The organism is Vibrio gallicus (assembly GCF_024346875.1).
GTDB classification, from domain to species: Bacteria; Pseudomonadota; Gammaproteobacteria; order Enterobacterales; family Vibrionaceae; genus Vibrio; species Vibrio gallicus.
The window spans coordinates 576,716-807,401 of sequence record NZ_AP024871.1 but is presented as its reverse complement, the minus strand read 5'-3'; the positions used below and the strand labels follow the sequence as shown (position 1 = coordinate 807,401).

Here is a 230,686-nt window from a genome sequence, read left to right as displayed (position 1 = left end):
AAGAAGGACGCTTACTTCCATCAGGGCGATACCCATCTGGTAAGCAATACGTACATTTAAAATTACATACATCGGTCACCGATAAGCGCAGATAATAAAATCTTCGCTGGTAACCATCTTCGAATTGTTGCGTCACAAAACACCTTTCCAAATATCGGGAGGCTACTTCATTTCTAAAGCAACCCGGTGGCACATGCCACGGCTCAATACGCGTATTTCACATTGGTAGTGATACTTAGCCTAATGAACTCGGAGTTCGACACTTATAAAACATTTATAAGTAGAGTCAATTATACAGTAAGTTAACTGCTTTGGTGTGAATTTTCTTTGCGGTGTATCGAGTTTATTTAGATTGAGTACTGCAAAAAACTTGGCGCTATCACAATATTACAGTAGGGTTTACCGTAACTCAGACACAACCTATTCAGATCTATGGATATCTATAAGAATAATAAAGTCGTTGCTGTTGGTGGTGGTCACGGGCTAGGTCGTATACTAGCCGCCCTGCGCGATTTCAAAGAAAATGCTACCGGTATTGTAACTACCACTGACAATGGTGGCTCAACTGGACGCATTCGATTTTGCCAAGGAGGCATAGCCTGGGGCGACACCAGAAACTGCCTTAACCAGTTGATAACCGAGCCGACTATCAGCTCAATGTTATTTGAATATCGCTTTCGAGGCGCTGGTGAGCTTGATGGTCACAACCTTGGTAACCTCATCCTTGCGGCGGTAGATAACCTTTCAATTCGCCCTCTTGAAGCCATTAATCTGGTGCGTGAATTTCTACGAATTAAGACCAAGATACTGCCAATGTCTGAGCACCCTTCTGATCTGCGCGCTCTTTCTACTGGTGGGAAATGGGTTAAGGGTGAAACCAGTGTGGATGAGATGGAAGATGAATTACTAAGGCTTGATCTCGACCCAGAAGTTCCCGCTATTAATGAGGCCATCACTGCGTTAAAAGAGGCAGATGCAATTATTCTCGGTCCTGGGAGCTTCTTAACCAGTATTATGCCGCCGCTACTACTGCCAGAACTTGGTAAGGCAATCAAATCCAACACCAAAGCCAAGGTCATTTTCATTGAAAACCTCAGCCCAGAATTTGGACCTGCGGGACGTATGGGGATTGAGCAAAAGTTAGACTGGATTACCCGCGCCTGCCAAAATCGACGCCCTGACGTTATTCTCGGCAACCAGCCAAATCCTGAATTGAGCGAACAATGGAATACCGTTACTCGTGATCTTGCTTCTTATACGCGCGGCTGGCGACATGATCGCGACAAACTTCGAGATGCAATCCTAGAACAACTACAATAATTTTCTAATTTCCAATTCAGTTTTTGATATTAAATCAATCAGTTGCGGCACTCTTTGTTGCAACTCTTGATATCGATTTTGTTTAAAGAGTCCATCTATCTGGGTAGCAAACTCACTTAACTGCATCGCGCCAAAACTTGAGGCACTGCCTTTTATAGCGTGGCAAATTCGTGCAATTTCATCTATATCAGCATTAATGGCCTGCGTTCTATATTCTTGTAATTCTTGTGAAAAAATCGTCAATAGCGTTGGGAACATCTCCACGCCAACTTGTGCTTTTACTGCATCTAACTGGTGATGGTCTAGCTCATTATCAACCATGGCCTTTCTCCCAACGCTCAATTTTACGATAGATTGTAGAGGCACTGACATCCAATTGATTGGCAGCAGCTGGAATTGAACCATTACATAACTGAATCGCCCTCTCAATCACATGTTTTTCTATCTGAGCAAGGGGAATAATCGTGGCTGGTTGTTCATCCACTAAAGGCTCAATAAACTGTGCCACATTCACTGCCGAATAATCATTAATATCGAGACTATCTAGAGGCGAAGGTAGCATATCAAGCTCAACTTGTTCTCCCTGATTCAACACCACAATATTACGAATGACATTCTGCAATTGGCGCACATTTCCAGGCCAAGGATAAGCTAAAAACCGCTTTAACACGTCCGCAGAGAAGCGATTAAAATCTTTCGATTCTTCAACAGACATAAAACCAAGCAAAGAATGGGCAATTTCAACAATATCATCACCCCGCTCTCGTAGCGGTGGAAGTTGCAGTGGAATAACGTATAAACGGTAATAGAGATCTTCTCTGAATCGACCTTTGCAAACCTCTTGCCAAGGGTCTTTATTGGTGGCGCATACAAACCGAACATCAACACGACTTAACGTAGATGACCCCACCTTTTGAAAGGTACCGGTTTGAATAAAGCGCAACAACTTGGTTTGTAGATCCAACTCCATTTCACATAGCTCATCAAGAAACAAGGTGCCGCCATTGGCAAGCTCGGCCGCTCCCTTGCGGTCTGTCGATGCACCGGTAAACGCCCCTTTAACATGCCCAAACAATTCACTTTCAATCAAATCTTTAGGAATTGCCGCACAGTTCAAGGCAATAAAGGGCTGATCAACTCGATTACTCACCGAGTGAATAGCCTCAGCGCATACCTCCTTACCAGTGCCACTCTCTCCGGTAATAAAGATGCTAGCCCGACTATTTGCCGCTGAATCTATGGTGCGATATACCTTTTGCATGCTGGCACTTGAGCCAATAAAGCCTTGATAAGTATTGGTTTCCTTTATCAATAACGGCTTATTATTTTGAGCCTGATGCAAAACCTTTGATATGGTCACTCGCAAACGATTCGCATCGCATGGCTTGAGAAGAAAGTCCTGTGCCCCCTGCCTCATCGCCTCCACAGCAACATCAATGGAGCCATGAGCGGTCATAAATACTACCGGTATCTTAGGCGCAAACTCTCTGACCTGTTTCAGAACATCCATACCTGTCATATCAGGCAGTTTTAAGTCCAACAGAATCAAGGTTGGGATGTTAGCCTGAATACTGGTAATCGCTTGTTGCCCACTAGAAACCAACTCAATATCAATATCTAACGAAGCCAAATAGCCCTGATACAAGGTAGCTACTGATAGAGTATCTTCCACCATGAGTAGACGTTTTCTTGGAGCATTAATATTGGGCATTGGTTCCTATGCTTAACTGTTAGTAATGAATTGTTTACGGTACTCTTCAATCTGATCGCGCTTGGCGGCGGCCTGCTCAAATTCTAGATTCTGCGCATGCTGATACATCTCATTTTCTAATTCTAGTATCTGTTTTTCGATCTCTTGCGGAGTTAGTGCTTTATATTGTGGCGCATCATCCGCCACTTTTGACAATGGTACAGCTGAAGACTTGCGTTTCGATGCCTGACTTGTCGCAGAGCCGAGCTCCATAATGTCTTTCACATTACGCTTCAATGCTTGCGGTACAATACCGTTTTGTTGGTTGTGTGCCTGCTGCTTTTCACGACGTCTTTCGGTTTCATCCATCGCTCGCTTCATTGAATTAGTGATTCGATCTGCATATAAAATAGCCTTACCTTTGAGGTTACGTGCTGCGCGCCCTATGGTTTGAATCAGGGAGCGTTCTGAACGTAAAAAGCCTTCTTTATCGGCATCTAAGATGGCCACCAAAGAGACCTCTGGCATATCTAGACCTTCTCGAAGTAAGTTAATGCCCACTAACACATCAAACTCACCCAAGCGTAAATCACGGATAATCTCAACTCGTTCCACCGTATCAATATCAGAGTGCAGATAGCGCACCTTCACATCATGCTCGGCAAGATATTCAGTCAAGTCTTCCGCCATACGCTTAGTCAGCGTGGTCACTAGCACTCGCTCTTCATTTTGGCTACGAATACGGATCTCAGATAGCAGGTCATCCACTTGAGTTGCAACAGGTCGAACTTCGAGTTCAGGATCAAGTAAGCCGGTAGGACGCACCACTTGATCAGCGACATCATCCCCTGACATTTCTGTTTCGTAATTACCCGGGGTTGCTGAAACGAAGATAGTTTGCGGGGCAAGCGCCTCAAACTCTTCGAATTTCAAAGGACGGTTGTCCAATGCTGAAGGCAGTCGAAATCCAAACTCCACCAGCGTCTCTTTACGAGAGCGGTCTCCCTTATACATGGCTCCGATTTGCGGAACCGTAACATGGGACTCATCGATGATCAGCAAACCATCATTCGGCAGGTAATCAAATAGTGTCGGTGGCGGCTCCCCTTCACTGCGCCCGCTTAAATGCCGTGAATAGTTCTCGATACCAGAACAGAATCCGAGTTCATTCATCATCTCAAGATCGAACTGGGTGCGCTGACTGATACGTTGCTCTTCCAACAATTTATTATTCTGCAGAAGGTATTCTTTTCGCTCAACCAATTCACTTTTAATTGTTTCAATGGCATCTAAAATCTTTTCTCTGGGTGTTACATAGTGCGTCTTGGGATAAATAGTAAAGCGCGGCAGATCTCGCTGCACAATCGCCCCGGTTAAAGGGTCAAACAAGCTGATACGTTCAATCTCATCATCAAACATCTCAATACGTACAGCATCTTGTTCGGATTCAGCAGGAAATACGTCTATCACCTCACCTCGTACTCGAAATTGTCCTCGTTCGAAGGCAACATCATTTCGCGAATATTGAAGCTCAGCCAGGCGTTGAATTACATCCCGCTGGTTCATGAAATCACCACGCGTAACATGCAGCATCATCTTCAAATAGGATTGAGGGTCCCCTAAACCATAAATTGCAGACACCGAAGCCACAATAATGGCATCCTTGCGTTCAAGTAGCGCCTTGGTCGCCGATAGGCGCATCTGCTCAATGTGTGCGTTTACCGATGAGTCCTTCTCAATGAAGGTATCGGTAGTAGGCACATACGCCTCAGGTTGATAATAATCATAATAAGAGACAAAGTATTCGACTGCGTTATTGGGGAAAAAGGCTTTCATTTCTCCGTACAATTGCGCCGCCAGCGTCTTGTTTGGGGCAAGCAATATCGCTGGACGCTGCGAGGTGGCAATAACATTTGCCAACGTAAACGTCTTACCAGAACCCGTAACTCCAAGCAGTGTCTGATGAGCAAGCCCAGAATCTAACCCATCTAGCAATTTAGTAATCGCTGTAGGCTGATCTCCCGCAGGCTGATAATCCGAAACCAACTCATATAATTTTGTGTTTTTTTCTTCGCTCACAGTTACTTACCCAGTTTAATGCTCTTAATTAATGTCGCTATATCAATTTTATCACGATAAATACTAGCGCTCGATTTTAACATTTGGTATATTTCTCGACCCTGCCGAAGAACCATTGATATTTTCGCAACAATTATACTCACAGCTTTTCCCCAAAAAAACCGATATATAACAGAATTGCAACTTAATTGTTAATTTTGACGGCTTTTTAATAGAGTCAAATGAAGTAATAGTATCTAGTGATAACATCATTATAAACAAGATGTTAAATGATATATAACCTTCGGTTGTTGTTAAAGTAAATTTACTGAACCAATTCTTTCCCAAAACAATCAACACACTTATCCACAAATTCAGTGGATAACTTTCGCGATCCCTTGTCCAGACTGGGATGAGAAATGTCTTTAGAAAAAACTCATTTTTTTTAAGTTTATTCTGTTGACAGAAAATCATCAGATCAGTATTATTCGTCCCGCTTTCGAGCAATTCCCCCTTAGTTCAGTTGGTAGAACGGCGGACTGTTAATCCGTATGTCGCAAGTTCAAGTCTTGCAGGGGGAGCCAAATTCAAAAAAAAACCGCACTTAGAAGTGCGGTTTTTTTTTGGTTCGAAAATAGGAGAGTGGTGTACACCATCGATACGCCCCACTCCCGTCCTCCCCGCGCAGGCGGGGATCTGTAGACACTCGATATCCAATCAAAGTGTACGACTTCAATTAAACCCGAGCGCCCAAAGATGCCGGCCTAAAACACCACCGGCATGACGACGTGGAGAGTGTACACCCTCACTCCCGTCTTCCCCGCGCAGGCGGGGATCTGTAGACACTCAATACCCAACCAAAGTGTACGACCTCAATTAAACCCGAGTACCCAAAGATGCCGGCCTAAAACACCACCGGCATGACGACGTAGTGAATGGTGAATGGAAAGTGAAGAGTGGTGTACATCATCGATACACCGACACACCGATGCGCCCTCACTCCGTCCTCCCCGTGCAGGCGGGGATCTGTAGACACTCAATACCCAACCAAAGTGTACGACCTCAATTAAACCCGAGTACCCAAAGATGCCGGCTTAAAACACCACCGGCATGACGGTGTGGAGAGTGTACGCCCTCACTCCCGTCCTCCTCGCGCAGGCGGGGATCTGTAGACACTCGATACCCAACCACAGTGTATGACTTCAATTAAACCCGAGTACCCAAAGATGCCGGCTTAAAACACCACCGGCATGACGACGTAGTGAATGGTGAATGGAAAGTGAAGAGTGAAGAGTGAAGAATGTAGATTAGTGTGCGCCATCGATACATCGACTCACCGCTACACCGATACGCTCTTCCCCATTACTCCGCATATTCCGGATAATCGATATAACCCACTTCAACCCCACCAAATAGTGAACTAGCGTCAAGCTCGGCTAACGGTAGTTTAAATTCCAAACGCTTGACGAGATCAGGGTTAGATACAAAAGGTCGGCCAAATGCAACGATATCAGCAAGGCCTTGGCTCAAGATTTCATCGGCGCGTTCTATGGTGTAGCGACCCGCAACGATAATCGTATTGCTAAATAGTTCACGCAGCTGGCGTCGGAACTCAAGTGGAATTGTAGGGGCATCATCCCAATCCGCTTCAGATAGGTGAATATACGCCACATTTCTAGCTTGCAGTTCACGTGCGCTTTCAAGGATAGTTGGCACAATATCAGGGCAGTCCATATCTTTAAAGGTGATAAATGGTGCCAAACGTACACCTACTCGCTCAGGACCAATCTCTTTACTTACCGCATCCACAACTTCTAGCAAGAAGCGAATTCTATTTTCACGACTGCCACCGTAGCTATCTGTACGATGATTAGAATTAGTACGTAAAAACTGATCAATCAGATAGCCATTGCCACCGTGAATTTCTATACCGTCAAATCCTGCTGCAACGGCTTTTTTTGCCGCTTGGGCAAAGTCATTGATTACGCGCTGAATATCATCTTCATTCATTTCACGCGGTTTAACGCAGTCAATCATATTGCCTACACCGCTATCGTCAACGATCCAAACCTTAGTATCAACCGGAGCCAACGCTGACGGCCCCATAGGCAGTTCACCATTTTGAAAGCTTGGGTGAGAAACTCGCCCAACATGCCACAACTGGCAAAAGATAGCTGAACCTTGCGCCTTGACTGCACTCGTTACCTTTTTCCACCCTTCAATCTGGGCGTCTGTATACACGCCTGGGGTAAAGGAGTAACCCTGAGAATCATCTGAGATCTGAGTGGCTTCGGTAATGATAAGACCTGCGGTTGCACGTTGTTTATAGTAGGTCGCCATCATGTCATTGGGAATGTTACCCGGCTGTGTTGTACGAGCGCGAGTCATCGGCGCCATAGCAACGCGATTTTGTAAAGCCAACTGTTTGATGCTGGTTTTTTCAAATAATTTGTTCATACCGCTTTCCTCAATGTGAGTGATTTATACTCGATATCGCCTTAGCGTCTACAAATCGAATATTCAATTCACCCATTATATGTAACATTCTTTATTTAATAATTAGGGCATAATTGAATTAACTATTTAGCTGAATCAAACAATCAACGGTGCATATACTCCACCCCTTAGACTTAAGCGGCAGTTATTCGAGCTTCTTTTCCCTCGTTCTGGGCGTACTGGCGCAAATTATCTGTAATCTTGCCAGTCATAAGACCTAGCTTTTTAAAAACTGATTTTTCTGTAATCCATCGAACTCCTAAAAGTTATCCCGATTTCTACGCTTTAGTAAGGAGAAGATGCATATAAACGACTATATTTTCTACAATTGTTATAAATCCCTATGGATGTTGTGTTGTTTAAATCACAACAAAACAGGATAATGTGCAGCTTGATCCGGGTGAGTAAGAAAAGGTATGTCAGAATATTTGCTGTTGTTGGTCGGTACCGTATTGGTTAACAACTTTGTACTAGTTAAATTTTTAGGCTTATGTCCATTTATGGGAGTTTCCAAGAAAGTGGAAACTGCTATTGGCATGAGCTTAGCCACCACTTTCGTACTTACCCTTGCCTCGGTATGTGCCTATCTCGTTGAAACCTACATCCTGCAGCCTTTAGGTATCGCTTACCTAAGAACCATGAGCTTCATACTGGTTATTGCAGTTGTGGTGCAATTCACGGAAATGGTTGTACATAAAACCAGCCCAACGCTGTACCGCCTACTTGGTATTTTTATCCCATTGATCACCACCAACTGCGCTGTGCTAGGGGTCGCGTTACTCAACGTAAATGAAAATCACAGCTTTATTGAATCCATTATTTATGGGTTTGGGGCCGCGGTAGGTTTCTCTTTAGTGCTGATTTTATTTGCCTCAATGCGTGAACGCATTGCAGCGGCCGATGTACCTATGCCGTTTAAAGGGGCTTCAATCGCAATGATCACCGCAGGTTTAATGGCACTCGCATTCATGGGCTTTACGGGGTTGGTTAAAATCTAATGGACACTATTTTTATTGCCATTGCCGCACTTGGTGTATTAGCTGCTTTATTCGGTGGATTACTGGGCTTTGCCTCAATTCGTTTTAAAGTGGGCGCCGACCCGATAGTAGACCAAATCGACGCTATCTTGCCCCAGACCCAATGCGGTCAATGTGGTCATCCTGGCTGTCGACCTTATGCCGAAGCGATTGCAAACGGTGATGCTATCAATAAGTGCCCTCCTGGTGGCCAAGCAACCATAGTAAAACTTGCTGATCTTATGGGGGTTGATGTACCTGATTCAGGTGATGGACCTCAAGACAACATTAAAAAAGTCGCTTTTATTCATGAAGATATGTGTATTGGTTGTACCAAATGCATCCAGGCATGTCCTGTAGATGCGATTGTTGGCGGCACCAAAGCTATCCACACAGTCATCAAAGATCAGTGTACAGGGTGTGACCTTTGCGTTTCACCTTGCCCTACTGACTGTATAGAAATGATACCGGTTGCTATAACCACCAATACCTGGAAATGGCAACTCGATTCGATTCCTGTGGTAAACCTTGATACCACTCAAAGCAATAACGGAAACTCATAGCGAACATGCTGTCATTAATCGAAAAAATTCGCACCGGTCACCTATGGGATTTTCCCGGGGGCATTCATCCACCGGAAAACAAGGCCCAATCCTTAACCAATAAGATTGGTCGCTCTAGTATTGCCGATGAGATCGTTATTCCGATAAAGCAGCATATTGGTAAAGAAGGAAATCTTACCGTCGCTGTTGGGGATAAGGTTCTGAAAGGTCAAGCCCTGACTCAGTATCAATCGAGCTTAAGCTTGCCTGTGCATGCGTCTACATCTGGACAAATCACCGCCATTGAGCCGCGCAGCAGTTGCCATCCTTCCGCCTTGCCAGAAATGGCGATTGTTATCAAGCCTGATATGAAAGATGAATGGGTTGAGCATTGCGGAGTCGAAGACTTTACATCTCTTATGCCAGAACAGTTGACCGATATCATCCGCCAAGCCGGTATATCAGGCATGGGCGGAGCAGGTTTCCCAACTGCGCGTAAACTGCAATCTGGATTTGGGCGTACCGAGATACTGATCATTAACGCCGCTGAATGTGAACCTTATATCACCGCCGATGACAGCTTGATGCGTGAATACGCTAAAGAAGTTATCCAAGGCATTGAAATATTAAAGCATATTCTCAAACCAAAGCTATGCGTTGTCGGAATCGAAGACAACAAGCCGCAAGCTATTGAAGCGCTTAACCAAGCTGCACAATTAAACGATATTGTGATTCGAGTCATCCCGACCAAATACCCATCGGGCGGTGAAAAGCAGCTGATCAAGGTTTTGACCGATAAAGAAGTACCAAATCAGGGCATACCCGCAGATATTGGTATGATGGTACAAAACGTAGGGACTGCGTTTGCAGTTAAACGCGCTATTGTTGATGGCGAACCTATGATTGAACGGGTGGTAACCGTCACAGGGAAAAGCGTTAAATCATCACAAAACCTATGGGTGCCTATAGGCACACCGGTAAGCCATCTATTAAAACAGTCTGATTTTTCAACACCAAAGAACCATTCGGTTATTCTTGGCGGTCCAATGATGGGCTTTACTCTGCCGCATACAGAGATCCCCATCACTAAAACCACAAACTGCGTACTCGCGCCAACCAAGCAAGAGTTGCTGTTTGACCAACATGAGATGGCTTGTATTCGTTGTGGACAGTGTGCTGAAGTCTGCCCCGCCTCTTTATTGCCACAACAAATGTTATGGTATTCCAAAGATAAAGACCTAGATAAGTGCGATGAATACAAGGTTAAAGACTGCATTGAATGTGGCGCTTGTGCTTATGTTTGTCCAAGTAGCATTCCACTGGTGCAGTATTTCCGCCAATCAAAATCAGAAATCCGAATCCGTACAGCTGAAGAGGACGCTTCTGAAAGGTCTAAAGTGCGCTTTGAACAGCGTAAAGCTCGTCTTGAACGCGATAAAAGTGAACGTGACGCGAAATACAAAGCAGCAGCAGATAAGCGTCGCAAAGAGATGCAAGAGTCTGGTGGTGATGATGCAATTGCCGCCGCTATTGCACGCGTAAAAGAAAAGCAAACGGACACCGGTCCAAAACCGGCTGTTGCCGCCGCAATTGCTCGCGCCAAGGCAAAACAAGCAGCAGCCTCTGCCGGTAATGAACCAGACAACAGCGAAATGCGTAAACTGCGCGAACAACGCAAGCAAGAAGCAAGAGCAAAACGCGAACAAGGCTCAGCTGAGACCAAACAAGATGCCGTTGCTGCGGCAGTTGCGCGTGCTAAAGCTAAAAAAGAACAGCAAAATCAAACGCCTGATCCTAAACAAGACGCTGTAGCTGCAGCAGTCGCGCGTGCTAAAGCGCGTAAGGCAGCAACCAAAGACAATCAAGCACCATCACAGCAACAGACTGAGTCAACAGAGCCTAGCAATAAAAGCTCTGCGGTCGCTGCGGCAGTCGCCCGTGCTAAAGCTCGTAAAGCGGCTCTCGAAAAACAGCAGCAACACGATTTAGAATCCACAGATACAGATCCTAAACACACAGCGGTTGCTATCGCAGTCGAGCGCGCCAAAGCGCGTAAAGCGGCTCAACAACAGCAACCAGCAGCGGATACAGCGCCAGCTGATAGCGATCCGAAGAAGGCAGCAGTCACAGCTGCAATCGCACGCGCCAAAGCGCGTAAGGCAGCTCAACAGCAGCCACCAGCACCGGATACAACACCAGCTGATAGTGATACCGATTCCGATCCTAAACAAGCCGCTGTCGCGGCAGCGGTTGCACGTGCTAAAGCTCGTAAAGCGGCGCTTAAAAAGCAGCAACAGCAAGATTTAGAATCTACCGATACTGACTCTAAACAAAGTGCGGTTGCAGTTGCAGTTGCTCGCGCCAAGGAGAAAAAGGCAGCTCAGAAAACATCACAAAGTGACTCAACTGATACTGACCCGAAAAAGGCAGCGGTAGCCGCCGCAGTAGCGCGCGCCAAAGCACGTAAAGCGGCGCAACAAGCAAAAGAACAAGACTCTAAGGAGAACAACTAGTGGCCTTTTTTATCGCCAGTTCACCACACACCCAAAAAAGGCGTTCACTGCCTAACCTAATGCTATGGGTGGCACTATGTGCGTTACCCGGCCTTGCAACGCAAACCTATTTCTTTGGCTTTGGCACCCTGATTCAGGTTGTATTTGCCATTCTGGTCGCGTGGACGTTTGAGTCGCTAATTATGGTATTGCGAAAGCGCCCTCCTATGATGGCGTTACGTGATAACAGTGCCCTACTGACCGCAATCCTATTGGCGCTTGCCATTCCACCATTATCACCATGGTGGATTTTGGTTATTGGTTTATTCTTTGCAATTGTCATTGCCAAACATTTATACGGTGGCATTGGGCAAAACCTATTCAACCCTGCAATGGTTGGCTATGTGGTACTGCTTATCTCCTTCCCAGTACAGATGACCAGTTGGATCACGCCCAATGAGATTTCACCTATTGCAGTTAGCGCTCCTGATGCGCTATCTCTCATATTTAGTGGTTTTAATATCGACGGCCTATCGTTGCAACAGATCCGCACTGGTGTCGACGGCATTACGATGGCAACTCCATTAGACACGGTAAAAATTGGCTTAAGCCAAGGCATGACTCTGTCTGAGATAACCCAAAGTTCAATCTTCTCTGGGTTAGCAGGTCTAGGCTGGGAATGGGTGAACGTTATGTTCCTTGCCGGTGGTTTAGTTATGCTAAAGCTGCGTCTTATTCAATGGTATATCCCAGTTGGCGTACTAGGGGGCGTATTAGTAACAAGCACCCTACTTAACTTGATAATTCCCGGTGCTGTAGCTTCACCTTTATTCCATATTTTGTCAGGCGCGACCATGTTTGGCGCTTTCTTCATCGCAACTGATCCGGTATCGGCAGCGACAACCGTCAAGGGACGCATTATTTTTGGTTCGTTGATTGGAGTGTTAATCGTTCTGATTCGAACTTGGGGCGGGTTTCCCGATGGCGTTGCCTTCGCTGTAATTATATCGAATATGTGCGTGCCGCTTATCGACTACTACACTCAACCTCGAACCTATGGACACAAATAAATGTTAAGAACAATCAGAAAAAATGGACTGGTTTTAGCCTTATTTGCTGTAATTTCCACAGGTATCGTTGCGGTAACTAACCTATTAACTAAAGATACTATTCAGCAGCAAAGAACCGCTCAACTGCAAGGGCTACTTAATCAAGTAGTTCCTAATCAACTGCACGACAATGAGCTTTACTCTAATTGTGTTGCACTTTCCGGGGACGAGGTTGGATCAAAAGAGCCACTACCTATGTATATTGCGACCCAGGCCAATAAACCGGTGGCGGTTGCACTAGAGGCAATAGCACCGGATGGTTATAACGGTTCAATAAAACTGCTTATTGGTGTCGATCTTTACGGTAACGTGCTTGGAGTTCGAGTTTTAGAGCAAAATGAAACCCCCGGCCTAGGTGACAAAATTGACTTGCGTGTCTCGGATTGGATTTTATCTTTTACAAATAAAGTTATCACCCAAGACAATCACGACCTGTGGCATGTGCGTAAAGATGGTGGTCAATTTGACCAATTTACTGGCGCTACAATTACCCCTAGAGCAGTAGTAAAAGCGGTATATAATGCTGGCCTTTACTTCAAGAAAAACCAACAAACCATACTCAACAACTCACCACAATGTGAGGTGCAATAATGTCGGATACCACAACCGAACTTACCCCATCGAAAGAGGCGCTAAAAGCAGAGCACAAAACACTGCTTAAAAACGGACTATGGAGCAATAACCCAGGCTTAGTACAGCTTTTAGGTTTGTGTCCATTGCTGGCCGTTTCCGCTACAGTGACTAACGCAATGGGCTTAGGTATTGCAACGATGACAGTATTGGTCATCACCAATGTCATTATTTCTTTGTTGCGTAACCATGTGCCACAAGAGATCAGATTACCTATCTTTGTCATGATAATTGCCGCGACCGTGACTTGCGTACAACTGGTTATGAATGCTTACGCTTACGGCCTGTATTTATCCCTTGGTATCTTCATTCCGTTAATCGTAACCAACTGCGTGATTATTGGTCGCGCTGAGGCTTACGCATCTAGAAACACCCCACTTTTAGCCGCCGCAGATGGCTTTTGGATGGGCTTAGGCATGACTGCTACTTTGGTTGTACTGGGTGCAATTCGTGAAATCTTAGGCAATGGCACTCTGTTTGATGGTGCTGACCTATTGCTTGGCAGTTGGGCTTCGGTGCTAAGAATTGAGCTGTTTCACGTTGATAGCAATTTCTTATTGGCAATGTTACCGCCTGGCGCCTTTATCGGTGTAGGCTTCTTGATTGCAGCTAAAAACTGGCTTGACCATCATCAAGCACAAAAAGCACCCAAGCCAGAAAAGCAAAAAATAGAACGGGTACGTGTTACCAATAGCTAAGGTCATCAGACGCCAATAACTAATGAATAAAGATAAAAGAAAGATAATTTTAGAACGCCTTCGGGAAAATAACCCGAATCCACAAACTGAGTTAAATTGGAGCTCACCTTTTGAGCTGCTAATTGCAGTTTTACTGTCAGCACAAGCCACAGATGTAAGTGTAAACAAGGCAACTGATAAGTTATATCCAGTAGCCAATACACCCCAAGGGCTACTTGATCTTGGGATAGATGGGTTAAAGAGTTATATCAAAACCATCGGCCTTTTTAACTCTAAAGCTGAAAACACCATTAAAACCTGCCGCATTTTATTAGAGCAACATGGCGGAGAGGTTCCTGAGAGTCGTGAAGCACTGGAAGCCCTACCTGGCGTTGGCAGAAAAACGGCTAATGTGGTACTTAACACTGCATTTGGCTGGCCTACTATCGCAGTAGATACCCACATCTACCGCGTTTCTAATCGCACCAAATTTGCGATGGGAAAAACCGTTGATGACGTTGAGCAAAAGCTATTAAAGGTTGTTCCTAAAGAGTTCAAACTGGACGTGCATCACTGGCTGATCTTACACGGTCGCTATACCTGCATTGCGCGTAAACCAAGATGCGGCAGCTGCATCATTGAAGATTTATGTGAATTCTCTGACAAAGTAGACCTGTAGCAATAACCCTATCTCATAATCGACAAAAAGGTTCTGAATCTATCAGAACCTTTTTCGATTTTATTGGCTAGTCGCGCTTATTAATGGATACTTAACAAGCGACCTCGCTCAATATCTTGCTCAATAACTTCAGGTGATAATACTCCATGACCCTCATGGCCGTGGCTATGCCCGTGATCGTGCCCGTGATGGTCAGAATGGTCAAAGCTTACTTCTCTTGCCTGTGCCAATTTATCTAGATCTAAGTAAGTAGCAGTTAGATCAGAACAAAAATCTTCAGTCCACATTAGACGCGATTGTTCGTCACCCATAATGCTTTCAGCCTTCTGACCTAGTTTATCCATATAGAACATCCCCAGCTCTTCACCCGTCACATCCGCATGGCTAATGAGGTTAGTGAATGCCGGCTCTTGATTTTCATCAGTTAGGTAACCGTTTTTATAACATACGGTTAAACCAATAATGTCGTTGCCAAGTTGCTCTAGTGCTGGGCTGTAATGGTTGTGACTGTGATTGTGCTCATCCGCAACTGCTAATGTTGGAACAGACAATGTACACGCAATAAGTAGGGGCTTGATAAAGTTCTTCATAGGTTTAACCTTACATTTATACAGGTTGACCCTTGAACCTAATGCTCAAGTAGTCATCAAATAGCAAATGAATGAAGCTCCTTCCTCACTCTGATGCCGACTATTTTATGCATCAGTTTACCTAATATAAACAACCTAAAATAGGGTTATTATATTAATAATATTTATGAGTTATGCGTGTCCTATACTCAAACCCCAATACAAAAAGCCAGTAGCATGACTCTACTGGCTTTAAATTACTTACTACAAAGGCTTAATTTACGGTTATCTTTGGCGGTGCAACGGTATACTGCATCGGATGCTCTTGCCACTCCCCCTTAGCTTCTAACGCCTGAGCTAGTGCTTGCGCATCTTTACACACGTTTACGGGTTTACTGTCCGCCCAGTACGCCGGACCGGATGTGTATCCACACATTACTGAGAAATGGTTCGCACCATTCTTAGTGGTGTATTCGGTTTGAATTAACCCACCTTGGCCATGTGTCACCTTTAGCGAACCTTCATCCGCAACGTGCACATCATCATTAGGGTTTGGTTTTACGTATGTAGAATATGTACCGCCATCTGACATGTACTGATTGTCATACATGGTATAGCCTTCTTTTTCTGAAGGTAGCGTCAACTCATAGTTTGGGTCGATTGGCGCTAAGCGCTCCATATTATCTGTAGCACCAGGGTGGTAGTCGTGTGCATTGGACATACCATTGGCGAAAACAGAACCAGAAACAAGAGTTAGGATAGCTGCTGAGATAAGTGATTTTTTCATGCTGTACTCCAAAAATGAGCAAATAGTTCAATTGATGAAAAGTGCTTTTAAAACATATTAGTAAAGCTACTTTTATTTCAGTTAGAGGACATGAATGCACATGTCCTCTTATAGAATGTCCTATTCTTTATCGGTTCCTGAGCCCTCTCCTGGCTGCGTTGGGCGAGTCACTGATTTACGCTCTAGGCCGTGGTGTTCACGAACTCTATCTACGTACTCTTGCTTGCTATTCATGCCTTCTTTCATTGAAGCTGGTACCGCTTCTGTTGGCATTACAATGTCTTTATCTACAGGCCATTCGGTCATAAGTTCAGGCATATAACCTTCTGGGTAGTACAGTTTTGGGTCTATCTCTAAATCACGGATCTCTTGTTCTTGAATGTCTTCACGACGATTCTTAGGCAATGGAATTCTAAATTCTTGACCATCAGCCATATCGAACTGTGGCGCTCTTGCGTTAGGGAAATCAGGTAAGATACCTTCACGAACCCAAGCATTATCTTTGGTCATATTCACCACGATGCCATCTGGCGCACCAAAGTGATATGGCCCCTTCCAGTGATGGCGAACCTCTGCAACTGTTTCTTCGTTTAGGTACGGGTCAAATGTCATATGCGTAGTCATGAACAAGCGAGGTTGTACCTCATTTGCAACGTAACCGGCTGCATAAGCAGGAGTATGGTGCGTATCAACGGTATAACGAGCTAAGAACGGCGGTACCCCCTGAATGATTGACGATACACCAAAGATTTCGGTTTGCAGTTCAGTGATAAACAAATCAGCACCTTTTGCATACTTAAGGTCTAGTTCTGTTGGACGACCGTCACCTGTCCAAACAAATGATAGGACGCGTCCATCATCTTGGGTCCAGTTCAGGCGATAACCAGATGCACCATCTTTAGCATGACTACGACGCCAGTGGATAACTTCAACATTATCTTGGTCATAAATAACCCCACCATCATCTCGGAAATCAAACTCATGTACTACGATGTCGTTGCCAGCTGGGAAAACATCAAACGCATCAGTGTGCCAGTTAAGCATTTGCTGCATGCCTTCCACCATGTGGCGAGTACCGTATTCCGGTGTTGCACCACTTGGGCCATAGATGTTTAACGGTTTTTCCCAACGACCGTTCCAGCCACCAAATTGATAGAGGTAAGGCAGTGAGCCATAGTGATCAACGTGCAAGTGAGTAATAAAGATATGGTCCAGTTCATTTAGCGCAACACCTGCAGCTACATAGTTAGCAATAGAGGCCTCACCCAAATCGAATACAAAATTGGAACCATTGCCCAATTCAACGTAAATGGAGGTATTAGCCTGTCCTGGGCGAATCATTGGTGATGTACCCATAAAGGTTACGCGCATCTCATCAGGTTGAACCTCTTCAGTGCGAGGAAACCAGTTTGCACCAGAGACCATATGGTCTCCATACGGCGCAATACCTTCAAACATCAAGCCTTCTTTCCAGCCGGTGTTTGTTTTTTGACGGTAGTCACCGGTGTTAACACCGCCCATTAATACGGATAACACCTCTTCTTCAGACGAGTACAACTTGCCTTTTGGCTGAGACTCCAAATATTCATCTAACGTCTCACCTTCGTGGTATTCAAAGGTTTGAACATTTTCTAGTTTCGATTGAGTTTGCTTAGTGTTGTATTCCATCATTGGGTCTGCAGCAAACGCCGTTGTTGCAACAATCATAGCTGTGGAGATTACTGATAATTTTGCGAAAGTTCTCATCATTTCACCTATCGGTTTGAGTATTTAGTAAATGAATGAAGTTCCTTCCTCACTCCGATGCAAAGAAGTTTATTCACAAACCGAATTTGTATATATAGAGCAAACTATAGGGAATACATTAATCAAATTAATGTATATAAGAGGGAGATGGCAAACATTACCAGCGCACATATCAGAAATAAAAATGTCTCATTTCTCAACCTTTAGTTTCTCTCATATAGTCTCCTCACTAAGGAAATGTTTGAACGGACTCTTCATTCATTTTGAGAAAACTTATGAAAAAACTAATTATCGCTACAGCTATCGTTTCAGCTTCATTAACCGCTAATGCCTTTGCTGAAGGTGGAAATAAAGAAGCTATAGTATCTGGCGTATCTAATACAATAATCGCTCTCAACGCTGAAAATGAGAATGTGGCTAATTGGTTCAAAGCCGATGTCACGGGTGATAATGAAGCAAAATATGAAGCATCACAGGCTATCGTTGAAGACTTCAAGAACGGTGAGTTTACAGAGCAACAAATAGAAGCAATGAAATCTTACAGCCCAGCCTCTGGTGACGGAGAAAGCTTCGCCTCATATGTTGCACAAGGCGCAGTTCTGGGAATGACTGATGAAGAGTACGCACAAGCACAACAAAACAACCCTGAATTAGCCAATATGTCTAAAGAAGAAGCGGCAAATGCAGCCTATGCTAAAGTCGCTGAAAACAACCCAAACGAAGTTACCAAGCCAGAGAACATTCGAGGCGCACTAGCAAGAGCTGAAGAAATTATCGGCAAGAGTGTCGGTGAACGAGTTCAGGAACGTTCAACGGAACGAAGCTATGACCGTCGAGAACAAGCCTCGGATTCTCTAGCAAATGCATTAGAGCAGCAAGCTATAGGGGAAGAATATCAAGATCGCGTTGATGGTGTTATGGCAGGTTCACATGCGGTTGCCAATGCTCGACCAATGTTAAGCCAAGAAGGCGATACTGCTGTAGGCGTGGGTGTCGGCTATGCTGGCGACACCGGCGCAGTCGCAATTGGCGTAGGTCATTCTTTCAATGAAGATTGGTCTGCATCGGCAACGGTAAACGCAACTACAGGGGACTATGCTGAAGTCTCAGCCGGTGGTGGTGTTCAATATGTATTCTAAAGCCTAGCGAGTGCTATAACTTTGTAAGGCCGTTCTATTATCTGAGTGTTTTTAACACTCAGATTTTTACCATTAGAGCATAAATCAAACTCATTAACCCCCTAGCTAAAATACAAAGGTGGTCATATGCTGCGCATATTAAAATCGATGGGTCAAAGAGGACACAAACTGACGTTTATCAGAACCATTTTGTCCATATTCGGCTTGCAGGGCCCATGAACGATTGAAATTATAGCTTGCGCCTATTAATCCCATCCACTTATCGAGGTTTTCTTGTTCTATCTTATAGTTGATATGATGACCATCCAAACCTTCATAATGTTCGCCATGAATTGTTAAGGTGCTATCGAGATAGCTAACGCCAACATACACGTCAACACTACTTGTACCTTTAAGTGGGATCTGTTTCCCGATGCGTGGCGTTACATTAATAACGAGCTCTTCTGCTCTGGCATTTTTCATGTCAACATAACTGACTGACACAGGTATCGCCAGAAAGTAATCTTTCCAACCTGCCGCAAATGTTGCACCTATGGTGTAGTTCCATCCATCCAAATCGACATCTACTGCTGCATCCCATCCATTGTGACCACTCCACGAATCACAAAAATCAGGCTTTGGTCCCGGTTTTGTACATATTTTACTCCCTGTGATGGCATCACCAATACCATTTGCCACAGAGCCATCTGATGCAAACTCAACGTGAGCCATACCATTAACCTTACCTACAGACGCAAATACGTTCATAAAAGGAAAAACCCAAGCATCGAGCTTCAATTGGGGAGATCTACTATGCGAGTAGTTGTTATCAAAGGTCATGAACTCTATCGGCCGAGTATTTCCACCATTAAAGCCAGCTTCCAGCCCTGTAATGGACATATCTTGTTTAGTTTCTGCATAGAGAAGGCTAACACCAAACGGTAAAGGAAGACTGAAGCCTTGATCAACCACATCCTGTGCAAAAAATGGTAATGGCCTATCCCATCTTGGATTTGACTCATCACCACTTGATACATGGTTGGTAAATTTTGCATTACCTAATCCAGTTTCAGTCAACTCGTCATTAACAGAAACCGACATCATGCGAGCACTACCAACCGCTGAGGCGTTGGACTCAAACACAAGGTAGGTTGGGAGCTCACTATCCTCGAGATAATAGACCTTCTCTTTCTCGATACCGCTGGTACTTAAGTTCCAGTCAGTTCCCCAAGACGGTTCATTGAAACCTTTACTAAACTTTTCAAGGTCTTCAGGGGTATCAATAATTGAAATCATTTTATAGCTACTAAGGCCAAGCCCAGCACCAACATCGTAGCGATGCAGGTTAATATAGGTTGTAGAGTCGTCAATATTGCTATAGACAGCGCCAATACCTGTGCCTCCTCCAACCAATGGCACTTTTACATTAGACATTACACCACTGGCATACCCGTCAGCCTCTTCGATTTGAGTATAAATCTCTGGGTAAACCTCTGCTAACTCTTCTATCAACTGATCCGTTTCGTCATCTATTGATTGACGGATCTCTTCTCTCTCTTCATATGGAATAGAAGAGCTACAAGCGGTCATAGATAAAACAATGCAACTGGTAAAAAGAAAGGGGTTACGCATAGTGTCACAAGCCAATTGGTTATAAGGTGCGTGAATATTATCACTGCAAAAAACCGCAACCCATCACCCCCAGCTATACCATTCATCACTTTTATTTAATTATCAAATGAGATGCCTGCCAAAACAGTACATGCGTATTAAAGCTTAGAAGTTTTGGTAAACGCATTCATATTTTCAATCACTTAACCATCTTATACAGGTTTCTAACTAAGTGGATATTTGAACGGGTTCTGCATCTATTATGAAAATTATAGCCAAGCTAATTGTTGCAACAGCTATCGCTTCTGCTAATTATCAAGACCTGTATTTGACCTTCTTTGGTGTGCAATCTGTAATGTATTCTATGAAAAGGTGTATGATTGAAAACACGCTAAGTTGAGGATTAACATGTTTCGATATATTCAACGCCGTAGAATTAAGAAGGTCATTAAGGTGCTGTCACCCATATTAGTCAAAGGTTATGGCAGACGAGATTACTTCACTATCGGGCAAATACAGGCAAATACACAACAGCTATCTAAACGTCAGCAGCAGATCTCACTGGCACTGTTTGCTGACCCTCAACAGCTAGATTTGGAAAATACCCCTTCTCTTGCTCAAATACGCGGCGATATATCCTACGATTTCTTTTTGGCCAATGAGTATAATGCGCGTGACGTTCTTAATTTATTAGGCAAAGGAAAGTGGAAAGGTGGTCGCATGGATGATGATATGTCACACCGAATGGGAATGAATAGCCGCTATTAATAGTGGTGATTGGGTAAAGCCTTCATTAACGTTACTTACCTAATACCCACCACATTAACCAACAAAGAGTTGAATTTGCTAACTCTGTTCGTGTTTTCCCTTCATAATGCAATATAAGTGCACTCAACAGACTATCTGAGTGTCATAAAATAGGACGACCAAACAATGAACTATATGAGCTTGCATTTAGATGCCACAGCCCAATCAATCGTAGGTGATTTACTCGATGGATTGGAATGTGATAATGGTTGGTTCAAAATGATTACCCGATATGCTGCGCAAATTGATTCTAAACTGAAACAAAGTGGTTATGTAGGTACAGTGACATGGTTTAGTGAAGCGGACTTCATTGAGCATGAAATTGAGTACCTATGAGACCGGATTTTTTATTACAATCTAAATGCCTAAATCCTGTTGTTTAGGCCATTTTTAGCGATCATCAAGCCAATTTAAGCAATATTTTTACACTAAGGAAATCACATGTCTCAAGGCCGCGTTTTACACACCATGATCCGTGTTGGGGATCTGGACAAGTCTATCGAATTCTATACCAAGGTTATGGGGATGGAACTGCTTCGTAAGCACGACAACGAAGCCTACAAATATACGCTAGCGTTTGTTGGATTCGGCGATGAATCTCATGGTGCCGTTATCGAACTTACCTACAACTGGGGCACGACTGAGTATGATCTTGGCAGTGGCTATGGCCATGTCGCTATCGGGTACGATGATATCTACGCAACCTGCGATGCTATCAAAGCCGCAGGGGGGAATGTGACTCGTGAACCAGGACCAGTACAAGGTGGTAGTACCCACATCGCCTTTGTTAAAGACCCTGATGGCTATAAGATAGAGCTAATCCAACGCGCCGATGCGACCGCTGGGCTACAAGGTTAGTCAAAACTAGCTATATAAAAACAAGGTCACATGCCAGCATGTGACCTTTCTTTTGTTTCACTGTTTAGAAATACACTTAAATCTGCAATAATGCCCGCCCTAACTTCGCCAATAATTGTGTTATGACTGTAGAAAATGAAGCTTTGACGCTAAAAGATCGCTTTAGAGGATATTTCCCTGTAGTTATCGATGTTGAAACCGCTGGGTTCAATGCCTCAACCGATGCGTTGCTTGAGATTTGCGCCATAACTCTGGCTATGGATGAAAATGGTGATCTTCATCCTGCCACGACTTTGCATTTCCATGTAGAGCCTTTCGAAGGCGCCAATCTAGAAAAAGAAGCCCTAGACTTCTTAGGTATGCGTGACCCTTTTAGCCCGTTGCGTGGTGCAATTCCTGAATCTGAAGCGTTAAAAGAAATCTATAAAGTTGTGCGCAAAGAACAAAAAAATGCGGGATGTAATCGAGCGATTATCGTGGCTCACAACGCGGCATTTGACCATGGCTTTGTATCTAAGGCTAATGAACGTTGTAAATTAAAGCGCGTGCCATTTCATCCCTTCGCAACCTTTGATACCGCAACCCTAAGTGGGCTTGCTTTTGGCCAAACTGTTTTGGCTAAAGCCTGCAAAACAGCGGGTATTGAGTTTGATAATAAAGAGGCTCATTCAGCACTCTACGATACTCAAAAAACCACAGAACTGTTCTGTACGATAGTCAACAAATGGAAAGCACTAGGTGGCTGGCCATTAATAGACTCAAACCAAGAATAAACCACATCTGCTAGAGAAAATTTTATGAACCCCGTAGTTATATCCGTATGCATCATGCTGATACTGGCCTTGATGCGTGTCAACGTAGTGGTCGCCCTAACCTTCAGTGCCATTATTGGTGGCCTTACATCTGGTATGAGCGTAAGCGACACTGTTGCCGCCTTTGAAGGTGGTTTGGGTGGCGGAGCTACAATTGCCCTTAGCTACGCTATGCTAGGTACCTTTGCTGTCGCAATCTCTAAATCAGGAATAACCGATTTACTAGCACAAACCGTCATTAAACGTATTAATGGGCGCAACAATGACAGTGCTGCAACTGGGCTTAAATACCTAGTATTAGTTGCACTAGTATTGATTACTATGTCTTCACAAAACGTGATTCCGGTGCATATTGCGTTTATCCCAATTCTAATTCCGCCTTTGCTAGTAGTATTTTCTAAGCTCAAGCTCGACCGTAGAATGATTGCTTGTGTACTCACCTTTGGCCTAGTAACGCCGTATATGGTTTTACCAATTGGGTTTGGTGGGATTTTCCTAAATAATATCTTGCTAAAAAATCTAACCGACAACGGTTTACAAAATATCTCAGCTGCTGATGTGCCAGTGGCAATGCTATTACCCGCTACCGGTATGCTATGTGGTCTATTAACGGCTATTTTCATCAGCTATCGTAAGCCACGCGAGTATAAGCTAACGGATATGAGCCCGATTAGTTCAGACGCTACTCCGGTCAATAAGAAAAACATTCTTATTGCCGTATTAGGCATTTTAGCTGCACTTTCTGTTCAGTTGTATACAGGTTCCATGATCATTGGTGCTCTCGATGGTTTTATGGTGTTTACCTTCGGTGGGGTTATAGCCTGGAAAGAGACCCATGATGTGTTTACTCAGGGTGTACACATGATGGCAATGATTGGCTTTATTATGATTGCAGCGGCCGGTTTTGCCGCGGTAATGAAAGCAAGTGGTGGCGTTGAAAGCTTAGTTGAAGCACTGTCTACTTCAATTGGCGACAACAAAGCCTTAGCGGCATTACTCATGCTCATTGTTGGGTTACTTGTCACCATGGGTATTGGCTCGTCTTTCTCTACAATCCCTATCATTGCAACCATCTATGTGCCTCTCGCGCTCGCTTTCGGGTTTTCACCAATGGCCACTATCGCCTTAGTTGGAACAGCGGCGGCGCTTGGTGACGCGGGGTCTCCGGCTTCAGATTCAACCTTAGGCCCAACATCTGGCTTGAATGCCGACGGTCAACATGAACATATCTGGCAAACCGTCGTTCCAACCTTTATCCATTATAATATTCCCTTAATTATATTCGGTTGGATTGCAGCTATGGTGCTGTAAAGCATTGATAAACAACATCTTAAATATGTATTTTGAACAAAAAAAAGGCTTCCTTATGGAAGCCTTTTTCGTATCTAATAACAGCGATTACTCGCTAGCAGCATCACGTTCAGCGGCTTGCTTAACAAGAGGTTGTAGCTCACCTTTTTGAAACATTTCTAGAATAATGTCACACCCGCCAACTAGCTCACCTTCAACCCAAAGTTGTGGGAAGGTAGGCCATTGAGCGTAAGCAGGAAGCTCAGCACGAATGTCTGGGTTTTGCAGAATATCAACATAAGCAAACTTTTCGCCACATGCCATCAATGCTTGAGACGCTTGAGAAGAGAAACCACAACTTGGTAGTTTAGGTGAACCTTTCATATATAAAAGAATAGAATTTTGTTCAATCTGCTGTTTGATTTTATCTAGGGTTTCCATAGCGATCCTCTGATCCTGTACGACTGTTAGTGGTATTCTACCGAACTAGGTAAGAATAAAAACCATATTATATCTGTGGTTATTGTTGCACAAATGAACAATAACTCATTCATTTCCGCACACTTCGTTACCAATTATTATAAATTTGTTGCCCACACTTTTATTAGTTATAAAAGTTGATAGAATGCAGACGAAATCAAAAAAATATTGTTATGTATATTCGTGATTACTACTCACTGGCACAGTAAGATGCCAAATAACAATACATATTAATTGGAAGCTCAGGGCGCTATCGCCCTAAACTAACGGAGAACCGATAAAATGGCATTTGAACTACCCGCTCTTCCTTTCGCAAAAGATGCACTAGAACCACATATCTCTGCTGAAACTCTAGATTTTCACCACGGCAAACACCACAACACTTACGTGGTTAAGCTAAATGGCCTGATCCCAGGTACTGAGTTTGAAGGCAAAACCCTTGAAGAGATCGTAAAAACTTCTTCAGGTGGCGTATTTAACAACGCAGCACAAATCTGGAACCACACTTTCTACTGGAACTGTCTAGCACCAAACGCTGGCGGTGAACCAACTGGTGCAGTTGCGCAAGCTATTACAGCTGCATTTGGCTCTTTCGAAGAGTTCAAAGCGAAATTTACTGATTCAGCTATCAACAACTTCGGTTCATCTTGGACTTGGCTTGTTAAAAAAGCAGACGGTTCATTGGATATCGTAAACACTTCAAATGCAGCAACGCCGCTAACTGAAGAAGGTGTAACGCCACTACTAACCGTTGACCTGTGGGAACATGCGTACTACATCGATTACCGTAACGTTCGTCCAGAGTACATGAATGGCTTCTGGGCTCTAGTTAACTGGGACTTTGTTGCACAAAACCTAGCTAAATAGCCTATTGAGTTACTGAATAAAGCCGCTTGATGCGGCTTTTTTTACATCCAAATTTCAGGCTAATAATGTACGCGCTCTCAAATATTTGTGACCCACAACCAAATTAATATAATTGCCTTTCACAAACGCCACCTGTTCACTTTTTATTCACTATATTCATTTATATAACAATTATTAATTATGGTTTAGGTTCAGGAATAAAAGATGGTTATTAATGGGTCAGTCATCCTTATCACGTCTGCAGGTACTATCCTTGGCAGAAATCTCACGCAATATTTTGCAAGCTTAGGTGCAAAAATTGTCGTAACAGATTGTGATAAACAACAATTACAACAAACATATGCTGAATGCCTTGAAGCTGGACGTGACGTCTATCCATATTTTATTAAAGACTACTCCCAGCACTCTGTTGACCAGCTTTTTAACTTCATTGAAACCCAGTTTGAGCAAAGCATCGATATACTAATAAACAATTGGTTAAATCGCCCTTTACCTACCTTAACCAGTTCAGCATCTGGAGAGGAATTCGGTTCTCAGTTTTCTCATCTTGCCCAATCGATGTATAGCTTTGGTCACTCCTGCGCTAACCAAATGTGTAAGCACCATAAGCACGGGGTTATCGTCAACCTACTTACCAACGAGTGTCTGGACAAAATATTAGGCACAGAAAGCGCCAGCTCTATGGTCGACGGGATGACCAAAAGCTGGGCAAAAGAGTTACAACCATTTGATATCCGAGTTGGTGGTATTCTGCCAACAATTCATCATGATGCACACGATGACTATCTCAGCAACTTTGCAAAACTCAGTGACGAACTGGTTCGAAATGCCGAATATATTATAGAAAATGACTCTTTCCACGGCAGGGTTATGTCTTGTTAACTACTACTCTCTATGCTTAATACGAATAAAAAAATCCCAGCTCAAGGCTGGGATTTTTGATTCTAATAATAGGGCGCATCACCCTATTAAGTCACATCAGCTAAATTAAGCGTCTGCTTTATCTTTCTTTGCTTTAGCAGGTGCTGCTTTTACAACTTGGTCTGCTTTCTTCTTGATTACAGTGGTACCTTCAAAGGTTTCACCTTCAACATATGGCTTGCCATAGTAAGAATCAACAAGAACTTCTTTAAGCTCAGAGATTAGAGGGTAACGAGGGTTTGCACCAGTACATTGGTCATCAAACGCTTCTACAGATAGCTCGTCTAGCTTAGCTAGGAAGTCAGATTCAGCAACACCCGCAGCTTGGATAGATGTTGGGATATCTAGCTCTACTTTAAGCTCTTCAAGCCATGTTAGTAGACGCTCAATCTTCTGAGCAGTACGGTCACCAGCTTGGCTTAGGCCTAGGTGGTCAGCAACCTCAGCGTAACGACGACGTGCTTGTGGACGGTCGTATTGAGAGAATGCAGTCTGCTTAGTTGGGTTGTCGTTTGCGTTGTAACGAACCACGTTAGAGATCATCAATGCGTTAGCAAGACCGTGTGGTAAGTGGAACTCAGCACCGATTTTGTGAGCGATTGAGTGACAAACACCTAAGAAAGACTGTGCAAATGCGATACCAGCGATGGTTGCAGCATTGTGTACTTTCTCACGAGCGATTGGGTCAGCAGAACCATTTTTATAGCTTGATGGTAGGTATTCTTTAAGCATCTTAAGTGCTTGAAGAGCTTGACCATCAGAGTATTCGTTAGCCAGAACAGATACGTAAGCTTCTAGTGCGTGAGTTACTGCGTCATAACCACCAAATGCGGTTAGAGACTTAGGCATGTTCATTACTAGGTTCGCATCTACGATAGCCATGTTAGGCGTTAATTCGTAGTCAGCTAGAGGGTATTTAGCACCAGTTTCGTCGTCTGTAACAACAGCGAATGGAGTAACCTCTGAACCTGTACCTGAAGTTGTAGTGATACATACAAGCTCAGCTTTTTGACCCATTTTAGGGAACTTGTAGATACGTTTACGGATATCCATAAAGCGCATTGCAAGTTCTTCAAAGTGAGTTTCTGGGTGCTCGTACATTACCCACATGATTTTCGCAGCATCCATTGGCGAGCCGCCACCTAGCGCTAGGATAACGTCAGGCTGGAAGCTTTGCATCGCTTCAGCACCTTTCTTAACTACAGATAGCGTTGGATCTGCTTCTACGTCGAAGAATACTTGAACTTCAATGCCTTGAGCTTTAAGAAGTTGAACTACTTCATCAGCATAACCGTTGTTGAATAGGAAACGGTCAGTTACTAGGAATGCGCGTTTCTTACCTTCAAGATCACCAAGAGCGATTGGAAGGCTACCACGACGGAAGTAGATAGACTTAGGTAGTTTGTGCCACAACATATTTTCAGCTCGCTTCGCTACAGTTTTCTTGTTGATAAGGTGCTTAGGACCTACGTTCTCAGAGATAGAGTTACCACCCCAAGAACCACAACCTAGAGTTAGAGAAGGTGCAACGTTGAAGTTGTAAAGGTCACCGATACCACCGTGAGTAGTTGGGATGTTTACAAGAATACGTGCTGTTTTCAGCTTGTCACCGAAGTAACGGATACGATCAGCGTTTACGTCTTGGTCTGTGTATAGGCCAGAAGTGTGGCCGATACCACCGATTTCAACCATAGTTACCGCTTGAGCAACTGCATCTTCGAAGTTGTCAGCGCGGAATAGACCTAGAGTTGGAGACAATTTCTCGTGAGCGAATTCGTCATCGTAAGAAACCTTACCAAGACCTTCACCAACAAGAACTTTAGTATCAGCAGGAACTTTAATGCCCGCCATGTCTGCGATTTTAGCCGCTGGTTGACCAACGATTTTTGCGTTTAGCGCGCCGTCGATTAGAAGTACTTTACGTACTTTTTCTGCTTCTGTTTTAGACAGAACATATGCTTTATGAGAAGCAAAACGCTCTTTAACTTCGTCATATACTTCATCAACTACGATAGCTGCTTGCTCAGAAGCACATACAACACCGTTATCGAATGTTTTAGACATTAGGATAGAAGCTACTGCACGTTTGATATCAGCAGTTTCATCGATAACAACTGGAACGTTACCTGCACCAACACCGATAGCTGGTTTACCTGAAGAGTATGCTGCTTTAACCATGCCTGGACCACCAGTTGCAAGGATAAGTGCGATACCTTCATGCTTCATTAGACCATTTGATAGCTCAACAGATGGTTGGTCAATCCAACCAATGATGTCTTTCGGTGCGCCCGCTGCTACTGCTGCATCTAGAACAAGTTTAGCTGCGTCGTTAGTAGAGTTTTTAGCACGTGGGTGTGGTGAGAAGATGATACCGTTACGAGTTTTAAGCGAGATTAATGACTTAAAGATCGCAGTAGATGTTGGGTTAGTCGTTGGAACGATACCACAGATAATACCTACAGGTTCTGCGATAGTCATAGTACCTAGGCTGTCGTCTTCATCAAGAATGCCACAGGTTTTTTCGTCTTTATATTTGTTGTAGATGAATTCAGAAGCGAAGTGGTTTTTGATTACCTTGTCTTCCACAATACCCATGCCAGATTCTTCTACTGCTTGTTGAGCTAGAGGAATACGAGCTTGGTTAGCTGCTAGAGAAGCAGCACGGAAGATTGCATCTACTTTTTCTTGTGAAAACGTAGAGAATTCAGCTTGAGCTGCTTTAACGCGAGCTACGAGAGCATCCAGTTCAGCCATATTTGTTACAGGCATAATTAACTCCTAGAGATTTAAAATTAAAAACTTTTTAGTAAGTTCTCACCAGTCAGCAATAGGACTTAGTAAATAGCTTTCACTGACGAGTATATTATTTCGATCCGCGAATAAAATTGACGAAGATCACTTTCCTACTAACAAATACCCCTAAATAGTTATTAGTAGATGTAATTTAAAATAGCATCTTGTATGACAATAATACTTATAATCAGGGCATTGTTGCTTTGCTTGCTGAATAATATGCCACAGTGGATATTATTCGAATCTTGCATAAATGACGCTCTAAAGCATATTTAAGGCATTGATTATAACCATCAATTAACATAAATCAAACACATACCGAAACCTTACCCCCTTTTGTTCACATTAATAAAAATATGTTAATTCCCGTTATGAGTAATTATCTACAATACATTTAGCGATCCACTGGTTCATATTTCACATTAGTTTTGCTAATGAATAACGCATAGCAGACTTAAATATTTTCATTGGTGTCATTTGGCCTACTCCATTAAAGTAGGCGGCAATTCAACTCCTCTAACTAATTAACCCGAGGCCCACTCATGTTTGGCGTAGACTTCACTGTTTACCTGCAATTTTTTGTAGGTCTTTTCGCTATCGTGAACCCGGTAGGAATCATGCCGGTTTTTGTTTCACTTACCAGTCACCTATCACCGGAAGAACGTATAAAGACAGCATCAACGGCAAACATCGCGGTTGCAGTAATCTTGATCACTTCTCTATTTGCGGGACAGCTGCTGCTAGATATGTTTAGTATCTCGTTAGATTCGTTTCGAATTGCGGGCGGATTGCTGCTTATGACCATTGCTTTCTCGATGATGAACGGTCAACTGGGTGAGCAAAAGCAAAACAAACAAGAAAAAGCCGAGAGCGTTAGTAAAGAGCAAGTAGGAGTAGTACCTTTAGCCATGCCTCTAATGGCTGGCCCTGGTGCGATAAGCTCAACGATTGTATTTGGCTCTAATCACTCTGGAGCCGTGGATTACTTGGCTATCACCATTACCGTATTGATATTTTCATTTTGTTGTTGGGCGTTGTTTCGCTCTGCCCCTTTAATCGTCAGAGTATTAGGCCAAACAGGCATCAACGTTGTTACTCGTATTATGGGGTTAGTATTGGGTGCACTTGGCATTGAGTTTATCGCCGGTGGTATTGGCGCCCTATTCCCCGGTTTGCTTATTGTGCACTAGTGCAATTGGATACATCGACAACGGTCAGCCTTAGTGCTGGCCGTTTTTGTTTCTAATAAACCGTACTCAACAAACAACCTCAACATGCAACTAGTGCTATCCTTTTGATATAAAAGATTTTGTTATATAGATAAACTATGGCTCATCCTGAAAATACATTCCGACATAAGCTGTATGTCATTATATTCCGAACCGATACGCCAGCGGGCCGGATATTTGACATAACACTCATTATTACCATCCTTGCTTCTTTAATGGTGCTGATACTCGGTTCAATGGTCGGCTTTGCTGATACCTATAGGTTCGAGCTGGGTATGCTTGAGCTGACATTTACCGTTATCTTCACTATTGAGTATCTCCTTAGGCTGTACTGCTCTCCGAAACCGTGGGCTTATGCCAAGAGCTTTTATGGCGTAGTCGACCTCATTGCTATACTTCCTTTCTATTTAGCCTTGATTATTGCTGATGCGCATTTCTTAGGTGTGGTGAGATTATTGCGGGTGATGCGCATTTTCCGCATCCTTAAGTTAGTTAAGTTTATTCAAGACTCAAACGTGATACTTCGCTCACTACTTAACTCACGGCGAAAGGTTTTTATATTTTTCAGTATGGTGGCAATACTAGTTACCATCTTTGGCAGCCTTCTTTATGTAATAGAGGGACCAGAGCACGGATTTACTAGCATCCCCACCAGCATATATTGGGCTATTGTGACCATTACCACCGTTGGCTATGGCGATATATCTCCCGCCACTCCACTAGGTAGAGCTATCGCCTCTTTAACTATGTTATTGGGTTACTCCATTCTCGCGGTGCCCACCGGGATCATTACCGCAGAGATGAATCAAGAACTGAAAGTACAGAAACGAGAATATAAAGAGCACCGCTCACTAGTGATGTGCCCCAATTGCATGAAGAATGATCACGAACCAGATGCCTTTCACTGCAAGCACTGTGGTAGTGAACTGCCAAGCCATGCGGAGCGAGTAGTAAAAGTAACTAACGAATCTGATTACAGCTGACCTCAGATTTAAGATATAAAAAAAGCGCCGTTAGGCGCTTTTTTTGTTTATTTAAAGCTTACTTCTGCTCAAGGATAATACGCAGAGTGCGACGCAATGGCTCCGCAGCGCCCCATAGCAATTGATCGCCTACGGTAAAGGCATTTAGGAAATCGTTACCCATCGACATCTTACGCAGACGGCCAACTGGTACAGACATGGTGCCAGTTACTTTAGCCGGAGTCAGCTCTTGCGCTGTGATATCTCGGTCATTTGGTACAACTTTAACCCAGTCGTTGTGCGTACCAATAATTTCTTCAATTTCATCCATAGGGACATCTTGTTTAAGCTTGATAGTGAGTGCCTGTGCATGACAACGCATCGCGCCGATTCTAACGCAAGTACCATCAATCGGGATCGGATTACCATCAGAGCCTAGAATCTTGTTCGCTTCTGAACCCGCTTTCCACTCCTCTTTGCTCTGGCCGTTATCACGTTTAACATCAATCCAAGGGATAAGAGAGCCCGCTAAAGGCGCGCCAAACTGGTCAGTAGGAAAGCCTTCACTGCGAATAGCGGCAGCGACTTTTTTATCAATATCCAAAATAGAAGAAGCAGGATCAGCTAAATCTGAGGCAACTGAGCTGTGCACCGCGCCCATCTGCACGATAAGCTCACGCATATTCTTAGCTCCCGCTCCAGATGCCGCTTGATAGGTCATTGCGCTCATCCACTCAACCATACCTTTCTCATAAAGGCCGCCTAATGCCATCAACATCAAACTCACGGTACAGTTTCCGCCAACAAAGGTGGTTGTTCCAGAATGAATGCCTTGTTGGATCTGAGCAAGGTTGACCGGGTCTAAGGTGATAATGGCGTCTTTATCCATACGCAGTGTGGACGCGGCATCAATCCAATAGCCCTTCCACCCAGCTTGTCTAAGCTTTGGATATACGCGCTCGGTATAACCGCCACCTTGACAGGTGATGATGGCATCAAGCTGCTTTAGACTTTCAATATCAAACGCATCTTGCAATAAGCCTGCATCCTTGCCCATAAACACAGGGGCCGGGATACCAATTTGTGAGGTGCTATAAAACACCGGCTCAATTACATCAAAATCACGCTCTTCAACCATACGTTGCATGAGCACAGAGCCCACCATTCCACGCCAGCCAACTAAACCTACTCGCATTCTCATTTACTCCGTGTATTTGCTCGCGAATACAAAAGGCAACCACCTACCGTATCTGCATATAAACCTTGATATACCATATTTAAAAAATGTGTCGTAAATGACAAGCAATTTCATACTTTTTGCATAAAAAAAGCACAGCTTCAATTGCTGCGCTTAATAATTCACTCAGTTATGCCACCATTTAACCTTTACGAGTTAACTGATCTCGCAAGTTCGGAGGCGTACCCTTAATAGTGAGGGTGTCTGTTTCTGGATCATAAAAAACTCGCTCGCCCATTAACAATGAGTCAAAGCTAATATTTAAACCGCCACCCGCGCCAACAAATTTAGTTAGCTTGCGCACGGTAGCGCGATCACCTGGGAAGCTCTCTTCCAGCTCATAGCCTTGCTCACCAGTAAACTCAACAAAGCTTGTGCCTTCATGGCTTTTAGGCAACTCCGCAGACAACTCGGCTACTTCAACCTCATCACCGCTTTTGATCTGCTCGTTGCAGTATTCCGCAACTTGCTTGCGATACGAGTCTGCTTCGTCTTTTTCAAACTTAGCATCCGATACGAAGTCTTCGACCGCTTGCATCAATACAAGGTTCTGCTGTTTGGTATCTAGGCCGGTTTCAGCCTGTAGAAAATCTAAGAAAAAGTCAGCAACTTTACGCCCTACACGCCCTTTTACATAAGTCAGGTAACGATTTGAGTCTTTATCTGTTTGATAAGTCGATAAGTCGATTCTAGCGGCGATATCCATCTTACCGATATCTAGATAATCAGTAGCACTAATATCTAGCCCTTCTGTTACCTTCAGACTTTGGTTCGATGGCAGCAATCCTACAAACAGATACTCAGTTGCCAGTGATTGATAATGAGCGAGGATCAGAAAACCCTCCTCGGCAAATGAATACTTGGCAATCTCTGATACAAGACGCTTGGCACTATTTTGTGAGAAAGTGTAAAAATCGAGCTGTTGAGACAATATAGCATCAAGCCAGGATTGAACCTCACTCGCTTCACCAAATGAACCAAAGCCTTTGCCAGCCTTAGCATTGAATACACGATGTAGTTCAGCGACTAAACTTTCTGTGGATGCATCATTCTCAAGAGCACTGTCTCTAAAGTTTACCGACAGTTGTTGCTCTGAATCTTTAACTAATTGATGTAAAATGACATTGGATAATTGTAAACTCATGGGAGATTTCTATCTCTTGTGCTTTCAGTTATAAACAAGAGTAGGGTATCATATGCCGAAGACACTATCATTAGCAGAGTAATTATGCCTATTACATCTAAATACAGCGATCAAAAAATTGAAACCATGTTGGCCGAGATCGCAGCAGTACTAGAAAAACACGAATCTACGCCTGAACTGAGTTTGATGCTAGTAGGGAATATTGCAACCAACATACTTAATCAAAATGTTGCTAAAGGCCAAAGACAAGCCATCGCAAAAACCTTTGCTGACGCGCTAGCCGCATCAGTTGAAGACTAAGTTAAATCACAAGAATCGATATTCATGGTAAATAGCGGTAATTCATACGCAGAGCGCGTTTCTAGATTAGTGAGTTGGGGACACTGGTTCAGTTTCTTCAACGTCATTGTTGCCATGCTAATTGGCACGCGCTACATAGCGGAATCTCCTTGGCCAGATACTATCTTGGGTCAATCCTATCTGTTCGCCTCTTGGGTGGGACACTTTGGATTTCTGATCTTTGCCCTTTATGTATTACTGATATTTCCGCTGACCTTTTTGCTACCCAACTATAAGCTATTTCGCATAGTTGGCGTATTGGCATCGACCGCAGGTTTGACTGTATTACTTCTTGATACTCAAGCCTATGAAGAACTTAATTTGCACCTAAACCCAATTGTTTGGGAGCTGCTATTAAGCGACGATAAAAGCGCTATCAATGCCAAATGGCAATACCTATTTGTTCTTGTTCCTATTATATTTATCGCTGAACTGGCGTTATCTGAGTGGGTATGGCGTAAGCAACGTAAGCTGTCACACAAACGCGTCGGTCGTCCGATCGCCGGTGTATTCTTCGTTGCCTTTATCTTTAGTCACCTAGTTTATATCTGGGCGGATGCCACCTTTTATAACCCGATAACCAGTCAAAGAGCGAACTTTCCACTCTCCTATCCTATGACGGCTAAATCTTTCCTAGAAAGACAAGGTTGGTTAGACAGAGACGAGTACCAACAACGAATTGAAAAAGGTGAAGCCAATACTGAGCGCCTTACCTACCCACTCGAAACGTTACAGGTAAACAAAAAGAAAAGTCACGACTACAACCTACTCATAATCATGGTAGATAACCTTCGTGCCGACACGGTTACAGCTGAAACCATGCCGCATCTATATGATTTTGCCGATCGCAACCAAAACTTCACCCACCACTTTAGTTCTGGTAACGACAACATGGGTGCATTTGGTCTGTTTTATGGTATTCCTGCAACCTATATGGCGAACATGCGTTACCACCAAACTGCCCCACTCTTTATGGAGCAGCTTGAATACCGTAACTATAATCTTGGCTTCTTTAGTGGTAATAACTTCGATTCTTCAGTCTACCAAGATGTGGTTCTTGAACCATTTAAGAGCTCGATCATCGAATCAAATAATGACAGCGACGCGAGTGCTATCTCCAACTGGAGCAACTGGATAGAAACGGGACAAAAAACCTGGTTTAGCATCCTACAACTTGACCAAATGCGTCATTTTGAAGACCACGTATCCGAATCTGCCACCGAAAATGCCAGTGCCCGACTACGCACCGCCTACAACCAAAGCGCAACTGATGTCGATAACTCTATTGCCAGCGTGCTTAAAACACTGCAACAGAGTGGGCAGCTTGAGAACACAGTAGTAGTAATAACCTCTGATCATGGCTGGGAGTTCAATGAAACTCACACCAACAGCTGGGGTTCAAATACCAACTACAGCCACTATCAACTGCAAGTTCCAATGATAGTGCACTGGCCAGAAATGCCGGCACATACGTGGAGTCATGTAACCAGTCACTTTGACCTTTCAGTAACCCTAATGCAAAACCTGCTAGGCGTTACCTCCAACCCTGCTGACTTTAGTAGTGGTCAAAGCCTGTTTAACAATCAGCATCGTCGCTGGACTATGGCTGGGGATGCACGAGAGTTTGCATTAATCTCAAACCAAACCACCACCATAATCGACAAGTACGGCAACTATAAGGTATACGACAAAAACTACCGTCGTGACCGTGACGCCAAGCCAAAGCTATCAGTAATCATGCAAGGTCTCTCTGAAACCAAGCGTTTTTACCACAACCACTAACAGCGAACGGACAAGGGTTACAACCTCAAGCCTTATCAGTTCAGCCATTTAATAAAGGAGCCTAAGGCTCCTTTATTGTTTTTCACATAAAAATTGCCTTTTTTGGCGAGAAAATAATCACTTGAACTTTTAGGGTCTTTACAAGGTTATATCAAGATTATATTATTCATCCCGCAACGGAGAGATGGCTGAGTGGTCGAAAGCACCGGTCTTGAAAACCGGCAACCGTTAATAGCGGTTCTAGGGTTCAAATCCCTATCTCTCCGCCACATTAAATGAGATAAGCCACTGTTTTCAGTGGCTTTTTTCATATCTAAAGCAGGCTAAGTCACCAAAATGGATTGACTTAGACAATGTATCTTTTAAAACACCCCTCTGGCACTTACTACATCCGCATCTGCTTACCGAAGTCTCTACGTGATTTTGGATTCCCTTTTGACGTTAAATCTTCACTGCTTACCAAAGATCGTTCAATAGCAATTGAACGCAACTGCCTGCTGACCTTAAAACTGCGTCAATTCCTGCAATCCCTTACTACCGAGACCTCTCTTGACGTGTTTAAAGACGCCGTTCTCACTATCATTGACGAATGTCGCTTACATTGGGGTGAAAGCGATAGCAAAGAATCAACATCGGACAAAACCAATAAACCAAAACAAAAGCACTATACGCTGCTGTCTCAAGGCTTAACGCAATTCATTGCCTCAAAGCAAGGTGAATGCATCCGAGCTCTTACTGTTAAACAGTTGGAACAACGAATTTCACATTTCATTGCTTTTCATTCCGACACTCCCATTGCGAAAATTAATAGCTCTGATGGGATGCGCTATAGAGATCAATTGCTGAAAGAAGGGCGTAGCACTAAAACTAACAAAGAGTACCTGTCTGCTGTCAGCCAATTTTTCAATTGGTGTGCGCTTATGAAGCTCACGACTTCAAACCCTTTTCAATTGATTAAAATGCCACAGGTTATTGCTCCTGCTCCCTCAGAGCAGCGTATGCGGTGGCCTATTGAGAGTATAGAGAAATTGTTGCACAGCGAGGCTTATAGTAAGAAGGGGGAAGAGTTTCACTGGATCACTCAGTTGCTACTGCATACTGGAATGAGACCCAGTGAGGTGTGCCAGCTTCGAGTCGTCGATATCAATCTCAAAACATCCGTTATCAAGGTGACAAACCAGGGTGAAAAGCAATTTGTTAAGAACTCAAGCAGTCTACGCAGTGTGCCTATTCACTCTTACTTGGTGAGTTCAGGTTTCCTAGACTATGTTCTAAAGCGAGCGAAACAAGGCTATGTCCAACTCTTTAGCTTCATACCCAATAGTGCCAGTGTGGAGTGGTCTAAACGTTATTGTAAGCAACTGAGCTGCGTGCAATCTACGCTTGGCATGAAACCGAGACAACGCCCTACAGCGTATAGTTTTAGACATACTTTTATTGATGAGCTGAAGCAAAGAGGTCATGGTGAGCAGTACATTGCTGAAATAGTGGGTCATACTTCCAGTAGTGTCACCTTTAATCGCTATGGGAAGCGATACAACCTCGATGCTCTAGCTAAGGTGATAGAGACAATTAATTATGGCTGATGCCACTTAACGCTCCATATCGCGCTCTTTTGAGCGCTTATTTGGGGTAGGTAGTGTTTTAGAAAGTAAGTCATCTTTAAGCGATTCAATCTGTTTACGCAGAGGGATCGGCATAATGGAGCTGATGCTTTCAACGACTTTATCCATAAAGTTTCTCTCAGCGTATCTATCGCCCTTTTCTCGAGCAACCGTAACAAAGAATATGTTTTTCACGACTTGCGTAATAACACCGATAATACGCTCGTTAAGCTCAGCTAATTGGTCTGAGAGTGTTGCATTTAACTGTTTGAGCTCTTGGTTATTTTGTTTGAGCAAAACCTGCTCATGCTGAGCGGTGGTCATGGACGCAATAACAGCATCATGCTTAGCTTGTTCAGCTGCAACAGTATGAGCAAGATATGCAGCCTGTGTTTCCAATTGACGAACCATTTCCCTTTTCTTTTTGATGGTTCGGTTATGGTAATTGTTTTTTCTTTGTGCCTTAGGCAGCTTTGCTTGCGAGTCCATTTCTTTGCGACGTTCAGAGCGTTTTTCTGATTCGGTACTGAACGTAGCATCAATGCCCTTTGGATGTAAAAGGTGTTTATTGACGTGCTCATAAAGCATGAGTTGGAAATACTCACCGTATATTTGAGCGTGCTTTCTATTGAGCTTTTGACCACTCTCTAGAGGAAGTGCATCACTTGGATTTTTGGTTTTTATGTACTCATTGATCTTTTGCATTTGGATTTTGTGGAGATTGAATTCTCCTGTTTTAGAGTTCTGTCCATCCATAAAATAATGGATGTGCGCCCCTGTATTTTCGTGAGCCAAACGCTCGTCATCGTGACCAACAATGGCTTTGATTTTAAAATCTGGAAAATGCTCTGATAAGAATTTGTGTATGTAAACGATATAGTTATCCAAAGAAACCTTATCGGTTCCTACCTCCCATTGATGTGGGATTTTAAGGAGTCCTTCTTGTACCCAAATGTTATTTTCAGGCTGTTGGTTTGCGAGTTTCTGATGCGTGGAAGCAAACCCTCGTAATAATGTAATACGTTGTTTCTTACGTGGCATATCCAGTTTTTCAGCTAGATAAATGTACTCATGGAGACTTGTCTTAGTAGGCGCATTATCCAGAACTCGTTGAAAAACTTCAGCAGCTTCGTGATGACCTTGTGCACTAAGCGTCTTCACCGCGCGCTTTATCTTAGATTTATAACTTACACGCTCTTTTTGGATTTTCGTTTTGTTCTTCAACCTCGGTAAAGGGGCAATGGCTTCCAACAACTGTTCCTTGGCCAATTCACTCATGCTGTCTAACGGCTCAATTCGACCGTTAATACAGACTCGATTGAAGTGACTGAGTTCATTATCCCACTCCAATTTTTTAGTCGACTCTTTCACTATTCTCAATGAATGGCACAGTGATTTTACGCACTTGCTTCTATCTACCGATGTGGACTTGTAGTTAAAACGTCGATGAAACAACCTCACATTTTTCATAGTGTGTGCCCCTCATCAAAACGTACGAGCCGAAAGTCAAAAGAACCTTCTCTTGCCCGCAGTTCATGTTGCATCTTTTTCGCAGAAAAAGTGCAATGTGAACGCAGCGGGTTGCCATGGTGTTGTAACGAAGCCTCTCCATCACACACACTATGTTTGGGAGAGTGCGAGCGGACACTCACTTCGCTTATCACGATCTGCTTGTTCTTCTCTTTGCTAAACGAAATGACATTATCGCTACGCTCAGATTTAGGTTGCTCCATAGCTTGTTGCATATGCTGAGAAAACTGAGCGCCGTGATCTTGTGCATCAGGTTTGATCCATCGGGCATAGTGGCGATCTACCATCTCGGTATTGCGATGTCCTAAGCAATTCGCTATCCACTGTTTGTTGATACCCGCTGTAAGTGCTTGGCTTGCAAACGTATGTCTTGCTTGATTCGGACCTCTGTGCGCAATCCCAAGGGCTTTTATAAATGGATTATAAAAAGACTTTTGATACTGCTTACTGTGCAGAAATGGCTCTCGCTTTTTGCTATTGATAAACACATATCGGTGGTGATATCTCTTTTGAACTTTTATATCTTCCTGAGTTACTTCAAGTAGACGAGTTTCAAGTGATCCCGTAATACGATATTGTTTTTTCAATAATGTCAGAGCGGGTTCTGTTAGTTCAATGGTTCGTACTGACCCTGGTGTTTTGGGTATCTTTAATTCTTTCTCGACGTTAGCAAATAAGACTTTCATAACCCCTTTTTCTAAATCGATGCTCTCCCACGTTAATGCAAGTAGCTCACTGATCCTGAGTCCTGTGTGCGTACCCAACAGCAACAGGTGCTTCCCTGATGGACACGAACAACTGGATTGATTCATCAATCGGATTTCGTTCAAAGTAAACGGGGTGGGCTCTTCTGCTGTTGTTTTAAGGTTACTAAAACTTGCCATAGGACTGCGGTCAATCACGCCATCTTTCTCGGCTGCATTAAACACCGCTCTTAAGATGGTGAAAAACTCATTAATGGTCTTGTTACGGTAGACGTTGTGAAGCTCAATAATGAGCTTTTGTACGCCCGAATGATTGATCGTTCGTATTTTCTTCCGCCCAAAATACCGAACTAAGTAGTTTGTTTTGGATTGATACGAAGTGAATGTCGACTTTTGAAATTCGTGCTTTTTCTGTTCTAGAAGTAGGTTTGCGTAATATTTAAATGTAGTAGTCAATTTCCCTCAATAGCAGATTTTCCTGCGTTCTTTGAGAGTAAGGTACTTGAAGGGCATGCGGAGTGCTAGGGCGAAAATTGTTGACTAACATACTGTTTTGCATATAAAAACAGTAACCATCTTATGCATTACAGATAGTTAGAGATCTAATTACCTACATCGTTTAGGAAGAATTAAAATGAAAAATGTGACTATACCCCATTTTGCTTATATTAACGGCAGGGGGTCACGGACACATATCGAGGTAGGAACTATTGTTTGAGAACAATCCAAAACTGTGGTCGATTTCAGTTGACCACTACAGCAACTGGTATTTAAAAACTTAACCCGCATGAAATACTCTGGTGATGGGGCGGCAATCGTTGCCCTGAAAATTTCGTCATCAACGCTGGCACATAATAGTTATTTTCAATCTGGTTCCTAAGTTTATTCATTCTTTGCAGATCTCTCGGAGTCACAACTCCATAACTCCATAATAATCACAGGGCAAGAGCATGAGTGCTCACTAAACAATCTAAGAGGTTTAAATTTAACCTGTTTTTTAGTGTCGTTTGTCCTTAGCTTAATTAGCAATCAATGAGAGTTCGATATTCAAACAACACTTGCACGATAAATACTCGCGAGCTCACCCTAACAATAATTAAGCTTGGTTGAGAGTGCACTTCTATTTTTATGACGTTTGTAACCCAGAGTATTCCTGATTGTATACTTCTTATCTAAATCTAAATCTAAATATTTTCGCAATTGATTCATATATTACAGTAAGTGAACTAACACCTAAGGAGCAGCTGATTTTGGGAGGAAATAAACGAGATGCAAGTCAACAAATAGTTATTTGTCCCGCCTAAGTGATTATTTAGCAACAAGTTTACCATTAATAAATGATAACTAATATGTTTCAGAGTGTAAGAATTATCGAGCCAATGTAAGCTATTGGTTCAGTGAATGGACGGGCGATGTTATATTTTTTGAGCGGATAGGTAATACAAACTAAATGGATATAAAATGAATAATAAAAACGTTATAGCACTGGCAATTGCAGGTACAGTGCTCGTCGGTTGTAATAGCGACTCCGACTCCAACTCCAACTCTACCTCTAACCCAGGTGATAATCCCGAAAATTCTACATTTACCGTTATTGATGGCTATATTAATAATGCGTTCATTTGTGCTCGTGAAACCGTAGAAGAAGCTTGTGCATATACAACAACCACTGATGTCAAAGGTCAATTTAGTCTACCTCCAGAGTACGCTGATATGTTGATTACAGCTGACATTGTAGGTGGACTATCCTCAGATTCTGATACATTAGGGGTGAGTGCACACAGTTATACAATGATAGCAGTAAATACAGAACAACTAATAACTCCTTTTACTTCGATCGCAAAAATGAGTGATTTAAGCGTAGAAGATATTGCATCTGAAATTGGAGTTACAGTAGAAGAATTAACCTCAGACTATGTTGCTTCAGATGATACTAAAGTGCACTTATACGCTCGTACATTAGCATCTCAACTAAATTATAAATCTGTTGAGGATGCAAGCAAAACGTTAATGTCGGTGGTGAAAGAAACAAAGTCGTTAATTGAGCAATTAGAGCAAGATCATGGAAGTGATTTTGATTTCTCTACCATAACTGTAGATATTGAAATTGATTATAACGGCAACGTAAATGCAAGTAGCTTACCTAGAGTTTCTAATTTATCGGACTTTTTAGAAATATCTAAAGACAGCCAATCTCTTCCTATTTATTCAGCTAGTTTAAACCCATCTTACTTCGATCAAGAGGGTATATTTCTAGCTACGTTTAAAGATGGCGCTACTACCTCTGGCAATGAGACTTGGAAATATGAGATTGATGGGCTTCAACTTATATTTGAAGATGGTGAAGTAGATGAATTTATCTATGTTTCAAACCATCTCGCACTAGGTGTAGTGACGGGAGATAAAGACTTAAATATATATGCGCAACAAGATTTAATTACGAACGGGAAATTTACAGAGAACGAGTTGGTAGGTAAAACACTGTACTTTGTTGCTGATGATTCAACTGGTGTAAACCCAGATCCAATGTTCGCAGAGCTTAAGTTCGAGGAAACCAGTGTAACAATAACAGAAGGCGTAGAATCGTTCTCTGTAGGCTATGAAATCAGCAGTGATACTGGTGCTCTTCATATTCGACTGTCTGAAGAAAGTGTTGGAGATAATGATATGGTAATGTATAGATCTTTATCTAACCAACATATGTTGATAGGTTTTGATCAGAGCACACAAACATTCGTACTTAACTTCTACGATAAAGCCTTTGCAGAAAAGATCTATCAAGACTGGTCGAACTTAGCCTCATCAGATAACAACTAGGGCGAGTTGAGCTGTGTTGTTTATTTATAACTCAGCACAGAATTGATAGTTAAATCATGAAAAATGCCAGCATTACGATACTGGCATTTTTCTTTTCATATAATCTGTATCTACTTGTGACCATATTTGGCAAAAAATAAGATATTACATTATTCATTCCCACGGCACGCTTAACTTATAATGTAAAGCATTGTTGACTAAATCAGGTAAAATGTTAAGCAACCCTATCCAACTTAACTACTCTCAAAAAATAGTCTCTTGTCGAACGCAATAGCTATTAATTTTCAGAAGAAAGACGTATAAACCTTTTCCTAATTTGTAGTTAGCTTAACTTATGAATAATTGCATTTTCTTAAAAATTAGGTCATAGTCAATTTTCAACTAAATTGACTAGTTTGCTTGAGTGGAATTGAAAGTTAAGTTATTTTAAAACAGTAGGTTAACCTCATTGTGCTGGATAGGTTCTAGGGTTCAAATCCCTATCTCTCCGCCACATTTAAAGCCCTGATTTATCAGGGCTTTTTGCATTTCTGAATACCTAGATTGGCCCTGGTGAGTCAATCAGGTGAGTCAATGTATCTATTTAAAAACCGCTTTAGCGTGTACTTCGTGCGAGTCTGCACACCCAAAGCCCTTGTTCAGCAAGGCTTCCCGTTTGATTTCAAATTCAGTCTAAAAACCAAGTCTCGTTCTGTGGCGATCAGACGTAGCCAGCCCCTCATCATGCAAATCCTAAAATCCCTAGATAATGTGGATATATCTAGGGATTGTGTGAGGGAAACTAAAGCTGAAATTGCTCATGCGATTGGGGTGCTTAGAAACGCGTTCAATGATTCTGGAATTGATATCAATTCTGTACTTTTGACCACGCGTTCGGAGCCCTCTTCAGCCACTAAACTAAGACAGGACTATGCCCAAGGTTTTCAATGGCAAAAACAATTCATTGAAACAAAGCGCGAGTCTAAGATCACTCACCTCACGGTCCACCAGTTAGACACGAGAACCACGCGTTTCCTCAACTATCTAAAAAACAAAAAAACGCCCATAGGTAAACTAAGTGCTTCGGTATTGCTCGATTATGGTAACTACCTTCAAAGTTGGGATAAAAGCGCAAAGACTAAGAAGGATTTCTGGTCATCTGCCAAACAGTTCGTTAAATGGCTAACCCAGAAAGAGCTTATACCTCGCAATCCCTTTGATGGTCTAACCATGGCATTTCGCTCTGAAAAATTCGCTTCAGAGCAGCGTGAGAAATGGTCCAAAAAGCAGATACACAATTTACTTTCTAGTCATGAATTTAGAAAAGCGACTCCCTCACTTAGATGGTCTACCTTACTGCTGATTTATATGGGCTTGAGGCCGTCAGAAGCATGCCAACTCATGGTCACAGACATTAAGTCCGATTCAGGTTTATTCACGCTCGCTATCACCGACAGAGGCACTTCGCAGAAACTGAAAAACCAACACTCGTTGAGAACCCTCCCCATTCATAGAATGATCTGCACCAGATAGACTGGACACTTTGTTAAGCGACATATTGTTTTTCAAAGGAATCATTATCCCCGAATTCAACTCTGAACTGCGGCACTCGTTAACTTCAAGCTGCCATAAACGTTCGCTTTATCACCTTAGTGAAACAAACCCTCATTTTGAAACATAGAACAATTGTTTTGAGTCAAACAAGCACGATCACAACACCCATCCAACTCAAATATCACCCATTCATTAATTCTAACTATAGTTTTTTATTCAATAGCTTAGGAATACTTAGGCAAGCAACAAAAGTGACATGCAACCGAAATGTAACCTTCATTACTTTGACACCTTACGCCAACCAAATTGCAATAAAACTCGCTCAAGATAGCAGCCAACGAAATAAACGAAACCTCATTAGAAACCTCTCACTGAGAGTTATAAAAGGAAAGGAACATGAACAAGCTAATGCTAGCAGGAATGCTATCCGCGACTATGTCGAGTACCGCAATGGCAGCGACAGAGATTACGTTTTGGCACGCTATGAGCGGTCAGCTAGGTGATACCGTCAACCAGATCGCCACTGATTTCAATGCCTCTCAAGGTGACTACAAAATCACCCCTATCTACAAAGGCAGCTACACAGAGACACTAACTTCTGGTGTTGCCGCCTTCCGTGCCGGTGAAGCACCAAACATTCTTCAGGTATTTGATGCAGGTGCAGCGACTATCATGAATGCGCCGGGCGTTGCTAAGCCAGTTCAAGACATCTTGGTTGATTCAGGCTATTCGTTTAACTCTGACAACTACCTAACTGGCGTACGTAACTTCTACGCTGACAACACAGGCAAGATGATCGGCATGCCGTTCAACAGCTCTACGCCTGTCCTTTACTACAACCAAGACATCCTTAAAAAGGTTGGTGCTAAACCGCCAAAGACGTACGAAGAGCTTGAGATTGTTGCTGCTAAGCTAAAAGAAGCGGGCTACGCGACATTTTCTCAATCACTAACGCCTTGGATCATGTTTGAAAACTTTAAGTCACGTCATAACCTACCTCTTGCTGATAAACAGAACGGCTACGATGGCCTACCAAGCAAGATCATGTTTAATACGGAAGACATGCAAATGCACGTCTCTAAGCTTAAAGATTGGTCAGATAAAGGTTACTACAAGTATTACGGCAGCGACTGGGATGCAAACCAAACCCCATTTGAGCGCCAGGACGTAGCCATGTGGATGGGTTCATCAGGCTCATTTGGCGGTCTTCGTAACCGTGTAGAGTTTGACCTAGGCACCACTTACCTACCTTACTGGGAATCAGTAGCAGAGCAAGGTAGCCACACCTTTATCGGTGGCGCTGCGCTGTTTGCTATGAATGGCCATGATAAGAAGCAAGATGACGCCGTTGCGGCCTTCTTCTCTTACCTAACACAGCCTGAAACCCAGATGTACTGGCACAAAACAACTGGCTATGTACCAGTGACCAACGCAGCCTACGACATGACCAAGGAGTCTGGCTACTACAACGAAGTACCTGATGCAGAAGTTGGCGTTCTCCAGCTTAGCCTACCTGATGGCGAATGGACCAAGGGTTACCGCCTAGGTTTCTACCCTCAAATTCGTGAGGTGATGCACCGTGAATTTGACAACATCTTCGCTGGACGCTCAACGGTTGAACAAAGCCTAGAGAAGGTTGATGTAGAGAGCTCTCGCCTGCTTAACCGTTTCGCTCGCACCGTTAAGTAACCAGCTCTATACCGACACCCCCACTTTTTGTGGGGGTGATTTTATCTCTGCTCTTCATGTTTGGAAATATTCGTGACCCGTCGACAACAATTTAGCCACAGCCCGCTAGCCTATCTGCTTTTAGCGCCTCAAATTGCCATCATCGCAGTCTTTTTTGTCTACCCTGCCGCTCAAGCGGTATATCTGTCCTTTATGCTTGAAGACCCATGGGGTATGTCTTCGACCTTTGTCGGGCTTGAAAACTACCAGATCCTTTGGGAATCGAGCGACTACCGTGATTCGGTCATATTCACTGTGATCTTCGCTTTTGTAGTCTCTATTTTATCTCTTAGCATCGCTCTACTATTAGCAGTAAAGGCCGACAGCGTACTGCACGGTCAGGGGCCTTATAAGATCACCCTCACTTGGGTTTACGCTGTTGCACCAGCTGTTGCCGGTATTATGGGGGCCTTCTTATTTAACCCACACTTTGGCACCCTCACCGAGCTATTCGCTAAGATTGGTTGGAAGTTTAGCCTGCAGACCGACCCGTTTGATGCAACCTTTGCCTTGATATTGGTCTCTGTCTGGAAGCAGGTTTCGGTCAATTTTATCTACTTCCTCGCTGGGTTGCAGTCTATCTCGTACGCTGTGCGAGAGGCCGCGATGCTCGATTGTGTCTCTGACCGTAAGCGCTTTTGGACCATCACCTTTCCACTGCTTGCCCCAACCGGATTCTTTTTGCTGGTCATCAACCTGACCTATGCCTTCTTCGATACCTTTGGCGTCATCGACACCATGACCGCTGGTGGCCCAGGCGGCAATACCACCTCACTGGTCTACAAGGTATATCGCGATGGTTTTGTGGGTGCCGACCTTGGTGGCAGCTCAGCGCAGTCTGTTGTTTTACTGCTGCTGGTATTGACGCTGACCTATCTTCAGTTCCGCTTTATTGAAAAGCGCGTCCACTACTAATTCTGGTTATCTCAATGAAAACGAACAAAATTACTGATCACATCATCCTCATCTTGGGTGCGTTATTCATGCTTGCGCCAATCTGGCTGATCTTTGCAAGCTCGACCCATCATCCTAATACTATTATGGCGGAAGGCCTGCAGCTTACACTGGGTGACAATCTCGTCGGTATCTATCAAGAAGCATGGAACACCAGCCTTGGGTTTTCAGATGCGGCTACGGCGCAGCGCATGGTCACCAACTCACTCATCATGGGGCTTGGGTTCGCGATTGGTAAAATCTTGATCGCCATAGTGGCAGCGTATGCCTTGGTCTACTTTCGCCTTCCATATGCGACGGCGTGGTTTTGGCTCATCTTCGTCACTTTGTTGCTTCCCCTTGAGGTTCGGATCATCCCTTCCTACGAGATCGTAGCAAAAATGGGCATGCTCAACAGCTATTCGGGACTCGTCTTCCCTTTGATAGCGTCCGCCACTGCGACCTTTTTCTTCCGCCAGTTCTTTAAGACCATCCCAGATGAACTGATGGAAGCGGCACAACTTGATAACGCAGGACCCATTCGTTTCTTGGTGGATATCGTCCTGCCTCTATCAAAAACCATGATGGCTGCGATCTTTATCATCATGTTTGTCGATGGTTGGAACCAGTATCTATGGCCAATCATGATGACCACAGATGAGAGCTACAACACCATAGTGATGGGCATCAAGCAGATCCTTAACAACATCAGCGAGGCGAGCCTGCCACGCTACGACTACGCCTTTGCCATGGTAATTCTAGCTATGCTGCCACCTATCTTGGTGGTGATCATCTTCCAACGTTGGTTTGTGAAAGGACTGGTAGAAAGTGAAAAATAAACAATCTAAAAATCAATCATCAAACGTAATGAATCTACATAATCAAGCCATGGAGCCAAACATGCTGACACTAAACAAACTTGTCAAAACCTATGAAAATGGCCACCAAGCAGTCAAAGGGGTCGACCTCAATATCCATAAAGGTGAGTTTTTGGTATTGGTTGGGCCATCAGGATGTGGGAAATCGTCCATCCTCCGCTCTATCGCTGGGTTAGAAAGCATCAACAGTGGCGAGATCCACCTAGGCGGCCGCCGCGTAGATACCGAAAAGCCAGCGCTACGTGATATCGCTATGGTCTTTCAAAATTACGCCCTCTACCCTCATATGACGGTATACGATAACCTTGCCTATGGCCTAAAAAACCGTGGCGTAGATAAAGAGACCATCAAGAGTAAGATTGAAGAGGTTTCTAAGACGTTGAAGATTGATGAATATCTTGAACGTAAGCCAGCCAAGCTCTCTGGTGGTCAGCGCCAACGTGTGGCGATGGGCCGCGCTATTGTTCGCTCTCCTCAGTTGTTCCTATTCGATGAGCCTCTATCAAACCTTGATGCAGCGCTACGCGCCCATATGCGCCTTGAGATCAAAAAGCTTCAGCGCGAGCTTGGTGTAACCAGTGTGTACGTCACTCACGATCAGGTTGAAGCCATGACCTTGGCTGACCGAATCGTCGTACTCAATGGTGGTAAAATTGAACAAATCGGCACTCCGTCTGAGGTCTACCACCAGCCAGAAAGTCGATTTGTGGCCAGCTTTATCGGCAGCCCGGCGATGAACTTCATCCCGGCGACCCTAGATCGCGGCACTCTAACCCTTGGAGGGTTGTCGGTGTATCTTAGCGACTATGCGCATATCTGCGCTCAAAACATCACCGTAGGTATCCGCCCCGAGAATGCCCAACTAGAGCAAGAATCAGAGGCGCAACTTATACTAAACATGGATATCGGTGTGATAGAACCACTAGGGCCTAACCAGTTGGTACATGGTCACGTTTTTGGCGAGCAGTTTATTGCTGTAACCCCAGAGCTTGAGATAAATACCTCTCGAACCACACCGTTTTACGTCAACGCCGATCAGCTTCATCTATTTGATGCGCAAGGTAAACGTATCAATGCCCAGCAAGGGGCCACGCAAGTTCTTGACCAAGCTATCGCATCATAAGGAATTGTTGTGCCCTTATCCGCTAGCCAGAAAACGATCTTGTCTTTTTTAGGTGAAACCCATGGGGTGCTATCTAGCACCCTACTCTCTGAGCGTTTTGATGTTTCGGTACAAACCATTCACTAGGATATGAACTACCTGAGTGACAAACGACTTGTTCACCAAGTACATGGTGGTGTGCGTCTGCCCACTGAGAACAACCACATTTCGGCATGTACGTTTTTGTGCGACATAAATTTCGTCGTCGCCGAAATGCAGGCCGACTTAAAATCTTCTCGCCACATAAATGTGACTCAATGAAGAAGTATTGGACACCCATAACTTTGTTAGTACGTTTTTTACTACTGTTTTTAGCCATATCAATAGAAACCAAAGGATAATATTAAGGTCAGGTATTGAATTGTGCACAGTTAATGGGAGCAAAATACAAGACCCTATTTGTGTTACTTAAGATATGGGTGTCCAGTATTTCAGTATTTCATTAAATTCAGTCTAAAAACAAAGTCGCAAAATAGTGAGCGTGTTACACGCCGTCTCCAATATGACAAAAGCCTCACTAGGAGGCTTTAGAGTTCAAACTTAAGACAGTAACGGGATGGTTAGATATTCGGCTCAAATGCCATATGATGGAAACTAAACGCATACATATCAGCATACAAATCCAGCACCTTACTCATAGGCATGCCAGCACCATGACCTGCATTGGTATCCACTCGAATTAGCACAGGGGTCTCGCCGTCATGCTTTGCTTGAAGCTCGGCAATAAACTTAAAGGAGTGTGCTGGTACAACACGGTCATCATGGTCTGCGGTAGTCACTAGTGTTGCTGGGTAGTGTGTCCCTTCAGTTACATTGTGAACAGGAGAGTATTGTTTTAAGTAGCTGAACATTTCTTCATTTTGTTCAGATGTGCCGTAATCGTATGCCCAACCTTCACCAGAGGTAAAAGTGTGGTAACGCAACATATCCAATACGCCAACCGCAGGGATCGCCACTTTAAACAGCTCTGGGCGTTGTGTCATGCACGCGCCAACCAACAATCCACCGTTTGAGCCACCATGAATCGCAAGCTTTTCTGGTGACGTGTACCCTTCATCAATCAGAAACTCTGCCGCTGAAATAAAGTCATCGAACACATTTTGCTTTTGCAGTTTGGTTCCGGCAATGTGCCACGTTTTACCGTATTCACCACCACCACGTAGGTTCGCAACAGCATAAACACCCCCCATTTCAATCCACGTAGCAACAAGTGGGCTGAATCTTGGTTCTAGGCTAACGTTAAAACCACCGTAGCCATACAGCATAGTTGGGTTATTTCCATTCAGCTCCAAGCCCTTACGGTAGCAGATCGTTACAGGAACGCGCGTGCCATCTTTAGAAGTATAAAAGACCTGCTTAGATTCCAATAGATCGCTGTTGATCTGACATTGAGATTGGTGATGCAATTCAGTTACACCCGTCTCTGGGTCGAAACGATACCCTGAAGACGCCACAATACGGTTTGTGAAGCTGTAATAAAGTTCTTTTGAACCGAAACGCCCGCCAAAACCAGATACACAACCTAACCCCGGAAGCTCGATATCACGCACTTTTTCACCGTTATAGCGGTACTGAACCACTTTGGTGTTCACATCCACTAGGTAAGAGGCAAACAAATAGCCTGCGCCTGTTTCAATGTTTAACTGCTGTTCCTGCTCTGAAATCAGATCGACCCAATTATCATCCGACGGCTGCTGTGCATTCACTTTTACTACACGACCTAATGGCGCATCTAAGTTGGTGTAAATCAGCAAATCACCGTCGCTATGCTCAACAACGTAGCTGTCGGCTTGGCTTTTATCCGTCACAAGCGTTAACGGCGCGTCTTGTTGGCGTAAATCACGCACATAAAGAGCGTTACCCGATGTAGACTGAGCACCAGATACGACAAGGAAAGCATTATCTTCCGTTGTATAACCCGATACATATCGGTATTTTTCTGAATCTGAACCACCAAACACCAACACATCTTCGCTTTGCGGTGTGTTCAATCGGTGGAAGTACAACTTGTGTTGTTCGGTACGAGCCGATAGCTCGCTGCCTTCAGGCTTGTCGTAACTGGCATAATAGAAGCCTTCGTCGCCAAACCATGAAATCCCGGTAAATTTGGCGTTTTGAATTGGGGATTCAAGCTCTTCACCGGTTTCAGCATCAATCACATAGATGGTGCGCCAGTCGCTGCCTCCTTCCGATACAGAATAAGCAATAACCGTATCTGATTTAGAGAAAGACACACTGTCTAGCGAGGTCGTGCCTTCTTCGCTGAACGTATTCGGGTCAAGGAAAATTTGCGCTTCGCCTAGTTCTTTTTGGTCGTTTTCTTTCTGACGATAAAGAACCGCTTGGTTCTGAATACCATCATTTTTGTAGAAATACGTGTAATCGCCATGCTTAAAAGGCAGGGAGACTTTTTCGAAATTATTGGCGGTTTCGAGTTTCTTTCGAATAGCATCACGAAAAGCTATTTGATTGAGATGTGCAAAGGTTACGTCGTTCTGGCGAGTTACCCAGTCCGCGGTTTCTTCGCTGCGATCGTCTTCCAACCAGCGATACGGATCGGACACTTTCGTTGAAAAGTAGGTATCTACAACATCCGATTGTTTTGTTTCTGGGTATTTATGCACTTTCTACTCCTTGCTTAAATTTTGCATCTGCTCACAATTGGCTTCGGCTTGAAGCCAATTGTGAGCAGGTATCATCGCACAAATTGATTGTGTCGCAAAATTATGATGAATTACAAGTGCACTGGTTTTCAGATACAATTAGGCTGCTAGTGCATAAAATTGCTTCCAAGAAGATAAGCCTTCAGAATTATCGAGCTGTCCATTTTCCCTTTCACCCTAAGGTGGCTTTGTTCGACGATATTATTCAAATACTTGGTTGAAAGGATTTCAATTAGATTCAGCATGCGCAAATACAGGACACCCATAGATTAGTTAACACGCTTTTGGACAAAAGTGTGTCACCGACTTTTGTAAATTAGAGCAACAAGGATTAGTTTTTGTACGGATAACACTTCCTCAAGAGACCCCCTTACTTACATGCTCAACCTTTCTGCTTCAACTCGAGACAGTACATTAACCACCTCAGCTTGGTATTGTTCAATTGTGTGTTCAAAATAAAAAAAACCATCGTAGCACCTATTAAATGCTCGTTCTTTAAAGTTTTTGTACCAACTGATGGTGTCCAGTCCATACTTATCAATTGGCGGCTGCACTACGTTTATACAGTTTTGTTGTAGAAGCATTAATGAAAGTTTTTCCAGCATCATTGAACCAAAGAAGTTTTCAGATAAGTAGCCTTTAAGCTCTGTTTCACTCATCCGATTAACATCAACTATATGTTCCTCTACAACCCGATCATAAATTTCCATATACTTTAATTCTGAGTAACACTGAAGTAGAGCCGTAACCTCAGCAATTTGCTCTCTCGTTAAACTTGAAAGTAACTTTTCTCTTAACTCACTTTTCTTTAATAACTCCTGCGTCATTTTATCAAAATCGGGATTATATATTCGGATTTTAGTCTCCGTGCGTTCGTACACTGACCGATACTCTTCCACTGACTTATAATCAAAATACACATCGAATATTGTTCCGATAGCTTCTAAATTGAGGTGCTTTGGTTTGTTAATAATTTTCAGGCTGTGGTTCAAATAATGATTACGTTCGATTGCAGAAATTGTTCTGCTATATAGACCACTAGATAATTTAAATTCATTTCTGACAAGTTGTTTGGCTTGCTTCGCTATGGGTTCTCCCTCTTTAGTTTCATATTTAGCCAGGTTCAAAGAAATTGACTGTAGGTCATAAAATGAAAGTTGATTTGGTGTGGTAACCCAACTGTATTCATATTTCATCTCATTAGTAATAACATCTTGAAAATCAAACATCTTGAATAACATTGTAAACCTGAGTTCAAGTATTCCGATGTTTATAAGTGGTGTTTCAGATAAGTGAACCTGACTATCGTTGCTGGCAGGATATCTAAATGTCTGGCCTGTAGGGTCGATATCTGCAATATCTTTAATGTAAGGGTCAAGAAGGGGGACAAGCTTGTTGAAGCGTGAATCGATTATAGGAGCATATTCACTAATCAGACTCCATAATTTAGATAGGTTATGAGTGGAGGCTTCATCTATTGTAGGAAAGGGCATAAGTGTCCCCTTTAAAGAGCGATCTTTTGCTACTTTTGCATCCCTATACTGCTTAAGTTTTACGTCCCTTTGGGTCGCTAAAATACTTAAATCTTTCCACCACTTTTTTAGCCTTAGTTCAACGGCATGCCTCATGTTGAAACAAATAGGATATACCAAATAATCAAGGTGAGTTCTTAACTCAGAGGATTCTTTCGCGGATCTAATTAGTTCCAGTGCGGCACTTGAAAACCCAAGTGCGTAATCAGTATTTGATCGGGCTTCTCCTTCAGGGGCGAAGCTACCATTGTGACCGACTGTGGCATTTAGGTGAATCGTTTCACCTCCAGAAAAAGTATCGTTCTCTATTCTTTGATTCACTTTAACACCCTGCTATATAAACAAAACTCTGAATACATACTGTCTTTTTAGACGTCTGATTTATAATAGGTTTATTAGGTAAATTAAGTCAAAGACTAGGCTAATAATTGTTAAACATGCCCGTTCGGCAAACTTTGGGGCAAGTCTTCTCAGCCAAGAGCAAACTGGCACATTGATGGACAGATATTATTTAGACACATAGCTCTATTCCGTTTCTGTCAGATTAGAAAAAGTCTGTTGAAACGTAAGCGCGCAATTAAGCAGTAAGGCCTTATTCAGCCTCATCGATTTCCAGCGCCCACGGCATAAGATCGGTCAGATCATCTTGTGGCGATCGCATCGGCAGCACTTTGAATAAGTGCACGAAGTAGTAATATGGATTGATGTTATTTGCACGACAAGTCATCACCAAGCTATACAAGTTAGCGCTCGCAGTCGCACCTTCAACTGATGTTGAGAACATCCAATTTTTTCGACCCGTTGTAAACGGACGGATATCTCGCTCTGTCACATTGTTATCAATGCTTATGTCACCATCTTCTAGATAAGTGAGCAACTTCGGCCATTGGTTAATCGTATAATTTATGGCGAGGCCGATTTGACTTTTCGGCAGTACTTTTCCTTGGCTTTCCAGCAACCACTTATGGAACGTGCCTAAGATGGGTTTCGATTTTCGTTGTCGTAGATGTTGCCGCTCGACAGTGCTCAAGCCTTTAGCTTCCTGTTCAATACCATAAAGCTTTGCGATAAAGCTGATGGCTTTCTCTATACGGCCCGATTTCTTCTTCGGTTGCGCTTTTTGTGCATCGGTAAATTTGCGTCTTACGTGTGCTAAGCACCCCGCTTGGCTAACATTATCGAGGCCGTTATAAGCTTGATAACCATCGGTGAGTAGGTAACCCGAGTAGCCACCAAGGAAGTCTTTAACACATTGCCCTGCACGACTTGGTTGATAGTCGTAAATGACCACAGGTTGTTTGGCGAACTCACCGCTACGATAAACCCACATATAAGATTTGCTTTGTGCTGAGCGCTCTTGCTCTCGCAACACTTGAACGGTCGTTTCATCCGCGCAGATGAGTTTTTCATTCAGTAAATGAGCTTTCATTGCTTCAACGATAACGGTCACTTTACTGCCCAGTTGAACACACCAGTTTGCAAGCGTGCCTCGGCTTAACTCGATATCTGAGCGCTTTAAGATTTCAACCTGGCGATAAAGCGGCAAGGCGTCAACATATTTGGCCGTAACTACCGCAGCGAATGCTTCAGGGCTGCCGATGCTTTTCGGGATCATGTTGGCAGGTCGAGGGGCGGTGACGATTTTGCTGCTGGTTTGTGTCTTTTCACACTGACGGCAGGCGTATTTCGTGCGCTCATGCCGCACGACGCTGACCTTCTGAGGGATGATTTTTAGCTCTTCCGAGACTTCAGTACCGCATGGATGTAGCGGTTCATTGCAGCATTCACAGTAAGGGGCATTGAGTGTGTGCTGATGAACTTCACGATCAAGCTCTACTGGTAATGGTTTTCGGCCTTTCTTGTGATGCTTTGGACTGGCTTTAGGTAAGGCATTTTGCTGCTCAGCTTCGTTAAACGTCCCTTTCGGGGCTTTTTCACTTTTAGCGGAGAAGCGCTTGGACTTACTTAAGTTAAGTTCCTCAAGAAGCAGCCGCATTTTATTCTCTAACTCAACCACTTCTTCTGATTGGGTATCAACTGTTTTTTTCAGTTCATAGTTCTCTTCCTGAAGCTTGAGTAGCATCGCTTTGAGTTGTTCTACATCATCAGGAAGTTCGGTCATTTTTTGGGGCTCGTCATCTGTCATTTCCCCTTAGTTTGACAGTGAAAAAGGATCGCTCAAGTCCAATGAGGTGATCAGTATCATCGCTCACACTTCTCGGCCATAAAGGGGCTGATGAGCCTTTGGGTTTTCAAGATTCAACCCAGATAATAGCCAGTTAAGCTGTTGAGTAGATATGTGGATATGGCCCGCGGCTGTAGGCTTTGGCCACTTAAAGCGGCCTTTTTCGAGTCGGCGATAGTAGAGCCAAAAGCCGTTAGTGTCCCAAAAGAGAATTTTGATTTTATCTCGGCCACGATTACAAAAGATGAACCACGCACTGCTCAATGGATCCATTTCTAGCACATCAGCGACAATGAGAGAGAGGCCGTCAATCGACTTTCTCATATCGGTAACCCCCGAGACGAGATAAACCGCGCCACTTGGGATCATTGCAGCGCCTTCAGCCAAGTTTGAATTTGAGAAAATGAAAGTGATGTCGGCAGCTCGGCGCGCACGCCATTAGGCAAATGTACAACGACCATTTCGCCACAAAAAGACGGTTGGCTATTAATGACCATTTGGTGCGCAACCTGTTCATTGTCAGTGTTCTTGAGCTTTTTTAGCCAATAGTGAAAAGTGGCGTAATTAATATCGTGCTTTTTACAAAAGTCTGGAATAGAAAGTCCACCTTCTTGCTGCTTGGAGATGATGGCCGTCCAATGTTGGTGCTTTTCTGATTGAGTCATAGTTCCTCCATTTGTTTGGGAAACTATGACAAAGGCTTGCTGATATTAGAATGTGGGGTTAATTGCGCGCTTACGTTGAAACACTAAGCATTTGTTATACGGCACAGTAACCTTGGCTACAGTCTTCTGGTGAACTTAGTTTAGTCCACCAGAATTCATACCTCGGCTACAATGGTTATTAGCTAGGCTATGTCCTCTCTAAGGAGGTAACCTGTAATGGAGTATTGCTCGACTAGGAAATCCAACACAACCAATACCTGTACCTTTAACTTAGGTGTTTGTCTCACTCTATCATGATTTTTGAATAGATATCTTCTCATATATCTTTCCAAGTAAAATAGTGTATTTCCTGATTTGTCTTGCGACAAGTCGATGTCAAAGGTTTTTATTGCATTACAGATCCAGTAAATACCATCATCTATAAATTCACTTCCAATGCTACAAAGTAGCTTGCTGATACTATAGATGAAAGAAGGTTCTCCACCTATTTTACCGCTCAGGTCATAAAAAAATACTTTATTCTCAGCCGAAAAGGTATGCCAAGCCAGTGCATCGTCCTTCCAAGGGGTTCTTGCAAATAGAAAGGATTCGATTGTGCGCTCTTTATCATGCCGCCAACCTTGACTACTAAGTGAATCAACGATGTAGCTTTTAAATCGGTTCCATACATACCAAAATGAGTCTGGCATATTCAGCGAGTCTTCAGCGCTAACAAATTCATTTAATAAATCTGCCGTACCTTCGCTCAAGGTGAAATTATCCGTAAAATATTTCAGGTATCTATCTTTTTTGTCATTATCTAGATGAAGGACAAAACGAGCATAGTGTTTCAAAAACTCATGTCTAAATGCATAATCAAGACGGTCTTCTCTATCACGTGAGAGTAATTGTTGTGAAATTACCCTAATAATTTCCTCGACAAAGGGCAAAGGTTCTTTAAGTACATTACCTAATGGCAAAAGCTGAAAAGCAGTTATCAATATGTCGCTATCTACGCTTTCAATATTGTCGATTGCGGATTCCTTGATGGTTTCATCTTCGATACTCTTTATTACACTCTCTAGTTCTTTAAACAACTCCTGTTCAAAGTCATTTTTATCAATATCATATTTTTTCTGTTCATACGCCTCTTGCCTTAAACGATCCTGAACAACTCTATATTTTTGAGCAACTACCAAATACCCAATGTACAAAGACTTCATGAACTCAGGGTCGTCGTTCCATAAGTGCTGCACAGCTTGAATAGCTACTGAATTTATCCTATCCATTCCCATCATCGATATCGAGTCATGTCTCATTAAAGCTCTAATTAAGATAAGCTTGATAGTAAATCTTTCATCTGGAAAATCTTTTATTAACCTTGGAAGAACAAATAAAGCAGGAACAAGGCCGTCACCAATCTGATGTATGTAATCATCATTGTTAACGATGTTTGCATATTCAAATATGACTTCCTTGCAAAATTCTAGCTCGGTTTTTCCTAATTTTTCTTTGAAGTCCCTCAACAACACAGTGCATACATACGATGGTGTGGCTCGATCGAACAGCAATCCCTCCGTCATACAGCCCTCAGAAAGCTTATTCCATATTTCTTTTGCCTCACCCAAAGCAGTCAATGGCTCATTTTCATAAGACTCATACTTATTGTAACTATCTCTATCGTAGAGCCTGCTATCGGCCCAAGTATTTAAAGCTAAATGTGCAAAAGGCTTATTTGCTTCTCGCTGAGACGTTTCACTATATTCTTTGAGATCTGGAGCAATTTCAGGATTGAGTTCTATTGCTATACCGTTTTCTACTTTTTTCGCTTCAGGAGCCATTTTCCTTTTGTCCATGCGAGCCAAAAATAAACGCCATGTTTTATGTTGATGATTTTCGTGTTCCTTAGCTGGTAAATTCTTGTAGTGATAGTCCAGAATTTCCCAAATTTCCTGAAGTCGTTTTTCTGATTCCTTTTCACTTACGTCCTCAGTTCTAAAAAATTGATATTGGAGTGCTATGTCTTCTAGTGAATGTTGCCTATGTTTTTTGTCACAGGCACTTATCCTTTCATTCTCATGAAGCTCATTCATTCGATTGATACTAAAGTTTTTCAGCGAGGTAAGTTGAGTCTTATGTGTTTGATCCAGAATCATTCGAGAAGAGTCATAAAAGAAAAATTCTCTCGTTCTAAATAGAGTTTTGGCAACATTAAATGTTTTCTCATGAAACGCACATACTATGCTTGCAACAACAGCCACAAGCGCAGAAGATTCAGCTCTTTCTAGGATATAATTTAGATAATATTCAAGTACTTCAGATTTAGTACTTTTTCCTCTCTCAAGAAAGAAACGTTCGAGCGACATTAGTATTGATTCAAGTAGATTAGGGGTTACCTGTGTTCCTCGGTACATGCACCAAAGACGAGTTGAAATAGGTAAATTGACATTTTTACCATTATCTAGATACAGTGTTGCAGTCTCTACTTGACCTTTATCAAGGCTAGATACAGCATATGTTTTTGATGAATAATTTATTAGGTCGGTAATGAAATTTAGTGCTAGTTTTAAATCTGCCTTTAATAAGGCATATATAGGTGTTTGATAAGCACTAGCAGGATAATAGTCTTGGTGACTAGACTCAACACCAAATTCATGTTCTATCTCTAGTCTTGAACCATAAAAACAATCATTCTTTTGTGGTTCATATATCCAAAAACATTTGGCTAGAGCTATTACTTTTTCTGGGATTTCAGTAGCAACATTAAAACATTCCATTCTTGTTAAAATGAATTCACTCATTAAGTGATATGGATTATTATGTCGCTTCCAGTTGTTTAAAGTTACTTCATCAATAATCTCTTTAAGCTCGCTTTTTATTTCACTGACTCCATAAAGAATAGTTAGAATCAAATTTTTGGAAAAACTGTCATCTCCAATATAAACTCTATCTTCGATTGCCGACTTGTAAAACGCTAGAGCAATTAGGCTAGCACATTTTGTTGCATCACCAGAGTTATTGTGACTATTCCAGTCATGGAGAACGGGTAATACAAAATTAAGATTATCAATACCTATATTTTCTATATTATTATGGATGAACTTGATAAGCGAATACCACCCGTTTCCCTTCGGCTTAGTAATTACATACTCCATTGATAAAATATCTGGCGCCCTGACACCAAACTTGTCAAAAAGGCTATTATCTACCTCCTTACATCCTATTCTTATCAGCAAGGATAACCGCTTGAGAAGTTGGAAATCGTCTTCCAATAGTGAATCTTTATTCACTTTAAAAAAGTAATCGGAATAATCGGACAGAAGCATAGAGACTAAAACTTCATCTTTCCACAAATTAGATATTTTGCAAGATGACAAGGTTTCCATAATAAGGTGGCTAACATCTTCATTGGACGCGCTAAGTTTCTCTGATAACCACCGCCTGAAAACTCTTCTTATGGCCAAAGACTCTTGTATTTTTTCAAAAAATATTTCTGAATTTACTGAAGTTAAAAAATTGCTCTCTACGAATTTATCAAGCGCCCATTCTTTGTATATGTCATGAGTAATAAAATACCCACGAGTAGGCTCATAGCTGATTATTCCATCGGAAACTAATGCTTTTTCTACCGCTTCATTTGAGTAGCTAAAGTCTGGAATGACGAAAAATCTTCCTGAATTAGCTCTTTCTTCGGCAAGATGTATAAAAAATTGCTCTCGTTGTGGGGATCGTTTCGCAATGACTCTTGGCCATAAAGACTCTTTGAATTCAAAGTAGCTTGCACCTTTGTTCTCCTGATAATGCCTCAAATATTCTCTGAGATAAAATGGTGTTAATATGAGCACTTTGAACTTTTTATCATCAGGGATGACAAAATCATGTTTTTTGGCAAGTTCGAATAATGTATCTTCGTTCAGATTCTCTAAATGTATCGGCTTAAAACTAATTTTGTACATTTCATATAATTGAAAAACCAAGTCATCTAGGTAGGCATTTCTCGTAGTGAACCACACCCTCCATTTAGCTTTGATTAAGCTAGAAAGGTACTCTTTAATAGGAGCCGTATTTTCTAAAGCAATTAAGTGTTCCGCAGAATCAATAACAACTGTTTTATTGTCAGCCCCTTCATGTGCTTCAATAAAGTCCTTTAAAAAAACACCTGATAGAAATTCATTTAAGTTGCTAACGGAAAACTCTGTCGCTTTATGTACATAAAAGGCATCATTCGCCCCCTTATTACCATAAAGTTCTTTTATGAGAGATGTTTTCCCTGTGCCGCCTTCACCACTTATAATTGACGCGTTAGTGTCTGACTTTTCAATTTCAGATATAATACTAGAGCGATCGATTGAAACATCTTGGTCGCCAAAGGCTATAGAAGTTTCAATATCATCCAAAATTGTACCTGTATGAGACTCAAATGACTCCAAAAGCCCAAACAAATTGTCAGATTGAGTGAAAAAGTACGAAATGAACCGACTACAATCATCGACAACAAACGGCGATTCGAAAAAACTACAGCATCGCCACTCAATTTCTAAGTTATTTTCCTTTGCCTTTGTTTCTGCTTCTATCTTTCCTTGTGGTTCTTTTCCTTTGTTTTGACCCCATTCTGAGTTTGTGTAAAAAATTATTTTATTTAAATCAGGGTAATCACGTTTTGCTTTTGTAATTGTTTCTAGTATATCATTTTTGTGACTAGATAATGCAGTTGCATAAAATTTAGCTTGCCAGCCAATATTGACTCCATTTGATGAAATTGGATTGGTTTCTATTGCCGACTGGTTTTTATATCGAAAAATACCAGTTTTCACTCGGAATTCATTGCAAAAAAGGAGATAACACATCCATTCAAAAGCGTCTTGTGGATTTGTTGAAAATTTTGCTTTAAATATTTCCCAATCTGTCTTAATCAATTTTACTTCAACCCTTTTTAAGTACTAACTGATATTGAACGATATCATTTTCAATGACTATTGAAGGCTTTGGTAAAACAGTAAAGCCTCACTTTGGTTCAAAATCAGACCTTATCTGCCCAACGCACCATAGTAAACTGAGTACATATTTAATCATTAGCAAAAGTAGGTCAACTAATGTCGTAAGAAGTAAGTCAAGATTGCTGAGCTACGCAACTTTGGGGCAAAGGCGAGTTACAACACTCGCTAAAACGTCTCTGGACAATTCCGAGTTACGTTTTTTCTAATTTAGTAAAGCATGAATAAACTGAGGTATGGCAACATTCGTTTAGTAGAGTGTCCATAAACACTGTAGCAGAACACTCTCAAGCCACCTTTATTGTTAAGCTAATTGTCGCCTAATAACATAGAGAAAATTTTGATTAGAGTAGGCCTCGAACTTTATATGCCAAATTTCTTTAGCTCTAATCAGTGGTGTAAAAATATGTAAATTGAGTTTTCAATATATCCCTCATTGATACTCTATTCCTTGTCTTCACTTTACCTATCCCATTTTTCAACACACTCTATAAGAAGGAAGTTATGAGAAAACACATACTCGGGTTTATTGTTTTGGTGACATTGATAACGAACTCAGTTCATGCGGAAGATCAACTTACAGCTACTATCATTGGATCAGGTTCGCCTATTTATAATGAAAATCGCGCGAGCGCTAGCACCTTAATCTCTGCTGGTAACACCCATATACTGGTTGATATGGGTAATGGCACTCAAGCAAACTTATCTAAAATTGGTTTTGATGTTCGTGACTTATCGAGCCTATTTATCACTCATCACCATCTAGATCATAATGAAGAGTTTGTTCCCGTATTAATTCGCCTATTATTAGGCAGAGATGATTTCACCATTATTGGCCCCCCCAATACAAAAAAAATGACGGAAACAAACGTGGATTTGTATGAATCTGATATTGAATATCGACTCGGGAAAACTCAAAGAAACTTGGATGATCGAATCAAAGCTTTGGATGTGACCGATATAGAAGGTGGGGAATCATTTTCTGTTGGTGATATACAAGTCACGACACTTCAAGTTCCACATACAATCCATACTATCGCCTATCGCTTTGACTACAATAGCCAATCGATCGTTATTACTGGGGATCTAACTTATTCAGAAGCTCTGCCTACTCTCGCCAAAAATGCGGATTATATGATCATAGATTCTGGCGGAATGGTAATGATTGGCGGGCGTCAAAAAAATAAAAGGTCTAAAAAAGATAAGGAAAATGGTTCAAATAAGAAAGCTCACGCTCATCTTAATTTGAATGACTCAAGTACACTTGCTCAAAAAGCGAAAGTGAAAAATCTTGTCTACACACATTTTAATACTGGAGAAATTGACACTGAAGCGAGTTTGAAAATGATCCGTAAAAACTTCAGTGGTCATGTTATTTTCGGTGAAGACCTTATGGTCGTAAACAATGCGGCCCAACCCGAATTATTCCAAACATCACAAACCGCTAACTACGCAATTGTCGATACCGGACAAAAAAAATCGTACAACAATAATGAAGTGATACCATTTCCAGTCAGTGGGGATGATTTTTATGGTCAGGATTCCAACTACAACTCGAACCAAGCGTCATACACAGACAATAATGATGGCACTATCACCGATAATATTACCGGCTTAATCTGGCAAAAGCAGATGGGGGAAAAACTTAGCTACGATGAAGCATTGCTCAAAATGAACAGTTTGAATTTAGCAGGTCATGATGACTGGCGCATTCCTACCATTAAAGAGCTCTATTCACTCATTCAGTTCTCAGGTCAGGTTAAAGGACAAAAAGCGGTCACACCTTTTATCGACACTAGTTTCTTTAACCAACCTCTCGGTAATACACAGATTGGAGAGCGAGAAATTGATGCACAAACTTGGTCCAGTACTGAGTATGTTGACAAAACCATGAAAAATGATGATACGGTTTTTGGGGTTAATTTTGTTGATGGTCGTATCAAAGGTTACCCAAAGTTTAACCCTCGCACTAAAGAACCGAATAAAATGTACTTTAGGTTTGTTAGAGGCAATGAAACCTACGGTAAAAACAACTTCATTAACAATAATGATGGCACCGTCACCGATTTAGCGACAGGTTTAACTTGGCAACAAGAGGACAGCAAAGCAGGTTTGAATTGGCAAGAAGCACTAGAGTATTCAGAAAACCTAACATTAGCAGACCAGAGTGATTGGCGTTTACCAAATGCAAAAGAGCTACAAAGCATTGTGGATTATACACGCTCACCTGAAACCTCTAACTCAGCAGCCATCGACCCTATTTTCTACACATCTTCAATAACAAATGAAGCTGGTGAAAAAGACTACCCTTATTATTGGAGTTCAACCACTCACCTTGATGGCCCTACTCCAGAGTCTGGCGCAGTTTATGTGTCTTTTGGTAAAGCTTTAGGTCAAATGCATGAGAACATAATGGATGTACATGGTGCGGGTTCACAGCGTAGCGACCCTAAAGCGGGGCAACCGATGTCACGTGGTCCACAAGGCGATTATATTCGGGTTGATAATTATGTACGCAGCGTAAGAGGCGGTTATGACGACTTTCCGGCTCAAGCAAACACACCTCCTCAGGCTGAAAAAGTCAACGAATATACGACGACGGGTGCAAATGTAAGCAGCCAAGTTCGCTCAGGAAATCAAACTCAGAACCTCAATAAAAATCAAAACCAGAGTAATAAGTTTATCAATCGATTGGATAAAAATGGTGATGGAAAAGTATCAGCTTCTGAATTTAAGGCAGGCACCAAACGCTTTAATCATTTGGATAAAAACAAAGATGGTTACATCACAGCAAATGAAGCACCAACAGGTCCCCCGACACACCGCCAATAACAGGCGAAACTGCCTCCCTATAAGGTGCGTTGATGATTAATTAGCTGGTCGCTTGAATTGCTGGCTTTTTTCATTCTTAACGTAAGGCTTCCCTACTACCATAACGAACTATGAATTTAATTACTCAGACTTAAATGTATAGTGAACTATCAAATTGGCAATGCATTTTAAGACCTAGGTATGGAAAGTAAGTTAATTTTGGGGAGCGAGAAATCAGGTTTAATTCTGTACAGGCATGATGTATGGGATCCACTCCTTGGTAAGGCTCATTTTGTTAGACACTAGGTTGATTAGATTTGGTAGGGAAAACGGAGATCCCTAAATTTTGTAGAGTATTTAATCTAACGAGTTTTGGGGCAGATCTGAGCTAGCTGGCACTTTTTGAGAAAAGTGCCACAAGTAAAACTTCAAGTCTATGAAGCCTCTGGAGAATTCCGTGTCAGTGGCCTTTCTAAATGAGCAATTCATGGATAACAAAAGATGAAATGGAAAGTCGTTAACTTAGTGTTCAACATTATTGGTGCAGTTCAGTTGGCTTCATGCCCTATTGTCAAACATGTCAGCGAGTGACCGTTAAAGATGTCATCTCATCACATAAATCGAGCAGATGCTTGGTGGCCTGCATATAGGCGGGGTAATCACAAAACAGCGTTCTTTGCTCTTCAGTCATACTCTGCAGTTCACGTTTGAGTTTCCATTGCAGCTGAGTAGTGTGCAACATGGCTTTCAATGGCTTATAGACACTCATCTCATAGACTGAGTTCAGGCTCTCAATGGTAGAGGCTTGCAACTGCTGAGTCGCTCCTGAGCACTTCATTTCTCGGATCGACTCAAGACATTGACGGTACAGCTCTGTTTCGGTGATATCTTGCAGAGGCGTTTTATTATCTACCGCCAGCAGCGCTAGTCGTTCACGAATCAAATCGACCCAGTATTGCTTAGTGACAATACGTTCTAAGTCAGCAATATCAGCATCTAGAATCTTGTTTTCAACATCGATTTGTGATGCTTTGACCACCGTTCTCACCTTAGGAAAAGGGAGTTGATATTCTCGACAAAGATCCACAATCAGGGTGTGAAAACCTCCATGAGGAAGGTGTATATTGCTTTTAAAATTTGCAAGCGATTGAACTTGCTCATCATTTAGATGGCTCATAAGGACTACGTTCTCTAATTACCGAAAAAATTGTACGCTGACAATCATAAACTAAATCGTTTAATAGTGCGTTAGGGAAGTCTGGGAGTTATATCGGCGGTGCTACAAAAGATTAGTGATGATTGCAGCTGTATATAAATTGGTAAGAATTACTAACGTTTTGGATTTATCACTCTAAGGTGCTTTTAGGCGCAATAGCTTCCTAACTTAATGGCAAGCATACCTATGAGCTAGCCCCTCCACTAAAGACAAAAATTTTGTACATCCGAAAACACAAAAAGAGCCGCGATTGCGGCTCTTTTGTTATGGTTTTTTATTCAATTAGGCAAACAGGAATGTATACAAGTAACCTGCCCCAACTGCCATGCTTAGGATGACGAACAGGAATGCTGCAATCATTTGGTTTTTGAAGATTGATTTCAACAAGATAACTTCGGTTAGACTTGCACCTGCGCTACCTATGATCAATGCCATTACCGAACCAAGCGCCATGCCTTTTTGAACTAGAGCAGCACTGAGTGGGATAACTGCCTCAGCTCGAATGTATAGCGGTATACCGATAACGGCCGCTACAGGGATTGCATACCAGTTGCCAGCACCTGCGTACTCAGCAATCAAATCTGTTGGGATGAAGCCGTAGATTAATGAACCAAGCGCAATCCCCATTAGCAAGTATGGTAGAACCTGTTTGAAGTCTTTCCATGTATTTCCCCAAATACGAACCCAACGGTTTGGCTCTGCGGTTGGAACAATTGTAGCCGTTGCTTCACCTGTTGCTGAGCAGCAAGAAACTTGTACTTCTGGCAAAGCATCACCACAAGAGGTTCCACAGCCAGACTCTTTTTTAGGTGCTGGTGTAGAATCGCCACAAGAAGTACCGCAGCTTGAGCCAGAATCTATTGATTCATACGCTTCTGGACGTACATATTTCTCAAAACCTAACTTCTCTAGGATAAAGCCAGCTGAAACGGCAACAACCATAGCTACTGCAAAATAGAACACTGCTACTTTCAAGCCGAATGTTGCAATGAACAGACCAATGATGATTGGATTAAGTAGCGGTGATGCAAACAAGAACACCATCATTGGACCAAAACCTGCTCTAGCTCTCAATAGGCCTTTCAAAAAAGGAATCGTTGAGCAAGAGCAAAATGGTGTGATTGCACCGAGAAATGCAGCCACGATGTAACCTTTGCCCTTTCTTGAACTCAGGATTGATTGGATTTTCTCTGGGGTTAAAAACTCTTGGAGCATACCGACCAAATAGCTTACAGCTAGGAATAGTATGACTAGTTCTGTAGCCAAGAATAGGAACATATGTCCTGCTTCTTTTGCCATTGCGATAATTTCTGGACTCATGTGGCTTACCTCTCATTTCGATATTTTTCGAATTATAATCAGTAAATTCTGGTCGTCAACATTTATTTCGAAAAACCTCGAAATATATTTTTCCTTCGCTATAATAGTTCCATTAAATTCGAAACGAGAGAGCCAACATGATTAAACATTCATTCGCCTTAGTACAGATATTGGCGGTTGCTTTTGTTCTAACTGCTTTTGTTCTAACTAAAGTGACCCAGAACGCGTCCTTTGCCCAAAGCCATCAGATTGCTGTTACGATTTCAATTGCGCTAATTAGTGTTGCTTGAGCTGCGTTGAGTAGCATGATTTGGAATATGCTTAACGCGAAAATACCCTATCTAGCGAGGATATATCGCAAACTCTGAGAAAGAGAAGATCACTCGCGCTCAGTTTGCTATCAATAGCTAAGTTGAGAAATGCTAATTGCATCAAATTTTTTTAATTTCTAATCTGGTTCTGACCCGACAGATTTCTTCAAGCCGAAAAGGCTTTTTACCGCCACTGCTTTTGTTGTGTTAAAAACCCCCTTGATAACCTCCTTTTTGATTGGCCATCGCGGTTGTAGTTAGAAGGGACTGGGCAAGAATTTGCTCGTTAAATTATGGGTGTCCAGCATTTCCTCATCAACGAATATAACGATCTTTATAGATTAATATAACAACCGTTATAAATTAAAGTGCACGAATAATGTTGCACCTGAAACAAAACGATGTATACTCACGTCAAATATTGTTGCAGGTGAAACATAATGATGAACAAAGCATATCAATGGGTACTCTATTTTATTCTTGGTCTAAGTGCGCTATTTGCGGCATTTTTAGTGATGAGTGATAACTTAGCGCCCTTTACCACACAAGCTCAACTACATATCCCAACAAGCCGAATTGCAGCCGAAGTATCAGCACCAGTTGTAAAATTAGTCGTTAAAAATGGTCAATCGGTTAAAAAAGGTGACTTACTCGTTCGCTTAGATGCAACGCGCTACCAATTGGCACTCGCGCAAGCAAAAGCCGCATTAGTTATTGCAGAGCAGCATTATCAAGCAAATAAACAGCATCTCAATGGCGCAACAGCAACACTGCGTCAACGCATCCAAGAAACGGCTAATGAGCAACATAAGGTAAAACGTAATGAGCAGTTAATGCGTCGTAAACTCATTAGCCAAGAGATGTTAGAAGATAGCCGTACCAGTTTAGCAGTTCACCAGCAAGCCGTTACATCGGCAAGAGCATCGGTTGCACAAATTAAAGCTGAACTAATCCAAAGTAGTGAAAATGGCGCACTTGCTACAGCTCATGCTAATGTTGAATTAGCGCAACTTAATTTGAAAAAAACAACAATTGTAGCACCTGTAGATGGCGTAATTAGTAACCTTAGCCTGACTCCGGGAACTTATGTAAATGCAGGTAATCCAGTCCTATTTTTAGTCGACCGCAATCACGCTTGGATAAATGCAGACTTCAATGAAAAAGGCATCACGAAACTTGCTAAAGATACTAAAGTTCGTGTGATTTTTGATGCACTTCCTGGTGAAATTTATCAAGGTAAAATTCAAGGTAAAGAACTAGCAATTTTTGATGCTAGTAGTGATAACAATGGCTTAGCTCGCGTCGTTAATGATGATCGTTGGATTCGTGATCAGCAAAAAGTTCGTACACAAGTTACCTTACCAACATTAAATGATTCGTTATTTTCTGGCTCAAAAGTAAGTGTCATGGTTATCTCTGATTCTTCTGTTTGGGATACCCTTAGTAATGTATGGATGCACCTATTAGCTAACTTACGTTATTTAGTTTAGTCATTGTATTTATTATTAATTTGGTGGCATTGTTATGAATAATTCAACCCGTGGTGATATCAACTGGCATGAAGTAACATGGATGGTGTTAATTGTCTCTTTAGGGATGTTAGCGCAACTATGGTTACAGCTCGACATTGCCGCTTATTTAGCTTTATATCCAGTAATGGCAGCAACCAAACTAAATAACTATTCAATGATAGGAATGTTAAAGGCATTCTTACCTGTTTTAGGCGTTGCTTGTGCCGCACTACTGGTACAACAATTATTTGCATCTCATCCAGCAGTTATTTGGTGTATTAGTTTATGGGTGTTTGATTGGGCAAGACGTTGGGCTGATACACCAGCCAAGCTTGGTCAAATCTACATCCCATTGCTGAACTGGTTTTTAGTCATTATATTTGCGCAACATATTCCAATGCCGATGACAATTTGGATCCGAGATATCGCAGCAAGCATGATAGTCACCTTAATTATGGTTCGGTTTGTCATGTTATTTATGTCTCCACCCAAAAAGCCTACGCCACCGATGATGCCGGCAAAAAAGGTAACCTACCAACAACGCATTATCTATATTGCAATGTTAGGCATTGGTCTTGGTTTTTTAATGATGGTCGATCTAATTGCAGCAGCATTTTGTATGATGCCTGTGATTATTGCAGCAGCGCAAAGTGAACGCGCCATCTACCAAATGATGGTTAAAACCTGTTTTTACGCCCATGTGGGTGGTTGTGCCATTGCCTTAGTTTTTGTGGCACTATTAGCCGGTCAACATGCTCATAACTTGATCTATATCGTGGCTTTAACACTGTTAGTTTTGATGATAGCAGTCTGGATCAGCGCCAGTCGAGGTGGTGTTAGAGCGCTACACACTGAAGCAATGCTTGGAACCATGTTGCCTTTACAACTTTATGTATCCGCAACCGATCTCGGCTTGCAAGATACCTATTTTCGAGGTGAGATGATGCTGATCGTATTAGCATTATTAGTCGCCTGCCAAGGAATTATTTATGGAAAATCGCACAGCCTTATCAATCACGGGGATTGATAAATTAGACTCAAACCCGATGTTTTTAATGGGATTTACTTATAAACAGTTTCGTGCCAAAGTCTCTCATGAGCTTTCAGAAGCATCAGGCATATCACTGGAAATGTTTGGCGCGATTAAGGTCTTAAATACCCACGGGCAAATGACGCAACAAGAGCTATCTGATCTATTATTGCGCAACCGCTCGGTCACAAAAAGGCTGGTCGATAACGCCATAAAGCTAAACTTGATTGCTGCAAGTAAGAGTGAAACGAATAAAAAAGTGAAATTGTTAGCCCTAACCGATGAGGGGCAAGCGGTTATGCTCAAGTGCTCCCCGATTGTTAATGATATTTCTCAACAATTTCAAAGTTCATTAACCAAAGATGAGTCACAGCAACTAACTCAACTGCTAGCCAAACTAATCAACATGGATGAATTTGTTGATTAAACCAAGCATACAGAAATAAACCATATAGCAGTAAACCATTAGAATAGACGCAAAATACAGACGCAAAATACTGGACACCCATCACTTCAGCGCAGGCATTCTCGCCTCCGACTCTAAAGATATAGTAAACCGAGCTACTTAGGTTAGGATTTCGTGACCTAGCAAAATTATGGGTGTCCAATATTTTTATTTTGGACGCAATAGCTTCCTAACTTAATGGCAAGCATATCTATGAACGACAAAATTTTTGTACATCCGCAAATACACAAAGAGCCGCGATTGCGGCTCATTTGTTATGGTTATTCATGAAATTAAGCAAACAGGAATGTATACAAGTAACCTGCCCCAACTGCCATGCTTAGGATGACGAACAGGAATGCTACAATCATTTGATTTTTGAAGATAGATTTCAATAAGATAACTTCGGTTAGACTTGCACCTGCGCTACCTATGATCAATGCCATTACCGAACCAAGCGCCATGCCTTTTTGAACTAGAGCAGCACTTAGTGGGATAACTGCCTCAGCTCGAATGTATAGCGGTATACCGATAACGGCCGCTACAGGGATTGCATACCAGTTGCCAGCACCGGCGTACTCAGCAATCAAATCTGTTGGGATGAAGCCGTAGATTAATGAACCAAGCGCAATACCCATTAGCAAGTATGGTAGAACCTGTTTGAAGTCTTTCCATGTATTTTCCCAAATACGAACCCAACGGTTTGGCTCTGCGGTTGGAACAATTGTAGCCGTTGCTTCACCTGTTGCTAAGCAGCAAGAAACTTGTACTTCTGGCAAAGCATCACCACAAGAGGTTCCACAGCCAGACTCTTTTTTAGGTGCTGGTGTAGAATCGCCACAAGAAGTACCGCAGCTTGAGCCAGAATCTATTGATTCATACGCTTCTGGACGTACATATTTCTCAAAACCTAACTTCTCTAGGATAAAGCCAGCTGAAACGGCAACAACCATAGCTACTGCAAAATAGAACACTGCTACTTTCAAGCCGAATGTTGCAATGAACAGACCAATGATGATTGGATTAAGTAGCGGTGATGCAAACAAGAACACCATCATTGGACCAAAACCTGCTCTAGCTCTCAATAGGCCTTTCAAAAAAGGAATCGTTGAGCAAGAGCAAAATGGTGTGATTGCACCGAGAAATGCAGCCACGATGTAACCTTTGCCCTTTCTTGAACTCAGGATTGATTGGATTTTCTCTGGGGTTAAAAACTCTTGGAGAATACCTACTAAGTAGCTTACAGCTAGGAATAGTATGACTAGTTCTGTAGCCAAGAATAGGAACATATGTCCTGCTTCTTTTGCCATTGCGATAATTTCTGGACTCATGTGGCTTACCTCTCATTTCGATATTCTTCGAATTATAATCGGTAGATTTTCGCCGTCAATGTATATTTCGAAAAAAAACGAAATATACATTTTCTCGCTATGATATTCCCATGAAAACCGAAACGAGAGAGCTAACATGATTAAACATTCATTCGCCTTAGTACAGATATTGGCGGTTGCTTTTATTCTAACTGCTTTTGTTCTAACTAAAGCGACCCAGAACGCGTCCTTTGCCCAAAGCCATCAGATTGCTGTTACGATTTCAATTGCGCTAATTAGTGTTGCTTGAGCTGCGTTGAGTAGCATGATTTGGAATATGCTTAACGCGAAAATACCCTATCTAGCGAGGATATATCGCAAACTCTGAGAAAGAGAAGATCACTCGCGCTCAGTTTGCTATCAATAGTTAAGTTGAGAAATGCTAATTGCATCAAATTTTTTTAATTTCTAATCTGGTTCTGACCCGACAGATTTCTTCAAGCCGAAAAGGCTTTTTACCGCCACTGCTTTCGTTGTGTTAAAAACCCCCTTGATAACCTCCTTTTTGATTGGCCATCGCGGTTGTAGTTAGAAGGGACTGGGCAAGAATTTACTCGTTAAATTATGGGTGTCCAGCATTTCTGTTTGTTAAAAGTGACTTTGTTTCTCCTGAAATTAATGGCCTATAAATAAATAGATTAATACTGTTTACAGTTACTCATACTCCTTACCCCACTCTACGACCAATGTCTAACTGCTTGAGACTGTTTGTTTTTTTACGTTTGGTATAAGGTACTAACTTCTGAATTGTAATGATTTTTTAAATTATAGGTTGTTTTGTTATTTGTATTTGATGGTGAGTTAATTTCACTTATTAATAATAAATTTTCTCATAAATAAAATAGAGTCATCGAGTTCTTTGTGGCAGAAAATATATAGCTAGTCCGCTAAAAATTCATGCCGTGAGTCAATAACGTTTGTTGGAATAACACACCTTAGAGTGTGAACGAAAGGAATCAAAATGAGCACTACTTTAGAGTCCGCACATATACGAACAGATAAGCCTCAAGCCAATGAGGATGAACTCACTTATGAACAACAACATAAACCAAGATCGGAATTTGATTCCCGCGAACAGTATTTAGAGCATGAGTTACAAATCATGGCGCCTAAACGCTGGCGTCCCAACTTGCCGTTTAAAGATTATAGATTCGAAATAGAAGATACCATCCCAGCGATGGCGGCAACCATTGGTAAAGTTGTGATGGTGGGCGCCATTGCAGCCACCTTTGCCGGGGCGCTAGGGTTAAATGAAGGCTTTATCTTAGAAAATGTTCGTTATGAACTACTTATCGCCTCTGTTTTCATTATTCTCTTCTCTGGTTTTTTATTACCTACAGCTAACCTCGCCGGTACACACGGCCCACTCATCCCCTTAATTCCTATTGTCGTTGCTGCAGGCGGACACCCAATGGCGTTTGGGTTGCTAATCGGCGCTTTTGGCTTACTCTTGGCTATCAGTAAAGGAGGCAGCATGTTGGCAAACCTCACCAGTAAAGGTGTGTGTGGCGGTTTACTGCTCTATCTCGGCTTTGTTGGAACCGCTTCTCAAGTCAAAAAGCTGTTCACTTGGGCTGAGGGAATTGGCATGAGCCATATCGCTTTTGTCGTGATCTTTTGCACCATTATACTGTATGCCTTGTTGGAACATTTCCGTAAACGTTGGCTAGCCGTACCTCTTAGCTGCTTGCTAGGTGGAACTTTAGCATTTGCGATGGGTGCCCCGTTTTCTTTTCAAACCGAGCCAGGTTTCCCCAACATGAACCCTATGTATTGGTGGGGGGAAGATACAGGCTGGATGCTAGGTCTTCCCACAATTGAACATTTTATGGTGGTATTGCCGTTTGCTATTCTTGCCGTGGCGATGTGGTCGCCAGATTTTCTAGGGCATCAAGTTTTTCAAAAAATTAGCTATCCAGAACGTACTGAAAAAGTACATATGAACATTGATGACACCATGACCACCGCTTCAATTCGCCAAACGTTCGGTTCTCTGCTCGGTGGTACTAATTTTACGTCTTCATGGGGTACTTATATCGTACCAGCGGCGATTGCTAAACGCCCTATTCCTGCCGGCGCTTTACTGACCGCTCTGTTCTGTATCATCGCCGCAGTTTGGGGTTATCCGATGGATTTAGCTATCTGGCAACCTGTACTTTGTGTTGCGCTCATTGTTGGAGTATTTGTTCCATTGCTAGAAGCTGGAATGGAAATGACGCGTGAAGGAAAAACCACCCAGTCGGCAGCGATTGTTGTATTTTCTTCAGCGCTCGTTAACCCAGCATTTGGTTGGGCTCTCACCATGCTGTTAGATAACTTGGGCTTAGTCGGATGTAAAGAACGTAGCAGTGAACTGAGTAAAATGAACCGTTGGGTGTTGCCTGGAACTATGTTCATTCTACTAAGTGGTGTAATGGCGTTGGTTGGTCTTCTACCGGGAATACCAGCGATTATCCCAAGCTTTCGTTAACCTCTAGCGCGTAAATACTGGACACCCATATCTTTAACGCAGGTATTATCACCATTACCTCCGACTAAAAACATAGTGAAACTAGCCACTTAGGTCAGGGTTACCTGACACTTTAGACGCTCTGGTAAATGCTAATTTGGGAATATCACTGGCACGCTATTGCCCTAAAACTTCTGTGGGGGAAATAGCTAGCAAGGACTTGCTTCTAAATGAGTGGTGCCGATTGCAAAGTCCGGCTTTGGAATACTCGATTAATGTCATCGGTAAGGTCTACCACAAGCAAATCAGTATCGTCGGACATATCATTTGGAATGTGCTTAACGGGAGTAATCCCCCCTTTTAATAAGTAGGTAAACCAGCTGTATTGCTTCACTTGAAAACCTTTTAGCTGAACAATATTGCAGCTAGGCTTACCACGATTAAAAAAATCAAAGGCGAAAAAAAACCAATAAGAAAGTTTCGTGTTTGAGACCAAAGCAACAGTAGTATTACGATAATCAGTGGGCTCATTGGAGCTCTTTCCTAAGTGATGAGTGACAGCCTAGGATGCCGCGCGATGCATATTAAGACCAATGACTTATACTGACATCTGATATGCGTCAGTGTAATAAGTTCGGCAACAAACAATGTTGAAGTAATAGCAAGCCTCCCCCACTTTTTTCACACGGATTCCATGGCTATAATTTGCATGAAAGGTGCAGCGGTAGAGTATTATAACACCTTGCAAATCATGCCAAATTCCCTTTAAATACATGCCCTAACAAGCTTTTCTCAAGGATTCATAGTGTATCTAGTACTGTATTGCCACAACATTGGTATGACGGATTTTTCGTTTTTTGAAACTGAAGATTTTGACAAGGATGATGGCTATATCGTTCGTGGTAAGTGGCCTAACGCTCAGGCTTTTAGAGACTATTTAAATAAAGAGTTCTCTAACCTGGCAGATTATCAGGTACTTGATTTGATTGCTGAAGGGAACGCCGCGCAAGACTATACACAAAACGAATTAATTGAGCGCGCTAGCAGCATAAACTAACAGCCTTATCAATCACAGGGATTGATAAACTCGACTCAAACCCAATGTTTTTGATGGGATTTGCCTATAAACAGTTTCGAGCTAAAGTATCACATGAACTCTTCGAAGCATTGGGAATTTCCCTTGAGATGTTTGGCGCGCTCAAGGTACTAAATGCACACGGAAAGATGACTCAGCAACAACTATCGGACCTGTTATTGCGGAATCGTTCTGTAACCAAACGGCTGGTAGATAACGCCATTAAGCTGAATCTAATCGAACCGAGTAAAAGTGAAACCAACAAAAAGATCAAGCTACTGGCGCTTACTATTGAGGGTCAAAAAGCAGTCGCAGAGTGTAGTCCTATCGTTGATAAAATTTCTCATCAACTTCAGGATTCATTGAGCAAGGGAGAGTCGCTACAACTCACCCAATTATTAGCCAAGTTAGTCAAAAAAGAGCAGTTTGTTGATTAAAACGCAGCAACCCTTCCCCTTGCAATACCGGTTTATTTATTCAGTTAAGGCGGAAATATCACAACAAATCAAACACTTAATCAACCAAACAGGTTGTATTGAAGTTCAAACTCAGATTACTGAAAGCTGAGCTCAAAGCTGGTTAAGCAATAGCGCCACGCTTGTATTTTACTGCCACGCTGGATAACAAACTCGATACTGTTGTCAGTCCAATTTACAGATTTCAATGCCACATTTTGCGGTTTGGACAAGTCATGAACAATAGCGACTTTAAGCTCAAGCTGACGTGAACGTATCAGCGTATAAGCAAGATCAGATGTTGCTGGATTATCGGGAGCATACCCAGTCAACACATCCACCTGACTATCAACAGCGACATGTTGATGATAATCCGATTGTCCCTCAATCGTATAGCCTTGACTAAAGCACTGCTGCCCCTGAACCAAATATGTCTCTGTCATTCGCGCTAACGCTCCTTGGAGTGGGTTAGCTATCGCAGCTGACTGTGGGTTCTGTTTGTGCTTGCCACGGACATGATAAGTAAGGTCCAGCTGCTGTTGGTAGGGATTGCCAATTACATTTAGCTCTACTGCGCAATCACCTAGCCACAACATAATGCGGCGAAAAGAAACGTCTCTATATGCTGCTAAATCCCACTGCACAATGGTATGGCTGTCTACTGTGGCTTGTGGTTGTGACCAATCGGCTAGTGTGTCTACCAATGTAAAGCCTTCACTTTGTTGATAACTCAACAAACGTGGGTCTATTGGCGATTGATTACATTGATTAACCACCAGCGTATTGTGGGTCGCGGTGTTTTTATAGTAACCATAGTGAAGTTCGGCGCCATAACCTGTGGTGCCCAAATCAGGTAAAATCTCTTTGCCGTCACGCGTTAGAATAAGCCCTAAACGGTCATAGTGATCATGCTCACCACCGTAAGGGGTATGCTTAAGTAGCATTGCATTATTACGTGTCTCATCAAGGGCAATTGTGATACCTACTTTCGCGCAGTGGGTGGGCTTGCAATCTAGCGGTCTTACCGATGGCAGTTCATCGACACCGTAGAGCAGCGCGTCAATATTATCGCGGCTGATATTGCGATAAATGCTACCTAACGCTCTAGCAAACTCGGCACAGGGATACTGCTTATAAGCAAATTCAAATAGATGAGCGTGGGTTAGTTTTTCCTGCCCTGTAATACAGTCATTTAAACGCGGGAACTCTCCCGTGTTCATCACTAGCCGTAGCGGGTATTTCATCATTTTTAGGTAATTAGGGTTTACGCTCACAGAATATGGGGTATTACGAGCCAGCTTTTCAAAGTTTTGTAGCGCTTGCAAAGCATAATAGTGATAGTGAATTGAGCCCTCATACCACATGCCATCGCCCACAGAGCCATGATTCAATTGATAATGAATACCGTAATCGGTGTTCAAGGCAAAATCGAGATAGCTCGGCTCATCTAAAATTAAGCCAATCACGCCTATAGTCGCATTGATTTTCATCTCATGGTTATGGACCTGATTGGTGCGTTGCTCAATCAAAAACTCAGCCCCCTCACGTAGCAAGCGCCCTTCGATTTTTTGCTGCTGCTCAGAGCTCAGAGCTTGTTTTATGAAACCATAGCCACGTGCTAGGTCCATATGACAATTTGCCTCACACAGGGTTTGCGCGTTCGCTTTACCAGGCCCGTTATATGGCACACCACCATGCACCTCATAATCGGGATAATAAGTGGCGTATGCCAGCAAAATCTCACGCACTTTGTCAAGGTAGATAGGGTCATCGGTTAGATGCCATAACAAGCCAAGATCGTAACAAGCCTTGGCGTTAAGACCATTCAACCAACGCCACCAAGCACCATCATATGGCTCACCGGTAAACTCTTTTCCATCTACTGGGCAGCAGTGAGATTTCGGTTTGTGTCTATTCCATGTTAAGCGCACACCGTGCTCAGGACAAAAATAATAAAGGTTCCACGTTGCGCGCCCATCGACAGGCACCAGTACATCATTATTGAGTACCACTTCATTATTTCGTTTTAGGGCTGCAATGGTAGAAGTCGTTGCCTTGCGCTTAATAGATGCCATCTCGTGAATTGAAAATTGTAGCATGTCCAATAATTCTCCTAGCTAGGCTGTATGATTAAAGTTGAAATAGCGCTGTGCATTTTTGTAGCAGATGTTCTCAATGGTTTGCTTGAGTAGCGACGCATCATTTGGGATTTGCTCCTCCTCTACCCACCTAGCAAGTAAGTTGCAAAGTACCCTGCGAAAGTATTCATGACGACTAAATGAAAATGTATTGCGAGAATCAGTAAGCATTCCGATAAAGCGCCCTAACGATCCTAAATTCTTTAAGGTCGTCAATTGAGCTTCCATACCCTCTTTATGGTCGTTAAACCACCAGGCGGCACCAAACTGAATTTTCCCAGCCGAGCTATCACTGTCTTGAAATGCCCCAGCCATACAACTTAATACGGCATTGTGGTTAGGATTGAGGTTGTATAACACCGTATTGGGCAATGTTTGCTTCTCATCTAATGCACTAAGCAACTGCGCTAAATTTTGGGCAATCAAACGGTCATTCATCACACTAAAACCCGTGCCACCGCCTAGCGCTGTTTTACGACGCTGATTAACATTGGCAAGCACACCGATATGGAGCTGCATACTCCAACCGTACTTGTAATAGCGTTGGCCGAGATCAATAAACAATCGGGTGTTCAATTGAATAGTTTCATATTCAGTTAACGATTCATTTTGCCGCGCTTTCAAAAACAAGGCTTCCGCTTGCTGACTATTACATGGTGCGAAATCAACCGTAGTTAACCCTAAATCAGAGAGGCGACACCCTAAGTGATGAAAACTTGCAATGCGAGCCTCAATGGCCGCAATAAAATCTGAATAGGTATTTGATGACAACGCAGTTGACGTCTGTAGACACTCAATCAACTCATTTAGGGCATGCGAATTATTAAACACAAACAACTCATCAGCTCTGAATGTGGGTAGTACTTGAACGTCAAAGTCCGATTTAGCAAGAAGGGAATGATATTGTAGATCGCTCAGTGGAGAGTCTGTTGTGCACAACGCTTTGACTTTCAATTGCTTTAGGATTTGACGTGGTGTGTTGTGCCCTTTGCCAAGCCTTTCATTGCAGTGATGCCAGATGGTTTGGCAATTTTGGGGATTGAGCAATAGGTCGCAATCAAAAAAACGCTTTAACTCTAAATGAGACCATTGATATAGCGGATTACCTAGTAAATAAGGCATAGCTTCACACCACTGCGCAAATTTTTCACTGTCAGGTGCCCCACCAGTGATGAAATACTCATGGATGCCATTGCTACGCATAGCCCGCCACACGTAGTGATCACTATGCAGCCAAGCTTGTGCAAGATTGTCATATTGAGTGTCTTGCCAGATATCTTTAGCATCGAGATGATTGTGGTAATCGATGATCGGCAGATCCTTAGCACAATAGTGATAAAGCTGCTCTGCCAACGAAGATGTCAGCAAGAAGTTATCGTGAATATGACTTTTTTGTTCCATCGTTCTATTCTCAAAAATACTTAAGCAGAAAGGCATTCTGTCTGGTTAAATACTCTTCATTCGGTAAAATATTCAGCCGCATTCAATACACTTAAACGCGTTAAAACAGCCAATAACTCAACCAAATAACGAAATTTAGGCCCAAAAAAAGCACCTACCACGCGATAGGTGCCAACCAACAAAAATTGGTAAGTAGGCGATAATTTCCCAGCACTGACAGATTGTCAGAGCCGAGAAACAAACAGCGAAGGTTAGTCGATTAGCGACTTAACGTATTCAGCAATTTCCGGTACTTGGCAGTTAGCAAACAAGCATTCTTGGAATTGAGAGCTGCCCACAGCTTGCTTAACTAGTTCTTGATCAATTGCGCGCAGTGATTCAACAACGTCTTTGCATACAGCTGCTTTAACATCACTAAGGATTGCCGCATTGGTTTGTTGCGGAGCTGCACGCTCAATTGGGTAGCCTTCACCGCGGTTGCCAGTGAATGCTTTTTCAAAGATGTAACGTACGTTGAGCTCACCAGCCCAGCCAAAGCCTTTAGCGAAAGCCAAAGAGATCGCGTTACCATTGTTGATTTGATTGAAAAGAAACGCATCCGATGGCTCTAGGCAGTAACCACAAACAACACCAGGATGTAGGTTGCTTGCCATCATTGCACCTTGGCCAGTACCGCAACCCGTTACAATGAAATCTACCGCTTTTGAGTTCAGTAGAATGCTCGCTTGAATACCAAGGTGGATATAAGTTAGGTGATGATCATTTTCATCTGTCATACCTACGTTAAACACTTGGTGGCCAAGACCACCAGCAATATTGTTTAATTCAGTAGCTACCATAGCGTTCTTAGGTGCTTGGCTGTTTTCCATAGTTAGTGCGATTTTCATTTGTTACTCCTGCAGTAACCTGCAAATAATTAGTTCTTTAAATAGTCTCTTTACGTATTTGGCGTCGAGCTGTCGATTAGCGTGACAACCAACCGCCATCAACCGCGACTGTATAGCCATTGATATAATCTGATGCCGCTGAAGCTAGGAAAACACAAGGACCTGCTAGATCTTCCGGGGTGCCCCAACGCGCCGCGGGAATACGATCAACAATTTCTTTATTACGTTTTTCATCAGCGCGTAATGCCGCGGTATTATTTGTCGCCATGTAACCTGGTGCAATCGCGTTCACGTTGATACCGTGGCTTGCCCATTCGTTCGCCATTAGACGAGTAACCCCCATCACACCACTCTTAGAAGCAGTATAAGAAGGCACGCGGATACCGCCTTGGAAAGAAAGCATTGACGCGATATTGATGATTTTACCGCCTTCACCTTGCGCAATCATCTGCTTAGCCACAGCTTGAGACATAAAGAACACAGACTTAACGTTGATATTCATAACGTCATCCCAGTCTTGCTCAGAAAAGTCGATTGCATCGTTGCGACGAATAATACCAGCATTGTTTACTAGAATATCGATTCGTCCAAACTCGGTCACGGCACGATCAACAATTGAAGGAATGTCATCAAGATTCATCAGGTTTGCTCGAATATCCACAAACTTGCGCCCTGTTGCAGCCATCTTTTCAATAGTTTCTGTTGGCTCAACAATATTGACACCGACAATGTCACAACCTGCGTTTGCAAGACCTAGTGCCATACCTTGACCAAGACCTGTATCACAACCTGTAACGATAGCGACTTTACCTTCGATATTAAATGAATCAAGTATCATGTTCGTTCCTAAAAAATGCTGGTATGTAGTAAATGTTGTTAGATGATTAATCATCCTGTGGACTCAATATATCAATTTTTGAAACGTCATTTCAATTATTTTTTGCATTCTTTTCAAAAAAATATTCACAGCCTTTCATTTTTGCATTAGAAACGCCTTTCTATTCCACTATTTTTAAAATGGCTTTTCATAAATAGTGGAATCAGAATAGCTGATGGGTATAATGCCCAGATAGCGAACAGTATAAATGGTATAAACAGTGGAAAAATCAACGCAGCCCGAAGCCGTATCATCAGTCCTTAAAGTATTCAATATTCTCCAAGCTCTTGGTAAACAAAAGGAAATTGGAGTATCTGAACTTTCTCAAAGCCTTATGATGTCTAAGGCTACAACCTATCGTTTTCTTCAAACAATGAAGATGCTGGGCTACGTTGCGCAAGAAGGTGAAGCGGATAAATACTCATTAACGCTCAAACTTTTTGAGCTAGGTGCTAAATCTCTAGAATATGTCGACCTGATAGAACTAGCCGATAAAGAGATGAAAGAAATTTCAGAACAAACCGATGAGGCTTTACACTTGGGTGCCCTAGATGATGATGCGATTATCTACATCCACAAAATCGACTCAAACTACAACTTACGTATGCAGTCCCGTGTTGGTCGACGCAACCCTCTTTATACAACGGCGATTGGTAAGGTCTTATTGGCTGAGCGTGATGAAGAATTTGTGCGTGAGACACTATCTCGAATTGATTTCGTAAAGAGCACTGAACGAACCCATGAAAATGCACAGCAGCTTATAGATGAGCTGAAAGTGGTAAAAGAGCAGCATTATGGTGAAGATAACGAAGAACAAGAACCGGGTCTTCGCTGCTTTGCCGCGCCAATTTACGATCGCTTTGGAACTGTCATCGCTGGTGTCTCTATCTCGTTTCCAACCATTCGTTTTGATGAGAAACGCATGTCTTACTACATTGGATTACTTCACAAAGCTGGACGCAATATATCAGAGCAGCTTGGTTACAAAAACTACCCAGCCTAGCGATCTAGTATTTTGTTAACAAACGGCTTTAATGCTGTTTGTTAACTTTTTTTGTATCTAATAACATTATGTTCAAAGAAAGAACATCAATACTGAAGCAGCCTAGGCTCTATCTAGATGTGTAGCTATTCATATTATTTCCATTCATATGAATACATAATGTAAATACATTAACACCCATCAACAATGCAAATGATAACTATATTCATTGCACTAACCATTACAATTTATTATATACACATTTAGAAACATATTTATATAATAAATATTTACCTCTGCGACCCCAATCAAAAATACCACATACAAAACAAAATAAACGGCCACCATGGTGATAGGGTTCAATTCTCCCTAAATACAAAAAAAAGAAACGCTATGGAATTAAAAAATAGTAAAAATAACTTTGGTGTGATTAGTAGAGTAATACATGCCAGCTATGGCATTTTATTTACTGCAATTATTATTATTGCCCTATATGAACAAAATAAACCTGAAGGTAGTTTTGAATTAATAAATCTACACAGTGCTTTAGGTATCATTACTTTAGCTATGCTCGCAGTCCGTCTAGTATGGACATACAAGGTAGGAAAACCAGACGCTCTAGGCACCCCAATACAAAAATTTAGCGCTAATTTTTCTTATGTCTTGTTAATTTTCACAATGATAACACTCCCAATATCAGGCCTTCTGTTAGTGATGGCAAAAGCGAAAGAATTAAGTGTTTTTGGCTTATTTGTCATTGAAGGATTTACGACTCGAAACCCCGAGCTAATTAATATAATGAGCTTTATCCATGAATATTTATCCTATTTTACTTATGCTTTATTAGCTGGGCACATTATCGCGACTTTAGCGCATCATTTTTTAATTAAAGATTCGACCATTACTCGTATGTTTGGTAAGGAGTCATAATCATGAAAAAAACACTCATTACTATTTCGTTATTTATTTCTGCTCACGCTTTTTCTGAAAACATTAATTTAACCTATGACAAGCTTGAGGCTGATGACATTAAATGGGCGTCTATACCCGTAAATAAAGTATCTCTCTTTTTCCCCGGCCAAGTGACATACTCTTGGCTCAACTCAGAAGAACACAAAGGAACAGCACACAAGAATTACGCTACACGTTCATGCATGTCATGCCATCAAGGTGAAGAACGTGGTTTAGGTGATATGTTAGTTAGTCGCGATGTTGAACAAATTAACAGTGATAGCTATACAAAGAATGGCTCTGTTGTAGCCGATATGCAATTTGTTCACGATGATGAATACCTCTACATACGTACATCTTGGTATACACAAGCTGAAAAGGCGGGCCGTATGCACAACATGTACCAGTGGGATGGCGAACAATGGAACTCTTACGGATATGACCGTGTACGAGATGCCAACAACCCTCTCTATGAGGACCGCCTTTCGTTTATGATTGACGATGGCACCGTAGATCAGTTCGCACAACAGGGTTGCTTTATGTCCTGCCACCAAGGAGAACGAGATCTAGAACCTGCAACTCGAGAACAAACTCAAGCACTCCCCGTAATAGGCAAAGGGGGATTAAATAAGAATGATGTTCGAAAATATCTTCCAAAATCTCGTACTGATGGACATTCTTGGGACAAACCAATATCTCAACAAGAAGTAGATCAACTTAAATTACTTGGTGAATTTGTCGATTTGATGCAATGGCGCTCAACTCGTTCGGCCGGCACAGCTAGCGCTGATGATGGTAATGTTTTTGAGTATAGAAATACTGACTCAGGACAAAACATTTTTACTTGGAACATGGATAGAAAAGCAGGTAAGCCAAAGTATATGTATGACGTAGACATCATGGGGTTTTATGCGCTTGATCGTGATGATAACGAAGATATGACCAAGGATATCGCATTAATTGAAGGCGTTAATACAATGCCTTATGACGAGTCAAAAATTAAACCCGGCCAATTTATTCAAGGCCGCCTGCTAAGAGCTGCTCCAGAGGGGTCGGCTGCAGATAATGCGGGAAATGTGGTCTCTTTCTTCAATACTGAAAGCAAGCGCTATACCGTCATATTTAAGCGAAAGTTGGACACTGGAGATGTCACTCAAGACAAACTGATGAAAGAAGGTGGTACATATAATTTCAATGTTGCTATACACGACGACTCAACAACAACCCGCTTCCACTTTGTCAGTTTCCCATTTAATCTTGGGATCGGTACAGAGGCGCAAGGAGATATTCAGAGTATTCGTATCTCCCGATAATATCTTGTAGATATTCTTGAGCTCAAACAGGGGAGGCATTGTAGCCTCCCCCTTCGACCCTGTTCTAATTTAGAAAGCCCTGCCTAACCTTTCCACAACTCTTACCATTGGCCCCCCGTTATAACGCCTTTCAAAGAGTCACCTAAAAACAACGATGTTGAACAAATCAAGAAGTTTGTCGGTCGAATAATGGGCAGTTCATCGCTAATTGCCAGCTTCACTAACGTTAAGAGTTTAGCCCGTTTGTGAATAGCGAAGGGTATGCAGTGAACACGACATCGAGATCTCTTTTGACTACTTAACTCAATTAGAAACCGCAATTTTGGAGCTAAAGAAAAGACGAAATCTACACCAAGTTGATAGATAAAGTAGGTTTATTGACAATTGAAACCAATGACTTAACTTTACCTTGGCATAGATAAGTTAAGGATTTCCTTGAGTTTTATATTACACTAGTAGCTTATCGTTACGTTGTATTTATCACCGCATTCATTACCAAGGAACAGGTTAATCTATGTCAGAAGTATTAGTACCACCACTGGTTTCATTCACCATCGCTATTGCGCTGCTTTTTGTTGGCAAAGCCATTATTGAGCGTTCTGAACTCTTAAAAAAATACTCTTTACCTGAGCCTGTGATTGGCGGGTTTGTGTGTGCGGCAACCGTCGCGGTTCTCTATTATGTTTTTGAAACCCAGATAACGTTTAGTTTAGAGGTTCGAGATTTTTTACTGCTGTACTTCTTTGCTGGGATAGGTCTACAAGCGGATCTTAAGACCTTGATCAAAGGCGGGCGCCCTCTCTTCATTTTACTGGTATTAGCCGGTGCCTTTATCGTGCTACAGAATGTGGTTGGCATGTCAGTTGCTACTGCGTTTGGCTTAGACCCTAAGGCCGGTTTGCTATCAGGCTCGGTCAGTTTGATTGGGGGTGTTGGCACCACCTTAGCTTGGGCGCCAACATTTGCCCAAGAGTATGGCATTAGCAATGCGATGGAATTGGGGGTAGCTTCAAATACGGTGGGCTTAATCGCTGCCTGTGTAATCGGTGGCCCAATAGCAAACTACCTATTAAACAAGCACAAGGTTAGTCCCTCTAATCAAGAAGACGTTGCTGTCGGTGTGTTTCAAGACAAAGATACAACCGTAGAGCTCAGCCACTATGGCGTGCTGTGGGCGTGGCTATTTCTAAATGTCACCTTAATGCTCGGTTACACTATCGGGGAGTCTATTGAAGCGGCTGGCTTCAAATTACCTTTATTTGTGAGCTGTCTAATTGCTGGTATCTTGATTGGTAATATTGGGAGAGCACTGTTCCAGAGACGTCGCACCGAGCAGAAAATTGAGCAAGGTCGTAAGGGCTTGGCGATGATCTCGGATATCTGCCTAGGCATGTTCTTAACCATGGCTTTGATGGGGCTTCACATCTGGGATCTCGACGGAATGTTTGGCTATATATCGGTCATCATGTCTGCACAAATCCTACTATCTTTGATGTTCACCATCTTAGTGGTCTACTACTTGATGGGCAGAAACTACGACTCTGTCGTTATCTGCTCAGGCTTTGGCGGGATAACCCTTGGCTCAACCGCAACCGCGATTGTGAACATGACTGCTGTGACCAGTCGCTACGGCGCCAGTCCACAAGCCTTCATTGTGGTGCCACTGGTGTGTGGCTTCTTTATCGATATAGTGAATGCGTTAGTCATAAGCTTTTTTGTCGGTTTATAGGCGTAAAAAAAGCAGAGCTGAAACCCCAGTTCTGCTTTATTATTTCTTGATTTAGGCTTGGGCCTTTAAGCTATATTCCACTACCCATCAATCAATACCAAAGAATCTAATATCCCCTGCCCGCTATGAATCCCGCCTTCGTTTTCACTCGCAGGCTTACTGCGGATAAGATAGCCAGCATAGCCGTTGTTGTCGGTCACGGGTTGGCCTTGATAATGAGCGGTAAATAACCCAATCTCGCTGACAAGGTCTTTCACTAGCGTTTGCTTGCCATCGCGAACGGCGATAGTTGGTACATCTCTTTCATGAGGATATAAGCGCTGCATCAGTGCCCAAGCGTCGTACTCTTCTGGTTTTAATTGTGCCAACACCTGACTGATTTGCTCGCCAAATACGCAGTGACCGCCACCTTCACCTTGATTTTTAAGTACCCAACGGCTCTTGTTAGCCGTGCTATTGAACCACTCAATCGTCTGGGCTGATATTGGCTTCATATCGGCAAGTACGCTCTTAACTAATTGCGCCTCTTCCATACTCAGCCCCCAGCGTGCATAGTCTTTAGAAGACATAGTGGTAAGTAGCATCTGCATTGATTTACTGGTGGCAAGCTGTTGGCTAATGGTGGCATTCATTGCGACATAATGCTTTTCAATAAACAAACGGGTCTGGCTAAGGGTTTGACAGCAGATATCTTGGTCAAGCTGCGGTGCAAAATAGTCGGAGTATTGATAGCCCGCACGCAGGTAGACGGTATCAATTGCGCCCACTCCTTCCAACATCAAGCGTTGATGCTTACCGCTAGAAAGTTGAGAGTTCAATTGCTCAAATGTGCGCCTTACCGTGCGTACGCCCCGCGCTTGCAACGCGACCTCTAAGAGATGCTGGTCGTACACGTTATCTTCGTCTTTTTGCACAATCATTAAAAAGGTCGGTTGATGCTCATTTGACGCGCTATCAAGCGTAGCAAAGTGCTCCCTCACTTGCTTGGTCGCAGTCGCAATGCCAAGGGCCAACTGCTCCATTCCTCTGTTTTCAGCAGGCCGCGCCGCGCTATCTTCTAGCCATTGGGTATATTCTTGGTTCCATTGCTCTCGCATAAAGCGGTGTAACTCAGTGGCGCGCTGGCCAAACGGGCCCATACCCGCAGCAATACCATTAAATTCAATCACTTTGGCGCCGTGTTCACGGTCATCCATAAAGTCTGTACGCATCAGCAGTAGCGGCTGCCTGGCCGGTTGTTTACGCTTAGTGCTGTCGCCGTGCGCTTGTTGATGCAGCTCCATTAAGCGACCAAAGAATGGGTCTGCCTTAGACATGTCGCGCAGTGATTGCTGCAAGAAATCATGGTCTTCAGACACATTACTTATCAGCTTCGCAATAAGCGGCGTCACCGATTGTAAGTGCTGGTATACCGAACCAATCAATGACATAGGTGCCACGCTAAATGGTACATGCCTAGCGGTATTGTCCCCTTGACGAAAAGCGACCCCATGCATAATTTCCCACTCGATAATATCGTTAATGGTGTGCGGGGACAGATATTGGTTATGTTGGTTTTTCATAATGTTTACTTCTTACCTTTGTATCGTCTATACAGCACTTGGCGCAGCAAGGCCGAGGGTACTGTTTTGATGTTCGGTTTGTTCTTGCTCTTTTTGTGCAAGGTACAGGTCTCGATAATCACCATCTTGTTGAATAAGCGTTTGATGAGTTCCAGTTTGAACCACGGACCCCTTATTCATCACCAAGATCTGGTCGGCATTTTTTATGGAGGATAAACGGTGCGCAATCGTAATCACCGTTCTGCCATCTTGAATGTTTTCAAGCGCCTGTTTGACCGTCTCTTCAGACTCGCTATCTATGTTTGCGGTGGCTTCATCGAGCAAAAATATCTGCGGGTCGTGCGCCAGTGCGCGGGCTAATGCCAATAGCTGCCTCTCACCTACCGATAGCGATGCACCGCCATTACTTGCATGGTGCTCAAAGCCATCGGGTAAACGCTGTATAAAGCGATCTGCTTTGACCATTTCAGCGGCACGCATTGCTTTATCACGGCGATCGACATGTTGCTCACCTTGCAGATCGATGTTGTCGATGATTGAACCACTAAATATCGTTGGGTCTTGGGATACCAAGCCAAAGGTTCTACGCAGTTGCGATTCGGGCAAGTGGCTCAATGGTTGACCACCAATCAAGATATCGCCACTCTGCTGAGCATAAAAGCGCATCAACAGGTTAATCACTGAGCTTTTACCACTGCCAGTGTGGCCAACAATAGCGGTGAATTGACCACTTTTAGCCACAAAGCTGACATTGTTTAATACCGGTTTATCTGGTTCGTAGCCCATGGTGACATTACGAAACTCAATATCATGCTGATGACCAATAACCACTGGCGCGAGTGAATGGTTATGGGTTTCAGACTCATCATCGAGTAGCTCAAAAACCCGCTTCGATGATACCGTCGCAACCTGCAACTTATGTAGCTCCATCGACAGTTGTCTGAAGGGGTCAAAGAAGCGTTCAATATAGTTTAAAAAGGCGTATAAGGTCCCAACCTCAACAACCGTAGACAGAGACGCATTCGCGAACCACGCCACAATCCCTGCCGCCGTCAAGGTGCCAATCAAGCGCGTGAGTGGCAATAACATCAGGCTATCAATTGCGATAGATTTACGTCTAAAGGCAAACCATTTATCGTTTTCTTTTTCAAACTTCGCTTGAAATGCCTTCTGTTTACGAAACGCTTGGATCAGATCCATGCCTTGTAGTGATTCATTGATTTGCCCATTGATATTGCTAACCTGAATCCGAATTCCATCAAATACCGACATCGAGATTTTTCGATAGATATGCATGGTCACTAACAGCAAGGGGATCAAAATCAAGCTGATCAGCATTAAATGCCAATCAAGTAGCGCTATGGCAATGAAGATGGCAATTATTCGCAGCCCACCTTGCATCACAGTTGGTATGGTCGAGACATACATATTACGCAAAGACTCTGTGTCGTTGGTAATGTATGACACTAATTTACCAACCGGCAATTTATCGAATGTCGCTATCGGGAAGTTCAAAACATGCCTAAATAGCTTGTTTCGAATATCCTTTACCACCAGCAGTGCACTGTGCTTAAAAGCCAGCGCTTGCAGATACCCAAACCCAGCGGCCAGTACATAAAGCAGTAGTATAATCCCGGTCAGGGCAAACAGTTGCTGCCAATGAAATTGTTGCGGCACTATGACCTCATCCAACACCTTCTTTGCCATCCACGGAATAGCTATCTCCGCGCTTATCGCCAGTGTCAGCATAATAAATGCAAAGCAAAAGCGTGCCTTATGGGGCCAAGAAAAACTTAGTAAACGGCGATACAGGGGCATGCCTTTCATTGATGATGCGCTGTGACTTTGTGAAAAACCTTTGGCTGTCGATTGAGGCTTACTCATGGCGGTCTCCTCCCTGTTCATTGCTACCTAGGGTAGGTTTCCCCAACTGACTTTGGCGTTGATAAACCTGTGCATACCAGCCTTGGTTTTTCAGCAGTTGATGATGTGAGCCGCTCTCTTCAACTGCGCCGTCATTTAGCACCAATATGTGGTCGGCTTCGATAAGGTTAGTTAGGCGCTGGGTGACCAGTAACACCGTTTTATGGGCGTAATGCTGCTTAAGGTTGCGGCGCACCTCGACTTCAGTTTTCATATCTAGGGCACTAAAAGGATCATCAAGCAATAACACCTGGGCATCAGACAATAGTGCTCGGGCAAGGGTTAAACGCTGCTTTTGACCGCCTGAGAGGTTATTACCGCCCTCTCTCAACTCGGTATCAAAGCCGTGCTCCATTGCCAATATTTCATCCCTAATGCCGGCCATTGTGGCAACATGCTCAATATCTGCTTGGGTCGCAGTAGGATTAGCCAGTGCGATATTTTCAGCAATAGATCCTGAAAATAGATGCGGCTTTTGCGGTACCCACGCCAGATGTTGACGTAAACAGTCAAAGGTCAACTCATCGGTTGCCACACCAGAGAGATAAATCCTAGATGGCTGCTGGAGCTGAAATTGCCTCAAGGCTAGGCGTAACAAGGTACTCTTTCCACTACCAGTTGGCCCAGTAATACCCACCAATCCGCCACTAGGTAACTCAAAGCTGATGTTGTCTAATGCTCTGCGATTGGCATCTTGATAGGTAAACGAATCAATATTAAAGGTCATATTACAAGGCGTATGCTTGGGTAAGGTTTTATCACCTTCCACTACCTCAGTATTCTCAGCAAAGAGCTTTTCTAATCGACGCCATGACGAGCTACCACGTTGGAATACATTAAACTGCCAACCAAACTGCAAGAAAGGCCCTAGTAGTTGACCAAGGTACAAGGTAAAGGTAGTAAATAGACCAACGGTTAGGCTTCCTTGCTCAATCAGCCAAGCGCCATAGCCCAACGAAACCACAAATGAGAGCCCATATACCAATTGAATAGTAGGTCCAAACGCCGCATCGACTTTCGCCACTGCTAGGTTCGCATCTACAGTCTGATCAAGGCTGTCACTAAAGCGCTTTTGCTGGCGCTCTCCAATGCCGTGTGAACGCACTGCTCGAATACCTGAAACCGTTTCACGAGTCTCTTCGGTAAGGCCTGAAAATGCCGATTGTGCTTTGCCAAAGGCCTTATGTAATTTAATGCCATAGCGACGAGTAATAACAACCAGCAATGGAAAAGGCAACAGTGCGACAGCGGTTAGCTGTCCGCTAACCACAAAGATCATTCCCAAGATGACCGTAACACCAGCTATCAAGGAATCGACCAGCGTCATGATACCCATACCCATGGTTTCTTCTACCGCGTTGAGATCATTGGTGGCGTGAGCCATCAAATCACCGGTACTGTTTCTCGCATAGAAGGCGGGGGAAAGTTGAGAGAACTTGTGTAACAGTTCACTACGCAATAGCCGAGTTATAGCGATAGAAGCGCCATAAAGTTTGCTCTGCCATACAAAGCGCAAACCATACATAGCAACCGCTGCCACAATGATGCCCAGCACATGAATGACGATAGTTGGCGTATCTAAACTGCCCTGACTAATTTCATCCACGATGCGCCCAATCAGCCACGATGGCACTAAGTTGATCAGGGCAACCACCTGCAAAGCGATAAAGGCGATCATATAATCACGCCAAAACCTATTCAGGTAGCTTTTAAGTTTCCAAAGAATTTTCATAGAGATCTCAAGATGAGCCTACACCAAGGTTAGGCTAAACAATTTGTATGGGGACGCTTTTCTACAGATGGCTTTCTACAGATGGTTTTCTACAACAGATAAACTCAACGCTGTGGGCGTATGCCAGTTTCGGGGTAAACATAGATTTTTCTCACTGATTATTCATTGATTCCCCTTTAAGACGCAATCAATCAACAAAAGACGCAAAAATAATCTAATTAATTTGAAACTCGCAGCCGATAACTTAAATTAGCTATATCTGATATCGATTCACAACTTACCTACTGATCGTCATTTTTCCCAAAATCCATACACTGAGGATTAGGATAATAGTCAACGATGCCTCCAGCGCCTGCTTCAACATTACAACAATCGGTTACAATGCCTTTAAGTTTTACTCGGCCACGCTGAATGCGACTCTTTGTGGCAGATAATGACAAGCCTAATTGCTGCGCAACAACCTGCTGTGGCAACTCTTCAAGCTCAGATAAAACCATAACTTGACGATACTTTTCTGGTAGGCAATCAAACATAGGGCGCAGGCATTTTGCCATAGATTGTAGGTTAATGACCTCTGAAGGGATTGGCTCATCGACAACATCATCGGTCAGCGGTTCATAATTGGGCTGTGAGCGGTAAAAATCCATAATCGTGTTATAGGTGATTCGATATAACCAATTTTGAATCTTCTCTCTTGATGCCAACTGCTCAATATTTTGACTGGCCTTAATGTAGACATCTTGCAAAATATCATCCGCAACATCGGGATCACCGGTTTGCTTAATGACGTAACGCCTCAGCTTCTCTTTGTGTGTTGACCACTCTGCTAACATTCATCTTCCTCGAATAATCGCTGTTCATTTCCAATCACAATGAGTACTGGCTGTAAGCCGATATCATCCCTTCACGGCGCTCAATATACCCTGCATAAGCCATAAACAAAATCCATATCCGTAAGCAGTACTGAGCTAAAAGCCTTAACCCTCCCTTAACCTTGAGTTTGTTACTGTTTAGTAAGGTCTCTCTAATGTTATAAGGTTTTCACGTGTTTCTACCCCATAAGTTCACACTGCCGGTATGTGTATTGCTTGCCAGCATGTTATTACAAGGCTGCAATGAATCAGAGGTACATACTCGACCTGCTCAAGGTCCATTACATGTGGATGTCCTAAATATAACCCCCACCACATTACGCTTAAGCACCGAATTGCCGGGCCGTATCGTGCCGCTAAAGCAAGCAGAGGTAAGACCGCAGGTAACAGGAGTACTGCAAAGCCGTTTGTATAAGGAGGGGGCTCAAGTTAGCGCAGGTGAAACCCTATACAAAATTGACCCAACGGTATACCAATCCAACGTCAATAGTGCACAAGCTCAGTTAGCCAAGGCTCTCACCAACGAACAAACTAAACACAAAACTGTCGCTCGTTATAAAAAGCTACTCAAGAGTAAGCTTACCAGCCAGCAGGTGTTTGATGATGCTGACGCCGCTTATAGAGAAGCCGTATCTGAGGTCGCAATTCGTAAAGCGGCCTTAAACTATGCCAATATCCAACTCTCATATACCGATATTAAAGCACCTATCGCAGGCCAAGCTGGGATCTCTTTGGTATCAGAAGGGTCACTATTGACTGCCGGGCAAGCCTCTTACCTAACCAGCATAGTTCAAACTGACAATGTCTATGTAGACATGAAGCAGTCCTCACTTGCAATCAACAGCATCAAAAAAGAGTTTGCTAGCATTGCCAACAAAGATAGCGTCATACCTGTCTCTATCACACTTGAAGATGGAAGTGCCTACGATCAAGTTGGGCATTTAGAGTTTTCTGATATCCAAGTATCTGACTCAACTGGCACGGTAACCTTACGAGCGATTATCCCCAACCCCAACAAAATATTGCTATCAGGTATGTATGTACGCGCACATATCTCAATGCCTGCCGCGCGTGACTATATCGTATTGCCGCAATCGGCCATCGTAAGAAGCCAATCTGGCGCACCTTGGGTGTTCACCGTCAGCTCAGACAATAAGGTCGTTAAAAAGGCGGTTGTGCTCGGAAATGAATATGGCAATGGCTGGATTGTTAAGCAGGGGCTAAACAATGGCGATCACGTGGTTATTAGTAACCTCATTAATATGAAGAGCGACCTTGCGGTTGTTGTCGATAGCCAAACCCCAAGCAGTACTCAAGTATCAACCACAGCGAAATAAACCATGCCTTTATCCAATTTTTTTATTAATAGACCCATTTTTGCATGGGTAATATCGATTGTGATCATGCTAGTTGGCATAGTTGCCATCGCAACCTTGCCAATCTCCCAATATCCAACCATAGCGCCACCAGCGGTGACGATTTCAGCATCTTATCCTGGGGCTTCAGCAAAGAGTATCGAACAGAGTGTCACTCAGGTTATCGAGCAAGGCATGACAGGGCTCGATAATTTACTGTATATGTCATCCAAAAGTGACTCGTCTGGACGCGCAACGATCACTCTCACCTTTAGCGCCAATACCGACCCAGACATCGCCCAAGTTCAGGTACAAAACAGCCTGCAACAGGTGAGTAAACGCTTACCAATGACAGTACAAAACCAAGGTACTTCTGTCACTAAGAGTACCTCTGGGTTTATGTCGGTAACCAACTTGTACTCCCCTGATGGCAGCATGAGCGCAGGTGACATTCAAGACTATGCCAACTCAAATATTAAAGATATTGTTAGCCGAGTTAATGGGGTTGGTAGTGTTAATATTTTTGGCCCATCATATGCGATGCGTATTTGGTTAGACCCGGCTAAGTTAAACAGCTATAGCCTAACGCCAATGGATATATCTAATGCTGTATCGGCGCAGAACAGTCAGGTTTCCGTAGGACAGCTAGGCGGCACACCGGCTGTCGATTCTCAGTTAATCAATGCCACCATCACAGCACAGAGCCTATTGACCTCTGTTGATGACTTTAAAGATATACTGATTAAAGTCGATAGTGATGGTTCTCGAATCAAGCTAAAAGATGTCGCGCGAGTTGAGCTAGCTAGCGAGGCTTCTGGCGTTATCCCTTCGTATATGGGTAAGCCTGCCTCCGGCGTTGCTGTCACTCTGGCAACAGGTGCCAATTCTTTGGATACCCAACAAGCGGTCGATGAAAAGCTACAGCAGCTATCCCAGTCTTTTCCAAAGGGATTAGCCTTAGTAAAAACAACCGACAACAACTTGTTTATCCGACTCTCTATCACCGAGGTAGTCAAAACCCTATTTGAGGCAATCGCGCTGGTTTTCTGCGTGATGCTATTGTTTCTCCAAAACTTCAGAGCGACCTTAATCCCTACTATTGCAGTACCTGTAGTGCTACTGGGGACATTTGGCATGATGTCGATATTGGGCTTTTCTATCAACACCTTAACCATGTTTGGTTTAGTGTTGGCTATCGGGTTGCTGGTTGATGATGCCATTGTGGTGGTAGAGAACGTTGAACGCTTGATACACGACGAGCATCTTTCTCCATTAGAGGCAACGCGCAAATCAATGGGACAAATTAGCAGTGCACTTATTGGTATCACCACCGTACTAAGCGTTGTATTTGTGCCTATGGCGTTTATGTCTGGCTCAACGGGCATTATCTACCAGCAGTTTTCTCTTACTATTGTATCGGCTATGGTGCTGTCGGTTATTGTTGCATTAGTGCTGACACCGGTACTTTGCGCGACGTTGTTAAAGCCAGCTAACAGTCAATCAAACCTGAAGTTTTTCACCCTATTTAACCGCGCCTTTGACAGATTATCAGCCATATATCGAGGGTCCGTACATACCACCCTACAGCGTCCTCTGCGTTTTGTGTTGCTGTATCTGTGCCTATTAGGGGCAGCTTCATACCTATATAACGCATTACCAAGTTCCTTCTTGCCCCAAGAAGATCAGGGTGACTTTATGGTAATGCTCACCACACCTACAGGCACTACGGTACAAAATACACAAAAGGCGATGATGGATGTAAAAGACTACTTAACCAAGCACGAGTCCGATACCGTCAACCATGTATTTAGTGTGTCAGGCTTTAATTTTTCAGGCTCTGGACAAAATGCTGGCATGGCATTCATTGGTCTAAAGGATTGGTCACAACGAACCGAGCCGGGTAGTGATGTTAACGCCATCATAGGGCGACTTATGGCGCACTTTGCCACCTATAAAGATGCCAAGGTGTTTGCTTTTAGTAGCCCAGCTATCCGAGAACTCGGTACAGCTGATGGCTTTAACTTTTACCTTGAAGATGTAGGAGGGTTGGGACACGACAAACTGATAGCGGCGCGTAATCAGCTACTCGAAAAAATTGCCCAAAGCCCAATACTACAAAGAACCCGTTCCAATGGCCTTGAAGATACCGCGCAGTTGTATCTAGACATCGATTACGAAAAAGCCAAGGTGCTGGGTGTCGACATCAATGATATTAATCAGTCGCTGTCTATCGCTTGGGCATCGGCATACGTAAATGACTTTATCGATCGCGGTCGTTCTAAAAAGGTTTACCTTCAGGCTGATGCCCAATACCGCATGACGCCCGAAGACCTTAATTTGTGGTTTGTGCGCAACAATAAGGGGGAAATGGTCCCTATCTCCGCCTTTAGTGCTTCACATTGGGGTAAAGGGTCTCCGCTGTTACAGCGCTACAATGGCAACTCTGCGGTGGAGATTGTTGGTGAAGCCGCGCCTGGTTATAGCACCGGTGATGCAATGAAAGAGGTCAATCGACTAGCCGCCGAGGTATCAGGCGATGTACAGGTTAGCTGGACCGGAATGTCTTATCAGGAGATACAAGCAGGTAATCAAGCGCCTATTCTGTACGCGATTTCTATCCTAATGGTGTTCCTGTGCTTGGCAGCGCTGTACGAAAGCTGGAGCATTCCAATCGCCATTATTTTAGTGGTACCACTTGGATTACTGGGTGCATTAGCAGCGATTATGCTACGAGGGCTTGAAAACGATGTCTACTTCCAAGTTGGGGTGTTAACGACTATTGGTCTAACCGCTAAAAATGCGATTTTAATTGTCGAGTTTGCTAAAGAGCTGTATGACAAAGGAGCAAACTTACTTGAGGCGACCGTTCGCGCCTGTGAATTGCGATTACGTCCAATCATTATGACCTCGTTGGCATTTGGACTCGGTGTTCTACCCTTGGTAATTAGTACTGGAGCGGGTGCCAATGCGCGAAACGCAATTGGTACCTCGGTAATGGGTGGCGTAATGGCCGCAACATTACTGGTTATCTACTTTGCGCCGCTGTTTTTTGTGTTGGTTTGCAAATTATTTCACTTTGACAACAAACAAGCTAAACCCCATAACAGTCATTAAATAGTCTAGATAATCAACAAACAAAAAGCCTGAGCTGTGGAACCACACTCAGGCTTATTTTTTATATCTCGTCACTATGCTTAGTAACGATAGCTTAATCGCTATGCTTTATTAGGCCGTTACAGCTTGAGGTTGATACTGATACATCTCACTTTTTAAGCCTTTAGTTAGACTAACGCACATCATCAACAGCACAAAAGCGAATGGTAATGCGGTGGCAACTACTCCAGACTGCAACGCCTGTAGGGCATCTTTACCCCCAACCCATAGCATTACCGCCGCGATTGCGCCGCCAATACAGGTCCAAAACACTCGTTGCGGTACAGGTGCATCAACCTTACCACCTGCGGTGATACTATCGATTACCAACGAGCCTGAATCCGCTGAGGTGACAAAGAAGACCAAGATCAGCACAACAGATAGGATTGATAAAACCGAGCTAAATGGCATAGCATCATATACATAGAACAAGGTTAGAGATATGTCGGTCAATCCATTTGCGCCAAGCAAGCCAATCTTATTTGCAATCTGATCGATAGCGATACCACCAAATACCGACATCCACACTAAGGTTACAGCGGTTGGGATGACAATAACTGCGATCAAAAACTCTCTAACAGTGCGGCCTTTTGAGATCCTTGCGATAAACATACCCACAAATGGTGACCAAGAGATCCACCATGCCCAATAAAAGACGGTCCATCCGTGCATCCAAGTACTATCTTCTCTACCGTGGGGGTTACTTAATGCAATAAAATTGGAGCCATAGCCCTTAATCGTTGCCCACAGCGACGGGAGAACCGTCTGCCAGCCAATATACGTAACGAACACCAATAGCATAAAGGCCGCTACCATATTGATATTACTTAGAATTTTCACACCGCCATTAATGCCACGCATTACTGACAGTGACGCAATGAATGTTACGAACACTATGATGGTAAGCTGGGTACCAATACCACCATCAGCACCAAATACATGATTAAATCCACTGGTCGCTTGTTGTGCACCTAAACCTAAGGATGTTGCAAGCCCAAACAGGGTTGCCAATACCGCGAGGATATCAATACCGTGTCCTAGCCACCCCCAAGCTCTATCCCCCACTATCGGATAGAAGGTTGAGCGAATAGAAAGTGGTAAGCCTTTGTTGTAAGCAAAGAAGGCCAGTGACAAGGCGACAATGGCGTAAATACTCCAGCCATGTAAACCCCAATGAAAGATGGTTGCACCAAGTGCCAGTGATTTTGCCTCTTCGCTATAAGCGGCGACATTGAGTGGCGTCCCCCACCAATCGGTAAAATAAGCGACCGGCTCTGCAACACCCCAAAATAACAGCCCAATCCCCATGCCTGCGGCAAATAGCATCGCTATCCACGATAGCGTACTGTGCTCTGATTTGGCATCAGTCCCACCAATACGAATGCGACCAAAAGGAGACACTATCAATAACAGTGTAAACAACAGGAAAAAGTTGGTTGTCCACATAAAAAAGGAATCAAACACTTCGATGATGCCATTTTTAAGGGTGTTTAGTGAATGGAGAGCGGTTGTAGGACCAACCATTAATAGGCTTAAAAGGGTTACTATGATAAGAACTGCGCTAGTTCCGAATACGGGGTTATGTATGTCAAAGCCCCATTTTTGAATATTATCTTGCCCCACCTCATAGTCAGTGGTCTCTATACTGTATTTTTTATTTTGTTCAGCCATAAATAAATGTATTAGGTTGTGTTTCTAAATCTCTATCAATAGAGAAATACAACAGAACAATCCTCCGTTTAGGTTGCATGCGAAATTGCACGCGCGGATAGTAACACAAATAACACCCACACCTAACCTGGTTAATATTTACATAACCAAAAAATACAAATGCTAACCAGTTATGCATACTTGAAACAATTAACAGTGGAGGGAATAAAATGCATACATAGATTCCAACATTTTATTCTTCAGCTCTCTATAATGATGCGCTGTCATAATGTGAGTAGCTGGAATAACCAATATGAGAAAACCTATCTTGGTTCTTTTACTGGTGCTGTTAACTGGTTGTAGTCATAACCAGTCAAAGTCATTAGGAATGAATACCTCTTACGTCAATGTCTACCCACAATATATGTCTGATCTTGAGCTTTGTGACACCCTATATTTTGGACGCCCTAGTAACCAAACCTTAGTGGCAATTGGCAGTGAGTTTAATCGCAGAAAGTTGTCCAAAAGCTGGTGTTACCGATACGCAAACCAATGGTATTTTACCCGCTTCCTGCATGCATCCAGAATATGGTAATGGGCTGAATCAGATTCACTTCCATATACCTCTCTCCCCAATTCGTCATGCTCTAGATATAAATACAGCTTATATCTGATATGCAGATGAGTTTATAGATCTCCAATTAACAAACTATTACACTTCCTGTTAGTGGGCTTTTGAACAATGAACGATAGGATAAGCAGAAGCACTCTGCAAAGGACTTGCCTCAAACACCTTGTTTAAGGTGTGTGTCCTCATTATTTTATTGGAGTTAAAAGCTCAATGCACAAAATCATCGCTGGCCTTGCCACCGTTTCTATATGTTTGGCATCATCTATCGCGATTGCTGATGACACCACAAACCGCAATCCATCCTCAGCCCAAGATTCAAAAGCTCAGCCAGATATATACGACAACCGCAATAAACACGTTGATGACCCAACGCGTATTGTGACCAAACTCGGTGTCAGTGGTGACTATAACTTTGAATCGGAAAAATTTGGTTATGCGATATCAGGCTCTATTGGCTTGAGTGAGGCACAGAAAATCAATGCTCGTTACCATCCCGACACGCAAGAATGGAGCCTTGGCGGTTCATGGCTGTTTGATGTAGGTATCGTAAACTTCAACTTTGGACGAAGTGAATACGAGGATGGTTCCAACTTTAATAACTACAGTGTCGGCACCTTTGTTCCCCTTTCCGTATTTGGTATAGAGCCTGCTGGGTGGCAGATATTTCCTATGGCTGGTTTTAACTACACCGATGGAGAGCGCCCTCTTAATCCCGGTGAACCCAATTATGACGGAGAAAACCCATATGTATTACATCCAACAGATAGCACCGGTGGTTACCTTGGTTATTTCTCATTAAAGCCCCTCAATGAGCAATTTACTGCCATTACATTCGCCGGAGCTTCTATTGGTTCGGATGACTATTTCGGATATTGGCTAGGTGCTGGTATCGGTTACAAATTCACCAAAAAAGACTCTATTAATCTACTTGGCATCGTTGCTGACAATGATTATGGGGCAGATCAAAAGATAATTTTGTCCTATAGCCATACCTTTGGTGAATAATATTCAAGCTATAATGTGCAATAACATTGGCATACTGGGTTGCTTTTCAACCATTGCGTGCATAAAAAGCTCAATGACTTACATAGAATTTACATTGGCCAGTAAACTTCATGATATTGTAAGCAAATGTTATTTCAATTAGGTTTGAATATGAAAAAGTACAATCTCGTTGCCCTATGTGGCCTTGCTCTACTCTCCTCTTCAGCATTCGCAAGCTCTGATCCTTCAGGCTTTTATCTACTCGGTGGTTTAGGTTCTACTGGTATCGAAGATGGTGGATTTACCGATGATACCGCACAAAGTGGTAACTGGCAGAATCCAGGTACCTATCATGATGCTGAGTTAGAAGGTAAAGGCTCAACACAACTCTATAGTATGGGTTACCAAATCAACCGTATTGTTGGCGTTGAAGCGACCTATATGGACTACGGTAATATCAATGCCAACCTACAAGAGAATAAGCAACATTACTCAAATAAATTATTTGACCCGTATTCATTGTCTGTATCTGCCAACCTAGGCTACACCTTCCATAACGGTCTACGCCCGTTTGCAAAGGTTGGTTTGTCTTATATCAATTTAGGTCAAAAAGATTTAATTGATGGCCCAATAAAAGATTCAGATCAGATAGGCGGTCTTCACTTAGGCGTTGGTGTTGAATACGCTCTGGATCTAGGTGAGAACCACGGTAATCTATTATTTAGAACCGGCCTTGAAGGCGACGTATTCACAGCTGAGATCCAAGATGCGAACTCTAGCTACGCAGTAGATGATGACTATGCATGGTCGATAGCGACGCTTTATGCCGGCGTTGGCTACCGCTTCTAATTAAGCGCTGCACCACTGCAATATCAAAGGGCCGATGAATTTCATCGGCCCTTTTGCATTAACCCTTTTATGTTTCGCTTTCTAAGGTCCGCTTTTTCTCTACCTTGACCGCAGCCACCTTAAACTCTGGGATTTTGGCGTGCGGGTCTTTAGCGGTATTGGTTAATCTATTAACTGGCGACTCAGCAAAGTGGAATGGGATAAATACCACTCCCGCTTGCATTCGCTTGGTCACAAAGGCGGCAATATCGATTTCGCCACGGCGCGTCGATACCGTGAGCATATCACCATTGCCGATACCCAATTGCTCAGCATCCGCAACACTGATCATCGCTCTTGGTCCGGATAGATTATCTAACCCTTTCGTTTTGCGCGTCATAGTCCCGGTATGGAATTGCTCCAATACTCGACCTGTCGTTAGGATCAATGGGTACTCTTCATCTGGCAACTCAGCCGCGTACCGAAAAGGAATCGCCTCCATTTGACCACGACCACGCGTAAACTGGGTCTGATGCATGATACGTGTGCCTTGCTTATTATGTTTGTTACTTGGCCACTGCATACCATGTGCTGGAATCGCTTCCCAACGCAGGCCTGCATATTGTGGCGTAACACGGGTGATCTCATTGGTGATCTCACTGACATCTTGATAGTGCCAGTCGCCCCCCATGGCAATCGCGATATCTTGAATGATAACCCAATCTTCTCGCGCTTCGCCCGGTGGCTTAAGCGCAGGATTAAGCCTCTGAACGCGGCGCTCAGTATTGGTAAAATGGCCCGCTTTTTCAGCAAATGAGCACGATGGTAATACCACATCCGCATACTGGGCTGTTTCAGTTAAGAAGATATCTTGCACCACTAAAAAGTCTAGCGCTTCAAGGCCTTGTAGCACATGTGACTGATCAGGATCGCTAAGGGCTGGGTTTTCACCCATTACATACAACCCTCGAACCTCGCGTTTGCAGGCAGCATCGATGATCTCAGTTAAGGTTAATCCAGCCTCCGTTGGCAAGTCTGGCGCATCCCATTCAATCGAAAATTTTTGATGGATAAGCGGATTGTAAACCTTTTGATAACCAGGGAAGTTATTAGGCAGGGCGCCCATATCACATGCACCTTGCACATTGGACTGTCCCCTTAATGGGTTGATCCCCCCCCCTTCAATACCAATATTGCCACACAATAGTTGCAGGTTGGCAATCGAGCGCACGTTATCATGCCCTGTGGTGTGTTGGGTTATTCCCATTGCATAGTAGACTGCGGTACGTTTCGCGGTGCCTATCATCCGCGCCATCGCGAAGATGTCTTGTGCCTTAATCCCAGTTACCAGCTCAACTTTATCTAGTGCATAACTTGGTGACATGACCTCTTGTAGCAAGGTATCAAAGCCATCCACTCGCTCTTCGATATACGCTGAATCATACCAGCCATTTTTAATAATAAGTTGCATCACGCCGTTGAGTAGCATCACGTCAGTGCCTGGCCGTTGAGCCAAATATAGCTGTGCATGATCGGCAAGGTCGATACGCTTAGGATCGGCCACTATCAATCGTGCCCCGTTATGACGGATCGCTTGTTTAATGTGTGAGGCGATAATGGGATGAGCGGCAGTAGTATCTGAACCAATCACAAAGATCACGTCTGAGTGCTTAATACTTGGGATATCATTCGTCATTGCTCCGCTACCAAGAGAGGCTTCAAGCCCGGTCACAGTTGAGGCATGACATAGGCGAGCACAATGATCGACATTATTAGTACCTAGCTCTTTACGCACAAACTTCTGAAAGACGTAGTTATCCTCATTGGTCGTCTTTGCTGAAGAGAAACCAGCTAAGGCATTGCCGCCATAGCTGTGCTTAATATCTTTAAACTTGCTTGCAACTAGGCTTAATGCTTCATCCCAAGTAGCAGGTTGCAACCAGCCATCTTTGCGAATTAAAGGCGTGGTCAACCTAGCATCACTGCTAATAAAATCAAAACCAAAGCGCCCTTTTACGCATAGCATGCCTTCGTTTACCGGTGAGTCACCACCTTTGATATAGCGGATCTGATTAGCCTGCTCATCAACATGCATGCTTACCTTGCATCCCACACCGCAGTAGGTGCAGATAGTATCGACAACCTTAAGATCTTCAATGCGCCCTTGAGCCCTATCCCGTCCATCCATCATCGCCCCGGTTGGGCATACCTGAACACAAGCTCCGCATTGAACACAGGCAGAATCCCCCATTAAGGTATGATCCGGTCCAAAATTTGGACGACAGTCCGGGCGTGAAGCAGCACGCCCATCACTATCTGTCATAAAGCTCAGTACCCCATGCACCGCTTGCTCGCGGCAGGCTTGTACGCATTGCCCACAACTGATACAACGGTTGGCATCAAACACAATAAATTCAGAGCTATTATCTACCGTAAATTTATGGCGAGTGTCTTGTGAGCGAGCCTGTTGCCAATCTGCGTTTGATTGAATTTCGATAGACGATTCAAACGACTGCTGCGCACCATACTCAGTGGAGTAATCCCTAAGATCACAGCCAGTATTAGCTTGGCAGCCACACTCCAAACAGCGCGCTGCTTCCGCCATAGCCTCATTATTGTCAAACCCAAGTTCGACCTCAGCAAAGCTCTGCTCACGCTGCTCGCTCGTTAGCTCTGGCATAATAGAGCGAGTAAGCTTTTGAATATTTTGGAAGTATTGCGGATCAACCTGCTTTAATGATTTTGCCTTGCGGGCATTAAACGGCGTGGTAGGTATAACCTCCATATCACCATCAAAGAATCGGTCAATAGCGTTGGCAACCACTCGTCCATCGGCAACCGCTTCTACTGCGGTCGCAGGACCACGGCGGAAATCACCAATACTAAATATATTACCTTGCCCAGTATGTAGGGTATGTGGATTAACATCAGCGGTATTCCAGCGCGTAAGCGGAATCGTTAATGGCTCATTGTCCATAAAGCTTAAGTCTGGCTTTTGCGATACTGCGGCAATTACAGTGTCAAAGGCTTGCGTAAAGTATTCACCCGTAGCCTTAGGACTGCGACGCCCTGAAGCATCCGCAGACCCCAACGCCATCTTCTCTAATTTTATTTCAGCAACCCGACCATCTAACCCTGCTATATTTTGCGCAGGATTAGTCAAGAAGTGAAACTTCACTCCTTCGTGTTCTGCTTCTTCAATTTCATAATCTTCAGCCGGCATCTCAGCGCGAGTTCGGCGATAAATAAGAGTGGTATCTGCACCATCTCGCACGGCAGTACGAGCACAATCGATGGCCGTATTTCCGCCGCCAATCACCGCGACTTTTTTACCCGTTAGATACTGTTTATTAGTGACATAGTCTTTTAGGTAGTCGACCCCTAAGTAGCACCCCTCTAGGTCACTTCCTGGGTAATTCATCTCAACAGCTTGTGAGGCGCCAACCGCGAGACAAACCGCATCATATTGCTCACTAATCGTGGATAAGCTGAAGTCTTGTCCTAGTTTTTTATTACATTCAATGTGCATACCATTGCGGCACATCAGTTCAATTTCTTGATCGAGAATGCTTTTAGGCAACCGATATTCAGGGATGCCATAGCGCAGCCAACCACCCGCTTCAGGCATAGATTCAAACACCGTGACCTCATAGCCTTCATTACTAAGATAATAGCCAGCAGTTAATCCTCCAGGACCACCACCAATGACCGCAACACGTTTACCCTTAGGAGATTTCTGCGGCGGAGTATAGGCTTGCTGAGCCTCGAGATCGGCATCGGCTGCATGGCGTTTTAATTGCCTGATCGCAATAGAGTCGTCCACCAGACCGCGACGGCATTCCGTTTCACAAAAAGCAGGACACACCCGTCCAATAGACAGTGGCATAGGTAAGGTGCGTTTAATAACCTCAATGGCCTTTTGATGGTCATTTTGGGCAATATGATAAAGGTACGACTGAATGTCGACCCCCGCAGGGCATGCAGTTTTACACGGGGCTTCACAATCAGCATAGTGATCGCTCATGATGCGGTTTAAGGCGCTTTTGCGGTGGGCAGTTAACGCTTCAGATTGGGTGATAACCTTTAATCCACTATAGACTTTCAGTTCACAAGAGCGTTGTATGCCGCCACTTTCAACTTCCACCACACACAAGTCACACGGGAGCTTTTCATTACTCTTATTTGCACCGCATAGGGATGGAATTTCAACACCACACACTTGTGCAGCTTCAAGTAACGTCAGGTCACTGTTAACTACGCGATACTTTCCATCAATGACAATCTGAACCATTACAACCTCCGGAGCTTTACCTTACCCACGATAATGAACAACAGCTGATAGCGCTGAAATTACCCACATTAAATTCATGGTTTATTTCTGGATATATTACTATGCAGGATGAATATAGGTGTTTTGTAATACAATTAATGTGACTACTAAAGGGGTAGGCAAACACAGATAGTGATATAAATCACAGAGGTATCATTCAAATTTATGGATATATATGTGTAATTTGATAGCCATAAAACAAAGCAAGCTCCCAATTAATGGCTAATTAGGAGCTTGATAATGTGAAAATTGGCTTATTCGCTCTCAACACATTGATAGATTTTACCAATGCTTTGAGGGTTGGTTAACAGTTGGTGGCTAAGCTGTGCTACCTCACCGCGATTAATTGAGCCGTGGACTTCACCTTGTTGGGATAGCACGCCAAGCCCGTTGTGGGCACCATCTTTTAGACCACCCGGTCTTAAGATTGTAAAATCAAGACCACTGGTTTTTAGCCAAGACTCAGCAAGCGACTTCTCTCGCACAGCACGACCAAATACCTGCTTTGCTCTATCAGAAAGGGCGCCCCATGTATCACCGCACCCTAAAGATGTCACCAGTAGAAAGCGTTGTACACCCTTAGCTTCAAGGGCATCAATAAGGTAACGATGCCCAATATAATCCACTGGATTGTCCGATTGAAAGCTGCCCATCGTTGATACAACCCACGCATCGTTAGCTATGCTGTCCACGGTTGTAGCAACTTGTTGCGCATCAGTGGCATCGCAGCTAAAGGTTTGAATGTTAGCTAAGGCTGGGTTATTACTCGGATTTCTGGCAACAGCAATTACCTCCAACCCTTGCGCTAGGAAATATTCCACCATAGCCGCGCCTAAACCACTACTTGCACCCCAAATCACTATTTTTTGCATCAATAAAACCCTTAAATGATAATGATTCTATTTTGCATTAAATATCGGTAACAGCCTTTGACCTATATCTCGATTTTAGATAAATAGCATACGAATATAATCAAATAAGCGTTTGAAGATACCGCCCTGCTCCACATCTTCTAACGCGACTAGCGGCACACTCTTGAGGATCTGGTTCTTAGCATCCAGATAATTTACCATTCCAATATGGTCGCCTTTGGTGATTGGTGCTTTCAGCTTACTAGGTAGATCAACCACAGCTTGTACGTCTTTGGCACCACCTCGGCGAATCGACATATACACATCTTCACTAACCCCGACACTAAGTTGGTCATTCTGCCCCATCCAAATGCGAGTCGAAGCTACTTCTGTATTAGCAGCATGTGGCTTAAGTGTTTCAAAAAACCGGAACCCATAGTTTAGTAATCGCTTACTCTCAGCAGCACGACTATTGGCACTCGATGCCCCCATTACCACTGAAATAAGTCGCATGTCACCCTGAGTTGCAGAGCTGACTAAGCTGTACCCTGCACCTGAGGTATAGCCGGTCTTCATACCATCTACGTTCATGCTTCGATCACGCAATAAGGTATTGCGGTTGTGTTGAGTAATATTGTTATATTTAAATGATGTCTCACTATAGATAGGATAAAGCACAGGTACATCACGAATAAGCGCCTGTCCTAATTTAGCCATATCATAAGGGGTGGTCGCTTGGTTTGGATCATCAAGCCCATGAGCATTAGCAAAATAGGTATTATTGAGCTCTAAACGCCTAGCCCATCCATTCATCAGATCAACAAAGGCGCGCTCAGAGCCTGCAACATGCTCTGCAATTGCAACCGATGCATCGTTTCCAGATTGAACTATCAAGCCTCGTAGCAGGTCACTGAAATTTACATTGCTACCCACTTCAATAAACATCTTGGACGAATCAGGGAAATTTTTTGCCCACGCCTCACGACTAATCGTCACAATATCTTGTTGTGAAATATTGCCACGATTCATCTCTTGTCCAGCTGTATAGCTGGTCATCAGCTTAGTTAAGCTGGCTGGCTTTAGCTGTACATGAGGATTATGCTCGGCAATAACCTCCCCTGAGTTATAGTCCAGTAGCACGTAGCCTTTGGCCGATAGTATTGGTGGGTTCGGGACTGCAATAGGCGATGCCATTACCGAAAATGAAAACAACGCAGATAGTGTAAATGTGAAACCGTTCAGTCTTTTTTTCATAGGATATAGGTACAACTCAAATCGAAGAAATAGGTCTTTTTCAAGGTAATTGGCGAACTTTAGACCCTAATTATTAGATACTAACCCCATTAAAAATTCAGGTTATTAGTAGAGATTATTGAGTTCGCTCATAGTTTGTCTTCTCTAATATGCCTTCTATCTCCGCTACATTTAACCCTTAGAAACACCTTGTTACATAACAGCGAAATATCGCGTAATAATCGGCCGTGGTTGCATACCAATAAACAGGCTGTAGTTTGTCAGCAGACATAAAAAACAAGGTCAATGTTGGCTTTGTTGGCGTGCTGATTAAGGACTAGCGGTTAAGCACATAGCTCTATTATCACTACCAATGGGGATACACAAATACTGTCGATGTCACTTAAAAATTAGGATGCGGTTATGGATATTGATGTCAAATCTATGCCTTTTATGTCTCAAGCTGTTGCTAAACAATTTGTCATACAAAATGAAAATGGTAAGATCAATGGCACTGCGTGCTGATGAGCAACGTAATAACCAAATTTTTAGGCCGTATCCCTGCTAATGTAGGGGTAAACCTGAAGACTTAGCAGGTCCTTGTGTGTTCCTTGCATCACCTGCATCTAATTATATTAATAGCTACACCTTCGCCGTTGATGGCGGTTGGTTAGCTTGCTAACAGACTGGAAGATATATGTTCAATTTCAATAAAGAAATCAAACTAGAAGACCTAGGTGAAGGCGTATCACGCAAAATGATGGCTTACAGCGAAAACATCATGAGCGTTGAGGTTTACTTTGAAGAAGGTGCTATCGGTGCTCTTCATAGTCACCCACACGAGCAAGTAACCTATGTTGTATCAGGTAAATTTGAATTTACTATCGGTGACGAGACTAAAATCGTTTCTGCTGGCGATGCACTATATAAAGAACCAAACATCGTTCACGGTTGCACATGTCTAGAGAAAGGTATGTTGCTTGATAACTTTACGCCTATGCGTAAAGACTTTGTAGAGTAATTAATTTTATTCCACAAAGCCTGCTCTAATTCATTTCATAGAGCGCTTAGCTAAATAAAATAGTGCCAAACCTGTGGGTCACCCTCACAGGTTTGGCTTTTTTGTGTCTATGAGCCATGTTTACTATTAGGCTAAACTTACTCACCGTTATTGGTTCACTCATATAATTGACAGTGCCTTTTAATCGGCTCAAAATCGCCGATTAAATAACCCCATCCACTTTAAAATAGAGGCTCACTTTGAGAAAAAACCAGCCCATACTTGGCGATAAAGGCACCCTTTTCTTCCTTGTGATTATCAGTGCTTTCCCACCACTTACCACCGATCTATACCTGCCTGCATTACCACAGATGGTGGAGGTTTTAGGCACCACACAAGCTATGGTAAACCTAACCTTAAGCGTCTATTTTGTGACCTATGCGATAGGGCTGTTGTTTTGGGGACCACTAAGCGAAAAATTTGGACGCAAACCCATCTTGTTAACTGGGTTAGGCATTTATATGGTAGGGAGCATTTTATGTGCTATTGCATCTAATGTTGAATTTTTAATTGGTGCTCGCGCCTTACAAGCCTTTGGCGGTAGTGCCGTCACCGTAGTTGCCACTGCAATAGTCAAAGACTTATATAGCGGCCGTGAGCGTGAAAAGATCATGGCGACTATCATGTCTTTGGTCATTATTGCTCCTATGGTTGCCCCTGTACTTGGTGCATTTCTATTGAAGATAGCGTCTTGGCACATGATGTTTGTGTTCTTAAGTGTATTTGCCTTAATCGCAACTATCACTGTGTGCTGCTATCGTGAAACCTTAGAGCAGCGCTACCAAGGCTCTATTGCACGCTCATGGGGAAGGCTGGCTACCGTATTCAATAATCCAAGATTTGTTATATTGTTAATTGTTTTCTCATTAACCCCGATGGCGCTAATGGCGTTCTTAGCGGCCGGATCGTATATCTATATCAATGGCTTTGGGCTAACAGAGCAGCAATTTAGCTATGCATTCGCATTTAACGCCCTATTTGCCTCATTTGGTCCAACTATCTATATGCAGGTATCAAAGCGAGTTTCCACCCAGACCATTATTACGGCCTGCTACTTGTTCATTTTCCTATTGGGGATACTCACGGTTACCATAGGTCATACTTCACCATGGATATTTGCCTTCATTGCTGCGCCTCTCACTATGGCGATTATCACCACTCGAATTCCCGGCACCAATTTAATGCTTGATCAACAAGATAAAGACACTGGTTCTGCGGTTGCTATCATACAATTTACCGGCATGATGTCGGGCTCTCTAGGTATGATGCTAGTCTCCATTCGACCGCATGCCTTGATAGCGGATCTCGGTATCATTCAAATCAGCGTTGGCTTAGCCGGTTTAATTCTATGGTTATTGGTAAGAAATCGAGATTTTGTGGTGAATAACCTATTTAACAACCAGAAATGACAACCGACTATATTCAGACTCACCTAAATCACCTTAAAAGCCTTGAGCAGGTATTTGAGTTTCTTGAGGTTGAGTTTGATAGCAAGTTTCTCAATCAGTACCGTGAACCGCTAACCAAGCGGTTCAACGGCTATCTGTTAATAGCCAAACCAGATGATTGGTTTGCAACACGTAGAGCACTTAGAAACGCCTACTGCAAGGTACAAAGAGGACGCCTTGACCCGCATACACGCTCAGCTTGTCGAGGATGCACCTCTTGCCTGCGTCGCTAATTACGCCCCCTTTCATTTAGCAAATGAAACACCTAATGCTCAATAATATCAATTGGTTAAGCATTTGATATTATTAAGGGTAGCTCTAATAGATTGCCCACAGTTAGATTGGGGAAACAGTTCCAATCCATAGAGGTATTAAGCCGATTTCGTTGCACCCATACCGAATTAATCCCGACATTTGTTGCTCCTGTCACATCAAATGAATGGCTAGAGATCAACCAAGCTTGGTTGTTGGCGATAGCCATTTGCTCAATCAAGTGCTGATATACTTTAGAGCTTGGCATCAAACACCCAACATCTTCACAACTGATAACTTTCTGAAAATAATGGGATAACCCTGCTTGCTCTAGCAGCATTCGTAGGTTGCTCTGCTCCCCATTAGAAAAGGCCAGCATATGGATACCAGCTTTAGATAACTGCTCTAGAGCTGGCAGTACGTCAGGAAACGCAGATAAGCTAAGGTATTCTTGCATCAGCATGTTCTTTTGATGAGATGAAAGTGCCATCTGATGTACCTTGCAGGCATACTCCAACGCATCTAAAGCACATTGGGTAAAGGGTTGGTAGTGATCTACCACACCACGGCGATAAGAATACTCTAATTGTTTGTTAAGCCAGGTTTGACTAAAGTGCCACGCTTTATTACCTATCCAGTTCTCAAGCAATTGCGTAACACCCTGCGTGTCAATCAAAGTACCATATACATCAAACGCTAAGGTTTTTGTCATTTTTGCTTCCTTGCAACTATTAGGCACTCGATATGTCACTATTTTGAATACCCCTGTTAACTATTCTAGGAAAAAGATAAGCAAAAGCAATTAGTTACAAGCAGAGTTTACTGCTTGTTCTTGAAATTAAGTGATGATAGCTATCGCTCTAAAGAATAATAGCAAGCCCATGATCTATCTATGACGTTACTCACAACCCTTAAGCATATTCGGTATATTTATTAACAGCCAACTACCAACAGTGGATATAAATTCATATCTAAATAAACAAAAAACCAGGTAAAAAATTACTGGGTATCGACACCGCTCTATTATTCAGATCGTTAACTAACATCACTTAATTTATTCCGCGACTTGCCATCATCTTGAAATAATTATCGCAAAATCATACGCAACCACTTTCACTTAATAGTCATTTTCAGGCGTTATTTACCCCAGAAAACAACATAATACCTCTATAAATCAATAACTTAATACACTTAAAAAATGTAATGGTATTTATTAGATCTAGATCAAATATATAGCAAACAGGTCTTTATGCAGTTAAAAATCCACGTAAGATCAAAATTGTAAGAAAATATTTCAATTTTATAAGAAATACTTTCTCCTAAGAATTAATTAAAGGAAATGGAACGATGTCTAAGGATACATCTAAGTTTAATCGCAGGGACTTTCTCAAGGGTGGTGCTGGCGTTGCTGTAGCTGGTATCAGCTCTGGTTTATTCTCAACTCAAGCTTCAGCGCACAATTTAGAGCATACTATCTCTAAACTTTCTCGACATTCTGCTGATAACGACTTTTGGATGAGAGTAAAAAATCAGTTTTCTCTTAATCGCGATAGTGTCTATATGAACGTAGGTAGCACAGGCTCAATGCCTACCGACGTCATTAAGGCATATGACAAAAATAATAAGATCGTTGCTGAAAATCCATGGGATATGGATGACAAGTTTGGCTCATGGCCTTACATGAATGGTATGGTTGCCGATATTGCTGCTGGATTTGGCGCAAACGAGGATGAGTTAGTACTGAGCCGTAATACCACAGATGGTATGGCGACCATTCTCAATGGGTTAGACTTTAAACAAGGTGATGTGATCATCACAACCCACCACGAACATATCGGTGCCACTTCTTCTCTACACGTAGTTAAAGAGCGTTTTGGGGTTGAGGTTTATGAAGTCGAAATCCCTGTGTATACCGGAGAAAAAGATCTGACCCAATCAGATTATATTCGCGCATTCCGTAAAGCGATTAGACAATTTGGTGATCGCGTTCGCCTAGTTGCTTTCTCACATATCCCATACAAAACAGGTACAGCGCTACCCGCTAAAGAGATCTGCCGACTCGCTCGTCGTCATCGTATCCCTACCTTAATTGATGGTGCGCATGGTATCGGCATGCTAGACCTTGACTTCCATGATCTCGATTGCGATTTCTATGCCGGTTCAGGGCATAAATGGCAGTGTGGTGCTGGCGCAACTGGCATTCTATATATCAAAGATAACGCCACTCGACTTGAAGAGTTTTGGCCAGATGACCGTAAGCCTTTATACTTTATCAACTCATCTTTAGCTGCCAGTGCTGATACCTTAGGTGCCAGACTTGCGGCGCAGTATGTTGGTAATGACAACTACCCTGCAAAACAAGCGTTAACCGACTCTTGTAAAATGTGGGATAGTATTGGCCGTGCTCGTATTCAGGAGCGCGTGCTAGATCTTAGTAGTTTGTGTAAAGAACAGCTGGCTCGTAAAATACCACAAGGCACTCTTTTCACTTCTCCACGTCGTGAATTATCAAGTGGCTTAACCACCTTTAATCCATTTAGTAATTGGAGCGATGAAGATCGCTTAAATGAGTTCCGTGACCGTCTGCGTGAAGATTACGGCTATATCATCCGTACTACGGAGTTCTTGATGCATAAGGATTCAACTGAGAAAACTTACGTGCTACGTATCTCTACTCATTTATTCCATGATGAAAACGATGTGAAGGGCTTAGTTAAGGCAATGGCACACCTTACTCGCCATATGGCTTAACTAAAGACACTCGTCAGCACATAGCTGGCGAGTGCTTCAATACTGTGACGACAGAAATATGAACAGAAAATTCAAAACCCTATTCAGCCTTATTTGTTGGCTGACAATTGCCTTAGTTATTGGCATTAAACCTGCTTTTTCTCGAGACCTTGAGCAAATAAAAAAAGCCGGTGTTCTTCGTCATATTGGCATCCCTTATGCCAACTTTGTAAATTATATTAACAAGGACGAACTCAACTCAGTACATGGCTTAGATGTTGAGATGATGCAAGGATTTGCAAAATATTTAGGTGTTGATTACCAATTTGTTCCAAGTACTTGGGGCACAGCCTTTGGTCAACTAACTGGCCGAGAAGCGGTTTTTAAACATAACGCCATCCAGTATGGTGATAATGTAGCAATAACCGGGGATATCATCTCCAATGGCGCCACTATACTACCTTGGCGAAAGCAGTTAGTTGACTTCTCAGACGACTACTTTCCATCTGCGGTATGGTTGGTTGCTCGCTCAGACTCAAGCCTAACTCCAATTAAGCCCAGCGGTTCAATTGAGCAAGATATTAAACAGGTTAAGGCGATGATGCGTGGGCACGACGTATTAGCTATGGAGCAAACTTGCCTCGACCCACATCTGTATCAGCTGCATAAAACAGGAGCTAACATAATCCTTCCTGAGCATGCGCGTAAGCTTAATGAAATGGTACCGGCAATCCTAAATCACGATGCTGAAAGTACACTACTTGATGTGCCTGACACCTTGATAGCACTAGAGAAATGGCCTGGTGAGATCAAAGTAATTGGACCGGTTTCAAGCCCACAACGTATGGCTGCTGGGTTTCGTAAAGACTCACCAAAACTGCGTGAAGCCTTTAATCAGTATCTAAAACAGATAAAGAAAGACGGTACGTATAACCACCTAGTTGAAAAATATTACCCATCCGTGTTCTATTTTTACGGTGACTACTTTGCAACACCAGAGCAGTAATTAAATGACCCGCAAGCTAAGCTTTAGTAATAAAAATGCGATTATAATTGGTGGCTTCCTTTTGGGAGCCTACCTGTTGTTGATGATTACGGTCACCAACGCAGGTCAAAACCGATTAAAAGAGTCTCAATCTAATGAGCTTAGCTTAAAGGTTAATAGTTATTCAGAATCCCTTACTTATCTTTTTAGCTCTTTAAAGAAGGATATCAAAGAGGCGGAGCACCATAAGAGTACCTTTACATTCTTTGCTAACTTAGCCTCTGGAATGTCAATGGAGTATGGCCTTGGAGCGAGCCTATTCCAATTAAAACAAAACCTTGTTAGCCATACCAAACCAGACCTTAAGCAACAAACCCAGCCCTACTTTAATCGGTTGCTTATGGTGGGGGTTAACGCCAAGGTTAACGCCAAGGTTATCGCGGATTCTAATCCTAAGTTACCTTTTGATACCGGCTCTATTCCATTTAAAAAGCTCTCTCAATCCACACCAACGATAGATGCCACCTTTAAAGGTAATCTTCTGATTATCAGGGTAATACAGCCGGTTTATTATAACGGCGATTTAGTTGCGGCTATCGTAGGGTACGTCAATGATGACATTCTCACTCGCCTGCTAACTAACCAAGAAAGCGTAAATCGAGCCAGTCGCTTAGACCTTGCTACAAATGATGGGGTATACCCCATTTGGAACACCTTAGATACAGATACAACCGATGCCTATGAGCATATTTCGTATAGTACCCTCTCGTTTGAGCAAAAGGTAAAGGGCACGCCATTTTATCTTCATGCATGGTTCGAGCCCCTTTCTGAGCAACAAATTATTACCTCTACTTGGTTTACGATCGCACTCTCTTTCCTTGCTGTGCCGGTTATCTTCGGTCTTTATTATGCGCTTAAGATCAACAATGCGAACATTGTATTGATTACAAAATTCGCTGAAACGAGCAAGAAAAGAGCCCTGCTAACTGAACAAAATAGCCGTCTCAAGACAGAGATTGAACGCAGGCGTTTATCAGAGCAAGAGCTCGCCTATCAAGCCACCCATGACTCTTTAACTGGGCTCGCTAACCGAAAGTCTGGGGATGAAAAGCTTCGTCAAGCTATCATCAACGCTGAGCGAAGTAATCAAAACGTCCTGATACTGTTTATTGACCTTGATAATTTTAAACAGATAAACGATACCCTAGGTCATAGCGCTGGGGATAAACTCCTACAACAGGTATCACAGCGTCTAAAAAGTGCAGTACGTAAAACCGACGTAGTGGCTCGTATTGGCGGCGATGAGTTTCTGATGGTTATCCCTAACCTGCAGTCACAAGACAACGCCAAGCTGATTGCCTCTAACCTGATGACAGTGTTTGAGAAGCCCTTTTATCTCGATAAAACTGAGTTCTTTGCGTCCTCTAGCATCGGCATGGCCATCTACCCTCAAGACGGTCAAACAACCGAAGATCTTCTTGCTCGCGCAGATATTGCTATGTATCGAGTAAAAGAGTGTGGGCGGAATGGATTTAGCTTCTACGATTCAAGCATGAACCAGGATGTGCAGCGCAATATTGATATCGATGCTAGGTTACGCAAAGCACTGTCGTTTAATGAGTTTGAGGTTTATTATCAACCGATTATCGACCTTAAAAAAGGTCAGATTGTTGGGGCTGAAGCACTATTACGCTGGACAGATAATAAGCTCGGGTTTATTTCCCCTGCTGAGTTTATTCCTATTGCTGAAAAGAATGGTCTGATTAATCAATTGGGTGAGTTTGCACTCATGACAGCTTGTACCCAAATGGCACAGTGGCAGAAGATTCGACCTTTATTGGTTGCAGTTAATGTTTCTAGTGTTCAATTTAGGCAGCACACCAGCCTACTTGAATTGATTAAGCGGGCCCTTAAAACCTCACAATTACCCGCTAACTTGCTGGATATAGAGATCACCGAAAGCCTACTTATTAATCACAATGACGATACACTGAGTCTGCTTAATCAGCTAAAAGAAATGGGTGTCCAACTCTCAATTGATGATTTTGGTACCGGTTATTCAGCCCTGAGTTATCTACAAAAATTCCCCTTCAATAAGCTTAAGATTGACCGCTCATTCCTACAAGATATGGAATCTACCCTCCCTTCTCGAGAATTAATTAACGCCATCATAGCTATGGCTGATGCATTAAATTTGAAGGTTGTTGCTGAGGGGGTAGAAACCCAATGGGATATGCATTATTTACAGAGTAAGAACTGTAGCTTTGCGCAAGGTTTCTATTTTAGCAAGCCAATCCCTGCCCAGCAGTTTGAAGAGCTATTACATAAACACTCGGTTGATCCGGAGCTATTTATCTAACATTACGCCCTGTACTTGCTTCTACGCTTAAATTACATATACTGTATAGATATACAGGTATTAAGCTATGAAAAATATTCTCGATTTACTAAAGCACAAGCAGTTGATCTGGCAAGGCTCAGAGCAAGGCTATGAGCAATCCCTACAGCCCTCTTATTTTGCTGAGTGGGATAAAAAACTTAACGGTTTACCACAATCCGGATTAATAGAGGTGCAATCCACCTCTGGTATTGGCGAGTTTCGCCTGCTCACTCCTATGCTCAAAAATAGTACTCAGCAGCGCTTAATTGTGTTAATAAATCCACCCGCAAGACCTAGCGCACACTATTTTCAATGCGAAAGTATCGACACCAATAATGTATTAGTTATTGACTCAACAGCACACATCTTATGGGCCGCTGAACAGTGCCTAAAGAGTGGGTGTTGCGCCTACGTATGCCTCTGGCACCCACAACTTGAGGTGCACCAAGCTAGGCGATTACAGGTTGCCGCAGAGCAAGGGCAAGCCTTGAGCGTGCATTTTAATCTCGATAAGCACAATCATATGTCTCTACCTTTACCTTTGAGTGTCTCATTAACCCCGAATGAAAATGGCTTAGAGGTTACCGTAAATAAGCGCAAAGGTGGCTGGCATCCAAGTGCATTTCAGGTCAATTTTCAGCATTACTGGCCTGAACTGTGTACCAATAAGCCCAATAATCAAGTCATTCCTTTTCCTTTGCATAAGCAGAAACAAGCATGAACCTTTGGCTCTATTTACACTTTCCCAGCCTGCAACTAGATAGCTTGTTCATCGAGCAGCAAGATGCTCAGCAGATTGACGCCCCTATTTGTGTGATTGATAAGCACAAGGTCATACAAGTAAATGATGCGGCTAAACAGGCAGGGATCCAACTTGGTATGGGGCTTGCTAGTGCCGCTTCCCTATCTTCTGAACTACAAGTACTGCCCTATAACCCACAATCAGAGCAACAACGGCTTCAACAAGTTGCGCAATGGCTTTACTTATATACCTCGGATATCACTCTGTTTTCAGATCAAGGACTGCTCTTAAAGGTCAGCGATATGCTCACTTTATATAGAGACCTAGACAACTATTGGAAGCTTGTATCTGAGCATTTAGATAAACTGCAACTTAGCTACCATTTTGCTACCGCATACTCCCCCTTGGCAGCCAAGTTATTAGCCGAGGCACACACTGATTGTATCGATGAAGACCACGATAACATCAAGCAACAGCTATTTAGCCAACCGTTACAAGCAACGGAGTTAAGCCAACATAACCTTGAAAAATTATCTCGACTCGGGATCCATAGCCTTGAGCAACTCCTAGCGCTTAACATGACAGATATTGCTCGACGCTTCGATATTCAAGTTGTGAATTATGTCGGGCGTTTATTGGGGCAATTCAAGCACCCAGTTCAGTTTTATCATCCTCCGGGCCACTTTTCCCAACACCTTGTTTTGCTTTATGAAATCACTCATATCGACTGGATACAAAAACCGTTAGTACAGCTATTACAACAACTTGAGCAGTTCCTAAAGCAACGCGATCATATAGCCTATGAGATAAAATTAACCTTAGAGCAAAGGGATAAAAATCAGCAGATTATCCATTTCTACTCCGCGGTTGGTGATTACCTGTGTGCAAAATGGCAACAACTCATAAAACTCAGCTTAGAGTCTATAACTTTAGATGCCCCGGTGATTGCATTAGAGCTAAGTGTTGTTCGCATGGAAGAGATACCCGCAACTCACTGTGATTTATTTGATAAACATAAACAGGCTATTTCTCCTTTAGACCTGATCTCTCAATTACAAGCCAAGTTAGGGCAAAAAACATTACATGGCATCGAGGCTACCTCAGACCCAAGACCGGAATATAGCACCCGTTATATTGAGCCTCTAACACCCTCTAAGGGAGCAGTAAATGCCAAACCAAGCTTACTTAGACCGAGCTTTATCTATCCCTCCCCCCAGCCGCTTAAACAGCGAGTCACCATCTTACAAGGGCCAGAGCGAATCAATAGTGGATGGTGGGACGGCAACAGTATCAAGCGTGATTATTTTATTGCTCGAGATGAGCAAGGGCGTTGGGTGTGGCTTTTTCGAAATCCACATCAAGAGTGGTTTATTCACGGGCTGTTTAGTTAAGGTTAGTCGCCTTAGCAAATAGCCCCAACTAACATTCAGATATCCGAATTATGCATGCATCATCTTTAAAATATGCGGAACTGTTCTGTCAGAGCAATTTTTCGTTTCTCACCGGAGCCTCTCACCCTGAAGAATTAGTTATGCAGGCGGATTTCTTAGGCTATTCTGCAATCGCCATCACCGATGAGTGCTCATTAGCAGGCGTAGTGCGTGCTCACACCGCCATCAAAAACAACCAATTAAATATCAAGCAGCTAGTCGGTAGTATGTTTTGGCTAGATCAAGAGTGTCAGTTTATTTTACTGTGCCCAAACTCTGCCGCCTATACCGAGCTGGCGCGTATTATTAGTAACGCCCGCCGCCGCAGTGAAAAGGGTCAATATCATCTTTCACAATGGGATTTATTATCTATCCAACACTGCTTGGTGATCTATATACCGCAGCATCACGACTGCGATAAAAAATGGCTCATCTGGTTAGCTAAACATCATGCTAATCGAGTTTGGATAGGAGCGCAAAGACACCTAACTGGCACCGATAAACATTATATTCGCCACTGTGAATCCTTAGCGGATACTTATCAAATTCCTATCGTCGCTTGTGGTGGTGTATTAATGCACAATGCTACTCGTTTAGCCCTGCAACACACCTTAACGGCGATAAAGCAAGGTACAAGAGTTGAAGATGTACGTGAGCACCTACTTACCAATGCAGAGCGATCATTACGTAGTAAAGATAAGCTCAACAAGCTATATCCATCACAATGGCTCGTTGAGAGTCATTATATCGCTGAGCGTTGTCACTTTGACCTAGCCAGCCTTGGATACCAGTATCCAGCAGAAATAGTGCCGCAGCCTCTCACCCCAAACCAATACCTAAGACAGCTTGTTGAACAAGGAAAGCAAACTCGGTTTCCTAATGGTGTTCCACAAGCAGTACAACAAATCATAGAGAAGGAACTGACATTAATTGAACAGCTCAATTACGCACACTTCTTTTTGACCATTCATGATGTAGTGATGTTTGCCAAAGATAAAGGCATTCTTTATCAAGGCCGAGGATCTGCGGCTAATTCAGTCGTATGTTACTGCTTAGAAATAACCTCTGTCGACCCTAGGCAGATCTCGGTTCTATTTGAACGCTTTATCAGTAAAGAGCGCAATGAACCGCCAGATATTGATGTGGATTTTGAGCACCATAGACGCGAAGAGGTTATTCAGTACATCTATCACAAATATGGTCGTGAGCGAGCAGCTCTGGCCGCTACCGTGATCCGTTATCGCCTTAAAAGCGCAATTCGAGAAGTCGGAAAGGCACTCGCTATCGATGAAACGCAGCTCGATTTTTTTATCAAGAATATTAATCGCAGAGACAAGGGGCTGAATTGGCAAGCTCAGATTATGGAGCTAGGCCTTAAGCCGGACTCACTCAAGGGCAAACACTTTATTGCACTAGTCAATGAAATCATCGGCTTTCCTCGTCACCTGTCACAACATGTGGGGGGATTTGTTATCTCTGCCGGCCCGTTATATGAATTAGTACCAGTAGAGAATGCCTCTATGCCTGAACGTACTATTATTCAATGGGATAAAGACGACTTAGAAAGCCTAGGCTTACTAAAGGTTGATGTATTGGCTCTTGGAATGCTCAGCGCTATTCGACGCTGCTTTCAGCTTATAGCTCAGCACCATCAGCGCCATCTTAGTATCGCTGACATTACGCGCATGCAAGATGATCCAAAGGTATATGGCATGCTACAAAAAGCAGACACGGTGGGGGTATTCCAGATCGAGTCTCGAGCACAGATGAGCATGCTACCAAGATTAAAACCTCGCTGCTATTACGATTTAGTGATTCAGATAGCGATAGTTAGGCCTGGCCCAATACAAGGCGATATGGTTCATCCCTACCTAAAAAGACGCGATGGCATTGAAAATATCACCTATCCTTCCGCAGAGGTTAAGGATGTTTTGAGCCGCACTCTAGGGGTGCCTATCTTTCAAGAGCAGGTTATAAAATTAGCCATGGTCGCGGCAGGGTTCAGCGGTGGAGAAGCCGACCAACTGCGCCGTGCGATGGCTGCATGGAAAAAAAATGGCGACTTAATTCGTTTTAGGGATAAGCTTGTATCTGGAATGCTAGAGCGAGGCTATTCTCTGGAATTTGCCGAACGTATCTTCCAACAAATCTGTGGCTTTGGTGAATATGGCTTCCCTGAAAGCCACTCGGCCTCATTTGCAGTACTCGCCTATTGCTCAGCATGGCTGAAGTATTATTACCCTGCGGAATTTTATACCGCACTGTTAAATAGCTTACCTATGGGGTTTTACTCGGCCTCGCAACTTATTCAGGATGCTAAAAGGCACCAAGTTATAGTGCACCCTATCTGTATCAATGCCTCTCAAGATGAGCACTGCATCATCAAGGTGCAAGGTCAGCACCACATTCAACTTGGTTTAACAATGATTCGAGGCTTATCGACATTAACTCGTCAGCAACTACTAAGCTCAAGGCCACCGCAAGGGTTTCGGCACATACAGCAACTTAAAACCCTTGGTATCAGCAAGCAGCAACTACAACTACTGGCATCTGCAAACGCGCTACATTCGTTAAGTGGCAATCGCTATGTAACCCGTTGGCAGTTAATGGACTCAGCTACTGAACTGCCATTATTTAAGGACGTTATACACAGCCCTGATGCGGAAGGATCACAGAACTATCCCTTTACCGTCAATGCATATGATGAACTAATTGAAGATTACACCTCTACAGGGGTATCGCTATCGCAACATCCCATTACCTTGCTTGATAGCCAAAATAAATTAGGCCGCTTTACACGCCAGAATCAACTACAGACCTTAAGCCAGCATAGTATGGTAACCGTTGTTGGGTTAGTAACAGGTAGACAGTCCCCTGCAACTGCTGCAGGGGTCACTTTCTTCACCCTTGAAGACGATACTGGCAATATTAATGTGGTGGTATGGCAAGCTACTGCCCGAATGCAAAAACAAGCCTATCTCACATCAAAGGTATTGAAAGTAAAAGGAATTATAGAAAAGGAGGGAGATGTAATACATATTATTGCAGGTAAATTAATTGACCTTAGTGAGGCGTTTACAACACTCTCTAGTCAGTCTAGAGATTTTCATTAAAATAAATAATGGAAATATAGATTCATCAAACATAGCTTATTACAACTACTAAATCTAAATTAAATATTCTATATTACACATTAGCTTACTATCTGTGTCGTTATGTAATGAGAAAACCTATCCATCAAAAAACATTTGTATTTTCATTACTCTCTTTATGCTTATCAACATCAGCTCTAGGTGCAGGCTTTAGGCAGCATGGCGCTCATGTGCACGGCTATGTGACATATAATATTGCCCAAGACCATAACCAGTTAATCATTGATATATTTTCTCCGGGAATGGATATTGTCGGTTTTGAACATGACCCGAAAACCACTCAAGAAAAGCAAGCTATACAAAGAGCTATGGAGCTATTTAAAGATTACAGCTCTATTATTGATATTCCATCCCAAGCTCAATGCTCAATAGCAAGCAATAATACCAATATAATAAAATCATCACCAAACGATATTTTATCTAAGAAAGAGAACGGTAAAATACATAACCCCTTTGTCGATCATAGTACCCATGCTAACTTTGAGATTGAATATCTATTTAATTGTGATAATCCAGAACAATTAAACACCATAAGCACCTATTGGTTTCAACACTTCCCAGCTACCAAATTCATTACAGCCAATCATATTACGGACTTAAAACAAGGCGCTGATGAACTGAGTAAAAACCAAACCAAAATTCATATAAACTGATAAAAAACAAAGCCACCTTAAAGGTGGCTTTGTTTTTTTATTCTAATTAACTTTTAAGAGAAAATAGGTGATACACCGTAGCTTGGAACCACAATCAATAATACACCAATTGTAATCAAGAGCAGACCCGCTAAGCTGCGGGCTAATGCTGGCATTACGGCGCTCATTCCTGTGGTTGATGCTTTGGTATAATATTGAATTATCTTACGTCCTGACACGGTCAAAAAAGCAATAGTTGACGTGGTAATTGCTGTCCCAATGGACATTAGAAAAGTGCCAATCACCCCAACCCAATATAAATTGGTTAAATGGGCAAAGAACAGTACTAATATCGCACCGGAGCACGGTCTTAAGCCAATACTCAAAATAATCATAATATATTCTTTAGGCTTAGATATATTATTAAGCTCTGTGGCGTCTGCCGAGTGTTTGTGGCCACAACCACAGTCAGGTCCATGGGTATGTGTAGACTTAGCAGATACGTAGAGTCGCTTAACTGCGCTGTATATTAACTGAGCCCCTAGCACAACGACGACTACGCCACTATATACTGCAAAATCTGATACCGTTGCATTTAACTCACGCATGGTTTGATGAAATATAAACACAAATGCAGACACTAGGGTTACTGCAACGACTGCTTGCACAAGTGCCGAGCAGATCGTAATAAATATACCTGATTTAAACTGGGTATTATTTGTTGCAAGATACGTACTTACTACTACCTTTCCATGGCCGGGACCTAAAGCGTGCAATATTCCATATAGAAAGCAAACACCCAAGATAATCAAAGTCGCATGACTATCTCCGTTGTAGAACTGTTCAGTTAAGTAATCAAGGGACTCTTTTTGAAAGTGAATACTATTAATTAAAATAGTTGGCCATAGGTACCATAAAACAGCGACAACTAACGATAAAGAGATACCGATGCAAAGCATAGGTTTGGCCAAACTTTTAGGTTGCTCAACAACCTCTAGCGGCGTTATTTTATTAATTTTCATTAAAGTTAAGACCCACAACTAAATTTAATGGCTTGAGTGAATACTTTGCCTAATTGATAATCAGGGTTCGCATCCATAGGAATGGTCATTGCTCGGTTAACTTGAGCTGGTGTTGGGTGTGGTTTTATTAACGATGATGTACATTCAGCTGCCATCGTTTTAGAGAACTGAAAATCAGACAATGATTTCCACGACATATCGACATAATATGTCGGATCAAAGATCCTTAAATATAGATCTTTTCCATCAAACAGATAAGGTTTTTTAAGCAGTAGAGTAAAGCTTAATATTGCTTTTCCTTTCTCAACCTTTAATACCGAATGCGTTACTTTTTGATAATCAAATGAGTGTTTATCCGCATCCAAATTAGTAAAGTAATGTGAAGGTACCATATTATCTATTACTGACTTAGATATAGATTGCAGCGTCTGCTTACGATGCTGCGCTGACATATCCTCACCATCGAGCAAATAGGCAGTAGTCATCCTATCAAACGTCCACTCCATCTTAAAACCATCGACAGTTTTGTCCTTGCCAATAACCTGAGTTTTTATGTCTATCCAAGAATGTGGATGGGCCCATACTGAGCTAGAAAAAACTACAGCTATCAGAGATAGGAGATAGAATCGAAATTTTTGTTTGATAGGATTTCTCATATGGCTACTTACTTCATGCTGTTCGCTATTGCATTCACATTATGTTGGAATGCTTTAACATATGTATCTGCTTCGCTAGATACTGACAATGCTTCTGGGTAAAGTTTACCACCGTCTTTAGCACCCGCCGCGTCTGCAATCTGTTTAACCAGTCTTGAATCAGTCTGATCTTCCATAAAGTAAGTATCTACTTTCTCTGCTTTAATCTGATTAATCAGCTGCGCAACATCTTGTGTGCTCGCTTCAGACTCTGTTGAGTAACCTACTGGTGCTAGGAATTCAACACCGTACTCAGCGCCAAAGTAACCAAATGCATCATGGCTAGTTAGAACCTTACGTTTTTGCTTAGGAATGGCATTAAAGGTTTGCTTAGCCCAAGCATCTAGTTGTTGTAGCTGCTTGATGTACTGCTCACCATTTTGTTTAAAATAGCTCGCATCTTCTGGGTCAGCTTCAATCAATGCGTTCATAACATTGGTTGCGTAAGTCACGCCGTTTGCCATGCTATTCCATGCATGCGGGTCAACCATCTTTTCACCATCGTCAATCATGCTACGGCTTTGAATACCAGTCGATGCAGTAATAACCTCACCCTTATAACCCGATGCTTTTACTAAACGATCCTGCCAACCTTCAAGCCCTAACCCGCTCACAAATACTACATCTGCTTTATTAAGGGTAACGCTGTCTTGCGGCGTAGGAGAAAAAGCGTGCGCATCACTTCCTGGGGCAATGAGTGTCGTTACTTGAACGTGCTCACCACCAACTTGCTGCACAATATCGCCTAAAATAGAGAAGCTAGCTACAGCATTTACAGTGCCAGCCATAGCGGCACTACTTGATACTAACGCAAACGTCACACCGGCTAATTTAAGGGCTTTCATAATGTCATCCTAAATAAAGTTATTGTCTAAATATTCCCTTTTTACTTCCAAAGAAAATAGACAGTAGAAAAATAAGTGTTGCAACTAATATTATTGCGGGCCCTGCTGGAATTGACTGATACCACGACCAGGCCAAGCCAAGCAATGAGCTAATAACCCCGAATGTAATCGATATCCCAATCATGCTAGGTAATCTATCCGTCCAGCATCGAGATGATATTGCGGGCAACATCATCAAACCAACCGACATCAAGGTGCCTAGCACTTGAAATCCGGCAATAAGGTTTAATACCACTAACCCCATAAACAATGCATGTATCCACATTGAATAGCGACTAGAGTAAATAGAGAAAAAACTGGCGTTAAATGACTCATATACAATTGCGCGGTAAAAAACAGCGAGTATTAAAAGTGTAATAGTCACCACTACACCAATAAATATGAGTGCGCTATTGTCGACGGCTAATAACGAACCAAATAATAAGTGGATAAGGTCAATGCTGTTCTTACGCAAAGAGACTAAAACAACCCCTAACGCTAGAGAACCAAGATATAGACCTGCAAAGGTTGAATCCTCATTTAGCTTAGCCCTGCTACTGATCCAACTAGAGGCTAAGGCAATAAACAGCCCTGCAAAAAAACCACCTAATCCCATAGAAAGCAAGGACATACCAGAAACTAAGTACCCTATTGCAACGCCTGGTAATACAGCATGCGACAACGCATCACCAACCAAACTCATGCGTCTTAACAGTAGGAAAATACCTAAAGGTGGCAAGCTAAATGATAGTATTATGCAAGCTAATAACGAGCGTCGCATAAAGCCAAATTGGAGATATGCATCAAATATATGAATAGACATTATTACCCGATAACCTTGCCTAAATTTTTATTCTTATAAAAACTAACCTTATTAGTTTCAAATTGAATAATGTTTGAAAAATAATGATCTACCAAGTCTTTATCATGCAGTACTGCGGCGATAGTTTTTCCTTGTTGATGGAGTTCAACAATAAGTTGCAGTAATATTTTCTGAGTTTCTTGGTCAATACCTGTAAATGGTTCATCCATCAGCATTATCGAGGCATCTTGCACCAACATTCGCGCAAACAGCATGCGTTGAAACTGACCGCCAGATAAAAGACTAATGCTTTTCTTTGCTAGGTCTGTAATTCCCGTCTGCTCTAAAGCGAAATAGACTCGTGCTATATCTTTTTTAGATAACCTTCCCATAATGCTCTTACGCGGCCAACATCCCATAGAAACAACTTCGAATACGTTGATAGGAAAGTCCCTATCAATATTAGAATGTTGGGGCAACCAAGCAATATCTCTTTGGCATTCGTTCTTCCAATCGATCTCACCCGATATCGACGGAATAAGGCTACACAATGTCTTTAGCAATGTGGTTTTTCCAACCCCATTGGGGCCAATAATAGCGGTCAGATCCCCTTTCTTAATATCACCAGATATCGTGTAAGGGATAGGGTTATTTTGGTAGCCAACAACTAAATTAGTAACTGATATCATGGCAGAGAGACCGCCCAACGGATGCCAAGCCATAAAACAAGTAGTATCAAGCTTGAAAAGCCGACACGCGCAAGGGCTGACATAGATATTAGATACTTAGCATAGTAATCACTACGCCTTAATTGATTGGTCATAAAACTTCTTACCTCTATTTGCGATACATTGTAACATATCGATGCGCATAGTATTTCACCACTGCGAATTATAATTCACAACACCCCTTCCATATAAACGACTTATATTATTGATTTAAAAAGAAAAATAACGAAGTTACTCATATTGTGAATATTACTTTTACTTTTTGAGTGGTGGGTTTCTAGTTGTAACTCTATCTAATTAAATCAATAAAAAAGGGTATGCATCATCTAGATGCATACCCTTATATTGGTGCTCATTAACGTTACATTATTTAAGCAAACGTCTCAGTTCTTATCGTTACTTTGAGAAGTTCTGAGTCAAGAAGTCAATCCCTGTTCCACCGTTTGCTGTAACCATTTTGAATGATAACCCAGTCGAATTTACCCAACTTGCCATTTCATTCTGGCAATGCCCTGCATGCCCTGCAAAGCTGTTAGCTCCAGCATTATTAAAGGTGGTACTGCTAGGGTTTGCATCTTTAACAGTAGAGTAACCGTATACCGCTTTAAGCGCCCCGCTAAATGGTGCAGAGCCAGTAGTAAATGCATTTTGAGTTTGACCATGCTGTTCAAAGTGCCCTATCTGATTTTTCTGCTGTTGCAGTACGGTATTATCCATTGCGTAGTTATATTCACGCTCACCCCAAGCAACAGGAGAGGCCGCCGATTGCATTCCCGCAGGGAAGCCTGAACCATGCCCTTCACAATAACGCTTCACTGAACGTGCGCAGTTAGATGCAATAATCGTCTGCTGTTTTTGGCTATTAAGGTCTAATCCCTGCGGTATATTGACGATTCGACACCACTTAGGACTTGCAGGAGCGCCACCAGGCTGACTACCAAATACAGTACCAGCAAGCAGTTTCGATTGATTTAGGGTGTTAAAGTCCACCATGCCAGCTGGAATTTGGTTGTATTTAATGCGGCCATTTTCAAGCTTTAAGAAATCTTTACCTGCGCTCTGAGCGCCAGCCTTCCACTGCTCAAGCCACGCCGTACCAAACTGGCTTTGGATATCGCTTTCAATGGCGGAAAGTAGAATTTGATTCGGTTTAAGGCTCGTATGAGTAGTTAGGTCGGTAATGGTTCCGGAATCAACGACGAAGTTAGCATCAATATGTGCATGTGCGAAGTTATAGGAAAACACCTTCGGATTAGTCACTTTGCAGCCACCTGAATATTTATATTCGGTCAATGTACCATCGATGGTCATGCCTTTATTATCGACCACTACCGTCATAGGTAAAGAGCCATAGCAATGCCACTCTTCCGTATGTTTGGTTTTGGCACCGGTATCAGACAAAGTAACAGCATGATCCCCTTCAAAGGTTACTGCTTGCTGCTGAGCTTTGGCTGGTAATTTGGCAAACACTCCGGCTTTTAATACCTTAGCAATCCCATCACTCATACCTGCACTAATGTTTTGTGGCGTAATTTTGTCTTGAGTTGAAAAGAAATAAAGACTGTCTAAGGCGTTATATAGTGGTGAATCGCTACTAAATGCAAAGCCCTGACCCGCAGAACCAACATAGTTATTGATTTGTTTTTGCTGGTCGGCAGACAAATTGGACTTTGGTTTTGAGTCATCAATGTTTCCATTACATGCACTTAAAACCAAGATACTAGACACAACAGCGGTTAACTTTAATAGCTTCATATTCACCCCATTTAACTAAACGAGTTAAATTCTAATGCAAAATAACGCATTATGAAGCTATGTTCTCATATTTGACTATTATCAAAAAAACCGCCTCATATCAGGCGGTTTTGGCTTTTTTGAGGTGAAATATCGTCCGTTTTACGCTCGTTTATGGTGGATGGATTTACGCACTTTTTTATCATGGATCATATCTTGATTCATATCTTGGCTTTGATATGACTCCTGCATATCCTTGCTACTCGACATTTCATTTTCATCTGTAGTGCGTACTCTTTCAGTGCTACTGCCTGATCGATTCTCAGCAAGTAAAGTGGGAGTATTTCCCGTTAGCGTACTTTGTGACAAAGGAGCATCGCTTGCCGAAACTGCAGGTGCGAATGCCACTACCAGTAAAGATAAAAGTGTAATTTTAATGTTCATATGAACGCCCTCCTTAAACTAGGTTAAAGCTTTGAGCGTCCCTATAGTTTAGTACTGCTACGTTTGAATGCCAAAGAAACTGCCTGTGACATTAGCTCACGCCTAGAATTAGGGACTGGTATTAAATACGCCAGCAATCAAAAAAAGATCAAATATGACGCCTGTATAGCACTAATTTGTGCCACTTCCTCAATGAGACCTAGATCACCCAATAAAAACCCGCCATAAAGGCGGGTTCGAAAAACGGCTAACAGTTAGCTATCGTCTTCAGTAAAGTTGGTTGGTAAGGTCTCTTTCATCTCATTCCAGATTTGAGCACTCTCCATACCGTAGCGACGAATTACAGCGGGGATCTTATCACGCTGCCCTTGCTCACAAATCATCAATAGTTCTTTATAGAAGGCAATCGCGAGATCTCGCGCCGCAGGGTTAGAGAAGTAATATGCTCCAACTCGATCATAAAGCTTACGCAGACCATTAAATATCAAACCATATATCTGGTTTCCTGAGTGGAAAGCCAGACGTTGGAACAACATATAGTCGTAGTAGTTAAAGGTTTTAGCGATCAGAATTTCATTACGCTTAAACTCATCTTTTTCATTGTCTTCTTTAACGTTTTGAGCAATTTTATTGGCAAACTCAAAGCTTTCCATAAACGCAGCATGAGATTCAGCCGCCATTAAGGCTTCACATGAATCGATAACGCGATGAATAGTCGCTTCTGATTGTTCTTTATTTACTTTAAATGCATAACGCATAAAGATAGGGCTGATATTACTGCGTGCAGCAAGCAAGCTTTCAACAATACCGGTTGCATTGTCTGCATCCAATGTCATTAAGGTATCCAAAATATGCAAACCAGAGGTTTCCATGAACTGGTTTACCTTAGTTGGCTTACCGTGTTGGATAGTCAGCCAACCATCACGAGCAAGGCGTTGTAAAACTTCACGCAATGTAGTTCGAGTTACCCCTATAAGCTCTGAAAGCTCACGTTCAGCAGGAAGAATAGAACCTGGAGCAAAGCGACCATTCCAGATACTTTCAATAATGTATTTTTCTGCAAAACCCGCAGGGCTCTTTGCCTTAATGACCATAGATAGGTTTAATTTTTTGATTCAAATTAAACTCATCATACCACTTACGTCCCCAATATTTAAGCCAAGTCCGATGAAGTTGTGAGTTAAATCATTCCGATATGGTCAATATTATTCAAGATGATGGGTAACCATAGCTCGCTAAACATTTACCCTACGCATAAAATCTTACGATGTTTAGCACTACTCAACCCACAAACACCAGTCATGGCATTTATTTGCATAATAAAAATTAGTTTACTAAACTAAAAAAATACCGACAACACTTAAAAATCAATCAGTTACAGCAACTTAGTTCATATGAAACAGAAACAGTACATTGTGAGAATCAACCCCTCATCAGGACAAGCATATACTGTATTTTTCTCTGCATATAATAAAAGTTTTGCTATGTTTTATTCAGTAACAAGATCGAGGTCACGCTATGTTATTGACTCACTGTTTTATCCGCGTAAAGTTGCGCCGATAAGTGTAAATATTGAGCCAAAGAATCACCTCTTTTGCTAACTAAATTGGCACTTGAGAATGTTAAGCCTAGAAGAGAACAATTATGCCATTAAGTTTAGGAAATGCTTTTGTTAAGAATTTTCTTGGTAAGGCACCAGACTGGTACAAAGTTACTATCGTTGCCTTCCTAATAATCAACCCTATCGTATTCTTTTATATAGACCCATTTGTTGCCGGTTGGCTGTTAGTGGTTGAATTCATATTTACCTTAGCTATGGCACTAAAATGCTACCCGCTACAACCAGGGGGGTTGTTAGCAATAGAGGCGATAGCTATTGGTATGACCACACCCGAGCTTGTCAAACACGAGCTGGTAGCCAATATAGAGGTTCTACTACTATTGGTATTTATGGTCGCTGGCATCTACTTTATGAAGCAGCTGCTTCTATATATCTTCACTAAAATACTGCTTGGCATTCGCTCTAAGATCCTTCTTTCTGTTGCATTTTGTGCAGCATCTGCTTTTTTGTCAGCCTTCTTAGATGCCTTAACCGTTATCGCTGTAGTTATTGCCGTAGCCGTTGGGTTTTATTCTATCTATCACAAGGTTGTTTCTGGCAAAGGCAATGTGAGTAATCACGACCATACCAAAGATGATGGCCTTAATGAGTTAACCCGTGAAGATTTAGACGACTATCGCGCTTTCTTACGCTCGCTACTCATGCATGCTGGTGTCGGTACAGCCTTAGGCGGAGTAATGACCATGGTGGGTGAGCCGCAAAACCTAATCATTGCCGATCAGGCTGGATGGGAGTTCGGTGAGTTTATCTTACGTATGCTGCCCGTTACCTTACCGGTTCTGTTTATGGGGCTGCTTACTACGGCATTTGTCGAAAAATTCAAGATCTGTGGCTATGGTGCACAGCTACCTGAACACGTACGCAATATTCTGGTGACTTACGATCAAGAGCAAAAGCAGCGCCGCACTAAGCAAGATGTGGCTAAGCTTTGGGTGCAGGGCGCAATCGCAGTGTGGCTTATTATTGGTCTTGCGTTCCACTTGGCTGCCGTTGGGCTTATTGGCCTATCGGTGATTATCTTTGCCACCGCATTTACCGGTATTATTGAAGAGCACGCCTTAGGAAAAGCCTTTGAAGAGGCGCTGCCCTTCACTGCCTTACTAACCGTATTCTTTGCGATTGTAGCCGTTATTATTCAACAAGACTTGTTTGCTCCTATTATCGATGCTGTGCTTGCAGTTGAAGACCAAAACTCACAGCTGGCGCTATTCTATGTTGCTAACGGCTTGCTCTCTATGGTGTCTGACAACGTATTTGTCGGAACGGTATACATTAACGAGGTAAAGGAAGCCCTCGTTAGCGGAGTAATTGATCGCCAACAATTTGACTTGCTCGCAGTGGCTATCAATACCGGAACCAACCTACCATCGGTTGCCACACCGAATGGACAAGCGGCGTTCCTATTCTTGTTAACCTCAACTCTTGCGCCATTAATACGACTATCTTACGGTCGTATGGTGATTATGGCTTTCCCATATACTATCGTATTGGCTATCGTTGGTATGATTGGCATCATGTTCTTCTTAGAGCCTATGTCAGCCATGTTTTTAGATATGGGGTGGATAGGTAATAACCCAATTCCAATAGATAATGCCGTTATACCCGTAGTGCATCATTAACTACAGCTGTGGTAGCTAGGGTTTGTCACGCCGTTTTCGCTGGAACTTTTCAGTAAATGCGCTGACTAACTGAAAAATCTATAAACCGGCGTTTACTCGCTGGTTTTTTATTTTTAAACTGTCTACTTGGCTACGCCCATAACAAATTTGTTAGGAAATTCTAATGCTCGATTATCTTTATCAGTTCTCTCGCAATCGACTTGCATGGTTATTGCTGCTACTCATGGTCACAGGCTTTGAACTGTCTGCACTCTACTTTGAGCATGTCATGCTACTTGCACCATGTGTCATGTGCATCTACGAGCGTGTCGCTATGGTGGGTATTTCTAGTGCCGCGATTATTGGCCTTATTAACCCCAAAAAACCACTGCTTAGATTTATCGGATTAGCCGGTTGGGTGTTTGCCAGTTTCCGTGGTCTGATGCTTGCGTTACAGCATGTGGATTATCAATTTAATCCTTCGCCTTTTAAGACCTGTGATATCTTCGTCAACTTTCCTGACTGGGCGCCTCTTAATCAGTGGATGCCGTGGATGTTTGAAGCATATGGGCAATGTAGCAAGATTGTATGGACCTTCTTAGGGCTCTCTATGCCACAATGGCTAGTCATCATCTTCGGTTCTAGTTTGGCTATCGGGATTGCCTTTGTGTTGTTGCAATTTGTTGGCCTAAAACGTAAGTAGACTTCAGTTCAAAACGCACCTTTGGTTATTACGCAATAATCAAAGGTGCGTTTTAGATTAACTAAGCCCCACAACACTTCTTAAATTTGTTGCCGCTTCCACACGGGCATGGATCATTACGCCCAATCCCCTTAAATGGGTTTAGGGTTTGACTCTTATTACCAATCATTAGCTCATCGGCGGCTTGGGCTACCTCATTGATCATCAAATCAAGTTGTCCCTGATAATCAGCCAGCTGCGGCAACTCTTCATAACCTGCTTGTATCATCTGTTGATGGGTTTGGGTCTCATCCACCAGCAAAGAGAATGTCGTAAGTAGTGCCGAAAGCATTCGCATGCTACCGTCACTAACCTGCAATGCTTGCCAATCTTGCTCGACAATCGGCCATACCGATAAAAAACCTTCGGCTAAATCAGCTAGATTATCTTGGCTTCCAAACCCTAATGCGGAGTATTGGTTTGCTTTAAGCTGTGCATATTGATGATTTATATGCTCAACGATGGTCGCCCTTGCCTCAGCAAACCCCTCTCCATAAAGCTCTGACGCCCAAAGCTCAGGTTCCAGCGGTTTTACGGTTAAGTTTGCCGCTAAAACCGCACCTTCCCAAAAATAAGGGCTCTCCCCTTGATAGCCTTCAGGAAGGCAAATCAAATCGCTCATAGTATCTACTCTGTTCTATTTTTTCCTAAGTATGAGTGAAAAGCCTCACCGCTTCTATAGTGCAAAGCCCTTTGCAAAGAATGTCGATGACATTTTGTGCAAAACCCACTAAAATCCCGCCTCCTGCAAACAAAGGTAGAATGTAATGCGTCTTGTACTCGGCCCCATGGAGGGCGTCCTCGACCACTTAATGCGCGAGATCCTTACTGAGATCAACGACTATGACCTGTGTGTCACCGAGTTCGTGCGTGTCAGTGACCAGTTACTACCCGACCGTTCCTTCTACAAGCTTTGTCCAGAACTCAAACAAGGCTCAAAGACCCGCTCAGGTACTCCTGTGCACCTGCAACTATTGGGACAGCACCCACAATGGATGGCAGAGAATGCCTTTAAAGCCTATGAACTTGGTGCTGCTGGTATTGACCTTAATTTTGGTTGTCCTGCACGCTTGGTAAATAAGAGCAAAGGGGGCGCTGTATTACTCAAAGAACCTGAGCTGATGCACAGTATTATCAAGGCTTGCCGTGACGCTGTACCGAGCAACATTCCGGTTACTGCCAAGATACGCCTTGGTTGGGAAAACCCAGATGATAGCTTCGAGATAGTCAGTGCCGTAGAAAGCGCTGGCGCTTCCGAGCTCACTATTCATGCTCGCACTAAAGCCGGCGGATACCGGGCAGATCAGATCCGTTGGGATTACCTAAATAAGCTTCGCCAACACACAGCTATGCCGTTGATTGCCAATGGTGAGATCTGGAACTACCAAGATGGCCAGCGCTGTATTGAAACTACCGGAATTGATTCTTTAATGGTGTGTCGTGGCGCTTTTAACGTACCCAATTTAGGTAATGTGGTTAAGCACAATCATGCCGTAATGCCATGGTGTGAAGTCGTTGGCTTGCTATTAAGATATTCAGAATACGAAATGAAAGGTGATAAAGGCCTATATTACCCAAATAGAGTCAAGCAGTGGTTTGCTTACTTGCGCCAGCAGTATCCAGAAGCAAAAGAGCTGTTCCACAATATTCGCACCTTTAATCAAGCCGCGCCTATCGTAGAACACATCCAGCACTATTATCAGCAGCTACAAGCTATAGCTGAATAAGCTCGCATCCTAAACCGCCAAGCTGCACCTTAAGCTCACCATCGGCAATTCGATACCCCTGATCATAAAGCAGATAGTGCCCTGTACTCTGCTCTATACCCAGTTGTCAAACCGGCAGCTGGATAGTTGCAGTCTCACCACTGCAGTTTAAAAGCAACACTATCCTCTGCTTGCCCAAGGTTCGTGCAAACGCCACGAGCTTGTCTTGCATATCAAAGAAGATGAGGTCTCCACTCTGTAAGGCTGGGGATTGCCTGCGAAGCATCAGCATCTGTTTAAACACCGGGACCCAAGGTGACTGCGCGACTCGCTCCCACGGAAATGTACGTCGATTGTCAGGGTCATTTTCCCCTTCTAAACCCACTTCGGTTCCGTAATACAAACAAGGCACGCCAATATACGCTATCAAGAATAGCGCAGCTTGCTTCATCCTTTTATCATCTCCTTTGAGCAAGGTAATAAAGCGCGCAGTATCATGGCTATCGAGTTGATTGAGTTGCGCTAGCTGATTGTGCCAAGGCACTTTAGCTTTAGCCTCCAACAGCCAATGCCGAAACTGTTTACTGGACAATTCAATCGGATCATAAGCGATATCTTGTTTGGCAAAAAATGCTCGCATTGGATGTGCAAAACCATAGTAGTTCATCGCGCCATCTTCTTGATCTCCCTGAAGCCAATCTGTGGCCTCGAAGAAGTGCTCACCTAATACTAGGGCTTGTGGATTTTGCTGCTTAGTTGCGCGCCTAAACGCCTTAACATAGTGTGCATTGTTATAAGCGCCCTTTCCTTCACCCAGCATATGGATGACATCAAAGCGCCATCCATCAATGTTATAAGGGGGTTTGAGCCAATGCTTAATAATAGAAGAGTCTGAGCCATAGATAATATTACGCACTTCGGGGTTATCGAAGTTAAGCACAGGCAAGTTAGGCACACCATTCCAACCCTCATAACGCTGCGAGTCGCCATCAAAGAAATAGTAATCACGGTAGGCTGATTCAAGGTTATGATACGCACCCCGCTGGTGTTGCCCGCTTTTATCGAACCAAGGATGCTCCGATGAGGTGTGATTAAATACTGCATCCAACACTATCTTCATCCCTCGACGATGCAACTCTTGGCACAGATCTGCTAGTGGCTGATTCCCCCCTAAGTGGGGATCCACATTAAAGTAGTCGGTAGTATCGTATTTGTGGTTGCTCAATGAGCTAAATACAGGGTTAAGATGTGAACTACTCAGCGACAGCATAGCTGATCACTGAGCTTCTAAGGCAGTTAAGCAAACTGCCTTTTCTGTTTCCTCAGCTCCCAAAGACAACTTTGCCAATGCAAAGACTTTCGTTTTAACGCCTGATTTCTGCTGAGTGCTGGTTGATCTAGTCAACCTGACGACAGTTCCATTCGCCATTAAATCAGATTCACCTATCCGTTGTACTGCTATTGCAGAGGAATAGTCTCGATCACTAAAAGTGCCGCAACTAATGCAGGTGAAATGTCTATCTTTCAACGTCAATCTATGATGTTGACCGCAGTGTGAGCACACACCCGTTGTGCGTTCAAACCGACCAATCTCATGATGTATACCACCTCTCAGCTCAATTTTGTATTTCGCTAAGTCAGATATAACCCCCATGATGTTGTCAGCAATCATCCTGCCGTTGAATTTTTGCATACCCGCCACATTTAGGTCTTCAAACACTACAATATCGCTTTCGTTGGCTATCCGATGAGCGGTTTTATGTGCGAAGTCCATTCGTTTTCTAGCGATTGAACCGTGAAGATTATTTAGACGGGATTTTGTTTTCTTCCAGCGAGCAGAACCTTTCTTTTTTCTAGAAAGCTGTCGCTGTAATCTAGTTAGTTTCTGCTTTGCTTGTTTTAAGTATTTCGGGTTATCAACCGTTAAGCCATTAGATCCGACAACGGTTTGCTTTGAGTTGATGTCGTATCCCGCAATGCTTTTTAGTACCTTCTTCGCTTCGTCACACACCACTTCTTGTGTGAGGCTAACCTCCCACTTCCCGTGTCGGTATTGGACTGTCGCTGTTTTAATTGAGCTAACTAACTTACGGTGCAAGACAATAGGAACAGCCCCAACTTTTGGCAAAGTAATAGTGCCGTTCTCAACTCTAATGCAGTTGTTATTATTTACTGAGCGGTAGCTGTCATTGTGTTGCTTCTTAACTCGATAGCTAACCTTAAACTTTGGGAAGTGTTGGTGGGGCTTCTTTGATGTTCCATTTTTTAACGCTGCGTCTAGGTCTCTGGCGACTTGCTGTGCCGCCCCTGAGTCAAGTGCTTTAACCCATGAAAACTCAGGCAACTTCTTAATTTCCTTAATCTTCGAAGCCATTTCATTGTAGAAAGAAAATGTCTTATCGACTTCGTATTGACGCTGATTCTCAGACAACAGGAAGTTCCATAAACCACGGGCATATGAGCCAAACTCGACGAGTTTTAACTCTTGCTGTGGGCTAGGTTTTAACCTGAAATTGTATCTAAGCGTCTTTTTCATATACTGTATATTAATACAGCATATGGAGGTGTCAAGTATGGAGTATCAACGAAATTCGCACTGTAAGTTTCTAATAGCTATTCATCTCATTTTGGTGGTTAAATATAGGAAGAAACTACTCAAAGGAGGGTTAGGCTTGGTGATGAAGAACTCTCTAATGTCACTCTCTTAAAATTCTGAGTTCGAAATTGAGCAAATGGAAGTAGATCAAGATCATTTACATATCTTAATGACTATCTCTCCACGATACTCCATAAGTCAGCACGTTAGAAGAATTAAGCAACACACAACTAGAGTTGTGTGGCAACTGCATCCTAAGTTAAAGCGGCAATTCTGGAAGGAGAAAACATTCTGGTCTGATGGTTACTTCGCTTGCTCAGTTGGAAACGCCAGTGCTGAAACTGTTAGGAAATACATTCAAGATCAGGGCTAGGCGATTCACCCCAGCGACAGCAGAGCTGATCACTGAGTTTTCTCGCCCACAGCGCTATAAAAAAGCGTGACCCACCACATATTTAGGTATGATCACGCTTTGTAGCAAAAGAATTCGCTCTAGCTAAGCAGCAGCGCGTCGTCGGTTAGCTCTTCGCCTCTCACCTTGCTAAACATCTCAAGTAAATCAGGGACCTGCATATGGGTTCGCTGTTCCCCTGATACATCTAATACAATCTCGCCTTGATGTAGCATGACAGTGCGATCACCGCACGCCAATGCATCTTTCATGGAGTGCGTCACCATCATCGCGGTAAGGTTAAATTCTTTGATAAGGGTCTTAGTCAAATCAATAACGAAGGCGGCCATACGTGGATCTAGTGCAGCGGTATGTTCATCAAGCAATAGTAACTTACTCTCCGAGAGGGTCGCCATGACAAGGCTTATCGCCTGACGTTGTCCCCCTGATAATAACCCGATATTGTCACCAAGGCGGTCTTCTAATCCTAACCCCAAAATAGCAATTCGGTCTTGAAACAACTTACGTCGTTTGCTCGATAGCGCCAATGTCCAGCCTCTGGACATACCGCGTCGACACGCTAGAGCCATATTCTCTTCGATGGTCAAATCACCACAGGTTCCTGCCAACGGGTCCTGAAACACTCGCGCACAAAGATTAGCGCGCTGATCGACACGGCGGCGGGTAACATCGATACCATCGATAACCACCTGCCCACCTATCATAGGAGTCTCACCCGTTACTGCGCCTAATAGCGTCGACTTACCAGCACCATTGGAGCCAATTACGGTCAAAAACTCATGTTCGGGCACGATAAGATCAACCCCGCGCAATGCGCGGTTCTCTAAAATCGTTCCAGGATTAAAGGTTACTTGAATATTCTTAAGCTCTATCATGTACCCTCCGTGGTATCGCGAGCGATTTTTATTTGTTGCTTAGCCTTATATTGCGCTTTCATTTTTGGTGCAATCAAAGCCACTGCAACCAGTACTGCTGTCACTAGATTAAGGTCTGACGCCTGTAATCCAAACATGCCCGAACTCAAAGCGAAAGCGACCGCAAGGCGATACAAAACCGAACCGATAATCACAGCGCACACCGCCACCCAAATTTTTCTACCCGGGATGAGGGTCTGTCCTAAAATAACAGCGGCAAGACCAACCACAATGGTGCCCACGCCTGAGGTAACATCGGCAAAGCTATTGGTTTGAGCGAATAAGGCTCCCGCAAAGCCGACGAAGGCATTTGATAATACCAACCCAAAGTAGGTATAAAATGCGGTACTGCCACCTTGGGCTCGTACCATACGCGCATTCACCCCTGTAGCTCGTAGCCCAAGACCAAAATCACTATTGAGTAAACGGATAATAAAAAAGGCGGAAAACAGAACCAAGACCCCTACGACTAAGGGACGGATAAACATCCCATCACTAATGGACTCAAATGGCGTAAGTATGGTGTCCTCACCTAATAGGGCTATATTGGGGCGTCCCATAATCCGAATGTTAATTGAGAATGCAGCAATCATGGTTAGGATTGAAGCCAGCAGGTGCAAGATGCCACAGCGTACAGCTAGAAATGCTGTCACCCAGCCCGTCATACCGCCGGCAACTATCGCCATCCCAGTAGCAAGCCAAGGGTTGATCCCAGCGACAATAGCGGTGGCCGCTACTGCTGCCCCCATAGGGAACGAACCATCAACACTTAGGTCCGGAAAATCGAGCACCCGGAAAGTAAGATAAACCCCAAGGGCCACTAGGCCATAAATCAGGCCAATCTCAAGTGCGCCCAAAAACGCAAAAGCAGACATACAAACTCCTTTTCTGCCTAAAGGTTGATAAGCCTTCGTTAACGGATTAATCGCGCCAATCAACCTAAATAAAATGCGAGGCGCTCCAGCCTCGCATTATTCAACTACTTAACACTCGTAGCACGCGCCAATACTGACTGAGGAATAGTAACGCCTAGCTTCTGAGCGGCTGTTTTATTCACCACTAGATCAGACCCTTTCGCCACTTTAACATCGAGTTCACCTGGCTTCTTACCGTCTAAGATCTGTGCAACATAGTCTGCGGTTTGCACCCCAATTTGATAGTAATCAAATCCTAGACTGGCAATCGCACCACGCTCAACATATGAGGTTGCCGCCCCAAACACAGGGGTTTTAGTTTGGTTAGCAGCCACTATCATGCCTTCTATTGCACTGGCAACCGTGTTGTCGATAAGCGCATAGATTACATCTGACTTCTCCGCAATCGCTTGAGTCGCACTTTGTACATCTGCGCTCTTAAGTGCTGTCGCTTCTACAAGTGTCAATCCATGCTTGTCTGCGCTCTCTTTTAATAGCGCAATCAAGCTCACAGCATTGGCTTCACCTGGGTTATATACAACGCCCAGTGTTTTCGTATCTGGGAACATCTCTTTGATGAGTTCAACGTGTTGCTCTACTGGCGACAAATCAGATAAACCCGTTACATTTTTCCCCGGTTGCTTTAACTGTTTGACCAGCTTTGCTCCTACTGGATCGGTAACTGCGGTAAATACAACCGGTATGTCACGGGTTGCAGAAACCAGCGCCTGTGCCGTCGGAGTCGCGATACCTACTAATACATCTGGGCGCTCTCCAACATATTGGCGAGCGATCTGTACCGCAATCGCCGGATTGCCTTGTGCTGTTTTATAATCAAACTCTAGATTTTTTCCCTGCTCATAACCGTGTGCCTTAAGGCCATCAACTAGTCCTTTGCGGGTCGCATCAAGTGCTGGGTGTTCAACGATCTGTGAAACGGCTACCTTTGCGGTTTTAGCCATAACACTGGTACTTGTTAGTAAAGTGGCACCAATCAAGCAAGCTGCTGCAATTATGTTGTTTGTTTTCATCTTATCTCCTTGATGTAACAACCATTGGGTTGAAAGTCCTTAATCTGTACCTTGATAGAAAGTGCAGAAAACTTAACCATTATTAGCAGTTATTGTGATGCGAATCTAGGTGCATAATGCATTTGTAGTGAGATTTTATGTGAAAGCTTAGTGAACTACTCAGCGACAGCAGAGCTGATCACTGGATTTTCTCGCCCAAAGCGCTATAAATAGAGAGTTGAACCTGAATATTGAGCAAGAGAGCCATCTCAATTTACGGTAAAGAAAGTGCCCATAAACAACAAAGCATCCGATAAAGGATGCTTTGTTGTTTATACTAGAACCAGCGCTCTAATGCGTTTTTATCGAGCTGGCGAAATGCCCGATTGAGAAGCTGAGCCAGCTCTTTATATCGTGGTTTGTTCTTGGGCGGCTCTAAAGCTGCGCCTGTATCTGCTATTTTTTGATGAATTTCACGATACCACACCACCAGTGATGGCGGCAGCTGAGTTTTAGAACGATTTCCTAGCCACCAAAAGCCCTGTATCGGCAAGCTCAAAGCAAACAAAGCAATAATGATAGCTTGAGGTAAACCATTAGCGTTGTGGAATGACAGTTGAGTTAACACACTGATAGCCGCCACCGCTGGCATTACCTTAATACCAAAGCGCGTTGCTGTGATAATTCGATGCTCAGGGAAAAGAGAAACCAACTCTTTTCGCATTGGCCAAGTCTCCATGTAGACCTGCCCCTCTTTTAACTTATGCAGCATACTCGTTTTCTCAATCATATCGTTTCTTGTAAAAAAAGTTTAAGATTTAAAAAAAACACATAAAAAATTGATAATGAATAAGGAATTTCCAATTTTTTTTGTTATATTTCCCCAATATCGCTATTCTTGTCCGCGATTCTAGAGCTTCGACTCTCTACCTACATATTAGGCGAGAGCGAGGTTCAAGCGCAAGGAATGTAATCGTATTACGGATAGCAAAGGGATTATTGCATTTGCATATTGAGAGATGAAACATACTAAAAATTTCGTCTACTCTTGAATACTAAATTCATTATGTCTGAATTGTTCAGATAATAAACAGGTAACCAATCATGTCAAAACTAGTTTTAGTTTTAAACTGCGGTAGTTCATCTCTGAAGTTCGCAATTGTTGATGCGGAAAATGGTGATGAGCACCTAACCGGTCTTGCTGAATGTCTACACCTTCCAGAAGCGCGTATCAAGTGGAAACTGGATGGCAAACATGAAGCTGAACTAGGTAATGGTGCAGCTCACGACGAAGCATTGTCTTTCATCGTAGACACTATCCTAGCTTCTAAACCAGAACTATCTGCTAGCCTAAAAGCTGTTGGCCACCGTGTAGTTTCTGGTGGTGAGAAATTCACTGAATCAGCACTTGTGACTGACACAGTAGTTAAAGGTATCGAAGACTGCGTATCTCTTGCTCCACTGCACAACCCGGCGGCTATCGTAGGTATTAAAGCAGCGCAAAAAGCATTCCCTAGTCTACCAATGTCTGTTGTATTCGATACAGCATACCACCAGACTATGCCTCAAGAAGCATACCTATACGCAATCCCGTACAACCTATACAAAGACCACGGTATCCGTCGCTACGGTGCTCACGGTACTTCTCACCTATTTATCGCTCGTGAAACTGCTGAGCGCCTAAATAAGCCAGCTAATGAACTAAACATCATTAACTGCCACCTAGGTAACGGCGCATCTGTATGTGCAATTAAAAACGGTGAGTGTGTAGATACTTCTATGGGTCTGACTCCACTTGAAGGTCTAGTAATGGGTACTCGTTGTGGTGATATCGACCCTGCGGTTATCTTTTACCTACACGACTCTCTAGGCTACACAGTTGATCAAATCAACACTATGATGACAAAAGAGTCTGGCCTACAAGGTCTGACTCAAGTGACCTCTGATTGCCGTTATGTTGAAGATAACTACGGTAAAACAGAAGAAGCAACACGTGCAATGGACGTGTTCTGTCACCGCCTAGCAAAATACGTTGCGGGTTACACTGCAACCCTAGATGGCCGCCTAGACGCTATCGTATTTACTGGTGGCATCGGCGAAAACTCTGGTCCAATCCGCGAGATGGTTCTTAACCGCCTAAGCATCTTTGGTATCGAAGTTGACGGCGAAGCAAACCTTAAAGCTCGCTTTGGTAAAGAAGGTGTTATTACCTCTGAAAGCAGCCGCATCCCAGCAATGGTTGTCTCTACTAACGAAGAGCTAATCATTGCAGAAGACACAGCTCGTTTAGCTGGTCTTTAATAACGTAAACAGGTGAGGATTTCCTCACCTGTTTTCTTTTGGCTCAGCTCCCCCAAGCTGGCTCTTATTTACATATATCCCGAGGTCTTCAGACTATGTCTCGTACCATTATGCTTGTCCCAATCAGCGCTGGTGTAGGTCTTACCAGTGTTAGCATGGGTGTTATTCGTGCTATGGAACGCAAAGGTGTAAACGTTTCGTTTTACAAACCAATTGCTCAACCACGCACAGGTGGCAGTCAGCCAGATCTAACTTCAACCATTCTTGAATCAAATAACGATATCAAGATTGGTGTTTCTACTCCTATGGACGAAGCGCAAGCGCTTATCCGTAACGAGAAGATGGACGTTCTACTAGAAACTATCGTTGAGCGTTTCAACCAAGTTAACGACGCAGATGTAACGCTTATCGAAGGTCTAGTACCTACTCGTAAGCATCCTTTTGCTAACAAGGTTAACGAAGAGATCGCTAGCACTCTAGGTGCTGAAATTGTATTTGTTGCAACCCCTGGCACATACAACTCAGCGCAACTTGCAGAGCGTATCGAGGTTGCTGTTTCAAACTTCGGCGGTAAGAAAAACAAAAACATCTCTGGTGTTATCGTTAACAAACTTAACGCTCCTGTTGATGAAGCGGGTCGTACTCGTCCAGATCTATCTGAGATCTTCGATGAAAACGATGCAGCTCAACAAGCGAACGTTAAAGCGATGGAAATCATCAATTCTAGCCCAGTACGCGTGCTAGGTTGTGTGCCTTGGAGTGTAGAGCTTATCGCGACTCGTGCGATTGATATGGCTAAACACCTAAATGCTGATTTCATCAACCAAGGTGATGCTGCGACTCGTCGCATTAAGAGCATTACTTTCTGTGCACGTTCACTACCAAACATGATCGAGCACTTTAAACCAGGTTCTTTACTTGTAACCTCAGCAGATCGCCCAGACGTTATCGTTGCGGCATCTCTTGCTGCAATGAATGGCGTAGACATTGGTGCTATCCTTCTAACTGGCGGTTATGACATCCCTGAATCTATTGCTGATCTATGTAAACCTGCTTTTGACACTGGCCTACCGCTATTCAAAGCACAAGGTAATACTTGGCAGACTTCGCTAAACCTTCAAAACTTCAGCCTAGAAGTTCCAGCTGACGATAAAGAGCGCATTGAGTTCGTTAACGAGCACGTTGCTAGCCATATCGATGGTCCTTGGGTTGACTCTCTAACTGAAGGTGCGGTTGCATCTCGTCGTCTAAGCCCACCAGCATTCCGCTTCCAGCTTACTGAGTTTGCACGTCGTGCCAACAAGCGCGTCATCCTTCCTGAAGGTGATGAGCCTCGCACAGTTAAGGCTGCGGCTATCTGTGCTGAGCGTGGTATTGCTGAATGTGTGCTGCTAGGTAACCCTGAAGAGATCAAACGTGTTGCTGCTCAACAAGGTGTTGAACTTGGCGCTGGCGTTAAGATCATCAACTCTGATGAAGTACGTGAAAACTACGTTGCTCGTCTAGTTGAGCTTCGTGGTAAGAAAGGTATGACTGAAGTTGTTGCTCGTGAAAAACTTCAAGACTCAGTATTCCTTGGTACTATGATGTTAGAGAACAATGAAGTTGACGGCCTAGTTTCTGGTGCTGTTCACACTACAGCGAACACTATCGTTCCTCCGTTCCAAATCATCAAAACAGCACCTGATGCTTCTATCGTATCTTCAATCTTCTTCATGCTTCTGCCTGACCAAGTATTGGTATACGGTGACTGTGCGATCAACCCAGATCCAACAGCTGAGCAACTTGCTGAGATCGCTATCCAATCAGCTGACTCTGCCGCTGCGTTTGGCGTAGAACCTCGCGTTGCTATGATCTCATACTCTACTGGTGAATCTGGTAAAGGTGCAGACGTAGATAAAGTACGTGAAGCAACTAAACTTGCACAAGCTAAACGTCCTGATCTTATCATCGACGGTCCTCTTCAATACGATGCGGCTATCATGGAAAACGTTGCAGCTTCTAAAGCTCCAAACTCTCCAGTAGCAGGTAAAGCAACTGTATTTGTATTCCCAGACCTAAACACTGGTAACACAACTTACAAAGCGGTACAACGTAGTGCTGACCTAGTATCTATCGGTCCAATGCTGCAAGGTATGCGCAAGCCAGTAAATGACTTGTCTCGTGGCGCACTTGTTGACGATATCGTATACACCATCGCTCTAACTGCTATCCAAGCAGGCCAATAAGCTTTATTGGTAGTTCGATAAATAAAAGGGACGGCAATTGCCGTCCTTTTTTATGCCTGTAAGTTTTTAATCACTAAAGCTCGATTCGATGGCAATACTTAGCAACCAAAAAAAAGGCCAGTCATCAGACTGGCCTAGTTATAGCGGTAATATTGGTTATTGAATACCAACAATCAACCATGGTGCATTAGGTGCGCTTAAGTCGCGCTCTAGGTGCCATACGTCATTGATATCTTCTTCAGTACCTTCATCGCTATCTCTATAGCGACCAGTAAACTGAATACTCAACTGCGCCTTAGAGGCATCATGATCAGCGCGTACAATCTCAGCATCCACGTACATCACTTCAGTATGCTGCTCACCTGAATAACTGGCACGTTCAGCTTTTAGATCAGCAAACAATGCTGGCGCTACGTACTCTTCAATAGTGTGCAGTTCATTATGATTCCATGCACCTTGCAATATGCGATAGTGCTCGCGAGAGCCATGCACAAATGCCGCCTGATCAAACCCAGGTGGGTAATTGTGTGGAATATCCGATTGACCACTCGCACCAAAACCACCTTGATTAGCCGTATTTTCGGTTTGGAAATCAGGTGTTGCTTGTCGAAACTGGCTGTCATGTTGCGGACCATTTGAATAAGCTGGACGCTGCTGATTCATGCTTCCCGCTTTTGAGCCAAGCATGCCGCGTAAAAACTTAAAGGCAAAGAATGCAATCAGACCCATGATTAAGATATCCATAAACTGAATACCCTCAAAGGCTCCGCCGAAGAAAGCGGCTAGCAAACCGCCGGCCAACAATCCCCCCATAAGTCCGCCCATTAATCCACCTCGTTTAGAAGTCGAGTTATTGGTGCCCTTATTATTTAGTGTATTGGTATTCGTTGGTTGAGCCTTAGGTGCTGGTGCAGTTTTAAAGCTCTTGCCAAATGACTTACCGCCACCAAAGCGCTTGGCTTCTGTTATCGGTGAAAACACCATAGATACAGAGACCAGTAGCATTGCCATAATTGAGAAAATTCGTTTCATAATATCTCTTTATTGTAAAAGTTAAGCCATAGTACCTATTAGAACACAACAATCAAACTTGGTTTCATGCTCTAAATGTTAAAAAATATTGCAATCTTGCTCTAATTCACACTCTGCTTATTTCATAATTGAATATAGATATTACTAAATAGAATTTCGAATACTATGCAAGGTGCAATAGTCGCATCCCTTTTCAGGGACAGTTATCATATCCAGCTCCAATAACTTTACGGTTGATTAACACTCATGCGCCATATTACAGCCAAGCACATTCCATTTTTTGTTGCTCTTATTGTGTGCTTTACTCCATGGCTAAGCTCACCCACAGCTCTAGTTCTAGGCTTAATCCTTTCCCAGCTTGGTCTTGTGCCAAATACTTTGCCAATTGCAACCTGGACAAAAAAACTATTGAGTTATTCCATTATTGGTCTGGGTTTTGGTATCTCTCTGTCAGAAGCATTAAAGGCAACCAGTAGTGGTATCGGCTTAATCATGACCACCATATTTGCAACCCTATTCCTAGGCACTTGGGTTGCAATGAAGATCGGACTGGATAAGAAAACGGGCTATCTGATCTCAAGTGGTACTGCTATTTGTGGTGGTAGCGCGATTGCAGCTGTTTCTCCAGCAATTAATGCTAATGCCAATCAAACGGGCTTAGCACTGGCTACTGTGTTTATATTGAATTCCATTGCCCTTTTTGTATTCCCTATCATTGGGCATGCTCTGCATATGGATCAACATACCTTCGGTATGTGGGCGGCCATTGCGATACACGATACCTCATCGGTTGTAGGTGCTGCGGGTAGCTATGGTGAAGAGGCACTCAAGGTTGCTACAACCTTAAAACTGGCGCGAGCACTATGGATTATCCCAGTCGCATTTTTAAGTGCATGGTATTTTGGAAAGGGTAGCAAAAAAATTAAGGTGCCAGTATTCATCTTCTTATACATTGCCGCCGTTGTAATAAGTGATCTGCTACCTCAATTTGCTGACTTTTACCAGCTCACATTCTCGGTGGCAAAGCAGACACTGGTCGCTTGCTTATTCTTAATAGGTTCGGCGATATCATTTGAGCAAATCAAAGAAGCTGGTTTAAAACCGCTCCTATTTGGTGTCGGCCTATGGATTACGATATCTGCTGGCTCTTTGATGTGGTTGCTATAACACTTTATCGTATTGATTGGTGCGGATTCTAGAAGCCATTCGTAGGCTCGCTTTTTTAGGTGAGCCTACTCTAAATGCTAGCCACAACACCAACCCAAAGCTGATTGCATTGGCGATAGAGCCGAGTAAGCCGTGGTCGAGCGTCGCCACAATCAAGCTCGCTGCAATCCCTGCCCATATCCATCTCATCATTTCTCTCCAAACTGCCTTATTTAGAGAGATTATGCGCTTCAATTTGAGTTTGAAAAAATTCCCTTTTGCTCTATCTCATAACCAATTTACTAAAAGCTATTACTTTTCAACACATACTCAGCAAGTTGTTTTCGCGAAACCTTGATCCCTTGACTAAGTAACGACTTAGGTATTAATCCATAGCCTATTGGGCGTTTAAACCTTTGTAGCTGCTGCATACATAATTGGTCTAATTCGTTTTTCAAGCACGCATCAAGGTGCTCAGTGTCGCTACTGTCGGTGGTGACACAACTCACCATTGCCATAGGGCGATGGCCGAAGGTCTTATCAGAAACCGGAACGATAAAAGCTTGTTCAATTAAAGGGTGAGAGAGTAACACCCGTTCGATTTCCTCGCAGTGAATGTTTTCACCGCCAGAAATAAACATGTTATCGGCTCGACCAATAATAGCTAATTCGTTGTCGCACCACAGGCCAAGATCTTTGGTATCAAACCAGCCATTGGATGTGGCAAGGGGTAATAGCCTTCCTTGTTGCCAATAACCAACCGCCAGTGTCTCACCCTTAACCCAGATACGCTGCGCTATCAGTTTAAGGTCTCGCTTGGGCAATATGTATCCAGCACTATCTAGCCCATTAACCCGTTTTGCAGTTACCGTTGACGCCATCTCAGTGAGCCCATATCCAGCCCAGGTTTCGATTCCACACTGTGAGGCTTGCGTTGCAAGTTGATGAGGAATAATGGCTCCGCCTAATAGTACCTTCTGCAAGGTGCCTACCGCATTGCTGTCTAACGCTCGTTGCAGTTGCGTTGGGACCATAGAGGTATGCGTTACCCCGTCTAAATCTAACCCTTTGTCCTTCTTTAGCTGTAAGCGACAACCACTGACTAACCAGCGCCAAACAATCGCTAATCCCGAGACATGATACATGGGCAAAGAAAGCAACCAGCAACTCTGTTTATCAAAGCTAAATTGGTGTTGAATACCAGTGGCAGAGGCAAGGTGATTATGCACGGTATGAGCGACGGCTTTAGGCGATCCGGTAGAACCTGAGGTGAAGATTAAGCTGGTAATATTTTGCGTATCATAAACACTATCTCTACAGGTGGGCTGCTGATTATCAAAGCTGAGTGCTAGCTGTGCGCTATGACTCAGCTTAACTGAAGGACATACATAGATAGCCCTCGCGCCTGTCACCTCAAGGCGATGCTCTAGCTCAAGGCTAGAAAGCTGTGGCACAAACGCACACACTACGCCCAATTCAAGACAGGCAAGATAGAGCAGTATTATCTCAAGAGAGCTATGCGCAGTAACGATTAACAGCACGTCCCCTTGATTAAACCCATGCTCAATTAGCTGCGTCTGCAGTGCTGAGCTTTTAGCCTGTACCTGCTTCCAACCTAGAGGCGATACAGTATCGATTAATGCGTCAGCCTCACCCCTTGTTGCAGACCAATGGGCCAATAGCGAAGAGCTACTAGTCACTTTGTTGGCGCCATATTAATGCTTGGTCGGCAAGCTTTGCTACCGGCAAAGTGCTTCCCGGCCACGCTGTGTGCAGCTGTGATTTGAATAATTGCAAGGTATCTAACCCCGGTATGGATTCGGGGGTATATTGTTTGGCAAAGCGTGCTAGCTGGCACAGGCCAACACTCGATTCAATACTAGAGCTGATTACTGCAATCAAGCCTAACGATTGAGCTTTTTGTACAAGGTCAATACAGAGGTCTATGTGTCCAATAAGGCTTGGTTTAATCACAATAGATTTCGCACCAGTTAATAGTTCGAATGAGAAATCAGGCTCTCGAACGGCCTCTTGTAAGGTCTCATCCCAAGCTATCGCCATACCGCTTTCGATAGCAAATGTAATACTTTCATGGGGAGTCTTACATGGCTCTTCAATATAACGAATGCGTGAGCGATATGCAGGGCTTACGTACTTAGCAAACTGATTGGCTTTGTCTAGGCTCCATGCTCGGTTGGCATCTAAGCGCAATTGCAGGTCAGGGATCGATTCAAGAAAGAGATTCACTAAGATACCATCTCGGATCGGCTCATAGAGCCCAACCTTGATCTTAGCAATTTTCTCCCCTTCCATTTTATCTAACACTGGAAATAGGTCGTCTGGGTCGCCTGAGCATAGCGGAGCGACTTGATACATGCCCTCTTTACCCAACAACCCTTGGAGTTCAAACTGCGCCATAGAAAGACCAAATGCTACCGACGGCAATTCAGAATGGCACTCCAGCTCCCCTCCTTCAATCCATGTTTGTAAGCGAGAGACTGTTTCTGCATATGCTTCATCTAGGGTTTCTTTACTAAATCCAACTAAGGGAGCAATCTCCCCCAGCCCTTGTTGTTCGTTTTCCATCAATTCAACAATCCACCCTTCACGCTGGGTAAGCTTGTTTTGTCTTAATACTACACCGCTGTCCATCGGCAATTGGTAGTAATAGATATTAGCCTTTCTCATTATTATTTTTCCTAGCTAGACTGTAGGGATGAGTCTAATCCATCTTGTATAATCTGCGTCAGAGTAGTGATAAATCTCTGCGGTTGCTCTTTGTGGGTATTGTGCCCAGCATCGGCAATAAGATAGGTGTCTATACCGCACTCTTGATACAACTGGCGAAATTTTTTGTCTTTTTCGCCAACGATAACCGCGATAGGTAACTCCTGTAGCTTAGGTAAAAGCAAGGGTTGCTGAGCCAAAGATGTGGATCTCATTGCACCCGCCAGTGCTTTTCCTAAATTATGGCTACGCTCCGTTATCAGCAATTGACGCTGCTGTTTATTTAACGAATCAAAAACCGGCTGCTGATACTAGTCGTGAAGAACAACGGCTAAAGATTCACTCTCGAACCTTCTCGCCCAAGCATCATCACTACGCCAACGAGCCTCTCTATCAGACTGCTGTGTAAGCCCAAAGTTTCCCCCTTCGATAATAATCTGCGCAATATTGAGCTTTTCACACAACGGAGCAGACATGCCATGCATGATAAGACGAGCCCCTAAGGAGTAACCGATTAAAACCATAGCAACATTCGGTTCAGACAGTGCCTCTATGGCATCCATTAGGTGTGAAGAGTACTGTTCAAAACTGTCGAAAATAAGGTGCTGATTGCTAGCGTGCCCTGCAATATCTAGGCAATGCACTTCCACGTTAGCAGGTAAATACTGAATGGTAGAACGCCAGTCCTGTGCACTTCCAAGAAATCCGTGCACAAAAACCAGCTTTATCGAGGTAGGTAAACACATACTAGATTGCACAGACTTGCTTGGTGATCGCTCTTATCTGCTCAGTGGCTTGTTCAGGAGGCGTGACAACCTCTATGAGTTTGGTTTGCATCGTGTTACTCGTTCGGTGTAGAGATACCTCAGCAATAACGGATTCTAGGCTGCTTAACTGCAAGTAATCCAAACCAAACTGGCGTGCTGCATGCTCAAATTGATAGGCGTGAGGCATTTGATAGAGCTTTTGTTTAAAGCTAGCATCCACTGGCAACATATCAAAAATGGCACCGCCATCATTATTCACCACAATAATAATATTGCCAGTATTACGATGTAACGCCAGAGAGTTCAGATCATGTAATAAAGAGGTATCACCAATAAATAGTAGAACTGGCTCCCCAGCCACCGTGGCTACACCTGCGGCAGATGCAACTAATCCGTCTATTCCTGACGCCCCTCGATTTGAGTAAATTTCACCTAAAGCGTGCGGTGAAAACATATCCACCAAGCGTACGCCTAGACTGTTCCCCATAAACAGGCGATAACCTTGCTGTATCTGATGCAGGTGTGATGCTAATACTAGCTCGGACAATTGATGGTCACTGACTAGGTTGAGTTGCTCGGTAACCTTATCACTGTATAGGGTTATCGCGTCAGCCCATGCCGCATGGCTTCCGGGGATGATGGCATCGTCAAGCCATTCAACCGTTTGCACCCGAGTCATAGGTAGGTGGTCTGGATTTAACCTGCTTGGCTCGCAGCTTACCAAGGTATAGTTATCACTTGGCCAACTCGCCGCTACCTTCGCGATAAATGCCAGTAAACGCTTTGATACAACACGACCACCGAACTGCAAAATACATTCGCATTGAGCAAGGGCGTTATCTGCATCAGGGTTTTGCAGCCAAATATCATAGCTGGCCCAACTTGAGCTTTCACCCGACTGAGGGTCACACAACACTGGCCAACCTAGCGCCTGTGCCAAATGCTTGGCGTTGCGCGCACTAGTAAGGTCAGTACGACCAATCACTACCATACCTTTCTGGTGACGGTGCTGATTAAGCCATTGCTTTATATCTAGACTAGATAACGCTTTGACCATAGTTTGGGTGTAGAGTCCCTCACCTTGTAACCACGCCTTAGGCATCTCTTTAATCTGCGCTAATGAACAGGGGTGGTTGGTATATAAGGGCTCAGGGAATGCACAATTGATATGCAATGGACCGCTTTGCTCTGCCTGCACGGCTAACGCATCATCCAAATGACTTAGCAGCCAGTTAACACCGAGGTCAGCATTAGGGCTTGGCAACTCAACTGTTTGGCATACGTGATTAGAGAATATATTAGACTGCACTATCGCTTGATTAGCCCCACAGCCTATTAGGTCTACTGGGCGATCAGCCGTTAGTAAGATAAGTTTTTCACCGGTTAGGTTAGCCTCGGCCACCGCCGGTAATAAGTTTGCTACTGCAGTACCTGAAGTAACTATAATTGCAACCGGTGCACTGGATGCCTTGGCAATGCCTAATGCTAAAAAGCCTAAACCGCGCTCATCAAAATGGGTTTTCAAATCAAGCCTAGAATTAGACTCGGCTTCTAATGCTAGAGGAGTGGAGCGCGAACCGGGGGCAACACAGACATGTTGAACGCCACTGCGAACCAATTCTTCTAAAATTACCGCACTCCACAGCCTATTTAGCTGAGGCTGGTCTAACTGCTTGGTTGAGAGTGAGTTCATTGCGCTTGTTCCAATACATTTTTCTCTGTAATCAAGCTCAGTAGTGTCGACATCTTTTTGTCTAGTTCTTGCCATTCGTATTCCGCCTCGGAGCCAGGAACAATCCCAGCCCCAGCAAACAGACTTAAATGATTGCCGTGCACTAAAGCACTGCGAATTGCCACACAAAACTCGGCACTGGTTTCACTGATATACCCGACGGAGCCGCTATACCAAGACCTTGAAAAGCCCTCATGCTGCTCAATAAACTGCAGGGCTTGAGTGCGGGGCAAACCCGCTACTGCTGCGGTTGGTTGCAGTGTTTGCAATAACTGACTTCTATCTGCATCACTAACAAGTTCCGCTTGAATATGTCGCTTAAGATGCTGAACCTTACGTAAAAACACTAATTGAGGTTCATTTTCAACATCAACACCTTGGCAAAATGGCGTTAAACGGTCGATGATATCGTCAACGACATACTGATTCTCAGTGAGGTTTTTCTTATCTTGCATCAACCAATTCGACAATTTTAGATCTTGAGTCGGGTTCGCATCACGCCCTATGGTACCCGCGAGAGCCTCGGTTTCTAGCAAGCCTCCACGACGACTATAAAGTCGCTCTGGTGTTGATCCAATAAAGGCATGGTCTTTATCGAGTTGTAATAAAAAGTGAAAGCTATTGGCATTGCTTCTGCGACTAAGTTCAAGCAGTTCATACCCTTGCATCGGAGCATCTAAGGTAATCACAGTTTTTCTAGCGAGTACGACTTTTTTTAGTTCAGTTTCGGTAATGGTTTTTAACGCAAGGTTGACGTTTTCATTCCACTTAATTTTATTGGGGATATGCTGCACAACGTCAACATTAGGCACTGGGTTCAATTCATTAACAAAATCTGCGCTTAGTTTATGGATAGCGCGTCGCAATGCATCTTTATCTTCAACAAGGTTAGCAGCCAGAAACCATTGTTGTTTACGGCGCAGAAGTTCAACCTGAGGCAAAAAGAAATACGATGTTAAACACCCTTCTTGGTGCGATGCACTTGGGAAAGCATACCCCCCCCAGATCCTTTGATTGCGACTAAGTACAGAATAAGCTGGATTAATATCACTAAAGGTTCGAACTTGGCCAAGGGCTACGGTTTCTTCGGTTGTATCCCGCGATTGCCAATAAAACTTTGGAAAAATAGCCTGCTTTGCCATCCATGGTACTACATGGTCAGCATTAAATGACTCAATCGGAATTTCAACACGTGTCTCATCTGAGGACGCGGCGTTGATAGCCTCTAATAGGGCTTTAATAGCGTGTACCAAGTCAGGCAAATTTACCTCTAACTCTCTGTTTTTATATGAATTGTGGTGCGCTTACTCTAGGTGGCTTATTTAAGCAAATCAAGCGACTTATTTTTAATAATAGAGCAAACTATGATTTTATACCTGAAGGTTATTTCTTACGCTATTTAGCAGCACTCGCATGCACCTATAACGAGTAAATTCGTTAGATTTTTCTACTAAAAGTCAATGAATTAGTGTAATTTAAAACCATCTAATGTTACAAAATAAAGGGTTAACAATGAATAATATCGAGATGTCATCAAAACTCGATAATGTATGCTATGACATTCGTGGTCCAGTACTTAAATATGCTAAGCGTATGGAAGAGGAAGGGCAGAAAATTCTAAAGCTAAACATTGGTAACCCCGCCCCATTCGGTTTTGATACACCTGATGAGATATTAGTGGATGTGCTACGCAATCTACCAACATCACAAGGTTATAGTGATTCTAAAGGCATCTACTCCGCACGTAAGGCGGTAGTTCAATATTACCAGCGTAAAGGGCTCCGAAACCTTGAGGTTGAGGATGTCTATATGGGGAATGGCGTATCAGAAATGATAGTCATGGCCATGCAAGCACTACTTAATAATGGCGATGAGATGTTAGTCCCAGCGCCAGACTACCCATTATGGAGCGCTGCGGTCTCTCTTTCTGGTGGCGTACCACGACACTATATCTGTGATGAGAGCTCAGATTGGTTCCCTGATCTTGAAGATATCAAAGCCAAGATAACCCCAAAAACCCGTGGCATTGTATTAATCAATCCCAACAACCCAACGGGTGCGGTTTACAGTCGCGACTTTTTGTTGCAAGTCGTAGAGATTGCACGCCAACACAAACTGATCATCTTTGCCGATGAGATCTACGACAAGATACTTTACGATGGCGCAACTCATACCTCCATTGCGACTTTAGCTGACGATGTAGTCACAGTCACCTTTAATGGATTATCAAAAGCGTATCGAATCTGTGGTTTCCGCAGTGGTTGGATGTTTATCAGTGGACCAAAGCATTTAGCTAAAGGCTACATCGATGGTTTAGACATGCTCGCATCAATGCGCTTATGTGCCAATGTACCTATGCAACACGCCGTTCAAACTGCATTAGGAGGATATCAGAGTATCAATGAACTGATTCTCCCTGGTGGACGCTTGCTTGAACAGCGTGACAAGGCATTTGATATGATTACCTCTATACCGGGTGTGAGTTGTGTCAAACCCAAAGGGGCACTGTATTTATTCCCTAAACTGGACCCTAAGGTATATAAAATCCATGACGACCAAAAAATGGTGCTAGACTTCTTAAAACAAGAGAAAGTGCTTTTAGTTCAAGGGTCTGGGTTTAACTGGCCAAAACCAGATCACTTTAGGATTGTCACCTTACCGCATGTCGAAGACCTCGAAATAGCGATAAGCAGATTTGAGCGCTTTATTACAGGTTATAGTCAATAAACAAAGGAGGCCACTGGCCTCCTTGTTAATTTTTGGGATTTCATATGCATCAACAAAGCCATTTTTTTGCCCACCTTGCTCGTATGCAACTCATCAAACGCTGGCCATTGATGCGTTCGGTATCCAATGAAAACATCTCAGAGCATAGCTTACAGGTCGCGTTTGTTGCTCACGCCCTTGGGGTTATTAAAAATAAGAAATTTTCTGGAAATGTAAACCCCGAAAAACTGGCGGTACTTGGAATGTACCATGACACCAGTGAGGTGCTCACAGGTGACCTCCCTACCCCAGTAAAATACTACAACCCTTACATTGCGAAAGAATATAAAAAGATAGAGGCTGCGGCAGAAGAGAAACTGTTATCTATGGTGCCCGAAGAGTTTCGAGAGGACTTTGAACCCTTCTTGATCTCAGGAAAATGCAGTGAAGAAGAGCATTTAATGGTAAAACAAGCAGATTGTATCTGCGCATATCTAAAATGCTTAGAAGAACTATCTGCAGGAAACCATGAATTTGCCGCCGCAAAACGAAATCTTGAAAAAACCCTGCAACAAAGAGACTCCAAAGAGATGCGATATTTTCTTCGCACTTTTGCTAATAGCTTTGAACTAACTTTGGATGAGATTAGCTAAGTGAATAGCCTATTGAGCATACAACCTCTAGATAATGCATGGCTCGAACGCATCGACAATGAACAGAAATCTAGAGCCAAAGATCACCGCGACGCCTTCCAGAGAGATAGAGCTCGGGTACTGCACTCTGCGGCATTTCGACGACTGCAAGCCAAAACCCAGATACATGGCACAGGGAGTAATGACTTTCATCGCACTCGCCTTACTCATTCGCTAGAAGCGGCTCAGATCGGGGGCGGTATACTGGCTCAGTTGCAATCTAAACACCCTCAAGCACAACAGCTTCTTCCCTCTGAGGGATTGATTGAAACCCTTTGCCTAGCCCATGATATTGGCCACCCTCCATTTGGACACGGCGGCGAGGTGGCGCTGAATTATATGATGCGCGAACATGGGGGATTTGAAGGCAACGCGCAAACCTTTCGTATTGTCAGCAAGCTAGAACCCTATACCCAGCATCATGGCATGAACCTGTGTCGACGCACCTTACTTGGGCTGATTAAATACCCCAGTTTGCTCTCGGCGGTACAAAGAGATGCCGCCCCTGATGGCATCGATAATCCTCGTCAATTAAAAGCTTCACGTTGGACTCCCGCAAAAGGTATCTACGATGTCGATGCGCACAACTTTAATTGGGTATTACAGGAATTATCTGCAAATGAGCAGCTGCGCTTTTGCCATACCTATTCCCCTTCTGAGAATAGGTATCACCCTAAACGAACGCAGTTTAAATCGTTAGATTGCTCAATCATGGAGCTTGCCGACGATATCTCCTATGGTGTACACGATCTAGAAGACGCGATTGTACTTGGGTTGGTTCAAAGGCATCAGTGGACAAACAACGCCTTACCTAAGCTAAAAAATAGTGGTAGTGAATGGTTTGAAACAAACGGAGAGCGCCTAACCGAACAGCTTTTTTCTGAGGAACATTACCTGAGAAAAGACGCTATTGGTGGCATAGTCAATGCGTTACTAACCAGTGCAAAGCTTATCCGAGTGGAAAAGTGCCAAGGCATGCATCCCCTTATCGCTCACAATGCGACTCTTGAGCTATCAATGTTGAACGTACTTCAGATATTCAAAGACTTTGTCAGCCAGTTTGTTATTCAGGCAACCCCAATTCAGATCATTGAGTACCGTGGACAACAGATAATTATTGACCTATTTGAGGCTCTTAGTGGCGACCCTCAGAGATTACTCCCAGAGGCAACCAGATCCAAATGGCAAGTAGCTCGCGATGCCCAAGACCAAGGTCTGCGTGTCATCTGCGATTACATAGCAAATATGACCGACGGCTATGCCCAACGACTGCATAGCCAAATGTTCGCCAGCTAACGATTTCTTGTACCAAAATGGGATTGTCTAAAATGCTCTGGTACTTGACTGAGTTGGAATTCAATCATCTTATCAAACGCATCAAGTAGCGGTTGTGGGGCAGTTGAATCCAAAATAGAAAGGGCGTGATAGACAGCCTCAACAGTAGACAACGCATTATCGCGTGGGGACTTACGAATCGTATATCTTCCACTCAATTCTAAAGGCAAATGTACCTTAGGTATTAAGTGTAGATTTTTAGATACCTGAAACATCTTAAAGGCTTTCTTCCAGGTTCCATCAAGTACGATTAAGCATGTAGTTGGCGATGACGCATTCATGGCATCATTCACCATTGTCACCAGTTGATGAGATTCATCACTAGGGAACAATAATAAATGGAGCACATTAGGTCTGCACAATAAACGATTGAGCTCATTATGTTGAGTAAAATCCTCCCCAATCAGCACCCGGCTTGTTGCCAAACAGAGCTCAACAATCTTTGCCGTACCTTTTGCTTGATTAACCTCACTAGGGTGCTGCAATATAACAACCTCTGTTGGGCTATCTACCTTAGATATCCATCCACAGATGCAGGCTTTTAGGGCTCTACCACAACATTCACAATAACGAGACATATTTCCAGTGCTTAAGTTTCTTGTTCTATTTAGTTTAACCTTACTGATTCTGATGATGCCACAACTGTCTGCACTATTTCATTGGCAGCATGATGTGACAAGCTCACATCAGTGGTGGCGAATCTTCACTGGCAGCTTCACTCACATTAACGCCTATCACCTGGGCATGAATGTTATCGGTTATTGGCTGCTAGCCTATCTATTTAGAACGCCTACCAAAGGCTTTATATTACACACCGCAGTTCTCGCACTTTGCGTAGGTATAGGGCTAATGTTTACCTCAACCCAGAATTACTATGGACTGTCTGGTGTATTACACGGCCTCTTCGCTGTGTATGTTCTTAAGGAGATCCTTGCTGGGAGGTTGAGTAGCTGGTTACTACTGATGGGGCTAATAGCTAAGCTTATTGCCGAGAATAACCATATGATGCCAATCTCGTCAGCAGCCTTGATAGGAGCACGAGTCTCAACAGAATCTCACCTTATCGGGTCGGTATGTGGACTCGCACTTCCTCTGATAGCATTAGGCTGGCGTCGGTTACGCTAAAGCTCAATACGCTGTCGATTCTTATCTACTGTAGCCGCACCAATACCCTTTACTAATTGCAGGTCATCGGCACTTTTGAAAGCGCCATGCACCTCCCTAAACGCCACAATATGTTCAGCTTTGGTTTGTCCAACGCCAATCAACATTGCGGCAAGTTCTTCACTGGTTGCAGTATTGATATTAATGCGGACTTCAATACCTTCATATTTCCCATTATCAGGCATAGCTGTAGATTGTTCAGCTGCAAGGCTCATTGGTGCAGCCAGCGTTAACATCATGGCAAATAATATTGAGGTAATTCGTGACATGGCTTTCTCCTTTTATTAGTCAAGCCTTGTCAACCTAGAGCCCAATCGGATAGCTTCCCAGCTTCTGTTTCTCAAAACAAAACGAGCCGCAAAAGCGGCTCGTTTTATTTACTTAGGTTGCAGACATTTTACTGTCCATCACCAACAACGTAATACTCTACGTCAATCTTGCTACGCAATGCGGTAATCAGAGCCATTAGCTCTTGTTCCGATTGGGCACGCTTCAATTGACTCTCAATTTGAGCATTAAATTTAGGGTCAATATTATTGGTCACTTTGTTAAGCTCAATAATTACAACATTCCCTGTATAGTCCATAGATTTAGCAAAATGCGGTTTATCTTGAGTTGGACGAGGCATTGCAAAGACAGTTCTTGCATACGCAGAGCTGCGGTCAATGCTCTGTACTGCACTAAACTTCAATTGCTCGGTAGCCAATACAGAATCATCACCAGACTCTAGAGCCTTAGTTACTTTATCAGCTAGTGCATTTGCTTTATTACGACCTTCAACCTCAGACAGTTGCTGCTTAACTTGAGTAGCAACGTCAGCATAAGGAAGAACTGTTTGTGGGCGTGAATCTTCAATACGAACTACTACTACATGCTCTGGAGCAATCTCAATCACATCAGAGTTCAAGCCATCTTCGCTCACCTCAGGGGTTTGAAGGGCTTGCATAACCTTGTCACTCTTAAGGATTTCTGGCGCATCAGCTTGAGAGATAAAGCCGGTAGTATGTATTTCTTGATCAATCGCCTTCGCCGCGTCATCTAAAGAATCAGGGTATTCAAATGCCACACTTTCAAGCTTGTTTTGCAACTCGTAGAAGCTATTAACTGCTTCTTGTTCCGCAACTTCTTTTTTGATGTCAGCGGCAACGTCAGCATAAGGCTTAGCTTGAGCTGCTTTAATACCGCTCAGCTGAATAATATGGTAGCCAAAGTTAGACTTAACCACGGCACTGATATCGCCTTTGTTCTCAAGGGCAAATGCCGCTTTTTCGAACTCAGGGTCCATAGTTCCTTTCTCAACCCAACCTAGAGAACCGCCATTATCTGCAGAGCCTGCATCTTCCGAGCTTTCTTTAGCTAGGGTCGCAAAATCTGCGCCGCTATTTAGTTTAGCTAGCAACTGCTCTGCTTTAGCTTGGTCTTTAACCAAGATATGACTCAAACTACGCTGTTCAGTGGTCGAGTATTTATCAAGGTTGTGTTGATAATATTCTTGCGCCTTTTGATCGCTCACATTCTCACTAGATTTAAGGCTTTGAGCAGAAAGTTCTAGATAAGATACTTTATACTGCTGCGGGCGCGTAAAGCGTTGCGAGTTGTCTTTATAGAACTTGTTAAGTTGCTCATCGGTTAGCTTAATAGACTTAGCCATTTCACTCGGAGAGAGTGTAATAGTGCGAATATCACGCTTTTGCGTAATAAGCTGAGCCGTTTGAGCGACTTCTTGTGGCAGAACAAAGTCACTATTGTCTAGCGCTTGGATGACCTGTTGACGCACAAGGTCACTGCGAAGATAAGCGGCAAATGAGTCGGCATTAAAGCCTGCACGACGCAAGAACGCCTGATAAACCTGCTGATCAAACTTACCGTTGCTTTGGAACTGAGGCATGGTCAGAATCATACTACGCACTTGCTCATCGCTAACACGCATACCCAAATCTGAAGCATATTGCTCTAGCAGCATTTGGTTAACCATGCGATCAAGCACTTCCTTACGGAAAGATTGAACGAATGCTGGATCACCAAGTTGAGCTGAGAAAGAATCACCTGCTTGTTGTTGCATGCGATTACGCTCATTCTGATAAGCCATCTCGAAATCTTGACGAGAAATCTCAGAGTCGCCTACTTTCGCAGCTACACTGCTGCCACCGCCAAGGTAGCCACTCACGCCAGTAAAAACAAAAGAGAGGATGATCAATCCTAAAATAATCTTAACCGCGATGCTATTGACGCCCTCGCGTAGTCTTTCCATCATAACCTTTCGACACTCCGAAATATTACCCACATTAACGTCGAACTAGCTTGTTAGCTCAATAACACTGGGGTTTTTAAAATTTGCATTCGATAATATCAGAAAAAGAAATGCGCACCAGTACGATGCGCATAAAATAGATGGATTGATAACGATAAATTGTTATCTAGTGCAATTAATGCCAGATTAATTCACTGATTCTTTAAGTGCTTTACCTGGTTTGAATCCAGGTACCTTAGCTTCAGCGATTTGGATCTCTTCACCAGTCTTTGGATTACGACCGGTACGTGCAGCTCGAGTGCGTACACTAAAGGTACCAAAACCAACTAGCGCAACTTGGTCTCCCTGCTGAAGGCTCTCGCTTATTGATTCAACTATTGCATCTAGTGCGCGGCCTGCTGATGCCTTTGAAAGATCCGCATTGTCCGCAATTTTTTCGATAAGTTGAGTTTTATTCACTGTTATTCCCCTATTCCTACTCGAGTTTGGATGTTGAGCAGTTCAGTATTATTTGTGTTATTCCATTTTATCAATCTCACCCCACCCCTTACTAATAAAGGGCTGAGCCTCATTAGTAAGGTAGCGTTCAATAAAAAAGCTGACAAGTTTTTTATACTCATCAGCTCAATTTACATACTATTTTTGGGGTTTAATCACTATTTCTGACTAAAAGACACACCTGATGGGTCATTTTGCAGAGCAACGGCTAGTACTTCATCGATCCATTGTACTGGAATGACATCTAAATCTTTCTTCACGTTAGCTGGGATTTCTTCCAGATCACGCTCGTTGTCTTTAGGGATAAGTACAGTTTTTATGCCACCACGATGAGCTGCCAAAAGTTTCTCTTTTAGGCCGCCAATTGGTAGCACTTCACCACGCAAGGTAATTTCACCTGTCATTGCCACCTCCGCTTTTACTGGATTACCAGTTAAGCTAGATACAAGAGCTGTACACATTGCAGTACCGGCACTTGGACCATCTTTTGGTGTTGCTCCCTCAGGTACGTGAACATGGATATCACGTTTTTCATAAAAGTCAGGATTAATCCCCAACTTCTCTGCTCGGCTTCTAACAACTGTCATAGCGGCTTGGATTGACTCTTGCATTACATCGCCCAAAGAGCCTGTTTGCATTAACTTGCCTTTACCAAGCATAGATTCAGTTTCAATGGTAAGTAAGTCACCACCAACCTCTGTCCACGCTAGACCTGTCACCTGACCAATACGGTTGCTTTCGTCTGCCTTGCCATAATCACAACGCTGAACACCTAAGAACTCTTTTAGGTTGTCACTATTTACAACCACCTTCTTCAATTTTGGATCTAGAAGAATGTTCTTCACCGCTTTACGACAAATCTTAGAGATTTCACGCTCTAGGCTACGCACACCCGCTTCGCGAGTATAGTAACGAATGATGCCAATAATCGCTGAATCATCCACTTCAATCTCATGGTCTTTCAAGCCATTACGCTTGATCTGCTTTTGCAGTAAGTGGCGCTTAGCAATATTCAATTTTTCATCTTCGGTGTAACCCGATAGACGAATGACTTCCATACGGTCAAGTAGTGGACCTGGGATATTCATTGAGTTAGATGTTGCCACAAACATAACATCGGATAGGTCATAATCGACCTCCAAGTAATGGTCATTAAACGCAACATTTTGCTCAGGGTCTAATACCTCTAATAATGCTGATGATGGATCACCTCGCATATCAGATGCCATCTTGTCGATTTCATCGAGTAAGAATAATGGGTTCTTCACTCCAACCTTCGACATTTTCTGGATCAATTTACCTGGCATCGAACCAATGTAGGTACGGCGATGACCACGGATTTCCGCTTCATCACGCACGCCACCAAGCGCCATACGTGTGTACTTACGGCCTGTAGCAGCGGCAATCGACTGACCAAGTGATGTTTTACCAACACCAGGAGGCCCTACAAGGCACAAAATAGGACCTTTTAGCTTATTAATACGGTTTTGTACTGCCAAATACTCTAAGATGCGCTCTTTGACGCGCTCAAGGCCATAGTGGTCTGAATTAAGCACCTCTTCTGCTTTTGCGAGGCTCTTCTTCACCTTTGAGCGTTTTGCCCACGGCACACCTATCATCCAATCAATGTAACCTCGAACCACGGTTGCTTCTGCTGACATCGGAGACATCATTTTCAACTTTTGCAGTTCTTGTTCGGTTTTTTCGCGAGCTTCAGCTGGCATCTTAGACTCTTCAATCTTCTTCTGAAGGGCCTCAAACTCGTCTGGAGCATCATCCATGTCACCGAGTTCTTTCTGAATCGCTTTCATTTGCTCATTCAGGTAGTACTCACGCTGGGACTTTTCCATCTGTTTCTTAACGCGGCCGCGGATACGTTTCTCCACCTGCAGGATATCGATCTCCGACTCCATGCTACCCATTAAGAACTCTAAGCGTTCATTGACATCGATGAGCTCTAATACGCGCTGTTTTTCAGCTAGCTTAAGAGGCATATGTGCTGCGATAGAATCCGCCAAACGTGGCGCTTCATCGATACCGTTGATTGAAGATAGAACCTCAGGTGGGATCTTTTTATTCAGTTTAATAAAGCCTTCAAATTGGTTAATGACACTGCGCACTAACACTTCTTGATCTTTATCATCCATACCTGGAGTTGGTAGAAACTCAGCATCTGCCACGAAGAATTCATCATCACGAATCGAATGAATTTTGGCGCGCTGCTGCCCCTCGACTAACACCTTAACCGTGCCATCGGGAAGCTTAAGTAATTGTAAAATAGTAGCGATAGTACCGATCTCAAACAAATCTTCTTTGTTTGGCTCTTCGGTATCAGCTTCTTTCTGAGCGACTAGCAGAACTTGCTTGTTGTCATCCATTGCCGATTGCAAACAGTTGATCGACTTTTCACGGCCCACAAATAGTGGAATAACCATGTGCGGATACACCACCACATCGCGAAGTGGTAATACGGGTATTTCAATGCGCTCGGAACGCTCCAAGTTCATAATATTCTCTCTTCCGTTTTCAGCTTATGGTCTTTATATAAGGTCAAATTAAATAGATTCAATGGTATAGGTGCCTCACCAAGGCAAAAACTTTACTGTTAAGGGAAAAACTATGCCATCTAGTGAAATTAGCCGACCATTTTATTGAATTTAGCCCATGCAAGCGGATTTTAGTAGGGACTAAGCAAGAAATAGTATTGCGCTACTTTCAGCTTAAATAACTGAATTTAGAGCATAAAAAAAGCGAGCCACAGCTCGCTTTTTAGTCTATTTGTCTCTGTTATGACTGAGCACCAGCAGCTTGATTTTCACTGCCGTTGTATATCATAAGTGGTTCTGATTCACCGTTGATGACGGCCTCATCAATAACTACTTTACTTACGTCTGTCATTGAAGGCAGTTCGTACATAGTATCAAGAAGCACATTTTCAAGGATTGAACGCAAACCACGAGCGCCTGTTTTACGCTCCATAGCACGCTTAGCAACCGCATTAAGTGCGTCGGTGCGGAACTCAAGCTCAACATCTTCAATCGCAAACAACGCCGCATACTGCTTAGTCAGTGCGTTCTTAGGCTGGCTTAAGATCTGAATCAATGCGTCTTCATCCAGCTCACCTAAGGTGGTGGTGACAGGTAAACGACCAATGAACTCAGGGATCAAGCCGTATTTCACCAAATCTTCTGGCTCAACCTGCTTAAACATCTCACTGATGCTCTTATTGTCATTTTTCGATTTGATCTCAGCACCGAAACCGATACCAGAACCTGTTTCAACGCGCTGCTCAATCACTTTATCTAGGCCAGCAAACGCACCACCACAGATAAATAGGATTTTAGAGGTATCAACCTGCAAGAATTCTTGCTGAGGATGCTTACGACCACCTTGAGGCGGCACAGAAGCAACGGTACCTTCTATCAGCTTAAGCAATGCTTGCTGAACACCTTCACCAGATACATCGCGTGTAATTGATGGGTTTTCAGATTTACGCGAAATCTTATCGATCTCATCGATATAAACGATGCCACGCTCAGCTTTTGCTACATCATAATCGCATTTCTGTAGCAGCTTCTGAATGATGTTCTCTACGTCTTCACCCACATAACCTGCTTCAGTTAGTGTGGTTGCGTCAGCCATAGTAAATGGAACATCTAGGAAGCGAGCCAGTGTTTCCGCAAGCAGTGTTTTACCACTACCTGTTGGGCCGATTAGCAAGATATTACTCTTACCTAGCTCAACACCTTCTGCTGTTTTATCGCCATTGCGTAGACGCTTGTAGTGGTTATAAACCGCTACAGACAGTACTTTTTTCGCAAACTCTTGACCGATAACATAATCGTCAAGGTGCTCACGAATGTCTCTTGGAGTCGGTAAAGCCTCGGACTCTTTTTTCGGAAGAGCGTCTTTAATCTCTTCACGAATAATATCGTTACACAGATCAACGCACTCATCGCATATATACACGGATGGGCCGGCAATTAATTTGCGAACTTCATGCTGACTTTTACCGCAGAAAGAGCAGTACAAAAGTTTTCCACTCTCTTTGCTTTTATCTGTCATTCGCTAACCTCTTAGCTTTTACTTTGATTACTTTAAAGTTTATATCAAAAAACTCAAAGCAATGCCTTATTTACCGCGCTCTAGTACTGCATCAACTAAGCCGTAATCTACTGCTTCTTGAGCTGTCATAAAGTTATCGCGATCAGTATCACGCTCGATAATCTCTAGTGGCTGACCCGTATGCTCAGCAAGCATCTTATTCAGCTTTTCTTTAGTATCAAGAATGTTTTGTGCATGGATCTGGATATCAGAAGCCTGACCTTGGTAACCGCCTAGTGGCTGGTGAATCATAACGCTAGAGTTAGGCAGAGCAAAACGTTTACCTTTTGCGCCACCAGCTAATAGGAATGATCCCATTGAACACGCTTGTCCCATACATACAGTGCTGATATCTGGTTTGATATATTGCATTGTATCATAGATAGACATACCAGCAGTGACGCTACCACCTGGTGAATTGATATACAGATAGATATCTTTTTCTGGGTTTTCTGACTCAAGGAACAGCAGCTGTGCTACTACCAAGTTCGCCATATTATCTTCAACCTGACCCGTCAAAAAGATAATGCGTTCCTTCAAAAGACGAGAATATATATCATAAGATCTCTCACCACGCGAAGACTGTTCCACTACCATAGGTACAAGTGCGTCTAAGATTGGTGACATTACATTTTTTTCTTGGTAGCTCATAAAGTTATATCCCTAAAAAATTAATGGCCCGGATGAAAATCTCATACGGACCATTATTAGTAGAAAAGCTATTTAAAAGTCAACCTTCTACTTGAACTCAACGCAATTAAGCTTGTTGTTGGTTCATAATTGCATCAAATGTCTCTTCTTTCTCAGTCACTTGAGCTTTAGCGATGATAGCGTCAATAGCTTGCTCTTCAAGAGCAACATTGCGCATGTTATTCATCATTTCTTCGTTACTTTCGTAGTAAGCGATAACTTCAGTTGGATCTTCGTAAGCTGTCGCCATTTCTGCGATAAGAGCTTTAACTTTCTCATCGTCAGCTTTTAGTTCTTCAGACTTGATTACTTCACCAAGTAGAAGACCAACAACTACGCGCTTGCGAGCTTGTTCTTCGAACAATTCACGAGGTAGTTGGTCAGCAGCTTCAACATTGCCACCGAAACGTTGTGCAGCTTGCTGGCGAAGTACACCGATTTCTTGCTCGATAAGTGCAGCAGGAACAGTGATTTCGTTAGCGTTTGCTAGGCCGTCAATCGCTTGCTCTTTGATACGAGCTTTGATTGCTTGCTTAAGTTCACGTTCCATGTTTTTACGAACTTCAGCTTTAAGTGCATCAACACCGCCTTCAGTTACACCAAACTTAGAAACGAACTCGTCAGTTAGCTCAGGAAGCTCACGAGCTTCAACTTTGTTCACTTTGATAAGGAACTTAGCTGCTTTACCTTTTAGATTCTCTGCGTGGTAGTCTTCAGGGAAGTTCACGTCAATTTCAAATTCCATACCCGCTGTTTTACCAGTGATACCGTCTTCAAAACCAGGAATCATACGGCCTTCGCCTAGTTCTAGTGGGAAGTTTTCAGCTTTTCCGCCTTCAAACTCTTCACCGTCAATAGAACCAGTAAAGTCGATAGTTGCGCGCATGCCTTCTTCAGCAGCAGCTTCAACTTCAGCCCAAGTAGCTTGTTGCTTGCGTAGCGTTTCAATCATTGCATCTACGTCAGCTTCTTTCACTTCAACTGCTGGTTTCTCAACAGAGATAGTTTCTAGACCAGAAAGCGCAATCTCAGGGAAAACTTCTAACGTTGCTGTGAATACTAGGTCTTGACCTTCAGCAGTTTCAACTGGTGCAAATGTTGGTGCACCTGCTGGGTTAATTTTTTCTTTTACGATAGATTCGATGTAGTGGCGTTGCATTACTTCACCCATAACATCGTTACGTACTGCTTGGCCGTACATTTTCGCTACCATTTTCAAAGGCACTTTGCCTTTACGGAAACCGTCGAAACGACGATTTTTAGCGATGTTACGTAGTTCAGCTGTTACTGCATCTTCGATGTTAGCGGCAGGAACAGTGATGGTTAGACGGCGTTCTAGACCCTCTAAAGTTTCAACAGTAGCTTGCATTTTTTATAAACCTCTACATAAGCTCAATTTATTTGAGCAAAGAGTCACAGCTAAAAAGGCTATGACCACATCCTAGTGTGTGCTTCAAAGAAGCAACGAAATATAAAAGAGTACCGTGATATTCAGTTTCTAAATATCGACGAATCATTCAGCGATATCTTACAAAGAAGGTATCTCCAATTGACCTCAGGGTATAATTTGACGCGACATTCTACCGATATCAGGCAGTCGTGTCGAGACAACATCCTAAGAGAGTCTCTCAATTTTCTGTTCAATTGAATGTTTAAATGGGGGGGAGGTGCCAATATTTCAACGCCTAGATTAAAAAATCTCATATTTACTATTAGAAAGTGATCTAGATCAAAAGCATTTAGCGATATAACACCTTGTTAAGGTTGTGCCTAAACTCGCACCAAGTCATGACAGCTCCGATAGCCTAATTTCTTTTCTATACTGAAGAGGTAGCATTAAAAGGATTTTATGTGAAGATAACCTCGGCAACTGAAACCTCTCTATTCACACTGGCTGTTGTCGCTTGTGCCGCTTTAGGGATCTACTTTATTGAGTTCTATCACCTTCAACGTCAACAGCAGCTCCAGACTTTGGTATCCCACCAAGCTCAGCAAAAAGCGGCTGAGGTCGCCTCACTGTTGACACTAGAAATTCAAAAAAAGGGATACTCGGCTTACACCTTGGCAAATGTTATTGCTAATGAGTCACAGATAACCAATGAACAACTCACTTTTCTTAGCCAAAACCTTCAGCAACATGACCCACATATCATGGGTTTACTCATTGCACCCAGTAATAATATTTCGTTTATTTATCCCGCAGACATCGCCAAACTCCCCCTTTTAAGTACCGTTTTAGACGATAATCAAACACTGCTGCGCAATATTGCTGACCTTCAATCCCACCCCAATATGCTAGCCACTGGTGCAATATATCAACACTCGCATCATCCTAGTCTCTATGTAGTAACGAGCGCTATCTATGAAGGGCCCAGTAGCCTTAGAAACTATATGGGTTACGTTATGCTATTGGTGGATATGGACGCACTACTAACAGATAGCCAATTTATTGATGAGCAGTATCTAATTACCGCCGTCAATCTCAATCGCCCGTCTCAATACCTTGGTATTCAAGGGGCAATTCATAACTCTATCGCCACTGCCAATATTGTCACTGATAATGTAAATTGGCGAGTCTACGTGGCAACAAATCCCGACTATACCCTTCCAAAATGGCCTTTATTCAACTCGGTAAGGCTAATCGGATATACCCTTCTTAGCGCACTACTGGTTGGGCTGTCGCTTATTATTTACCTTTACCTGCAAGCGCGACAGCGCTCAATGCAAGACGAATTGACAACACTTCCCAATCGACGTTATTTGGTATACACACTAAAAAATCTGGTAAGGAATGCTGGGTTAACCCACACTCAGTTTGCGGTAATTAATCTCGACCTCGATGGGTTTAAGGCTATCAATGATCAGCACGGCCATAGCAGTGGTGATTTACTCCTCAAACAAGTGGCAAATGTCTTGCGTAAAGCAGTACGTGCCAACGATGTCGTAGCACGAGTTGGAGGAGATGAATTTCTCATTATCGCATCGCGGATTAAGCACGAAAGCGAGGTGATAAGCCTTATTGATAACATTCAGCATAAAGTAGAAAGTGACCGCTACCATGTCAAAGGTGCGATGGTGAAGATCCAAATAAGCATTGGTTACAGCTTATTTAAAGACACACACACAACCTTCGATAACCTCTTATCTACAGCCGATATTAATATGTATAAAAACAAAGCCTTAAAGAAAAAACTTAGGCAACTTCGATACAAGGAACATCAGGCTATTGCCACCCTAGAGCGCAAGCCTCACGATTCTGATTCAGGTTCCTGATAGGTATTCATTATCTGTTCAATTTCACTGCGTAGCCCTAAGAATAGCTCTACTAGGGTTGGATCAAAATGATGCCCCTTTTGCTGCTGTAAAAACGTAAATGCCTCGTCTAAGCTCCAAGCTCTTTTATAAGGGCGCTGTGAGGTTAGTGCATCAAACACATCTGCTATTCCACAAATCCGACCGCTTAGCGGAATTTCCTCGCCACTTAAACCGTGAGGATAACCCGTTCCGTCCCACTTTTCGTGGTGAGTTTGCGCAACTGTTTTTGCCATTTGCATCAATCTAGAGCCACTGCAATCCCCTAAAATATCGACTCCAATCTGTACATGGTTGCGCATGATGGCCCACTCGTCGTCATCTAGCTTACCTTGTTTTAGCAAAATACCATCGGGGATACCTATCTTACCTAGGTCATGCATGGGCGCGACTTCACGCAGTACATCTGCATCTTCATCGCTAAAACCACAGGCTTTAGCCAAATGATAGGCATAGTTCGACATGCGCTTAACATGCAAGCCCGTTTCGTTATCCTTATATTCCGCCGCCCTACCCAAACGCTCTAGCAGCTCAAGTTTACTTTGATTGATTTCCTGTGTTTTCTCTTGAACTTGCAGATAAAGCGCCTGCTTTTGATTACTCAATTGAACCTGGGTTTGAATACGACGCTTTGCCACAGTCGGTACAATTGGTTTGGTAATATAATCAACAGCGCCTAATTCAAACCCTTTGATTTCATCTTGAGTTGTCATTCGTGCGGTAACAAATATTATCGGTATGTTCTGTGTTTTCTGCAGCAACTTCAGCTGCCGACACACCTCAAAGCCATCCATATCCGGCATCATAATATCGAGTAATATTAAGTCTGGTTTTGGGTCCAACTGCGCAAGTTTAAGGGCTATAGAGCCATTGGTGGCAACTCTAATCTGATACTGCTCTTTGAGTATCCCTGCCAACACATCGATATTTTCAGGTGTATCATCAGCAATCAGTAGTAAGGGTTTATCTTGATTCATCGCTATCATCCTTGAGCAATCTATTGTTGCCACGCCATTAATAACTCAGTCGCTTGTTCAAATTGATACGAGTTTAAGGCCTGTTCTATATTCGTTAATTGGGCGAGTGCATCTGTATCTGTAGTCAGTTGTTTTATATGCTGAATATGCTCAACTGCTCCTATGTCATAATTTTCCAATAGTTGCCGTAGAAGCTGTAGATCATCGTTCAGATCACACTGAGATAGTGTATCGGAGGTAGCAACTTGGACAGTAGGTTCAAGTGTTGTTGCATGCTGTGTTACATAGCTAGTGATTGCCTTGACGACTAAGCTATGTGCTTGATGGATAGTAGAGACATCTTGCATAGTAATAAGCTTGCTCTGCTGTTGAGCCTGCTGTTCATATCCCATACAAAGCTCAGCTAAAGCAGTTGCACCTATACTTGCCGCAACGCCTTTAAGGGTATGCAGTTCTCGTGCTACCAACTCGCACTCATCGCGCTGTACAGCGGCAGCGAGCACCTGTTGTCGAGAATCGCTATTGGCACTGAATTTTTTCAATAGCTTAAGATATAAAGCTAAATCATCCCCACAATTAAATAGCCCCAACTGCTTATCAAATATAACCTTATCGCTAGTAGTTGAATCCGATATAACGTGCTGATACTCCAATGCTGATTCATCCCCCACTATCTTAGTCATAATCTGCAATAAACGATTGATATCAATCGGTTTAGTAATAAAGTCGTTCATGCCAACCTCAGCCGCCCATTGTTGGTGCTCGACCATCACATTAGCTGTCATTGCAACGATGGGAGTGCTAGGATCAAACTCACGAATATATTGCGTAGCCTCATAGCCACTCAATACCGGCATTTGAATATCCATAAGGATCAATTGATAGTGGTGTTGCCGCGCTTTATCTATCGCCTGTTGGCCATTTTCTGCGATATCAATATCAACCCCATATGGCTGTAGCAGGCCAACAACTAACTCTTGATTAAACTCATTATCCTCAACCAATAGGATCTTTTGACCATGTAGCTTATTTATTACTTCACTATCTGACTTAGCAAAACCAGTACTAGCCGATTTACCACCACTAATCACTGAAATAAGATCAAATGGTAACCAAGGTCGTTGCAGTACTTGTATTCCTGCGCCAGTGGCAAACTCAGTTAATGTATCGCTTGTAGTGCATAGCACCAAGTCCGCCCGTGCATGAATATGAAGCAACTGCTGTTTACTTAGATGTGGCGTCAGCGCCGTATCAGAGACATAACAAACTGGTGTTTCCTCTACAGCCGTTAATTCATTGATTAGACTCTGCACATCGGTGAAAAATCGAGTATTTATTGCTGTGCCCTTAAGTGCCATCCCAAGCGCTTCTATGGCAAAAGCATCCGACTCAAGTAGCAGTACCGACCTATTCGACAAGCGCTCGAACTCAGGTTGCAGATCACTAAATAGATTACTGCGACTCGAGGCGACCTCCATTTCCACCTCAAAATGAAATACAGCCCCACTCCCCAACTCACTCTCAACCCAGATTTTGCCACCCATTAATTCGATGATCTGTTTACATATAGAGAGTCCAAGTCCCGTGCCACCGTATTCCCTGGTTGTAGACGCATCCGCTTGTTGAAAGGAGTTAAACAAGGAATCAATCTTATCTGGAGCGATACCAATCCCCGTATCTTTGACATAAAAATGGTACACGAAATGTGTATTGTCACAGCTCCGATACCGACCATCTATCCCCACAATAACATGCCCTTGATGGGTGAATTTTGTGGCGTTATTTCCTAAATTAATCAGCAATTGTGAAAGCCTTAGTTCATCACCAATCACCATTCTCGGCACGTCATTATCAATGCAGAAAAGAAATTCAAGCTTCTTCTCTGTTAACTTAAAGCTTAAGACATCAGCAATACTATGTAAGGTATCACGCAATGAAAAAGGCCTTTTTTCAAGCTCAAATTTGCCAGATTCTATTTTGGATATATCCAATATATCATTGATAATCAATAACAAAGATTGAGCAGATTGATGCACTTTCTCAATATAGTTGTACGCCTTAATCTCAAGTGATTGTTGTAGTGCTAAATGAGACATTCCGATAATGGCATTCATTGGGGTCCGGATTTCATGGCTCATATTGGCTAAGAAGTCACTTTTGGTTTGATTGGCAATATTGGCTTGCTGCATGGCAGTGGCTAACTCACTGTTGAGTTGCTTGATTTCCGATATATCGTAGCTCCAAAACAGTACTGCTGGCTTTTCCTCATACTCCATCTCAAAGTAACTACACAATGCTGTGAATCTTGCCCCTGCTAGCGTTTGAAATTCCACTTCCCTATCTATGACCTTACCTTGCTGCGATAACAATCGATAAATCTCAGTACGCTCACTGAGATCCATATACAAAAGCTTGGTTTTTATGCCATCTTGATCCTGATGTGATATTCCAAATTGCTGCTGGGCATGCTTATTGGTAAATTTCACTCTCCCTTGCTGCACTATCATCACCGCAATACTGGAGGTATTTAAGATATCAAATAGTTGATTTCGACTAGCAAGCGCTTCTTGCTCAGCCCTTATTGTCGCCGCAACCTGTTTTTTCAGCCTTAAATTGGAGATCAGAACAATGATGAGTACTAATAACGAAAAGCCAACGACTAACAACACTATGGTGTAATCGACTTTTTCGATCACCCGATTGGTCGCCCAATTGTTTATGATCTGCTGTTTCTTAGATGGGTTAATGACTCGGATAGCTTTAGTGATAATTGAGTTGAGCACCGGCTCATTTTTTAGAATATGAAAGGTTGGAGAAACGGTATTGCTCAGCCTATCTACAATAACTAGGTCTCGGTAGGCATGCTCGTTTAAGATGTAATTTGTCACATAGGTGGTATCGATATAAGCATCTAACTTTCTATCGTTTAATAAACTCAGTCCTTTTTCAGAGTTTTCTAGTTCAACCCAGTTAATATCAGGAAAGCCATCAAGTAGATTAGGGGTATTTGAGGCACCTTGCTGTACTCCAATACGCATACCAGACATGCTGCCAAGGCCTTGCCCATAATCTTGGTCAATATGCCCAACAATCGCCAATTGGTCGGTGAATATAGGCTGACTGGATGTATAATCGCCCCCTAAGCTCTTGTTCTCAATCGCCGCCGAGACCATATCTATTTTTCGCTGTCGTATAAGCTCAACGGTCTGTTGCCATGAATCGACTAGTACTGGCTCGAACTTGATATTAGTTATCGTGGTAAGCTCTTGCAGTATGTCAGCAATAATCCCTTTAAACTCACCGTCTTTAATCCCTTCATAAGGCAATGCAGCCGGATCAATACCCACCTTAATGACGGGATTCTCCGCTATCCAATTGAGTTCGTGTTGAGTAAAACTGGCCTCGGAAGTATTGGCACCAAAAAGCTGATAAATTTGTTTGATCTGATTAAAGTCACTGTCGCTAAGCGATTCGAAGACACTTAAAGGTGGCACATAGCTTTCATCAAATGCGGCGCCTAAACCTAAGGTTGAATACAAACGCAACGTCCCGATAGGTACAGCTTCAATACCAGAGCCTTGAACTAGATTACGCTGCAGATAGATCATTCCCTGACGACTGAAGCTATCCACTTGCTTAAGGTGGCCATTGTCAGATTCATAATTTAAAATCCGGCTTGTATTTCCAGCTCCGATACGAAGTGAAACCGCCTTAATCCATCGGTAAAACTAAACGCATCCAATACCTTATCTAACAGCTCTAACCTATCGACCTTAACCAGATAACTGATGATCTCAGTCATCAGTAAGCCACTTTGCGCTTTAGCTTGAAAATTGGATATCTCATACAGCTGTTCTAAGCGGCGATATTCAGAGCTTGTGATAAATCGATCTAGCTGCGCGTCAAATTTATCCCTTAGTAACCGATCTTTAAATGCCACCCTCAGCGGCACAGAAAATCGAGTTTGAAAGTCATGAGTTGCCTCTAGACCTAACTTGCCTTGTTGCTGATGTAGGTAGGTTTTATATTCCCGATAATCTACGATCAGATAATCAATCTGTTTATTTTTAATCGCCTGTACTGCGCTTTTTAGGTCAAAAAACTCTTGATCGACCGTATGCTCAAAGCGCTCTATAAACATATTTGAGGCTTCTTTGGCCACCAAATCAAACGTACCAACTACCGCCCCAACTCGTTTTTCAGCGATAATTTTAGCGGTTAGGTCATCGGTCAGCACTCTCTCACCCGAGCGAGAAATAATACGAAACTCTTGAGTTAAATAAGGCTTGGAATAAAACAGTTTTTGATTGGCTTTGTTATGGGTTGAGGCAGCTAACGGGGTTTGGGCGGCGATAAAATCAATACCTTGCATAGAAGATAAGTCGCTATAATTAGCCGCTTTTTCCGCGGCAACCATATGACCTATATCGTACCCCATTCCCTCAAACAGCTGCTGCAAAATTGAATACTCAAGTCCGACACCTGAATCAACCGTATAGGTATAAGGAATTCGGTTAAAGTACATAACCCCATTGAGTTGATTCTTAAATGGCGAATTATCGAACCAGTGCGCCAGAATACCGTTTTGAATATCGTAGGGCATAGCGGCTAAGGATTTGTTTAAGATAGAGTAAAGCAATGGTGACTGTTTAGAGACCGCCATCTGTAATCTCAATCCATACAAATCGGAGGTAGCTCTAAGTGGTACTACATTGTTCAGGTTAAGATCCCGAACTAGGCGTTGGACAGAAATCTTTTCTCCGACAAATGCGTCAACATCACCACGATTGAGCGCCCTCAATGCCAGCTGATCATTGGTATAATAATGCAGTGTCACTGGTAGCTTCTTCGCCTTAACATAGCGTTCAATTGCACTGCCTTTAATCACCGCCAGATTCTGGGGTTTATTAAGTGGGTCTGGAGAAGGGATATCAATCGCTTGCTGTACATTTACAAAGATATAATAGTGATAAGGCAAATATGGAACGGTATAGAGAACGTCTAAGTCTGAGCCTTTAAAGTCAAAAGTCATCGGATAAACATCAAACTCGCCCTTATCAAGGCCTGCATAGCCTTGAGTTAGCTCAGAAACCGGAATTTCGATAAAGTCGATTCCCGATGACTGCTCGATATAGCGCATGTAGTCCTTTACTATCCCTTTATATTCACCACTGTTGGTTCGATAGATATAGGGGTAATGATTATCAAAAACAGCAACCCGAACCTTATGGCCTTTATTCAACCACTGTTTTTCTGGCTCTGATAGCGTTATTGCCGCAATACACACTGGCGCAAAAAGGCCGAGTAAAAGTACGGTCAATCCGTGGATAAGCTGCTGTTTTATCACCTAAGCTCCATTGTGCTCTATAATTTCCCTCCTAAAGAAATATATACCGTTATTGTCTAATATGTTGATTAATATTGAATTAATTGCATATCTCTATCAAATTTTACGCAAAAAAAGCCGCCGGTTACAACACCGACGGTTTATGTCATCTAAATATTTGGATTAAGCGTTAGCTTCACGCTCAGTGATAAAGGCTAATGCAAGCTGAATACGAGCAATACAACGCTGTTTACCAATCAATGCCATAACCGCATCTACCGATGGAGATTGACCGCCACCAGTAACGGCTACGCGCAGTGGCATACCGATCTTACCCATACCGATCTCAAGCTCATCACACACAGCCTTGATGATATTGGTCTTAATGCTCTCGGTAGTCCAATCTTCCACAGCTTCAGCCTTGGCTAGTGCCAACTCTAATGGACCTCTAGCCACACCGCGCAGATGCTTCTTCGCCGCGCCCGCTTCAAACTCACTAAAATCTTCATAGAAATAACGAATCTGCTCAGCAAGCTCAACCAATGTATTGCAACGCTCACCAACAAGAGCAATCACATCAGTAATTGCCGGGCCGTTGTCTGTATTTAGGTTTTGCTGCTCTAAATGCCATTGCAGGTGTTTAGCAACATACTCAGGATTCGATGTTTTAATGTAGTGATTGTTAAGCCACAACAGTTTTTCAGTATTAAACGCTGATGCAGATTTTGAGATAGCTTCTAGGCTAAACAAATCAATCATCTCTTGCTCAGAGAAAATCTCCTGATCGCCATGTGACCAACCTAGACGGACTAGGTAATTGTTTAGTGCATTTGGCAGATAACCTTCATCGCGATACTGCATAACAGATACAGCGCCATGGCGTTTAGAAAGCTTAGCGCCATCATCACCTAGGATCATCGCACAGTGCGCAAACTGCGGTACAGGGGCATTCAATGCTTTATAGATATTGATCTGACGAGGCGTATTGTTGATATGGTCTTCACCACGTACAACCTGAGTAATCCCCATATCCCAATCATCAACTACTACTACAAAGTTGTAGGTCGGTGCGCCATCTGTACGACGAATAATAAGGTCATCTAGCTGGTCATTACCAATTTCGATACGGCCACGGATTTGATCATCAAATACCACGCTACCCTGTTTAGGGTTACGGAAGCGAACCACATAGTCATCCCCTTCTTTGGCATTTGCATTTGCAGCAACTACCTTAGGGTGATTAGCATCGTAGCGAGGCATTTCTTTGTCAGCTTCTTGCTGAGCACGAATTTCATCTAACAGCTCTTTTGATGCGTAGCATTTATAAGCCTTATCTTCTGCTAGTAGCTGTTCAATGCACTCGTTGTAACGGTCAAAGCGCTTAGATTGAAAGTACGGACCCTCATCCCAATTCAAACCCATCCACTGCATACCTTCAAGGATAGCGTCTACAGCTTGTTGAGAGTTGCGCTCTAAGTCGGTGTCTTCGATACGTAGTACAAATTCACCACCTTGGCTTTTAGCACATAACCAAGAATACAGTGCTGTACGTGCACCACCTACATGTAGATAACCCGTTGGGCTTGGGGCAAAACGCGTTTTTACCGTCATTTAGAATACCTTTTTTCTGTATCGAAACGCTGTATAGCGTAAATTTGTGGCTATTTTAGCATTCAAGCACAAATGTACAACGCTGACAGCGATAAGAAGATATATAGACAGTCGGTATTCCAATTTCAGCTTGCCTACCTTCCGCCTTTTAGAGGTGACTTTGACTAAAAATGCAGATAAACATTCCGATATCAGGAAGGTTGAGGCTCACGTATACTTAACAAAAACAATATTGGTGACATTGACTATGCCTCAACTTACTGGCCATATAAGAAAAATGACCTCAGCCCTCATTGAAGGGCAAGTACACTACCAACTGCCCCTTGATAATGAATCGATTGACCTTATGCCGTTGATCGGAAAAAAACTAACGCTTACCCATACAGGCAATATCCATTGTCAATCGTGTGGTAAAAAGACTAAGAAAAGCTACGCTCAGGGCTACTGTTACCCATGTATGAGTAAACTGGCACAGTGTGACATGTGTATCATGAAGCCAGAAACTTGCCACTATGCCCAAGGCACGTGTCGTGAGCCTCAATGGGGAGAAGAAAACTGCTTTGTCCCACATTATGTTTATTTAGCCAATACCACAGCGATAAAAGTCGGTATCACTCGCCACACACAGCTCCCAACTCGCTGGATAGATCAAGGAGCAAATCAAGCGCTTCCCATCTTTAAGGTCGCTTCTCGCTTACAATCTGGATTGGTTGAAACCGCGTTAGCAGAATTTATCTCAGATAAAACCAATTGGCGTAACATGCTTAAAGGCAAAGCAGACAACATAGACCTTAAACAAAGGGCGGATGAGTTAATTCCTCATATAGAGAAAAAGCTAGCAGAACTGCAATTAAAATTCGGTGAGGATGCTATCCAACGCCTTGAGCAAGATGTGGTTGAAATCGATTACCCAGTGACCGAATACCCAACCAAAATAACGTCACTGAACTTTGATAAAAACCCTGAGATATCAGGCACCTTGTTAGGTATTAAGGGGCAATATTTGTATTTTGATTGCGGGGTAATCAATATGCGAAAATTTACCTCTTATGAAGTGATTGCAGAGTATTAAAAACAAACTAGCGAGCAGGTAATTTAATTCAGCTCGGCTAATCTAAAAACTAATGCTTTTGATATATTTAGTGAGCAAACAAGACAATAATGCCCAATATAAAAACATCAGATATGACGCAGAATTTATAGGTAAGGTTACGGATAATAGCCTTCGCTATCACTAAATATGTATCTTTCGTAGCCTAGCTTCATCTGCTCAGCGATCAATGCCTCTTCAGGGAGTCCACTGCACTGACCCTTGTATCTATTGCCCCACGTTCCGTACTCGTACGCTTGAACTGGGCTACAAAACTTCTGTTTACCTTGTTTAAAGCCAGTAAGGTATTCGGTGTACTCACCCTCTTTCACCATATCAAGATCAAAGCGTTGCTCTAAATTGGCAGTGGTTTGCATCGGCAAGCCTTTAGCGCCTTGCTTATACCCAATTTCTTGCCAAGAAGAGTTAGATGGCGTCGCTGCACACGCTGTCAATAGACTGGCAAATACAGCCGTTAATAGTAATCTCATAAGTTCCTCTCTCAATCACCAAAGTGATGTCTACCCATTGACCACCCTCTATACGGTAGAAAGAGAAACTGCAGATTAAATTTCAGACGAGAAAGAACTTTTTCTATTTAAGATTCTGCATCGCCCATTGCATGAACTGCTGTTGCTCATCTCGAGAAAGGTTAGAGAACTGAGCCTTAATACCCTCAGACACCTCAACGCCATCAGTGGTTGGTGCTACAGAAACCGCAGCTGCCGCCGTTGCTGAAGCTGTGCCGCTTTTAACTAATTTATTATACGAAACCACTTGTTTTTCGTAGTCGTTGAAGCCTTGAAAACCACTTTTTGGTAACACCACTAATTCAAAGTCTACTGGCTCACCCGAACCATCAGTCAAAGTAAACTCTGGAGATTTATCAAACTTATTGGCTTCTTCCATTGTTCGCATCTTTTTGTAAGATAACTGGTAACTGTCTTCATCGTCAGCTTTAAATGTCATCAACATCAGGCTTGAATCAAACTTACGACGTTTCGCGTCTTCAAATACTATTTGACCCACAGTTACGCCAATTTGGTTACTACCTTCAGCGATTTTTATTTGGTCAATATCGGTAAAGATACCGTTATCGACCGCTTTATTATTAACGACCTGAGGAACTATCTCAGTTTGAAAAGAAAGCAAGCTGTCAGCAAATGCGCTAGAGCTGATTAAAAGGCCAGTCACCAAGGCTAAACAAGACTTTTTCATAAAAATAATTCCTATAAATTTAAATACAAAAAGGGCGCGAGGCGCCCTTATTAAATTGACTGAATTAGAAGTAGTATTCAACACCTACTGAGAATTCCATGAAGTCTTCAGACTTCCAACGAAGGTCCGTAGTATCCGTTGCAACAACTTTATCACCAAAGTCTAGAGTACGTGCACGTGCATACAGAACCGCTGATGGGTCAACAAAGTACAGAACCTGACCAGAGATTACGTTATCGTCTGAGTTGTCGATAGTTTGTCCATCACGCTCAAGCTCGAAGTTCATTGCATACGCTAGCTTATACTGCCAATCACCCGTGGTGTAGATAAGACCTGTAGACATAGCGCCTTGTGATTCATCAATGCCAGTGTCTGTTGATGCTTCCATGTGCTTGTACTGAGCGAAGAATGAAATACCATTCTCAAACCATGCTTGAATGCCAGCTAGGTAAGTATCGTTCGTCCACACTGCACCTTCAGATTTGAACTTATCATTTCGCTCATACGCTAGGTCAAATTGGAAAGGTCCCACGTTGTAGTGCGCAGCACCGCCAAACCAGTAATCGTCACCTGCACCGAGCGCAGCCTCATCACCCGCACCTGCCGCTAGATCAAAAGATAACGCATCAAAATATTTTGGAGTATCCCAGCGAATGGTGTTTGATTGACGGTCTTGGTATTTTGCACCACCAATTGAACCACCCCAGTCGTATACATCACCCAAACCAGGGTTAGATGCTGGCCAATCAATCAGCTCGTAAATAGGAGTCAAAACACGACCTAAACGAACCTGACCCATGCCTTCACTTTCAAAACCAACGAAGGTATCACGCTCACCAAGACCTGCACCTGAACCACCAAAGCTCGGATCTACATAACCACCTTCAATTTGCCACAAGAATGTTGGACCAAAGTTCTTGAATTGCTTCTTGCCACGAAAACCAATACGGGATTCGTTGTTCAACTGCATGCCACTTAAGTTGTCGTCTGTAGCTGAATCACCACTATCGTAGTCACGGTATGCTGCTTGCAAAGCGATGATGCCGTAAACCTCATATGAAAAATCACTCTTTGTTAAGAAATTTTCTGCGGCATTCTCACCTTGGATACCCGCAGCTAGTGCTGCACCACTTAGAGAAAGACTGGATAACGCGACCGCTACTAAAGACTTTTTGAACAGAGACATGAAGGAACTCCTTGTTTTGTTTTTAAAATTATTTATTTGGGGTAATCAGCACTTCCGGTGCCGTTTTAGTTTGTACAAACTGATTCTTGCAGATTTTTTCAGTCGCGAAATAAGTATATGGAATTTATTTGACCAAGCTCACTCCCACAAAAACACAAAGACAATTAACCCAATAATTTCAATAACTTACGATACGTCAAAATTGTCAAAATCAATGATAGCCTTAAAATCGACTCACCCTTAATTTAATTCGAAGCTCAAATAACAAGGAAAACTTGAAGTTCATCACACTACTTTTAGATTTGAGTTTATAGAAGTTCAAAACAATTCTAAAAAATGTGATCTGAGTTAAAGTAAGGTGATTAAAAGGCTTAAAAAGAGGGGGCAACCACTTCTCGTTAAATTTTATTTTAACGGGAATTTGGTCAAACCAAGCGACTGAAATTATACACAGTCAAAAATAGACTTATTTCTATTCGAAAAATATGAGAAAAAAGGAATCAACGTGATTTATTATAAATAGCTACAAAGGGCAGAGCTCTAGATCGCATGAGAGATTGCAAGGCATCGCGCAGAGTAAGACGTAGCACCGCTCCCGATTGTAGGGTCATATGTAAGAAACAGATGCCATGCTCATAGGGGGCGTGCTAAATTCTGTGTAATTGGTCAAATCTAATTCATTGAAGCAACGCTTTATTATCAAGAGTCTAGTAAGGATACAAGTTACACTACTGCAATTTGTTACAGCCTCCATAATAAACATACCTTCCAAGTACTCTGTAGATCGGATAGAAAATTAGGCTTCTAGCTATATCTCCCCCTTACCTAGATGTTATGTATATCAGACTTCCTATGATTTCCTTTAACCTAGTCGTTAGCCCAACAACGCACTTGTCATTCAGATTATCTTGTGTCGGGAGCATGCACTCTAACCTGACGGACTTTCTCGCTTAACTGAGCATACAAAAAAAGCCAGCTTTAACAGCTGGCTTAAATTTAGCTACAGATCATGAATTATTGAAGCTTAGTGACTCGGCTAAATAGCTCACCACCAGCAGAGCGTGAACGAATCCACACCTCACCCGTTACCTTTGGTTTATTGCTATCGTCATAGTCTAACCATGTTTCACCATCCACAGAATATTGCAGTGCAACACCAGGGAACTGAATGTTCATTGCCAACTCACCTTGTTTGACCATCGCACCTGGTACAGGTAGACGATAATCTATGCCTGCTTTTTCTAACTTCGGTAGTTCACGTTGGCCTAGAACGTTGGCAAAACGTGTCCAGTCAGCAAGTAACTGCTGTTTATTTACCAAATTACTTTGTTGAGAATATTCAACGCCAACCTTGTATGGGTTTTCCCAATCTGCAGTGTGCCAAGCACGCTCTGCCGCCGCTAATACACGCGGATAAACCATATATTCAAACTGCTCGTCGGTACGTACTGTTTCAGACCAAAGCTGCGCCGACAATCCATAGAAAGGCTGAGCCTCAACTTCACCTTTACCTGCAAAGCCATTGCCGTCACGGTCAACGGATGTTTCTGCATTTTGTGGTAGGTTTTCTGGAGCAAATCCAAACATCTTGCGCGTATCAGTGGCGCGGGTTGCCCAGTAGTAGCCACGCTCATTTGGATCTACCTCATAAGGCATATCCATGTACACATAATCTGGGTTAGAAACAATTACATCATAGCCCTGGTTTGCCCAATTATAAGCTGAGTTCGTCCCCCCCCAATACAGTACGTCCCAGAAGTTGACTCGAGTATTTTCTGTAGCAAAAGCCTCCTCACCGTCACTGTATTTTAAGCCGTCCTGCCACGCTTGGAATGACGGAATACCTTTATCTGAGACAATCTTAGACACCTGCTCTGCAAAGTGACTTGGCAAGTGAGCAAAGTCATCCACCTCTCCACTATCAATCAATGTTTGACACTGAGGCGAACGAGCAAAAGGTTTATCTTGTTTTGAAAGGTCTATATTGCCTTTCCAGCCCACCTTTTCTTTGGCCTCTATGTCTTGGAAACCAGCCCCAAGCTTGATGTTTTTCGCTTCATCCCCACCAAAGTGCCATGTTGTCAGTGGCGTTCCGGCTTCTTGGTGCATCATCGCAACTTCACTAATTACCTTATCCACAAAGCGCGTTGATGACTCTAAACAAGGGTTAATAAAGCTGCGTTTATCATAGAACTGAACCGTTGTGACATTGGACGTATCTTGAGGGTCCATTAAGCGATATTCATTTGCCTGTTGCTCTTTACCTTCATTCATTAGTTTGGTGTAACGAGCTTCCATCGATACCACAGCAGCTCTGGCGTGTGCCGGCATATCGATCTCTGGGATCACTTCAATATTGCGAGCATCTGCATAGCGTAATATCTCAACGTAATCTTTTTTACTAAAGTAACCTGAACCAAAATTATCCGTGGTAGAGCCTGAACCTAGCTGAGGAAGTAAGCAGCTTCGCTCACTCAAATCAAAGCAGCGATTCGAGCCTATATCGGTTAATTCAGGAAGACCTGGGATCTCGAGTCGCCACCCTTCATCATCGGTCAAATGCAGATGCAGTTTATTGAGTTTATAGGCCGCCATTTGATCGATAGTAGCCAGTATTGCCTGTTTAGAATGGAAGTTACGTGCAACATCAACCATTACGCCACGGTATTGAAAACGCGGTGCGTCTTTAATATCTAACACAGGTAGCGTAGTGGCAGCATCACTGTCAATCAGACCAAACACTGACTGCATAGCATAGAAAGCACCCGCGCTATCAAACGCCTTAATACTCACTTTATCAGCTGTGACGCTTAGCTCATAAGCACCTGATTTAGAAAGTGATTCAGGAAGTGCTTTAGGTTCAATGCTAACCTCTAGTGGTGTTGAACCATCTAGGGTTACACCAATTAGGTTGGCACGTTGTAGAAGCGCAGCTTGCTGTTCATCGCTAAATGGCGAGTTATCGAGTTTGAATCCGCCAGAGATATCTAAGGTCCCCTCCCCAACTTCAGTCATCATAGGCGCGGGGATAAGAGCCGAAGCAATATCTTGCTCAACAACATCTGAGTTTTTCTCATAGCGTGATTTAGCCGTTGCCATGATGTTATTGTCGCTTGGAGTTCGCTTAATATTGTCGCCTTCTAGTCCAGAAACAAACCCAGTTAAGTCTGCGCCATCTAAAGAGATAATCTGTTTAGGCTCTGCACCTTCTGCACTCACAAATGCACCAGGGAAGAAATCTGTATCAAACAGTTGCCAGTATTCACCGATAAAATCAAAGTCGATGGTTTCACCAGCAGCAAAACCTTTAAATTTGTCAGTCGGTTCTAGCTTATGTAGGTCACCAGTTATGCGGGTTATAGTGAATTGATCGCTGTCTACTTCTAAAATCAAGCGCACACTGTGGAAGTATATAGCCCAATCTCTTGAGTCAATCGCTGCGCCGTCATTGGTCAAGGTTATCTTAACCTTGTTACAAGACGCCCACTCTGCTTCTAGGTTTTGGCAGTTGATCCCATCATTGGCACCATGATTGGTAAGTACTTGATATGAAATATCTAAATTCTTTGCTAATGCATCGACTGTGGTCTGATTGGTATTCGAAGTGGTAGTACAACCGGCTAATACTGCGATAACCGATGTTGCGATTAAACTCTGCTTTAACATGTCTACATCCTAGTAATTGACTATTCTTTCAACACATTACTCAGGGTTAATTTTCGATGCAAAATTAGATCTAAAAACTACGATGTATGACACAATTTGCTGAGCAACCAAGTTAAACCACTATGCTTTGCTATTAAATTATGGTTGCTAGGTATTGAGGTAGATCGCCTCACGGCAACAAGTTAGGTATGATAACCATTTACTCGCATGTTAATTACCATGACAAATAAAGAATCCCTACGCCAGTCACTGCTCAACATATTAAATACGCAACGTCAGACTGCATTAGAGGCGGCAAATAGTGCCCATGATGCCGCGACACATGAACAAAGTGTGGCAGAAACACAATATGACACTGTGGGGCTAGAAGCGGCTTACCTTGCTCATGGTCAATCACAGCGGGTTGCCGATTGCGATGCCACCATAAATACACTCACTGCACTCACCTTGCATCAGTTTGATAAAGACGATGAAATCGCATTGGGAGCTCTAGTAAGCTTGCGTAACGATATTAAGAAATATTGGTTCTTACCTGTTTGCGGTGGCATAAAGCTAGATTCAGGGAATATCGTAGTTATCACCCCGCACTCTCCCTTAGGCGAAAAACTCGATGGTGCTGAACTGCACGAAGTACTTGATGATGGTAGGGTTATTATTGCTATCGAATAACGACATTCATGTATCAAGATGACGTTAAAATGGGATAACATTTAAGGAACATTATGCTTTATACCATTGCCAAGGCTAGGTTATCAGACGCTGCCGCTATCAATTTGCTTTCATCTCATCTCGGATATACACCACTTTCAAGCCAAGATGCAATCAAAAAACTGAGTGCGTTATTAGCATCCCCTACAGATGAAATCTATGTGGCTAAGATTGAACAAAAAATCGTAGGTTGGCTACACCTATTCTATGCTCGGCGATTAGCATCACCTGATTTCTACGAAATTGGCGGGTTAGTTGTCACCCCTCAGTATCGCAAGCAAGGAATTGGACGAGCATTAGTCGAACATGCACTCAAATCACATCCTGAAAAATGCCGCGTCAGATGCAATACTCTAAGGGTAGAAACCCATCAGCTTTATGAAGGCATCGATTTCAAAGACAGTAAACTACAACGGGTATTTGAACGACACGCGTAACACAGCGCGAGTGTTGCTAAAAACAGAAAAGGCTTCTTGCACTGTATTAACAGTGTGGATTTACTGTGTTTCTAAATTTAAAAAGGTTTAGAAACGACAAAAGCCCGTCATTTCTGACGGGCTTTCTAAATAATGGTCGGTGAAGAGGGATTCGAACCCCCGACCCTCTGGTCCCAAACCAGATGCGCTACCAAGCTGCGCTATTCACCGAGTCTCTAAACAGGTTGCCCTGTCGAGAACGCGTATATTACGGATATTTATTAATGACGCAAGGGATAATGATAAAAAAAACCAACAAAATAGCTTACATGCTCATAAATCAAGCTTGAGAGTTCAAAAGATAAACACCACACCCCCGATTATGGATAATTCACGGTCGCCAGCAACAAACTTGACCACTTATTGAGTTTGCTAATTAGCTCGACTGTCGCGCAAGGCACCTTTTATCACACAACGGCTATTGCATGCCAACAGCCTAGATTCTTTTATGCTGATTAAAACGAGTTGAATGCACAATTGTTAAAGAGTCAGGTATAATCTGACTATTACCGACTCAAACTCAGCGACGCTTTAATTATGTCTCAAGAATTTGATGATGAATTCTCTTTCCAAGCCTTGATGGGAGATGTTAAACCTCTCCAACAAGATACTGCACTTCATAAAAAGTCCTATGAGGTCGATCCCAATCACCTGCTTAGGCGAAAAGCAGCAGTTAGCTTAGAAGAGGAATTACCCGAATACCTAACCTTAGATAATGCACCAATGTTAAAGCCTGATGATATTATCGGATTTAAGAAAAGTGGTGTTCAAGATGGGGTTTTCCGTAAACTTCGATTAGGCAAGTACCCACTACAAGCCAAGCTCGACCTACATCGAAAATCTCTTTCTCAAGCTCGTGATGAGATTGTACATTTTCTAAAGCAGAGTCTGCGCTTAGAAGCCCGAACACTGTTGCTGGTACATGGAAAGGGCCACAACTCAAACCCACCAGCATTAATGAAAAGCTACGTGGCATTTTGGTTGCAGCAAATTGATGAGGTTTTGTGCGTACATTCGGCCCAACCATTTCACGGTGGTTCAGGTGCGGTCTATATTATGCTTAAGAAAAGCCCAGATAAAAAACTAGAGAATCGAGAGCGCCACCAAAAGCGTCTCGGTTAAAGAGAACATAATGTCAAATACCGAAAAGCGATTAAATAAGTTCATTAGTGAAACAGGTTTTTGCTCTCGCCGAGAAGCCGATAGACTTATCGAGCAAGGCAGAGTAACGATTAATGGTCACACCCCAGAGATGGGAACTAAGGTGACAGAGCAAGACCAAGTCCTTGTTGATGGTAAACCGTTACGCGCTAAATCTAAGCCTATTTATATTGCCTTAAATAAGCCGGTTGGAATCACTTGTACTACCGAACGAGATATTGAGGGCAATATCGTTGACTATATAGGGCACAAAGAGCGTATTTTTCCTATCGGTCGTTTAGATAAGCCTTCTGACGGACTGATTTTCCTAACCAACGATGGCGATATTGTTAACAAGATTCTGCGAGCTGGAAACAATCATGAGAAAGAGTATGTGGTACGCGTAGATAAGCGTATTACCCCACAGTTCTTAAACAAGATGTCCAGTGGTGTGCCTATATTAGATACAATGACGCTGCCATGTAAGGTGACTAAAGAGAATGACTATTCGTTTAAGATTGTTTTGACTCAAGGCCTCAATCGCCAAATTCGCCGCATGTGTGAAGCTCTAGATTATCGTGTATTCAAGCTACGACGTACCAGAATAATGAATATCACTCTTGATGGCATTGCCAATGGCAAATGGCGTTATCTGACTGATGCTGAAGTTAACACCATACTCGAACTTAGTACCGAGTCGGTTGGCACCGAAGAGGCATCAAATAAAGATGTTAAAGGGCAGAGAATTCGCAAGGCGACCAAGGCTAAGGTTTTCGACAGTCGAGAAGAGAATAAGCATTCACGCGCCCAGCGAAATCGCGATGAGCAAAAAAACGCCTATCAAGGTGCGAAGGCGAGTCACCACCGCTCAGACCAGGCGTCGAATAAAGCGCCGCGTCCAGCACGTAACAATATCGTGCCTAAGAATACCGCGCCAAAGGGAACCTTAACCCTAAAGAAATAACCTAAGCCTAATTTCCCCTGTCTGACCGTTATCGGCCACGGCTGGGGAAATACTTAATCGTCGGTTAACTCAACAAACTTCCCCTGCGCCTGCACTAATAGTGCACTAGGTGCAAGTTCAATCTCAAGGCCACGCTTACCACCGCTCACGCACATAGAACTAAGCTGCTGGGCACTGGCATCAATAAAGATTGGCAACCGTTTTTTTTGAGCAAGGGGGCTTATACCGCCGACCAAATATCCAGTAACCTTCTGGGCCAGCATAGGGTCTGCCATCAGCGCTTTTTTAAGCCCATTGGCTTTAGCTGCTCGCTTGAGGCTTAGCTTTTTCATTACTGGAATTACGGCCACCCCTAGCCCTTCACTTTTCCCTTCTAATGAAAATAGTAGTGTTTTAAACACCTGTTGCGGCGGTTTTCCGGTCGCCTCAACCGCCTCAACCCCAAAACTGTTGTGGCTGGGATCGTGCTTATACTGGTGAAGCTCAAACGGAACTTTGTTACTCTTCAATAGACGTACAGCAGGTGTCATTAGCGCCTCTTTATAGATAACTTATCTCACCCTTGGGCTGATATTGGTTTACATCAACTGGGCTATGAGACTTAAGATACTCCTTTAGAACTTCAGCATCAACAAATCCAGTATCGACAAATCCGGGGTGTTGATTGACCTTTGGATATCCGTCACCACCAGCGGCATTAAAACTTGGCACAGTAAATCGATAGCTTTGATCAATATTCAATGGTTTACCTTGAATTCTAACCTCACTAACCCCGCTGTCTGTTACCTTCATTGCTATCCCCGCAAACTGCGCAAAAGCACCTGAGTCGGTTGGTTTTGCTGCCACCACGTTCAAGTATTGCAATACCTCATTGCCCTTCATATCTACATAGGTTACCGAGTTGCCAAAAGGCTGTACTTTCAACACATCTTTATAGGTAATCTCTCCCGCGGCAATAGAATCACGTACTCCACCCGAGTTCATCACTGCAAAATCTGCTTTAGCTCTTTGCATATGTGCCATCGCAATCAAGCGTCCAAGGTTTGTTTGCCCAAAGCGAACCACATTGCGATCTCCCTCAAGCCTGCCATTTGAGCGTGCGATTTTAACGTTTAATTTTTCCGAACCTTGCTGTTGATAAGGGGTAAGTAAATCAACCATTTCCGAGTCTGGCGCTATCGCTTGACCTACAATCACCCGCTGGCTTTCACCATCCTTGCTTATTTTCTTAGTTAGGTTAATCGGGATCAATTCATAGTGTTTAAGCTCTAGTTCACCATTGCGATAGGTATAATCAGCTCGCCCCACATATTTCCCCCATTCGTAGGCTTGCATAATCCAGGTTCCGTTTTGCTGATCCGGTTTACATTCATCACCCGGCTTAAATTGTTTCTTAACTAGATTAGGGCCTTCCATACATAGCGGCTCTTGGGAGTGCCCGCCGATAATCATATCTAGCTCCCCTTGCGGCAGATAACGAGCTAAAGCAACATCACCCGGTGCATTGCCGCCTGATTTGCCATCTTGGTAATGGCCCATATGGGTGACAGCTATGGTGATATCCGGCTGCTGGGTACTGGCTAATGTTTCTAATACCTTTTTCGCCTCAGGCTTAGGGTCTCTAAACTCAAGATCCTTTATATACTCTGGATTGCCAATCTTGGCCGTATCTTCAGTAGTTAACCCTATAACGGCGATCTTTAGCCCTTTACGCTTGAAAATCTCATAGGGTTGAAACTTGCGACTATTGGTATTTGCATCATAAATATTGGCAGATAGCATTGGGAAATCAGCCCATTGCTGCTGCTTTTGCAATACATACAGCGGGTTATCAAACTCATGATTACCTAAAGCCATAGCATCATAGCCAAGTAAACTCATGCCTTTAAAATCAGGCTCAGCATCGAGCAGATCAGACTCAGGAACGCCGGTATTAATATCCCCCCCGGAAAGCATCAATACCACTCCCCCTTGCGCTTCAACCTCAGTTCGGATCTGATCAATTAAGGTTTTTCTAGCCGCCAGTCCGTATTCACCATATTTATTGGGCCAAAAATGACCGTGGTGGTCGTTGGTATGTAGAATAGTAATGTTTTCAGTTACTAGCTCTGGCGGTGATGTTGCGCACCCAGCAATCATGATTGCAGAGGATAACGCGATTAAAATGGGCTTAAATGTGAGTCTTTTCATCGTTGTGTACACCACTTGTCATAGGCGAAATGATTCATAACTACCTTTGGGTATAACAACAAAAAAAAGGGCTTGCCAATGGCAAGCCCTTTTTTTAAAAGTAACGTCACAAAACTATTCTAACCAATATCAATAGTTTTGAATCCTTTGATCAGATCATCTAACGCCTTCATTTGCGCCAAGAATGGCTCTAGCTTATCTAAAGGCAGTGCCGATGGGCCATCACAAAGTGCCTTATCAGGGTTTGGATGCGCTTCAATAAATAGACCTGCAATACCGGTTGCAAGACCTGCTTTTGCCAGCTCAACCGTCTGCTCACGACGACCGCCCGATGCAGCACCAGAAGGATCGCGCATCTGCAAGGAGTGGGTTACGTCAAAGATAATTGGGCTACCATTGGAGGCTTTCTTCATCACCCCAAAACCAAGCATATCTACAACTAGGTTGTCATAACCTAGGCAAGAGCCTCGCTCACACAAGATGATTTTATCGTTACCGCATTCTGCGAATTTATCTACGATATTACCCACTTGATTTGGGCTCATAAATTGAGGTTTCTTGACATTAATGACCGCGCCAGTCTTCGCCATTGTCTCAACAAGGTCCGTTTGGCGGGCAAGGAAAGCAGGAAGCTGAATCACATCCACTACCTCAGATACTGGCTGCGCCTGCTCTTCAGTATGTACATCGGTGATGATCTTCACACCAAAGGTAGCTTTTAGCTCTTCGAAGATCTTCATACCTTGTTCAAGGCCTGGACCACGATACGAATGAATAGAACTGCGGTTTGCTTTATCGAAAGAGGCTTTAAATACATAAGGGATACCTAATTTCTCAGTAACCTTTACATAGTGCTCACACACCTGCATAGCAAGGTCACGAGACTCAAGCACATTCATGCCAGCAAATAGTGTAAATGGCTTATCGTTAGCAACCTCAATATCACCAACTCTTACTATTTTAGATTCCATCTTCTTCTCTCTAATGCAGGGCTACTAATGAAGAACCGTAGGGACTTCTTGTAGCGCTCTTAATTGTAATTTTAATAAATCGGCTGTTGGGTCTTGTGGGCATTTTTCAAGAAAATACTCAAAGTCCTGACGAGCAACCTGTAGGCACTGTAAGTGCTGGTATATAAATCCTCTATCACGGATCTCATACGGATCATCAGGCACTAGCGACAGCGCAAGATCTGTACATGCTAAGGCTTGAGTATAACGCTCTTCACGCATAAAGGCGTTTTTAAGCACGCCTAGCCAACGACCGATTAACACGGAGTTATCCGCTATATTCAAGTGCTCAGGCTTTAGTTGCGCCCATTGCCCGTCTTGTCCCTTCAACCAAGCGTGTAGCACTGATTTCGCCACATACTCGCCATTGAATGGATTGATATAGGAGATTTGTTGTGCATCCCAACTGATCGAAATAACAAACTGAGTCGGGAAGCTAATCCCCTGTATGCGAAAGCCCAGTTTACGACCAAAGAACAGAAGTAAGGCACCGAGACTAACAGGGATGCCCTTGCGACGTTCGATAACCTTATCAATAAATGCATTTTCTGAAGAGAAATAGCTCTCGTAATCGCCTTTAAAGCCCCACTCTTGATAAAAAAGGCGCAAAAAAGCATCAAAGCGTGCTCTTTCATCGACCTCTTTCGAGAGCGCTAACTCAGCTTCACTAAGTAGTTTCTCAAGCTGCATTTCAACCCAAGTAAGATTAAATTCAGAATCAATCTGTGAATTTAGCAGAAGAGCACCCTCTACCAATTCCAATTTATCAAGATCCTCAGACCACAGATCTGACATATATTACCCCGCTAACATCGGTGCTTTGGTTATCGCAATTTTTGCTGCCATAACCAGCCAGCCAAGAGCCCCTAAAAAAGCAAAGCCTCTTAATAATGGGTTTTTCCCCATACGCAAAGCAAATACACCAAGCGCAATATAAGCAAGCAAACATGTAAATTTGTGGGTTAACCATTCTGCACCAGGGGTAAATGGTACCCAACCGGTGACCAGCAACAATAGTCCGCCAGATAGGATAAGTAATCCATTAACGGCATGCGGTGCAATCTTCATAAACTTGAGTTGAGCAAGGGAAGATTCCCTAACCATCAAGATATATTGAGTGATAAATAGACCTGCACTTAAGGCAATGGTCATTAAATGGATATTTTTCAATATGAGGTACATCTTATAATCCTTTATATTGTCCGAGTGTCACGCGGTCGATGCCTGCGTAGTCTTGCTCTGTCGTAACCTGCTGAAAACCGAGACCAAGCAGTATGTCACGAGTAGCTTGCCCTTGATCATAACCGTGCTCCATCAGCAGCCAAGCACCTTCATTGAGATATGTTCGCCCATGCTCAGCAATATAACGCAGATCAGCTAACCCATTTTCTTTGGCGATAAGTGCGGAGTCCGGTTCAAAGCGCACATCGCCTTGCGCAAGGTGCGGATCTTGCTCATCAATATAAGGCGGGTTAGAGACGATAATGTCAAACTTGTCACCATCTGCGATTGGATCAAACCAGCTACCTTGTAAGAAGCTGGCATTGGTTATATTCAACGCCTGCGCGTTTTCAGTAGCTAGCGCCTGAGCTTGAGGCTGCAAATCAACCCCCAGCATCTGAAAATCTTTACGCTCACTTGCCAATGCCAAAGCGATTGCACCTGTTCCCGTACCAAGATCAAGCCCTGTTCCTGGCTGATCTCCCATTTTTTCCAATGCCAATTCAACCAAGCGTTCGGTATCGGGACGAGGGATCAAGGTGTGCGGTGACACCTTGAGTGGAAGAGACCAAAACTCGCGAGTTCCTACGATATAGGCAACCGGCTCACCTTTTTCTCTGCGCGAGATAGCCAGCTCATAGGCTTCACTTTGTGCCTCAGTGAGCAATTTATCAGACCAGGTAAACAAATAGGTGCGAGACTGCTCGATTGCATGACAAAGCAGCACTTGAGCATCGATACCAGCCGAGCTAATACCCGCGGCTTTAAAGCGCTCAAATGCTCGCAATTGAGCTTGCTCTATATTTGGTAAACTGTTCATTAGCCGTTATCAGCAAGGGCTGCAAGCTGGTCTGCTTGGTGTTCTTGGATAACAGGGTCAATCAGAGCGTTCATATCCCCTTCTAAAACCTCGTTAAGACGGTATAAAGTCAGGTTAATACGGTGATCAGAAACTCGCCCTTGAGGATAGTTATAGGTACGAATACGGTCACTACGGTCACCAGAACCAAGTAAGTTACGACGGGTATCAGATACCGCAGCCGCACGTCTTGCTTCTTCCGCTTGAATAATACGAGCCGCTAGTACAGACATCGCTTTCGCTTTGTTTTTATGCTGTGAACGTTCATCTTGACACTCAACAACCGTACCGGTTGGTAAGTGAGTAATACGAATAGCAGAATCGGTGGTGTTAACGTGCTGACCACCCGCGCCAGATGCACGGAAGGTGTCAATTTTGAGATCGCTGGCTTTAATCTCTGGTAAGTCTGCCTCAGGGATCTCAGGCATAATTGCAACCGTACACGCCGATGTATGCACACGACCTTGTGATTCAGTTTCCGGCACACGTTGCACACGATGGCCTCCAGATTCAAACTTCATGACGCCATACACACTGTCGCCTGAGACCTTAGCGATGACCTCTTTATAGCCACCTTGCTCAGAGACATTGCTGCTCATCATCTCGACACGCCAACCCTTTTTCTCAGCAAACTTCGAATACATACGGAATAGGTTGCCAGCAAAAATACCGGCTTCATCACCCCCAGCTCCCGCACGAATTTCTAAGAAGCAGTTGCGTTCATCATTAGGGTCTTTAGGCAGTAGCAAGATCTGCAGGTCATCCGTTAGCTTATCGATAGCAGCCTTGGCATCTTTGATCTCTTCTTGTGCCATTTCCTTCATTTCAGGATCATCTTCATTGGCCATTTCTAAAGCAGCCTCTAGATCTTCTTGAGCTTGCTGATAGGCTTGGAAGCACTGAGTTACTTCTTCAAGTTGAGAGTATTCTTTAGACAAAGCCCTAAATTTGTTTTGGTCACCGATAATTTCAGGGTCTCCAAGCAAATACTGAACTTCTTCATAACGCTCAACTAGCGTTTCCAATTTAACTAATATCGATGCTTTCATAATCTTCTTATTAACTTATAAATCTTTAAGGCCTAGGCCTTTACGTAATGTCGCTAACTCATTCATTTGATCTTGCTGTGCGGCTTGTTTTAAAGCCTGAGTTGGCGCATGTATTAACTTGTTGGTGAGCTTATTACTTAACTCAATTAATAGCGCTTGCGGATCACCACCGGCAGCAAGTGCTTGTAGGCTTTTTTGTAGTAACTCTTCTCGTGTGTGCTCAGCACTGCGACGATAATCTTGAATACTTTCGACTGCATGCCGAGAACGAAGCCAGGATTGAAACTCACTACTTTCGCTTGAGATTATCTTTTCTGCCCTTACAGCTTCAGCCCGGCGCTGCTCAATATTTTGGTCGATGATGGATTGTAAATCATCAACTGAATAAAGATAAGCATCTCTTAACTCTGATACCTCAGCCTCTATATCTCGCGGTACGGCAATATCAACAAACAAAATAGGACGATGTCGTCGATTCTTGAGTGCGCTCTCTACCATTCCCTTACCGATAATAGGCAGTTGGCTAGCAGTGGAACTGATCACTATGTCTACATCCACTAGGGCTTCAGGGATTTCACTTAGATTAATCACACTTGCATCAAATTGAGACGCTAACCCCATCGCACGCTCTCGGGTGCGGTTCGCAACTGTGATTTGAGTGCATCCATTATCGGATAAATGCTTGGCTACCAATTCGATAGTTTCACCCGCACCCACAAGTAGCACCTTAGATTTACGCAAAGATTCAAAGATATGTTTTGCCAGCGTACAGGCTGCGTAAGCCACGGAAACGGCATTGCCACCGATTTCAGTTTCAGTACGTACCCGCTTGGCTACAGAAAAGACCTTTTGAAACAGCTTATCGAACTCACCTTGTACGCTACCTTGGTCTTTGGCATCTGAATAAGCCTGCTTAACCTGTCCCAAGATCTGTGGTTCACCTAAAACCAATGAGTCCAGCCCACAAGAGACGCGCATTAAATGCTGAACTGCCTCTTCACCCTCATAGCTATACAGGCTTGGCTTCAGGTCGTTTCCTTCAACTTGGTGAAAATCGATTAACCAGTCAATGATATTGGTACTACTTGTAATCTCACTGTCTATATAAAGCTCAGTACGATTACAGGTAGATAAGATCACACTGCCATTAACCTCTGACATATCTTGCAGCTGCTGCATAGCATCCGTCATTTTGTCGGGAGAAAAGGCAACTTTCTCTCGCAAATCGACAGATGCAGTGTTGTGATTGATTCCGATGGTCAATAGCGACATGGTTTATAGAATTACAGCCTGAAACAAAAGCGCAATTTTACTTGAACCACTACAGCAATAAAAGGGCGATTACGTTATCATTAAAACAAACCTTGAATCCCAGTCTCATTTGTAGCAAAGAATCGCCCTTATGAATATTGCTGTGCACCGTTTTATCCCTGTTAGCATCACCAAAATTTTGGTTTTGCTACTTGCACTATTTATGTTCGGATGTGAAACCACATCACAACTCCCAGTCCATAGTGTTGAATATCAAGCCCATCAACAACAACTTGCCCAATTAGATAACTATCTAATATCGGGAAAACTGGGATATATCGACCCAACGCAGCGACAAAGCCTAAGTTTCATCTGGAAGCACTCTCCCACAGAAAGTCAGTTACAACTCACCACCTTTCTTGGAAAAACGGTTTTAACACTCGATATTACGCCACAAGGTGCAACTTTGGTGGATATGAATGGTAAACGCTATTTTGATAAAGATGCGGATTTACTGTTTTATCAGCTTACCGGTATGCGACTGCCAATTGTGTATATGCAAGACTGGCTAAAAGGCCAACCCACAGCGGCAGACAAAATGCAGGTTTCCGATACTGGCACCCTCGATTCACTTTCTCAAACCCGCGGCGGACAAACTTGGCAGCTGCTTTATAAGGCTTACACAGAGCAATCTGATTATGTTTTGCCGCACAAGATGTCACTCCAGCAAGGGCATATAAAACTCAACATTCAGATCAATAAGTGGAGTGTCGGCAATGCGCAATGAAACCCTCTATTTGCCTTCTCCGGCTAAATTAAACCTATTCCTTTATATTACTGGTAGACAAGCCAACGGTTATCACGAGTTACAAACCCTATTTCAATTCCTTGATTATGGCGACGAAATGTCATTTAGTGCCAATCATTCAGGGTTGATTACTGTCTTGCCTGAGCTCAAGGGAGTTGCCACTCAAGATAATCTGATTTGGAAAGCTGCCCGAGCATTGCAACAAGCTGCAAGCTGTAAACTCGGTGCCAATATTAATATCAATAAAATCCTACCCATGGGTGGCGGTATTGGTGGCGGTTCTTCCAACGCGGCAACCACACTAATTGCACTAAATCATCTGTGGGATCTAAAACTTCCCCTAAAAAAATTAGCTGATATAGGCTTGCAGTTGGGAGCAGATGTACCAGTATTTGTTCAAGGATTCGCAGCTTTTGCTGAAGGTGTAGGTGAAAAACTAACCCCTGTTGAACCAAAACAGAGGTGGTATTTGGTTATTCGCCCAGATGTCAGCATTGCAACTGTCGATATTTTTACTCATCCGAAATTAATCCGAAATACCCCCAAACGAGACTGGGAAAGGCTTCAAAAAACGGATTACGAAAACGATTGCGAAAAAATAGTGCGTTTACTGTACCCAGAGGTTGATAAGCAACTTTCATGGCTGTTACAATACGCGCCGTCGAGATTAACGGGGACGGGTTCCTGTGTTTTCGCTGAGTTTGATTCTCAAGCTGAAGCCGAAGCCATATTGAGAAAACTCCCTGTAAATACCACGGCATTTGTTGCTAAAGGGCATAACCAATCACCTTTGCATCAAAAATTAGCGGAAATTACCGCTAATGCCAAATCTTTTTAACTGGACGCAACTTTGAGGTTTCCACCGTGCCTGATATGAAGCTATTTGCTGGTAACGCAACACCTGAACTAGCACAACGCATTGCCGACCGCCTATATATATCTTTAGGTGATGCTACTGTAAGCCGTTTTTCTGATGGCGAAGTCGCTGTACAGATCAATGAGAACGTGCGTGGTAGCGATGTTTTCATCATCCAATCTACATGTGCTCCTACCAATGACAACCTAATGGAATTGGTAGTAATGATTGATGCGATGCGCCGAGCTTCAGCTGGCCGTATTACTGCTGTAATCCCTTACTTTGGTTATGCTCGCCAAGACCGTCGCGTACGTTCTTCTCGTGTGCCAATCACAGCTAAAGTTGTGGCAGATTTCCTTTCAAACGTAGGTGTTGACCGCGTTCTAACTATCGACCTACACGCTGAACAAATCCAAGGTTTCTTCGATGTGCCGGTAGACAACATTTTTGGAACACCTGTTCTTCTTGATGACATGGCACAACGTGGTTTAGAAAACCCTGTAGTGGTATCTCCTGACCTAGGTGGCGTTGTTCGTGCTCGCGCTACAGCTAAAGCACTCGGTGATATTGATATTGCTATCGTAGACAAACGCCGTCCACGCGCTAACGTTTCTGAGGTTATGAACCTTATCGGTGATGTTGAAGGCCGTGACTGCGTTATCGTTGACGACATGATTGATACCGGTGGTACTCTGTGTAAAGCAGCTGAAGCTCTAAAAGAGCGCGGCGCTAAACGCGTATTTGCCTACGCAACTCACGCGGTATTCTCTGGTAATGCCACAGAAAACATCAAGAACTCGGTACTTGATAAAATTATCGTTACTGATTCTATCTCGCTTAGCGAAGAAATCGAAGCGACCGGCAAAGTATGCACACTTAGCCTGTCTCGCATGCTAGCAGAAGCAATTCGTCGCATCAGCAACGAAGAATCTATCTCAGCAATGTTCAGCTAATCACTCTGATTCAAGTTCATTGTTTAGAAGCACCTCCTTGTGGGGTGCTTTTTGTTTTGTCGCGCTAGATAAATTTTATGCTATCATACGGCGCTTTTTTAATTTCTGAAGAGATCCTACCTTGACTCAACAAATAAAATTGCTGGTCGGTTTGGCCAACCCCGGTCCAGAATATGCAAGAACACGCCACAATGCTGGGGCGTGGGTAGTTGAAGAGTTAGCCAGAATACATAATGTTACCCTGAAGAATGAATCCAAGTTTTTCGGTTACACTGGACGTATTCAGCTCGATGGTAAGGATCTGCGATTACTGATACCAACGACCTTCATGAATCTATCCGGCAAAGCGGTTTCCGCTCTCGCCAAGTTCTATCAAATTAAGCCGGAAGAGATAATGCTGGCACATGATGAACTTGACCTACCGCCTGGAGTAGCTAAATTCAAGAAAGGCGGCGGTCATGGTGGACACAATGGCCTACGTGACACTATTAGTAAACTGGGTAACAATAAAGATTTCTATCGTCTTCGGATTGGCATCGGCCATCCGGGGCACAAAGATAAAGTTTCTGGTTATGTGTTGGGCAAAGCCCCAGCAAAAGAACAAGAATGTCTCGATGCAGTCGTCGATGAATCTGTTCGCAGCCTAGACATCTTAATTAAGGATGGCCTAGCAAAGGCACAAAACCGCTTACACACATTCAAAGCAGAATAAGGTTTCTATCATGGGTTTCAAATGTGGCATTGTTGGTTTACCAAACGTTGGTAAATCCACCCTATTTAACGCACTGACTAAAGCAGGTATCGAAGCAGCAAACTTCCCTTTCTGCACTATTGAACCGAACACAGGCATCGTTCCTGTGCCAGATCTTCGCCTAGATGCTCTAGCTGAAATCGTTAATCCTGAGAGAATTTTACCTACTACTATGGAGTTTGTAGATATTGCAGGCCTAGTTGCCGGTGCTTCTCGTGGTGAAGGTTTAGGTAATAAATTTCTAGCGAACATCCGTGAAACTGATGCTATCGGTCACGTTGTTCGTTGTTTTGAAAATGACAATATTGTTCACGTTGCGGGCAAGGTTTCTCCAATTGAAGATATCGAGGTGATTAACCTTGAGCTAGCAATGGCTGACCTTGATAGCTGTGAGAGAGCGATCCACCGTAATGCTAAAAAAGCCAAAGGCGGCGACCAAGACGCTAAATTTGAACTAGCTGTCTTAGAAAAAATGCTACCAGTACTAACTGAAGGTGGCATGGCACGCACCATTGAAATGAGCAAAGAAGAGCTAAATGCAATTGGCTACTTGAACTTCTTGACTCTAAAACCAACCATGTACATTGCAAATGTAAACGAAGATGGTTTTGAAAATAACCCATTCTTAGATGCGGTACGTGAATTCGCAGAAAAAGAAAACAACGTAGTTGTACCGGTTTGCGCGGCTATCGAATCAGAGCTTGCTGAGCTTGATGATGAAGATCGTGAAGAATTCCTAGCTGATATGGGCATTGAGGAACCAGGCCTTAATCGCGTAATTCGTTCAGGCTATGACCTGCTAACCCTGCAAACCTACTTCACAGCCGGTGTTAAAGAAGTACGTGCTTGGACTATCCCTATTGGAGCGACTGCACCACAGTCTGCAGGTAAGATTCATACCGATTTCGAGAAAGGCTTCATTCGCGCAGAAGTTGTTGGTTACGATGCATTCATCGAGTATAAGGGTGAAAGCGGCGCTAAAGATGCCGGTAAATGGCGTCTAGAAGGCAAAGATTACATCGTAAAAGATGGCGATGTTATACATTTCCGCTTTAACGTATAAGAAATACTATTAATGCGGGCTTTATAACGCTACTTATACGTCGATGGTGCGCAGGTACACATGTACGCTTCGCACATACTCCCTTAAGTAAAGCTATAGCTACTCGCCTTAAATATTTTTTAGACTCGTATGGAAAAGATCGCTTCGGCGGTCTTTTTTTGTGCTTTTTTACTAGCGAACTCGCCGATTGGCATAACCCATTATGTTCTAGGCATAGTCGTGAGTAATACAATTTCTGTTGCTTGTTTGTGTTTAATTCTCAATGCTTTTTTGAATAAAAATAGGGCGCTTTGTTTAAAAATAGTTCGAACACACTGTAACAGACAAAATCTTTTAAAAAGTTGTTGACGGTTTCTTATGATATACGCATAATGCGCTCCGTTCTCGACACTGCATTGCAGGGTTCGAAACAGGTAATAATGGCTACTTAGCTCAGCTGGTTAGAGCACATCACTCATAATGATGGGGTCGCAGGTTCAAATCCCGCAGTAGCCACCATATACAATGTCATGTTGATTATACCAATCATCAGCAAGACTACAGAATAAGTTGCGGAAGTGGCGGAATTGGTAGACGCACCAGATTTAGGTTCTGGCGCCGCAAGGTGTGAGAGTTCAAGTCTCTCCTTCCGCACCATTATTTAGAAATGAGTTCATAGAACCTTTTCTGTTGGGCTATCGCCAAGCGGTAAGGCACTGGCTTTTGATGCCAGCATTCCCTGGTTCGAATCCAGGTAGCCCAGCCATATTTTATTTCATGTTTTTTATAAAAAAGCATTGGAAATAAAGCGAGATTAGTTTATTCTCACTCGCTCAAAATTAAAGTGGCTACTTAGCTCAGCTGGTTAGAGCACATCACTCATAATGATGGGGTCGCAGGTTCAAATCCCGCAGTAGCCACCATATACAACGTCTTATTGGTTCACCAATCACCGGTAATGACTACAAAATTGATGCGGAAGTGGCGGAATTGGTAGACGCACCAGATTTAGGTTCTGGCGCCGCAAGGTGTGAGAGTTCAAGTCTCTCCTTCCGCACCATTATTTAAGATATGTTCATTAGAACTGTCTCTGTTGGGCTATCGCCAAGCGGTAAGGCACTGGCTTTTGATGCCAGCATTCCCTGGTTCGAATCCAGGTAGCCCAGCCACTATTTAAGTGGTCGCTCTTATAAAAGAGCTCACAACGTCTAGTTGATTCACCAATCATCGACTAAGACTACAAAATTGATGCGGAAGTGGCGGAATTGGTAGACGCACCAGATTTAGGTTCTGGCGCCGCAAGGTGTGAGAGTTCAAGTCTCTCCTTCCGCACCATTATTTAAGATATGTTCATTAGAACTGTCTCTGTTGGGCTATCGCCAAGCGGTAAGGCACTGGCTTTTGATGCCAGCATTCCCTGGTTCGAATCCAGGTAGCCCAGCCACTATTTAAGTGGTCGCTCTTATAAAAGAGCTCACAACGTCTAGTTGATTCACCAATCATCGACTAAGACTACAAAATTGATGCGGAAGTGGCGGAATTGGTAGACGCACCAGATTTAGGTTCTGGCGCCGCAAGGTGTGAGAGTTCAAGTCTCTCCTTCCGCACCATTATTTAAGATATGTTCATTAGAACTGTCTCTGTTGGGCTATCGCCAAGCGGTAAGGCACTGGCTTTTGATGCCAGCATTCCCTGGTTCGAATCCAGGTAGCCCAGCCACTATTTAAGTGGTCGCTCTTATAAAAGAGCTCACAACGTCTAGTTGATTCACCAATCATCGACTAAGACTACAAAATTGATGCGGAAGTGGCGGAATTGGTAGACGCACCAGATTTAGGTTCTGGCGCCGCAAGGTGTGAGAGTTCAAGTCTCTCCTTCCGCACCATTATTTAAGATATGTTCATTAGAACTGTCTCTGTTGGGCTATCGCCAAGCGGTAAGGCACTGGCTTTTGATGCCAGCATTCCCTGGTTCGAATCCAGGTAGCCCAGCCACTATTTAAGTGGTCGCTCTTATAAAAGAGCTCACAACGTCTAGTTGATTCACCAATCATCGACTAAGACTACAAAATTGATGCGGAAGTGGCGGAATTGGTAGACGCACCAGATTTAGGTTCTGGCGCCGCAAGGTGTGAGAGTTCAAGTCTCTCCTTCCGCACCATTATTTAAAAAGTGGCTACTTAGCTCAGCTGGTTAGAGCACATCACTCATAATGATGGGGTCGCAGGTTCAAATCCCGCAGTAGCCACCATATACAACGTCTTATTGGTTCACCAATCACCGATAATGACTACAAAATTGATGCGGAAGTGGCGGAATTGGTAGACGCACCAGATTTAGGTTCTGGCGCCGCAAGGTGTGAGAGTTCAAGTCTCTCCTTCCGCACCATCATTTAGAAAACCACCCTCGCGGTGGTTTTTTATTATCTAAAGAAAATTGCGGTTTCTTGTCCTACCTTCATTCTATATTTGATGCATCCATCATGATCTTTGAGCTAACCTTGCCTTAAAACTATTAGATAATACCCTTTCTCTCTGATAATAAGATAATCATATGAACGGTATAACTCTACTTGTTGGTTGTTACACATCAACCAACTCTCTTAGCCAAGGCGTACAAAGTGTCAATTTCAACACCATTAGCGGAGCTTTCAGTTCACCGACGCTAGAGATGGCAATCAATAACCCTTCTTTTGTTATCAGCGATAAATTGGGCTACTACGCTATATCAGAGGTCATAGAGGATCAGGCTCCATTTATTGCCTACAGTGGTTCAGCGACGACTGAGCAAGCTGGGATTAAAGGCGACCATCCATGCCATATTGCAAAATCTAATAAACTTGGTTTAATCGTGACGTCTCAATATACCTCTGGTGGAATCGATATCTTTAGACTCGCTCAAGATGGCGATATCAGCCATAAGCTCACTACCCTGCAGTTTAGTGGAAGCAGCACTCACCCCCGTCAAGAGTCACCCCATGCCCATCAAAGTGTATTTCTTAATACTTGCAACCAGCTTGCAACGGTTGATCTGGGCTGTGACCTTATTCGTTTCTTTAGTATTTCACCTAAGGCTGATGAGGTTACGTTTAAGCCGGTTGGACAACTTATTTTGCCAGCAGGTTCAGGCCCTAGGCATATCGTCTTCAATCAAAGTGAGTCGATGATATATGTATTGTGTGAGTTAACCGAACAGATAGTGGTTGGCAAACGAATCGATGGCGAGTGGATTCAAGTGCAGCAGATAGACCTGCTACCAAATACTCAAAGCGGTGAGGCAGGCGCGGCAATTAAACTCTCAACAGATGGACGCTATATCTATACCTCATCTCGGGCTCAATCTAAGATAAGCTTATTTGAGGTAGAATCAGGAACCGGACATATTAGGTTTATCGAGTCCTACCCAACGCATGGGGAGTTTCCGCGTGATTTTACTTTGGTCGATAACGGTAACTGGGTAGTTGCGGCAAATCAGCACACCAATAATCTTACTAGTTTCAAACGTGACCCCGAGACTGGCAAGCTAACATTCAGTGGCCATCAGGTACAGATAGGTGAACCTGTGTGTGTTTGTGAGGTATAACAAGTATGAAAAAGGCCCACCGAGGTGAGCCTTTTCATTAAATTTACCGACAATTATCTCACAGTCCCAATGCGTATTTTAGCGCTTGTTGTTTTATAGCACCGGCATTATTAGCCAGTTTAAGACCAATATTACGCGCCATTTTTAGCGGCAATATATCGTTACCAAATCCGAGATAGAAGGCATCCATGGCCCCTTGCATAATCAAGTTATCCGCTACCCTCTGTTTCTGATACTCCGCCAGTTGTGTCTGAGATATCGTATTGGTATCTAAAACCTTAAGCAGACCCGCTACATCCTTAAAGCCTAGATTAACGCCTTGTCCAGCAAGAGGGTTTATCGTGTGCGCAGCATCACCGACTAATACCACATTTGACTTGTAATAGGTTTGTGCATGACGACGCTTTAAGGGAAATGAGGCTGATTTTAGAACCTTTACCTGCCCTACTCGCTTTGGAAATGAGCGTATGATTTTAGCCTGCAATTGAGCTTCATCTAATTGGGAGAGTGCTTGGATTGCTTGTGGAGAGTCATACCATACCAGACACGCTTGACCATTGCCGAGGGGTAAAAAAGAGCGTGGGCCATGTGGTGTAAACCACTGCCATGTGGTGTCCTGTTCACTACTATCGGTTTCAACATTGATTAACATACAATGCTGTCTGTAATCCCATGCGGTTACCCCAATCTGACTCAATTGACGCACCTTTGAGTTTGCACCATCCGCACCAACTAGTAGATGACATTCCAGTGAGATACCTGAATCTAAATTTATCTGAGCTTTATTTTCACTCTGAATCAGGGATTGGATTCGGTCTGGACAAAACAGCCTAATATTAGAGTGCTGTTGTAACTGCTTCCATAGTCCTAGTTGAAGTATTCGGTTTTCAACCATATACCCCATATTATCCAGTTTAAGGTCTTTGGCATCAAAGCGGGTATTGAACCCTTCTAACTCCCAAGTTTCTAGTACCGAATATGGGTGTATGCGCATTGATTCAATATCAGTCCATACTTGCAGCGACGTTAGTAGCTCAACGGAAGCTCGGGATATCGCTGAGATGCGTATATCCATCTCTTGATCTGCACTGAAAGCCTTAGGTTCAACTCCTTCAACTACAGCCACCGTCTTGCCTTGTTTTGCAAGCCCAAGAGCTGTCGCCGCTCCAATCATGCCACCGCCAATCACGGCTATATCAAATCGATCTACTGTCATTTTTCGACTTTTAAACCCTTTACATCATCATATAACTGATTGTACTTAAAATGGTTTATCAATGCCTGCTTTAACACGCATTTATCCCGCCTAGTTGCCCCCTAGTCATAGCTTTAATTTGAGAGTACAATACGCGGCTTGCCATGCTAGGCATTGGTGAAATACTGAGCAATCAGCTCATTCGATTGTGATATGAATAAAACACGAGTGTAGACGTAATGACTAAAAAACTTCTGATCAAAACCTGGGGTTGCCAGATGAACGAATACGATTCATCAAAGATGGCAGACCTGCTTAATGCCGCCAATGGATATGAGCTGACAGAAGAGCCAAAAGAGGCTGATGTACTGCTACTGAATACCTGCTCTATTCGTGAGAAAGCACAAGAGAAAGTATTCCACCAGCTTGGTCGTTGGAAGACCCTAAAAGACAAAAAACCAGGCTTGGTTATTGGTGTAGGCGGTTGCGTAGCAACCCAAGAAGGTGACCATATTCGCCAACGTGCACCTTATGTGGACGTTATCTTTGGTCCACAAACCCTGCACCGTTTGCCAGAGATGATCAAAAGATCACAAAGCAACGATGCGCCGGTAATGGATATCTCATTCCCTGAAATTGAGAAATTCGATAACCTTCCAGAACCACGAGCTGAAGGCGCAACTGCTTTTGTTTCTATCATGGAAGGCTGTTCTAAATACTGCACCTACTGTGTTGTCCCTTATACCCGCGGTGAAGAAGTAAGTCGCCCGATGGATGACGTGTTGTATGAGATAGCTCAACTTGCAGAGCAAGGTGTACGTGAGGTTAACCTTCTAGGCCAAAACGTAAACGCATACCGTGGCCTCACCTACGATGGTGATATCTGCTCGTTTGCAGAGCTACTGCGTTTAGTTGCCTCTATCGATGGCATTGACCGTATTCGCTTTACCACCAGCCACCCACTTGAGTTTACCGACGATATCATTGCTGTCTATGAAGACACCCCTGAATTGGTTAGTTTCCTACATTTGCCTGTGCAAAGTGGTTCGGACCGAGTTCTAACTATGATGAAGCGCCCTCATACTGCAATCGAATATAAATCAATTATTCGTAAACTGCGTAAAGCGCGCCCTGATATTAATATCAGCTCTGATTTCATTGTCGGCTTCCCTGGTGAATCAGACCAAGACTTCCAAGATACAATGAAACTGATTCGTGATGTTGATTTTGACATGAGCTTTAGTTTTGTATTCTCACCTCGCCCAGGAACGCCAGCGGCTGATTATCCTTGTGATACGCCAGAGCAAACTAAGAAAGAACGTCTGTATGAGTTACAGCAGCAAGTAAACTCACAAGCGATGCGCTTCTCACGTCAAATGCTAGAAACAACCCAACGAATTCTAGTTGAAGGCCCATCGAAGAAAGACCTTATGGAGCTTCGTGGCCGTACTGAGAATAACCGTGTAGTTAACTTTATCGGTAGCGCAGACTTAATTGGTCAATTTGTCGATGTAAAAATCACTGACGTATTCTCTAACTCACTGCGCGGCGAATTGATTCGTACCGAAGCTGAGATGGGATTGCGTATTAGTACTTCACCATCTGAGATGATGGCGAAAACACGCAAAGAAGATGAACTCGGTGTAGTCACCTTTACACCTTAAATTGCAACATAATTCAGACTATAATTAGGGTCTGTTGAGATTTCGCATGAATCGTATCATCGAAATATCAGCAGGCCCTAAATTCCCTTTAAGGGACTGTTTATGTTAGGTTTAAGCCTAAGAGCTTGTTTACTAATAACGATGCGAGGCACCATTGAGCACTAAAATAATCACGCTAGAGATAGATCTAGAGCCGGCAGATAATCACCGCCTTTCCAGTCTGTGCGGGCCATTCGACGACAATATCAAACACTTAGAGCGTCGCCTTGGGGTAGAAATCAACTACCGTGGTAACTTTTTCTCCATTGTTGGGCAACCACATACCGCTTCTGCAGCACTCGATATTTTAAAACGCATTTACGTTCAAACAGCGCCTATTCGTGGCAATATTCCCGATATAGAGCCCGACCAAATTCATCTCGAAATAAAAGAGAGTGGCGTTTTAGAACAAGCAGCAGAGACTGAATTTTCCCATGGTAAAGAGGTCTTTATTAAGACCAAAAAAGGGGTCATCAAACCCCGCACCCCAAACCAAGCCGATTATTTGGTTAACATGGTTACCCATGATATTACCTATGGCATAGGGCCTGCAGGTACAGGTAAAACCTATTTGGCCGTTGCCGCTGCCGTTGACGCACTTGAGCGACAAGAGATTCGCCGTATTCTGTTAACTCGCCCAGCAGTAGAAGCGGGTGAAAAACTCGGGTTCTTACCTGGGGATCTAAGTCAAAAAGTCGATCCGTACCTAAGACCCCTTTATGATGCACTATTTGAAATGCTTGGCTTTGAGCGCGTAGAAAAGCTCATAGAGCGTAACGTAATAGAGGTTGCCCCTCTTGCTTACATGCGCGGTCGAACACTTAATGATGCCTTTATTATTCTCGATGAAAGCCAGAACACCACTATTGAACAGATGAAGATGTTCCTGACTCGTATCGGCTTCAATTCCCGAGCAGTCATTACAGGTGATGTCACCCAGATTGACCTGCCTCGTGGGGCTAAATCTGGTTTGCGTCATGCTATAGAGGTGCTATCAGAGGTAGATGACATCAGCTTTAACTTCTTTATCTCTGATGATGTTGTTCGCCACCCAGTGGTCGCACGCGTGGTCAACGCCTATGAAAAGTGGGAGCTTGAAGACCAGAAAGAGAAAAAAGCACTTGAGAAGCGCCTTCGCAAAGAACGTGAAGAACGCGAAGAGAAACTAGTCGCTCAAGCTGCGATTCAAACTCAACTTCAATCTCAATTAGTGAGCAAATAAATGGCTATCTATCTTGACTTACAACTAGCAACCGAAACTGGCGAACAACTTCCGAGCGAACAAGATTTTCAGGGCTGGTTAGAGAAAACTATTCCTCTTTTTCAACCTGATGCGGAACTCACTATCCGTATTGTTGACCAACAAGAAAGTCATCAACTTAACCTCGACTATCGAGGAAAAGACAAGCCGACCAATGTATTATCATTTCCATTTGAAGCCCCACCGGGAATGGAAATAAATTTACTTGGAGACCTTGTCATTTGTAAGCAAGTGGTTGAAGATGAAGCAAAAGAGCAACAAAAACCATTGATTGCCCATTGGGCACATATGGTCGTTCATGGCTCGCTCCATCTTTTAGGCTACGATCATATTGAAGATGATGAGGCTGAAGAAATGGAAAGCCTTGAAACTGAAATAATGCAAGGTATGGGCTTTGAAGACCCATATATTGCAGAAAAAGAGTAACCTTCGTTACTCCCGTGAGCTACCACACATTTGGTAGCGCTAACTGTTGAGAAGCAATGAACAGCGAAGACAATTCATCCTCGAAAGAGAATTCAAAAGAAAAATCTGAAGGTCCGAGTAGAAAGTCCTTCTTCGAACGCTTGATACATATCTTTCAGGTAGACCCTAAAGACCGTCAAGATTTGGTAGAAGTGATCAGAGATTCTGAAGAAAATGATCTAATCGACCATGACACACGAGATATGCTCGAAGGTGTTATGGAAATAGCAGAACAACGCGTTCGCGATATTATGATCCCACGCTCCCATATGGTAACGGTGGAAAGTAATTACGATCTAGATTCTCTTATAAACCTAATCAATGATGCGCAGCACTCCCGCTATCCTGTGATTAGCGAAGACAAAGACCACGTAGAAGGCATTCTACTGGCTAAGGATCTCATTCGTTATCTAGGCTCAAGTAGCCCAGAGTTTAAAATTAGCGAAGTTATCCGTCCTGCGGTTGTTGTTCCGGAAAGCAAGCGAGTAGATCGCTTACTTAAAGAATTCCGTGAAGAGCGTTATCACATGGCGATCGTAGTGGATGAATTCGGAGGTGTCTCAGGGCTTATCACTATCGAAGATATCCTCGAAGAGATCGTTGGTGAGATTGAAGATGAGTTTGATGATGAAGAAGAGCTAGAGATCCGTCAGCTCAGCAAGCATACCTTTGCCGTTAAAGCCTTAGCGACGATTGAAGAGTTCAATGATACCTTTGGTAGCAACTTTAGCGATGATGAGGTAGATACGGTTGGCGGCTTAGTTATGACTAACCTTGGTCACCTCCCTAGTCGAGGAGAAATAATCAGCATCAAGGGTTATAGCTTCAAGGTAGCCTCAGCAGATAATCGCCGTATCGTACAACTACAAGTTACGGTTCCAGAGTCCGTATCCGTCACAGATGTGAGTGAATAATAGAAACTATAAGATGAATTCATTGATGACTCATCGCCTAACGCGGCCGCTTGCGGCCGCTTTTGTTGGCGCAAGCACCACCCTTTCCTTCGCCCCATTTTCAATGTGGCCGTTTGCGATTATTAGCCCACTGCTGTTAATTATATTGCTACAGAATCAATCCACAAAAAGATCAGCCTTTATTGGGTATTGCTGGGGATTAGGACTGTTTGCAACTGGCATCAGTTGGGTACATGTCAGCATAGATACCTTTGGCGGAATGCCTAAAATAGCAAGCCTCATTTTGATGACGTTGTTGGTCGGCTACCTATCCCTTTATTCCTTGTTATTTGCCGCTTTAAGCAGCAAACTGAAGGCACACCAAAATCTACTAGTCGCGTCTATTCTAGTGCCAGCACTATGGCTTATCTGTGACTGGTTAAGAGGTTGGGCATTAAGCGGGTTCCCATGGTTACTACTAGGTTATAGCCAAATAGACGGCCCTCTTGCTCATTTAGCTCCCATTGGTGGTGTTGACCTTATTACAGCCTTTATTATTGGCATCGCGAGTAGTAGTGCTTACCTTATCCGTCATAAAAAATGGCATTTTTCGATACTGCCGCTCGCACTATTTGCCATTGGTTGGCTAACGCACCTAGCCACTTGGGTAACCCCAGATAAAAGTCGAGCTCAAACCTTCGCTCTAGTGCAAGGTAACGTACAGCAAGAGCTAAAGTGGTTACCAAACCATCGTTGGCCAACCCTACTTAAATATATGGACCATACTCGGGACAACTGGGATGCGGATATTATTATCTGGCCAGAGGCCGCTATCCCCGCATTTGAGAGCGAGGTGCCGAAGTTCATGCAGACGGTTGATCTCCAAGCGCGTGATAACGACTCGGCGGTTATTACCGGTGTTCTTACTCAAAAAGATGGCCATTTTTTCAATAGTGTAACCACGTTAGGTGTCAATCCGCATGGCGCATACAATTATGCAACGCAGCACCGCTATCAAAAACATCACTTACTGCCTTTTGGTGAGTTTGTACCGCTAGAAAAGTGGTTGCGACCTCTTGCACCTTTCTTTAATTTACCTATGTCATCGTTCGACCGTGGTGCCTATATTCAGGATAATATTGTGGCTAATGGTGCGCATATGGTTGTAGCGCTATGCTACGAAATCATATTTAACCAGCAGCTACGTGATAATGTAACCGACAATACCGATTACATTTTGACCTTATCAAATGACGCATGGTTTGGTCACTCTATAGGTCCATTACAACATATGGAAATCGCACGTATGCGTGCGCTAGAGTTTGGGATGCCCGTTATTCGCTCAACCAATAATGGCGTAACAGCTATCACTGATTATCAAGGAAAAGTCATCGCCCAGCTGCCACAGTTTGTTGAAGATGTGCTGAAAACAGAGGTGATACCGACCAATGGTAAAACTCCGTTTGTTATACTCGGAAATGCTCCGTTGAAGTGGTTTGTCGCCCTTATAATCGCCGTATTTTGTGCCTATCGAATACGAGTAAGATTAAAAAAAGCCTCTGCATAACGCACGGTTAATTCGTGCCTGAGTATGATTAATCATCATACTCAGGCGTTAAACATCAGCCGATAGCCGATAGCCCATAGCCCATAGCCCATAGCCCATAGTATGAAGCACCACTGGGCAAAGTAAGCTTAAGGCTTTAATGACTGGCGTGTAAATTCATCGTGACCACAAGCCGAGCAAGGCACGATTTCAGTTGCGTGATTATAAAGCGTCTTATGCCCACACTTTTCACACACCAAGCTACCGAGCCCTATAATCTCACCAGCCTTATAAACGCCTTGGTGCTCAAGGTCTTGAAAAAACTCAACCCATTCCACTTTTGAGCGATCGGTAATATCCAGTAAAGATTGCCAGATCGTATTTGAGATCATGGTATAAAATGGGCCTGATTTGCTCTTTTCAAATGAGCTAGCAAACTCCTGCAGATCTGATTTTACATACGCTGAAACCAGAGCAATTTCATCCTTAGTCATGTCATTAGCGGCTTGGACCACTTCTTCTGAGGTGGCGATAACATTATTTATCTCTTCTGGACTCTGTTTTAAAGTATCCACCACATTGGACAGTAGCTCTTCGTATCCTGATTGACGTTTTGGCATATTCCCTCCTACCTATGAATAAAGTCGGTTTATAGTTGTTGCTTTTCACTCCTTTAGGTATTCTATGCTGATCTAAAGTGAACTGATTTAATCATTCTCACAGTTTCCAAGAAAATGGATAGCGTCGATGCAAGAACAATACAACCCGCAAGATATTGAACAAAAAGTTCAACAGCATTGGGACAACAATAAAACCTTTGTTGTAAGTGAAGACCCAAATAAAGAAAAATTCTACTGTTTATCTATGTTTCCGTACCCTAGTGGCCGACTGCATATGGGGCACGTACGCAACTACACCATTGGTGACGTTATTTCTCGCTTCCAGCGTTTGCAAGGCAAGAACGTAATGCAACCGATTGGTTGGGATGCGTTTGGCCTACCAGCTGAAAATGCTGCAGTTAAGAATAAGACTGCACCAGCGCCTTGGACCTATGAAAATATCGAGTATATGAAGAACCAGCTTAAGCTGCTGGGCTTTGGCTATGATTGGAACCGTGAATTTGCAACCTGTACACCAGAATATTATCGCTGGGAACAAGAGTTCTTCACTAAGCTTTATGAGAAAGGCCTAGTTTACAAGAAGACCTCATCGGTAAACTGGTGTCCAAACGACATGACTGTACTTGCCAATGAGCAGGTAGAAGACGGTTGCTGCTGGCGCTGTGATACTCCAGTAGAACAAAAAGAGATCCCACAGTGGTTTATTAAGATCACTGAATACGCTCAAGAGCTTCTAGACGACCTTGATAATCTAGATGGTTGGCCAGAAATGGTTAAAACCATGCAACGTAACTGGATCGGTCGCTCAGAAGGCGTCGAGCTTAAGTTCGAAGTTAATGGTCAGTCAGATCTTGAGGTATACACCACTCGCCCTGATACCCTAATGGGTGTGACTTATGTAGGTATTGCAGCAGGTCACCCTCTGGCAACGATTGCGGCGCAAAATAATCCAGAGCTTGCAGCCTTCATCGAAGAGTGCAAGAACACTAAAGTAGCAGAAGCAGAATTAGCGACAATGGAGAAAAAAGGTATGGCTACCGGCCTTACTGCTATTCATCCATTAAACGGTCGTGAAGTACCAGTCTATGTCGCTAACTTTGTACTAATGGATTACGGCACTGGTGCGGTAATGGCTGTACCTGCGCACGACCAACGTGACTATGAGTTCGCAACTAAATACGGCATTGATATCATTCCTGTGATCAAGCCTGAAGACGGCTCACAGCTAGACGTATCTGAAGCGGCTTACACTGAGAAAGGTGTGCTATTTGATTCAGGTGAATTCGACGGTCTTGCATTCCAGCAAGCGTTTGATGCCATTGCAGCTAAGCTCGAATCTGAAGGCAAAGGCAAGAAGACAGTAAACTTCCGTCTACGCGACTGGGGTGTATCTCGTCAACGTTACTGGGGCGCACCAATCCCAATGGTGACCACTGAAGACGGTGAAGTTCACCCAGTTCCAGCTGACCAACTGCCAGTGATTCTTCCTGAAGATGTGGTAATGGATGGCGTAACGAGCCCTATCAAGGCAGATAAGTCTTGGGCTGAAACCACCTTTAATGGCGAACCTGCTCTGCGTGAAACCGATACCTTTGACACCTTTATGGAGTCTTCTTGGTACTATGCACGCTACTGCTCACCGCAAGCAGACGATATCCTAGATCCAGAAAAAGCAAACTATTGGCTACCTGTAGACCAATATGTTGGCGGTATCGAACACGCATGTATGCACCTATTATACTCACGTTTCTTCCACAAATTACTACGTGATGCGGGTTATGTAACGTCTGACGAACCGTTCAAGCAATTACTTTGTCAAGGTATGGTATTGGCTGACGCCTTCTACCACACTAATGAAAAAGGCACCAAAGAGTGGATCACCCCAACTGAGGTTAAGATTGAACGTGATGGTAAAGGCGCAATAATCTCTGCCACAGATTCACAGCAACGCACGGTTGAGCACTCAGGCATGATTAAGATGTCTAAGTCGAAGAACAACGGTATTGACCCGCAAGAGATGGTAGACAAATACGGTGCCGACACCGTTCGTCTATTCATGATGTTCGCATCACCTGCGGATATGACTCTAGAGTGGCAAGAATCTGGCGTTGAAGGTGCAAACCGCTTCCTAAAACGTGTATGGAAACTGGTACAAGATCATTCTGCAAAAGGGGCTTGTGTTGCTGTTGACGCTGCGACCCTTTCTGGAAATCAAAAAGCGCTGCGTCGTGACGTGCACAAAACTATTGCTAAAGTATCGGATGATATCGCTCGTCGTCAAACCTTTAACACTGCCATTGCAGCGATAATGGAACTGATGAACAAGCTCGCTAAAGCACCGCAGGAAACTGAACAAGACCGCGCTATTTTAGATGAAGCTGTGAAAGCGGTTGTAGTTATGCTGTACCCTATTACTCCACACATCTGTTTTGAGATGTGGAGCGCTATGGGCTTAGAAGATATTGATCACGCTCAGTGGCCAAGCTTCGATGAAAAAGCATTGGTAGAAGACGAGAAACTCATCGTAGTTCAAGTTAATGGTAAGCTTCGTGCAAAACTGACTGTTGCTGCGGATGTGAGCAAAGAGCAGGTTGAAGAACTTGGCCTTAGCAATGAACATGTTGTGAAATTTACCGAAGGTAAGACTATCCGTAAGGTTATCTATGTACCTGGTAAGCTGCTGAATATTGTAGCAAACTAATCTAAGCTAATTTGAGGATGGCGCGCGGCGTCATCCTCTGTTTCGCTTTTTATTAGGGCATTCAAGAGTGCCATAATAAAAGACGAACCCCTTTTAAGAGAGTAATTTAGTGACGTTGATCCCTCGCCTTCGACTTCTCCTCACCTTGGTTATAGTTTCACTTCTAAGTGGCTGTGGCTTCCACTTCCGTGGTGACTATCTAGTTCCTGATGAAGTCGGCAAGATGTCAATAACCAGCTTTGACGATTACGATCAATTAACCCGCGAAGTTAAGCGAGAGTTACGCCTCAATGGTATTGACGTTGTGACGCCTTCAGCAAGTATTAGTAACCTCAATCTATTGTCTGAAAGCATCTCTGAGCGAACGCTTTCGTTATACCAAAACAGCCGTGCTGCTGAAAAAGAATTGACTATGATAGTCCGCTATCGTGTGGTGGTACCAAATCAAGGCATGAAGTCTTTTACAACTCAGGTTAACCGTAGTTTCTTAGATAACCCATTAACCGCACTTGCAAAATCAGTAGAGCGAGAAATGATCGAAGATGAGATGCGCAAGCAAGCCTCACGACAAATTATTCGTCAGTTGGCTCGCCTTCGTGTTGATATATTAGATCAACAAGAAACGATAGACACCTCGCCAGTAGTTAATGAAGATGGTGTCATGCAATCAGCACAGGAAGCGGCTGCCAGAAAAGAGCAGATAAGCCTACAAGCTGAATATAATAAAGATGACCCGGCACCCGTCAAAAAACAATCTGCCACTGACAGCCAAGAGCAAAGCTCAACTGACGGTTCCAACTCAGATGACGAATCGAATCTGACAGACGACTCAGACGCAGCACAATAACTATGCGTATTTTCGCCGACAAGTTAGCAGCTCAATTACAGCGTCAACTGCACCCTATATATCTATTATTTGGTGCAGAGCCTTTGCTTATCCAAGAATCTAGTGAGCTTATAAAGAAGACAGCTTCGCAACAAGGCTACACTGAGCACTATCGTTTTGATATTTCAGCTCAAACCCCTTGGGATGAGATATTTGAAGCATGCAACGCTATGAGCCTATTTAGTGAACGCAAGACGATTGAACTGGCTCTGCCTGAGTCTGGGGTAAATGTAGCGATAGCCAAAAACCTTATTGCCATTCACGAAATACTGACACCAGATACACTATTGATTATTGTGGGCAGCAAGCTCACCAAGGCACAAGAAAATGCTAAGTGGTTCAAAGCATTAAATGGACAAGGCGTTTGGGTTTCTTGCCTTACTCCTGATATTCAAAGGCTACCACAGTTTGTACAGCAGCGTTGCTATGCGCTACACCTGCAAGCTGATACGGAAGCACTACAGATGCTGGCACAATGGCATGAAGGTAATCTACTAGCGCTAAATCAAAGTTTAGAAAAATTGAAGCTGCTCTATCCTGACGGACAGCTTACCTTAGTACGCATAGAGTCCGCTTTAAGCCGCCATAATCACTTCAATGCCTTTCACTGGATTGACGCCATGCTAGCAGGCAAGAACAAGCGCAGTCAGCGTATACTACGCCAACTTTCAGCGGAAGGCGTAGAGCCTGTCATCTTGCTCAGAACCTTACAAAAAGAGCTTAATACGCTCCTAACGTATCAAAAAGCATTACAATCAATGAGTCTACACCAGCTGTTTGATCAGTACCGAGTTTGGAACAACAAGCGCCCACTGTATACAGCCGCTCTAAATAGACATAGCATGGATTCGTTGTATCAACTGTGGCGACAACTGGCCAATATTGAAGTGATAGCCAAGACTGATTATGACACGCCTGTATGGCCGCAAATGATGCAGTTAACCCTTAGCTTGAGCCAAGGTCAGGTATTTCCAAACACCCCATTCACGCAGGCTTGACACGCAAGCGTCATCCTAGTGATATACTTCCATCAATAGTACAAAAGTAAGGAGCCTGCATTGCAAGGCGCACAACTAAAACAGTTTCTCGCTGACAAAGCTGACGACATGAAAGCACTAGACATAGTGACCCTAGACGTAACCGGTAAATCAAGTGTTACAGACTATATGATTATCTGTACGGGTACATCGAAACGTCACGTTGCTTCCATCGCTAACCATATTGCTATCGAGTCAAAAAATAGTGGTATTGAACCTCTTGGTATGGATGGGGAACAAGAAGGTGAATGGGTTGTCGTAGATATGGGATCTACTATGGTACATGTGATGCAAGAAGCTCACCGCGAGATTTATCAACTTGAAAAACTCTGGGGCTAGCCTGTGAAAATTCAACTTGTCGCCGTCGGTACAAAAATGCCGAAATGGGTTGAAGAAGGGTTTAATGAATATAAACGCCGCTTTCCTAATGACATGCCTCTGGAGCTGATTGAGATCGCTGCCGGAAAGCGAGGCAAGAATGCCGATATTGCTCGTATTCTTCAAAAGGAAGGTGAAGCCATGCTGGCCGCGGTTCCAAAAGGCAATCGTATCGTCACCTTAGATATCCCAGGTAAGCCTTGGGATACCCCGCAACTGGCTCAACAGCTAGAGCGATGGAAACTCGATGCGCGCGATGTCTCTATTCTTATCGGTGGACCAGAAGGACTGGCCCCAGCATGTAAAGCCGCCGCAGAGCAAAGCTGGTCGTTATCTCCACTAACGCTACCACATCCGCTAGTACGAGTGGTCATGGCGGAGAGCCTTTATCGCGCTTGGAGCATTAATACCAACCACCCTTACCACCGCGAGTAGGGCTGGATGTTACGTAGACGCAACCACTTTAGAGACCATGCCTATGAGTCTCGGCTGTTTCGCAGTCGAGCCGTTGTTGCATTTGTTGGAATCATAGTGTTAGTCGGTGTGTTGATTGGCAACCTGTATAATATTCAGGTTAGTCAATATCAAGACTACCAGACCCGTTCCAATAATAACCGTATCAAAGTGGTTCCTATTGCGCCAAATCGCGGTCTAATCTATGACCGTAATGGCGTGGTGCTGGCCGATAATCGTCCTGTATTTAGCCTTGAAATCACCCCAGAAAAAGTTGCAAGCATAGACGATACCCTAGCATCATTGCGTAAGATTCTTAGCATTGATGATGACCAAGTTGCCACTTTTCAACGCGAACGTAAGCGCACTCACCGCTTTAAATCTATTCCGTTAATGACCCAAATGACCGAACAAGAGGTCGCTAAGTTTTCGGTGCATCAATATGAGTTCCCGGGGGTAGAAGTCAACGCGACACTCAAGCGCTACTATCCTTATGGCGAAGTATTAACCCACGTACTGGGGTATGTTTCTCGAATCAATGATAGAGACATGAGCAGGCTTATCCGAGAAGAAAAAGCCCAAGATTATAAAGCCACGAATGATATCGGTAAGCTAGGGATTGAGCGTTATTATGAAGATGTATTACACGGAAAGCCTGGCTATCAAGAGGTTGAGGTCAATAGCCGTGGGCGTATTATACGAACCCTGAAGTATCAGCCGCCGGTGCCGGGGGATGATATTGTGTTAAATATTGATATCAACCTACAAAACTATCTATACAAACTGCTTGGTCATCGCCGCGGTAGTGCCGTTGTTTTAGACCCAAAAACTGACGGCGTATTAGCTATGGTTTCAAGCCCAAGCTATGACCCGAATGCTTTTGTACACGGCATCTCAGGCAAAGCATACCGTGCTCTGCTAAATAACAAAGATAGACCGCTAGTAAATAGAGCTACTTTAGGCATTTACCCTCCAGCCTCGACAGTGAAGCCCTTTATTACTGTAGCCGCGCTGCAAGAAAAAGTGATTACGGCCCAAACAACACGTAATGATCCTGGCTACTGGCGTATTCCAAATTCTAACACTCGCCCTTTCCGTGACTGGTTACGTTGGGGACATGGTGTGGTAAATATTGAAAAAGCCCTTGAAGAGTCAGTGGATACTTTCTTCTATCAAATCGCTTATGATCTCGGTATTGATCGACTGTCTAGCTGGATGCAACGCTTTGGTTTTGGTGATTACTCTGGCATTGATCTTTTTGAAGAAAGCAAAGCCAATATGCCGACACGAGATTGGAAGATGTCTCGCCATAAAACGCCTTGGTACAAGGGCGATACCATTCCTGTAGGGATTGGACAAGGCTACTGGACTGCAACCCCAATCCAGATAGCGAAAGCCACATCAGTGCTAGTTAACAATGGTAAAGTAATGTCACCGCGACTGTTACTTGCCAAGATCCACCATACAGATCAAGGTGATAAGACGGAAAAAATTCCAGTTGATACATTCCCGCCTATCGCCGGGGTACCACAGAAGTTCTGGGATATGGCAAAGCGAGGTATGTATTTAGTTAACCAAGGGAAACGCGGAACCGCTCGACATTCATTCTATGGTGCTAAATACAAAAGTGCAGGCAAGTCCGGTACCGCTCAGGTATTTGGCCTTGGCGAGAACCAAAAATACGATGCAAATGAAATCGCAGAGCACTTACGTGACCATGCTCTCTATACTGCCTATGCACCATTCGATAACCCTAAGGTTATCACTACCATAGTACTTGAAAATGCAGGCGGTGGTTCAAGCCACGGCGCACCTTTAGCTCGCAAGATCTTTGACCATGTACTACTCGATCATCACTACGATTATATTGAGTCTGATAAATGAAACTCGACCCAGCCACAGGTAAAAACCGTTCTCTGTTTGAGCGTATGCACTTAGACTTACCTCTGATCCTCGGTATTCTGGTATTAATGGGGTTCGCTCTGTTAATAATGTATAGCGCCAGTGGTATGAGCATGGTGATGATGGAAAAGCAGATGGCTCGTATGCTGCTCTCTTTTTGTGTAATGGTTATCCTTGCTCAGTTAACCCCGCGAACCTATGAAACCCTTGCCCCGCTCTTGTTTACTGGAGGACTAATCCTTTTACTTGGGGTATTAGTGTTTGGTGAGGCATCTAAAGGTGCACAACGCTGGCTAAACCTCGGGTTTGTTCGTTTTCAGCCTTCAGAATTAATGAAATTAGCCGTACCACTTATGGTGGCTCGCTACATAGGTAACCGAGCACTCCCCCCAACCTTTAGGGTATTGGTCACATCATTGCTACTGGTGATACTTCCTACAATACTTATCGCCAAACAACCCGATTTAGGCACCTCTATCCTGATTGCTGCATCCGGTATTTTCGTCATATTCCTTGCTGGAATTAGTTGGAAGTACATAGCTACCGCAGCCATATCTATCGGCGCTTTTATTCCTATATTATGGTTCTTTTTGATGCGTGAATATCAGAAAGTTCGAGTGCGTACCCTATTTAACCCTGAGTCTGATCCCCTTGGCGCCGGTTATCACATTATCCAAAGTAAAATCGCCATAGGTTCCGGTGGCTTATTCGGCAAAGGTTGGCTTCAAGGAACACAATCTCAGCTTGAATTCGTTCCTGAGCGACATACTGACTTTATCTTTGCAGTGATCGCTGAAGAATGGGGCATGATTGGGGTATTAGCGCTGCTGGCAATTTATCTCTTTATTATAGGTCGAGGCCTCTATCTCGCAGGTCAAGCTCAAACCGCATTTGGGCGCATGATGGCAGGTAGTATTGTACTCAGCTTCTTCGTTTATGTATTTGTTAATATCGGCATGGTAAGTGGCATCCTGCCTGTAGTAGGTGTCCCGCTACCATTAGTCAGTTACGGCGGTACCTCTATGGTAACGCTACTGGCTGGATTTGGTATTTTAATGTCCATACAAACTCACAGAAAAATGCTTTCAAGGGCAACTTAATGAACAAAACATCTTTTATTATCGCCGGTTTATTTACCTTGTTGCTTGTAGGTTGCTCTGATAGCAAACGCTATGCTATCGATCAAGACATTGCACCGGATGCGCCTATCACATTAGGCCATATCGAAGATGCAACTCCACGCTACGAACCATACAGCCTAGGTGGAAACAAAGATTACACAGTACGAGGTAAGTCCTATTCTGTGATAGATAATCCCGTGGGGTTTAAACAAAAAGGCAAAGCGTCTTGGTATGGTAAAAAATTCCATGGGCACCTCACCTCAAATGGTGAAACCTATGATATGTACTCAATGAGTGCAGCCCATAAAACCTTACCTATTCCAAGCTATGTAAAGGTCACTAATCTTGACAACGGCAAGACAGCTATAGTGCGCGTCAATGACCGTGGTCCATTCCATGAAGGAAGGATTATTGACCTAAGTTATGCGGCTGCGTCTAAACTAGGGGTTATTAAAACTGGAGTGGCGAATGTCGAGGTTGAACATATTAATGTGCCTAACAACAATACTGCCAAGGATAATGCCCACCCTAAGTTTGTCATTCAGGTAGCAAGTCTAAGTAATGCGGACAACTCTAAAAAACTGGCTGATAAACTAAAGAAAACGTACCAACAACCAAGCTATGTTGAATCAAAAGATAAAACTAATCGTATTTTTGTTGGACCGATTTCTAAAGTAGGTACTGCCCAAGACGTACTAAAGAAACTGAAACAGGATGGATTTACTTCGGCTTTTATCAAAAAGCACAAGGCTCAATAATTCTTAAATAAATAACAGGTCAACCTGATAATAAGATTAGTGGCTTTAAATGTGGCTTAGATCACTATTTCTGCTACTATACAGTCAGTTTTGCCTTCACGTTTGGACATTAAGCAAAAAATGAAAAGAGTTACCCTTACAATCAAGTCTATTGTTGCTGCAGCCCTCGCGACGATGACACTGTCTACCGTTGCTCACGCAGCGCCTATCGTGATGCCAGATCCACCGCAAATTGCGGCTAAAGGATATGTGCTAATGGACTACAACTCAGGCAAGATTCTCGCGCAAAAAGAGATGAATACCAAGTTGCACCCGGCGAGCCTAACCAAAATGATGACAAGCTATGTTATCGGCCAAGAGCTAAAGCGTGGCAACATCTCCAAAGACGACGAAGTTGTTGTAAGTAAAAATGCTTGGGCAAAAAATTTCCCAGATTCATCTAAGATGTTTATCGAAGTAGGTACAACGGTTACCGTTGATCAGCTAAACCACGGTATCATCATCCAATCAGGTAATGACGCATGTGTCGCTATGGCTGAACATGTTGCGGGCTCTACCGATGCATTCGTTGATCTTATGAACGGATGGGCAAAATCACTAGGTATGAAGAATACCCACTATGCGAACGTTCACGGCCTAGATAATGATGACCTCTACTCAACACCTTATGATCTCGCCTTACTTGCTAAAGCTATCATCCGTGATGTTCCTGACGAGTATAAGATTTACGGTCTGAAAAAATTCACCTATAACGGCATTACTCAATACAACCGTAACGGTCTGCTTTGGGATAAAAGCATGCATGTTGATGGTATGAAAACAGGACACACTAGCAAAGCTGGTTATAGCCTAGTTAGCTCAGGTACAGAAGGCCAAATGCGCCTTGTCTCTGTAGTTATGGGTACCAATAGCTCAAATGCTCGTAAAGCTGAAAGTAAAAAGCTACTTAACTATGGCTTCCGTTTCTTTGAAACAGTCGCACCACATAAAAAAGGTGACGTATTTGCAGAAGAGAAAATCTGGATGGGCAGCCAAGACACTATCAAACTTGGCTTAGCTGAAGACACTTACGTTACCCTACCGCGTGGCGTAGCTAAAGATCTACAAGCTAGCTTTGTACTAGATAAAGAGCTAAAAGCACCAATCAAACAAGGTGATGTAGTTGGCCGTGTCTTCTACCAAGTAAATGGTGAAGATATTGCACAATATCCTCTACTTGCTCTAGAAAATGTTGATGAAGGTGGCATTTTTAGCCGCATGATGGACTACATTGTTCTGCTGTTCAAAAGCTGGTTCTAATTGAATTAAGTCTTTGATATCTATTTTAGAAGCCGCTAATGCGGCTTCTTTTACATCTAGTCCCTTGAAATTTCACTTATGTGACCTCACCTTGAGTGTTGCTTATATTCGCAGTAATATTGGCCTATTAAGCAGCCCTATTTAATATTTCCATTTGGAGTAACAAGCATGCAAGAGCAGCCAAAACTTAAAGACCTGTTAGAGTTCCCATGTCAATTTACTTATAAAGTTATGGGTTACGCTAAACCAGAGCTGCCTGATTTGGTATTAGAAGTCATCCAACGCCATGCTCCTGGCAACTATAGCCCGAAAATTAAACCGAGTGGTAAGGGTACATACAACGCGGTATCAGTAACGATTACAGCAACCTCTATTGAGCAAGTTGAAAGCCTATATAAAGAGCTGGGCGAGATAGAAATTGTCCGCATGGTTCTTTGATCTAAGTTGATAATCGGTGTTGATAGAAAAAGGGGTGTTTTTAAACACCCCTTTTGTATGACTAATGTATAAAAAGCGGTTTTTTTTGCTATGAAAATGATGCTGATACTGGTAGCGTGCTTCGACCGACACAGTTAATTCAAGGAAGCACCGAATTGCCTAGTCCAATCGACCTTAGCCATAAACTAGAGATTAAATATCTTGGACGCCAAGATTATCTTCCTGTGTGGCAAGAAATGCACAAGTTTACCGACCAGCGGGATCAAAACAGCATCGATCAAATCTGGATCGTTGAACACAATCCTGTCTTTACTCAAGGCCAAGCAGGTAAAGCTGAACATGTACTTAATGCTGGTGATATTCCAGTGGTTCAGAGCGATCGAGGGGGCCAAGTAACCTATCATGGTCCTGGACAAATGGTGGTCTACTTCCTAATTAACTTACGCCGAAAAGGCATTGGCGTTCGAGAATTAGTGACTCATATCGAAAACCTGATTATCCAAACCTTAGCTGACCTAAATATACCCTCAACAGCCAAGCCTGATGCTCCTGGTGTATATGTGAATGATAAGAAAATTTGTTCATTAGGCCTAAGAATAAGAAAGGGCTGCTCCTTTCATGGTTTGGCCCTCAATATCGATATGGACCTAGCCCCTTTCCTACGCATTAATCCCTGTGGCTACGCAGGCATGGAAATGGCACAAGTTTCCGACTATACAACCCCAGAACAAAGAACAGGATTAGAACAGCGTCTAGTAACACATCTTACCCAGCTACTAGGTTATTCCAACACAACAGAAACGACAGAAAGCTATGAGTAAACCAATTCAAATGGAAAAAGGCGTTAAATACCGCGATGCGGATAAAATGGCGCTAATACCGACTAAAACCGTACCAGTAGAGCGAAAAGAAGTACTACGTAAGCCCGACTGGATGAAGATCAAATTACCAGCTGATAGCCAACGTATCCAAGACATTAAATCTGCGATGCGTAAAAATGATCTGCACTCGGTTTGTGAAGAGGCATCGTGCCCTAACCTTGCTGAATGCTTCAATCATGGTACGGCAACCTTCATGATCCTTGGTGCTATCTGTACTCGCCGCTGCCCTTTCTGTGATGTTGCCCATGGACGTCCGCTGACTCCAGAGGCAGAAGAGCCTCAAAAGCTTGCTAAAACTATCCAGGACATGAAACTCAAGTATGTCGTTATCACCTCTGTTGACCGCGATGATCTGCGCGACGGTGGTGCTAAACACTTCGCTGATTGTAATGCCGAAATCCGAAAACTCAGCCCTAACATTAAGATAGAAACTCTAGTACCGGACTTCCGTGGCCGTATGGATAAAGCACTAGAAGAGCTTAAAGTGACCCCACCGGATGTGTTTAACCACAACCTAGAGACCGCACCTCGCCTATATCGCAAGGTTCGTCCTGGTGCTAACTATAAATGGTCTCTAGAGCTACTTCAGAAGTTCAAACAACAACACCCAGATGTTCCGACTAAATCCGGCTTAATGATGGGATTAGGTGAAACTAAAGAAGAGATTATTGAGGTCCTAAAAGACCTGCGCGCACATGGCGTTACTATGCTAACCCTAGGCCAATATCTTGCTCCAAGTCGTCATCACCTTCCTGTGGAGCGTTACGTGCCACCAGCTGAGTTTGATGAGATAAAAGAGGTAGCACTAGAGCTTGGTTTCACCCATGCTGCGTGTGGCCCATTTGTACGCTCTTCATACCATGCCGACCTGCAAGCCAAAGGTGAAGAGGTAAAATAGAAAACCTCTACGGATTTTTATCCCACCAAGTTACCCCGGAGAGCAATTTTCCTTTCCGGGTTATCCCCACTCACATACAGCTTGAGTAAGGGTAACATCAATACACTCCCCCAATTACATACCTACATCGAGTTCATATTCCCATAATTCCCTTCGATACTTTGCATTTCCTCCACAGCCCATTATCCTTTTAATAGGATTAAGACACTCACCAAGGAAGAAATTAATGAAGCGGATTCTATGTATACTTGCCCCCCTATTTTTAGGTTCATCGCGGCTTTCCGGGGAAGGCCGCTTTTATCTTCATAAAGAAGTAATCCGTATCTCGGTACCCATAGCCCATTCTTTTGATTAGCTTGATCTTGTTATTAATCCCTTCCAAGGTGCATGTATTTAAATGATACAAAGCTGAAGACACTATCCCATGAAGGTACGGTTTCAGCTTTTTAGCGAAGTTTATGAGCGGTTTTACTCCGCTTTCATGGACTTGCTGCCACCATATTTCCCAAAGGTCTTTGGCTTGTTTTTCCGAGTCGCAGTACCAGAGCTCCTTGAGCTGAGCACCAAGTAAATGGGTCACCATTAAGTCACGGTTAACCGCAAGTATTTCATCCAGGTAACTTTGTTGCTTAGTATTTAAGTTCTCTCTATTTTTCAGTAATACCCAACGTGAGCGCTTGACCCAACGCCGTGCACTTTTGTCATCTTTAAGTTGGTTGGCTTGATCTACTCGAACTCTATCCATAACTTCTCGACCAAACTTAGCGACGACATGAAAAAGGTCATAGACAATACAAGCCTTTGGACAATGAGCTTGAACCTCTAGGTCAAAAGCGGTGTTCATATCCATTGCCACAACTTCGATATTTTGAGCATGCTCTCCAAGCATTTCAAAGAACGGACGTATATCTTTACGACTTCTACCTAGACCAATCCAAAGTACTTGATGCGTTTGTGCATCGGCGATAACAGTGGCGTAACGATGCCCCTTGAATATGGCAAACTCATCCATGACCAGTTGACGCAAACAACCCCAAGGAACCTCAGGTACGACACGCTTCAGACGTTGCTTATCTATTTCTTTGATGGTGTGCCAGTGCACCCCAGTAAGCTCTGAAATGTGTTTGATGGGTAGCAATGGTAATAGATTCTCAATGTAATCAATCAGCCGATTGGTAAGGCGAGAATATGGCTTAACCCAAGAAATAGACTCAGTCTTGATACCACAATTTGAACACCTGATGCGCCGAGTTTGAACGAGTAATTCGACGGGTGTGCCTAGCATCATCGCATCCTTAAGCGTTCGCCACTGAGTGTCATGAATAGAGTCAGAAACTTGACCACAAGAACAGTATGCAGGGGTATCAGGAATTAAGGTGATAGAGATTAATGAATCAGTTTTATAAGACTTTACGATCTGAAAGCCTTCCCAGAACGACGATAGGAAAGTATTATTCGGCATGAAAACGGTAGTTTGTGAAAGGTTGTGTTTGGCGATGTAACCTTACCACTAACTACCGTTTTTGTTTTCAGTTCCCACTAATCCGCGATGAACCTATTTTTATGGGGCTGTGCACAAGACAATACCCAAGAAGATAACTACCTAGAGGCATCTTTTGAGTTATGTAATACCGAAGTCTCACTCTATTCTGTAAGTGACAGCGGACAAGTGCGAATTATCTGCGCTGACGGTTCTAAGTTTGCACTAAGTAATGAGAAGACCTTGGAGGTAATGAGGGACATCAACGTTGATTATTGCTCTGGTGAGGGGCTCTCGAAGTTCAATGAAAGCAGGCGCTATTATACCTTTAAGTGCAAGTCAGGTACGCAGCTTAGTATCAACAAATAGCAGTTAGATGTTATCCAATTTAGACTTTTGCTAGTTGAATTATGATTGAGTACACTAAGCGTAATCTCGCCTATGTGTGCTCATCTATGAACCAATATCTAAAATATATCCAAGGCTATCCTGAGCATATCCTGCAACCTGTAACCAGCATGCTCGATGCTGGAACCTTGGTTTCATGGTTTAATCAACGCTATCCAAAACCGCACAATATCAAGAGTGAAAAGGCACTGTTTGAATACACGATTGCTATCAAAAATCGCTATCTTAAAAAATCAGCACCGCTGAGTAAAGTCATCTACGATCCTAAGATCCACCTAATCAATAATGCTCTTGGGCTGCACTCTTATGTCAGTCGAGTTCATGGCAATAAGCTAAAATCGAAGAATGAGATTCGTATAGCCAGTGTATTCAAGCAGGCACCGGAGCCTCTATTAAGGATGTTAGTGATTCACGAACTGGCTCATCTAAAAGAAAAAGATCACAATAAAGCCTTCTATCAACTCTGTTGTCATATGGAGCCTAATTATCATCAGTTAGAGCTTGATGCTCGCCTGTTCATGATCTGCCAAGAACTTAAATAACTGACAATAAAAAAGCGAGCCGTAGCTCGCTTATTCAATTTCGGTTCTCTTAAGCGTAAACAGGTTTACGTTTACAGATCTCTAAAACCTTCTGCTTGGTTGCAGTAATTACCGCTTCATCACCCAAGTTATCTAGAATATCGCACATCCAACCAGCAAGGTTGGTAGCATCTTCTTCAGTGAAACCTCGGCGGGTAATAGATGGTGAACCAACACGGATACCAGAAGTGACAAATGGGCTACGTGGGTCATTTGGTACTGAGTTCTTATTCACTGTGATATTCGCAGAGCCAAGTGCTGCATCCGCTTCTTTACCAGTAATATTTTTATCGATTAGATCAACCAAGAACAGATGGTTTTCAGTTGAACCCGAAACGATGTTGTAACCGCGCTTAATAAACTCAGCAACCATCGCTTTTGCATTCGCAACAACGCGTGCTTGGTAATCAGCAAACTCTGGTTCTAGAGCCTCTTTGAATGCCACTGCCTTACCAGCAATAACATGCATCAATGGGCCACCTTGACCACCAGGGAATACTGCTGAATTCAGTTTCTTATAAAGGTCTTCACCTTCATTAGAAAGAATCAGCCCACCGCGAGGTCCTGCCAATGTTTTATGAGTCGTGGTTGTAACAACGTGAGCATGAGGTACTGGCGTTGGGTATACACCAGCTGCAATTAGACCCGCTACGTGCGCCATATCAACGAAGAAATAAGCACCAACTTTGTCTGCGATTTGACGCATGCGTGCCCAATCACAAACCTGAGAATAAGCAGAGAAACCACCGATGATCATTTTAGGCTTGTGCTCAATCGCCAGCGCTTCCATTTCATCGTAGTCAATCTGACCTGCTTCATCTATTCCGTAAGGAATAATGTTATACAGTTTACCTGAGAAGTTTACAGGTGACCCATGAGTCAGGTGACCACCGTGTGCTAAGCTCATGCCAAGAACGGTATCACCAGCATTTAGCAGTGCCATATAAACAGCGTTGTTTGCTTGAGAGCCTGAGTGAGGCTGAACGTTCGCATACTCTGCACCAAACAATTCACATGCGCGGGCTATCGCTAAGCTTTCAACCTTATCGACATACTCACAACCACCGTAGTAACGCTTGCCAGGATAACCCTCAGCATATTTGTTAGTAAGTTGTGAACCTTGCGCTTCCATTACGCGTGGGCTGGTGTAGTTTTCTGAGGCGATAAGCTCAATGTGCTCTTCTTGACGCACGGTTTCTTCCTGGATAGCTGCGAATAGATCCGCATCATAATCAGCGATGTTCATGTCACGCTTTAGCATCTATATCTCCTGATTCGGATAGAATTAAATGGGCAAATTAGCATTAAACGACCAAAAGCAAACGTTTTCGTCGCGGTAATTACGGCATTCTACCTAATTTAATTGATATCACAAATTGTTTTATGTCCATGTGTTATATCAATATTTACTCACATCTCCCACTAAGGATTTTGAGTTCTCTTACTGATAAGGCTCACTTTACACTCTGTAAAAACAAAATTACACGATACCAACATCAATTACTGTTAAAAACTTCGTTAAATGTAAGTTTTTAGATATTCTACGTGCCTAAAAGAAATGGGACTAAAAATGAACAAACACAGTATATTAGAAGACTGCGCCGCGATATTTACCGGTACTTTACTCGTCGCTATTGGTATATATTTTCTTAAGTCGTCATCTATGATTGTCGGGGGGACTGCGGGGGTAGCATTACTTTTAAGCAAGTTCACTTCTCTATCCCTTGGAAGCCTGTATTTCTTAGTAAATATCCCTTTCTATTTTTTAGCTTGGTTTCGCCTTGGCAAGCGATTCACTATCAATAGCATCATCTGTGTCACCTTGGTCTCAATCATGACCGATAACATCCACCATGCAATGACCTTTTCAACGCTATCGCCTATATTCGCAGCCATTGCTGGCGGAACCTGTATCGGGCTTGGCTTACTGATATTATTTCGCCATAGAGCAAGCTTGGGGGGATCGAACGTACTCTGCATCGTAATTCAAGATAAAATGGGAGTGCCAGTTGGCAAGAGTCAATTGATATTTGATACCTGCATTTTACTTACTTCCCTCTACTTTATCCCTTTGGTACTGATAGCTTGGTCCATCTTAGCCGCCGTATTTATTAATATGATCCTATGGATGAACCATAAACCGACACGCTATACGGTTCACTATGAGAAATAAAAACAGCCCCTTAAATTAGGGGCTGTTTTATCGTTATGGCTGGGCCTTGCACATACATGATTGTTATATCAAAGCAGCTTTAACGAGATAGAACAAACTGAGGAACATCCGCGATACTATCTAATACAACATCAGCAATAGTTTCGCCCTGTTCCGTTACTGGCTTACCGGTTCGTACCAGAATCTTTGTACCTACGCCCGCCGACTCGGCAGCCATTAGGTCTTCGGCTTTATCACCGACCATAATCGATTTAGCCATATCTATGTTTAGAAAATCACGCGCAGAGATAAACATCCCAGGCTTCGGCTTACGACAATCACAGTCTTGTTTATAATCACCGATGCCATGCTCAGGATGGTGTGGACAGTAATATATGCCATCAAACTCAACACCATGGTCCGAAAAGTTCCAATCCATCCATTGCGTTAATGACATAAAGCGGTCTTCGCTAAACTTCCCTCGAGCAATACCTGACTGGTTTGTAACCAGCACCAACATATAGCCTTGCTGTTGCAATGCCTTGGTTGCCTCAAATACACCATCTATATATTCAAAGTCATGTTCATCATGTACATAGCCGTGATCAACATTTATCACGCCATCACGGTCTAAAAATACGGCAGGTTTAGCCACTGACAGTCTCTCTTAAAAAAGCAAAGTTCAAGCTGATTATTGCACGCTTTAACTTTCCTCGCACTCCTGATTTGAGTTTTAGCCGTCTAGACGTAAAAATATCTATTGACTTGGGTCAATGAAACCCCTAGCATCTCAAGCATAGTCACCCTAGTCCCTCCAGTTTACAGGTTCATTGATGATAGAAATCAACCAAGTTAACAAGGTATTTTATCAAGGCAATCGCCCTATAAATGCCTTAGTAGACATCAACCTAAATGTTGAAAAAGGTCATATTTTTGGCGTTATAGGTTCATCTGGCGCAGGTAAAAGTACACTGATTCGCTGTGTAAATATGCTCGAAGTACCAACTAGCGGCGAAGTTATTGTCGACGGTGTTGATCTTACCAAGCTAAACGATAAAGGACTATCTCAAGCACGCCGTAATATTGGCATGATCTTTCAGCATTTTAACCTTCTTGCCTCACGTACAGTGTATGACAATATTGCTCTGCCATTAGAGTTTGCAGGAAGAGACAAACAGCACATTGAAGCTAAAGTATCTGAGCTACTAGAGTTAGTAGGACTTACTGACAAAAAAGATACCTACCCTGCAAATCTAAGTGGTGGGCAAAAACAACGCGTTGCTATCGCGCGGGCGCTATCTAGCGATCCTAAGGTGTTGCTATGTGACGAAGCCACCAGCGCACTTGACCCAGCCACAACCCAATCAATCCTAGCGCTGTTGAAAACCATCAATAGGGCTCTGGGAATTACGATCCTAATCATTACTCATGAAATGGATGTAGTGAAAAGTATCTGCCATGAAGTGGCGATTATCGGCGGTGGCAAGCTAGTCGAAAAAGGAACCGTGGGTGAGATATTTGCTCGTCCTAAGACTGAACTTGCGCGTAAATTTATTCGTTCAACCTTAGACCTTTCAATCCCAGACGATTATCAAAGCCGTCTAAATGAAACTCGCCTGCAAGGTAGTTACCCTCTAGTTCGCTTAGAGTTTACTGGCGCAACGGTTAAAGAGCCGGTAATAAGTCAGATGGCACGTAAATTTAACATCGACGTATCCATTTTGAGCTCCGATCTCGACTACGCTGGTGGTGTGAAGTTTGGCATGCTGGTAGCTGAGCTATTTGGTACCGAAGAATCAGAGAATTCAGCAATTGAATATCTAGAACAACAAAACGTAAAAGTAGAGGTACTTGGCTATGTCATTTGATTTGATTGCACAATGGTTTAGTTTAAATAATGGCCTGATACTTAAAGCGACTGGGCAGACCATCTATATGGTGGCATTTTCTGGAATAGTTGGCTTTGTAGTCGGGATCCCGTTAGGGGTTATTCTGCATACCAGCAAAAAAGGCGGGTTGTTAGAAAACGTACGTCTAAACTCTATTTTAGGCGCTATCGTAAATATCGGACGTAGTGTTCCATTCTTGGTGTTAATGGTAGCAATTATACCGCTAACCAAATTACTCATTGGTACCTTCATTGGCACTACCGCAGCCATAGTTCCGCTCACTATAGGTGCCATACCATTTGTTGCTCGATTAATCGAAGGGGCTTTGTTAGAGGTTTCTAGTGGCTTAGTCGAAGCGGCCCAATCAATGGGAGCGACACCACTACAAATTATTTCTAAGGTTTTGCTTCCTGAAGCGCTACCGACCATTATTAATTCAGTGACTATTACCTTGGTTACTCTCGTCAGTTACTCTGCAATGGCAGGTACCGTCGGTGGCGGTGGCTTAGGTGATGTAGCTATTCGCTATGGCTTTTATCGCTACGATACTGTGATTATGGCAGTAACCGTTGTAATGCTAATTATATTAGTGCAAATCATTCAATCTGTGGGTGACGCACTGGTTCGTAAAGTTGACCACAGATAATTCTTACAAGGAGAGAATAATGAAATTCAGTTTAAAGAAAGTTTTAACCATTGCAGTTGCAGCATCGGCTGTAATCCTTTCAGGGTGTGGCGACAAAGAACAAGACGCTCATAAAATCAAACTTGGTGTTATGGCTGGTGCCGAAGCTCAGGTTGCCGAAGTTGCAGCTAAGATTGCTAAAGACAAATACGGTCTTGATGTTGAGCTAGTAACCTTTACTGACTATGTAACACCAAACGCAGCCTTAGATGATGGTTCTGTTGATATCAACGCATTCCAACACAAACCATACCTTGATCAACAAATCACTGATCGCGGTTATAAACTTGCTATCGCAGGCACCACATTTGTTTACCCTATCGCTGGCTACTCTAAGCAAGTTAAATCGGTAGATGAAATCAAAGACGGCTCTCGTATTGCCGTACCTAACGACCCAACTAACCTAGGCCGCTCTCTGTTGCTTCTTGAGCAACAAGGTCTAATTACTCTACGTGAAGGTTCTGGTCTTAGCGCAACAGTACGTGACATCGTAGAAAACCCTAAAAACATCGAGATTGTTGAACTTGATGCAGCGCAACTACCTCGCTCTCTTGACGATGTAAGCCTTGCTATCATCAACAATACATTTGCAAGCTCGATTGACCTAACTCCACAAAAAGACGGTATCTTTGTTGAAGATAAAGATTCTCCATACGTTAACCTAATTGTGGCTCGTCAAGACAATGTACAAAATGAAGACGTACAGAACTTTGTAAAAGCGTATCAAACCGAAGAAGTTTATAAAGCAGCTTCTGATATCTTCAAAGGTGGCGTAGTTAAGGGTTGGTAATCACTGCCTAACAACTAGTCAATAGAACTAAAAATGCCCTTATACACTAGTGTATAAGGGCATTTTATTATCCGGGTAAAGCTAAGCTTACATTAAGCTATCGTAATGCCTCTCTTAGCCAATGATTTGTGTAGAAGGTACATCACAACACAGAGCCCCCCTCCAACAATCACCGCTGTAATACCCATAGTATAAAAGAAATCACCGTAGGCGTGAATGCTAACCAATTTATCCATTCCCCCCTTAGGTACAGCAACGAGTCGACCTAATTGACCTGAAATAAGGTTAGACATAGAAGATGCTAGATACCAAGCTCCCATAGCAAATGCAATCATCTTAGGGTGACAGTACAGACCAATCATAGATAGGCCTACAGCACTTACAAACAGCTCAGCAATTGTCACAATGAAGTATGAAAGGCCAACATAGTCCGCGCTCGCAATGCCTGTTTCATAAGCACTTGATGCACCAAGCCATAAAGCTAGCATCGACAGCCCTGCAAGAACGACACCTACAGCAAACTGATACGGGATCGTAAAGCGTACAAAGCGGCTGTAGAACCTAGGTAGCAAAGACCCAATAGCAAGAATAACCAATGGGTTTATCAGCTGGAACTGAGCAGGAGAAAGTGTCACACCCAATAGAGAGAAGTCGGTATTGTTCTTAGTGAAC

General features: G+C 43.3%; 192 protein-coding genes, 18 tRNA genes, 5 pseudogenes and 1 riboswitch (2 of these 216 cut by a window edge). Of the genes and pseudogenes, 120 read left to right on the top strand and 95 right to left on the bottom strand.

The window, feature by feature from the left end; all coding sequences use genetic code 11:
- Positions 1–136, bottom strand: the 5' portion of a protein-coding gene (gene moaA / locus OCU28_RS03790; RefSeq protein WP_261817012.1) for a GTP 3',8-cyclase MoaA. Its footprint begins 854 nt before the window's first position; the window shows 136 of its 990 coding nt (coding positions 1–136); its start codon is at positions 134–136; the stop codon falls past the left edge of the window.
- Positions 125–267: riboswitch (molybdenum cofactor riboswitch) on the bottom strand. (Overlaps the previous gene by 12 nt.)
- Before the next feature lie 165 nt (positions 268–432).
- Here moaA and yvcK point away from each other — a divergent pair.
- Complete coding sequence (gene yvcK / locus OCU28_RS03785) at positions 433–1,320, top strand: uridine diphosphate-N-acetylglucosamine-binding protein YvcK (protein WP_261817011.1); 888 nt, start codon at positions 433–435, stop codon at positions 1,318–1,320.
- On the opposite strand, the gene OCU28_RS03780 is transcribed toward yvcK, so the two are convergent.
- Genes OCU28_RS03780 through uvrB form a run of 3 tightly spaced genes read right to left on the bottom strand, consistent with a single transcriptional unit; the run spans position 1,312 to position 5,089 of the window.
- Entirely contained in the window at positions 1,312–1,641 is a 330-nt protein-coding gene (locus OCU28_RS03780; RefSeq protein WP_261817010.1) for an Hpt domain-containing protein, read from the bottom strand. The two genes, yvcK and OCU28_RS03780, sit on opposite strands and share 9 nt — an antisense overlap.
- Positions 1,634–3,031 (bottom strand): quorum-sensing sigma-54 dependent transcriptional regulator LuxO, encoded by a 1,398-nt coding sequence (gene luxO, locus OCU28_RS03775; RefSeq protein WP_449356250.1) that lies wholly within the window; start codon positions 3,029–3,031, stop codon positions 1,634–1,636. Before luxO ends, OCU28_RS03780 begins: the two co-directional genes overlap by 8 nt.
- A gap of 12 nt (positions 3,032–3,043) precedes the next feature.
- Positions 3,044–5,089 (bottom strand): excinuclease ABC subunit UvrB, encoded by a 2,046-nt coding sequence (uvrB, locus tag OCU28_RS03770; RefSeq protein WP_261817009.1) that lies wholly within the window; start codon positions 5,087–5,089, stop codon positions 3,044–3,046.
- Between the two features lie 487 nt (positions 5,090–5,576).
- Here uvrB and OCU28_RS03765 point away from each other — a divergent pair.
- A tRNA-Asn gene (locus OCU28_RS03765) sits at positions 5,577–5,652 on the top strand.
- Between the two features lie 778 nt (positions 5,653–6,430).
- Here the strand turns inward: OCU28_RS03765 and OCU28_RS03760 are convergent.
- Positions 6,431–7,525, bottom strand: a complete 1,095-nt coding sequence (locus OCU28_RS03760) for an alkene reductase (RefSeq protein WP_261817008.1) — start codon at positions 7,523–7,525, stop codon at positions 6,431–6,433.
- 455 nt (positions 7,526–7,980) lie between these two features.
- On the opposite strand from OCU28_RS03760, the gene rsxA reads away from it, so the two are divergent.
- Genes rsxA through nth form a run of 7 tightly spaced genes read left to right on the top strand, consistent with a single transcriptional unit; the run spans position 7,981 to position 14,709 of the window.
- Entirely contained in the window at positions 7,981–8,562 is a 582-nt protein-coding gene (gene rsxA / locus OCU28_RS03755; protein ID WP_261817007.1) for an electron transport complex subunit RsxA, read from the top strand.
- Positions 8,562–9,143: an electron transport complex subunit RsxB gene (gene rsxB, locus OCU28_RS03750; protein WP_261817006.1), complete on the top strand. Its 582-nt coding sequence runs from the start codon at positions 8,562–8,564 to the stop codon at positions 9,141–9,143. The genes rsxA and rsxB overlap by 1 nt, the downstream gene beginning before the upstream one ends.
- Before the next feature lie 5 nt (positions 9,144–9,148).
- On the top strand, positions 9,149–11,635 hold the full coding sequence (gene rsxC, locus OCU28_RS03745; RefSeq protein ID WP_261817005.1) for an electron transport complex subunit RsxC: 2,487 nt from the start codon (positions 9,149–9,151) through the stop codon (positions 11,633–11,635).
- Positions 11,635–12,684 carry an electron transport complex subunit RsxD gene (rsxD, locus tag OCU28_RS03740; RefSeq protein ID WP_261817004.1) on the top strand — a complete coding sequence of 350 codons (1,050 nt, stop codon included), beginning with the start codon at positions 11,635–11,637 and terminating at the stop codon, positions 12,682–12,684. The genes rsxC and rsxD overlap by 1 nt, the downstream gene beginning before the upstream one ends.
- Positions 12,685–13,314, top strand: a complete 630-nt coding sequence (gene rsxG, locus OCU28_RS03735; RefSeq protein ID WP_261817003.1) for an electron transport complex subunit RsxG — start codon at positions 12,685–12,687, stop codon at positions 13,312–13,314.
- A complete protein-coding gene (locus OCU28_RS03730; RefSeq protein ID WP_261817002.1) occupies positions 13,314–14,051 on the top strand; it encodes an electron transport complex subunit E in 738 nt (245 codons plus the stop codon). Before rsxG ends, OCU28_RS03730 begins: the two co-directional genes overlap by 1 nt.
- Before the next feature lie 22 nt (positions 14,052–14,073).
- Positions 14,074–14,709 carry an endonuclease III gene (gene nth / locus OCU28_RS03725; RefSeq protein ID WP_261817001.1) on the top strand — a complete coding sequence of 212 codons (636 nt, stop codon included), beginning with the start codon at positions 14,074–14,076 and terminating at the stop codon, positions 14,707–14,709.
- An 80-nt stretch (positions 14,710–14,789) separates the two neighbouring features.
- Here the strand turns inward: nth and OCU28_RS03720 are convergent, their stop codons facing one another.
- The 3 genes from OCU28_RS03720 to gntH form a co-directional block, all read right to left on the bottom strand.
- Complete coding sequence (locus OCU28_RS03720; protein ID WP_261817000.1) at positions 14,790–15,299, bottom strand: hypothetical protein; 510 nt, start codon at positions 15,297–15,299, stop codon at positions 14,790–14,792.
- 253 nt (positions 15,300–15,552) lie between these two features.
- On the bottom strand, positions 15,553–16,065 hold the full coding sequence (locus tag OCU28_RS03715) for a hypothetical protein (protein ID WP_261816999.1): 513 nt from the start codon (positions 16,063–16,065) through the stop codon (positions 15,553–15,555).
- A 120-nt stretch (positions 16,066–16,185) separates the two neighbouring features.
- Positions 16,186–17,811, bottom strand: coding sequence for a guanitoxin biosynthesis MBL fold metallo-hydrolase GntH (gene gntH, locus OCU28_RS03710; RefSeq protein WP_315972400.1), 1,626 nt, complete (start codon positions 17,809–17,811; stop codon positions 16,186–16,188).
- 275 nt (positions 17,812–18,086) lie between these two features.
- On the opposite strand from gntH, the gene OCU28_RS03705 reads away from it, so the two are divergent.
- Positions 18,087–18,950: a YadA C-terminal domain-containing protein gene (locus OCU28_RS03705; protein WP_261816997.1), complete on the top strand. Its 864-nt coding sequence runs from the start codon at positions 18,087–18,089 to the stop codon at positions 18,948–18,950.
- A gap of 138 nt (positions 18,951–19,088) precedes the next feature.
- On the opposite strand, the gene OCU28_RS03700 is transcribed toward OCU28_RS03705, so the two are convergent.
- Positions 19,089–20,519 (bottom strand): lipid-binding SYLF domain-containing protein, encoded by a 1,431-nt coding sequence (locus OCU28_RS03700; protein WP_261816996.1) that lies wholly within the window; start codon positions 20,517–20,519, stop codon positions 19,089–19,091.
- A 429-nt stretch (positions 20,520–20,948) separates the two neighbouring features.
- On the opposite strand from OCU28_RS03700, the gene OCU28_RS03695 reads away from it, so the two are divergent.
- The 5 genes from OCU28_RS03695 to OCU28_RS03675 all read left to right on the top strand — a co-directional run bounded on the left by OCU28_RS03695 (position 20,949) and on the right by OCU28_RS03675 (position 24,328).
- Positions 20,949–21,308, top strand: coding sequence for a DUF6559 family protein (locus OCU28_RS03695; RefSeq protein ID WP_261816995.1), 360 nt, complete (start codon positions 20,949–20,951; stop codon positions 21,306–21,308).
- A gap of 165 nt (positions 21,309–21,473) precedes the next feature.
- A complete protein-coding gene (locus tag OCU28_RS03690) occupies positions 21,474–21,683 on the top strand; it encodes a hypothetical protein (protein WP_261816994.1) in 210 nt (69 codons plus the stop codon).
- A gap of 105 nt (positions 21,684–21,788) precedes the next feature.
- Positions 21,789–22,205, top strand: a complete 417-nt coding sequence (gene gloA, locus OCU28_RS03685) for a lactoylglutathione lyase (RefSeq protein ID WP_261816993.1) — start codon at positions 21,789–21,791, stop codon at positions 22,203–22,205.
- A 122-nt stretch (positions 22,206–22,327) separates the two neighbouring features.
- Positions 22,328–22,978 carry a ribonuclease T gene (gene rnt / locus OCU28_RS03680; RefSeq protein ID WP_261816992.1) on the top strand — a complete coding sequence of 217 codons (651 nt, stop codon included), beginning with the start codon at positions 22,328–22,330 and terminating at the stop codon, positions 22,976–22,978.
- A 24-nt stretch (positions 22,979–23,002) separates the two neighbouring features.
- On the top strand, positions 23,003–24,328 hold the full coding sequence (locus tag OCU28_RS03675) for a Na+/H+ antiporter family protein (protein WP_261816991.1): 1,326 nt from the start codon (positions 23,003–23,005) through the stop codon (positions 24,326–24,328).
- 87 nt (positions 24,329–24,415) lie between these two features.
- On the opposite strand, the gene grxD is transcribed toward OCU28_RS03675, so the two are convergent.
- The gene (gene grxD / locus OCU28_RS03670) at positions 24,416–24,748 is read right to left on the bottom strand and encodes a Grx4 family monothiol glutaredoxin (protein WP_261816990.1); all 333 of its coding nucleotides are present in this window, start codon (positions 24,746–24,748) and stop codon (positions 24,416–24,418) included.
- A gap of 321 nt (positions 24,749–25,069) precedes the next feature.
- On the opposite strand from grxD, the gene sodB reads away from it, so the two are divergent.
- Entirely contained in the window at positions 25,070–25,654 is a 585-nt protein-coding gene (gene sodB / locus OCU28_RS03665; RefSeq protein ID WP_261816989.1) for a superoxide dismutase [Fe], read from the top strand.
- Between the two features lie 204 nt (positions 25,655–25,858).
- On the top strand, positions 25,859–26,536 hold the full coding sequence (locus OCU28_RS03660) for an SDR family oxidoreductase (protein ID WP_261816988.1): 678 nt from the start codon (positions 25,859–25,861) through the stop codon (positions 26,534–26,536).
- A gap of 105 nt (positions 26,537–26,641) precedes the next feature.
- On the opposite strand, the gene adhE is transcribed toward OCU28_RS03660, so the two are convergent.
- Positions 26,642–29,344, bottom strand: a complete 2,703-nt coding sequence (gene adhE, locus OCU28_RS03655) for a bifunctional acetaldehyde-CoA/alcohol dehydrogenase (protein WP_261816987.1) — start codon at positions 29,342–29,344, stop codon at positions 26,642–26,644.
- 566 nt (positions 29,345–29,910) lie between these two features.
- On the opposite strand from adhE, the gene OCU28_RS03650 reads away from it, so the two are divergent.
- Positions 29,911–30,558 carry a YchE family NAAT transporter gene (locus tag OCU28_RS03650; protein ID WP_261816986.1) on the top strand — a complete coding sequence of 216 codons (648 nt, stop codon included), beginning with the start codon at positions 29,911–29,913 and terminating at the stop codon, positions 30,556–30,558.
- A 137-nt stretch (positions 30,559–30,695) separates the two neighbouring features.
- The gene (locus OCU28_RS03645) at positions 30,696–31,580 is read left to right on the top strand and encodes an ion transporter (RefSeq protein ID WP_261816985.1); all 885 of its coding nucleotides are present in this window, start codon (positions 30,696–30,698) and stop codon (positions 31,578–31,580) included.
- Positions 31,581–31,638: 58 nt separating this feature from the next.
- Here the strand turns inward: OCU28_RS03645 and asd are convergent, their stop codons facing one another.
- Together asd and yejK are read right to left on the bottom strand one after the other, a co-directional pair.
- Complete coding sequence (gene asd / locus OCU28_RS03640; RefSeq protein ID WP_261817423.1) at positions 31,639–32,754, bottom strand: aspartate-semialdehyde dehydrogenase; 1,116 nt, start codon at positions 32,752–32,754, stop codon at positions 31,639–31,641.
- Between the two features lie 184 nt (positions 32,755–32,938).
- Positions 32,939–33,940 (bottom strand): nucleoid-associated protein YejK, encoded by a 1,002-nt coding sequence (gene yejK, locus OCU28_RS03635; RefSeq protein ID WP_261816984.1) that lies wholly within the window; start codon positions 33,938–33,940, stop codon positions 32,939–32,941.
- A gap of 84 nt (positions 33,941–34,024) precedes the next feature.
- On the opposite strand from yejK, the gene OCU28_RS03630 reads away from it, so the two are divergent.
- The 4 genes from OCU28_RS03630 (at position 34,025) to OCU28_RS03615 (ending at position 37,647) form a co-directional block, all read left to right on the top strand.
- Positions 34,025–34,240 (top strand): YejL family protein, encoded by a 216-nt coding sequence (locus OCU28_RS03630; protein ID WP_261816983.1) that lies wholly within the window; start codon positions 34,025–34,027, stop codon positions 34,238–34,240.
- Positions 34,241–34,264: 24 nt separating this feature from the next.
- On the top strand, positions 34,265–36,061 hold the full coding sequence (locus OCU28_RS03625; protein WP_261816982.1) for a DUF3413 domain-containing protein: 1,797 nt from the start codon (positions 34,265–34,267) through the stop codon (positions 36,059–36,061).
- A gap of 178 nt (positions 36,062–36,239) precedes the next feature.
- Positions 36,240–36,330: transfer RNA gene (locus tag OCU28_RS03620), tRNA-Ser, on the top strand.
- 84 nt (positions 36,331–36,414) lie between these two features.
- Positions 36,415–37,647, top strand: coding sequence for a tyrosine-type recombinase/integrase (locus OCU28_RS03615; protein ID WP_261816981.1), 1,233 nt, complete (start codon positions 36,415–36,417; stop codon positions 37,645–37,647).
- Positions 37,648–37,653: 6 nt separating this feature from the next.
- On the opposite strand, the gene OCU28_RS03610 is transcribed toward OCU28_RS03615, so the two are convergent.
- Positions 37,654–39,036 carry a hypothetical protein gene (locus tag OCU28_RS03610; RefSeq protein WP_261816980.1) on the bottom strand — a complete coding sequence of 461 codons (1,383 nt, stop codon included), beginning with the start codon at positions 39,034–39,036 and terminating at the stop codon, positions 37,654–37,656.
- A 95-nt stretch (positions 39,037–39,131) separates the two neighbouring features.
- A complete protein-coding gene (locus tag OCU28_RS03605) occupies positions 39,132–40,355 on the bottom strand; it encodes a tyrosine-type recombinase/integrase (protein ID WP_261816979.1) in 1,224 nt (407 codons plus the stop codon).
- 1,005 nt (positions 40,356–41,360) lie between these two features.
- On the opposite strand from OCU28_RS03605, the gene OCU28_RS03600 reads away from it, so the two are divergent.
- The 7 genes and pseudogenes from OCU28_RS03600 to OCU28_RS03570 form a co-directional block, all read left to right on the top strand.
- Entirely contained in the window at positions 41,361–42,716 is a 1,356-nt protein-coding gene (locus tag OCU28_RS03600; protein WP_261816978.1) for a hypothetical protein, read from the top strand.
- Positions 42,717–43,289: 573 nt separating this feature from the next.
- Complete coding sequence (locus tag OCU28_RS03595) at positions 43,290–44,228, top strand: phage integrase SAM-like domain-containing protein (RefSeq protein WP_261816977.1); 939 nt, start codon at positions 43,290–43,292, stop codon at positions 44,226–44,228.
- 417 nt (positions 44,229–44,645) lie between these two features.
- A complete protein-coding gene (locus OCU28_RS03590; protein ID WP_261816976.1) occupies positions 44,646–45,938 on the top strand; it encodes an extracellular solute-binding protein in 1,293 nt (430 codons plus the stop codon).
- 72 nt (positions 45,939–46,010) lie between these two features.
- Positions 46,011–46,892, top strand: coding sequence for an ABC transporter permease subunit (locus tag OCU28_RS03585; protein WP_261816975.1), 882 nt, complete (start codon positions 46,011–46,013; stop codon positions 46,890–46,892).
- Between the two features lie 14 nt (positions 46,893–46,906).
- Positions 46,907–47,749, top strand: a complete 843-nt coding sequence (gene ugpE, locus OCU28_RS03580; protein ID WP_261816974.1) for a sn-glycerol-3-phosphate ABC transporter permease UgpE — start codon at positions 46,907–46,909, stop codon at positions 47,747–47,749.
- Between the two features lie 61 nt (positions 47,750–47,810).
- Entirely contained in the window at positions 47,811–48,911 is a 1,101-nt protein-coding gene (gene ugpC / locus OCU28_RS03575; RefSeq protein WP_261817422.1) for a sn-glycerol-3-phosphate ABC transporter ATP-binding protein UgpC, read from the top strand.
- 9 nt (positions 48,912–48,920) lie between these two features.
- Positions 48,921–49,121 (top strand): annotated as a pseudogene (locus OCU28_RS03570) (DeoR family transcriptional regulator); the annotation flags it as partial.
- Positions 49,122–49,510: 389 nt separating this feature from the next.
- On the opposite strand, the gene OCU28_RS03565 reads toward OCU28_RS03570, so the two are convergent.
- The 6 genes from OCU28_RS03565 to avs4 form a co-directional block, all read right to left on the bottom strand.
- Positions 49,511–51,574, bottom strand: coding sequence for a prolyl oligopeptidase family serine peptidase (locus tag OCU28_RS03565; protein ID WP_261816973.1), 2,064 nt, complete (start codon positions 51,572–51,574; stop codon positions 49,511–49,513).
- A gap of 413 nt (positions 51,575–51,987) precedes the next feature.
- Positions 51,988–53,466 (bottom strand): transcriptional regulator, encoded by a 1,479-nt coding sequence (locus OCU28_RS03560; RefSeq protein ID WP_261816972.1) that lies wholly within the window; start codon positions 53,464–53,466, stop codon positions 51,988–51,990.
- A 271-nt stretch (positions 53,467–53,737) separates the two neighbouring features.
- Positions 53,738–55,267 carry an IS66 family transposase gene (gene tnpC / locus OCU28_RS03555; protein WP_261817421.1) on the bottom strand — a complete coding sequence of 510 codons (1,530 nt, stop codon included), beginning with the start codon at positions 55,265–55,267 and terminating at the stop codon, positions 53,738–53,740.
- Between the two features lie 87 nt (positions 55,268–55,354).
- Positions 55,355–55,699 (bottom strand): IS66 family insertion sequence element accessory protein TnpB, encoded by a 345-nt coding sequence (tnpB, locus tag OCU28_RS03550; RefSeq protein ID WP_261816971.1) that lies wholly within the window; start codon positions 55,697–55,699, stop codon positions 55,355–55,357.
- Entirely contained in the window at positions 55,696–55,995 is a 300-nt protein-coding gene (tnpA, locus tag OCU28_RS03545) for an IS66 family insertion sequence element accessory protein TnpA (RefSeq protein WP_261816970.1), read from the bottom strand. The genes tnpB and tnpA (OCU28_RS03545) overlap by 4 nt, the downstream gene beginning before the upstream one ends.
- Positions 55,996–56,177: 182 nt before the next feature.
- Complete coding sequence (avs4, locus tag OCU28_RS03540; protein WP_261816969.1) at positions 56,178–60,890, bottom strand: AVAST type 4 anti-phage nuclease Avs4; 4,713 nt, start codon at positions 60,888–60,890, stop codon at positions 56,178–56,180.
- Positions 60,891–61,472: 582 nt separating this feature from the next.
- Here avs4 and OCU28_RS03535 point away from each other — a divergent pair.
- Positions 61,473–63,800 carry an Lcl domain-containing protein gene (locus OCU28_RS03535; RefSeq protein ID WP_261816968.1) on the top strand — a complete coding sequence of 776 codons (2,328 nt, stop codon included), beginning with the start codon at positions 61,473–61,475 and terminating at the stop codon, positions 63,798–63,800.
- A 559-nt stretch (positions 63,801–64,359) separates the two neighbouring features.
- Here the strand turns inward: OCU28_RS03535 and OCU28_RS03530 are convergent.
- Entirely contained in the window at positions 64,360–64,956 is a 597-nt protein-coding gene (locus OCU28_RS03530; protein ID WP_261816967.1) for a hypothetical protein, read from the bottom strand.
- 321 nt (positions 64,957–65,277) lie between these two features.
- Entirely contained in the window at positions 65,278–66,315 is a 1,038-nt protein-coding gene (locus OCU28_RS03525) for a permease (protein ID WP_261816966.1), read from the bottom strand.
- Positions 66,316–66,452: 137 nt separating this feature from the next.
- On the opposite strand from OCU28_RS03525, the gene OCU28_RS03520 reads away from it, so the two are divergent.
- Entirely contained in the window at positions 66,453–66,605 is a 153-nt protein-coding gene (locus tag OCU28_RS03520; RefSeq protein ID WP_261816965.1) for a hypothetical protein, read from the top strand.
- 34 nt (positions 66,606–66,639) lie between these two features.
- On the opposite strand, the pseudogene OCU28_RS03515 reads toward OCU28_RS03520, so the two are convergent.
- Positions 66,640–66,788 (bottom strand): annotated as a pseudogene (locus OCU28_RS03515) (integrase); the annotation flags it as partial.
- Positions 66,789–67,066: 278 nt separating this feature from the next.
- On the opposite strand from OCU28_RS03515, the gene OCU28_RS03510 reads away from it, so the two are divergent.
- From OCU28_RS03510 to OCU28_RS03500, 3 genes are read left to right on the top strand one after another with little or no spacing between them, the layout of a single operon-like run.
- Entirely contained in the window at positions 67,067–68,116 is a 1,050-nt protein-coding gene (locus OCU28_RS03510) for an HlyD family secretion protein (RefSeq protein ID WP_261816964.1), read from the top strand.
- Between the two features lie 34 nt (positions 68,117–68,150).
- The gene (locus tag OCU28_RS03505; protein ID WP_261816963.1) at positions 68,151–69,164 is read left to right on the top strand and encodes a DUF2955 domain-containing protein; all 1,014 of its coding nucleotides are present in this window, start codon (positions 68,151–68,153) and stop codon (positions 69,162–69,164) included.
- Entirely contained in the window at positions 69,127–69,594 is a 468-nt protein-coding gene (locus OCU28_RS03500) for a MarR family winged helix-turn-helix transcriptional regulator (protein WP_261816962.1), read from the top strand. Before OCU28_RS03505 ends, OCU28_RS03500 begins: the two co-directional genes overlap by 38 nt.
- 311 nt (positions 69,595–69,905) lie before the next feature.
- On the opposite strand, the gene OCU28_RS03495 is transcribed toward OCU28_RS03500, so the two are convergent.
- Positions 69,906–70,943 carry a permease gene (locus OCU28_RS03495; RefSeq protein WP_261816961.1) on the bottom strand — a complete coding sequence of 346 codons (1,038 nt, stop codon included), beginning with the start codon at positions 70,941–70,943 and terminating at the stop codon, positions 69,906–69,908.
- A gap of 136 nt (positions 70,944–71,079) precedes the next feature.
- On the opposite strand from OCU28_RS03495, the gene OCU28_RS03490 reads away from it, so the two are divergent.
- Positions 71,080–71,232: a hypothetical protein gene (locus OCU28_RS03490; RefSeq protein ID WP_261816960.1), complete on the top strand. Its 153-nt coding sequence runs from the start codon at positions 71,080–71,082 to the stop codon at positions 71,230–71,232.
- A gap of 34 nt (positions 71,233–71,266) precedes the next feature.
- Here the strand turns inward: OCU28_RS03490 and OCU28_RS16145 are convergent.
- Positions 71,267–71,477, bottom strand: a pseudogene (locus OCU28_RS16145) (integrase); the annotation flags it as partial.
- Positions 71,478–71,943: 466 nt separating this feature from the next.
- On the opposite strand from OCU28_RS16145, the gene OCU28_RS03480 reads away from it, so the two are divergent.
- Positions 71,944–73,452: a DUF3360 domain-containing protein gene (locus tag OCU28_RS03480; RefSeq protein ID WP_261816959.1), complete on the top strand. Its 1,509-nt coding sequence runs from the start codon at positions 71,944–71,946 to the stop codon at positions 73,450–73,452.
- Between the two features lie 205 nt (positions 73,453–73,657).
- Here OCU28_RS03480 and OCU28_RS03475 read toward each other — a convergent pair whose 3' ends face one another.
- Positions 73,658–73,825 carry a hypothetical protein gene (locus OCU28_RS03475; RefSeq protein ID WP_261816958.1) on the bottom strand — a complete coding sequence of 56 codons (168 nt, stop codon included), beginning with the start codon at positions 73,823–73,825 and terminating at the stop codon, positions 73,658–73,660.
- A 411-nt stretch (positions 73,826–74,236) separates the two neighbouring features.
- Between OCU28_RS03475 and OCU28_RS03470 the strand changes: the two genes are divergently transcribed.
- Positions 74,237–74,488 (top strand): hypothetical protein, encoded by a 252-nt coding sequence (locus tag OCU28_RS03470; RefSeq protein ID WP_261816957.1) that lies wholly within the window; start codon positions 74,237–74,239, stop codon positions 74,486–74,488.
- A gap of 53 nt (positions 74,489–74,541) precedes the next feature.
- Positions 74,542–74,943: a MarR family winged helix-turn-helix transcriptional regulator gene (locus OCU28_RS03465; protein WP_261816956.1), complete on the top strand. Its 402-nt coding sequence runs from the start codon at positions 74,542–74,544 to the stop codon at positions 74,941–74,943.
- Between the two features lie 116 nt (positions 74,944–75,059).
- Here OCU28_RS03465 and OCU28_RS03460 read toward each other — a convergent pair whose 3' ends face one another.
- The 4 genes from OCU28_RS03460 to kduD all read right to left on the bottom strand — a co-directional run bounded on the left by OCU28_RS03460 (position 75,060) and on the right by kduD (position 80,225).
- A complete protein-coding gene (locus tag OCU28_RS03460) occupies positions 75,060–77,060 on the bottom strand; it encodes a heparinase II/III domain-containing protein (RefSeq protein ID WP_261816955.1) in 2,001 nt (666 codons plus the stop codon).
- 18 nt (positions 77,061–77,078) lie between these two features.
- Entirely contained in the window at positions 77,079–78,500 is a 1,422-nt protein-coding gene (uxaC, locus tag OCU28_RS03455) for a glucuronate isomerase (RefSeq protein ID WP_261816954.1), read from the bottom strand.
- 251 nt (positions 78,501–78,751) lie between these two features.
- On the bottom strand, positions 78,752–79,387 hold the full coding sequence (locus OCU28_RS03450; RefSeq protein WP_261816953.1) for an RpiB/LacA/LacB family sugar-phosphate isomerase: 636 nt from the start codon (positions 79,385–79,387) through the stop codon (positions 78,752–78,754).
- 76 nt (positions 79,388–79,463) lie between these two features.
- Positions 79,464–80,225, bottom strand: coding sequence for a 2-dehydro-3-deoxy-D-gluconate 5-dehydrogenase KduD (gene kduD, locus OCU28_RS03445; protein WP_261816952.1), 762 nt, complete (start codon positions 80,223–80,225; stop codon positions 79,464–79,466).
- Between the two features lie 259 nt (positions 80,226–80,484).
- Between kduD and kdgR the strand changes: the two genes are divergently transcribed.
- The 4 genes from kdgR (at position 80,485) to gltS (ending at position 85,239) form a co-directional block, all read left to right on the top strand.
- Positions 80,485–81,267, top strand: a complete 783-nt coding sequence (gene kdgR / locus OCU28_RS03440; RefSeq protein ID WP_261816951.1) for a DNA-binding transcriptional regulator KdgR — start codon at positions 80,485–80,487, stop codon at positions 81,265–81,267.
- A gap of 372 nt (positions 81,268–81,639) precedes the next feature.
- On the top strand, positions 81,640–82,176 hold the full coding sequence (locus tag OCU28_RS03435) for a cytochrome b (RefSeq protein ID WP_261816950.1): 537 nt from the start codon (positions 81,640–81,642) through the stop codon (positions 82,174–82,176).
- Between the two features lie 2 nt (positions 82,177–82,178).
- On the top strand, positions 82,179–83,510 hold the full coding sequence (locus OCU28_RS03430) for an ethylbenzene dehydrogenase-related protein (protein ID WP_261816949.1): 1,332 nt from the start codon (positions 82,179–82,181) through the stop codon (positions 83,508–83,510).
- 514 nt (positions 83,511–84,024) lie between these two features.
- Positions 84,025–85,239 (top strand): sodium/glutamate symporter, encoded by a 1,215-nt coding sequence (gene gltS, locus OCU28_RS03425; RefSeq protein ID WP_261816948.1) that lies wholly within the window; start codon positions 84,025–84,027, stop codon positions 85,237–85,239.
- 80 nt (positions 85,240–85,319) lie between these two features.
- On the opposite strand, the gene OCU28_RS03420 is transcribed toward gltS, so the two are convergent.
- From OCU28_RS03420 to sigZ, 4 genes are all read right to left on the bottom strand, one after another.
- A complete protein-coding gene (locus OCU28_RS03420) occupies positions 85,320–86,801 on the bottom strand; it encodes a glutathione synthase (protein ID WP_261816947.1) in 1,482 nt (493 codons plus the stop codon).
- A 27-nt stretch (positions 86,802–86,828) separates the two neighbouring features.
- Entirely contained in the window at positions 86,829–88,685 is a 1,857-nt protein-coding gene (locus tag OCU28_RS03415) for an ABC transporter ATP-binding protein (protein WP_261816946.1), read from the bottom strand.
- A complete protein-coding gene (locus OCU28_RS03410) occupies positions 88,678–90,456 on the bottom strand; it encodes an ABC transporter ATP-binding protein (RefSeq protein WP_261816945.1) in 1,779 nt (592 codons plus the stop codon). The genes OCU28_RS03415 and OCU28_RS03410 overlap by 8 nt, the downstream gene beginning before the upstream one ends.
- A 281-nt stretch (positions 90,457–90,737) precedes the next feature.
- Positions 90,738–91,289, bottom strand: a complete 552-nt coding sequence (gene sigZ / locus OCU28_RS03405) for an RNA polymerase sigma factor SigZ (protein ID WP_261816944.1) — start codon at positions 91,287–91,289, stop codon at positions 90,738–90,740.
- A gap of 212 nt (positions 91,290–91,501) precedes the next feature.
- On the opposite strand from sigZ, the gene OCU28_RS03400 reads away from it, so the two are divergent.
- Together OCU28_RS03400 and OCU28_RS03395 are read left to right on the top strand one after the other, a co-directional pair.
- On the top strand, positions 91,502–92,665 hold the full coding sequence (locus OCU28_RS03400; RefSeq protein WP_261816943.1) for an efflux RND transporter periplasmic adaptor subunit: 1,164 nt from the start codon (positions 91,502–91,504) through the stop codon (positions 92,663–92,665).
- Positions 92,666–92,668: 3 nt separating this feature from the next.
- Positions 92,669–95,797, top strand: a complete 3,129-nt coding sequence (locus OCU28_RS03395; RefSeq protein ID WP_261816942.1) for an efflux RND transporter permease subunit — start codon at positions 92,669–92,671, stop codon at positions 95,795–95,797.
- A gap of 111 nt (positions 95,798–95,908) precedes the next feature.
- Here OCU28_RS03395 and OCU28_RS03390 read toward each other — a convergent pair whose 3' ends face one another.
- Positions 95,909–97,507 (bottom strand): BCCT family transporter, encoded by a 1,599-nt coding sequence (locus OCU28_RS03390; RefSeq protein WP_261816941.1) that lies wholly within the window; start codon positions 97,505–97,507, stop codon positions 95,909–95,911.
- Between the two features lie 292 nt (positions 97,508–97,799).
- On the opposite strand from OCU28_RS03390, the gene OCU28_RS03385 reads away from it, so the two are divergent.
- From OCU28_RS03385 to OCU28_RS03375, 3 genes are all read left to right on the top strand, one after another.
- Positions 97,800–98,081, top strand: coding sequence for a hypothetical protein (locus OCU28_RS03385; protein WP_261816940.1), 282 nt, complete (start codon positions 97,800–97,802; stop codon positions 98,079–98,081).
- Between the two features lie 246 nt (positions 98,082–98,327).
- Entirely contained in the window at positions 98,328–99,122 is a 795-nt protein-coding gene (locus OCU28_RS03380) for a hypothetical protein (protein ID WP_261816939.1), read from the top strand.
- Between the two features lie 150 nt (positions 99,123–99,272).
- Positions 99,273–99,950, top strand: a complete 678-nt coding sequence (locus tag OCU28_RS03375) for an outer membrane protein (protein ID WP_261816938.1) — start codon at positions 99,273–99,275, stop codon at positions 99,948–99,950.
- Positions 99,951–100,017: 67 nt separating this feature from the next.
- Here OCU28_RS03375 and fdhF read toward each other — a convergent pair whose 3' ends face one another.
- The 3 genes from fdhF to OCU28_RS03360 all read right to left on the bottom strand — a co-directional run bounded on the left by fdhF (position 100,018) and on the right by OCU28_RS03360 (position 106,364).
- Positions 100,018–104,220, bottom strand: coding sequence for a formate dehydrogenase subunit alpha (gene fdhF, locus OCU28_RS03370; RefSeq protein ID WP_261816937.1), 4,203 nt, complete (start codon positions 104,218–104,220; stop codon positions 100,018–100,020).
- Positions 104,221–104,513: 293 nt separating this feature from the next.
- Entirely contained in the window at positions 104,514–105,131 is a 618-nt protein-coding gene (locus tag OCU28_RS03365) for an SDR family NAD(P)-dependent oxidoreductase (RefSeq protein ID WP_261816936.1), read from the bottom strand.
- A 75-nt stretch (positions 105,132–105,206) separates the two neighbouring features.
- Positions 105,207–106,364, bottom strand: a complete 1,158-nt coding sequence (locus tag OCU28_RS03360) for a D-alanyl-D-alanine carboxypeptidase family protein (protein ID WP_261816935.1) — start codon at positions 106,362–106,364, stop codon at positions 105,207–105,209.
- 393 nt (positions 106,365–106,757) lie between these two features.
- On the opposite strand from OCU28_RS03360, the pseudogene OCU28_RS03355 reads away from it, so the two are divergent.
- From OCU28_RS03355 to OCU28_RS03340, 4 genes and pseudogenes are all read left to right on the top strand, one after another.
- Positions 106,758–107,025, top strand: a pseudogene (locus OCU28_RS03355) (SDR family oxidoreductase); the annotation flags it as partial.
- Between the two features lie 15 nt (positions 107,026–107,040).
- A complete protein-coding gene (locus OCU28_RS03350; RefSeq protein ID WP_261816934.1) occupies positions 107,041–107,364 on the top strand; it encodes a cupin domain-containing protein in 324 nt (107 codons plus the stop codon).
- 239 nt (positions 107,365–107,603) lie between these two features.
- Positions 107,604–108,812, top strand: coding sequence for a multidrug effflux MFS transporter (locus OCU28_RS03345; RefSeq protein ID WP_261816933.1), 1,209 nt, complete (start codon positions 107,604–107,606; stop codon positions 108,810–108,812).
- The gene (locus OCU28_RS03340) at positions 108,809–109,084 is read left to right on the top strand and encodes a nitrogenase-stabilizing/protective protein NifW (RefSeq protein ID WP_261816932.1); all 276 of its coding nucleotides are present in this window, start codon (positions 108,809–108,811) and stop codon (positions 109,082–109,084) included. The genes OCU28_RS03345 and OCU28_RS03340 overlap by 4 nt, the downstream gene beginning before the upstream one ends.
- Positions 109,085–109,140: 56 nt before the next feature.
- Here OCU28_RS03340 and OCU28_RS03335 read toward each other — a convergent pair whose 3' ends face one another.
- Complete coding sequence (locus OCU28_RS03335) at positions 109,141–109,815, bottom strand: haloacid dehalogenase type II (protein WP_261816931.1); 675 nt, start codon at positions 109,813–109,815, stop codon at positions 109,141–109,143.
- A gap of 635 nt (positions 109,816–110,450) precedes the next feature.
- On the opposite strand from OCU28_RS03335, the gene OCU28_RS03330 reads away from it, so the two are divergent.
- The 7 genes from OCU28_RS03330 (at position 110,451) to OCU28_RS03300 (ending at position 121,175) form a co-directional block, all read left to right on the top strand.
- A complete protein-coding gene (locus OCU28_RS03330) occupies positions 110,451–111,854 on the top strand; it encodes an aminotransferase class V-fold PLP-dependent enzyme (RefSeq protein WP_261816930.1) in 1,404 nt (467 codons plus the stop codon).
- A gap of 58 nt (positions 111,855–111,912) precedes the next feature.
- On the top strand, positions 111,913–112,839 hold the full coding sequence (locus tag OCU28_RS03325; protein ID WP_261816929.1) for a transporter substrate-binding domain-containing protein: 927 nt from the start codon (positions 111,913–111,915) through the stop codon (positions 112,837–112,839).
- Between the two features lie 4 nt (positions 112,840–112,843).
- The gene (locus tag OCU28_RS03320; protein ID WP_261816928.1) at positions 112,844–115,177 is read left to right on the top strand and encodes a putative bifunctional diguanylate cyclase/phosphodiesterase; all 2,334 of its coding nucleotides are present in this window, start codon (positions 112,844–112,846) and stop codon (positions 115,175–115,177) included.
- A gap of 67 nt (positions 115,178–115,244) precedes the next feature.
- A complete protein-coding gene (gene imuA, locus OCU28_RS03315; protein WP_261816927.1) occupies positions 115,245–115,919 on the top strand; it encodes a translesion DNA synthesis-associated protein ImuA in 675 nt (224 codons plus the stop codon).
- Positions 115,916–117,331: a Y-family DNA polymerase gene (locus OCU28_RS03310; RefSeq protein WP_261816926.1), complete on the top strand. Its 1,416-nt coding sequence runs from the start codon at positions 115,916–115,918 to the stop codon at positions 117,329–117,331. Before imuA ends, OCU28_RS03310 begins: the two co-directional genes overlap by 4 nt.
- A gap of 50 nt (positions 117,332–117,381) precedes the next feature.
- On the top strand, positions 117,382–120,483 hold the full coding sequence (locus OCU28_RS03305; protein WP_261816925.1) for an error-prone DNA polymerase: 3,102 nt from the start codon (positions 117,382–117,384) through the stop codon (positions 120,481–120,483).
- Positions 120,484–120,590: 107 nt separating this feature from the next.
- Positions 120,591–121,175 (top strand): DUF2796 domain-containing protein, encoded by a 585-nt coding sequence (locus OCU28_RS03300; protein ID WP_261816924.1) that lies wholly within the window; start codon positions 120,591–120,593, stop codon positions 121,173–121,175.
- Between the two features lie 53 nt (positions 121,176–121,228).
- Here the strand turns inward: OCU28_RS03300 and OCU28_RS03295 are convergent, their stop codons facing one another.
- From OCU28_RS03295 to fadR, 9 genes are all read right to left on the bottom strand, one after another.
- The gene (locus OCU28_RS03295; protein ID WP_261816923.1) at positions 121,229–122,176 is read right to left on the bottom strand and encodes a nickel/cobalt transporter; all 948 of its coding nucleotides are present in this window, start codon (positions 122,174–122,176) and stop codon (positions 121,229–121,231) included.
- Between the two features lie 5 nt (positions 122,177–122,181).
- Positions 122,182–122,832, bottom strand: coding sequence for a DUF1007 family protein (locus OCU28_RS03290; RefSeq protein ID WP_261816922.1), 651 nt, complete (start codon positions 122,830–122,832; stop codon positions 122,182–122,184).
- 8 nt (positions 122,833–122,840) lie between these two features.
- Complete coding sequence (locus tag OCU28_RS03285) at positions 122,841–123,716, bottom strand: metal ABC transporter solute-binding protein, Zn/Mn family (protein ID WP_261816921.1); 876 nt, start codon at positions 123,714–123,716, stop codon at positions 122,841–122,843.
- A gap of 19 nt (positions 123,717–123,735) precedes the next feature.
- Positions 123,736–124,578, bottom strand: coding sequence for a metal ABC transporter permease (locus tag OCU28_RS03280; protein WP_261816920.1), 843 nt, complete (start codon positions 124,576–124,578; stop codon positions 123,736–123,738).
- Between the two features lie 2 nt (positions 124,579–124,580).
- A complete protein-coding gene (locus OCU28_RS03275; RefSeq protein WP_261816919.1) occupies positions 124,581–125,246 on the bottom strand; it encodes a metal ABC transporter ATP-binding protein in 666 nt (221 codons plus the stop codon).
- Complete coding sequence (locus tag OCU28_RS03270) at positions 125,243–125,380, bottom strand: hypothetical protein (RefSeq protein WP_261816918.1); 138 nt, start codon at positions 125,378–125,380, stop codon at positions 125,243–125,245. Before OCU28_RS03270 ends, OCU28_RS03275 begins: the two co-directional genes overlap by 4 nt.
- A 301-nt stretch (positions 125,381–125,681) precedes the next feature.
- Positions 125,682–127,040 (bottom strand): hypothetical protein, encoded by a 1,359-nt coding sequence (locus tag OCU28_RS03265; RefSeq protein ID WP_261816917.1) that lies wholly within the window; start codon positions 127,038–127,040, stop codon positions 125,682–125,684.
- Positions 127,041–127,181: 141 nt separating this feature from the next.
- Complete coding sequence (locus tag OCU28_RS03260; RefSeq protein ID WP_261816916.1) at positions 127,182–127,463, bottom strand: hypothetical protein; 282 nt, start codon at positions 127,461–127,463, stop codon at positions 127,182–127,184.
- 254 nt (positions 127,464–127,717) lie between these two features.
- Positions 127,718–128,557, bottom strand: a complete 840-nt coding sequence (gene fadR, locus OCU28_RS03255) for a fatty acid metabolism transcriptional regulator FadR (protein ID WP_261816915.1) — start codon at positions 128,555–128,557, stop codon at positions 127,718–127,720.
- Between the two features lie 550 nt (positions 128,558–129,107).
- Between fadR and nhaB the strand changes: the two genes are divergently transcribed.
- Both nhaB and dsbB read left to right on the top strand, forming a co-directional pair.
- Positions 129,108–130,703, top strand: coding sequence for a Na(+)/H(+) antiporter NhaB (nhaB, locus tag OCU28_RS03250; RefSeq protein WP_261816914.1), 1,596 nt, complete (start codon positions 129,108–129,110; stop codon positions 130,701–130,703).
- 163 nt (positions 130,704–130,866) lie between these two features.
- Positions 130,867–131,385, top strand: coding sequence for a disulfide bond formation protein DsbB (dsbB, locus tag OCU28_RS03245; protein WP_261816913.1), 519 nt, complete (start codon positions 130,867–130,869; stop codon positions 131,383–131,385).
- A 61-nt stretch (positions 131,386–131,446) separates the two neighbouring features.
- Here dsbB and OCU28_RS03240 read toward each other — a convergent pair whose 3' ends face one another.
- The gene (locus OCU28_RS03240; protein ID WP_261816912.1) at positions 131,447–132,046 is read right to left on the bottom strand and encodes a YecA/YgfB family protein; all 600 of its coding nucleotides are present in this window, start codon (positions 132,044–132,046) and stop codon (positions 131,447–131,449) included.
- Between the two features lie 145 nt (positions 132,047–132,191).
- Here OCU28_RS03240 and dusC point away from each other — a divergent pair, with 145 nt between their 5' ends.
- Positions 132,192–133,151, top strand: a complete 960-nt coding sequence (dusC, locus tag OCU28_RS03235; RefSeq protein WP_261816911.1) for a tRNA dihydrouridine(16) synthase DusC — start codon at positions 132,192–132,194, stop codon at positions 133,149–133,151.
- A gap of 106 nt (positions 133,152–133,257) precedes the next feature.
- Here the strand turns inward: dusC and malZ are convergent, their stop codons facing one another.
- Both malZ and OCU28_RS03225 read right to left on the bottom strand, forming a co-directional pair.
- Positions 133,258–134,400, bottom strand: a complete 1,143-nt coding sequence (gene malZ, locus OCU28_RS03230) for a maltodextrin glucosidase (RefSeq protein WP_390623791.1) — start codon at positions 134,398–134,400, stop codon at positions 133,258–133,260.
- A gap of 6 nt (positions 134,401–134,406) precedes the next feature.
- The gene (locus OCU28_RS03225) at positions 134,407–135,666 is read right to left on the bottom strand and encodes an RNA-guided endonuclease InsQ/TnpB family protein (RefSeq protein ID WP_261816910.1); all 1,260 of its coding nucleotides are present in this window, start codon (positions 135,664–135,666) and stop codon (positions 134,407–134,409) included.
- Between the two features lie 37 nt (positions 135,667–135,703).
- Here OCU28_RS03225 and tnpA (OCU28_RS16175) point away from each other — a divergent pair.
- A pseudogene (tnpA, locus tag OCU28_RS16175) lies at positions 135,704–136,099 on the top strand (IS200/IS605 family transposase).
- Between the two features lie 119 nt (positions 136,100–136,218).
- On the opposite strand, the gene OCU28_RS03220 reads toward tnpA (OCU28_RS16175), so the two are convergent.
- From OCU28_RS03220 to yfbV, 4 genes are all read right to left on the bottom strand, one after another.
- The gene (locus OCU28_RS03220; protein ID WP_261816909.1) at positions 136,219–137,013 is read right to left on the bottom strand and encodes an ABC transporter ATP-binding protein; all 795 of its coding nucleotides are present in this window, start codon (positions 137,011–137,013) and stop codon (positions 136,219–136,221) included.
- Positions 137,010–137,927 (bottom strand): ABC transporter permease, encoded by a 918-nt coding sequence (locus tag OCU28_RS03215; RefSeq protein WP_261816908.1) that lies wholly within the window; start codon positions 137,925–137,927, stop codon positions 137,010–137,012. Before OCU28_RS03215 ends, OCU28_RS03220 begins: the two co-directional genes overlap by 4 nt.
- Positions 137,928–138,031: 104 nt before the next feature.
- Positions 138,032–138,997 carry an ABC transporter substrate-binding protein gene (locus OCU28_RS03210; RefSeq protein WP_261816907.1) on the bottom strand — a complete coding sequence of 322 codons (966 nt, stop codon included), beginning with the start codon at positions 138,995–138,997 and terminating at the stop codon, positions 138,032–138,034.
- A 316-nt stretch (positions 138,998–139,313) separates the two neighbouring features.
- Positions 139,314–139,766, bottom strand: a complete 453-nt coding sequence (yfbV, locus tag OCU28_RS03205; RefSeq protein ID WP_261816906.1) for a terminus macrodomain insulation protein YfbV — start codon at positions 139,764–139,766, stop codon at positions 139,314–139,316.
- A 314-nt stretch (positions 139,767–140,080) separates the two neighbouring features.
- Here yfbV and OCU28_RS03200 point away from each other — a divergent pair, with 314 nt between their 5' ends.
- Both OCU28_RS03200 and pta read left to right on the top strand, forming a co-directional pair.
- A complete protein-coding gene (locus tag OCU28_RS03200) occupies positions 140,081–141,277 on the top strand; it encodes an acetate kinase (protein WP_261816905.1) in 1,197 nt (398 codons plus the stop codon).
- Positions 141,278–141,372: 95 nt separating this feature from the next.
- The gene (gene pta / locus OCU28_RS03195) at positions 141,373–143,505 is read left to right on the top strand and encodes a phosphate acetyltransferase (RefSeq protein WP_261816904.1); all 2,133 of its coding nucleotides are present in this window, start codon (positions 141,373–141,375) and stop codon (positions 143,503–143,505) included.
- 156 nt (positions 143,506–143,661) lie between these two features.
- Here the strand turns inward: pta and OCU28_RS03190 are convergent, their stop codons facing one another.
- Entirely contained in the window at positions 143,662–144,537 is an 876-nt protein-coding gene (locus OCU28_RS03190) for a Tim44 domain-containing protein (protein ID WP_261816903.1), read from the bottom strand.
- A gap of 246 nt (positions 144,538–144,783) precedes the next feature.
- On the opposite strand from OCU28_RS03190, the gene OCU28_RS03185 reads away from it, so the two are divergent.
- Positions 144,784–145,704 (top strand): YeiH family protein, encoded by a 921-nt coding sequence (locus tag OCU28_RS03185; RefSeq protein WP_261816902.1) that lies wholly within the window; start codon positions 144,784–144,786, stop codon positions 145,702–145,704.
- Here the strand turns inward: OCU28_RS03185 and OCU28_RS03180 are convergent.
- From OCU28_RS03180 to OCU28_RS03150, 7 genes are all read right to left on the bottom strand, one after another.
- Entirely contained in the window at positions 145,699–145,896 is a 198-nt protein-coding gene (locus tag OCU28_RS03180; protein WP_261816901.1) for a hypothetical protein, read from the bottom strand. The genes OCU28_RS03185 and OCU28_RS03180 overlap by 6 nt on opposite strands.
- A gap of 89 nt (positions 145,897–145,985) precedes the next feature.
- Positions 145,986–147,383, bottom strand: coding sequence for an o-succinylbenzoate--CoA ligase (gene menE / locus OCU28_RS03175; RefSeq protein ID WP_261816900.1), 1,398 nt, complete (start codon positions 147,381–147,383; stop codon positions 145,986–145,988).
- Positions 147,376–148,371 (bottom strand): o-succinylbenzoate synthase, encoded by a 996-nt coding sequence (gene menC, locus OCU28_RS03170; RefSeq protein WP_261816899.1) that lies wholly within the window; start codon positions 148,369–148,371, stop codon positions 147,376–147,378. The genes menE and menC overlap by 8 nt, the downstream gene beginning before the upstream one ends.
- Before the next feature lie 11 nt (positions 148,372–148,382).
- Complete coding sequence (locus tag OCU28_RS03165; protein WP_261816898.1) at positions 148,383–148,625, bottom strand: alpha/beta hydrolase family protein; 243 nt, start codon at positions 148,623–148,625, stop codon at positions 148,383–148,385.
- Positions 148,626–148,721: 96 nt separating this feature from the next.
- On the bottom strand, positions 148,722–149,123 hold the full coding sequence (locus OCU28_RS03160) for an alpha/beta fold hydrolase (protein ID WP_261816897.1): 402 nt from the start codon (positions 149,121–149,123) through the stop codon (positions 148,722–148,724).
- 34 nt (positions 149,124–149,157) lie between these two features.
- Entirely contained in the window at positions 149,158–150,870 is a 1,713-nt protein-coding gene (gene menD, locus OCU28_RS03155; protein WP_261817420.1) for a 2-succinyl-5-enolpyruvyl-6-hydroxy-3-cyclohexene-1-carboxylic-acid synthase, read from the bottom strand.
- Positions 150,867–152,171, bottom strand: coding sequence for an isochorismate synthase (locus tag OCU28_RS03150; protein WP_261816896.1), 1,305 nt, complete (start codon positions 152,169–152,171; stop codon positions 150,867–150,869). Before OCU28_RS03150 ends, menD begins: the two co-directional genes overlap by 4 nt.
- A gap of 250 nt (positions 152,172–152,421) precedes the next feature.
- On the opposite strand from OCU28_RS03150, the gene OCU28_RS03145 reads away from it, so the two are divergent.
- From OCU28_RS03145 to OCU28_RS03135, 3 genes are read left to right on the top strand one after another with little or no spacing between them, the layout of a single operon-like run.
- Positions 152,422–153,636, top strand: coding sequence for a pyridoxal phosphate-dependent aminotransferase (locus OCU28_RS03145; protein ID WP_261816895.1), 1,215 nt, complete (start codon positions 152,422–152,424; stop codon positions 153,634–153,636).
- A gap of 44 nt (positions 153,637–153,680) precedes the next feature.
- Entirely contained in the window at positions 153,681–154,268 is a 588-nt protein-coding gene (gene yfbR, locus OCU28_RS03140; protein WP_261816894.1) for a 5'-deoxynucleotidase, read from the top strand.
- Positions 154,269–155,603 carry an anti-phage deoxyguanosine triphosphatase gene (locus OCU28_RS03135; RefSeq protein ID WP_390623790.1) on the top strand — a complete coding sequence of 445 codons (1,335 nt, stop codon included), beginning with the start codon at positions 154,269–154,271 and terminating at the stop codon, positions 155,601–155,603. It abuts the gene before it with no gap.
- Here OCU28_RS03135 and OCU28_RS03130 read toward each other — a convergent pair.
- Positions 155,600–156,220, bottom strand: coding sequence for a tRNA-uridine aminocarboxypropyltransferase (locus OCU28_RS03130; RefSeq protein WP_261816893.1), 621 nt, complete (start codon positions 156,218–156,220; stop codon positions 155,600–155,602). The genes OCU28_RS03135 and OCU28_RS03130 overlap by 4 nt on opposite strands.
- A 7-nt stretch (positions 156,221–156,227) precedes the next feature.
- Between OCU28_RS03130 and rrtA the strand changes: the two genes are divergently transcribed.
- The gene (rrtA, locus tag OCU28_RS03125; protein WP_261816892.1) at positions 156,228–156,767 is read left to right on the top strand and encodes a rhombosortase; all 540 of its coding nucleotides are present in this window, start codon (positions 156,228–156,230) and stop codon (positions 156,765–156,767) included.
- Here the strand turns inward: rrtA and OCU28_RS03120 are convergent.
- The 7 genes from OCU28_RS03120 to tig all read right to left on the bottom strand — a co-directional run bounded on the left by OCU28_RS03120 (position 156,764) and on the right by tig (position 165,718).
- Positions 156,764–157,021, bottom strand: coding sequence for a ComEA family DNA-binding protein (locus OCU28_RS03120; RefSeq protein ID WP_261817418.1), 258 nt, complete (start codon positions 157,019–157,021; stop codon positions 156,764–156,766). The two genes, rrtA and OCU28_RS03120, sit on opposite strands and share 4 nt — an antisense overlap.
- Positions 157,022–157,203: 182 nt before the next feature.
- The gene (ppiD, locus tag OCU28_RS03115) at positions 157,204–159,060 is read right to left on the bottom strand and encodes a peptidylprolyl isomerase (RefSeq protein ID WP_261816891.1); all 1,857 of its coding nucleotides are present in this window, start codon (positions 159,058–159,060) and stop codon (positions 157,204–157,206) included.
- 183 nt (positions 159,061–159,243) lie between these two features.
- Entirely contained in the window at positions 159,244–159,516 is a 273-nt protein-coding gene (locus OCU28_RS03110; RefSeq protein WP_261816890.1) for an HU family DNA-binding protein, read from the bottom strand.
- 197 nt (positions 159,517–159,713) lie between these two features.
- Positions 159,714–162,062: an endopeptidase La gene (gene lon, locus OCU28_RS03105; protein WP_261816889.1), complete on the bottom strand. Its 2,349-nt coding sequence runs from the start codon at positions 162,060–162,062 to the stop codon at positions 159,714–159,716.
- A gap of 280 nt (positions 162,063–162,342) precedes the next feature.
- Positions 162,343–163,620 carry an ATP-dependent protease ATP-binding subunit ClpX gene (gene clpX / locus OCU28_RS03100; RefSeq protein ID WP_261816888.1) on the bottom strand — a complete coding sequence of 426 codons (1,278 nt, stop codon included), beginning with the start codon at positions 163,618–163,620 and terminating at the stop codon, positions 162,343–162,345.
- Between the two features lie 66 nt (positions 163,621–163,686).
- Positions 163,687–164,310 carry an ATP-dependent Clp endopeptidase proteolytic subunit ClpP gene (gene clpP / locus OCU28_RS03095; RefSeq protein ID WP_261816887.1) on the bottom strand — a complete coding sequence of 208 codons (624 nt, stop codon included), beginning with the start codon at positions 164,308–164,310 and terminating at the stop codon, positions 163,687–163,689.
- Between the two features lie 106 nt (positions 164,311–164,416).
- On the bottom strand, positions 164,417–165,718 hold the full coding sequence (gene tig / locus OCU28_RS03090; protein WP_261816886.1) for a trigger factor: 1,302 nt from the start codon (positions 165,716–165,718) through the stop codon (positions 164,417–164,419).
- Between the two features lie 482 nt (positions 165,719–166,200).
- On the opposite strand from tig, the gene OCU28_RS03085 reads away from it, so the two are divergent.
- Positions 166,201–167,622, top strand: a complete 1,422-nt coding sequence (locus OCU28_RS03085; protein WP_261816885.1) for a GGDEF domain-containing protein — start codon at positions 166,201–166,203, stop codon at positions 167,620–167,622.
- Here the strand turns inward: OCU28_RS03085 and OCU28_RS03080 are convergent.
- The 4 genes from OCU28_RS03080 to gltX all read right to left on the bottom strand — a co-directional run bounded on the left by OCU28_RS03080 (position 167,598) and on the right by gltX (position 175,575).
- Positions 167,598–168,638: an HD-GYP domain-containing protein gene (locus OCU28_RS03080; RefSeq protein WP_261816884.1), complete on the bottom strand. Its 1,041-nt coding sequence runs from the start codon at positions 168,636–168,638 to the stop codon at positions 167,598–167,600. The genes OCU28_RS03085 and OCU28_RS03080 overlap by 25 nt on opposite strands.
- A gap of 20 nt (positions 168,639–168,658) precedes the next feature.
- Positions 168,659–172,270 carry a response regulator gene (locus OCU28_RS03075; protein WP_261816883.1) on the bottom strand — a complete coding sequence of 1,204 codons (3,612 nt, stop codon included), beginning with the start codon at positions 172,268–172,270 and terminating at the stop codon, positions 168,659–168,661.
- Between the two features lie 32 nt (positions 172,271–172,302).
- Positions 172,303–173,985: a transporter substrate-binding domain-containing protein gene (locus OCU28_RS03070; protein ID WP_261816882.1), complete on the bottom strand. Its 1,683-nt coding sequence runs from the start codon at positions 173,983–173,985 to the stop codon at positions 172,303–172,305.
- A gap of 162 nt (positions 173,986–174,147) precedes the next feature.
- A complete protein-coding gene (gene gltX / locus OCU28_RS03065) occupies positions 174,148–175,575 on the bottom strand; it encodes a glutamate--tRNA ligase (RefSeq protein ID WP_261816881.1) in 1,428 nt (475 codons plus the stop codon).
- A 247-nt stretch (positions 175,576–175,822) separates the two neighbouring features.
- Here gltX and OCU28_RS03060 point away from each other — a divergent pair, with 247 nt between their 5' ends.
- Positions 175,823–176,647, top strand: a complete 825-nt coding sequence (locus OCU28_RS03060) for a DUF2797 domain-containing protein (RefSeq protein WP_261816880.1) — start codon at positions 175,823–175,825, stop codon at positions 176,645–176,647.
- Between the two features lie 137 nt (positions 176,648–176,784).
- Here the strand turns inward: OCU28_RS03060 and OCU28_RS03055 are convergent, their stop codons facing one another.
- The 4 genes from OCU28_RS03055 to OCU28_RS03040 form a co-directional block, all read right to left on the bottom strand.
- Positions 176,785–177,156 carry a DUF2799 domain-containing protein gene (locus OCU28_RS03055; RefSeq protein WP_261816879.1) on the bottom strand — a complete coding sequence of 124 codons (372 nt, stop codon included), beginning with the start codon at positions 177,154–177,156 and terminating at the stop codon, positions 176,785–176,787.
- Positions 177,157–177,259: 103 nt separating this feature from the next.
- The gene (locus tag OCU28_RS03050) at positions 177,260–177,883 is read right to left on the bottom strand and encodes a YccT family protein (protein ID WP_261816878.1); all 624 of its coding nucleotides are present in this window, start codon (positions 177,881–177,883) and stop codon (positions 177,260–177,262) included.
- Between the two features lie 64 nt (positions 177,884–177,947).
- Positions 177,948–179,069 (bottom strand): porin, encoded by a 1,122-nt coding sequence (locus OCU28_RS03045; RefSeq protein ID WP_017027451.1) that lies wholly within the window; start codon positions 179,067–179,069, stop codon positions 177,948–177,950.
- 1,014 nt (positions 179,070–180,083) lie between these two features.
- A complete protein-coding gene (locus OCU28_RS03040) occupies positions 180,084–182,735 on the bottom strand; it encodes a beta-N-acetylhexosaminidase (RefSeq protein WP_261816877.1) in 2,652 nt (883 codons plus the stop codon).
- Between the two features lie 219 nt (positions 182,736–182,954).
- Here OCU28_RS03040 and OCU28_RS03035 point away from each other — a divergent pair, with 219 nt between their 5' ends.
- Together OCU28_RS03035 and OCU28_RS03030 are read left to right on the top strand one after the other, a co-directional pair.
- A complete protein-coding gene (locus tag OCU28_RS03035) occupies positions 182,955–183,404 on the top strand; it encodes a hypothetical protein (protein WP_261816876.1) in 450 nt (149 codons plus the stop codon).
- Positions 183,405–183,457: 53 nt separating this feature from the next.
- Entirely contained in the window at positions 183,458–183,880 is a 423-nt protein-coding gene (locus tag OCU28_RS03030) for a GNAT family N-acetyltransferase (protein ID WP_261816875.1), read from the top strand.
- A gap of 133 nt (positions 183,881–184,013) precedes the next feature.
- Here OCU28_RS03030 and OCU28_RS03025 read toward each other — a convergent pair.
- Positions 184,014–184,090: transfer RNA gene (locus tag OCU28_RS03025), tRNA-Pro, on the bottom strand.
- A gap of 366 nt (positions 184,091–184,456) precedes the next feature.
- Between OCU28_RS03025 and smrA the strand changes: the two genes are divergently transcribed.
- Positions 184,457–185,041: a DNA endonuclease SmrA gene (gene smrA, locus OCU28_RS03020; protein WP_261816874.1), complete on the top strand. Its 585-nt coding sequence runs from the start codon at positions 184,457–184,459 to the stop codon at positions 185,039–185,041.
- Positions 185,042–185,048: 7 nt separating this feature from the next.
- Positions 185,049–186,023 (top strand): 23S rRNA pseudouridine(2604) synthase RluF, encoded by a 975-nt coding sequence (rluF, locus tag OCU28_RS03015; RefSeq protein WP_390623806.1) that lies wholly within the window; start codon positions 185,049–185,051, stop codon positions 186,021–186,023.
- A gap of 53 nt (positions 186,024–186,076) precedes the next feature.
- Here rluF and ybaK read toward each other — a convergent pair whose 3' ends face one another.
- From ybaK to hemA, 8 genes are all read right to left on the bottom strand, one after another.
- Positions 186,077–186,553 carry a Cys-tRNA(Pro) deacylase gene (gene ybaK / locus OCU28_RS03010; protein WP_261816873.1) on the bottom strand — a complete coding sequence of 159 codons (477 nt, stop codon included), beginning with the start codon at positions 186,551–186,553 and terminating at the stop codon, positions 186,077–186,079.
- Positions 186,554–186,563: 10 nt separating this feature from the next.
- On the bottom strand, positions 186,564–188,213 hold the full coding sequence (ushA, locus tag OCU28_RS03005; RefSeq protein WP_261816872.1) for a bifunctional UDP-sugar hydrolase/5'-nucleotidase UshA: 1,650 nt from the start codon (positions 188,211–188,213) through the stop codon (positions 186,564–186,566).
- Positions 188,214–188,332: 119 nt separating this feature from the next.
- The gene (kdsA, locus tag OCU28_RS03000) at positions 188,333–189,184 is read right to left on the bottom strand and encodes a 3-deoxy-8-phosphooctulonate synthase (protein ID WP_261816871.1); all 852 of its coding nucleotides are present in this window, start codon (positions 189,182–189,184) and stop codon (positions 188,333–188,335) included.
- A 24-nt stretch (positions 189,185–189,208) separates the two neighbouring features.
- Positions 189,209–190,018 carry a SirB1 family protein gene (locus OCU28_RS02995; protein ID WP_261816870.1) on the bottom strand — a complete coding sequence of 270 codons (810 nt, stop codon included), beginning with the start codon at positions 190,016–190,018 and terminating at the stop codon, positions 189,209–189,211.
- 3 nt (positions 190,019–190,021) lie between these two features.
- Positions 190,022–190,405, bottom strand: a complete 384-nt coding sequence (locus tag OCU28_RS02990; RefSeq protein WP_261816869.1) for a SirB2 family protein — start codon at positions 190,403–190,405, stop codon at positions 190,022–190,024.
- Position 190,406: 1 nt separating this feature from the next.
- Positions 190,407–191,264 carry a peptide chain release factor N(5)-glutamine methyltransferase gene (gene prmC, locus OCU28_RS02985; protein ID WP_261816868.1) on the bottom strand — a complete coding sequence of 286 codons (858 nt, stop codon included), beginning with the start codon at positions 191,262–191,264 and terminating at the stop codon, positions 190,407–190,409.
- Positions 191,264–192,352, bottom strand: coding sequence for a peptide chain release factor 1 (gene prfA, locus OCU28_RS02980; protein ID WP_261816867.1), 1,089 nt, complete (start codon positions 192,350–192,352; stop codon positions 191,264–191,266). The genes prmC and prfA overlap by 1 nt, the downstream gene beginning before the upstream one ends.
- A 15-nt stretch (positions 192,353–192,367) precedes the next feature.
- Positions 192,368–193,624: a glutamyl-tRNA reductase gene (gene hemA / locus OCU28_RS02975; RefSeq protein WP_261816866.1), complete on the bottom strand. Its 1,257-nt coding sequence runs from the start codon at positions 193,622–193,624 to the stop codon at positions 192,368–192,370.
- Between the two features lie 130 nt (positions 193,625–193,754).
- On the opposite strand from hemA, the gene lolB reads away from it, so the two are divergent.
- The 21 genes from lolB to OCU28_RS02870 all read left to right on the top strand — a co-directional run bounded on the left by lolB (position 193,755) and on the right by OCU28_RS02870 (position 201,594).
- On the top strand, positions 193,755–194,390 hold the full coding sequence (gene lolB, locus OCU28_RS02970; protein WP_261816865.1) for a lipoprotein insertase outer membrane protein LolB: 636 nt from the start codon (positions 193,755–193,757) through the stop codon (positions 194,388–194,390).
- On the top strand, positions 194,380–195,249 hold the full coding sequence (gene ispE / locus OCU28_RS02965; protein WP_261816864.1) for a 4-(cytidine 5'-diphospho)-2-C-methyl-D-erythritol kinase: 870 nt from the start codon (positions 194,380–194,382) through the stop codon (positions 195,247–195,249). The genes lolB and ispE overlap by 11 nt, the downstream gene beginning before the upstream one ends.
- 26 nt (positions 195,250–195,275) lie before the next feature.
- On the top strand, positions 195,276–196,220 hold the full coding sequence (locus OCU28_RS02960) for a ribose-phosphate pyrophosphokinase (RefSeq protein WP_261816863.1): 945 nt from the start codon (positions 195,276–195,278) through the stop codon (positions 196,218–196,220).
- Between the two features lie 121 nt (positions 196,221–196,341).
- The gene (pth, locus tag OCU28_RS02955; protein WP_261816862.1) at positions 196,342–196,932 is read left to right on the top strand and encodes an aminoacyl-tRNA hydrolase; all 591 of its coding nucleotides are present in this window, start codon (positions 196,342–196,344) and stop codon (positions 196,930–196,932) included.
- A 10-nt stretch (positions 196,933–196,942) separates the two neighbouring features.
- The gene (gene ychF / locus OCU28_RS02950) at positions 196,943–198,034 is read left to right on the top strand and encodes a redox-regulated ATPase YchF (protein ID WP_261816861.1); all 1,092 of its coding nucleotides are present in this window, start codon (positions 196,943–196,945) and stop codon (positions 198,032–198,034) included.
- A 421-nt stretch (positions 198,035–198,455) separates the two neighbouring features.
- Positions 198,456–198,532, top strand: a tRNA-Met gene (locus OCU28_RS02945).
- Positions 198,533–198,585: 53 nt separating this feature from the next.
- Positions 198,586–198,670 (top strand) — tRNA-Leu (locus OCU28_RS02940).
- 34 nt (positions 198,671–198,704) lie between these two features.
- Positions 198,705–198,779: transfer RNA gene (locus OCU28_RS02935), tRNA-Gln, on the top strand.
- Between the two features lie 80 nt (positions 198,780–198,859).
- Positions 198,860–198,936, top strand: a tRNA-Met gene (locus OCU28_RS02930).
- A gap of 52 nt (positions 198,937–198,988) precedes the next feature.
- A tRNA-Leu gene (locus tag OCU28_RS02925) sits at positions 198,989–199,073 on the top strand.
- Positions 199,074–199,107: 34 nt separating this feature from the next.
- Positions 199,108–199,182, top strand: a tRNA-Gln gene (locus tag OCU28_RS02920).
- 81 nt (positions 199,183–199,263) lie between these two features.
- Positions 199,264–199,348: transfer RNA gene (locus OCU28_RS02915), tRNA-Leu, on the top strand.
- Positions 199,349–199,382: 34 nt separating this feature from the next.
- Positions 199,383–199,457 (top strand) — tRNA-Gln (locus OCU28_RS02910).
- A gap of 81 nt (positions 199,458–199,538) precedes the next feature.
- Positions 199,539–199,623 (top strand) — tRNA-Leu (locus OCU28_RS02905).
- A 34-nt stretch (positions 199,624–199,657) separates the two neighbouring features.
- Positions 199,658–199,732 (top strand) — tRNA-Gln (locus tag OCU28_RS02900).
- An 81-nt stretch (positions 199,733–199,813) separates the two neighbouring features.
- A tRNA-Leu gene (locus OCU28_RS02895) sits at positions 199,814–199,898 on the top strand.
- 34 nt (positions 199,899–199,932) lie between these two features.
- Positions 199,933–200,007: transfer RNA gene (locus OCU28_RS02890), tRNA-Gln, on the top strand.
- An 81-nt stretch (positions 200,008–200,088) separates the two neighbouring features.
- Positions 200,089–200,173, top strand: a tRNA-Leu gene (locus OCU28_RS02885).
- Positions 200,174–200,186: 13 nt separating this feature from the next.
- Positions 200,187–200,263, top strand: a tRNA-Met gene (locus OCU28_RS02880).
- A 52-nt stretch (positions 200,264–200,315) separates the two neighbouring features.
- Positions 200,316–200,400: transfer RNA gene (locus OCU28_RS02875), tRNA-Leu, on the top strand.
- A gap of 165 nt (positions 200,401–200,565) precedes the next feature.
- Positions 200,566–201,594 (top strand): lactonase family protein, encoded by a 1,029-nt coding sequence (locus OCU28_RS02870; protein WP_261816860.1) that lies wholly within the window; start codon positions 200,566–200,568, stop codon positions 201,592–201,594.
- A gap of 58 nt (positions 201,595–201,652) precedes the next feature.
- On the opposite strand, the gene OCU28_RS02865 is transcribed toward OCU28_RS02870, so the two are convergent.
- Positions 201,653–202,810, bottom strand: coding sequence for an FAD-dependent oxidoreductase (locus OCU28_RS02865; RefSeq protein ID WP_261816859.1), 1,158 nt, complete (start codon positions 202,808–202,810; stop codon positions 201,653–201,655).
- Between the two features lie 218 nt (positions 202,811–203,028).
- Here OCU28_RS02865 and miaB point away from each other — a divergent pair, with 218 nt between their 5' ends.
- The 5 genes from miaB (at position 203,029) to lnt (ending at position 208,678) form a co-directional block, all read left to right on the top strand.
- On the top strand, positions 203,029–204,453 hold the full coding sequence (miaB, locus tag OCU28_RS02860) for a tRNA (N6-isopentenyl adenosine(37)-C2)-methylthiotransferase MiaB (RefSeq protein WP_261816858.1): 1,425 nt from the start codon (positions 203,029–203,031) through the stop codon (positions 204,451–204,453).
- Between the two features lie 154 nt (positions 204,454–204,607).
- Positions 204,608–205,714, top strand: a complete 1,107-nt coding sequence (locus OCU28_RS02855) for a PhoH family protein (RefSeq protein ID WP_261816857.1) — start codon at positions 204,608–204,610, stop codon at positions 205,712–205,714.
- Positions 205,715–206,179, top strand: coding sequence for an rRNA maturation RNase YbeY (gene ybeY, locus OCU28_RS02850; RefSeq protein ID WP_261816856.1), 465 nt, complete (start codon positions 205,715–205,717; stop codon positions 206,177–206,179).
- A gap of 56 nt (positions 206,180–206,235) precedes the next feature.
- Positions 206,236–207,132 carry a CNNM family magnesium/cobalt transport protein CorC gene (corC, locus tag OCU28_RS02845; protein WP_261816855.1) on the top strand — a complete coding sequence of 299 codons (897 nt, stop codon included), beginning with the start codon at positions 206,236–206,238 and terminating at the stop codon, positions 207,130–207,132.
- 13 nt (positions 207,133–207,145) lie between these two features.
- Complete coding sequence (gene lnt / locus OCU28_RS02840) at positions 207,146–208,678, top strand: apolipoprotein N-acyltransferase (protein WP_261816854.1); 1,533 nt, start codon at positions 207,146–207,148, stop codon at positions 208,676–208,678.
- A 128-nt stretch (positions 208,679–208,806) separates the two neighbouring features.
- Here lnt and OCU28_RS02835 read toward each other — a convergent pair whose 3' ends face one another.
- Positions 208,807–209,277: a zinc ribbon-containing protein gene (locus OCU28_RS02835; protein ID WP_261816853.1), complete on the bottom strand. Its 471-nt coding sequence runs from the start codon at positions 209,275–209,277 to the stop codon at positions 208,807–208,809.
- 127 nt (positions 209,278–209,404) lie between these two features.
- On the opposite strand from OCU28_RS02835, the gene leuS reads away from it, so the two are divergent.
- From leuS to lipA, 12 genes are all read left to right on the top strand, one after another.
- A complete protein-coding gene (gene leuS, locus OCU28_RS02830; protein ID WP_261816852.1) occupies positions 209,405–211,978 on the top strand; it encodes a leucine--tRNA ligase in 2,574 nt (857 codons plus the stop codon).
- 109 nt (positions 211,979–212,087) lie between these two features.
- Positions 212,088–212,825, top strand: coding sequence for an LPS-assembly lipoprotein LptE (locus OCU28_RS02825; protein ID WP_315972398.1), 738 nt, complete (start codon positions 212,088–212,090; stop codon positions 212,823–212,825).
- Between the two features lie 2 nt (positions 212,826–212,827).
- Complete coding sequence (gene holA, locus OCU28_RS02820) at positions 212,828–213,862, top strand: DNA polymerase III subunit delta (protein ID WP_261816851.1); 1,035 nt, start codon at positions 212,828–212,830, stop codon at positions 213,860–213,862.
- A gap of 60 nt (positions 213,863–213,922) precedes the next feature.
- The gene (gene rsfS, locus OCU28_RS02815; protein ID WP_261816850.1) at positions 213,923–214,240 is read left to right on the top strand and encodes a ribosome silencing factor; all 318 of its coding nucleotides are present in this window, start codon (positions 213,923–213,925) and stop codon (positions 214,238–214,240) included.
- 3 nt (positions 214,241–214,243) lie between these two features.
- The gene (gene rlmH, locus OCU28_RS02810; protein ID WP_261816849.1) at positions 214,244–214,714 is read left to right on the top strand and encodes a 23S rRNA (pseudouridine(1915)-N(3))-methyltransferase RlmH; all 471 of its coding nucleotides are present in this window, start codon (positions 214,244–214,246) and stop codon (positions 214,712–214,714) included.
- Positions 214,715–214,720: 6 nt separating this feature from the next.
- The gene (mrdA, locus tag OCU28_RS02805) at positions 214,721–216,616 is read left to right on the top strand and encodes a penicillin-binding protein 2 (protein ID WP_261816848.1); all 1,896 of its coding nucleotides are present in this window, start codon (positions 214,721–214,723) and stop codon (positions 216,614–216,616) included.
- Entirely contained in the window at positions 216,613–217,734 is a 1,122-nt protein-coding gene (gene rodA, locus OCU28_RS02800; protein ID WP_261816847.1) for a rod shape-determining protein RodA, read from the top strand. The genes mrdA and rodA overlap by 4 nt, the downstream gene beginning before the upstream one ends.
- On the top strand, positions 217,734–218,513 hold the full coding sequence (locus tag OCU28_RS02795) for a septal ring lytic transglycosylase RlpA family protein (RefSeq protein ID WP_261816846.1): 780 nt from the start codon (positions 217,734–217,736) through the stop codon (positions 218,511–218,513). The genes rodA and OCU28_RS02795 overlap by 1 nt, the downstream gene beginning before the upstream one ends.
- A gap of 120 nt (positions 218,514–218,633) precedes the next feature.
- Positions 218,634–219,812: a serine hydrolase gene (locus OCU28_RS02790; RefSeq protein ID WP_261816845.1), complete on the top strand. Its 1,179-nt coding sequence runs from the start codon at positions 218,634–218,636 to the stop codon at positions 219,810–219,812.
- 168 nt (positions 219,813–219,980) lie between these two features.
- Positions 219,981–220,250 (top strand): DUF493 family protein YbeD, encoded by a 270-nt coding sequence (gene ybeD / locus OCU28_RS02785; protein WP_261816844.1) that lies wholly within the window; start codon positions 219,981–219,983, stop codon positions 220,248–220,250.
- Between the two features lie 155 nt (positions 220,251–220,405).
- Complete coding sequence (gene lipB, locus OCU28_RS02780) at positions 220,406–221,071, top strand: lipoyl(octanoyl) transferase LipB (RefSeq protein ID WP_261816843.1); 666 nt, start codon at positions 220,406–220,408, stop codon at positions 221,069–221,071.
- Positions 221,064–222,029 carry a lipoyl synthase gene (gene lipA / locus OCU28_RS02775; RefSeq protein WP_261816842.1) on the top strand — a complete coding sequence of 322 codons (966 nt, stop codon included), beginning with the start codon at positions 221,064–221,066 and terminating at the stop codon, positions 222,027–222,029. The genes lipB and lipA overlap by 8 nt, the downstream gene beginning before the upstream one ends.
- Positions 222,030–222,297: 268 nt before the next feature.
- Here the strand turns inward: lipA and OCU28_RS02770 are convergent, their stop codons facing one another.
- A complete protein-coding gene (locus OCU28_RS02770; RefSeq protein ID WP_261816841.1) occupies positions 222,298–223,491 on the bottom strand; it encodes an ISL3 family transposase in 1,194 nt (397 codons plus the stop codon).
- 87 nt (positions 223,492–223,578) lie between these two features.
- On the opposite strand from OCU28_RS02770, the gene OCU28_RS02765 reads away from it, so the two are divergent.
- Both OCU28_RS02765 and OCU28_RS02760 read left to right on the top strand, forming a co-directional pair.
- On the top strand, positions 223,579–223,878 hold the full coding sequence (locus OCU28_RS02765) for a hypothetical protein (RefSeq protein ID WP_261816840.1): 300 nt from the start codon (positions 223,579–223,581) through the stop codon (positions 223,876–223,878).
- An 86-nt stretch (positions 223,879–223,964) separates the two neighbouring features.
- On the top strand, positions 223,965–224,459 hold the full coding sequence (locus tag OCU28_RS02760) for a M48 metallopeptidase family protein (protein ID WP_261816839.1): 495 nt from the start codon (positions 223,965–223,967) through the stop codon (positions 224,457–224,459).
- Positions 224,460–224,508: 49 nt separating this feature from the next.
- Here OCU28_RS02760 and glyA read toward each other — a convergent pair whose 3' ends face one another.
- A complete protein-coding gene (gene glyA / locus OCU28_RS02755) occupies positions 224,509–225,759 on the bottom strand; it encodes a serine hydroxymethyltransferase (protein WP_261816838.1) in 1,251 nt (416 codons plus the stop codon).
- Positions 225,760–226,068: 309 nt separating this feature from the next.
- On the opposite strand from glyA, the gene OCU28_RS02750 reads away from it, so the two are divergent.
- A complete protein-coding gene (locus tag OCU28_RS02750) occupies positions 226,069–226,671 on the top strand; it encodes a YitT family protein (RefSeq protein WP_261816837.1) in 603 nt (200 codons plus the stop codon).
- A 79-nt stretch (positions 226,672–226,750) separates the two neighbouring features.
- Here OCU28_RS02750 and gmhB read toward each other — a convergent pair whose 3' ends face one another.
- Positions 226,751–227,305 (bottom strand): D-glycero-beta-D-manno-heptose 1,7-bisphosphate 7-phosphatase, encoded by a 555-nt coding sequence (gene gmhB / locus OCU28_RS02745; RefSeq protein WP_261816836.1) that lies wholly within the window; start codon positions 227,303–227,305, stop codon positions 226,751–226,753.
- Between the two features lie 178 nt (positions 227,306–227,483).
- On the opposite strand from gmhB, the gene metN reads away from it, so the two are divergent.
- The 3 genes from metN to OCU28_RS02730 are packed head-to-tail and all read left to right on the top strand — an operon-like array spanning position 227,484 to position 230,014.
- A complete protein-coding gene (metN, locus tag OCU28_RS02740) occupies positions 227,484–228,518 on the top strand; it encodes a methionine ABC transporter ATP-binding protein MetN (RefSeq protein WP_261816835.1) in 1,035 nt (344 codons plus the stop codon).
- Positions 228,508–229,185, top strand: a complete 678-nt coding sequence (locus OCU28_RS02735) for a methionine ABC transporter permease (protein ID WP_261816834.1) — start codon at positions 228,508–228,510, stop codon at positions 229,183–229,185. The genes metN and OCU28_RS02735 overlap by 11 nt, the downstream gene beginning before the upstream one ends.
- Before the next feature lie 19 nt (positions 229,186–229,204).
- Positions 229,205–230,014, top strand: a complete 810-nt coding sequence (locus OCU28_RS02730; protein ID WP_261816833.1) for a MetQ/NlpA family lipoprotein — start codon at positions 229,205–229,207, stop codon at positions 230,012–230,014.
- Between the two features lie 92 nt (positions 230,015–230,106).
- Here OCU28_RS02730 and OCU28_RS02725 read toward each other — a convergent pair whose 3' ends face one another.
- Positions 230,107–230,686, bottom strand: partial view of a peptide MFS transporter gene (locus tag OCU28_RS02725; RefSeq protein WP_261816832.1) — the final stretch only. Its footprint extends 923 nt past the window's final position; 580 of the gene's 1,503 nt are visible here — the last part of the coding sequence; its start codon lies beyond the right edge, outside the window; it ends in the stop codon at positions 230,107–230,109.

Coding starts and splice junctions, on each gene's coding strand:
- OCU28_RS03780 (WP_261817010.1), bottom strand. CDS start 1,641: ATGGTTGATAATGAGCTAGACCATCACCAGTTAGATGCAGTAAAAGCA.
- ushA (WP_261816872.1), bottom strand. CDS start 188,213: ATGAAAAGACTCACATTTAAGCCCATTTTAATCGCGTTATCCTCTGCA.
- OCU28_RS02995 (WP_261816870.1), bottom strand. CDS start 190,018: ATGTCAGATCTGTGGTCTGAGGATCTTGATAAATTGGAATTGGTAGAG.
- OCU28_RS03040 (WP_261816877.1), bottom strand. CDS start 182,735: ATGTTAAAGCAGAGTTTAATCGCAACATCGGTTATCGCAGTATTAGCC.
- OCU28_RS03240 (WP_261816912.1), bottom strand. CDS start 132,046: ATGAGCGATTTGATTTGCCTTCCTGAAGGCTATCAAGGGGAGAGCCCT.
- OCU28_RS03390 (WP_261816941.1), bottom strand. CDS start 97,507: ATGGCTGAACAAAATAAAAAATACAGTATAGAGACCACTGACTATGAG.
- metN (WP_261816835.1), top strand. CDS start 227,484: ATGATAGAAATCAACCAAGTTAACAAGGTATTTTATCAAGGCAATCGC.
- OCU28_RS03495 (WP_261816961.1), bottom strand. CDS start 70,943: ATGAGTCCAGAAATTATCGCAATGGCAAAAGAAGCAGGACATATGTTC.
- tnpB (WP_261816971.1), bottom strand. CDS start 55,699: ATGATCCCAAGTGGCGCGGTTTATCTCGTCTCGGGGGTTACCGATATG.
- clpX (WP_261816888.1), bottom strand. CDS start 163,620: ATGACAGATAAAAGCAAAGAGAGTGGAAAACTTTTGTACTGCTCTTTC.
- OCU28_RS03120 (WP_261817418.1), bottom strand. CDS start 157,021: ATGAGCCTTGCAGCTGAACAATCTACAGCTATGCCTGATAATGGGAAA.
- nth (WP_261817001.1), top strand. CDS start 14,074: ATGAATAAAGATAAAAGAAAGATAATTTTAGAACGCCTTCGGGAAAAT.
- OCU28_RS03715 (WP_261816999.1), bottom strand. CDS start 16,065: ATGAAAAAATCACTTATCTCAGCAGCTATCCTAACTCTTGTTTCTGGT.
- fadR (WP_261816915.1), bottom strand. CDS start 128,557: ATGGTCATTAAGGCAAAGAGCCCTGCGGGTTTTGCAGAAAAATACATT.
- tnpC (WP_261817421.1), bottom strand. CDS start 55,267: ATGACCGAACTTCCTGATGATGTAGAACAACTCAAAGCGATGCTACTC.
- OCU28_RS03600 (WP_261816978.1), top strand. CDS start 41,361: ATGAATAATAAAAACGTTATAGCACTGGCAATTGCAGGTACAGTGCTC.
- uxaC (WP_261816954.1), bottom strand. CDS start 78,500: ATGGAACAAAAAAGTCATATTCACGATAACTTCTTGCTGACATCTTCG.
- OCU28_RS02835 (WP_261816853.1), bottom strand. CDS start 209,277: ATGCCAAAACGTCAATCAGGATACGAAGAGCTACTGTCCAATGTGGTG.
- OCU28_RS03700 (WP_261816996.1), bottom strand. CDS start 20,519: ATGACCGCTTGTAGCTCTTCTATTCCATATGAAGAGAGAGAAGAGATC.
- ybeY (WP_261816856.1), top strand. CDS start 205,715: ATGGCTATCTATCTTGACTTACAACTAGCAACCGAAACTGGCGAACAA.
- rsxC (WP_261817005.1), top strand. CDS start 9,149: ATGCTGTCATTAATCGAAAAAATTCGCACCGGTCACCTATGGGATTTT.
- ppiD (WP_261816891.1), bottom strand. CDS start 159,060: ATGATGGAAAGACTACGCGAGGGCGTCAATAGCATCGCGGTTAAGATT.
- OCU28_RS03225 (WP_261816910.1), bottom strand. CDS start 135,666: ATGAAAAAGACGCTTAGATACAATTTCAGGTTAAAACCTAGCCCACAG.
- OCU28_RS02795 (WP_261816846.1), top strand. CDS start 217,734: ATGAACAAAACATCTTTTATTATCGCCGGTTTATTTACCTTGTTGCTT.
- OCU28_RS03265 (WP_261816917.1), bottom strand. CDS start 127,040: ATGAAGCTATTAAAGTTAACCGCTGTTGTGTCTAGTATCTTGGTTTTA.
- OCU28_RS03375 (WP_261816938.1), top strand. CDS start 99,273: ATGAAAAAGTACAATCTCGTTGCCCTATGTGGCCTTGCTCTACTCTCC.
- OCU28_RS03050 (WP_261816878.1), bottom strand. CDS start 177,883: ATGAAAAAGTCTTGTTTAGCCTTGGTGACTGGCCTTTTAATCAGCTCT.
- sigZ (WP_261816944.1), bottom strand. CDS start 91,289: ATGTTAGCAGAGTGGTCAACACACAAAGAGAAGCTGAGGCGTTACGTC.
- OCU28_RS03410 (WP_261816945.1), bottom strand. CDS start 90,456: ATGAAAATTCTTTGGAAACTTAAAAGCTACCTGAATAGGTTTTGGCGT.
- OCU28_RS03460 (WP_261816955.1), bottom strand. CDS start 77,060: ATGCTACAATTTTCAATTCACGAGATGGCATCTATTAAGCGCAAGGCA.
- OCU28_RS03465 (WP_261816956.1), top strand. CDS start 74,542: ATGGGATTTGCCTATAAACAGTTTCGAGCTAAAGTATCACATGAACTC.
- OCU28_RS03630 (WP_261816983.1), top strand. CDS start 34,025: ATGCCTATTACATCTAAATACAGCGATCAAAAAATTGAAACCATGTTG.
- OCU28_RS03490 (WP_261816960.1), top strand. CDS start 71,080: ATGATTAAACATTCATTCGCCTTAGTACAGATATTGGCGGTTGCTTTT.
- OCU28_RS03035 (WP_261816876.1), top strand. CDS start 182,955: ATGACAAATAAAGAATCCCTACGCCAGTCACTGCTCAACATATTAAAT.
- OCU28_RS03365 (WP_261816936.1), bottom strand. CDS start 105,131: ATGCAAAAAATAGTGATTTGGGGTGCAAGTAGTGGTTTAGGCGCGGCT.
- OCU28_RS03520 (WP_261816965.1), top strand. CDS start 66,453: ATGATTAAACATTCATTCGCCTTAGTACAGATATTGGCGGTTGCTTTT.
- OCU28_RS03055 (WP_261816879.1), bottom strand. CDS start 177,156: ATGAGATTACTATTAACGGCTGTATTTGCCAGTCTATTGACAGCGTGT.
- OCU28_RS02870 (WP_261816860.1), top strand. CDS start 200,566: ATGAACGGTATAACTCTACTTGTTGGTTGTTACACATCAACCAACTCT.
- imuA (WP_261816927.1), top strand. CDS start 115,245: ATGAAAAATATTCTCGATTTACTAAAGCACAAGCAGTTGATCTGGCAA.
- ugpC (WP_261817422.1), top strand. CDS start 47,811: ATGCTGACACTAAACAAACTTGTCAAAACCTATGAAAATGGCCACCAA.
- kdsA (WP_261816871.1), bottom strand. CDS start 189,184: ATGGAATCTAAAATAGTAAGAGTTGGTGATATTGAGGTTGCTAACGAT.
- OCU28_RS03415 (WP_261816946.1), bottom strand. CDS start 88,685: ATGAGTAAGCCTCAATCGACAGCCAAAGGTTTTTCACAAAGTCACAGC.
- OCU28_RS03080 (WP_261816884.1), bottom strand. CDS start 168,638: ATGAATCAAGATAAACCCTTACTACTGATTGCTGATGATACACCTGAA.
- rsxB (WP_261817006.1), top strand. CDS start 8,562: ATGGACACTATTTTTATTGCCATTGCCGCACTTGGTGTATTAGCTGCT.
- nhaB (WP_261816914.1), top strand. CDS start 129,108: ATGCCATTAAGTTTAGGAAATGCTTTTGTTAAGAATTTTCTTGGTAAG.
- OCU28_RS03300 (WP_261816924.1), top strand. CDS start 120,591: ATGAGAAAACCTATCCATCAAAAAACATTTGTATTTTCATTACTCTCT.
- yfbR (WP_261816894.1), top strand. CDS start 153,681: ATGCATCAACAAAGCCATTTTTTTGCCCACCTTGCTCGTATGCAACTC.
- OCU28_RS03275 (WP_261816919.1), bottom strand. CDS start 125,246: ATGATATCAGTTACTAATTTAGTTGTTGGCTACCAAAATAACCCTATC.
- corC (WP_261816855.1), top strand. CDS start 206,236: ATGAACAGCGAAGACAATTCATCCTCGAAAGAGAATTCAAAAGAAAAA.
- gltX (WP_261816881.1), bottom strand. CDS start 175,575: ATGACGGTAAAAACGCGTTTTGCCCCAAGCCCAACGGGTTATCTACAT.
- OCU28_RS03660 (WP_261816988.1), top strand. CDS start 25,859: ATGGTTATTAATGGGTCAGTCATCCTTATCACGTCTGCAGGTACTATC.
- menC (WP_261816899.1), bottom strand. CDS start 148,371: ATGAGAAAGGCTAATATCTATTACTACCAATTGCCGATGGACAGCGGT.
- OCU28_RS03650 (WP_261816986.1), top strand. CDS start 29,911: ATGTTTGGCGTAGACTTCACTGTTTACCTGCAATTTTTTGTAGGTCTT.
- rodA (WP_261816847.1), top strand. CDS start 216,613: ATGAAACTCGACCCAGCCACAGGTAAAAACCGTTCTCTGTTTGAGCGT.
- adhE (WP_261816987.1), bottom strand. CDS start 29,344: ATGCCTGTAACAAATATGGCTGAACTGGATGCTCTCGTAGCTCGCGTT.
- OCU28_RS03340 (WP_261816932.1), top strand. CDS start 108,809: ATGACAACCGACTATATTCAGACTCACCTAAATCACCTTAAAAGCCTT.
- OCU28_RS03200 (WP_261816905.1), top strand. CDS start 140,081: ATGTCAAAACTAGTTTTAGTTTTAAACTGCGGTAGTTCATCTCTGAAG.
- OCU28_RS03450 (WP_261816953.1), bottom strand. CDS start 79,387: ATGAAAATCGCACTAACTATGGAAAACAGCCAAGCACCTAAGAACGCT.
- gltS (WP_261816948.1), top strand. CDS start 84,025: ATGTCAGAAGTATTAGTACCACCACTGGTTTCATTCACCATCGCTATT.
- menD (WP_261817420.1), bottom strand. CDS start 150,870: ATGAACTCACTCTCAACCAAGCAGTTAGACCAGCCTCAGCTAAATAGG.
- OCU28_RS02865 (WP_261816859.1), bottom strand. CDS start 202,810: ATGACAGTAGATCGATTTGATATAGCCGTGATTGGCGGTGGCATGATT.
- yejK (WP_261816984.1), bottom strand. CDS start 33,940: ATGAGTTTACAATTATCCAATGTCATTTTACATCAATTAGTTAAAGAT.
- clpP (WP_261816887.1), bottom strand. CDS start 164,310: ATGAGCTACCAAGAAAAAAATGTAATGTCACCAATCTTAGACGCACTT.
- OCU28_RS03380 (WP_261816939.1), top strand. CDS start 98,328: ATGCACAAAATCATCGCTGGCCTTGCCACCGTTTCTATATGTTTGGCA.
- OCU28_RS03420 (WP_261816947.1), bottom strand. CDS start 86,801: ATGAAAAACCAACATAACCAATATCTGTCCCCGCACACCATTAACGAT.
- OCU28_RS03525 (WP_261816966.1), bottom strand. CDS start 66,315: ATGAGTCCAGAAATTATCGCAATGGCAAAAGAAGCAGGACATATGTTC.
- ispE (WP_261816864.1), top strand. CDS start 194,380: ATGCGCAATGAAACCCTCTATTTGCCTTCTCCGGCTAAATTAAACCTA.
- OCU28_RS03325 (WP_261816929.1), top strand. CDS start 111,913: ATGAACAGAAAATTCAAAACCCTATTCAGCCTTATTTGTTGGCTGACA.
- OCU28_RS03290 (WP_261816922.1), bottom strand. CDS start 122,832: ATGAGAAATCCTATCAAACAAAAATTTCGATTCTATCTCCTATCTCTG.
- OCU28_RS03675 (WP_261816991.1), top strand. CDS start 23,003: ATGAACCCCGTAGTTATATCCGTATGCATCATGCTGATACTGGCCTTG.
- malZ (WP_390623791.1), bottom strand. CDS start 134,400: ATGCTGTCGCTGAGTAGTTCACATCTTAACCCTGTATTTAGCTCATTG.
- mrdA (WP_261816848.1), top strand. CDS start 214,721: ATGTTACGTAGACGCAACCACTTTAGAGACCATGCCTATGAGTCTCGG.
- OCU28_RS03260 (WP_261816916.1), bottom strand. CDS start 127,463: ATGAACATTAAAATTACACTTTTATCTTTACTGGTAGTGGCATTCGCA.
- rnt (WP_261816992.1), top strand. CDS start 22,328: ATGACTGTAGAAAATGAAGCTTTGACGCTAAAAGATCGCTTTAGAGGA.
- OCU28_RS03695 (WP_261816995.1), top strand. CDS start 20,949: ATGTTTCGATATATTCAACGCCGTAGAATTAAGAAGGTCATTAAGGTG.
- OCU28_RS03280 (WP_261816920.1), bottom strand. CDS start 124,578: ATGTCTATTCATATATTTGATGCATATCTCCAATTTGGCTTTATGCGA.
- OCU28_RS03335 (WP_261816931.1), bottom strand. CDS start 109,815: ATGACAAAAACCTTAGCGTTTGATGTATATGGTACTTTGATTGACACG.
- gloA (WP_261816993.1), top strand. CDS start 21,789: ATGTCTCAAGGCCGCGTTTTACACACCATGATCCGTGTTGGGGATCTG.
- OCU28_RS03705 (WP_261816997.1), top strand. CDS start 18,087: ATGAAAAAACTAATTATCGCTACAGCTATCGTTTCAGCTTCATTAACC.
- lipA (WP_261816842.1), top strand. CDS start 221,064: ATGAGTAAACCAATTCAAATGGAAAAAGGCGTTAAATACCGCGATGCG.
- OCU28_RS03145 (WP_261816895.1), top strand. CDS start 152,422: ATGAATAATATCGAGATGTCATCAAAACTCGATAATGTATGCTATGAC.
- ychF (WP_261816861.1), top strand. CDS start 196,943: ATGGGTTTCAAATGTGGCATTGTTGGTTTACCAAACGTTGGTAAATCC.
- OCU28_RS03615 (WP_261816981.1), top strand. CDS start 36,415: ATGTATCTTTTAAAACACCCCTCTGGCACTTACTACATCCGCATCTGC.
- OCU28_RS03180 (WP_261816901.1), bottom strand. CDS start 145,896: ATGATGAGATGGATATGGGCAGGGATTGCAGCGAGCTTGATTGTGGCG.
- OCU28_RS03535 (WP_261816968.1), top strand. CDS start 61,473: ATGAGAAAACACATACTCGGGTTTATTGTTTTGGTGACATTGATAACG.
- OCU28_RS03480 (WP_261816959.1), top strand. CDS start 71,944: ATGAGCACTACTTTAGAGTCCGCACATATACGAACAGATAAGCCTCAA.
- hemA (WP_261816866.1), bottom strand. CDS start 193,624: ATGTCGCTATTGACCATCGGAATCAATCACAACACTGCATCTGTCGAT.
- OCU28_RS03165 (WP_261816898.1), bottom strand. CDS start 148,625: ATGAGATCCACATCTTTGGCTCAGCAACCCTTGCTTTTACCTAAGCTA.
- OCU28_RS03285 (WP_261816921.1), bottom strand. CDS start 123,716: ATGAAAGCCCTTAAATTAGCCGGTGTGACGTTTGCGTTAGTATCAAGT.
- dusC (WP_261816911.1), top strand. CDS start 132,192: ATGCGTCTTGTACTCGGCCCCATGGAGGGCGTCCTCGACCACTTAATG.
- OCU28_RS03595 (WP_261816977.1), top strand. CDS start 43,290: ATGTATCTATTTAAAAACCGCTTTAGCGTGTACTTCGTGCGAGTCTGC.
- OCU28_RS03060 (WP_261816880.1), top strand. CDS start 175,823: ATGCCTCAACTTACTGGCCATATAAGAAAAATGACCTCAGCCCTCATT.
- OCU28_RS03510 (WP_261816964.1), top strand. CDS start 67,067: ATGATGAACAAAGCATATCAATGGGTACTCTATTTTATTCTTGGTCTA.
- OCU28_RS03500 (WP_261816962.1), top strand. CDS start 69,127: ATGGAAAATCGCACAGCCTTATCAATCACGGGGATTGATAAATTAGAC.
- lon (WP_261816889.1), bottom strand. CDS start 162,062: ATGAACTTGGAGCGTTCCGAGCGCATTGAAATACCCGTATTACCACTT.
- ugpE (WP_261816974.1), top strand. CDS start 46,907: ATGAAAACGAACAAAATTACTGATCACATCATCCTCATCTTGGGTGCG.
- leuS (WP_261816852.1), top strand. CDS start 209,405: ATGCAAGAACAATACAACCCGCAAGATATTGAACAAAAAGTTCAACAG.
- OCU28_RS03295 (WP_261816923.1), bottom strand. CDS start 122,176: ATGAAAATTAATAAAATAACGCCGCTAGAGGTTGTTGAGCAACCTAAA.
- tig (WP_261816886.1), bottom strand. CDS start 165,718: ATGCAAGCTACTGTTGAAACTTTAGAGGGTCTAGAACGCCGTCTAACC.
- OCU28_RS02790 (WP_261816845.1), top strand. CDS start 218,634: ATGAAAAGAGTTACCCTTACAATCAAGTCTATTGTTGCTGCAGCCCTC.
- OCU28_RS03385 (WP_261816940.1), top strand. CDS start 97,800: ATGAGAAAACCTATCTTGGTTCTTTTACTGGTGCTGTTAACTGGTTGT.
- luxO (WP_449356250.1), bottom strand. CDS start 3,031: ATGCCCAATATTAATGCTCCAAGAAAACGTCTACTCATGGTGGAAGAT.
- OCU28_RS03690 (WP_261816994.1), top strand. CDS start 21,474: ATGAACTATATGAGCTTGCATTTAGATGCCACAGCCCAATCAATCGTA.
- OCU28_RS03720 (WP_261817000.1), bottom strand. CDS start 15,299: ATGAAGAACTTTATCAAGCCCCTACTTATTGCGTGTACATTGTCTGTT.
- OCU28_RS03760 (WP_261817008.1), bottom strand. CDS start 7,525: ATGAACAAATTATTTGAAAAAACCAGCATCAAACAGTTGGCTTTACAA.
- OCU28_RS03305 (WP_261816925.1), top strand. CDS start 117,382: ATGCATGCATCATCTTTAAAATATGCGGAACTGTTCTGTCAGAGCAAT.
- lnt (WP_261816854.1), top strand. CDS start 207,146: ATGAATTCATTGATGACTCATCGCCTAACGCGGCCGCTTGCGGCCGCT.
- OCU28_RS03435 (WP_261816950.1), top strand. CDS start 81,640: ATGGAATTAAAAAATAGTAAAAATAACTTTGGTGTGATTAGTAGAGTA.
- OCU28_RS03625 (WP_261816982.1), top strand. CDS start 34,265: ATGGTAAATAGCGGTAATTCATACGCAGAGCGCGTTTCTAGATTAGTG.
- OCU28_RS03190 (WP_261816903.1), bottom strand. CDS start 144,537: ATGAAACGAATTTTCTCAATTATGGCAATGCTACTGGTCTCTGTATCT.
- OCU28_RS02765 (WP_261816840.1), top strand. CDS start 223,579: ATGAACCTATTTTTATGGGGCTGTGCACAAGACAATACCCAAGAAGAT.
- tnpA (WP_261816970.1), bottom strand. CDS start 55,995: ATGACTCAATCAGAAAAGCACCAACATTGGACGGCCATCATCTCCAAG.
- smrA (WP_261816874.1), top strand. CDS start 184,457: ATGTCTCAAGAATTTGATGATGAATTCTCTTTCCAAGCCTTGATGGGA.
- OCU28_RS03270 (WP_261816918.1), bottom strand. CDS start 125,380: ATGACCAATCAATTAAGGCGTAGTGATTACTATGCTAAGTATCTAATA.
- gntH (WP_315972400.1), bottom strand. CDS start 17,811: ATGAGAACTTTCGCAAAATTATCAGTAATCTCCACAGCTATGATTGTT.
- OCU28_RS03310 (WP_261816926.1), top strand. CDS start 115,916: ATGAACCTTTGGCTCTATTTACACTTTCCCAGCCTGCAACTAGATAGC.
- OCU28_RS03215 (WP_261816908.1), bottom strand. CDS start 137,927: ATGTCTGCTTTTGCGTTTTTGGGCGCACTTGAGATTGGCCTGATTTAT.
- OCU28_RS03590 (WP_261816976.1), top strand. CDS start 44,646: ATGAACAAGCTAATGCTAGCAGGAATGCTATCCGCGACTATGTCGAGT.
- dsbB (WP_261816913.1), top strand. CDS start 130,867: ATGCTCGATTATCTTTATCAGTTCTCTCGCAATCGACTTGCATGGTTA.
- OCU28_RS02730 (WP_261816833.1), top strand. CDS start 229,205: ATGAAATTCAGTTTAAAGAAAGTTTTAACCATTGCAGTTGCAGCATCG.
- asd (WP_261817423.1), bottom strand. CDS start 32,754: ATGCGAGTAGGTTTAGTTGGCTGGCGTGGAATGGTGGGCTCTGTGCTC.
- rsxG (WP_261817003.1), top strand. CDS start 12,685: ATGTTAAGAACAATCAGAAAAAATGGACTGGTTTTAGCCTTATTTGCT.
- OCU28_RS02990 (WP_261816869.1), bottom strand. CDS start 190,405: ATGTACCTCATATTGAAAAATATCCATTTAATGACCATTGCCTTAAGT.
- pta (WP_261816904.1), top strand. CDS start 141,373: ATGTCTCGTACCATTATGCTTGTCCCAATCAGCGCTGGTGTAGGTCTT.
- sodB (WP_261816989.1), top strand. CDS start 25,070: ATGGCATTTGAACTACCCGCTCTTCCTTTCGCAAAAGATGCACTAGAA.
- OCU28_RS03730 (WP_261817002.1), top strand. CDS start 13,314: ATGTCGGATACCACAACCGAACTTACCCCATCGAAAGAGGCGCTAAAA.
- OCU28_RS03360 (WP_261816935.1), bottom strand. CDS start 106,364: ATGAAAAAAAGACTGAACGGTTTCACATTTACACTATCTGCGTTGTTT.
- OCU28_RS03185 (WP_261816902.1), top strand. CDS start 144,784: ATGCGCCATATTACAGCCAAGCACATTCCATTTTTTGTTGCTCTTATT.
- miaB (WP_261816858.1), top strand. CDS start 203,029: ATGACTAAAAAACTTCTGATCAAAACCTGGGGTTGCCAGATGAACGAA.
- OCU28_RS03430 (WP_261816949.1), top strand. CDS start 82,179: ATGAAAAAAACACTCATTACTATTTCGTTATTTATTTCTGCTCACGCT.
- yfbV (WP_261816906.1), bottom strand. CDS start 139,766: ATGATTGAGAAAACGAGTATGCTGCATAAGTTAAAAGAGGGGCAGGTC.
- kduD (WP_261816952.1), bottom strand. CDS start 80,225: ATGATACTTGATTCATTTAATATCGAAGGTAAAGTCGCTATCGTTACA.
- OCU28_RS03210 (WP_261816907.1), bottom strand. CDS start 138,997: ATGAAAACAAACAACATAATTGCAGCAGCTTGCTTGATTGGTGCCACT.
- prmC (WP_261816868.1), bottom strand. CDS start 191,264: ATGAACAGTTTACCAAATATAGAGCAAGCTCAATTGCGAGCATTTGAG.
- ybaK (WP_261816873.1), bottom strand. CDS start 186,553: ATGACACCTGCTGTACGTCTATTGAAGAGTAACAAAGTTCCGTTTGAG.
- grxD (WP_261816990.1), bottom strand. CDS start 24,748: ATGGAAACCCTAGATAAAATCAAACAGCAGATTGAACAAAATTCTATT.
- OCU28_RS02770 (WP_261816841.1), bottom strand. CDS start 223,491: ATGCCGAATAATACTTTCCTATCGTCGTTCTGGGAAGGCTTTCAGATC.
- ybeD (WP_261816844.1), top strand. CDS start 219,981: ATGCAAGAGCAGCCAAAACTTAAAGACCTGTTAGAGTTCCCATGTCAA.
- OCU28_RS03030 (WP_261816875.1), top strand. CDS start 183,458: ATGCTTTATACCATTGCCAAGGCTAGGTTATCAGACGCTGCCGCTATC.
- yvcK (WP_261817011.1), top strand. CDS start 433: ATGGATATCTATAAGAATAATAAAGTCGTTGCTGTTGGTGGTGGTCAC.
- OCU28_RS03645 (WP_261816985.1), top strand. CDS start 30,696: ATGGCTCATCCTGAAAATACATTCCGACATAAGCTGTATGTCATTATA.
- glyA (WP_261816838.1), bottom strand. CDS start 225,759: ATGCTAAAGCGTGACATGAACATCGCTGATTATGATGCGGATCTATTC.
- OCU28_RS02760 (WP_261816839.1), top strand. CDS start 223,965: ATGAACCAATATCTAAAATATATCCAAGGCTATCCTGAGCATATCCTG.
- OCU28_RS03505 (WP_261816963.1), top strand. CDS start 68,151: ATGAATAATTCAACCCGTGGTGATATCAACTGGCATGAAGTAACATGG.
- OCU28_RS03045 (WP_017027451.1), bottom strand. CDS start 179,069: ATGTCTCTGTTCAAAAAGTCTTTAGTAGCGGTCGCGTTATCCAGTCTT.
- OCU28_RS03530 (WP_261816967.1), bottom strand. CDS start 64,956: ATGAGCCATCTAAATGATGAGCAAGTTCAATCGCTTGCAAATTTTAAA.
- OCU28_RS03350 (WP_261816934.1), top strand. CDS start 107,041: ATGTTCAATTTCAATAAAGAAATCAAACTAGAAGACCTAGGTGAAGGC.
- OCU28_RS03320 (WP_261816928.1), top strand. CDS start 112,844: ATGACCCGCAAGCTAAGCTTTAGTAATAAAAATGCGATTATAATTGGT.
- lolB (WP_261816865.1), top strand. CDS start 193,755: ATGAATATTGCTGTGCACCGTTTTATCCCTGTTAGCATCACCAAAATT.
- fdhF (WP_261816937.1), bottom strand. CDS start 104,220: ATGGTTCAGATTGTCATTGATGGAAAGTATCGCGTAGTTAACAGTGAC.
- OCU28_RS03330 (WP_261816930.1), top strand. CDS start 110,451: ATGTCTAAGGATACATCTAAGTTTAATCGCAGGGACTTTCTCAAGGGT.
- rsxA (WP_261817007.1), top strand. CDS start 7,981: ATGTCAGAATATTTGCTGTTGTTGGTCGGTACCGTATTGGTTAACAAC.
- OCU28_RS03395 (WP_261816942.1), top strand. CDS start 92,669: ATGCCTTTATCCAATTTTTTTATTAATAGACCCATTTTTGCATGGGTA.
- prfA (WP_261816867.1), bottom strand. CDS start 192,352: ATGAAAGCATCGATATTAGTTAAATTGGAAACGCTAGTTGAGCGTTAT.
- holA (WP_261816851.1), top strand. CDS start 212,828: ATGCGTATTTTCGCCGACAAGTTAGCAGCTCAATTACAGCGTCAACTG.
- OCU28_RS03220 (WP_261816909.1), bottom strand. CDS start 137,013: ATGATAGAGCTTAAGAATATTCAAGTAACCTTTAATCCTGGAACGATT.
- OCU28_RS02735 (WP_261816834.1), top strand. CDS start 228,508: ATGTCATTTGATTTGATTGCACAATGGTTTAGTTTAAATAATGGCCTG.
- OCU28_RS02750 (WP_261816837.1), top strand. CDS start 226,069: ATGAACAAACACAGTATATTAGAAGACTGCGCCGCGATATTTACCGGT.
- OCU28_RS03130 (WP_261816893.1), bottom strand. CDS start 156,220: ATGTCTCGTTATTGTGAATGTTGTGGTAGAGCCCTAAAAGCCTGCATC.